The following is a 226288-nucleotide window of genomic DNA, read 5'->3' on the forward strand; positions in this document are numbered from 1 at the left end:
ATGCCGTCACCTCCGCCCGCAGCAGCGCCAGAACGTCTGCGATTGCGGAGTCGGAACCGGCAGCGGCGGCGCGCCAGTCGGCGACCGCCTCGGTGACGTCGATCTGCTCGCCCGCGTCGGCGGATTTGGCTCCGGCGACGTACAGCGGGATGGAAAGGCTGTGGCCCCTGTCGGCAATCTGGTCGAAGGTTGCGACGGCGGCGAACTGGTCGATGTCGGCAAAGCCCTGGTAGGCGTCGAGGATCCTCTGCTGGTGGGTGTCGCGCAGGAACGACTGGGCCTGTTCGCGGGCGACCTCGTTGACCGCGTTGATGAACAACACCTTGCCCTTCTGCTCGGCGGGCTTGGTGGCACGAAGCGTGACGACGACGGCTTCCATCGGGCTGTTGTAGAACAGGCCGGCGCCGAGGCCGAGGACGCACTCGATGAGGTCGGACTTGACCAGTGCTTCGCGAAGGGCGGCTTCTTCGCGGCGGAACAGGACGCCGTGGGGGAAGAGGATCGCGGCGCGGCCGCTCTTGGGGTCGAGGCTCTTGGCGATGTGTTGGAAGAAGGCGTAGTCGGCGCGGCCCTGGGGCGGCACGCCCCACACGTTGCGGCCGTAGGCGTCCTTAGCGAAGGCGTCGCGGTTCCAGGCCTTGATGGAGTAGGGCGGGTTGGCGAGCACGACGTCGAAGGTCTCCAGGCTGCCCTTGGCGTTGAGGAAGGCGGGACGGGCGAGGGTGTCGCCGTGAGCGATGTGGCCGTCGGTGATGCCGTGCAGGAACAGGTTCATCCGCGCGATCGCCGAGGTCCCGTAGTTGAGCTCCTGGCCGTAGAGGCGGACGCTGCGCCACTCCGCGCCCTGACGCTTGAGCTCGGCGACCGTAGAGATGAGCATGCCGCCAGTGCCACACGTCGGGTCGTAGACCGACTCGCCGGGCTTCGGCTCGAGCATCAGCGTCATCAGGTGCACGAGCGTGCGGTTGGTGTAGAACTCCTGGGCGGTATGGCCGGAGTCATCGGCGAACTTCTTGATCAGGTACTCATACCCATTGCCGAGCTCATCCTCAGGCAGGTTCGCGATCGACAGGGTCTTCGTCGAGAAGTGCTCGATCAGGTCTGCCAGCGTGGAGTCTGGCAGAAGGTTCTTGTTGCCCCAGTCGCCGTCGCCGAATACACCGGGCAGCGTGTCAGGGTTGGCGGACTCGATTGCCCGCATGGCCTTGAGGATCGTGACGCCGATGTTCTCGGTGACAGAGCGGATGTCGTTCCAGTGGCACCCGTCGGGGATGGCGAAGCGGTGGTTCTCCGGGAGGTTGGCAAGCTCCTCATCGCCGTACGTTTCCATCGCGGCGGCGTGTTCCTCGTCGTACACGTCGGAGATCCGCTTCAAGAAGACCAACGGGAAGATGTACTGCTTGTAGTCGCCAGCGTCGATGAGGCCGCGCAGCACGATCGCCGCGCCCCACAGGTAGGACTCGAGTTCCCGCTGGGTGATCCGCTTGCTCATGCGCTCAACCCCCACTTCACCAGTTCTGCTTCGAGAGCTGAACGCGTCTCCTGTGCCCGGGCTTGCGCGGCTTCGAGGTTGGTGAGCGCGTCGGCCAGGGTGAGCTTCTCGCCGGTGCCGGCCGGTGCGACATAGAGCGGGATGTTGAGGTTGAAGTCGTGGCCCTCGATCTCCTCCAGCGTGGCGACGTGGGCGCGGCCGTCGATGTCGGCGAACCCGGCGTACGCCTTGAGCAGTTCGCTCGCGTGCTCAGGCTCCAGGGTGTTCTGGTTGCGGCCCTTCTTCATCAGGCCTTCGCCATTGATGAAGAGCACCCGACCCTTGCCGTTGGCCGGCTTGTCGTGGCGCAGGATCAGCACACACGCGGCGAGGCCCGTTCCGTAGAACAGGTTCGGCGCGAGCCCGATAACGGCCTCGATCTTGTCGGCCTTGAGGACGTGGGTGCGGATGCGGGCCTCGGCGCCCTGGCGGAAAAGCGCGCCCTGCGGGAGGACGACGGCGACCCGCCCGGTCTCGGCGTTGGCAGAGGTGAGCATGTGCTGAACCCACGCCCAGTCGGCGTACCCCTTCGGCGGAACCCCGCCGAGCTGGTTGCGCCCCCACTTGTCGCTCGCCCACTCGACCTCGCCCCATGCCTTGAGCGAGAACGGCGGGTTGGCGACCACGCAGTCGAACCGCGCGAGGTGGTTGCCGGTGTAGAAGGCCGGGTTTCGCAGGGTGTCCTCACGGACGATCTTAAAGTCCTCGACACCGTGCAGAAGCAGGTTCATCCGCGCGATCGCGGAGGTGGCGAGCACCTTCTCCTGGCCGTAAAGCTTGCCCCACAGCGTCTTGGGGCTGCCGCCGGCGGCCTTCACATGCTCGATGACCTCGATCAGCATGCCGCCCGTCCCGCACGCCGGGTCGTAGACGGACTCGCCCTCCTGCGGGTCGAGGATGTTGATCAGCAGGCCGACGACCGAGCGGGGTGTGTAGTACTCGCCGGCCTTCTTGTTCGAGGCGTCGGCGAATCGCTTGATGAGGTATTCGTAGGCGTTGCCGAACACGTCCGGCGCGACGTTCGCGTTGGACAACGTCTTGGTGGAGAAGTGCTCGATCAGGTCCGCCAGTTTGCGGTCGGGCAGCTTGTCCTTGTTGGTCCAGTTGGCGTTGCCGAAGATGCCGTACAGCGTGTCGGGGTTGGCCTTCTCGATCTCCCGGAAGGCCGTCTGGAGCGCGGTGCCGATGTTCTCGGTCTTCTCTCGCACGTCAGACCACAGGTTGCCTCCAGGTATCGCGAACCGGTGGTTCTCCGCGAATGTGGCGTACTCGTGGTCTCCGCCAGACTCTTCCAGCGCTTCCTGGAACTCTTCGTCGTAGACGTCGCTGATCCGCTTGAAGAACATCAACGGGAAGATGTACGCCTTGAAATCGGCTTGGTCGATGCTGCCGCGGAGCAGGTCTGCGGCCTTGGCAAGGTACTGCTCAAGCTCGGGCAGCGCGATTGATGTGTTGCGCACCACGGATCCCGTCATCTTTCTGCCCGCCTTACCGCCCGACATCCGCACTCCTCGTGTTCACGCCATGCCTGGCGCATGCAACCGTATCCGTGCTGCGGCCCGGCTGCCCAAGGAATGCCATTGTCGACAGGTGTCCGACGTGTCGCCCAGTGTGGCGCGACAACGACTCGCGGATCATTGGGGCGTCACCGACGCGTATCGCGCCAACTCAGCGAGGTGCTCCAGCGCCTCGCTGGTGGAGTTGAGAAGTTCCTGCGCCAGAGCACGCACCTGCTGCAGGTGTGCAGCGGAGCGAACAAATTCCTCTTGGTCTTCGAGCGACAACAAGGGGATCTCAAGCTCCTTGGCAGAAATTCGCTGGATCGTCGCCCCAGTGAAGAAGCGCCGGTTCCAGTTCCCATCGACAACCGCAGCAAGGTAGTCCGGCCTGAGTTGAGGACTGAGAACTCGAAGTCCGACCAGACCCATCCCCAGGGTGTGTCCACCGGACTCGTCTAGCACGGCGGCAAGGCGACCGGTAGTCGCCACCACGACTTCACCGGGCACAGTGACGTCACTTGAGTCCGACTGGTCGTTCTCGACCGGTCCGATGTCTCGATGCACCACGTCTCGGCCCGACAATCTGCGCGGATCCGGAGTCTCGTTCGGGCCGGCGGGGCGCTCCCGCCCCATCCGGATCGCGATGATGCCGGCTTCCTGTAGTTCACGAACGGACACCACACGTGAGCTTTCGATGCCTTTGACCGGCTGGAGCTCGCTGATGGTGCTGACCGACCGGGCCGCCGCCTGGACTTCCTCAAGGGATGCGGTGTAGTTCTCGACGACCTCGGTGGGGTCTGGGGTGTCGAGCCCGATCCAGCGCTCTGGCACCAGGTTGCAGTCGCCAGCGAGAACGTCATCGATCGACACTTCGGCGTTTGGGTTCGTCGACTCGAAAACTTTCCGCCCCCCGAGCACTGTGTCGGTCGCCGAGTTCACAAACCTGATGGACTCCGCTGAGCCAGGGCGACGCAACACCCACACGACGACCGGGATCGATAAATGCTGCAACAGCTTCCCTGGCAGTTGGTAGATCGCTTCGACGCAGCCATCGGCAATGAGTCGTCGCCGGATTTCGCCATCACGCCCACCACGGAACAGCGGTCCGCCGGCCGTAACCACGTACGCGACTCCTCCCTCGGCCAGATGAGCCACTGCATGCTGGATCCACGCGAATTCACTGCTGCCTGGACTCGGGGTTCCGTAGACCCACCGAGGATCCATCAGGTCGAACCGGTCGTACTTCATGCCTAGCGGGGGCTCGGCCACGATCAGGTCCGCCGGATAGTCCACGAAAGGATCTTTGGACAGCACGTCGACGTTGTTCAGCGCCAGCGGTGCATCGCGCAGGAAGGCTCGTTGGTCCGCAAGCATCACTGCCTCTGTGTTGATGTCGTGGGCCTCCATCCACTCGATGGCATCGTCTGGGGCCAGGTCATGGATCTGCATGAGTACATCTCCGAGGCCGCAAGCTGGGTCGTAGACGACTCCGCGGGCGTCCTGAGCACTGATGCGTGCGAGGAAGGTGGACACTCGACTGCCGATGTAGCCGTGCTCGCTGCCTGCGCGGCCTCGAGTGGAGATGGCTCGGTTGAGGACCGAGTCGGCCGCCTCTGCGGCATCGGTAGTCGCGATGTTGTCAACGATCTCGGCAACGCTTGCAGAGATGCGGGGGGGGATTTGGTCGACCCATCCTGGAAGGGCGACGAGCTCATCCCAGCGATCCAACTCATACTCAATCCCGAGCTGGCGAAGCGCCTCGAAACCGTCTTCGTTGGCGCGCGCGAGGAAGGCCTGCCAGAGGGGGTAGTCATGAGTTGACTCGGTCGACAACTTCCTCGCTGCGAGCAGCGTGACGACTAGTCGAGCGCCGTCCTCGGCCTGGGCCGAACCACCGAACATGTCTCCAACCAGGTTGGCCGCTGCCACTGCGTCGGCCGAGGCGCGTCCCACCATGGGCTTGTTGTTGGCCTTCATCCAGGCGATGACTTGGTCCCGGGCGAACAGCGGTCGAGCATCAGTCCCCCCTGCGGGGGCCGGGAAGTCGTTCGCACGCTTGCGCCAATTGGACACTGCGGCAGCGGAGACGTCGCCGAGTTTGGCGATGTCAGAAGGGGCCAGAAGCGCCTGGCCGGATGGGTTCTTCATGTGGTCCTTCATCGGGCGGCTCCATTGTCGGAGCTGATGTTGTGGCCGGGCTGGAGGTCGACAGTCTCGTGAGCGGCGAGGCGCAAGCGCTTGGAGCAATGCGCCCGATGAGTCAGCACAGTGACCCGAGCACCTCGATCGATCAGCGCGCTGACAGCTTCGGTGAAGATCCCATCACCACTCACGAGCACCACCTCGTCGTACCGCTCGACGCGCACTGATTCCATCTCGGCGAGGAGCGCAAGATCGGCACCGTTCGGCCCGGAGTTCACTACGTACTTCTTGCCAGGCCAAGCCAGCGCAGAGTCGAAGAGACCGACGTGGCTCATACCGATCACGACATGATCGTCAGCCCGGACACTGAGTACTGATTCGATCTGCGTACGGGCCCAACGGGCGGCGGCGGGCGTAAGCACCGCACCACCGACAACGTTCTCGATGTCAACCAGAATGAGCTGGCGACCACGCGGGGAGTGTGCTGCTTTAAGCGGGAGCACGGCCGCCAGATTGCTGGACATCTACGAATCCTTCCTGTGTGAAGTCAAGGTTTTGACTTCACACAGGACTATAGGCACCCCATTTGATGCCTGTCAACTGTGAGTTCAAAGTTTCTTATTCACAGTGTGCGCGTAGGTGACGATTCTGCCTCAACCGGGTCGCTTGGGCAGGCTTCCAGCCCTTGTACCCGCCCGATGTTCTTGAGGCGAAGGTTCGGTCGCCTCGCTTTGGCTGCATCTCAACAGCAAAATCTGCCTCAGTGGGCCATGTCCACGAACCGGCTGTAGTGACCCTGGAACGCCACCGTGATGTCGCGCGTCTGCCCGTTTCGGTGCTTGGCCACGATCAGGTCCGCTTCGCCGGGGCGAGTGGACTCCTTCTCATAGACGTCCTCGCGGTGGAGCAGGATCACCATGTCGGCGTCCTGCTCCAAGCTGCCCGACTCACGCAGGTCCGACATCATCGGGCGCTTGTCGGTGCGCTGCTCGGGACCACGGTTCAATTGGCTCAGCGCGATGATCGGCAGCTCGAGCTCCTTGGCCAGCAGCTTGATCTGACGCGAGAACTCCGAGACCTCGAGCTGGCGCGACTCGACCTTCTTGCCCGACGACATCAGTTGCATGTAGTCGATCACGATCAGGCGCAGGTCGTGGTTCTGCTTGAGGCGACGAGCCTTGGAGCGGATCTCCATCATCGTCATGTTCGGGCTGTCGTCGATGAACATCGGCGCCGACGACACCTCGCCCATCTTCCGCGCCAGACGCGCCCAGTCGTCGTCGGTCATGTTGCCGTTGCGGATGTGGTTCAGCGGGACCTTCGCCTCGGCCGAGAGCAGCCGCATGGTGATCTCGGCGCGCCCCATTTCGAGGCTGAAGAACACGCTGGCCAGGCCGTTGTGGATCGAGGCCGCGCGGCACAGGTCGAGGGCCAGCGTGGACTTTCCCATCGCCGGTCGCGCCGCGATGATGATCATCTGGCCCTTGTGCAGACCGTTGGTCAGGTCGTCGAAGTCGGCGAACCCGGTCGGCACGCCATAGATGCCTTCCTCGCGGTTGCCGATCGCCTCGATCTCGTCGAGGACGCTCTCCATGATGTCCGACAGCGGCGCGTAGTCCTCCTGCGATCGCTTGTCGGCGATCTGGTAGACCTCGGACTGCGCGGCGTCGACCAGCTTGTCGACCTCGCCCTCCCCCGAATAACCGAGCTGGACGATCTTCGTGCCCGCGTTCACCATCCGCCGCAGCACGGCCTTCTCGCGCACGATCTCTGCGTAGTAGCCGGCATTGGCGGCAATCGGCACGTTGGCCGACAGGGTGTGCAGGTATGGCGCACCGCCCACGCGCTCCAGCTGGCCGCGGCGTTGCAACTCGTTGGCGACGGTGATCGGATCGGCAGGTTCGCCGCGACCGAAGAGGTCGATGATGGCGTCGTGGATGATCTCGTGCGCGGGCCGGTAGTAGTCGCCGCCACGCATCACTTCGCTGACTTCGGCGATCGCGTCCTTGGAGAGCAGCATCGAGCCCAGGACGCTCTGCTCGGCAGCGTTGTCCTGCGGCGGGGTGCGATCGTTGGCCGCGCGCGGGGCATTTCCTGGCTCGTAGGCAGCCGGTCCGTCACCCCACTGGTCGTCCGGTGGGAACTCCGGCGGTGGCCCGCTTCGGGAGTTATCAGTCGTCGTCATCGACGGCTCCCTTCCTCGGTGTGTCCGGCCCGCGGAGGCCCCTCGGCGGGCTGCCGCACACGCTAGGTCCGAGCACCGACAACGGGTCCTCTGCTCGACTCAGCACCGGTGACCGTACGTGCCACCGGGACCCCCCGCCAAGTCAAACCACGAGAGTTATCCACAGGGCTTGGGGATAAGTCGGCAATGTCCGTGGACGACACGCACGCGACTGTGCACAGTCTGGGGAGAGCCCTGTGGAGAAGCGAGTCACATGCGTCACAGCACCCGCTTTGACCTGCACAAACGAGTTTCCGCAGCTGTGGACAGCAAACTGTTGAGAACTATTTTTCCACCCGACCCGTTCTCGGCCGCTGACATGTTTCTTTGTCGACATGGCATGTGGCGAACGCCAATACCCACAGTTTGCACAGAGTTACCCACAGGGCCTTTGGGCCCGGTGTCAATAGTCCATTTCGTCGAATCTTCTCTAGGCTGACCCGGTGACGACGGAGCAGCGCGCGACCAACCGCAGCACGGACCGCGAGATCCTCCGGCTCGCCGTGCCTGCCTTCCTGGCACTCGTCGCCGAGCCGATGTTCCTGCTCGCCGACGCCGCCATCGTCGGCCACATCGGCACCCGCGAACTGGCCGGCCTGGGCATCGCCGGCGCGATCATCCAGACCGCCGTCGGACTCTGCGTCTTCCTCGCCTACGGCACCACCGCGTCGGTCTCGCGACGGATCGGATCCGGCGACCTTCGTGGCGCGATCAGCCAGGGCATCGACGGGATCTGGCTGGCAGTCATCATCGGCACCGTCACCACGGTCGTCGGCATCTCCACCACCCCGTGGCTGGTCGGGCTCTTCGGGGCCAGCGGACCGGTGGCCGACCACGCGACGGCATACCTGCGCATCGCCTTCCTCGGCACCACCCCGCTGCTGGTGATGCTGGCCGCCACCGGAGTCCTGCGCGGGATGCTGGACACCCGCACCCCACTCGTGGCCGCGGTCGTCGGGAACCTGATCAACATCGTCTTCAACCTGGTCCTCGTCTATGGCCTGGGCCCGGTCCCCGCGCTCGGCCTCGAGGGGTCGGCGATCGGCTCGGTCCTGGCGCAGGTGCTGATGGCCGCGATGCTGGTGTACGTCGTGGTGCGCGGCGCCCGCGCCCACGAGGCGTCGCTGCGACCCGACGTACCCGGCATCCTTGCCGCCGCCCACTCCGGCGTCGCCCTGGTGGTGCGAACCCTGACGCTGCGCGCCGCCCTGCTGGTCACGACGTACGCCGCTGTCCGCGCCGGAGGCGACGTCGGCATGGCCGCCCACCAGCTGGCGATGACCCTGTGGGGCTTCCTCGCCTTCGTCCTGGATGCGATCGCGATCGCCGCGCAAGCGCTCACCGGCAGACGACTGGGTGCCTCGGACCGCGACGGCACCCGCGCGATCACCGGCCGGATGATCCGCTGGGGGATCATGTCCGGCGTGGTCACCGGCCTCGCGCTGGCCGCCTCCAGCCAAGTGATCGGGCACCTGTTCACCGACGACCCGCACGTGGTCGACGCCTTGGCGCCGCTGCTGCTCGCTGCCGCGGTCGCGCAACCCGTCGCGGGCTACGTGTTCGTCCTCGACGGTGTGCTGATCGGAGCAGGCGACGGCGCCTACCTGGCGTGGGGCGGGCTGGTGGTGTTGGTCGCCTACGCGCCGCTCGCGCTGATGGCCCCCGACCTGACCTGGCTGTGGATCAGCTTCGGGTTCGGGTTCATGGGGGTGCGCGCCGTGGTGCTGGGGCTGCGGGCCCGCGGGGAGAAGTGGATGGTGCTGGGGCGCTGAGCCTCCGGCGCCGCTACAGTTCCGGGCGTGGAGAACGAGGCTGGCGAAGGCGCGCGCGTCCGCCCCGAGCGCAAGTCGATGACCCCGTTGCAGAAGATGGGGATGGGGCTGGTCGTGGTCGCGCTGGACACCCTCGGCGGTGAAGGAATCGGCGCCTGGGACCTGCTCCCCGACTTCATCGGCTGGGCCATGGTCGCCTGGGGAATCGTCTCGCTCGGGAACCCCCAGCGCACTCAGCTGCTGTGCCTGGCTGCTCTCGCCGCAGTGGTCTCGCTGGTCTTCTGGTTCCCCTCGATGCAGACCCAGCTCCGGGACGCCGAGCTGGCCCTGAAGTGGGCGGCCTCGCTGCCCGACCTGGCCTTCGTCATCGCCACCGCGATCGCCTTCAAGGCCGCGGCTCGGGCCGCGGGCGACCGGAAGTTCTATGCCCGCTTCGGGCTGACCCTCTGGTTCGCCGTCATCGTCGCGGCACTGCCGGCAATCGCCTCGGCCGCCGACTCACAGGCGATGCTCGACTATGCCGAGCTCGGCTTCGTGCTGCTCTGGCTGTGGTTGATCTGGAACCTCTTCGCAGCCCACGCCCGTCCCTGGGCAGCAGACCGGGACTGAACGCAGCACACCCCGCCGCCCTGGGGGGCGACGGGGTGTGATGAGTGCCTGGATCAGGCCGAAACCACGTTCAGCGACACGGTGGCCGAAACCTCGTCGTGCAGCTTGACCGACACCTGGTGGGCGCCGAGCGACTTGATCGGGTTGCCGAGCACGATGGTGCGCTTGTCAACCTTCTCGCCGGAGGTCTCGGAGAGCGCGTTGGCGATGTCAGCAACGGTGACGGCGCCGAAGAGTCGGCCACCTTCGCCGGCGCGGACGGGCAGGTTGACTGCCTTCGCCTCGAGCTTGCCCTTGACCTCGACCGCGTGGTCCTGGTCGCGGACCGCACGCGAGGCGCGGGCCGACTTGATGGACTCGATGGTCTTCTCGCCACCACGGGTCCAGCGGATCGCGTCGCCGCGGGGGATGAGGTAGTTGCGGCCGTAGCCGTCCTTGACCTCGACCACGTCGCCGGGAGCGCCGAGACCGACAACTTCCTGAGTGAGGATGAGCTTCATGTTCCCGTTCCTCCTCAGCGTCCGGTGGACGTGTAGGGCAGCAATGCGACCTCGCGGGCGTTCTTGACCGCGATCGCAACGTCGCGCTGGTGCTGCACGCAGTTGCCGGTCACCCGACGGGCGCGGATCTTGCCGCGGTCAGAGATGAACTTGCGGAGGAGCGTGGTGTCCTTGTAGTCGACACCCGTCGCCTTCTCCTTGCAGAACTGGCAAACCTTCTTCTTGGGCTTGCGAATCACTGCCTTTGCCATTGTGGTGCTCCTTTCCAGAGCCCGGCCCTGCTCGTGGCAGCGCCGGAATGGGTAGTGGCTTGGTTGACGGTTGAGCTGTGGATCAGAAGGGAGGCTCTTCGGAGCCGACACCCGGGGCACCCCAGGGGTCGTTCGCCGGGCCGGACTGGCCGCCCTGCGGACCACCAGAACCCTGGGCCGGCGTGGCCCACGGGTCGTTGGCCTGGGAGGACTGACCACCCTGGTAGCCGCCCTGCGACTGACCACCCTGGGACTGGCCGCCGCCGAAGCCGCCGCCACCACCGGAGTAGCCACCGCCGCCGCCGCCGGAGCGCTGGCTGCGGGCGACCTTGGCAGTCGCGAACTTCAACGACGGACCGACCTCTTCGACCTCGATCTCGAAGCTGGTGCGCTTCTCGCCCTCACGGGTCTCCCACGTGCGGGCCTTGAGGCGACCCTGGACGACGACACGCATGCCCTTGGTCAGCGACTCGGCAACGTTCTCCGCAGCCTGACGCCAGACCGAGCAGGCGAGGAACAGCGCTTCGCCGTCCTTCCACTCGTTGGTCTGCCGGTCGAAGGTCCGCGGCGTCGACGCGATCCGGAAGTTGGCCACGGCCGCACCCGACGGGGTGAAGCGCAGCTCCGGGTCGTCGACGAGGTTGCCGACCACGGTGATCTCGGTTTCGCCTGCCATCTCAGGTCTCCCTTTTCTGATCCATTGGTACGTCGGGACTCATCGTGCCTTGAGCCACCGACAGACAAAAGGTGTTGTCCACAGGCTCAGGCCTGTGCGCGCAACACCTTCGTGCGAAGGATCGACTCGTTGAGGGTGAGCTGGCGGTCAAGTTCCTTGACCGTGGCCGGCTCGGCCTGCAGCGAGATGACGGCATAGATGCCTTCGGCGTTCTTCTTGACCTCATATGCGAGGCGGCGACGTCCCCAGACGTCGACGTTCTCGATGGTGCCACCGTCGTTGCGGATGACATTGAGGTACTTGTCGAGGGACGGCTCAATCGTCCGCTCTTCAAGGCTGGGGTCGAGGATGACCATGACTTCATAAGCGCGCATAGCGGTCTCCACCTCCTCTGGACTCGGCGGCCACGGTCTCTCCGTGGCAGGAGGGCTCTGCGATTGTCAGCCGGATGCCACCGTCGGGGCGACAGAGCCGAAAGACAGTGCAGGCTATCAGCGCGCGCCACGGGCGACGAAATCATTGCCCGTCACCGGTGTGCACAGGCTGTACGTCGCCCGGCGGTTCGGACCCGCACATCTGGGTAGGGTTGCCTTCGTCATGAGCATTCACGGAAACTCGCCGCTCGCCGGCCGCTATCAGCTGATCGACCAGATCGGCGCTGGCGGCATGGGCTCCGTCTGGCGCGCCTGGGACCTCAAGAACCAGGTGTTCGTCGCCGCCAAGGTGCTCGGCCAGCACGACTCCGGCATGCTCCTGCGCTTCGTGCGCGAGCAGTCGGTGCGCATCCAGCACCCGCACGTGGTGGCGCCCGGCGGCTGGGCGGCCGAGGACAACCTGGTCGTGTTCACCATGGACCTGGTCCGCGGCGGTTCCATCCAGACGCTGCTCGGCGACCACGGTCGGTTGCCCGAGTCCTACACGGCGGTCGTGCTCGACCAGACCCTGCAGGCACTCGAGGCGATCCACGCCGCCGGTGTCGTGCACCGTGACATCAAGCCGGCCAACCTGCTCCTCGAGCCGACCGGCACCCGCCGTCCCCACGTGCGCGTCGGTGACTTCGGCGTCGCCGCCCTGATCGACGACGTCCGGCTGACCCGGTTCCCCGGAGCGATCGGCACCGACGGCTACATGGCCCCCGAGCAGGCGCTCGGGGCCCCACCGGAGCCGCAGCAGGACCTCTACGCCCTCGGGGTCGTCGGCATCCAGATGCTCACCGGGCTCAGCCCGCGCAACCAGGTCGCCGCTCCCACCGGTCGCTATGGCGAGTTCCTCGCCGCGATCACCCACGAAGACCCCGCGCAGCGTCCCCGCACCGCCTCGATCGCGCTGCAGATGTTGCGCCAGGTCGGCGTACCGCCCGGCACCCCGTGGGCCTCGGACCCCGAGCCGCCCGAGGTCTTCGACCAGCTCGGCGAGGTGCCGCCGCCGCAGTTCCAGCCCGGTCCCAGCTCCGGTGGTCCCGCCTCCGGTGGCCCGGCTTCCGGTGGCGGCCCCGGCTCGTACGACTCCAACCCACGCTCGAACGGCGGCGGAGCGTTCAACCCGGTCTACGCCGGCCCGCAGTCCGGTGGCGCCCTCCAGGGGTCTGCACCGTCCCAGGGCTTCGCCCCCCAACAGTTCGCCCCGCAACAGTTCGCACCCACCCAGCAGGGCTTCGACCAGGGGTACGCCGCCACCCACGGCCCGCCGTCCGGCCACCAGGCGCCCGCCCAGTCGAGCTCGATGCTCTATGTGGCGCTGGCCTGCTTCGCGGCGTCCATCGGGATGGCGCTCGCCGCGGTCCTGCTGATCCTGCTCTGAGCTCCCGGCTCAGCTGCGGCGCATCAGCACGAAACCGAGCACGGCCAGCACCGCCGCAGCCGCGATCAGGGTCCAGATCAGTCCCCAGGGGCGGGTGTCGAGGAGCAGCAGCTCGGACGTGAGGCTCATGGGATCACCTTGTCACAGGTGAACCCGGACGAAACCTGGTCTCCACACCACTAGTGTGTGCGGAGGACCGAGACGATCAGAGGGGGTGTCCTGCGATGAATGCCGAGCTCGCGGATCGGCGTCGCCAGCAGGCCGAGCTGTACGGCGACCCCGTCGACGTACTCGCCCAGAAGGCCCAGCAGCTGATGGGCCTCGGGCTCGCGGACCTGGCCGACGTGATCGGCCTGTCCACACCGATGCTGGTCAAGCTGGTCCACTGCGAGCGGATCCGGATCGGCAACGACGTCGCGATGAGCCGGATGGCGCGCCTGCAGGAGTTCGCCGACCAGCTGATCACCGGCGAGGCCGGGACCGACGAGATCCAGCTGACCCTCGCCCAGATCAAGGCCTCCACCACCCCGGCCCGGCCGAGCAAGATGACCGCGAAGGCCAAGCCGATCTCGCGCGAGCAGCTCGGCGCCGACCCGGCCGCGCACGAGTCCACCGCGCGCCGCAAACCACTGCTGGCGCCGGCCACCGGTGAACGCCCGCACATCACCCCCAACTCGCTGACCTATGCCCGCACCGTGGTGAACCGGCACGTGCCACCGACCCCGGCGTACCGCTGGCCGTTGATGGAGCGGTTCACCGAGACCGAGACCTGGGTCAAGCACGAGAACCACGGACCCACCGGGGCGTTCAAGGTTCGCGGCGGGATCAACTTCATGGAGCGGCTGCGGGTCTCCGGCATTCCCGCGCCGGCCGGGCTGATCGCCGCGACCCGCGGCAACCACGGCCAGAGCCTCGCCTTCGCGGGTGCCCGCGCCGGGCTGCCGGTCACGATCGTCGTGCCCGAGGACAACAACCCCGACCAGGTCGACAGCATGGAGGGCCTCGGCGCCGACGTGATCGTCGCCGGCAAGGACTTCCAGGAGGCGCGGGAGTACGCCGCCCAGCTGGCGCTCGAGCGTGGCCTGCTGAACATTCCCGCCTTCCACTCCTGGCTGGTCGAGGGCGTGGCCACCTACGTCGCCGAGTTCCATGAGTCCGTGCCGGGGCTGGACACCATCTATGTCCCGGTCGGGATGGGCTCGGGGATCGCGGCGAACATCCTGGTCCGGGACCTGTTCGGGTTGCGAACCGAGATCGTCGGCGTCGTGGCGGCCGGGGCCCCGGCCTATGCCCTCTCCTTCGAGCAGGGCCGGCCGGTCAGCACCGACGAGGCGAACACCTTCGTCGACGGCGTCGCCTGCCGCACCCCGGACCCGATCGCGGTCGACATCATCAACCGCGGCGCGTCGCGGATCGTCCGGGTCGAGGAGGACGAGGCGGCCGAAGCGATGGCGCTGGTGCACCGGACCACGCACAACCTGGCCGAGCCCGCCGGAGCCCTCGCGCTGGCCGGGATGCTCGCCGACCGTGCCCAGGTGAGCGGCAAGCGGGCCGGCCTGGTGCTGACCGGCGGCAACGCCGACATCGAGACGATGACCCGGGTCACCGCCGAGCTGAGCTGAGCCGCGGCTCCTACGATGGGGCACATGACGCTCTCCATCGGTGCCCACGTCGACCAGACCGACCCGATCGCCGAGGCACGTGCCCGCGACACGACGCTGGTGCAGTTCTTCCTCGGTGACCCGCAGTCCTACAAGGGACCGGTGATCAACTACGCCGGCGGCGCCGAGGGGCTGAAGGCGGATGCCGAGGAGGCCGGGGTGGACCTCTATGTCCACGCGCCCTACCTGATCAACGTGGCCACCACGAACAACCGGCAGCGGATCCCGAGTCGCAAGCTGCTCCAGCAGCACATGGACGCGGCTGCCTCGATCGGCGCCAAGGGCCTGATCGTGCACGGCGGCCACATCAAGGACGACGAGGACCCCAGCATCGGGTTCGACAACTGGCGCAAGGCGGTCGCGGCCACCGACATCAAGATCCCGCTGCTGATCGAGAACACCGCCGGCGGCACGAACGCGATGACCCGCCACCGGGAGCGGATCAAGGGGGTCTGGGACGCGATCGCGAGCGAGGAGCAGGCCGACCTGGTCGGCTTCTGCCTCGACACCTGCCACGCCCACGCCGGTGGCAACGCCCTCGAGACGATCGTCGAGGACGTCCTGGCGATCACCGGCCGGATCGACCTGGTCCACGCCAACGACAGCCGCGACGACTTCGACACAGGTGCCGACCGGCACACCAACTTCGGTGCCGGGAAGATCGAGCCGGACCTGCTCGCCGCGGTGATCCGGGACGCGAAGGCGCCGGTGATCTGTGAGACGCCCGGCGGTGCCGAGCAGCACTCGGCCGACTTCGCGTGGCTGCGCGAGCGTCTCTGAGCGACTTCGATAGCCTCGGGCCGTGTCCTCCCCATCACAGCCCGTCCTGTCCGTGGCCAGCATCACCACGGACGACCACCTCGACTTCATCCGCTCGCGCCGTTCGGCGAGCTTCCTGCAGACCCCCGCCTGGGGCAAGGTGAAGTCGGAGTGGCGTCGCGAGTCGATCGGCTGGTTCCGCGACGGTGAGCTCGTCGGGGCAGCACTCGTGCTCTATCGCCAGCTGCCCAAGGTGAAGCGCTACCTGGCCTACCTGCCCGAGGGCCCGGTGATCGACTGGGAGGCCGACAACCTGGCCAAGTGGTTGGCGCCGATGGTGACCCACCTCCGCCGGGCCGGGGCGTTCGGTGTCCGGATGGGCCCGCCGGTGATCACCGGCCGCTGGTCCGCTGCCGACATCAAGGCCGGCATCGCCGACGACGCCGTACGCCGTCTCACCGAGGTCGCCCCGCTCGAGCGCAGCGCCGTCGGTGCCCGCGTGGTCAGCCAGCTCAACGAGACCGGGTGGCGTCTCCAGGCCGTCGAGGGCGGATTCGCCGCAGGGCAGCCGCAGTACAACTTCGTGGTCCCGCTGCGCGACGCCGACGGCAATCCGCGCACCGAGGAAGACATCCTCAAGTCGATGAACCAGCAGTGGCGGCGCAACATCAAGAAGTCCGCCAAGGAGGGCGTCGTGGTCACCCGCGGCACCGTCTCTGCCGGTGACGACGCCGACCTGCGGGCCTTCCATGCGCTCTACACGCACACCGCCGAGCGCGATCACTTCACGCCGCGGCCGTTGTCCTACTTCCGGACGATGTTCGAGGTCCTCAGCGGGGGCGGGGCTGATCCCGCGGTCGAGATCCGCCTCTACCTGGCCCACCACGAGGGCGACCTGGTCGCGAGCACGATCTGGATCCGGGTCGGCGCACACACCTGGTACTCCTACGGTGCCTCGTCGAGCGAGAAGCGTGAGGTCCGCGGCTCGAACGCGGCCCAGTGGGCAATGATCCAGGACTCGCTGGCCGAGGGCGCGGACGTCTACGACCTGCGCGGCATCACCGACACCCTCGACTCCGACGACCCCCATGTCGGGCTGATCCAGTTCAAGGTCGGCACCGGCGGGGAGGCCGTGGAGTACGTCGGCGAGTGGGACCTGCCGATCAACCGGGTGATCTACAAGGCCTTCGACCTCTACATGGGACGACGGGGAGGCAACTGATGAGCCTGACCCTCTACGTCGACGCCGCACGGTTCCGCGCCAACCAGCACCGGGTGCTCGCCCTCGCCCCCGAGGTGGTGCCGGTCGCCAAGGGCAACGGCTATGGCCTGGGCAACGCCCGACTGGCCACGGAGGCCGCCTCGCTCGGCGTGGACACCCTGGCCGTCGGCACGTACGCCGAGCTCGGCGAGGTCTCCGAGCACTTCCCGGGCTCGCTGCTCGTGCTCACCCCGTGGCGCTCGTTCGAGGCGCCGCAGGCACCCAACCCGCGGGTGATCCACACCGTCGGACGCCTCGAGGACCTGCAGGGGCTGCTCGGCCGCGACCCCGAGGCGCGATTCGTCCTCGAGCGGATGACCTCGATGCTGCGCCACGGATTCAGTGCCCGCGGGCTCCGTGAGGCCGGCGAGTGGCTGGACGCCAACCCGGCCGGCACCTTCGAGGGGGTCGCCTTCCACCTGCCGATGACCGGCGCCTCGCACCTGTCCGAGGTGCAGCGACTGATGACCGACGCCGTCGCCGCCGGGCTGCCGGCCACCACGATCTGGGTCAGCCACCTGACCGACGCCGAGCTGGCCAGCCTGGGCCGCTCCTGGCCCGACTACACGATCCGACCGCGGATCGGCACCTCGCTGTGGCTGGGTGACCGGGACGCGTTCACGGTCAAGGCCTCGGTCCTGGACTCGCACGAGGTCGACCGGGGTGACATCTTCGGCTACCGCGGACGCTCCGCGCCCAAGTCGGGAACCATCCTGATCGTCAGCGGCGGCACCGCCCACGGGATCGGGCTCGAGGCGCCCACCGGCGCCAACACGATGAAGGCTCGGGCGAGCGCGATCGCCCGCGGCGGCATGGACGCGGCCGGGTTCGTGCGGTCGCCGTACAGCATCGGCGGCAAGCAGCGCCTCTTCGCCGAGCCTCCGCACATGCAGGCCAGCATGCTGTTCGTGCCGGCCGGGTCGCCCGTGCCCGCCGTCGGCGAGGAGATCGACGTACGCGTGCGCTACACCGCGACGTCGTTCGACCGCGTCGAGATCGGCTGAGACCCGCGCCGACCCACCGGATCCTCCCGCTCGACCAGGTCGTGCTGCGGGAGCAGGATGTCGCGGACCACGATCACCACGAGATAGAGCTCGGTGAGCATCCGGAGCACGATCGCGACCCAGTACATCGGTGACTCGCCGTCGCCGCCCGCCTCGAGGAATCCGCCGAGGTACCACCAGACCGCGGCGAAGTAGAACAGCTCACCGGCCTGCCAGATCAGCTGGTCGCGCCAGCGCGGCACGGCCAGCACCGCGAGCGGCAGCAGCCACAGGACGTATTGCGGTGAGTAGACCTTGTTGACCAGCAGGAACCCGGCCACGATCAGGAAGCCGAGCTGAGCCAGCCGCGGGGTCTTCGGGGCGGCCAGGCCGAGCAGCAGCACCCCGATGCACCAGGCGATGAAGAAGATCCAGGAGACCTTGTTGATCGTCTCGTGGCCGAAGTCGTGCCCGTTCTGGGCCAGCACCAGCCACACGCTGCCCAGGTCGGCGCCGCGCTCGGAGTTGAACGTCCAGAAGACCTGCCAGTCCTCACGCCCGGTCAGGAACGCCGGCGCGTTGGCCGCCAGCCAGGCCAGCACCGCGGCGGCGGTGGCGCTCACCATCGGCACCCACTCGCGGCGCCGGATGCACATCACCAGCACCCCGCCGAGCAGGAAGAGCGGATAGAGCTTGGTGGCGGTGCCGAGGCCGATCATCACCCCGGTCAGCACGGGTTTGTCCCGCGACCAGGCCCACAGCGCGCCGGCGACGAGGGTGACTGCGAGCAGGTCCCAGTTGATCAGGGCGTTGAAGACCAGGACCGGGGCCGCGGCGAAGAGCATCGCGTCCCACGGACGCCTGCGGTGTACGCCGAGCAGGAACCAGGCCGCCAGGAGCGTCGCGATCCCGAGCATCACCGCGCTGACGGCGACGTAGTTGTTGGTCTCCTTCAGCACCTGCGGCTCGTTGCTGACCACGTCGATCGGGGTGTTCGAGCGTTCGTCGACCGACCCCGTCCCAGACACCCAGTGCGTCACCACGGACGCACCCCAGGCGAAGTAGGAGATGCCGACCGGATATTCCATCGCCTCGAAGCGCTGCCGGATCTCCTGGTCGTCGGTGTAGGGCCAGATCCGCTCGACGAAGCCGCGCCCCACATAGAGGTAGGGCATGTCCGAGTAGCACATCTTCGAATATCTGGCCTCGCCGTTGCGCCAGGTGTCCTGGTAGCACGGGGCCTTCTGGACCATCCCCAGCACGAAGACCACTGCGGTCACTGCGAGGACCACGCGGGCGGGCGTCCACCAACGGTGCGGCACGGCGTACCTGCCGAAGCGCCCACCGACGGACTCGCTGAGCGCGCCGACGACCGGGTCCTCCCGAGTGGGATGGACCCGGTCGTCGGACCCTGGCTCACTCACGGCCGGCGGGAGTCGACCTGTTCTGGCCCGGTCCCGAGGGCGATGGCTCCTCCGACGGCGTGGGGCTCCCCGACGGGCAGCCCCCGATCGAGCACGGGTCGGTCGGGTCCGGCAGCGGCGGCGGGCTCGACGGGGTGGGCGTGGTGCTGGGCGCCTGCGTCGACTTCGACGGCGAGGGGCTGGTGCTCTCCGACTCGCTCGCCGACTCCGACGGCTCGGCCTCCTGTGTCTGCGGCGCCGGCGGGGGCGCCGGCGCGTGGCCGCGGCTGGGCGCGTCGCCGTCGACGAACTTGGCGCTCGGCAGCTCCTTGACCTCGGCGCCCTTCAACGCCCGCTCCATCGCCTCGGTCCAGATCAGCGTCGGGAAGGTGCCCCCGAAGAACGGCTGTACGGCGTCCTCGATCGACTCGTTGCCGGTGCCCTTGGTGATCATCACCGCGGTGGACAGCTGCGGCGTGTAGCCGACGAACCAGGACGAGGAGACCTTGTCCTTGGAGTTGGTGGCGGTGCCGGTCTTGCCGCCGGCGGGACGACCCAGGGCCAGGGCCTTGGTGCCGCTGCCGGACTTGATCACCTGCTGCAGGGCATAGGAGGTGTCGTCGGCCAGGTCCTGGTCGAGCACCCGCTTGGTGCTGTTCTTGTGGCGGTAGCGGACCTCGCCGGAGCGGTCGACGACCTTGTCGATCAGGTAGACCTCGGCGACCTTGCCCCGGTTGGCGATCGTGGCATAGCCGTTGGCCATGTTGATCGGGCTGACCGTGGCCGAGCCGAGCGCGATCTGGCCGTTCGGCACCAGGCCGGGCGAGGTGCGCAGGTGGTCCATCCCCGTCTGGGACTTGTCCCACTTCGGGATGCCCATCTTGGTGGCCATCTTCAGGACGTCCTTGGGCCCGTCGGGCAGGGACATGGTCAGGTCCGCGAACGCGGTGTTGACCGAGTCCTCGGTCGCCTTGATCAGGTTGACCCGGCCGTAGTTGGTGTCACCCTGGTTGCGCACCCGTCCGCCCCCGGACTTGAACCGGTAGGGCGAGTTCCCCTCGAAGGTGTCCTTGAGGGAGAAGCCGGACTCCAGGCCGGCAGCAAGGGCGAAGAGCTTGAACGTCGAGCCGGGGGCGCCACCCGACACGGCCCAGTTGATCTGCGAGTCGAGGTAGTCCTGGCCGCCGTAGAAGCCGCGCAGGGCGCCGGTGCCGGGCTCCACGCTCGCGGTGGCGACGTGCAGGCCCTTGCCCTCCGGCCCCTGGTTCTCGACCGCCTTCTGGTTGGCCTGCATGACCTTCTTCTTCAAGGTCGTGGTGACTCGCAGGCCGCCGGCGTTGATCTCCTGCTCGGAGAAGCCCAGCTTGACCAGCTCGCGCTTGATCATCTCGAGCGCGTGGCCGCGCTGGCCGGCGTACGTCGACTCCCCCTTGATCTCGGGGAACTCCGGCAGCTTCTTGCCGAGGCGATCGGCCTGCTCGGGGGTGATGCTGCCGGACTCGGCCATCCCGGACAGGACGTAGCGGTAGCGCTGCAGGAGCGCCGCCTCGGAGTCCTCACCGTTGGCGGGGTCGAAGCGGGTGGGGTTGTTGATCACCGAGGCCAGCACCGCGCTCTCCGGGGTGGAGAGCTTCTTGGCCGGCTTGGCGAAGAACGCCTGGGCAGCCGCGTCGATGCCATAGGCCCCGCGGCCGAAGTAGATCGTGTTGAGGTAGCCCTCGAGGATCTCCTCCTTGCTCTGCTGGCGGACCAGCTTGAGCGAGACGAAGGCTTCCTTGATCTTGCGCGTGTAGGAGCGCTCGGAGCTCAGGTAGAGGATCTTGACGTACTGCTGGGTGATCGTCGACGCGCCCTGGCGGCCATTGCCCTGGGTGTTGGAGAGCGCGGCGCGGATGATGCCTTTGAAGTCCAGGCCGTTGTCGGTCCAGAACGAGCGGTTCTCGGCGGCGACGACGCCGTCCTTGACCGCATCAGGCATCTCGGAGAGAGGGATCGAGTTGCGGTTCTGCTGCGCATAGCGCCCGATCTCCTTCTTCCCGTCCGAGTAGTAGACATAGGTCGTCTCGGTCTGGAAGTCGGAGTTGGGGTCCGGGACGTCGATCGTGTTGTAGAGGACGACGAACGCGACGGCGCCGATCAGGACCAGGACCAGGCCGGTGATGCCGGTCCACTTGGCGGTCTTCCTCAGCCGACGCTTCCACGGAGCCATGTCGTCCGCACCCGTGGCCGCAGTACCCTTGGGCGCGTTCTTCTTCCGGGGAGCAGGCGAGGCCGCCTTGCGCTTTCCACTCAACTTCGGTCTCCGTCTGGTCCGGTCCTACATGGGGAAGGGCTTGTGCGATGGGCCGGTGGGCAACGATACGCGGCACATCGCGAAGCGAGGGGATCATCGCCCGATTCCTGAGCCGGACACACGCCGTTCACCACAAGTTTCCGATGCCAGTGATATATCGCTACGATAGGTCGGTGGCAAAACGCGGAGAGACGATCGAGCTGGCAGTCCTGGGACTGCTGCACGAATCTCCCATGCACGGATATGAGCTGCGGAAGCGATTGAACCTGATGCTCGGGTGGGGTCGACTGCTCTCCTACGGCTCCCTCTATCCGGCGCTGAAGAAGATGCTGCGCGCCAACCTGATCGTCGAGGACCGGACCGCCACTCCGGGTGCCATCGCGACCAAGAGGCCGCGGATCGTCTATCGCCTGACCGAGCGCGGCGAGCAGCAGTTCGTCACACACATGTCGGAGGTCGGCCCCACCGCGTGGGACGACGACAACTTCGACGTCCGGTTCGCCTTCTTCGGGCGCACCGACATGGAGATCCGGCTCCGGGTCCTCGAGGGGAGGCGCATGCGCCTCCAGGAACGGCTCGACAAGGTCCAGTCCCAACTGGCCCTGACCCAGAAGGAGATGGACCAGTACGCCTCCGAGCTCCAGCGGCACGGCGTCGAGTCCGTCGAGCGTGAGGTCCGGTGGCTCTCGGACCTCATCAATGCCGAGCGGAGCCAGCAGGCCAATCCGGCGCCGCCGGAGTCGGCCACACCACGCACAGACAGAAGGCCCCAGGGCCACAACCGATGAGCAGGAAGAGGAATCCGATGGGTTCGGTACGCGTAGCAATCGTGGGAGTCGGCAACTGCGCCACCTCCCTCATTCAGGGCGTCGAGTACTACAAGGACGCTGACCCCGAGGGCACCGTCCCCGGGCTGATGCACGTGAAGTTCGGCGAATACCACGTCTCGGACGTCGAGTTCGTCGCGGCGTTCGACGTCGACGCGAAGAAGGTCGGCTTCGACCTCTCCGAGGCCACCCAGGCCTCTGAGAACAACACCATCAAGATCGCCGACGTGCCCCCCACCGGCATCACCGTGCTGCGCGGCCCGACCATGGACGGCCTCGGCAAGTACTACCTCCAGACCATCGACGAGTCCGACGCTGAGCCCGTCGACGTGGTCCAGGTCCTCAAGGACAACAAGGTCGACGTTCTGGTCTCCTACCTGCCCGTCGGCTCGGAGCAGGCCGACAAGTTCTACGCCCAGTGCGCCATCGACGCGAAGGTCGCGTTCGTCAACGCCCTGCCCGTCTTCATCGCCTCCGACCCCGTGTGGGCCAAGAAGTTCGAGGACGCCGGCGTCCCGATCGTCGGTGACGACATCAAGTCGCAGGTCGGCGCCACCATCACCCACCGGGTGATGGCTCGCCTGTTCGAGGACCGCGGCGTGGTGCTGGACCGCACCTACCAGCTCAACGTCGGCGGCAACATGGACTTCAAGAACATGCTCGAGCGCGAGCGTCTGGAGTCCAAGAAGGTCTCCAAGACCCAGGCCGTCACCTCGAACCTGTCCGGCCCGCTGGCCAACATCAAGGACGGCCGCAACGTCCACATCGGTCCCTCGGACTACGTGGCCTGGCTCGACGACCGCAAGTGGGCCTACGTCCGCCTCGAAGGCCGCGCCTTCGGTGACGTCCCGCTCAACCTGGAGTACAAGCTCGAGGTCTGGGACTCCCCGAACTCGGCCGGCATCATCATCGACGCGGTCCGCGCGGCGAAGATCGCCAAGGACCGCGGCCACGGCGGCCCGGTCATCCCGGCCTCGGCCTACCTGATGAAGTCCCCGCCGGTCCAGATCGAGGACACCGAGGGTCGCGAGCTCCTGGAGAAGTTCATCGCCGGAGAGTGACGAACCTGCAGTTGTTGCGCGTCGAACTGGCAGTTGTTGAGGTTCGAACCGGCACTTCTTGCTGAATGACACCGCCGCCCACCCGATCAGGGTGGGCGGCGGTGTTGTTGTTTCACGTGGACCGTACGACGAACGCGGCGCCGCGGGAGTCGGCGTACCCCCGGCTGTTGCACCGCAACAACTGCAGGTTCAACGCACCACAACTGCCAGTTCGAGGCGCAACAACTGCAGGTTCAACGCACAACAAGTGCCAGTTCGACGCGCAACAACTGCAGGTTCGACGCTCAGAGGAAGTCGGCCAGCGCCTCGCCGAACTGGGCGATCGCCCACTCCAGCTCTTCCTCGGTGATCACGATCGGCGGGGCCAGGCGCACGGTCTGGCCGTGGGTGTCCTTGGCCAGGATGCCGCGCTCGAGCAGGTTGGTGCAGACCTCGCGGGCGGTGGCCATCTTGGGGTCGATGTCGATGCCGGCCCAGAGCCCCTGGCAGCGCACCGCGGTCACGCCCTTGCCCTCGAAGGCACGCAGGCCCGCGCCCAGGCGCTCGCCGAGCCGCTTGGCGCGCTCCTGCATCTCGCCGGTCTCGAGCAGCTGTACGACGGCCAGCCCGACCGCCGCCGCCAGCGGGTTCCCGCCGAAGGTCGAGCCGTGCTGCCCGGGCTGGAGCACACCGAGCACATCCTTGTTGCCGACCACGGCCGAGACCGGGACGATGCCCGCGCCGAGCGCCTTGCCGAGCAGGTAGAGGTCGGGCACGACGCCCACGTTGTCGCACTGGAAGGTGGCGCCGGTGCGGCCCAGGCCGGACTGGATCTCGTCGGCGATGAACAAGACGCGGTGATCACTGGTCATCTGTCGGACCCGCGGCAGGTAGTCGGCCGGCGGGATGCCCACGCCGGACTCGCCCTGAATCGGCTCGAGCAGCACCGCGACGGTGTTCTCGTCGATGGCTGCCTCGATCGCGTCGGCGTCGCCATAGGGGACGGCCCGGAAGCCCGGCGTGAACGGGCCGTAGTTGTCGTGCGCCTCGGGGTCGTCGCTGAAGGAGATGATCGTGGTGGTGCGGCCGTGGAAGTTGCCCTCGGCCACGATGATGTTGGCCTGGTTGGCGGCCACGCCCTTGACCTCGTATCCCCACTTGCGGGCGACCTTGATCCCGGACTCGACGGCCTCGGCGCCGGTGTTCATCGGCAGGATCATGTCCTTGCCGGCCAGGCGCGCAAGGGCCTCGGCGAACGGCCCGAGCGCCTCGGAGTGGAAGGCGCGGCTGGTCAGGGTGACCTTGTCCAGCTGTTCCTTGGCGACCCGGGTCAGCTCCGGGTTGCAGTGCCCGAAGTTCACCGCGCTGTAGGCGGCCAGGCAGTCGAGGTAGCGCTTGCCGTCGATGTCGGTGACCATCGCACCGGAGGCTTCGGAGACCACGACCGGGAGCGGGTGGTAGTTGTGCGCCGCATGCGCTTCGACGACCGCGATCGCGGCCTGCTGGGCGTCACTGACTCCGGCGAGTTCGTCGTGGTTCGTCATGCTGCCGACGATAACCACTGCATGGGCGAATCCCTAAAGAAATTGCGCCCGGAGCCCCAGATCAGGGGATCAAGTCGCCAATCGTGCCCAGCAGACCGCCCGACTTCTTGTTCGCCGAGGGTGGCGGCGACCACTCGAAGGCCTGTACGACGACGAAGCCGGGCCCGTGCAGGACCATCTGGACGGCCTCGCCCGAGCCACCGCGCAGCGCCGACGACATGTTCATCGAGTTGTGGAAGCCGGGGGTCAGGGTCGACGACCAGCAGACCGCCGCGTTGCGGTCGACGTACACCGGCTGCTGGGAGCAGTCCAGGACCATCGGCTTGCCGACCACGCTGATCGCCACCGTGCCGGTCCCGGTCAGGGTGGTGTTGAACAGGCCGCCTGCCATCAGGCCGGCGCCCTTGATCCGGTTGATGTCCCAGGTCAGCGCGGCGTCGAAGGCGAGCAGGTTGCGCTGGTTGATGCTGACTCCCTCGCCCTCGAGGTGGATCAGGTTGAGATAGCCGGCCTCGCGGGCGAACCAGACCTCACCCTGTCCCGAGACGCGCATCAGGGAGACGTCCTCGCTGGTGACGACCTTCTTCGCCAGCTTGGCCATCGATCCGGCCTTCTCGTGCTGGAAGGTGAGCTGGCCGCGGTGGCTGACCATCGCGCCCTTGGCCGCGAGCACGTCCGGGCCGAGACCGACCCGCAGCGAGCGCGAGTTCTGCTTGGCCCAGCGCTCGACGGACTGGACCGGAAGGTTCGCGGTGTCGAAGAGGTGACTCTTCATCGCTCAGGCCCCTGCCGCGAGCGGCGTCCACTCGAAGGCCTGTACGACGACGAAGCCGGGGCCGTGGAAGACGTACTGAACGGCCTCGCCCGAGCCGCCGCGGAGCATGGAGCCCATGTTCATCGAGTTGTGCACGCCGGGCGTCAACGAGGCGGACCAGCAGACGGTGGAGTTGGGGTCGACGTACACCGGCTGCTGCGAGCAGTCGAAGACCGTCGGCTTGCCGACGCTGGTCACCGCGACCGTGCCGGTGCCGCCGACGGTGGTGTTGAACAGCCCGCCGGTCATCATCCCCGCGCCCTTGGTGCGGTTGATGTCCCAGGTCAGCGAGGCGTCGAAGGCGAGCAGGTTGCGGAAGTTGGCGCTGATCCCCTCGTTCTCCAGCTCCAGCAGGAAGACATAGCCCGCGTCGCCGGCGAACCAGACCTCGCCCTGCCCGGTGACCCGCATCAGCGAGACGTCCTCGCTGGTGACGATCTTCTTGGCCAGCTTGGCCATCGAGCCCGACTTCTCGTGCTGGAACTGCACCTGGCCCTGGTAGGCGACCATCGCGCCCTTGGTGGCCAGCACGTCCGGGCCGAGGCCGACCCGCAGCATCTGGTCGTTCTGCAGGGCCCAACGCTCCTGGCTGGTGGCGCGGAGGTTGGACTGCTCGAACAGGTCGCTCTTCATGGGGCCAGACTAGGCCTCGACGTCCGCCTTGATCCGCTTGAGGGTCTGCTTCATCCCGTCGCGCAGCTCGGCCTGGAACCCGTCGTGACCGCCGAAGACCCGCTTGGTCAGCACGTCGGAGATCTTGGTGACCCCGTCCGGCGCCTCGCGACGCTGCACGATCCGGGTGCCGCCGGCGGTGGGCTCGAGCGTGAACGACCAGATCGTGGTGTTGTCCTTGATCCGGAACGCGAACTCACGGTCCTGGTCGAAGCGCACCACCTTGGAGCGCGTCGGCCACACCAGCGGCCCACGCCGGTTGATGTTGATCGCGGTGGTGCCCAGCCCGACCGGGCCGCCGCGCACGATGGTCTTGGCGACCTGCGGGCTCCACTTCGCCATCCGCGGGAGGTCGGTGACCAGCGCCCACACCGTGGCCGGCTCGGCATTGACCTCGATGGACTCTTCGATGAGTGCTTCGACGTTGCTCATGGCGGGACGGTAGCGGAGCGCTGGCCTCCACGACAGGACTGGTTCAGCCCGTGGGCGTTGCGGTGATCTCGTTCGGTACGACGTCCAGCTGGTGGCTGGCCCTCACCTTGCCGGTGACCAGGTCGACCAGGTGGATCTGCTTCGTGGCCGGTTCGGTGACATAGGCCGTGCCTCCCTGCACGTGCAGGGCCGGTCGCGGCTGCTGCCAGTCGATCGGCTCGCGCCAGGCCCGGGTGACCTCGATGGCGTCGGTGACCTTGCCGGACTCCACGTCGATGACCCGCAGCCGGCCGTCGGTGCCGAGCACCAGTCCCTCACCGTCGGGGCCGCGACCCAACGAACGGAACGTATAGCTGGCCGGGAGGTCGACCAGCCGGATCTTCGCGGTGCGGGTGTCGATCAGGCTGATCCGGGTGGGCCGTTCGAGCTCGGCGTCCTTCTCCGTCTTGTAGTCACCCAGCAGCACCGGGGACGCCTCGGAGCCGGCCTGGTTGCCGATCCGGCCGTAGGGATCAGGGCTCTGCACCTTGGTGAGGGTGCGCCCCTCGACGATCACCGCGCCGTCCTCGCAGCCGAAGACTGCGACCTGGTCGGCGGTGAACGCCTCGCCGTGTACTCCCGGGCACTCGTTGGTGGCGGCGAGCTCGTTGCCTGCCGGGGTGACCAACCGGACCCCGTTGCCGCCGTCCGGCGTACCGACGGTGTGGATCAGGTTGCCGTCCTCCCGCTCAACGGCAACGCCGTGGTGGGCGACCTCCACCCGGCGCGTGGTGAGCTCGGGATCACCGTCCTCGAGGTCGTGCGGGTCGAAGGCGACATAGGTGCCGGTCGCGTCGTCATATAGGACCGTCCGCTTCCCGTGTGCCACGACGTGGCCGGGCTCGTCGGCGGGCACCACGGTGCCGGTCATCCTCGGCTCGGTGACGAACGAGTGGCCGTGGTCGCTGTGTGCGTCGGTCCAGGCTCCGAGGTCGAGTGCCTCCCACCCCTTGGCCGTGGAGAGGAAGGCGTGGCGCCCGTCCCCGGCCTGGTTGATCCGGGTGAAGCCCTCCAGCTCGTGCTCGAGCAGCACCGTGCCCTTCTCGGCGTCGAGGACGATCACTCCGCCGTCGTGGGTGACGGCCACGCGTGGTTCGGGTGCGGCCACCTCGGTCGAGGTGACCGGCCGCTTCTTCGGCTCCGCCTCGTCGTCGGTGTCCTGGCCGCAGCCGGTCAGGAGCAGGAAGGCGGCCAGGGTGATGGGAATGGTTCTCATTGACTTCATGAGAGTCATTCTCATTCTGAATGAGAATGATTGTCAAACGGATGCAGTTCGTCCTGTTTGCGCCAGCGCACCCCGGGCAATGATGGCGGATGACCCACGTCGTACGCCGTGCGCTTGCCCCGATCCTGCTGGCCCTGATCCTTTTGGCCGGTCTCGCCTCGTGCGGAGAGGAGGGCGGCGCGAATGCCGGTGGGGCCGACTGGTCTGAGAGCACCGACCCTGTCGAGCACCGCGGGCTGAGCTTTGCCGACGGTCGCACGATCCACCTCGGCGACGGCTCGACGATCGACGCGGGCCAATGGGTCGGGGCGTACGTCGTTGCGGGTGACGGGATCTACTTCACGCTGGCACCGGGCGACGACTACGACGAGGACCGCGACCGACGGCTCCGCCTCGCCACCGCCGACGGCATCGAGGTGATCGACGTCCTGCCTGACCCGATGAGCCTGACGGTCTCACCCGACGGGCAGCACCTGGCCTTCATCGACCACAACGGCGAGCGGGACACCTTCGGCACACCCCAGGCCGAAGCCGTCGTCGTGGACCTCGGCACCGGGGAGGAGGTCGTGCGCAGCAACAGCGACATGGGCGACCCCGCAGAGGACGACTTCGCCGACCTCTACGGCGAGCTGGAGCCCGAGATCCATGGATTCGTCGACGACCGCGTCTATGTGCGCACTGTGAAGGACACCACTGCCTTCGACCTCGACACCGGCAAGGCGACCCAGGTGACGACCGGTGACTCCGTCACCGACCAGGACTGGTTCCAGGAGCTCACCATCGACGGCTCCAAGAGCCCCTCCGGCACCTGGTCGATCACCTCTCGGGACAACGCCGTGCCCCAGCTGATCGGACCTGCTGGCAAGGTCGTCGCCACCGATCTCCAGATCCAGGACTTCGAGGTGCGGTGGCACCTGGACTCGTGGGTCGACGACTCGACCCCGGTCGGCACCGCGGAGGTGACCGACCCGGTGACCACGGAGGTGGTCACGGTCCTGATCACCTGTGCCGTGCCGAGCGGGACCTGCACAGCACGCACCGAACCGGACGGTGGTCTGGCGCCCCCCAACGGAGATCCCACGGTGCGCCAGCCGATCGGCTGACGGCGCAACTCGCGCTACCCGCGCGGGGGCAGTGACCTCACTCGATCCCGACCACGACCCAGTCGCCGTCGGTGCGGGCCAGGACCAGGTGGACGTCGCGGTTGTCGTCCTCGCCGGACTCCGACTCACCAGGATCATCATTTGCACTGTTGTCGCTGCCGTCCTTGATGATCACCCCGGCCATGCCGTCCGGCGTGAGGCCCTTGAGACCGATCTCCTTCGACCAGTCGGCCAGCCACTTCTCCTGCTCATCGGCGGGGACCGCCCCGTCCAGCATCTCCGTCAGGCCCACGTGGACCTCGGTGGGTTCCTCCGGCAGGGTGAGCGAGCCGTTCTCGACCGCCGCGTTCAGGTCGTCCAGCTCAGGCTCACCCAGGTCGGACCAGAACTGATCCGACACAGCCGCCTCGAACGCGGACTTGTCGTTGTCACGCACCGCTGTGGCGAAGTCGGCGTACGCACGCTCCGCGGTGTCGGCAGGAGCAGAGCCGGGGTCGCGGGCCACCGTGGTCTCGTCGTCACTGCAGCCGGTCAAACCGAGCACCAGCAGGGCACTGCACGCAACTGCCGACAGACCTCTCACACGCATCATGCGCTGCATCTTCACACGCGCGCACGGGCGGCAAGGCCAAAAGCGGGAAACCGGGGGCTAGCGCGCGGCCCACCACTGGAGGAGCGCGGCCTTCGCCTCGTCCTCGGTCTTCGGGCCCTCCTCCATCCGCAGCTCGAGCAGCCACGCATAGGCCTGGCCCACCTCACGGCCCGGCGGGATCTGGAGGATCTCCATGATCTGGGTGCCGTCCAGGTCGGGTCGGATCGAGGCGAGCTCCTCCTCCTCCGAGAGCCGCTCGATCCGCTCCTCCAGGTCGTCGTAGGCCCGGCGGAGCCGGTCGGCCTTGCTCTGGTTGCGGGTCGTGCAGTCGGCGCGGGTCAGGATGTGCAGGCGGACCAGCTGGTCACCGGCGTCGCGGACATAGCGGCGTACGGCGGAGTCGGTCCACTCACCGTCGCCGTAGCCGTGGAAGCGCAGGTGCAGCTCGACCAGCTTGGTGACCGCGTCGATCTGGTCGTTGGAGAAGCGCAGCGCCTTCATCCGCTTCTTGGTGATCTTGGCGCCGACGACGTCGTGGTGGTGGAAGGTGACCACGCCACCGGACTCGAAGCGACGGGTCCTCGGCTTGCCGACATCGTGCATCAGCGCCGCGAAGCGGACCAGAAAATCGGGAGCAGGAGGGCCATCAGGACTCAGCCGGTCCTCCTGGTCGATCGCCTGCTCGAGCACGGTCAGGCTGTGCTCATAGACGTCCTTGTGCCGGTGGTGCTCGTCGCGCTCCAGCGACAGCGCCGGCAGCTCGGGCAGCACGTGCGCGGCCAGACCGGTCTCGACGAGCAGGGCCAGGCCACGGCGCGGGTAGGGCGCGCAGATCAGCTTGACCAGCTCGTCGCGGACCCGCTCGGCGGAGATGATCTGGATCCGGTCGGCCATCGCGGTCATCGCGGCGACCACGTCGGGCGCCACCTCGAAGCCGAGCTGGGCGGCGAACCTGGCCGCGCGCATCATCCGCAGCGGGTCGTCGGAGAAGGAGTCCTCGGCCTTGCCCGGCGTACGCAGCGTCCGGTTGGCCAGGTCGACCAGGCCGCCGAAGGGATCCTCGAAGCCACGCTCGGGCACGGTCAGCGCCATCGAGTTCACGCTGAAGTCGCGGCGCTGCAGGTCGGCCACCAGCGAGGTGCCGTAGTCCACGTCCGGCTTGCGGGAGGTGGGGTCATAGGTCTCCGAGCGGTACGTCGTGATCTCGACGGTCCACTCGCCCTTGCGGCAGCCGATGGTGCCGAAGTCGCGTCCCATGTCCCAGATCGCGTCCGCCCAGCCCTTGAGCAGCTTCTCGGTCTGCTCGGGCCGTGCCGAGGTGGTGAAGTCGAGGTCCTCCTGCAACCGCCCGAGCATCGCGTCGCGGACCGGGCCGCCGACCAGCGCCAGCTCGTGCCCGGCCGCGGAGAAACGAGCCCCCAGCTCGTCGATGATGGGAGCGATCCGCTCCAGCTCCCTGGCCAGGGTCTGCTGGACGTCGCTGATCAGGATCGGGGGCGGTTCTGCATGGGACACGAGAGACAAGGGTAGTCGCGACCAGAGGCTGAGTGCGGATCGAGGCAGACGCTTGCCGGACGGATAGAGTCGGCGCCGTGATCAGGCCGGCTGGGGAGTTGCGCGCGCCCGGAAGCGGTGTGTCCGCGGCGCTGGCCCTGCTGATGATCAGCGCGCTGCTGGTGCTGCTCGGCGTCCCAGCGCCCGCATCGGCCACAGTGTCGGCGACAGCGTCGACCTCCGCCGAGCCCGAGGACCCGCTCCAGCTCAGCATCACCGGGATGGACCCGTCGGTGGTTCCCGCCTCGGGCCGGGTCACCCTGCGCGGCGAGATCACCAACGTCACCGACGAGGAGTGGCGCGACGTCCGGGTCTATCCGCGGATCTCCTACTCGGCGCTCAGGACCGCCCAGGAGCTGAGGACCGCGGCACAGTCGGACCCGATGCTGGCCTTCGGCGACCGGATCACCACCGAGGGCGCCTTCGACGACTCGATCAAGACCTTGGCGCCCGGCGCGAAGACCACCTGGCAGCTGCGGGTGCCGGCCAAGCTGTTGCGCGACAAGATGAGCCTCGAGGACGGCGTCTACCAGATCGGCGTACAGGCGCTCGGCGCCAACTCCGAGGGCCGCTCCTCAAGCGCCAACGGCCGGGCGCGCACCTTCATCCCACTGATGGGCGTCGGCCACCCCAAGGTCCCGGCCAGCCTGGTCGTCCCGGTCCGGCGCAGCATCCGCGAGGACAAGTCGGGCCGGATCGCCGCCGAGTCCGCCTGGGCAGATGACCTCGCCGACGGAGGCCGGCTGGCCAACCTCGCCTCACTGATGGATTCGGGCGCTCTCCTTCCGACCACCTGGTTGGTCGACCCCGCGGTGCTGGACGCCGTACGCCGTCTCTCCCGGGGCAACCCGCGTCGCACACTGGCCGGCGCCGAGAGCACCGATGCGCAGCCGACGACCTCCCCGGACACCGAGGAGCACCCGGCCGCTGCCAGTGCCGAGGAGTGGCTGGGCACCTTCACCGCGATCGGTGCCGACCGCTCGATGCTGGCCCTGCCCTACGGCGACCTCGACGTGGCCGCGGCCTCCCGCAAGGACGAAGGGCTCTACGCCCGGGCGCGCGAGCTGTCGGACCGAGTGCTGCAGAGCCTCTCGCTCGACGCCGAGCCGGCGATCGCTCCGCCGAGTGGCCGGCTCCCCGAGGAGGCCCTGAGCCTGGCCGACGACGACGAGAGCGTCTTCCTGGCCCCCGAAGGCATCAAGGACCGCGCCCGGAACGGCATCACCCCGCCCGGCGCCGTGGTCGACGGGCGACCGGTCACGATCCACGAGGACTCGATCGCGGTGCGCGCCGAGGGCGACGTGGCCACCGGCCTGACCACCCGGCAGCGGATCCTGGCCGAGACCAGCATCCGCTCGCTGGCCGGCGTCACCGACGGCGTGGTGTTCAACCTGCCGAGCGACTTCGACCCCGGCCCGATGACGGACGACTTCCTCCAGGGCCTGCGTCGTTCCTACATCTCCTGGGGCGACCTGGACACCACCCGCGCGGCCAGCGACCCGGTCGAGACCACTGCGAACTACTCGCCCGCCGAGACCCGCGCCGAGGTCTCCACCGGCACCCTGAACCAGGCCCGGGAGCTGATCTCGCTGGGTTCCCGCCTGGCATCCATCCTGACCCTGAACGAGACCATCGACGCCGACCTGGGCAAGCTGGCGATGAGCTCCTCCTCGGTCCACGCCCGCTCGCGTGAGGCCGACGCCCGCACCTCGCTGCAGACCGCGATCGGGTGGAGCCAGCGACAGCTGGGCCGGATCACCATCGACGCACCGTCGTTCGTGATCCTCTCCTCCGACAGCGGCGCCTTCGCGATCAAGATCCGCAACCGACTGGCGCAGCCAGTGTCGGTCACCCTGGTGGCCACCTCGCGCGACGAGATCAGCATCGAGGCACCCAGCGAGATCAGCCTGGGCCCGGACTCGACGCGGACCGTCACGCTCAACGCCAACGCCGGCTCGATCGGCGTACACCCGGTCACCCTGCGCCTGGCCGACGCCGAGGGCCGCCCCTTCGGTGAGGAGGAGCAGATGAACGTGCGCTCCAACACCGTCGGCAAGGTGATCTGGGTGATCCTCGGGATCGGCGTCGGGATCCTGTTCCTCGCCATCGCGATCAGGTGGGTACGCCGTCTGCGTGGCCGCCGCTCCGCGCCCGACGAATCACCCGACACAACGGCCGGTGAGGACGCGTGAGCCAGAAGTCGATCATCAACGCCAGCGCGATCATGGCGGCCGGCACCATCGTGTCCCGGTTCAGCGGACTGATCCGGTCGATCCTGCTCGCCGCGGCGCTCGGCACCGCGGCCCACGCCGACCTCTTCACGATCGCCAACACGATCCCGAACATGCTCTACATCCTGCTCGCCGGGGGTGTCTTCAACGCGGTGCTGGTCCCCCAGCTGGTGCGGGCGATGAAGAACGACCCGGACGGTGGGGAGGCCTACACCAACCGGATCATCACCCTGGCCGGCCTCTTCCTGGCCGTGGTCACCGTGCTCCTGGTGATCGCCGCCCCCTGGGTGATGGCGCTCTACCTCGACTCCGGCCACCAGGGCGCGGACCGCGAGAGTGTCATCGACTTCGCCCGCTACTGCCTGCCCCAGGTCTTCTTCTACGGCATGTTCGTGCTGGTCGGACAGGTGCTCAACGCGCGCGGACGATTCGGGCCGATGATGTGGGCGCCGATCGCCAACAACGTGATCTCGGTGGCGGTCCTGGTCGTCTACCTGCTGGTCTTCGGGCCGTCCTCGGTGGGCGCCTACTCGACCGGTGAGGAGTTGCTGCTCGGTCTCGGTTCCACGCTCGGCATCGCGATGCAGCTGCTGATCCTGATCCCCTACCTGAAGTCTGCGGGCTTCAGCTATCGCCCGCGCTTCGACTTCCGCGGCTCCGGGCTCGGCCACACCCTGCGCCTGGGTGTGTGGACGGTGCTGTTCGTGATCGTCAACCAGATCGCCTACACCGTGGTCGTGCGGCTGGCCTCGAGCGGAACCGCCGACGGGGGCGACGGCACCGGTTACACGATCTATTCGGGCGCGTTCCTGCTGGTGATGGTCCCGCACGCGATCATCACCGTGTCGCTGGCCACCGCGGTCCTCCCCGAGCTCTCCCGGCGCGCGGCCGATCACGACATGACCGCCCTGGGCTCGAGCCTGGCCGCCACGCTGCGCACCTGCCTGGCCTTCATCATCCCGTTCGTGATCCTGCTGCCGATGCTCTCGCACGACATCGCGCGAGTGGTGTGGGGCTACGGCGCCTCCGCGGCGACCTATTCGGCCTATGCCCCCACGGTCGCGCTCTTCGCGCCCGGCATCTTCTTCTTCACCGTGCACTACCTGATGCTGCGTGGGTTCTACTCCCTCGAGCGGACCCGCACGGTCTTCTGGGTGCAGTGTGTGATCGCGATCGTCAACATCACCCTGGCCCTGGCCCTGGTGCAGACCACCAGCGCGAAGTTCACCGCGCCGGCGTTGGCACTGGCCTATGCCGGGGCGTACGCCGTCGGCGCGGCCGGCTCCTACCTGGTCCTGCGCTCCATCGTCGGCGGGCTCGAGACGGCCAGGTCGATCCGGTTCGTGGTCCGGGTCGCGATCGCCGGCGGACTGGCCGCGGGCGCGGCGTACCTCATCGCCCGGCTCCTGGACCCCCTGCTGGGTGGGCAGACGCCCAATCCGGCGCAGGCCGTTGTCTTCATGGCAGTTCTCGCTACCGTCGACGCAGCGATCTTCTTGGCGCTGGCTCGGGTGATGCACATCGACGAGGTCACCGAACTCGTCTCGAGCATCACCCGGCGCCTCCCGGGACGGGCGCGTGGCAGGGCCTAACATGGCCGAGGACCGGGGAGGTGATGGCGGAGTGCCGCAGACAATGAAGGCCGGCGACGTCGTCGTCGGCCGCTATCGCCTGATCGACCGGCTCAACGAGGCTCGCGGAGCGCACTTCTGGCTCGGCTGGGACAACATCCTGGCGCGGCACATAGCCCTGCACCTGATCCCCGAGGACGACCCGCGGGCCGCCGAGCTGGGTGAGGCGGCACGCCGTTCCGCCGCGATCCACGACCCGCGGATGCTCCGGGTGCTCGACCTCGGCACCGTCGACGGCATGGCCTACGTGGTCAATGAGTGGGGCGAGGGACGCTCGCTGAACCACTTGGTCGTCGACGAGCCGCTCTCCCCGCGCCGGGCCGCCTGGATGATCGGCGAGATCGCCGAGTTCATGGCCAAGGCCCACGCCCAGGACATCGCCCACGGGCGCCTGGTCCCTGAGAACGTGATGATCGACGAGGCCGGCGCGGTCAAGGTGATCGGCTTCTGCGTCGACGCCGTACTGCACGGCCTGCCCGCCGGTCGGGTGCACACCGAGGTGCTCGACCTGGCCGGGCTGCTCTACACCGCACTGACCGGTCGCTGGGCCGGGCCCTCGAAGTCGACGATGGCGCCCGCCCCGATCGAGCACGGCCGCACGCTGCGCCCTCGTCAGGTGCGCGCGGGTGTCCCGCGGGTGCTGGACGCGCTCTGCGACGAGGTGCTCAGTCCGTATGCCGGGCCGCACGACCACGGCTATGACTCGGCGGCCGCGATTGCGGCCGCGTTGATGGACTATGTCGGCGACCCGGCTGCGATGGCCGAGGCCGAGGCGGCGCTCCACCGCGGCAACACCAGCCCGCGGCTGCCGAAGATCGATGCCGTGGTGTGGGCGCCGGATCCGACTCCTGCGCCTTCGCCTGCCCCGGAGCCGGAGCCGGAGCCCTCCCCGGAGCCCGACCCTGTGCCGGACCCCGAGCCCTCCCCTGCACCCGACCCTGCCCCGGACCCCGCGCCCGAGCCCGACCCTGCCCCGGACCCCGCGCCCGAGAAGGTCACCGAGATGACCGTCGCCGGCACCCCGGTCTTCTTCGACGAGATGGAGGACGTCGGCTGGCTGGACAAGGACTCCCATCCGGAGCCTCCCCCGCCCCCGCCGTTCGAGGAGCCACCGGCCAAGCCACTCTTCGCGCCCGATCCCCCCGACGGAACGCCGATCCGCACCCGGCGCCCGGGCCACGACACCCCTGCCGAGGGTGGGTCCTACTGGCCCTGGGAGACCGGCGTCGAGATGCCTCCCCCGACCTTCGATGTCGAGGAGGACGAGGACGACTCCGTGCCGGGACGCAACTGGATGCGTACGGCTTGGATCATCATCGTCGCGCTGCTGGTCCTGTTCGTGATGCTCTATGCGTTCAACCGCGGTCGCGGTGGCGAGGATGAGCCCGGTCCGGCCGCGCGTGACAGTGCCAGCCCGAGCAACAGCGAGAGTGCAGGCGGTGAGCCCTACGAGCTGGCCGCGATCACCGACCTCGACCCCTATGGCGACCCGCCCGAGGAGAACGGCGACCTGGCCGAGCTGGCCATCGACGGCGACAACTCCACCGCGTGGCAGACCCAGAGCTATCGCCAGCAGTTCGGACCCGGCGGCCTCAAGCCCGGGGTCGGCCTCGTGATCGACCTCGGCGAGGAGAAGCCGGTCGGCGGGATCGACGTCCGAGTCGACGGCGACCCCACCGGCATCTCGGCCTACGTGGTCAACGGCGACCAGGCCCCGACTGAGGTCGAGGGGCTCCAACCGGCCGCCAGCGGCACCAGCTCCGGCGGCAGGGTGAGCCTCGAGCCGAACGACGGCGCCTCTGGCCGCTGGGTGATCGTGTGGATCACGGACCTGCCCGACGGCCTGCGCGGCCAGATTGCCGAGATCCAGGTCAGCGAATGACCCGCTCCGATGCGGAGCTGCTCGCGGCTCACGTTGCCGGCGACAGCGACGCCTTCGGCGAGCTCTTCGCCCGCCACCGGGACCGGCTCTGGGCGGTGGCACTGCGCACGATGGGCAATCCCGAAGAGGCCGCCGACGGGCTGCAGGACGGCCTGATCGCGGCATTCCGGCGCGCCGACTCGTTCCGCGGCGAGGCCCAGGTCACCACCTGGTTGCACCGCGTCGTGGTCAACGCCTGCCTGGACCGGTTGCGCGCCAACAAGGTCCGCGCCGCGGGTGCCCTGCCCGACGACCTGGACGAGGCCGGCGACCGCGGCACGCTCACCACGTCCGAGGCCGGGCCGGGTCCCGAGGAGGCGGCGGAGGCTCACGACGTACGCCGCGCAGTGCTCAGGGCCCTGGACACCCTCCCGGTCGAGCAGCGAGCGGCGCTGATCCTGGTCGACATGCAGGGCTATCCGGTGGCCGAGGCGGCCGCGATCCTCGGCTGCGCGGTCGGCACGGTGAAGTCGCGCTGTGCCCGCGGCCGCGCCCGGCTCGCTCCCCTGCTCGGCGTGCTGCGTGAGCCCGACGAGGCCTCGGACACACCCGGGAACCCGCCCGGCACCGGGGACGTCTCATCCGGTGACAGGCCGCGGGGCCCACCGGCGGTCTCGCCCTGACCCGCCCCAGCCAACGATTCTGACCCCACGATTTTTGACCCCGCCGGGAGGTGAATGAGATGACCGATCCGTCCGACGACGCCGTACGCCGTCTCCTGGCGGGCGCGCGTCACGACGAGCCGATCCCAACCGATGTGGCCGACCGGATGGACGCCGTCATCGACCGGCTCAGTGCCGAGCGTGATCGAAGCGATGACAACGAACCGATCCCGCTGCGCCGTCGCCGCGTACCCCAATTCCTCCTGGCCGCCGCGGCCGTGGCCGCGATCGGTTTCGGCCTCAGCCAGACCTCTGGAGCTGGTCCAGACGCTTCCGAGCAGGGCGCCGGGCGGGCCGGTGACTCGGTCACGAGCCAGGAGCAGGACCAAGGCGACCACAAGGCTGGGTCCTCATCCACTCCCAACCCCGCCCAGTCGGGAGCCCTGCCGATTCTTCAGACGCTCGACGCGGAGTCGCTGGACAGCTTGCGCAAGGCCCCGACGAGTCTGAGCGACGAGACCTACTCCCAGAAGAGCTCGGGCGCCGCGGGCGGCTGCCTGAGTGGCGAGGTGGCCGCGAACCTGGACTCGGCCGCCGACGTGCGAGCCGCCTCCTACCGTGGCCAGCGGGTCGCGGTCATCTTCACCGAGCGCGACCAGGGCGGCTATCTGGCCGAGGTTCACGCTTGTTCCGGGGCTCGCACACCTCTTGCGACCCTCGTCGTGCCCGCTGGGGAATGACGCCCGGTCTAGGATCGTTGAGCACGACGTACCCACTCTCGACCCCCCGGCCAGGAGGCCTGCGCACCATGAGCTCCGACGTCCGCAACGTGATCATCATCGGCTCAGGGCCGTCCGGCTACACCGCAGCCGTCTACGCCGCCCGTGCCAACCTGAACCCGCTCGTCTTCGAGGGCTCGGTGACCGCCGGTGGCGCGCTGATGAACACCACCGAGGTCGAGAACTTCCCGGGCTTCCGCGACGGCATCATGGGCCCGGCCCTGATGGACGAGATGCGGGCCCAGGCCGAGCGCTTCGGCGCCGAGCTGATCTCCGACGACGTCATCGAGGTCGACCTCAAGGCCTCCCCCAAGGTAGTCAAGACCGCCGACGGCGAGTTCCTCGCCCGCGCGGTGATCCTCGCGACGGGGTCGGGCTACCGCAAGCTCGGTCTGCCAGGAGAGGAAGAGCTGTCGGGCCGCGGCGTCTCGTGGTGCGCGACCTGCGACGGCTTCTTCTTCCGTGAGCAGAACATCGCCGTCGTCGGCGGTGGCGACTCCGCAGTCGAGGAGGCCACCTTCCTGACCCGCTTCGGCTCGAAGGTCACCCTGATCCACCGTCGAGACGAGCTCCGGGCCTCGGCGATCATGGCCGAGCGCGCGATGGCCGACCCGAAGCTCGAGATCGCCTGGAACTCCGAGGTCGCCTCGATCAACGGCACCGACTCGCTGGAGTCGCTGACCCTGCGCGACACGGTGACCGGCGAGGAGCGTCAGCTGGAGGCCACCGGCCTGTTCATCGCCGTCGGCCACGACCCGCGCTCGGAGCTGCTCGCCGGCCAGGTCGACCTCGACGAGAACGGCTACGTGCTGGTCGAGCACCCGTCGACGCAGACCAACCTCGAGGGCGTCTTCGCCGCCGGCGACCTGGTCGACCACCACTACCGCCAGGCGATCACCGCCGCGGGCACGGGCTGCTCCGCGGCCCTGGACGCCGAGCGCTACATCGCCGATCTGGACCACGCCGCGGCCAAGGGCGCAGGCGCGGTCGAGTCCGCCGCAGTCACCGAGCAGGTCCTGACCGCCGGCGCCTGAGCCGGGTCGGGCACCAACTGTCGGCGCCGGCGGGAATGATCCTCCGCAGCGCCGCGTTCCACCACTGACTCCCCAGGCAACGGCGGGGGTCGGTCCAAGCTTCCAGCCCGGACAGCCCGGGAACCAGAAAGGGATTACCGTGGGCAACATTGCAGCAGTCACCGACGCCGAGTTCGAGACCTCGGTGCTCAAGTCCGACAAGCCCGTCCTCGTGGACTTCTGGGCCGAGTGGTGCGGTCCGTGCCGCCAGGTCGCGCCGATCCTCGACGAGATCGCTGCCGAGCACGGCGACAAGCTCGGCTTCTACAAGCTCAACGTCGACGAGAACCCGCAGACTCCGGCCAGCTACCGCGTGACCGGCATCCCGACCATCAACGTCTACTCCGGTGGCGAGGTCGTGAAGTCGATCGTCGGCGCCAAGCCGAAGGCTGCGTTGCTCAAGGAACTCGCCCCCTACATCGGCTGAGTTCAATCGACACGGTTCGCGCCGGAGGCCCGAGGGGTCTCCGGCGCGACGTGTTTCGGGCGTACGACGCCCAGCAGCCGGTCCAGCGCGTGCTCGACCTCCTCCTTCCAGCTGATGGTGGAGTGCAGGTCCATCCGCATTCTCGGGTTGGTCGGGTGTGCTCGTTGGGTGCGGAAGCCGACGCTGGAGAGGAATCCCGTCGGCGCCACGCACCCCCCGTTGCGCCCTCTCGAGTCGCCGAACGCCTCCACCGCGGTGCACCCTTCGCGTCGCACCAGGTCGCGCGCCATGCCCTGCACCATGAGGCGCCCCAACCCTCCCCCGCGCATCGCGGGGTCGACGTACGCCGTGGTCAGCACGACGGCGTCGGGTGCCACGGGCCCGGCGGCGAACTGCTCGGCGCCGGGGACGAATCCCGGCGGCGCATAGAGCAGATAGCCGCGCGGCTCGTCGTCGACCATCGCGACCTGTCCGCACGAGCCCCACTCGCGCAGCACCTCGCTGAGCCAGTCCCGCTTCTGGGCACCGCACTCGTCCTCGTCGAGTCGTCCGCGCCGCACCGGGTCGAGTTCCCAGAACAGGCAGGCGCGACACGTGGGCGGCAGCGAGTCGAGCAGGTCCGGGGTGATTCGCACGCTCTTGCGTGACATGGGTCCTCCGCGGGGTGAGGAACTGCCTGGCGAACTGGCTGGGCCCGGACCGCCCTGGTGGTGCGTGCCTTGGCCTCTTCCGTCATGCTAGGACCTCCGAGCCAGCTTGAGGAGCCCTCCGTTGCGAGACATCACCTATCCGCCGATCATCCTGACCGCCAAGACCGCCTTCAAGGCGCTCGGGATGAACTTCCAGATGACCGGCACCGAGCACGTTCCTCGGTCCGGCGGGGTGCTGCTGGCCTGCAACCACATCGGGTACGCCGACTTCGTCTTCGGCGGTCTTGCCGCCAACCCGTCGGGCCGAATGGTCCGCTTCATGGCGAAGCGCGAAATCTTCGACACCCCCGTCGCCGGAGCGGTGATGCGGTCGATGCACCACATCCAGGTCGACCGAGGCGACGGGTTGGACTCCTTCAACGAGGCTGTCCGCTACCTCAAGGACGGCGAGGCGGTCGGCATCTTCCCCGAGGCCACGATCTCGCGCGCGTTCGAGCTCAAGGAGTTCAAGTCCGGTGCGGTGCGGATCGCCGCGGCGGCCGGTGTCCCGGTGCTGCCGGTGATCATGTGGGGCACCCAGCGATTGATGACCAAGGACCACCCGCGCGACTTCTCTCGAGGCAAGACGATCGCGCTCTCCGTCGGTGAGCCGCTCCACCCGACGGGCGAGGACGCCGTCGGTGAGACCCGAGAGCTCAAGGCGCGGATGAGTGAGCTGCTCGACCAGACCATTGCGAACTATCCGGCCGAGGAGCAGCCGCCCGGGTCGTGGTGGCTCCCGGCCAAGTTCGGTGGATCCGCTCCGACGCTGGAAGAGGCCGCCCGGCTCGACGCCGAGGAGAAGCGGGAGCGGGCTGCCAAGAAGGCTGCCAAGCGAGCCGCGAAGAAGAAGTAGCACTTCGACCTGGTGCGGGCACCCATTCCGGTGCCCTCATGCTGTTTCACGTGGAACATCGACGATGTCGATGTTCCACGTTGCATTTCGGGACAGAACGGACAGCCGCTGGCGCGAAACTGAGCCGAGTGGCTGCCCGGGAGGATTCGGCTACTTCGCTCAAAATCGCTCTCACAGAACCACAAACCTATATATCGCTTTATCGACATATTGACTTGTCGGGCTGTTTGCGTCTTTGGCAATCCGTTGCGTCGTCAAGCCGGACCTCGCGGACGCGGGGCATGATCGGGGTCTGTCGTTGACTCCGAGTGACCTCAGATCGGTCGGTCGCTCCGGTTGCGCGGATCCATGATGTCGACGATCCGTCGCAGGTCCTCCATCGAGGCGAACTCGACGGTGATCTTCCCCTTCGACTTGCCCAGGTCGACCTTCACCCGGGTCTCGAAGCGGTCAGAGAGTCGCTCGCCGAGATCCTCCAGGCCGGGAGCAGTTGGCTTGCGCCGCGTGGTGCGGGAACGGCCACCGAGGTCACCCACGGCCACGATCTCCTCGAGGCCACGCACCGAGATGCCCTCGGCAACCGCACGCTGGGCGAGGCGGTCCTGGACCTCTGGGTCCTCCACCGACAGCAGCGAGCGGGCGTGGCCGGCAGAGAGCACACCGGCCGCAACCCGGCGTTGGACGGCCGGCGAGAGCTTGAGCAGGCGCAACGTGTTGGAGATCTGCGGGCGAGAGCGGCCGATCCGCTGCGCGAGCTCCTCGTGCGTGCACCCGAAGTCCTCGAGGAGCTGGCCGTAGGCGGACGCTTCCTCCAGCGGGTTCAGCTCGGAGCGGTGCAGGTTCTCCAGGAGGGCGTCCCGGAGCATGTCGTTGTCCTCGGTCTGCCGAACGATCGCCGGGATCTCCGTCAGGCCCGCCTCTTGGGAAGCCCGCCAACGCCGCTCACCCATGATCAGTTCATAGGCGGCCTCGCCGTCCACGTCCTCGTCCAGTCGACGTACGACCACGGGCTGCAGGAGCCCGATCTCGCGAATCGAGTGCACCAGCTCCGCCATTGCCTCTTCTTCGAAGACGTGGCGGGGCTGACGCGCGTTCGGGGTGATGCTGGTGATCGGGAGCTCGGCGAAGTAGGCCCCGGCGACGAGCTCCTCAGGAGCCTCGCCACCCCCGGCGGCGCTGTCCGTCGGGCTCGCGGTCGTCCCAGAGGCGCTGCTGGAGCCCACATTGTGGCTCCGGGAGGCATCCACCGAGAACGAGGTGCCACCGAAGGTGCGTGCGTCGACCTCCGTGCCGCCTGTTTCACGTGAAACCTCGCCATTGGCGGCTTCGTGTGAGCTCGGCGGGGGAGTCTGGGGCTCGGTGGGGATCAGGGCGCCCAGACCCCGGCCAAGACCGCGACGCTGCTTCTTCTGGTTCATGCCTTGATTCCCCTCGTGGCGATCTCGCGTGCAGCCTCCAAATAGCTGAGCGCACCCGGTGAGACGGGATCGTAGGTGATTACCGTCTGCCCGTAGGAGGGGGCCTCGGAAACACGCACAGAACGCGGGATGGACGTCTTCAGGACCGTGTCACCGAAGTGCTCGCGAACCTCGTCCGCGACACCGGCAGCGAGCCGGGTGCGAGCGTCGTACATCGTGATCAGGATGGTGGAGACGGTGAGCCGGCTGTTCAGGTGCTGCTTGACCATGTCGACGGTCTCGAGGAGCTGGCCGAGGCCCTCCAGCGCGTAGTACTCCGCCTGGATCGGGATCAGCATCTCCTCGCCGGCCACCAGAGCGTTCAGGGTGAGCAGTCCGAGGCTCGGGGGGCAGTCGATGAGCACGTAGTCGAATCGATCCTCACCGACGTCAGCGAGGCTTCCGACCAGTGGGTGACCGTGGATAGCCTTGTGCAGGCGGCTTTCGCGGGCAACCACGGAGACGAGCTCGATCTCGGCGCCGGCCAGGTCGATCGTGGCGGGAACCACCCACAGGTTCGCCAGTTCCTCGCTCTCGGTGGCGACCTCGGCCAGCGTCGAGCCATCGACGAGCATGTCGTAGGTCGAGGGCACCCCGCGGTGATGGTCGACGGCGAGAGCGGTGGACGCGTTGCCCTGGGGGTCGAGGTCGATGACCAGGACTCGTTGCCCGAGCTGGCCCAGAGCGGCGGCCAGGTTGACCGTGGTGGTGGTCTTGCCGACCCCGCCCTTCTGGTTGGCCACGACCATCACCCGGGTGCGATCCGGGCGCTGCATCCCGTCCGTGCGCAAGGCCTGGCTCCGGGCACGCACCGAGTGCTCCACCGCGCGAGCGAGCGGGGTGGTGTCGTCCTGGAAACTCTGACTCCGTTCGGCCAGATCAGCCGCCGTTCGTACGACGTACCCCGTGTCGTTCGTCGACGTTTCACGTGAAACCACGGATGCCTCTTCCTGTGGACAAACTGCCCGAACCTGTGGATGACCACGCTCAGCGAGCGCATTTCGTCGGTGGAAAACTCTGTTCAGGAACGGCGTCGGGGCTTGGCCTTGCGACCCGTTCCACGCTTCGAGGATGATGAACGATCCCGAGCGCCCAAAACTACCTGTGCCGGGTCGGCCCATGCCACCCGGACCGCATAAGTGTGTGGATCAACGATGCCGACTCCGAGGTCCAGCATCTCCGGAGCGGCACACTTCAACGTGCGCAGCACCCCGGCGGCCTCGGTGATCTCATCCGCCACCGAGCTGCCCTTCATCGCGACCAAGGCGCCTTCGGGTCGGACCAATGGCATCGACCAACCGAGCAGGCGACCCAGGGGAGCGACCGCTCGCGAGGTCACCGTGTCGAACCAGCGCTCGCCGTGGAGAGCATCGGCCCGTCCGCGGACGACCTCGACATTGTCGAGCTCGAACTCCTCCACTACCTCGGAGAGATAGGTGGTCCGTCGCAATAACGGCTCGACCAGGGTGATCTGGAGGTCGGGGCGCGCGATGGCGAGGACCAGGCCGGGCAGGCCGGCACCGCTTCCGATGTCACAGACGCTGACACCCTCGTCGATCGCCTCACCCAGGACCGCGCAGTTGAGCAGGTGGCGTTCCCACAGTCGAGGCACCTCACGAGGGCCGATCAGTCCGCGGACCACACCGTCGGTGGCCAACGAGGCAGCGTAGGCCTCGATCAGGGGGAGTCGTGCAGACGGAAACACCCCCCGCGCAGACTCCGGCGTCGCCGGCAGCGCAGGGGGTGTTTCACGTGAAACCATGATCAGTCCATCAGCCCGGGAGTACGACGACGAAGCGACGCGGCTCGGCGCCTTCCGACTCCGACTGGCAGCCACCGGCGGCGACTGCGTCGTGGACCACCTTGCGCTCGAAAGGCGACATCGGGTCGAGGCGGACCGGCTCGCCGGTCTCCTTGACCCTGGCCACCGTCTCCTCGGCCAGCTTGACCAAGGAGGTCTTCTGGTCCGCGCGGTAACCACCGATGTCGAGCATCATCCGCGAGCGCTCGCCGGTCTCGCGGTAGACGGCGAGGCGGGTCAGCTCCTGCAGAGCGTCGAGCACCTCACCCTTGGGGCCGACCAGCTGGGAGAGGTCGGCACCGACGATGGAGACCGCGGCGCGGTCACCCTCGACGTCCATGTCCAGGTCGCCATCGAGGTCGGCGATGTCGAGGAGCTCCTCGAGATAGTCGGCAGCGATGTCGCCCTCGTTCTCCAGGCGCTCGACCCGCGACGGACGCGACTCGTTCTCGATGGAAACGGGCGCGGTCTCGTCGATCTCTTCAGTGACCTGGCTGATTTCGTCGCTCACGTGTGCAAACTCCTTGTGCGGTGGTTAGGTCAGGAACGCTTCTTCGGCGGGTTCTTCTTGGTTCCGCCGGAGCGTTGGCTACGGGGCTGCTTCTTCGGCTGGACGCGCGGGATCGGCTTGATCTCCTCGGCCTGCGCCGCTGCTTCTTCCGCAGCCAGGTCAGCCTCGGAGACGCCGCCCTTGCGCAGGGCCTTGGCCTTCTCGCGGTCTTCCTTGGCCTTGGCGGCAGGAGTGCCCGGAACGGGGTTGTTGCGGATGACGTAGAACTGCTGGCCCATGGTCCACAGGTTGGAGACGGTCCAGTAGATGAGGACGCCGATCGGGAAGGCGATACCACCGACGGCGAAGACGACCGGGAGGACATAGAGCAGCATCTTCTGCTGCTGGGCGTACTGCCCGGTGAGGGCCGAGGCCGGCATGTTCTTGGTCATCAGCTGACGCTGGGTGAAGAACGTCGTGACGAGCATGCAGACCACGAAGAACAGCGCCATCATCTGGATGCCACGGTCACCGTCGGCACCCAGGAACGTGCCCGCGAGGTCGACACCGAAGAGCTGGGAGTCACCGAACTGGCGAGCCATGGTCTCGTCGAGGATGCCGTGGGCCTTGCCCTTCTTCGCCGCCTGGTCGAGCAGGCGGAAGAGGGCCAGGAAGATCGGCATCTGCAGCAGGATCGGCAGACAGGAGGCGAACGGGTTGGTGCCCGACTCCTTGTAGAGAGCCATCGTCTCCTGAGCGAGGCGCTCACGGTCGTGGCCGTACTTCTTCTGCAGTTCCTTCACCTTGGGCTGCAGGAGCTGCATGTTGCGCGAGGACTTGATCTGCTTCACGAACAGCGGGATCAGCAGCGCACGGATGACCACCGTGAGTCCTACGATCGACAGCGCCCAGGTGGCACCGGAGGCCGGGTCCATGAACGTGCTGAAGAGCTTGTGGAAGCCGACCAGCACGACGGAGATCGCGTAGTACAGCGGCACCATGATGAAGTGGCCGATATCGCCGAGGAAGGACACTCAGGCTCCTTGGGAAGGGGCTGGAACTGCAGGACTGGGCTTGTTCTCGTGCTGAACCTTGGGTGGGACCTTGTCCACGCCGCCGGCGGCCCATGGGTGACAGCGTGCCAGACGACGAACAGCCAGCCACGAGCCCTTGATGCTGCCGTGGACGGTGACTGCCTCGAGCGCGTAGGCCGAACAGCTGGGGTAGTAGCGGCAGACCTGACCGTAGAGCGGGCTGATCACGGCCCGATAGGCCTTGAGCAGGGCGATCAAGACATATTTCACCGGAGTGCTCCGGCGCCCGCAGGGCTGGACAGGCGGTTGGGGAGGACCTTGGACAGGCACTGGTCCAGATCAGCAGCCAGCTGGGGCCCCGAGGCGCCACCGGAAGCCGGAGTCGCCCGGACCACGAGCACACCACTGGCCGGGAGCAGCTCAAGCCGTTCCCGGACCAGGTGACGAAGACGCCGCTTCACCCTGTTGCGCGTGACCGCGTTGCCGACTGCCTTGCTCACCACGAATCCGACTCGAACGGGATGCTCGACCCCCTCCGGCGCCCACAGGTGAGCGACGAGGGTTCGGGATCCGCCACGGCGGCCCTTGCGGGAGGCCGAGCGGAAGTCAGGGCCGCTGGTGAGGCGGTGCTCCCGTGGCAGCACGTCCGCGCGGAATCAGCAGCGGGGCTCAGACAGCGAGCTTGCTGCGACCCTTGCGGCGACGGCCGTTGAGAATGGCGCGGCCGGCGCGGGTGCGCATGCGCAGGCGGAAACCGTGCACCTTGTGACGGCGGCGGTTGTTCGGCTGGTAGGTACGCTTGCTCACGACTAAAACTCCCCTAAAGGACTGTGCAACGGAAAAAATCGGGTTCATCTCGGTAAACACGGGCACCGGTGCCCTGGTGGGCGGCCCACGGTGCAGCGCAGGTTCGGCTGGCACCGCCCAGCCACGCGCACAACTCCCTGCTGACTGATCAGGGAAGGGCGAGCGTGGACATGCGGCACCGGTCGACACCGGGGTGACCAAGTCACGGTACGCGCTGGGCAAGAACAGGGTCAAACCCACCAAGGCCGAACCTGTGGATGACGGCTTGATCGAGGGCCCTCCGGCGGGTTAGGTTCGCCCGTGTTCGGTCCCTTTTTGGGGGCACTTCATGCACAGGTCGACCCCCTTCGTGACGTGTGTCACAGAACCGGTCTTTGTGCCCCTGACCTGCACGAACACCATGCACCAACTCTGGTCCCGACAGCTTCGGACCGGTTAATCCACAGCGAGTGAGCGTGGTTCACAGCCTGTGGAAAAGAATGTGGACAACTTTTTGGCGTGACCAAGGCGACTGCCTACTTTCGCCAGCAATGTGAAGAAACGGGTGGAACAGGTGCAGGACAACGAGGACGCGTCGAAGAACACGCCGACCCTGGAGCACGTGTGGCGCGCCCTGATCGAGGATCTGCCTCCGAACCAGAACGCCTGGCTGCGCTCGAGTGAGCCGGTGACCCTGCACGAGCAGACCGCGATCATCGCGGTGCCGAACGAGTTCACCCGCCTGCAGCTGGAGGGCCGGCTGCGGACCCGGCTCGAGGACTCGCTCACCGAGGCCCTGGGCCACCGGGTGCGCATCGCGGTCACCGTGGACACCCAGCTCGACGACGGCGTCTCCGACATGCCCGTCCCGGACCGGATCTCACAGGACCGGATCGACCGGGACCAGCTGGGCCGTGACGATGCCCGCGACCCGGCCCGCGACGGTGCTCTCGACCATGCCCGCCCCGACCTCTCCGGCGAGGGCACGGTGCACAGCGCAGACTTCGGACGATCAAGCAATGAATCGTCAAGTGGTCATGTCGACATGTCGACAAATCACCACCGCTCCAACGAACAGCCGTCCGCCCTGGAGACCAGGCTCAATCCGAAGTACACCTTCGAGACCTTCGTCATCGGCTCCTCCAACCGTTTCCCGCACGCGGCCGCCGTCGCCGTGGCCGAGGCGCCGGGCAAGGCCTACAACCCGCTGCTGGTCTATGGAGACTCCGGGCTGGGCAAGACCCACCTGCTGCACGCGATCGGCCACTACGTGCGCTCGCTCTACCGCGGGGCGAAGGTCCGCTACGTCTCCAGCGAAGAGTTCACCAACGAGTTCATCAACGCGATCAAGGACAAGCGGCCCGAGACGTTCCAGCGCCGCTATCGCGAGGTCGACGTACTGCTGATCGACGACATCCAGTTCCTCGAGGGCAAGACGCAGACGCAGGAGGAGTTCTTCCACACCTTCAACGCGCTGCACAACGCCAACAAGCAGATCGTGCTCACCTCCGACCGCGCCCCCAAGCGACTCGAAGCTCTCGAGGACCGGCTGCGCAGCCGATTCGAGTGGGGCCTGATCACCGACGTCCAGCCGCCCGACCTCGAGACCCGGATCGCGATCCTGCGTAAGAAGGCCGCGATGGAGCGGATGACCGCTCCGCCCGAGGTGCTCGAGTTCATCGCCTCGAAGATCCAGACCAACATCCGTGAACTCGAGGGCGCCCTGATCCGCGTCACCGCGTTCGCGAGCCTGAACCGTCAGGAGGTCGACCTGACCCTGGCCGAGATCGTGCTCAAGGACCTGATCCCCGAGGGCGGCGAGCCGGAGATCACCGCGGCCTCGATCATCGCCCAGACCGCCGCCTACTTCGGCGTCAGCATCGAGGACCTGACCGGGCCGAGCCGCGGGCGTCACCTGGTCAACGGTCGACAGATCGCGATGTACCTGTGCCGCGAGCTCACCGACCTCTCGCTTCCGAAGATCGGCGCCCAGTTCGGCAACCGCGACCACACCACCGTGATGTACGCCGACCGCAAGATGAAGCAGCTGCTCGCCGAGCGCCGATCGGTCTTCAACCAGGTCACCGAGCTGACGAACCGGATCAAGATGCAGGCTCGCCAGGGCTGAGTGGAACGCCACGATTTCTTGTCATCCGTCTGTGGACAACTCGGGTTCGGACCTCCGAATTACAAATGAATGACTTGTGGACGGGCACGTGGAACCGCCGTACGGCCGTCTCGGAGTGCACACGGCCTCGTTGTGATTCCACACTGAGTGCACAGGGCCTGTGTGCGACGCCGCGCCTGCTGACCAGCCACAACAGGACTTCTCCACAATTTCCACCGAGCCGATGACAACTATGGAACCTCTACATGGATCGATTGCCCGTGAACTTCCAACTGGCTGCTTGGCTGGGGACAACTCGAGATCAGTGGGTCCGAAGCAGGGTCCGGACCGAGGCCCCTGCCGGCGAACAGCGAATGACAAGTTCAGGGGTCCGCTGCCACATCGACCGTCCGCATGGCAGGATGCACATCCCTAGTCATGTCACGAAGCACGGACATGCCTGACCAGACATGTCGTGAACCGGAGGCACAAGAAACGTGAAGTTCCTCGTCGAGCGCAACGCTCTCGCCGACGCCGTTGCCTGGGCCGCGCGCAGTCTGCCGGTCCGACCCAGCGTCCCGGTTCTTGCCGGCCTGTTGATCGAGGCCAGCCATGAGGGCCTCGTGCTCTCCACCTTCGACTACGAGACCTCGGCCCGCGCGACCCTCAAGGCCGACGTGGCCGAAGAGGGCACCGCACTGGTCAGCGGTCGGTTGCTGGCAGACATCTGCCGGAGCCTGCCGAACAAGCCGGTCGAGATGACCATCGACGGCAACCGGGTGTCGCTGACCTGTGGCTCTGCCCGGTTCAGCCTCCAGGTGATGCCGGTCGAGGACTACCCCTCGCTGCCCGACATGCCCAGCGCCACCGGCACCGTGCCGAGCACCGCCTTCGCCCACGCGGTGTCCCAGGCGGTCACCGCGGCCGGTCGCGACGACATGCTCCCGGTGCTGACCGGTGTCCGTATCGAGATCGATGGCTCGGTGATCAGCCTGCTGGCCACCGACCGCTTCCGGCTCTCGCTCCGCGAGCTCGAGTGGTCCCCCAGGACTCCCGACGAGTCGGTCGCCGCACTCGTTCCGGCCAAGGTCCTCGCAGACACCGCCAAGTCGCTCACCTCGGGTGGCGAGGTCACCATCGCGCTGTCGGCCAGCGGTTCCGGCGACGGCATCATCGGCTTCGAGGGCGTCGGAGAGGGCGGCGTACGCCGAACCACCACCCGACTCCTGGACGGCGAGTTCCCCAAGGTCCGCAGCCTGTTCCCCAGCGAGCACCAGACCACCGCGACGGTGGACCGCGAAGAGCTGGTCGAGGCAGTCAAGCGCGTTGCCCTGGTCGCCGAGCGCAACACCGCCGTACAGCTCGCCTTCAGCGAAGGCGTGCTCACCCTGGACGCCGGTTCGGGTGACGAGGCGCAGGCCAGCGAGTCGATCGAGGCCGCCATCGACGGTGAGGACCTGACCACGGGCTTCAACCCGCAGTTCCTCCTCGACGGCCTCGGGGCACTGGACAGCAAGACGGTCGAGCTCGCCTTCACCCAGGCCTCCAAGCCCGTGGTGATGAGCAGCGTGGCCGAGGACGGCACCAGCGGCGACTTCCGCTACCTGTTGATGCCGCGCCGCCTGCTGTCCTGACCCTGATGGTCTGACCCGGCTGATCTGACTGGTCGCTCGCGCACTGCCCACCCGGATGGTTGAGTAGGAGTCACGCGTCCGGCCGCAGGATCTCCACGGCCGTGAACCTGAGAATGCGAGGAGCAGCCATGGACATCGGACTCATCGGCCTGGGCAAGATGGGCGGCAACATGCGCGAGCGCCTGCGCCGCGCCGGGCACGCCGTGGTCGGCTACGACCGCAACCCCGACGTCAGCGACGTCGCCTCGCTCGAAGAGCTGGTCGAGAAGCTGCCCAGCCCCAAGGTCGTGTGGGTGATGGTGCCGGCCGGTGACCCGACCCGCGAGACCGTCGAGGCACTCAGCGACCTGCTCGGCGCCGGGGACGTGGTCGTCGACGGCGGCAACTCGCGCTGGACCGATGACCTGATCCACGCCGAGCTGCTGGAGAAGAAGCAGATCGGCTATGTCGACTGCGGTGTCTCCGGCGGCGTGTGGGGCCTGGAGAACGGCTATGCGCTGATGTACGGCGGCTCGGCCGAGGACGTCGCGAAGGTCCAGCCGGCTTTCGTCGCGCTCAAGCCCGAGGCCACCGACCTGGGCGACTTCGGTGCGGTGCACGCCGGGAAGGTCGGCGCCGGCCACTTCTCCAAGATGGTCCACAACGGCATCGAGTACGCGATCATGCAGTCCTACGCCGAGGGCTGGGAGCTGCTGGAGAAGGTCGACCTGGTCGACAACGTGACCGAGGTCTTCCGCTCCTGGCGCGAAGGCACCGTGATCCGCTCGTGGCTGCTCGACCTCCTGGTCGCCGCGCTGGACGAGACCCCGAACCTGGAGGGCATCGCCGGTTATGCCGACGACTCCGGTGAGGGTCGTTGGACGGTCGAGGCCGGCATCGAGAACGCGGTCGCGACCCCGGCGATCACCGCCGCGCTCTTCGCCCGCTTCGTCTCCCGCCAGGACGACTCCCCCGCGATGAAGGCCGTTGCCGCGATGCGCAACCAGTTCGGCGGCCACGCGATGAAGACCGAGCCGCCTGCCGGCGGGGACGTCGCGCCGGACTGAGGCAGGACCGTTGCACGTCTCGCACCTCTCCCTGCACGACTTCCGGTCCTATGCGGCAGTCGATGTTGCCCTGCAACCGGGGGTCTGCGCCTTCATCGGGCGCAACGGTCAGGGCAAGACCAACCTGGTCGAGGCCATCGACTACCTCTCCCGGCTGGCCAGCCACCGGGTGGCCAGTGACGCCCCGATGATCCGGGCCGGCCGCGACCAGGCTGTGGTCCGTGCGGCGGTGGTGCGCGACGGCCGGACCGCCATCCTCGAGGTCGAGATGAACGCCGGCAAGGCCAACCGTGCGCGGATCAACCGCTCCCCGCTGCCCCGGGCCCGAGAGATCATCGGCCTGATCCGCACGGTGGTCTTCTCCCCCGAGGACCTGACCCTGGTCAAGGGCGACCCGTCGGACCGGCGCAAGTTCCTCGACGACCTGATGATCCTGCGTACGCCGCGCCTGGCCGGGGTCCGCTCCGACTACGACCGGATCATCAAGCAGCGCAACTCACTGCTCAAGACCGCGCAGAAGGCGAAGTTCCGTCCCGGCGGTGGCGGCGACGCCCTCGACGGTGCGCTGTCCACCCTGGCGGTGTGGGACGAGCACCTGGCCAAGACCGGCGCCGAGCTCCTGGTCGAGCGGATCCGCCTGGTCGAGGCGCTGCGCCCCTATCTCGGCAAGGCCTACGAGACGGTCGCACGCGGAGCCAGCCGCGACGATGCCGACATCGAGTACAAGCCCTCCCTCGACCTGGGTGGCGTGCTCGTCGAGCGCGAGCCGATCGAGGGCACCCTGCTGGCCGAGATCGAACGCCGGCGCAGGGACGAGGTCGACCGCGGGGTCTCCCTGGTCGGGCCGCACCGTGACGAGCTGCTGCTCACGCTGGGGAACGGCGACGTACGCCTGCCGGTGAAGGGTTATGCCTCCCACGGTGAGTCGTGGTCGTTCGCGCTGGCGATGAAGCTGGCCTCCTACGACCTGTTGCGCAGCGACGGCGACGACCCGATCCTGATCCTCGACGACGTCTTCGCCGAGCTCGACACCCAGCGCCGCGAGCAGCTGGCCGAGCTGGTCGCCGGCGCCGAGCAGGTGCTGGTGACGGCCGCGGTTCCCGAGGACGTCCCTGCGGCGCTGGCCGGGCAGCGGTACGACGTGGCCGACGGGGAGGTGACCAGGCATGAGTGAGCCGGAGGATCCAGATCTTGAGGGTCCGGCGCTCGAGGACCAGGAGCCTGAGTCCGAAGCCCCCGACGAGGCTGTGGACTTCTGGGCCGACCCCAACCATGACGACACCGGCCTCGACCTGGCCCGCTCCATCGCCAAGGCCACCGCGAGCTCGTCGCTGAACGCCCCGCGCCGCAAGCCCGGTCGCAAGCGCGCGCCCCAGGGGCACGGCGGACGGCCGAAGAAGTCCGGTGCCCATCCCGACGAGCGCGACCCGCAGACCCTCGACATCACCCTCGGCCGGCTGGTGACCGACCACGGCTGGGCCCTCGACCTCAAGGTGCACGGCGTCTTCGGCCGCTGGCCCGAGATCGTCGGCGAGGAGGTCGCCCAGCACTGCACCCCGATCACGTTCGACGACGGCAAGCTGAGCGTCCAGACCGACTCGACCGCGTGGGCGACGCAGCTGCGCCTGCTCGCGCCGACCGTCGTACGCCGTCTCAACGAGGAGCTCGGGCACGGATCGGTGACGGTGATCGAGGTGATCGGTCCCAACCTGCCGACCTGGAAGAAGGGCCGGTTCCGCACCCGCGGTGGGCAGGGTCCGCGCGACACCTACGGGTGAGCTGTGTGCGAGCGATGTGCCGGTGGAGCTCACCCCTACCAAGCCGCTGAAATGCCGCTCGGAGGGCTCCCGAGACGTACCGGGACACATCCGCACCCCTGCGAGGCGCTCCTCGGAGGCCTGTGAGGGCTCTCAGGGGCAGATTTATCCACAGATCCTCCCCATATCGGGGTCCGGAGCGTGTCTACGTCCCTTCTGACGGGTAACATGTCCCCTTGGGTCGCATGCTCCCGACATGTCGGTGAAAGCGACCCTCTCCATGTCTCCAGTGACAGCCCTTGCAGAACAGAAGAGGTAGGCGTGCCGGACAACGACGAGGTCGAGACCACCCAGGCCCAGGAATCAGCCCCCAAGGCTCCCCAGGCATCGAGTGGGCAGGTCTCCCACGACTCGGTCAACACCGCACCCGACGAGGGTTCGACGTACGACGCCTCCGCGATCACCGTGCTCGAGGGCCTCGAGGCAGTGCGCAAGCGCCCGGGCATGTACATCGGCTCGACAGGTGAGCGCGGACTGCACCACCTGATCTGGGAGATCGTGGACAACGCGGTCGACGAGTCGCTGGCCGGCTACTGCGACCGGATCGTGCTGACCCTGCAGGCCGACGGCGGCATCCGCGTCGACGACAACGGTCGAGGCATCCCCACCGACACCGCGCCCGGCCAGGAGATGCCGGCGGCGACGATGGCGCTGACCATGCTGCACGCCGGTGGAAAGTTCGGCGGCGGCGGCTACAAGGTCTCCGGTGGTCTGCACGGCGTCGGTGTCTCGGTGGTGAACGCGCTCTCGACCCGCCTGGTGCTGCACGTGAAGAACCGCGGCCGGCTGTGGGAGCAGAGCTTCCAGCTCGGCGTCCCCGACTTCGACCTGCGCGAGGTGCGCGAGCTCGCCGACGACGAGGGCACCGGCACCACGGTCACCTACTACGCCTCGGAGGACATCTTCGAGACCACCGACTACTCGCTCGAGACGATCACCAACCGCATCCGCGAGATGGCCTTCCTCAACAAGGGCCTCGAGATGGTGGTGCGCGACGAGCGTCCCTCCGCCGACGACCTGGCCGAGGCCGTTGCCGACGAGACCGTCGCCGGCGACGTGGACCAGGCCGGCGCCGACGCGATCAAGCCGGTCGCCGAGGGCGGCATCGAGCAGGTCTTCAAATATGACAAGGGCCTGGTCGACTATGTCGAGCACCTCAACCGTCGCAAGGACAAGGCCAACCCGTCGGTCATCTCGTTCGAGGCTGACTCGGCCAACAACGGCACCCACATGTCGCTCGAGCTGGCGATGCAGTGGAACACGTCGTACACCGAGTCGGTGCACACCTTCGCCAACAACATCAACACCCACGAGGGCGGCACGCACGAGGAGGGTTTCCGTGCGGCGCTGACCACGTTGGTCAACCACTGGGGCGAGGAGTGGGGCCTGATCAAGAAGAAGGAGGATCGGGTCTCGGGTGACGACATCCGCGAGGGCCTGACCGCCATCATCTCGATCAAGCTCGGCGAGCCCCAGTTCGAGGGCCAGACCAAGACCAAGCTGGGCAACACCGAGGCCAAGGGGTTCGTGCAGCGCACGGTCAACGAGGAGCTCGGCGCCTGGCTCGAGGAGAACCCGCAAGAGGGTCGCGACATCATCCGCAAGGCGCAGGCTGCGGCCTCGGCGCGGATCGCGGCCCGCAAGGCCCGCGACCTGGCCCGCAACCGCAAGGGCCTGCTCGGCGGCGGTGGCCTGCCGGGCAAGCTGGCCGACTGCCAGTCGACCAACCCCGCCGAGTGCGAGGTCTTCATCGTCGAGGGTGACTCCGCAGGCGGTTCGGCCAAGCAGGGCCGCGACCCGAGGATCCAGGCGATCCTGCCGATCCGCGGAAAGATCCTGAACGTGGAGAAGGCCCGCATCGACAAGGTGCTGGGCAACCAGGAGGTCCAGGCGATCATCTCCGCCCTGGGCACCGGGATCCTCCAGGAGGAGTTCAACCTTGAGAAGCTCCGCTATCACAAGATCGTGCTGATGGCCGACGCCGACGTCGATGGCCACCACATCAACACCCTGCTGCTCACGCTGCTCTTCCGGTTCATGAAGCCGCTGATCGAGCAGGGCTACGTCTACATGGCGCAACCGCCGCTCTACCGGCTGCGCTGGAACAAGCCCGCCGAGCACGAGTTCGTCTATTCCGACTCCGAGCGTGACGCGCTGATGAAGGCGGGCCTGGAGGCAGGCAAGAAGCTTCCCAAGGAGAACCCGGTCCAGCGCTACAAGGGTCTCGGTGAGATGAACGCGGACGAGTTGTGGGAGACCACGATGGACCCCGACCAGCGGCTGATGCTGCAGGTCACCCTCGACGATGCGGCCCAGGCCGACGAGATCTTCTCGATCCTGATGGGTGAGGACGTGGAGCAGCGTCGCTCGTTCATCCAGCGCAACGCCAAGGACGTGCGATTCCTCGATATCTAGGTTTCTAAGACCAGACCTAGATATCCATAGACGCACTGAGAGAGACGAAGACACGTGACTGAGACACCCATCCACGGCGGCGGCAACGACAACGGCCGGATCCAGCCGATCGAGCTGCAGACCTCCATGCAGCGCTCCTACATCGACTATGCGATGGCGGTCATCGTCGGCCGGGCGCTGCCCGACGTACGCGATGGCTTGAAGCCGGTGCACCGCCGAGTGCTCTATGCAATGTATGACGGCGGCTACCGGCCCGACCGCGGCTTCAGCAAGTGCTCGCGCGTCGTCGGCGACGTGATGGGTCAATATCACCCGCACGGCGACTCGGCGATCTATGACACCTTGGTCCGCCTCGCCCAGCCCTGGGTGATGCGCGCGCCGCTGATCCTCGGCCAGGGCAACTTCGGCTCGCCGGGCAACGACCCCGCGGCCGCGATGCGTTACACCGAGTGCAAGATGGCGCCGCTGGCCATGGAGATGGTCCGCGACATCGACGAGGAGACCGTCGACTTCCAGCCGAACTACGACGGCCGTTCCTCCGAGCCGACGATCCTGCCGGCCCGGTTCCCGAACCTGCTCGTCAACGGCTCGGCCGGTATCGCGGTCGGTATGGCGACCAGCATCCCGCCGCACAACCTGGTCGAGGTTGCCGACGGCGCCAAGTGGGCGCTCGAGCACCCAGACGCGACCCGCGAGGAGCTGCAGGACGCGCTGATCGAGCGGATCAAGGGCCCCGACTTCCCCAACGGCGCGCTGATCGTCGGCCGCCAGGGCATCGAGCAGGCCTATCGCACCGGTCGCGGCTCGGTCACCCAGCGCGCGGTGATCGAGATCGACGAGGACAACAAGGGTCGGACCTGCTTGGTCATCAAGGAACTTCCCTACATGGTCAACCCGGACAACCTGGCGCTGAAGATCGCCGAGCTGGCCGACTCCGGCAAGGTCCAGGGCATCTCCGACGTACGCGACGACACCTCCTCGCGCACCGGACAGTCCCTGGTCGTCGTGCTGCGTCGCGACGCGGTCGCGCGCGTCGTGCTCAACAACCTGCTCAAGCACACCGAGCTGCAGACCAACTTCAGCGCCAACATGCTGGCCCTGGTCGACGGGGTGCCGCGCACCCTGACCATCGACCAGTTCATCTCCAACTGGGTCACCCACCAGATCGAGGTCATCCAGCGACGGACCCGCTACCGGCTGCGCAAGGCCGAGGAGCAGGCCCACATCTACCGCGGCCTGGTCAAGGCGCTCGACGCGCTGGACGAGGTGATCGCGTTGATCCGTCGTTCGCCGGACGTCGACGAGGCGCGCACCGGGCTGATGAACCTGCTCGAGATCGACGAGCTCCAAGCCCAGGCCATCCTCGACATGCAGCTGCGTCGCCTGGCCGCCCTCGAGCGCCAGAAGATCATGGACCGCTTGGCCGAGCTCGAGCGCGTGATCGCGGACCTCGAGGACATCCTGGCCAACGAGGCACGCCAGCGCTCGATCATCATCGAGGAGCTCGGCGACATCGTCGAGAGCTATGGCACCGCGCGTCGTTCGCAGATCATCGCGGCCGACGGCGACCTCTCGATGGAGGACCTGATCCCCGACGAGGAGCTGGTCGTCTCGATCACCCGCGGTGGCTATGCCAAGCGGACCCGTGCCGACCAGTACCGGACCCAGAAGCGCGGCGGCAAGGGCGTGCGTGGCGCGACCCTGCGCGGCGACGACGTGGTCGAGCACTTCATCGCGACCACCAACCACCACTGGCTGCTCTTCTTCACCACGGCCGGCCGGGTCTACCGGACCAAGGCCTACAACCTGCCCGAGGCGTTGCGCGACGCGAAGGGTGGTCACGTCGCCGGGCTGCTGAGCTTCCAGCCGGACGAGTCGATCGCCCAGGTGCTGGCGATCCGCGACTACGAGCAGGCTCCCTATCTGGTCCTGGCGACGAGAGCGGGTCTGGTCAAGAAGACTCGACTGGCCGACTACAACAGCCCGCGCCAGGCCGGCGTCATCGCGATCAACTTCCGCAACGACGACGACGAGTTGATCGGTGCCGAGCTGGTCAACAGCGAGGACCACATCCTGCTCGTCTCCCGCAAGGGCCAGGCCGTGCGCTTCCAGGCCGACGACGGCCAGTTGCGTCCGATGGGTCGCGCGACGGGTGGTGTGACCGGCATGAAGTTCCGTGACGGTGACTCGCTGCTGTCGATGTCGGTGATCCGGGCGGCACAGGTCGAGGCGGAGGCCGAGGCCGGGATGGACGAGGACTCCGCGGCTGCTGCTGAAGCGGTCGAGGCGGCGGAGGCTGCCGCGGCGACCGAGCCGGCGTCGTACTTCGGTGTGCATCCGCAGTATGTCTTCACGATCACCGACGGTGGTTATGCCAAGCGGACTCGGATCACCGAATACCGCACCCAGTCGCGTGGCGGCATCGGCATCAAGGCGATGAACCTCGGCAATGAGGACCGCGGGGTGCTGGTCGGTGCCTTCATCGTGGAGGAGGGCGATGAGATCCTGTGCATCACCGCCAGTGGTCAGGTCGTGCGCTCCCCGATCAACGAGAACTTCCGCTCCACCGGGCGTTCGACCCAGGGTGTGAAGTTCGTGTCGCCGAAGAAGAACGACTCGGTCGTGGTGGTGGCTCGCTCGGTCGAGGCCCGCGACGAGGAGGAGGCGACGGAATCGGTCGAGGACGCCGCACTGGTCGAGGGTGCAACAATCGACGAGTCCGGGCAGGTGGTCGACCAGGTTGACCAGGTCGATGAGGCACCCGCCGAGACTGTCACTGACGAGGAGGGCGACGCCTGATGACCGAAGGCCCGCGCGCGAACCCCCGACCCCCCGCCCAGGGACCGGCACAGCCCGGCCAGCACGCGCAGGGCAGTCGTGCCGTGCCGTCGGCGGACTCCGAGGACACGAAGACCCGGCTCCGTCCGGCAACTCAGGCAGGTGCGGGTTCAGCATCATCGGAGCCGAGCGTCGGCGCGAAGATCAGCGGCGCCTTCGCCTCGGCGAAGGACCAGATGCGGGCCAACGCCAACCCGGACTCGAAGAAGGCCGCCGATGTGGCCGCCAAGTCCTCGGGTGGACGGCGTCCGCGCCGCGCTCGTCTGCGGCTGACCCGGATTGACCCTTGGTCGGTGATGAAGGCGGCGTTCCTGCTCTCGGTCGCGCTCGGCATCGTCACCATCGTCGCGGTCACCATCGTGTGGGGCGTGCTCGGCATGGCCGGCGTGTGGGAGTCCATCAACACGATGGTCCAGGACGTCGTCGGTGGTGAGGAGACCGCAGACTTCAACGTCGAGGACTATCTCGGCATGTCGCGGGTCCTTGGCTTCACGATGCTGGTCGCGGTGGTCGACGTCGTACTGCTGACGGCGATGGCCACTCTGGGTGCGTTCCTCTACAACATGGCAGCCGCGCTGCTCGGCGGCGTCGAGCTGACGCTGGCCGAGGACGAGAGCTGATCAGCCCCCGTTTTGGAACCGCCCCGTCACGTGGGGTAATCTCCCGTGTCGGTTCACCCCTCGGGTGACCGTGCTTTACGGGCCTATAGCTCAGACGGTTAGAGCGCTTCCCTGATAAGGAAGAGGTCACAGGTTCAAGTCCTGTTAGGCCCACCCCAGTTTCTGCACCGCAACGAAGGGGCAACCCCGTGAAGAAGATCGTCCTCGTTCTGCTCGCCGTCGCCGGCGCTGTCGTCGCGAAGAAGAAGGTCGAAGAGTCCAAGCACGAGCAGGCTCTCTGGGCCTCCGCCACGGACAAGGTCTGATCCACTCCCTGATCGGTTCTCGAACCGGTCGCCAGGGGCCTTAGCTCAGCTGGTAGAGCGCTGCCTTTGCAAGGCAGATGTCAGGAGTTCGAATCTCCTAGGCTCCACAGAATGAAACCGCAGGGGTGACCTGCGGTTTCTTGCATTTCATCAGTCCACGCGATCTCTGCCAATGCAACCCACTGGCGCTGAGTGAGGATCAGCGGTCGAGTGCGAGGCTAAGGCGATCCAAGTGCGCGTCTGCTTCGTCGACGCCCATCGCGGCGGAATCCGCCTGACAGTGACCGATCATTCTCTTCAGACGCAGCTTGTCCTTGAGGCTCAGCGGCGATGTGCGAAAGTCGCGGGCAGCTACCAATGAGGCCAGGACTACGAAGTCGACGCAGTGCCGTGAGGCTGTGCCTGGTGACGAAACGGTCGGGGCGCCGCCGATGCCGTGGCGGGACGCGGCGCGTTCGCCGATCCCCTCGGGAATCAGAACGTCAACCTGGGCGAGGCCGCGACGCCATCGGTGCTGATGCCCCTCACCGCTGGTATCGGCAGTGAATCCGAGGTCGACGAGCGCCGCTGTGAACCGTGTGAGCATCAGGGGATCGGCGCGGATGTTGACGACCGCGTCGGCATCTGTCGTGGGTCGAGTCGGGTAGGCGCCGCGCTCGGCACAGTGCAGGTGGACAAGCTGCCCGCCGACAAGTGCCCAGTTTTCGGGGAGCTTCGCGTACAACGCCATGATCGCGTGCCAGGAGGCAGCCTGTGCCTTGTCCATTGCGGGTAGGACGATCGGATCGTTCACCGGCTGCCCCCCTTGTCGCTGCTCGGTCGCTCGTACGACGGCTCGGAGAGCTCACGCAGCACGTCGACGGCGCGGTGGAGCTCGCGCGGTCCGTCGTGCTGTGCCAAGTCGGCAGCAAGGAGCAGCTTCCGGGCGCGATTGCCGAGCCGCCGTGGTTGCGCGTCGGGAGGGACGATGTGGAGGAAGACGTTGGCGCGGTCCTCGTCGACGTCTCGCAAGAGGTATTCCTGCATGACGTCGTCGAGATCATCGATCGACATGTAGCCCTCGACCACGTCGCCAGCAGTGAGGCCGGAGTCGGGATGTGAAAGCCCCGAGAGCAGGATGCGGTGATCCTCACGCAGGTCGGGAAGATCGGGAGCCGCGGCCCGGTAGCAGCGCCGGTTGGCGCGATTGCGCAGAGCAGTGGACAGCAGCCTGCCCACCTCGCGCGGATCGTCGATGTCGTACGCGGCGCTCAGCAGGCTCCGGAGGCGAGCTCGGGCTCGGGAGCGGTCGGGAGCAGAGAGATCCTGGAGGAGGTCGGAGTCACCGGCGGCCACGGCGATCAGCGCCCATCCAGATCTCTCCGACAGCGGTCGTCCGGGCGCGCGGGAGCCAGCGATGCGGTGCAGGTGCTTCTCGTCGATGACCCACCGACTGCCGATGCGTTCGGCAGGGAGCGACCCGTCCTGAATGCGCTGGTGCACGCGTTGAGGGCCGACGCCCAACTGTGCGGCGGCTTCCGCGACACTGATGCGGGCCATTGTTGGATTCCTCGCGGTTGATCAAAGGTTACGGCAATACTAGGTGAATCTCCAGGGTTTAAGCAATCCATTGTCACCGGGAACTGCCAAGATGCGCGGATGAGCCTTGCGATTGCGACGTGCCAGCCCACCGCCTCCGCCGATCCTCGCGCCAATGGTGCTGAGGTGCGGCGCATGTTGCGAGAGTCCGCAGCGTCGGGAGCGCGACTTGCCCATTTCCCTGAAGGCTTTCTGTCCGGATATGCCCTGGAGAACGTGGCCGCCTGGGAGGACGTCGACTGGGCCGCCGTACGCGACGAACTCGAGCAGGTTGCCGCCCTCGCTGGCGAGCTCGGGATCTGGGTGGTTCTCGGTTCTGCTCACCCGCTGACCCCGCCGCATTGGCCGCACAACAGCCTCTACGTCATCTCCGACGAGGGGAAGCTCATCGACCGCTACGACAAACGCAAGTGCTCGAGCACAGAGGTCACCCGGTTCTATACGCCAGGCTTTGAGTCGGTGGTCTTCGACGTTGACGGCTTCCGCTTCGGGCTGGCGATCTGCATCGAGATCAACTTTCCAGACGTCTTTGCCGACTACGGCCAGCTTGGAGTCGACTGCCTGCTGCTCTCGGCGTACCCGGTCGACTCGATCTTCGAGACCAAGGCCCGCGCCTATGCCGCGATCCACAACTACTGGGTGAGTCTGTCCGTGCCTGCGCAGAGCACGCATCTGTTCCACTCCGGACTCATCGGGCCGCATGGCGAGGTGATGGCCGACGTCGGCGGCCAATCCGGGCTGGTGGTCGGGACGCTGGACCGAGAAGACCCCGCACTCCGCGTCGCGCTCGACCTTGCCAAACCTTGGCGGGCGACGGCGCGCGCCGGCGACATCTATGAGGAGCGCCGCGTCATCGACGAGCGCAGCCGAGTGCGCAACCAGTTCTAAGGCGGATCTACCATCGAAGGGCTGTTGGCGGACATGACGAGGAGACCTGGCGACGTGCTGCTCCACTGCGGACGCGAAGATGGTCGCGGTCAGGAAAGCAGTGTCCAGTGCCCTTCTGACACAACCTCGAGGGCACCGTCGACCACCGCGATGGCCGTCTGGTCGTCGATGGCATAGGCAGGCCCGGAAATGCGGGCGGCCCACTCCTCCGCCTCGGCCATGGAGTTGCCCGGCGCACCGTCGGGTGCCAGGTGGGGGCAGATCGAGAAGTCGACCAATCCAAGCGTGGAATCGTCACCGTTGGGTGGTCGCCACTGGATGAAGTCTTCCCCGACCTCGGGAGTCATCACCATGCTTCCGGCGCTCAGGCCCACCCACACCGTGTCGCTGAGCGTTGGAATCAGGTCGACGAGTCCGGACTCCCGCATCCAGTGGCACAGGAAGAGGACGTCGCCGCCCGCCGCAAGCAGGACGTCGGTCTCCTGGACGAGCGGGACCCAACGGTCCTCGTCGAGGCTGGGCAGTGCGGTGAGCTCGAGGACTCCCATCGACTTCCAGCCCAGGTCGACCATCGGATTCTCCGCCGTGCCGCTGATGAACTGCCAGGCTCGTTGCCCCGGTCCGACCGCTGGGTGCCCATACATCGCGGTGGGGATGCACAGGGCGCTGGCGTCCTCGATCGGCTTGCCCAGCAGCTCGATCAGCGTCTCGCGGATGCTGGAGTTGGTGACGCCGCCGGACGTGAGAAGTAGTTTCATGCTGTCCTCCTGGAGTCAGCTGGCGTTGAGGAACGCCTGGAACCGTTCCTCGAGGAGCAAGGGATCCGGACGTTCTGTACGCCGTTCTGGCAGCACCATCAGTTGCTGGCCGTGGAACTCCTGAATGCCATGTCGAAGCATCGGACCGTCGACTTCCTGGAGCACGTCGGCATTGATTCGAACTTCATAGCTCGGCGTGATTCCGAGGATCTTCCGGTCATAGGCAGCGTGGTGCATCTTGCAGAGCGTGAGGCCGTTGGTGACAACGGGGCGCCCACCCGCGCCGTCCTCATGGATGTGGGCCGCGTCGAGGAGCTCACTGTGGCGGAAGGAGCAGACGGCGCACGCGGTTCTGTAGGCCCGAAGGACGGCTGCGCGGAACGGACGCTGGTGCAATCGGAGCTTGGTCAATTGCTGGCGGTACGCCGGGTCCAGCTCGAGGTCGACGGATGGCCACGTGATGTCAGGTTGGGGGACCGCGTCGATGTCCACGACGAATTGAAGGTCGGATCGTTCCTCGGCCACCAGATAGATCGGATAGAGAGCGCTGTATCCGCCGCCTTGGACGCCCAGCCACCAGATCAGCGGGAGGCGTTCGGCCATTGCCTGGTGCAGGGCCCGATTCTGATAGTGGTTCGGATCGTCGCCCCGCATCTTGTAGCGATAGAACCCATCCAAGCCCACTGCATCGTCATAGGGACGGTTGGATCCTTCTGGACGATAGACGGTTCGAATGGCCAGGGCAGCCCGGAGCTGTCCTGGCTTCCAGATCCCTTGCTGGGTCGGCATAAGCCTGAATGTTTCGCCACCCAGAGTGAGGTTGCTGGTGTCCTCTTGGGTGAACGTCTCCTTGCCTGCGGCGCGTTGCTTGTCCAGCCACGCAAAGGCGGCGTGCCTGATCGCCAGCTCGCGGAGACGCTCGGTGGGAGTCACACAAGGATCATTGCAGGATGCGTGGGCGGCCGTGTTTCTTTCGCGGCGACATCACGTGCCTAATCAGCCCGACTGTCCGGATCGAGGCGAACTCGGGCTAAGGGAGGAAGGTCAAGAAGCGTCGATCCACCGTCGCAACGCGATGACGACCTCGGCGTCCCCGTAGCCGTCGCCGCCAGTCCAGGGATCGGCTGCGGTGCCTTGCAGCCAGGCCACCACCTCGGATGGGTCGGCATGGCCGCCGGCTTCCAACGCAGCACGCACAATCTCCCCCTCCGGCATGTCCACACGTCGGCGTAGCCAGCCGATCCCATCCTCGGTGTCGAATATGATCCAGTCCGGTGAGGCGTCCAGTGTGACGCAGGCACAGATGGTCAGCGCATGGCGGGCACGGCCATGCCAATCTCCCGCAGGGTGACGCCCCGAAGCACGGTCAAGCAATTCCTCGATGAGCCCCACCGATGGGTCCTCGGTTGGCTGCGTTGAGTGTCGCTTCCCGAACATGGTCACACCGTAGCCGTCCGCAGGTGGAGAGCACGCACTTCGAACATCTTCACGTGCCCGATATGCGGCTACTAGACGATTCCCTTAGGACCGGCGTCTGGCCAGACTCGGTCCAGGTGATCGACGGGCGGCTCTCCATGCGGCTGCCCACCGGCTGTTCTGGTGTGGCTCACTATCGGTCTGCGGCCCGCCGGTCACCGTGACGAGGCGTGGCTCAAGAAGGGACTGCCCTGCTCGTAGTAGCAATGCCCACCTCGCCGTCCACATCGGAACGAGCACAGGCGGGAGCAGCACATGGAGCAGGTCATCATCGGGGTAGATCCCCACAAGTTGTCGGCCACCATCGAGGTCGTCGACCAGCATGAACAGCGACTCGGCTCGGGCCGGTTCACCACCGACCGCGCCGGCTACGCCGCGATGCGGAGCTACGCCAAGACCTGGCCGCAGCGGGTTTGGGCGGTTGAAGGCAGCAACGGTGCCGGGCGCCCACTCGCGCAGCGACTCCTTGAAGACGGTGAGCGCGTCGTCGACGTCCCGGCCAAGCTCGCCGCCCGAGTCCGGCTCTTCGACACCGGCCACAATCGCAAGACCGACGCCCACGACGCCCACGCGGTCGCCGCCGTCGCCGTGCGCACCAGCACCCTGCGCGTGCTGCAGTTCGACGGCGAGCTCGAGGCGCTCCGGATGCTCACGGACCGACGCGAAGCACTCACTCGCCGGCGGGTCCAGACCGTCGACCGACTTCAGGCTCTGCTCGCAGAACTCCTGCCAGGACAGGCGAAACGCGACATCACCACCGGTCAGGCCAAGACCATGCTCGCCTCTGTCCGGCCCCGCGACATCGCCGGCAAGACCCGCCGGCGCATCGCAGCCGAAGAGCTCGCCGAGCTGATCTCGGTCGAGGCCAAGATCAAGAAGGCCACCGCCGAGCTGAAGACGATCGTGCTGGCCCGCGGCTCCCGGTTGATGGATCTGCACGGCGTCGGGCCCGTCGTCGCTGCCCGGACCCTGGCCGACGTCGGCGACGTGACCCGCTTCGCCGACCGCAACCGGTTCGCGTCCTGGACCGGCACCGCGCCCTTGGACGCGTCTTCTGGTGAGCAGAACCGGCACCGGCTCTCCCGAGCCGGGAACCGGCGGATGAACCACATGATCCACATCGCCGCGATCAGCCAGATCCGCCTCGACACCGAGGGCCGCGCCTACTACCGGCGCAAGCGAGCCGAGGGCAAGAAGTCCCTCGAGGCGATCAGGTGTCTCAAGCGCAGGATCTCGGATGCGATCTACCGCCAGCTGCTCGAGGACGCACAGCGATCCGCTGTCGAAGACGTTGGCGCGAGTCCGGGAGGGCACTGCAGGGCGTCTCAAGAATCCAGCGCGGTCGACCTTCCCCTGCACATCGACACTTCGGATCAGCCACTTCCCGGACCCGCGGAGAAGACGCTACGCCGAACCGGTTGACAACAGAAGGGAGCCGGTATGACGCGCCGAACTTTGCCCCAAGGCTGAGGGCCGGGTCGAGAGACCCGGCCCTCCTGCGCCTTCAGCCGGCGTTCCTGGCTTGCACGTCTTGAATATGGCCCATGGCGAGTCGCCTGAACTTCCTTTCGGTGGCGTCAGCGCTCTGGCTTCGGCAGGAGATAGGCCGTTACGGTGCTGACGAGTTCGTGAACAGGCGTCTGGTGTGCAAGGACTAGCGCGGTCGCCGACGCGTCAGAGCGGGACGTAGGTTGGGTCACTCGATGACGCTAGTAGAGTGGGCCGGTGGCAAGGATCGGGTGGGCTGCACTTAGCGGCGAAGAGGTTGAGACCGTCGTGTCCAACCTGACGTACTGAATCGCCCCGGGTCTGATGGAGGCTCTCAATCCTGGGAAGGATGATGAGAGTCATGGCAGCACCGAGGAAGTACAGCGTCGAGCTCCAGCAGCGAGCCACGCGGATGGCGATGGACGCGAGGAAGGACCCGGAGTCGGCGCGTGGGGCGATCAAGCGGGTCGCTGACCAGCTCGGGGTTCACCCCGAGGCGTTGAGAAACTGGGTACGTCAGGGCGAGATCGACGGCGGTGTGCGGCCCGGCACGACCACCGACGATGCGACCAGGCTGGCCGAGCTCGAGCGCGAGGTCCGCGAGCTGCGTCGGGCGAACGAGATCCTGAAGACGAGCGCAGCTTTTTTCGCGGCTGCGGAGCTCGACCGCAGGATCAAGTAGAGGTGCCCACCGCGGTGGTGGTCGACTACATCGACCAGCACCGCGAGGAGTTCGGGGTCGAGCCGATCTGCGCCGTCCTGAAGGACGCCGGCGTCCAGATCGCCCCGAGCACCTACTACGCCGCCAAGACCAGGCCACCGTCCGCACGCGCGGTCCGCGATGCCGAGTTGGTCGTCGACATCAAGACCGCTCACAGGGCGAATCTGGGTGTCTACGGCGTCCGGAAGGTCCACGCCGAGCTCAACCGTGAGGGCGTCAAGGTCGCCCGCTGCACCGTGGAGCGGTTGATGCGAGCCGAGGGCCTGCGCGGGATCCCGCGGGAGAAGACCCGCAAGACCACCATCGGCGACGGAGCGGAGACCGAGCGCCCCGAAGACAAGGTCAACCGGAAGTTCGTCGCCACGGCGCCGAACCAACTGTGGGTGGCCGACCTGACCTACGTCCGCACGCACGCGGGCTGGACCTACGTCGCGTTCGTCCTCGACGTCTTCAGCAGGATGATCGTGGGCTGGCAGGTGTCCACCAGCCTGCGGACCGACTTGGCGTTGGACGCCCTCGACATGGGCCTGTGGGCCCGGCAGCGCGCCGGCCAGGACGTCACCGGCCTGATCCACCACAGCGACAGAGGAGTCCAATATCGAGCGATTCGCTACACCGAGCGGCTCGCAGAAGCCGAGGCCGTCGCATCCGTCGGATCCAAGGGCGACAGCTACGACAACGCGATGGCCGAGGCGCTGAACTCGCTGTTCAAGGCCGAATGCATCCGCAACCCGGTAATGAGGCCCAAGGGCGGCTGGAAGAACGTCGGCGACGTCGAGATCGCCGTTGCCGAATACGTCGACTGGTTCAACCACAGGCGCCTTCACGGCGAGATCGGGCTCGTCCCGCCCGCCGAGTTCGAGGCCAACCACTGGGCGTCACAGCCCGCGAAGCACTACCGTCAGAACCCGGTCCTCACCGAGGTCGGATCCAACTAACCGAGCCTCTACGAAACCCGGGGCGATTCAAAGAGCCTCAGACCCGGGATTCGCGCAGGCGTTTAGTGGGATCCCGCCCACGGGTGCGCATCTCCCGCTTCGCGCAAGGAGGTCGCGTCATTCTGGGCGGAATGACGCGATTGGAACCGCGCACGCGCGGGTCACCAGGGGAGGGCCCCGCTTCACATCACCCGCGCAGGACCTCCACGAACGCATCACCCTGAGGATGAATCAGCCCCACGTCATAGATGTCCAGGAGCCGCACCACCGCATCACTCGGAGCACCGGGGATGAGCACCGCGATCCTCGTGTCGATGGGGAGCCGGTCCAAGGTGCGGTAATACATGGCCTGACCCATGCCGTGGGCCACCAGCACATCGTCCCTGTGATAGACCTTCGCCTCGATCAGGAGCCCACGCGAGGGGTCGAACAGGTCCGCCTCCCGCCCGTTCGCGAAGCGCCGCTTCTTGACCGGGCGCCCCAACCATGCGACGTACCGCCGAACCAGGTCCTCCTCGAGCTCCCGCTCGATCTCGTGGCGTTCGTGTTGCGTCAGGCTGGGATCGGCCAGCATCGCCGAGAGGTCGTCCTGCAGCATCCAGTGGGCACGCACCACCCGGAGCTTGAAGTCCTTCAGATGCTTGTGCATCGCCCAATAGACGTCGCAGTGGCGATAGCGGCCGCCGAGTTCGACGAAGCACTCATAGATCGTCCGACTCGGTTTGTGCCCCGAGCCGGGCCACCCCAGTCCAAGCACCGCATCGGCCACCTCGCGCAGATCGGCCTCAGCGACAGCCTCGGGGTCTCCGGCGGCGAGCGGACGCCGGAACGTGCCTTCCACGGTGTAGACGACCTGATTCGTCCACTCCAGGTCCAACTCCGCCGCCAGGAATGCGTCCCGCACCCTGGTGCGCTCTGAGGCCACCTCCAGGCTGAGCCTGAGTCGAGACGCGGTTCGCTCCAGGAGCGCGTCCCACTCGAGGTTCTCGTCGATGGACTCCAGGATCACCTTGCTGGCGATGCCGATTCGGAAGTCCCGCTCCTGGCCATTGCCAGATCGCTGCCGATCGTTCGGATAGGGCACGGCCATCTCAATCTCCCTGCCACTTCTGCTCCGCGGTGCCCGCGAGTTCGTCCGGGCCTTCTTCGAACTGTGGCACACCTCGGAAATGACGAGCCCGGTTCGCTCCGCGTCCCGTAATCTCCACGAGTGACCACCGACCTCACCGAGCACGACCGCGCCCGCGTCCAACGGCGTACCCTCGCGGTCGTCGTCGCCAGCCAGGTCCTCGGTGGCGCGGGTCTCGCCGCAGGCATCACCGTCGGCGCGCTGATCGCCAAGGACATGCTCGGCTCGGACGGCCTGGCCGGTGTGCCCACCGCACTCTTCACCGTCGGCTCCGCACTCTCCGCGTTCCTCGTCGGTCGCTCCACGCACAGCTGGGGTCGGCGGATGGGGCTCGGTCTCGGCTTCATCGTCGGCGGCCTCGGCGCGATCGGGGTGGTCCTCGCGGCCGAGTGGGACTCGGTGCCGCTGCTGTTCATCGCGCTCTTCATCTATGGCGCCGGCAGCGCGACCAACCTGCAGGCGAGGTACGCCGGCACCGACCTCGCCGCCCCGGCCAAGCGCGGCACCGCCGTCAGCATCGCGATGGTCTCCACCACCCTCGGCGCGGTCGCGGGACCCAACCTGGTCGACCCGCTCGGGCACCTCGCCACCGACCTCGGCCTGCCAGCCCTGGCCGGACCGTTCCTCCTCGCCGCGGCGGCCTACCTCAGCGCAGGTCTCGTCCTGCTCGCCTTCCTGCGCCCCGACCCCTACCTGCTGGCCAGGCGCCTCGACGAGGCCGAGGCCTCCCTCCAACCGACCCCGCGCGAGCCGGTGGCGATCCCGCCTGCCGCGGTCGGCGCCTACGTCGGGGCAACGGTCATGGTGCTCTCGCAGATCGCGATGGTCGCGATCATGACGATGACCCCGGTGCACATGCGCGCCCACCACCACGAGCTCGCCGCGGTCGGACTGGTGATCGGGCTGCACATCGGCGCGATGTACCTCCCCTCCCTGGTCACCGGGGTGCTCGTGGACAGGATCGGGCGTACGCCGATGGCGATCGCCTCGGGGATTACCCTGCTTGCCGCCGGCCTGGTCGCCGCGATCGCGCCCGGCGACTCACTCGGACTCCTCATCGTGGCGCTGATGCTGCTCGGTCTCGGCTGGAACTTCGGTGTCATCGCCGGCACCGCGCTGGTCGTCGACGCGACCGTCCCGGGCAACCGGCCGCGCGTGCAGGGCAGCATCGACGTGCTGATCGCGCTCGCCGGAGCCGGCGGCGGGATCGCCTCCGGAGTCGTCATGGAAGCCTCCAGCTTCGCCTTCCTCTCCCTCGCCGGTGGTCTGCTCGCCCTGGCCCTGATCCCGGTGCTGTTCTGGGCCTCGCGCGATGAAAGCAGGGCCTCGCCGCAGTCCTAACTGCACCAACCATGCGAGGAGAGCGTTGATGAGTGATGTCTGGACGACCGTGCACGCCGAACGGGCCGCCCTGATCGAGGACCTGGAGTCCCTTGCTGCGGCGGACTGGGACCACCCGTCGTTGTGCGCCGGCTGGTCCGTGCACGACGTGGCCGCCCACCTCCTCGACACCGCCCTCACCACGCGCCTCGGTTTCATCGCGGGCATGGTCCGGGTCAGGGGCGACTTCGACCGCCTCAACCAGATCGGCGTACGTCGCCACCGCGGCGCCACGCCCGCCGCAACGCTGTCAGGGCTACGCCGCGCGGCACGGCGTACGACGACTCCGCCTGCGCCGTTGGTCACCCGGATCGTGGAGGAGATCGTCCACGGCGAGGACATCCGTCGCCCGCTCGGGATCGTCCGCAACTACCCGACCGACGCGGTGGTGCGGGCACTGACGCAGCAGCTGCGCACCTCACCGTCGTTCGGGGGTGCCAAGGACCTGCTCCCGCTCGTGCGACTGGTCGCAACCGACACGGACTACCAAGCCGGTGACGGTCCCGAGGTGCGCGGCCCTGCGCTCGCGTTGCTCCTCGTCTCGGCGCGTCGGCGGGCCGGACTGGCGGAGCTCGAAGGTCCCGGACTGGCGGCGCTGACTGCTGCATTGTGAGGATCCGGGGCGCTCACGGATAACATCTCGGCGTGCTCCGGACCCGGCTGGCGGCCTCGCTGCTGCTCACTCTCGTGTTCGTGAGCGGCTGCAGCGACGGTCCCAAGGCGCCGGAGCGGCCCCAGGCCGAGCCCTCCTCCACGGCGATCCCCAGCGAGCTGCAACCTCCGACCGACGGTGCGGTGAAAGACCCGCGGATGGTGTTGGCGCTCGTTCCGGCTGATGCCGAGGTCCTCACCATCACCGACTACACCGAGCTCCGCGCCTACTTCGGGGTCCCGGACCTGACCAGCGACTCGCTGATGACCGACCGCAGTGCCTTCTGGGAGCGGGTGGACCGCGAGGCGATGGTGCTCACCGACGGCCTGCTGCGCGAGGAGAGCTCGCGACTGTGGCTCGACCACGGCTTCAGCCAGGACGACGTGGCGTGGGAGGCCAGGTTCACCAGGCCCCAGGGCCCCGGTCACGTCCTTGCCTTCCGCGGAGACCAGGACATGGATGAGGTGGCCGAAGCGGTCGATGCGGATGTCCCACCGCTGCAGCGCTCCGTGGTCCTTCCCGAACAACACCTGGTCGTCTCGGGCGTCGCCGACGAGGGCGAGCCGGTGCTGGCCTCGGACCCTGCACTGACCGAACTGCTCGACGACGGCACCGCGACGGCGTACGTCCGCACCGACTGCATCCCGATCAACGACGCGCTCGGTCCCGACGCCACCGTCGAGGACCAGGACGCCTTGGTGGCGAAGGTCGACCTGGACGGGCTCGACGACTTCGGCGCCTTCGCGGTCAACGTGACCAACGGCGTCGTCACGGCACGCACCGCCCGCGACCGGACCGACATGCACCTGCGCGCCGACCTGATCGACCTCTGGCCTGAGACCGGCCCGGTGACCTGGCACGACGCCTTCGAAGGGCTGCCCGTTGCCGACGCCGCGACCGGGCGGATCGGCTTCAAGGTGCGCAACCCCGTGGCCGCGGCCGGCCTCGTCCTGGGTGACCACCTGCCGTTCGCCGTGTGCAACGAGCTGGTGCCGCTCGACGAGCCCACCGGCCTCGGCTAGGGCACCCGACCGGCCAACAGCCCGCGCCGAGGTGCGACGTAGTCTTTCGTCGTGTCCGCCCGCCGCCTCCTTGCCCCCAAGTTCTGGGGATTTCACCTGGTGGGGATCGTCTGCGTGGTCGTCGCCACCGGTCTCGGCTTCTGGCAGCTCGACGCCTGGCAGCAGCAACGTGAGCACGAGGCCCGCGACCTGACGCTGGTCGAGCCGAAGCCGCTCGACGACGTACTCGGAGCCGACGACGCGTTCCCCGGCGCCGGCCTCGGCGCGCCGGTCCTGCTCGAGGGTGAGTGGGTGCCGGAGGGGACCGTCTACATCAAGGACCGTGAGTCCGACGGCAAGAACGGCTTCTGGGCGGTGACCCCACTGGCCACCGCCGCGCCGGGCCACCCCGCGATCCTCGTGGTCCGCGGCTGGGCCCCCACCGTCGAGGAGGCCCCGGCGCCGCCCACCGGCAGCGCGGAGTTCGTCGGGCTGCTCCAGCCGACCGAGGGCACCCGCGGGGTCACCGACGACGACCCCACGGACGACGTACTCCCGCAGGTGCGGCTCGCCGACGCCATCCAGCACGTCGACCAGGACCTCTACGGCGGCTATGTCGTGGTCGCCGAGGAGACCGCCGAGGGTGACTGGCCGGTGGGCGAGGACGCGGTCAACGACGGTACGTCGGGCCTCGAGGCGGTCGGTCCCGACCAACTGCCCGAGGCGAAGGCCTCCACCGGCCTGCGCAACTTCCTCTATGCCGTGGAGTGGTGGGTCTTCGGCCTCTTCGCCGGCTTCATCTGGTGGCGCTGGATGAAGGACGAATCCGAGCGGGTAGATTCGAAGCCGTGAAGAACCCCGCCCTGACCCGCTATCGCATCATGGCAACCATCGTCGGTGTCCTGTTGATCGTGCTTATCCTGATCGGCGTTCCGCTGGCGAACTTCGACGGCAGCGGCATGTGGGGCTTCATCCCGAGCACGCCTGACCTGTGGGCTGCGGGCTCGGACCCTCAGCAGGTCGGTGAGGCGATCACGACCTATCTCGGCGTGGCACACGGCTGGCTCTACATGATCTTCCTGATCACCGCGTTCCTGCTCGCGCGACAGGAGCGCTGGGAGATCGGCTACACGGTGATCACGCTGATCTGCGGCACGATCCCGGTGCTGAGCTTCTGGGCCGAGCACCGTGCGACGCAGCGAGTGAAGGCGGAAGACGCCGAGCTCGCCGCCGACGCCGCCTGACGGCGTACCGCCTCCTCGACCGCAACAACTGCAGGTTCGACGCACAAGAATCGCCGGTTCGGCGCGCAACAACTGCAGGTTCGCGCCACAACAAGTGCTGGTTCGACGCGCAAGAAACTGCAGGTTCGCGGAAATGACGAAGCGGCCCCGACCCGCAGGTCAGGACCGCCTCGACAGTCGTACGGCGCGTCTCAGGCGCGCTTGTCGTCCAGGTCGACGACCTCGGCCGGGTTGTCCGGCGTGGTGTCGGCAACCGGCTCGTCGGTCGCGTCCGAGATGGCCTCACCCGGGGTGGCTGCCGCAGCGTCATCCGTGGCGCGCTCGGCCTCCGCGGTGGCGGAGTCGGCCGAGCCAGCCGCACCGGACACGGGCGCGGACGGCGTCACCGGGGCCGCGGGCGTCGAAGCCGCCGGCTTGGGTGCCGGGGCCGGCACGTAGGAGGACTGCCAGTTGTCGCCGGCGCCCTGACCCTTCAGCTTCTTGAAGACCAGGCCACCGATGCCGAGCAGCGCACCGAGGAAGAAGAGCTTCTTCAGCTTGCCGCCCTTCTTGGGCTCCGGCTCGATGCCGCGCAGCTCGTTGACCTTGGTCAGGGCGGCGATCTTGCCCTCGGCGGCACGCTCCGCAGCGCGCTCGCGGCCCTCCGCGATGAGCGGGGCCGCCTTCTCGCGGGCCTCGACTGCCTTCTCCGCAGCCAGCGCGCGGCCCTCGGCGATCAGCGGCGCAGCCTTCTCCATCGCCTCGTGGGTCTTCTCGGCGGCGAGGGCACGGCCCTCGGCGACATAGGGGGCGGCCTTGTCGCGGGCGTCCTTGAGCATCGGGACAGCCTTGTCGCGGGCGTTGTCGAGGGCGGGGCGGATGCTGCCGGCGAGCTCGCTCGCCGAATCGGCCAAGGTGTGCTTCTTGCGTATGCCCATGTCGGACTTCCTCCCGAAGTTGATGTCTCGTTGTCTCGATCAAACACCAAAGCACCAAGCGTTCCAACCGTGGAGCACCCCGAATCGGTGGCCGAGGTGCCTGAAGTTGCTCCGGCCTGCGAAGATCGGGGGAACATCTGACCTCGACGAAAGGCAGTCATGGCTGACCTCCAGGCCACCCTGAAGACCAACAAGGGTGACATCACGATCAACCTCTTCCCGAACCACGCCCCGCTCACGGTGGAGAACTTCGTCGGCCTTGCCGAGGGAACCAAGGACTACACCGACGACGCCGGCCGCTCGGGCGAGAAGTACTACGACGGCCTGATCTTCCACCGGGTCATCTCCGGCTTCATGATCCAGGGCGGTTGCCCGCTCGGCCAGGGCATCGGCGGACCCGGCTACGACTTCAAGGACGAGTTCCACCCGGAGCTGCAGTTCAACAAGCCCTACCTGCTGGCGATGGCCAACGCCGGTCCGGGCACCAACGGCTCGCAGTTCTTCATCACCCTGGGCCCGACGCCGCACCTGAACAACAAGCACACGATCTTCGGCGAGGTGGCCGACCAGGCGTCGCGCGACGTCGTCGACGCGATCGGCACCACCCCCACCGGTCGGCAGGACCGACCGGTCGAGGACATGGTCATCATCTCGGTCGAGATCACCCGCTCCTGAGACGGATCGGTTGAACCCAGATGAGTGATCCCTCGCCCCCCGGGCCGCCGGTCCCGCACTGCTACCGACACCCGGGGCGCGAGGCCTACATCCGCTGCCAACGCTGCGATCGCACCATCTGCCCCGACTGCATGGTGCCCGCCTCGGTCGGCTTCCAGTGCCCCTCGTGCGTGCACGAGGGAGCGAAGCAGACCAGGCAGAACAAGACGGCGTACGGCGGCACGCGTTCGGCCAATCCGGCACTCACCTCGTGGGTGCTGATCGGCCTCAACGTGGCGGTCTGGCTGCTGATCACCGTCACCGGTGGCGCCAAGAGCGACTGGGTGCTGCGGCTCTCGCTGATGGGCCGTGGCCTGTGCAGCGGGGACGGCGGGATGTGGACCCAGGGCAACGGCGAGGCGATCGGCAGCAGCCAAGCCTGTGACCTGATCGCCGCCAGCGGTCGCGAGGCCGCTTGGTTGCCCGGCGTGGCCGACGGTGCCTGGTGGCAGCTGGTCACCAGCATGTTCGCCCACGTCGAGCCGATGCACATCGGCTTCAACATGCTCGCCCTGTGGTTCCTCGGCCCGCAGCTGGAGATGGTGCTGGGCCGGCTCCGCTTCCTGGGCGTCTACCTCGGCTCCGGGCTGGTCGGCTCGGGCGTGGTCTACCTGCTCACCGACCCCTCCACCCACACCCTGGGTGCCTCCGGTGCCGTCTTCGGTCTGATCGGCGCCCTGATCGTGATCGGCTGGAAGGTCGGCGGCGACATCCGCACCCTGCTGGCCTGGCTCGGCATCAACCTGGTGATCACCTTCATGAACCCCGGGATCTCCTGGCAGGGGCACCTGGGCGGCTTCATCGGCGGCGTACTTCTCGCCGGTGCCTTCGCCTTCTCCCCGCGCGAGCGACGCGGGACCTGGCAGCTGGCCAGCTTCATCGTGTTGATGGTCGCGGTGGCCGCGCTGATCGCGGCGCGTACGGCGATGCTCGTCTGAGCCCTGCTGGTCTGAGTACTGCCTGTTCAGCGAACGACAACGGCTGCCCCTCGAGGAGGGGCAGCCGTTGTGTCGTTTTCAGACGCGAGAGCGAGTTATGCACACTGTGGATAACTCCTGTGGAGAACTTACACGCGTGTGTTTCCGCAGGTCAGCGGAGAGTCGCGAGGCTCATTCCCAGCGGGTGGCGTAGGTGAATCCCACCGCCATGAAGCCGATGCCAACCATCAGGTTGACCTGGCCCAGGTCACCGAGCAGCCAGATCTCGCCTTCGGGCTTGTCGGCGAAGATGTAGAACAGGATGATCCAGATCAGACCGATCAGGAAGCAGCCGAGCATGCCGACCACGACACCGCGGCCACGGCCCAGCGGGGTCTTCGGGTGGGCGGCGAAGGCGAGGCCGAGGAAGAGCAGGCCGAAGCCGATCAGCCAGTTCCAGCCGTCGAGCTTGTCCATGCCCGGGATCAGTGTGTCCGGGCCACCGCCCTTCGGCTGCGGGAAGGTGTTCTCGAACGTGCGCAGATCGCGGACGTAGAGCGTCCACAGGACGACGTACACGATGCCCGCGACAATCAGCAGCAGCGAGATCAGGAAGCGGACCGAGAAGATCGGACCGCTGACCTCGTCCGGGTCGTCGAAGTCGAGCTTGAGCTTCTCTTTGGACACCAACATCTCCTCGTAGTCACGTGTGCGTTCGTCACCGCACCCGGGTTAGCGTAGTCGCCATGCCCACCTCTCCACGCGACCACCGCCCCTCCGGGGCAAATGGGGAGAGCCCTGACGGGGCAAATGGGCGGAGCCCCCTTGGGGGCAAGAGCCGTGGGCGCTGGCGCATCGGAACGCCGCTGGTCTTCGCAGCGTGCGGTTCGCTGTTCCTGGTCAGCGCGGTCAACAGTGGGGGCAACGACCTGCGTCCGGGCCGGGTCACGGACATGGCCTCGCTGGTTCGCAGCGAGAGTGCCAACGTGGAGGCCAAGCAGGAGCGGGCCCGCCGGCTGAGCGAGGAGGTCGACGAGCTCTCGGCGCAGGTCGACGACGCGCAGGTACGCCGTACCCGTGCCGCGGCACGCAAGCTCGAGGGACCCGCCGGGTTCCGGGAAGTGACCGGGCATGCGCTGACGGTGACCCTCTCGGACGCGCCCACCGAGCTGCGCAGCGACGCCGAGGACATCAACCGGCTCGTGGTGCACCAGCAGGACATCCAGGCCGTCGTTAACGCGATGTGGCTCGCCGGTGCCGAGGCGATCATGATCCAGGGCCAGCGGATCATCAGCACCACCGGGATCAAGTGCGCCGGCAACTCGGTCGAGCTGCAGGGCATCCCCTATCCGCAGCCGTTCGTGGTCACCGCCATCGGCAATCCCGAGGCGATGCAGCAGAACATCGACAACGACTACGACATCAGCCTCTATCGCGCCGACGCGGCGAACCCCGCGATTCAGATCGGCTGGGACATGGAGGTCGAGGAGTCGGCGACGGCACCGGCCTATGAGGGTCTGCGCGACCTGTCCTACGCTACGCCGCTGACCAGCTGACTCGCCCTCGCTGACTCACCCAAAATTGCGCCGACCCGGCAGTTGTTGACGCAATCAGATGTCAACAAGTGCCGGGTCGGCGCGATGAAGCGTCAACAAGTGCCGGGTCGGCTCAGGGGTCGTTGCCGGGGTCCAGCGGGCCGTCGGGCAGCGGCTCCGTCGTCGTCTCGGGCTCGGTCGGCGTGGGTGTCTCCGTCGACGGAGTCTCGCTCGGCTCCTCATACGCCGAGACCACGATCGTGACGGTCCCGCCCTTGTTCAGCGAGTCACCCTCGCCCGGGCTCTGGTCGATGACCTCACCCTTGGGCTGGGTGGTGTCGGTGCTGGTGACCACCTTGACCTCGAACCCGGCGTCCTTGATCGCCTTCTTGGCCTCGTCCTCGCTCATCCCGACGACACCGGGAATTGTCTCCGGACCGTCGGCGACGAAGATGGTGACCTCGCTGCCGCTCGTGGCGGGCTCACCGGCCGCGGGATTCTGGTCGATCACCTCGCCCTCGGGGTCATCGGTGTCGCGTTCCTCCCGGTTGACCTTGAACCCGGCCGCCTCGAGCTGGTCGGTGGCGTCCTGCTCGGACTTGCCGACCACGCTGGGCACCTCCACGTCGGGCTTGCCGGTGGAGACGACGACCTCCACCTCCGAGCCCTCGTCGACCATCGTATCCGGGGCTGGGTTGGTCTTGATCACCCGGCCCTTGGCGACGTCCTCGCTGGCCGCCTCGGTCGTCGTCGCGGTCAGGCCCTCTGCCTCGATCTGCTTCACCGCCTGCGCCTCGGACTCGCCGATCACCCGGGGGATGGCCACCTGCGGCGTCGGATCGTCGCCCATCCGGGGGATGAACCACGCGGCTGCGCCGATCAGCGCGATCAGCAGGATGCCGATCAGCACCCAGAGCCAGGTGCGGTTCGGCTCCTCGTCGTCCTGGCGGTGGGTGGCCACGGCCGGTTGTACGGCGGGCTGGGTCGAGGTCGGCGCGAGCACCTGGGTGTGGTCGCCGGTGGCACCCACGACACCCATCGGGGCGGCGGCCACGGCAGGAGCCTGAACCGGCCGCCCGGCCAGGTAGCGCTCGATGTCCGAACGCATCGCGGCGGCGCTCTGGTAGCGCTCGTCGAGGCGCTTGGCCAGTGACTTCATCACGATCGCGTCCACCTCGGGCGGAAGCTCGGAGTCGTGCACCGACGGCGGCTGGGCGGGCTCGCGCACGTGCTGGTAGGCCACTGCGACGGGGGAGTCGCCGACGAACGGCGGCCGTCCGGTGAGCAGCTCATAGAGCAGGCAGCCGGTGGAGTAGACGTCGGAGCGCGAGTCCACGGTCTCGCCGCGCGCCTGCTCGGGGGAGAGATATTGCGCGGTGCCCACGACTGCGGCCGTCTGGGTCATCGTCGAGGACGCGTCGGAGACCGCGCGGGCGATGCCGAAGTCCATCACCTTCACGTCGCCGCCGGGGGTGAGCATCACGTTGGCCGGCTTGATGTCGCGGTGGATGATGCCGGCGCGGTGCGAGTAGTCCAGCGCGGAGAGCACACCCGAGGTGATCTCCAGGGCGCGCTCGGGCAGGATCTTGCGCCCTTCGCGCAGGATGTCGCGCAACGTGCGGCCGGCGACGTACTCCATCACGATGTAGGGCTGCGCCACCCCGTCGGGAGCCATCTCCTCGCCGGTGTCATAGACCGCGACGATCGACGGGTGGTTCAGCGAGGCCGAGGACTGCGCCTCACGACGGAATCGCGCCTGGAAGGTGGCGTCGCTGGCGAGGTCGGTGCGCAGCCGCTTGACGGCGACCACGCGACCGAGTCGGGTGTCGGTGCCCTTGCGGACCTCCGCCATCCCACCTCGTCCGAGCAACTCGTCGAGCTGGTAGCGACCACCGACCACGGTCGGCTCCTCGTTCGTCATCGGTCCTTCTTCCATTGCGAGGGAGTCATCAGTCGATCACTGCTTCCATGACACTTTTCGCGATCGGCCCGGCGAGCGCACCGCCGGCGATCTGGTCGTTGCTGAGGTTGACCTTCTCGAGCATCACCGCAACCGCGACCTGCTTGCCGTCGACGTCTGCATAGGAGACGAACCAGGCGTAGTCGTTGCAGTCCTGGCAGCCTTCGGCGGTGCCGGTCTTGGCACCCACCTCGACGCCGGGGATCCGGGCGACGCCGGCCGTGCCCCGGTCGACCACGTTGACCATCATCTTGCGGAGCTCACGCGCGGTGTCGGAGGAGACCGCCTCGGAGAGCTCCTTGGGGTCTGCCTTGTCGAGCACGTCGAGGTCGGGCGAGCGGACCTCGTCGACGACGTACGGCTTCATCACCGTGCCGTTGTTGACGATGCCGGCCACGACCATCGCCATCTGGAGCGGGGTGGCGCGCACGTCCTGCTGGCCGATGCCCGACTTGGCCAGGTAGTCGTCCGACATCTCCTTGGACGGGAAGGTGCTCTGCAGCTGGCCCGGGAGGTCCTCGAGCGAGGTGTCGTTGAACCCGAAGGCCTCGGCCTGCTTGAGCAGCTTGTCCTGCCCGAGCTCGTTGGCCAGGGCCAGGAAGGTGGTGTTGCAGGACTGCGCCAGCGCCTGGGTCAGGCTGACCTTGGTCGCGCCGCAGTTGCGGCCACCGTTGCCGATCGAGGTGCTCGTGCCGGGGAGCTTGTACGTCGGCCCGCCGGTCACCATCGAGTCGGCGTCGTAGTCGCCGGTCTCGAGCGCGGCGGCCGCGGTGACCAGCTTGAAGACCGACCCCGGCGGGAGGTCGCGGCGGATCGCCCGGTTCTCCAGAGGACGATCCTTGCGTTCGTTCAGCTTCTTCGCCGCCTTCTCGACCGCGGAGAGGTCGTGCGAGGCGAGCTCATTGGGGTCGAAGGTCGGCGAGGACACCATCGCCAGCACCTTGCCGGAGCCGGGCTCGAGGGCAACCACGGCGCCCTGGACGTCCTTGCCCAGCTGTGGGTTGTCGAGCAGGCCCTTGTAGGCGGCGACCTGCGCCTCGCGGTCGATGGTCAGCTTCACCGAGCCGCCCTTGGCGCCGGAGTTGTTGACCAGGTCCACCAGGCGCGAGACGAAGAGCCGGTCGTCGTCGCCGGAGAGCACGTCGTTCTGGGTGCGTTCCAGTCCGGCCTGGTTGAAGAACGAGAACCACCCGGTCAGGTGCGCATACAGCCGCGGGTTGGTGTAGCGGCGCTGGAACTCGTACTTGTCGTCCGAGGGCACCGACTCCGCGATCGGCGTACGACCGACCAGGATCGCGCCGCGCTCGCGGGAGAAGGCCGCCTCGATCACCCGACGGTTCTCGGGGTGCTCGGAGGCGTTGTTCAGCTCACTCGCCTGGATGTACTGCAGGTAGGTGACGTTGCCGAGCAGGGCCAGGAAGAGCAACAGGCAGAAGATCGACAGCGTACGGATCGGCTTGTTCATCGCAGGTTCACCACCTGGGTGGTCTCGGACTCCGACTCGGCCTCAGTCGCAGAGGAGAGGTTCGGGACCGGGCGCCGGGCCTGGTCGGAGATGCGCAGGAGCAGCCCGATGATGACCCAGTTGGCCACCAGCGACGAGCCGCCGTAGGACAGGAACGGGGTGGTCAGGCCGGTGAGCGGGATCAGCTTGGTGACGCCGCCGATGACCACGAAGACCTGCAGCGCGATGACGCAGGCAAGACCGCAGGCGACCAGCTTGCCGAACGCGTCGCGGCAGACCAGGGCGGTGCGCAGGCCGCGCTCGACGATCAGTGCATAGAGCATGATCACTGCCATCAGGCCGGTCAGGCCCAGCTCCTCGCCGATCGCGCCGATGATGAAGTCGGACTCGGCGAAGGGGATCCGGAACGGGCTGCCCTGGCCCAGGCCGCGCCCGAGCATGCCGCCCCAGGACATCCCGAAGAGCGACTCGCCGATCTGGTTGCCCGAGCCGTAGAAGTCGTCGAACGGATCGAGCCAGGCCTCCACGCGCACCTGGACGTGGGAGAAGAGCCGCCACCCGGCGAACGCTCCGGCCAGGAAGAGCGACCCACCGACGAGCAGCCAGCCGGGACGCTCGGTGGCGACGTAGAGCATGGTCAGGAAGATGCCGAAGAACAGCAGCGACGAGCCGAGGTCGCGCTGGAAGACCAGGATCGCCAGGCTGACCAGCCACATCGCCAGGATCGGCCCGAGGTCGCGGCCGCGGGGCAGGTCGATGAACAGGATCCGGCGCCCGGCCAGGGCCAGTGCGTCGCGGTGCATGACGAGATAGCCGGCGAAGGCGATGACCAGCAGCACCTTGGCGACCTCGCCGGGCTGCATGCCGACCGGGCCCAGGTTGATCCAGATCCGGGCGCCGTTCTTGTTGACACCGATGAACGGCAACATCGGCAGCAGCAGCAGGACGATGGCGCTCAGGCCGCTGGTGTAGGTGAACCGCTGCAGGATCCGGTGGTCGCGCAGGAAGACGAGCGTGGCCACGAAGAGGGCCACGCCGATCGTCATCCAGACCAGCTGCTGGCGCGCGAACGTGGTGCCGTCGGCGAGGTCGAGGCGATAGATCACCGCGAGTCCGAGTCCGTTCAGCGCCGCCACGATCGGCAGCAGCACCGGGTCGGCGTACGGGGCGAAGAACCTGACCACCACATGGCAGGCGACGACCAGCACGGCCAGCCATCCGCCATAACCGATGATGTCGGCCGGGACCTGGCCCTCCGCGCCCAGCCCGACTGCGGCATAGGCGCCGATGCCGACCAGCAGGGACAGGACGAGCAGGAAGAGCTCCGCACCCCGGCGGCGCCGGTGCACGAATCCGAGGAAGCTGTTTGATTGCGTCATCGGCATGCGCCTCAGTCGCAGTCCGGGTCGGGTTCGGCGCTCGGTGAGGCGCTCACCTTGGCGTCCGGCGACGGCGCGTCCTCGGCCGATCCGCCCTGGCTCGGGCTCGCGCTGGGTGAGGCGGTCCCGCTCGGCAGGGCGGCGCCACCACCGGCCGGTCCCTCGGTGCTGCCGGTCGCGCCGGATCCGGCCGATCCGCTGGCGGACGGGCTGGTCGACTCACTGGGTTCGGGTGCCGGCTCGTCCGTGCAATCGGTCATCTGGCCGCGATAGTTGCGGACCGTACGACGCGCGTCCTCCAGGCTGTCCGAGCCGATGCCCTCGCGGATCATGTTGGCGTCATAGTTCGACAGCCGGTCCAGATCGACGTCGGAGACCTCGTGCGCGCGGTTCAGGGTGATGCCGGGCAGGCTGGCGTCGACGCCGCGGAAGATCGCCACGTGTCCGTCGTGCTCGGCGACGAAGTATTGCCGCTGGGTCCAGCTGTAGCCCAACCCCAACAGCCCGACCACCAGGCCGATCAGGATCAGCAGCACGCCGAGGATGCGCAACCAGGACAGTCGCCCGGGTGGGCGCGGGGCGTAGCGAGCGACCTCGGGGTCGATCGGGTCGGTGGGGATCGCGTAGGGCACGTCGGGGCCCAGGTCGGCCGGGACCGGCTCGATCTCACCGGTGTCGCCGGAGCGGTGCCCGCGGAACCGGCCGCTCATCGTGCTCCAGCCGCCACCTGCGCTCTTGCGGGGCAGGTCGGCCGCGGCACCCACGAGCATCGGGGCCGGGGCCTCGTCGAGCTCGGTGTGTACGTCGGCGACGATGCAGGTCACGTTGTCGCTGCTGCCGGCCTCGAGGCTGGCCCGGACGAGCTCGACCACGGCGAAGTCGGGGGTGCCGGTGGAGAGGATGTCGGCGATGTGGGCGTCGTCGAGGACGCCACAGGCGCCGTCACTGCACAGGAAGACGCGGTCGCCCTCGGCCAGGTCGACGTAGAACAGGTCGGGCTCGGTGTCGTGGACCGCGTCGAGCGCCTTGAGGATCAGGTTGCGGTGCGGGTGGGTGCGCGCCTCCTCCTCGGTGATCCGGCCCTCGTCGATCAGCGACTGCACGAAGGTGTGGTCCTTGGTGAGCTGGCTGATCGTGCCGTCGCGGAAGAGGTAGGCACGGCTGTCGCCGACGTGGCCGATGGCCAGCTGGCGGCCGTCGAAGAGCGCGACGGTGGCCGTGGTGCTGGTGCCGTTGAGGCTCGGGTCGTCCTCGACCAGCTCACCGATCCGGTCGTGGGCGCGGTGCAGGGCGCCGGCGACCAAGGAGAGCATGTCGTCCTGGGGCGCCTCGTCGAGCTTGCGCAGCTGCTGGACGGCGGTGCCGCTGGCGATGTCACCGCGCGCGGCGCCACCGACGCCGTCGCAGACCGTCAGCAACCACGGACCGGCGTACCCGCTGTCCTGGTTGTCCTTGCGGACGCGTCCGACGTCGGAGAGGGCGGCGAAGTCGAGGAGCAGGCGCGTGTCCTGCTCCTCGGGAGTGCCGGCCGTCGTCGGTGTGTCGGGGTCGGACATCGTCACTTCCTCAGCTCGAGGACGGTCTTCCCGATCCGGACCTGGGTCCCGAGAGCGAGCGTGGTGGGCTGGCTGATCCGTGCCTGGCCGACATAGGTGCCGTTGGTGGAGCCGAGGTCCTCGACGAACCACTGCTCACCGGAGGCGGCGATGCGGGCATGGCGGGTGGAGACGTAGTCGTCGTCGAGTCGGATCGCGGCGTCCGAGCCCCGACCGATCAGGACCGGTGCCTGGGCCAGGTCGGCACGTTCGCCGACGTTGGGGCCGTCGACGACCAGGACGTGCGTGGGGGAGCCGCGGCGGCGGGTCGGCGGCTTGGCCGGCTTCTGTCCCCTCGAGGCGGGTCGGGACTGCTGGGCGGGGAGGCGGGCGCCGAACATGTCGGTGCGGATCACGCTGATCGCGGAGAGCACGAAGATCCACAGGATCGCCAGATAGGCGAACCGGATCAGGAACAGGGTCAGCTCACTCACTCAGGACTCCTCCACCACGCGCACGGTCAGGGTGGTGTTGCCGATCTTCACGGTGGACCCGTTGTAGAGCCGGGAGTCCGGGACCTTGTGACCGTCGACGAGCATGCCGTTGGTCGAGCCGAGGTCGCGCACCGAGATCTCGGGGTCACTCTGGCCGCCGCGCACCTGGAACTCGACGTGGCTTCGGCTGATGCCGGGATCGTTGATCCGCAGGCCGGCATCCGTGCCTCGTCCGACGATCAGGCCGGGCGGGTTGAGCGGGTGGCGTACGCCGTTGACCTCGAGCACGACGGTGGCGCGGCCGACCTGGGTGTCGGTGGCGTTCGTGGTGACCTTGGCGCGGGCGGCCGAGCGGACCCGGAACCGGCCGGTGGTGAGGTCGTCGGCCTGGGCGAACTCGATCTGCACCGGGCCGGGGAAGACGTAGGACTGCTCGTCGGCGTGGTCGCGCAGCGCGTTGGTCAGTTCGCCCTCGAGCGTGGAGTCATAGCCGGAGAGGCGTTCGAGGTCGCCGGGGCTGAGCTCGACGTGGAACGAGTTGGGCACCAGGCGGCGGTCGCGGCTGAGGATCTGCGCGTTGTTGTCGACCTCGCGCTGCAGGGCCGCGGAGATCTCGACGGGTTGTACGGCGCTGCGGAAGGCGCGCGCGAAGGCACCGGAGATCATCTGCTCCAGCTTGTTCTCGAAACGTTGCAGTCCGCCGGCCACTTCGGTGCCTCCTTCCTTCTCGGTTCTGCGAGTCAATCGTGCCTGTTCCACAGCAGCAAACAGAGCCGTCTGAGTCTGACGGCTTCGGTGATCGTATCGGGCGGGGGGTCGTGACAGTGCGCAAGAGGACCGCGGTTTGGGCGATTCGGTCTTGCTGGGATAACCTTGGCCCGCTTCTCGCGCGAGTGGCGGAATAGGCAGACGCGCACGGTTCAGGTCCGTGTGTCCGAAAGGACGTGGGGGTTCAACTCCCCCCTCGCGCACGTTGAGCAGAAGGCCCCGGCTTCGGCCGGGGCCTTCACGCATTTTCGACCGGATCGGGTGGGCGCAGTTTGTGGCGTCCTGCGCGGTGATATAGATCCAGTGCCGGAAAGTCTGGCTGATGCAAGCTCGTGAGTGTGCTTGCCACTCGACAGGATTCGAAAAATGAACGATCCCCACCCGGGTACGCCACCCTCCGGCCAGGGCGGTTTCCCGCCTGCGGGACAGGGCGGATTCCCGCCTCCGGGGCAGTTCGGCTATCCCCCTGCGGGGCACTACCCGCCGCCGCGCAAGGGCTCGGGCCGCACGCTGATCTGGCTCGCGGCCGGACTGGTGCTGGTCGTCGCCGTGATCGGCATCGTCGCCCTGCTCGTCCGTGGAGGTGGGGACTCCGAGGACAAGGCGGACGACGGCCCGCGCGGGCAGTCGTGCGCGACCTATCAGGACGTGGTGCTGAGCTCCGAGATGTGGTCGGCCACCGAGTTCGATCCCGACCGCCTCCAGGAGATGTACGACACCGTGCTGGAGGACATCACCGACGAGGAGATCGAGTCGTTGGTGAGCGAGGAGGCCACGGTGGTCGTTGACTACTACCGTGCGATCGGCGAGTGGAAGCAGTCCATGGAGGACGCCCTCAGCCGCGGCGAGACACCCGAGACCACGATCCCCGCGGAGCTTCAGGCCCAGCAGGCCGACATTCCCCGAACCCAGGCTGCGGTTCGCGAAGCGTGCCGGGAATTCCTGCCTCAGGCCGAGGACGGACCGGCCCCCTCGATCACCGCTCGACCTCTGGTGACCCCGAGCCCGATGGGTGACAACTGATGTCGGGGCCGCAGTATCCCCTGCCCAACTACCCCCCGCCGCCCTCCTGGTCGCCGCCGCCCGCCCGACGTACGTTCCCCTGGCTGGCGGTGCTCGGGTCCGCCGCGCTGGCACTGATCCTCGTGGTCGGTGTCACGGCCGTTCTGGTGTGGGACCGGGGCGACTCGTCGGGAGATCGAAGCTCGAAGTCGGAGGCCCTGCGCGAACGCCTTCTCGCGGAGACGCGCCGAGAGCTCCCCACCACCGCGAAGGTCGACAACGCGGTGCCCGGCTATGACTACTCCGCCGCTGTGACCGATGTCGGGGTCGATGCAGACCTGGCGATTGCGGCCACCTATGACGCTGACGTGTCGGATCCGTGGCGCGGAGCCGAGGGCAAGATCGAGGTCTACGCAGACGCCCAGCTGACCAAGCCCGTGCCGATCTCGATCCTGCCGGATGCGGCCTCACCCACGTCGGATCCGCACCTGGTCATCGACGCGATGCGGCTACGACGTACGCACATCGTCCGCAAGGACGGCCAAGCCAAGGGCACGATGGCCGACCTCGGGACCTACTGGAACATCAACCCCAACGTCTACGTCGTCCAATACCTCACCCCGGACGGCGCCGAGCGTGACCGCCCGCTGGTCACCGAGGTCAACTTCCAGTCCGAGACACCTTCGCCGGCACAGGTCTCCTCGGGCATGACTCCGGACGGTGATGCGCTCCTGGAGTGGAGCCCGGTCGAGGGCGCCAGCGAATATCTGGTGGTCCTGCAACAGCGACGCAGCAGCGGAAGTGTCACCGTGCAGGTGATCGGGCGAACGTCGGAGCCCACGTGGTCCTCCGTCGAGACGGAACGGTGCCTGCAGTCGACGTGCACCCAGAACACCTCGATGACCCTCACCACGATCAACGCCTCCACGATGACATCGCTTCCCGGCCTGGTCGCCGAGTCGATTGATGCTCGGCTGGGAGTCGTCGCCGTGGTGGACCGAGAGGCATCGGTCATGGCACCGATCGACTTCACGGGTCTCGAGACCCTCCCGGTGCGGTCCGACCGGAAGTGGGACGCGGGGGCCGACGTCGCGGATCGCGGGCTGGCCGCCCTGCCGAGCCGATTCCTGTTCGTCTCCATCGACGGGTCGACCCGCGCGACCGGCGCCTTCATCGACCGCAAGGAAGTGGGCCGCAGCGGCAGCACGTGGGAGGTCCCGCTCCGTGGCCGGGGCACGCGACTGGTGGACACGGTCCGCATTCCGGCAGCAGCGGTCAAGGACATCGACGCGGCCGTCAAGACGTTCAATGCTCGCGCCCAGCGCGACTATCCGCACTCCGGCCTGCTGGACACGCGCATCCTGATCGACGTCAGCAACCCCGAGAAGCCGAGCCCCGAGCTCCCCGCACCCGACTATCCGATCTTCGGCAGCAACGACCTGACGATCTTCATCGCCAGCCAGCTGGTCGCGGGCTCCACCGCGATCGATGTCTCCGACTTCGACGACGAGCCGGGTCTGCCGAGCATCAAGGACGCCCTGGACGAGGCCGTCTATCAGAACCCTTATGCCTTCGCCTACTTCGACCAGTTCGCCATCGCCGGCAGTGTCATCCATGTCGAACCGGCCTATTCGAAGGCGGAGAAGCAGACGCGTCAGAAGCGGCTCGCCGACGCCGCTGAGGCCCTGGTGGCGCGGGTCATCAAGCCGGGGATGAGCGCGTCCGACAAGGTGGGTGCCATCAATCGCCACTTCGTGGACAACGCCGACTATGACGACAAGGCGCTGGCCTCGGCGACGACGGGTTATCGATCCGACATCCCGGATCGATACCGCTATGCCTGGGAGCCGGACGGCATCCTCGTCGACGGCTCGGGCGTGTGCATGAGCTATGCCTACGCCTTCCACGTCGTCGCCGAGGAGGCCGGCGTCGAGTCGGTCGTCGTTACCGGCGATCTCGCCGACGGCGGCGGTCACGCGTGGAACAAGGTGAAGATCGGGAACAGGTGGCGTGCCGTGGACGTGACGTGGAACGACCCGGGCGGGCGGTGGACCGCCCGGTCGGGTGAGACCTACCTGATGATCGACGACGCACAGTTCACCGGCAACGCACTGCGCTCCGAGGACGAGCGCTGGATGGCCGACGCCCTCGTCGGGCACTACGCCACCCGCTGACCGCCGACTGTGAGGAGATGAGCACCGTGAGCACCTTCGACGGCTTCTGGATGACGCCCGACGGGTCCGTGCCGGCCCGGCTGGTCGCCGGGAACGGCCAGGTCGCACTGCTGATCGCCGGTCAGAGCCCCACGGGCTTCGTCGACGTCTTCCGGGTTCCCGTCCAGCACGCCCGGGTGTCGTCGGCGGCGCAGCGGATCACCGTGACGGTGGGCAGCACGGCGTACTCCGTGCTGGCTCGTCCGCACGGGCCCATCATCGGCGCGGCACTCGGGGCTGCCGGAGCCGTGGCAGGCCTCGCCGGCGCCCACGTCGTACGAGGTGGCAGCACCGTGGCGCGCGGCGGCAACCTCGCCGCCGACGCCGCCGCGTTCTCCCGGCAGGGAGGTCATCAGTTCCTCGCCGCGCTGCGGCACGAGGGCGCACCAGCGCGCCGCGTCGGCTATCCAGCCCTCCTGGTCGGCGGGTTCGCGATCGGCCTGCTTGTCGTCGCCCTGATCACGATCGTCACGGTCGCGGCACTCGCCTGACCCGGGCTCTCGGTCAGCAGGACGTGCGGATCGGTGTTCCGGCAGCGCCCCCTAGGTTGCCTCGGGACCGCACCGACGCACCCTCGAGGAGTCCAGGATGACCACTGCACAGCAGCTCGGAATCACTGCGCGGGCAGCTCTCCCGGCGCTCCTGCCCGACAAGGTCGTGATGGTCTGCGGCGTCGGTCCGGACCTCGGGCGCTCACTCGCTCTGCGCTCGGCGCAGGCCGGCGCCGACGTGGTGCTCGCGGCCCGGGACGGCGAGCGCCTGGCCGAGGTGGAGAAGGAGGTGCAGGCGCTGGGGAGGCGGGCGCTCTCCGTGCCCACGGACGTCACCGATGCAGCGGCGCGTCGCGCGCTCGCCGACCAGGCCCTGAGCGCCTTCGGCCGCGTCGACGCCCTGATCAACGCGGCGTTCATCCATCCGCCGAGCGCCAAGCTGCTGGACGCCGACCTCGACGAGATGCGGCGCATGACCGACGTGAACGTCCTGGCCTCCGTGGGGCTCGTCCAGGAACTGGCACCGAGCCTGATCGCCAACAACGGAGCCGTGGTGCTGATCAACTCCATCGTCCTGCGCAACCGCCTCCCCGGATTCGGGCCCTACCGGATGGACAAGGCGGCGCTGCTGGCGGCCGCGCGGAGCCTGTCGGTGGAGCTCGGGCCCCAGGGCGTGCGGGTCAACTCCGTGGCACCCGGCTACATCTGGGGACAGAAGCTGCGGGGCTCCTTCGAGCGGCGTGAAGCGCGAGGTGGCAAGTCCGTGGAGGAGTCGTACGCCGAGATCGCCCGGCAGACCGACTCGAACCGGCTCCCCACCCCCGACGAGATCGCCGACGCTGCCGTCTTCCTCGCCTCGGACTTCGCCAGCGGGATCACCGGCCAGTGCCTCGACGTCACGTGCGGTCAGAGCCACCACTGATCCGCGGACATGCCCTAGGGTCGCGCCATGACGGCGAACGCTCGGAACTACGACAGCTCGCGTCGCCAGCAGCAGGGCCGTGACCGGATCCTCGAGGCGGCGCTGGGGCTCGCCCGCGCCCGCGCCGGGTGGAACTGGGCCGACATCACCTTCAAGGCCGTCGCCGACGCGGCCGAGGTGAGTGAGCGCACCGTCTATCGGCACTTCCCGACCCAGCGCGACCTGCACGACGCGATGCTCCTCCGCATCAACGAACACGCCGCGATCTCCTATGACGACCTCGCACTCGAGGACGTCGTCGAGGTCAGCCGGCGCCTGTTCACCTCGTTGAGCACCTTCACCCCGGAGCTCAGCACGCGCGCGCTGCCCTCCGCGGCGGCCATCGCGATGAACCGGGAGCGCATGCAGGCGCTGCTCCGTGCCACCGAGGGCGACGTCCGGCTCGCCGCGCTGCTGGACGTGCTGTGGAGCAACGAGACCTATGAGCGGCTCGCGGTCGGCTGGCAGCTGTCCACCGAGGATGCGGTCGAGGCAGTCACCTGGGCCCTCGAGGCACTGGTGAGTCGACGACGGCCGGGAGATCCCGACGACCGCTGATTGGGACACTCTGGACCTTCACGTCATATTCATGTCAGTCTTCTGACACGAATATGACGTGAAGGAGCCCCCATGACAGTCGTCTACGAGCAGACGCACCTGGACCGCCTGGAGTCCGAATCGGTGCAGATCTTCCGCGAGGTGGCAGCGACCGAGGAGAAGCCCGGTCTGCTGTTCTCCGGCGGCAAGGACTCCGTGGTCATGCTGCACCTGGCCATGAAGGCGTTCTGGCCCGCCCAGATGCCGTTCCCGGTGATGCACGTCGACACCGGCCAGAACTTCGACGAGGTCCTCGACTTCCGCGACCGCACGGTCGAGCAGCACGGGCTGCGGCTCATCGTCGCCAGCGTCCAGGACGACATCGACGCCGGGCGCTCCCACGAGGACCACGCCGGCGCCCCCCGCAACCGCCTCCAGACGGCCACCCTCCTGCGCGGCATCGTGGAGAACGGCTTCGGTGCCGTCTTCGGCGGCGCCCGCCGGGACGAGGAGAAGGCCCGGGCCAAGGAGCGGGTCTTCTCGTTCCGTGACGAGTTCGGCCAGTGGGATCCGCGCAATCAGCGACCCGAGCTGTGGAGCCTCTACAACGGCCGCCACCGCAAGGGCGAGAACATCCGGGTCTTCCCGCTCTCCAACTGGACCGAGCTGGACATCTGGTCCTACATCGAGCGGGAGGGCATCGAGCTCCCGCAGATGTACTACGCCCGCAAGCGCACCGTCGTCGAGCGCGACGGGATGTTGCTCGAGGTCAACCGGTTCGTCGAGCCGCTGCCCGGCGAGGTCCCGTTCGAGGCGATGACCCGCTTCCGCACCGTCGGCGACGCCACGTGCACCGGGTGCGTCGAGTCCGATGCCGCCACGCCCGCCGACGTGGTCGCCGAGGTCGCCGCCGCCCGGGTGACCGAGCGCGGCGCCACCAGGGCGGACGACCGGGTCTCCGAGGCCGGCATGGAAGACCGCAAGAAGGAAGGCTATTTCTGATGAGCAAGCTCCTGCGCATTGCCACCGCCGGCTCCGTCGACGACGGGAAGTCCACCCTGATCGGGCGGCTCCTCCATGACTCGAAGGCGATCTTCTCCGACCAGCTGGAAGCGGTCACCGTCTCGAGCAGGGCCCGCGGGTCCGACCAACCCGACCTCGCCCTGCTCACCGACGGCCTGCGCGCCGAGCGGGAGCAGGGGATCACAATCGACGTGGCCTACCGCTACTTCGCGACTCCCCGGCGCAAGTTCATCATCGCCGACACCCCGGGGCACCTGCAGTACACCCGCAACATGGTCACCGGTGCCTCGACGGCCGACGTGGCGATCATCCTGATCGACGCCCGGCACGGCGTGATCGAGCAGTCCCGTCGACATGCCTTCCTGGCCACCCTGCTGGCGATCCCGCACCTGGTGGTCTGCATCAACAAGATGGACCTCGTCGACTTCTCCCAGGAGGTCTATGAGGGGATCCGGACCGAGTTCGAGCAGTTCGCGGCCAAGCTGGAGGTCGGCGACCTGTCCTTCATCCCGATCAGCGCACTCACGGGCGACAACGTGGTCACCCGCAGCGAGGCGATGCCCTGGTACGCCGCCGCGCCGCTCCTCGACCAGCTCGAGAACCTGCACATCGCCTCCGACCGCAACCTCATCGACGTACGCCTTCCCGTGCAGTGCGTCATCCGCCCGCACCAGTCGCGCGACACCACGCTGCACGACTTCCGTGGCTATGCCGGCACGCTGGCCGGCGGCGTGATCACGGTGGGCGACGAGGTGACGGTGCTGCCGGTGGGCCGCACCACCACGGTCTCCGCGGTCTGGGGGCCCGGCGGCACGGCGCTGGACCAGGCGTTCGCCGGCCAGGCCGTCACGGTCGAGCTCGCCGACGACATCGACATCTCGCGCGGCGACCTGATCTGCCGCCCGCAGAACCGGCCCTTCGTCGGGCAGGACATCGACGCGATGGTCTGCTGGCTCACCGAGGAGTCGACCCTCGACCCCTCGCGCCGCTACACGCTCCAGCACACGACCCGGTCGACCCGCGCGACGGTCGAGACGGTGGACTATCGCCTCGACGTCAACACGCTGCACCGGGACACCGCCGCCGACTCTCTCGGGCTCAACGAGATCGGCCGCATCACGCTGCGCACCCAGCAGCCGCTGCTCTTCGACTCCTACCGCCGCAGCAGGGAGACCGGCTCCTTCATCCTGATCGACGAGACCACGAACAGCACCGTCGCAGCGGGGATGATCACCGGCCCCACGCTGCAGGACGACAACATCGTCTGGCAGGACGGGGCGGTCGAGCGTGGAGACCGGCCGGCGCCGTCGACCGGGGCGGGGATGACACTGTGGCTCACCGGTCTCTCCGGATCCGGGAAGTCCACGATCGCGGTCGAGACCGAGCGGCTCCTGACCAAGCGCGGTCGGGCGGCCTACCTCCTCGACGGTGACAACCTGAGGCACGGCCTCAACGCCGACCTGGGGTTCTCGGTCGCCGACCGCGCCGAGAACGTACGTCGTACGGGCGAGGTGGCCAGGATCCTGGCCGACTCCGGACAGGTGGCCATCGTCGCGCTCGTCTCGCCCGACGGTGCCGCCCGGGAGCGGGTGCGCCGGGCCCACGAGGCGGCAGGACTCCGCTTCGTGGAGGTCTTCGTCGACACCCCGCTCGAGGTCTGCGAACGCCGCGATCCCAAGGGACTCCATGCCCGCGCCCGCGCCGGCGAGATCACCGACTTCACCGGGGTGGACGCGCCGTACAACGTCCCGGCGAACCCCGAGGTGCGGCTCCCGGCCGGCGACGGATCGGTGGAGGAGCTGGCCCGTCGGCTCGTGGCGGTCGTCCATGAGGTCTGAGACGCAGCCGAGGAAGGGCGCTCCGGTCCCGCCGGCCGGGGCGCTGGCCGACGATCACGCGTTCGCGGCGTGGGCGGCGACCGTGGCCGGCGAGGCGCTCCTCGAGCTCCGTGGCTCGGGCCTCGAGGGCACTGAGCTCAAGGACGCCGGTGACCTGGCCTCGCACGAGCTGCTGATGGAGCTCCTCGCCACTCACGCACCCGATGACTCCGTGCTCTCCGAGGAGGAGCACCGGGGGACGAGGAGCCTCCACTCACGACTCACCTCCAGCAGGGTCTGGATCATCGATCCGGTCGACGGCACGAGGGAGTTCTCCGAGCCGCCGCGCGACGACTGGGCCGTCCACGTCGCCCTGTGGCAGGACGGGGAGCTCGTCGCGGGAGCCGTGGCACAGCCCGGCCTGGGCCAGACCTTCCACACCGGCGAGCCACCCGTCGTCCCGGTGTCCACGGCGCTCCAGCCGCGGATCGCGGTCTCGCGCACCCGGCCCCCGGCGTTCATCGACACGCTGGCCCAAGAACTCGGTGCCCTGCTGGTGCCGATGGGCTCGGCCGGGGCAAAGGTCGTCTCGGTGGCACGGGGCCTCACGGACGCCTACGTGCACGCCGGCGGCCAGTTCGAGTGGGACTCCGCGGCCCCGGTCGCGGTCGCCCGCAGCGCGGGGCTGCACGCCAGCCGGATCGACGGCTCGCCCCTGCTCTACAACCAGGCCGACGTGATGCTGCCCGACCTGGTCGTGTGCCGACCCGAGCTCGCCGACCCGATCCTCGCCTTCCTGGCATCCCACCCGACCGACTGAAGGAGACGACCATGACCGACGACTGGACCCGCAGCCTCCGCGACGCGATCGCCGAGGCCGAGTCACTCATCGCGAACCCGCCGTTCGACATCACCGAGCAGGAGCGCGCCGAGGGCTACGACTATCTGGCCGGCAGCATCCGTGCCTCCCTGCAGGCGGCGTTCGACTATGACCTGGTCCACCCCGTGCTGATGAACGGGACCCACCAATACTCCCGCCAGGGTCTCGACAACCCCGACGCGATCTACTTCAACGCCTATCTCGACGCCGACGGGACCTATGAGGTCTCCGGGGTGCGGGGGACCACGGCAGACCTCTCCTTCCAGCTGATGGACGGCAACTACACCGCCTCCGAGACGCCGACGACGTTGGCGGCCTTCGACGACCGTGAGCTCGACATCGCCGACGACGGCAGCTTCTCCTGGCGCTTCGGCCCGGAGATCGGTCTGAGCAAGGGGACCAACCTGATCATCCGCGAGGTCTACAGCGACTGGGTGGAGGAGCGGCGCGGCACGATCCGGATCCAGCGGCTGGACACCGCCGGCATTCCCCGTGCCGCGCTCTCGCGGACAAGCGTCGCGAAGCGGTACGACGTCGCGGCGAAGGCGCTCACCGGTCGGATCAGGACCTGGTTCGAGTTCCCGAAGTGGTTCACCTACACCCAGCCGGTGAACACCTTCAGCACGCCGAGGTCGACGCCGGGCGGCCTGGCCAGCCAGTACTCATCACTGGGCCACTACGACCTCACCGACGACCAGGCGCTGGTCGTCACGGTCCCGGTCTGCGAGGCGGCCGGTTATCAGGCGATCCAGATCGGCTCGAAGTGGTATGTCTCCACCGACTATGAGCACCGCCAGTCCTCGCTGACCGCGGCTCAGTCGCAGGCCGACCCGGACGGCATGTTCCGCTATGTCATCTCGACGCGGAACCCGGGGATCGTGAACTGGCTGGACACGACCGACCACCGGACCGGCACCGCCATGATGCGCTGGCAGCGCGTCGAGCGCCCACTGACCGACCAGGACGGGCCGAGCGTCGAGCTGGTCACCTTCGACGACCTCGCCGAGCATCTGCCCTTCCACGACCACAACCAGATCACGCCGCGGCAGTATGCCGAGCGGATCGCGGACCGGCAGGTCGGCGTCGCGCAGCGGATGATCTCGTGAACCCTGAGGAGAACAGCACCATGAGCCACAACGTGATGAACCGTGAGCGCACCGAGGTCGGCAGTTATGAGGAGATCGCCGCGGCCGCCGTACGCTCGACCGGGCTGTCCGACTTCGGGGACGGCGCCCACGAGGAGGGGCTCCGGGTGATCGTCGAGGACCTCAACTCGCCCGAGGCGGGCCTCACCCCGCGGGGTCGTGCCTTCCAGCGGGCCGAGATCAAGAGCGCGCTCACCGGCGTCCTGCTCACCCAGGCCGCGTTCGCCGCCCACCCGGAGCACGAGGACGTGGTGGTCGAGCGGCCGATCTTCCTCCTGGGCCTGCCGCGCACCGGCACCACGATCCTGCACCGGTTGCTGCACGCGGACCCGGGTGCACAGGGCTTGGAGATGTGGCTGACCCAGTTTCCGCAGCCACGGCCACCGAGGGAGACGTGGGAGTCCGACCCGCGGTTCGCGGCGATGCAACGTGCCCTGGCTGCCCACCATGCCGAGTCGCCCGACTTCATGGGCATCCACTACATGGATGCGACGACGGTCGAGGAGTGCTGGCGGCTGCTGCGGCAGACCGGCAAGTCCAACTCCTACGAGGCCACCGCCCATCTGCCGCGCTACAGCGAGTGGCTCGCCGGTCAGGACTGGACGGACGCCTATGCCCGGCACCGGAGGAACCTCCAGCTGGTCGGACTCAACGACGCCGACAAGCGCTGGGTGCTGAAGAACCCGTCGCACATGACCGCCTTCGACGCCCTGATGACCGCCTATCCGGACGCGCTGGTGATCTATACCCACCGGGACCCGGTGACCTGCATGACCTCGGCCTGCTCGCTCGCTGCGGAGGCGACCGCCGGCCACTCGGACACCTTCGTCGGTGAGGTGATCGGCCGCACCCAGCTCGACCTGTGGTCGCGGTCCTACCACGCCTTCCAGGACGCCCGTGGGAAGTATGACCAGGCCCAGTTCGTCGACATCGCGTTCGGTGACCTGGTCACGGACCAGCTCGGCACCGTGCGCCGGGTCCATGACGCCTTCGGCCTGGACTGGACGCCGGAGGTCGAGGCTGCGGTCGCCGAGGCCGACCGCGAGGCGAAGCAGGGCAAGGCTGCCCCGCGGCACACCTACTCGATGGCCGACTACGGACTCACCGAGAAGCAGATCCTGGACGCCTTCGACCGCTGAGGCGACCGCGCGTGCAACCCGTTCGCTCTCCGCCGCGTGTGGCAGGGTGACGGAGGTTGACGATGACGACACGGAGCACGGGTCTGCCGATGACAGGACTGTTCACGACGGGGGAGGCATGGCCACCCGCGAGGACGACTTCGCCGCGTGGATCTCCGCACGCCAGAGCCGTTTGTTCCGCACGGCCTACCTCATCTGCGGCGACCGGCACACCGCCGAGGACCTCGTGCAGACCGCCGCGGCCAAGCTCTACCTGGCGTGGGACCGGGTGAGCGCCCGGGGCGAGGTCGACGCCTACATGCGCCGGATCATCGTCAACGAGCACAACTCCCTGTGGCGACGGCCATGGAAGCGGCGCGAGGTGGCAGCCGACCAACTCCCCGAGACGGCGTACGCCGATGTGCCCGGCGATCCGCTCGAGGCCGACCGGCTCTGGGCCGCGGTGCGTGACCTCCCGCCCAGGCAGCGCGCGGTGATCGTGCTGCGCTACTACGAGGACCTCAGCGAGGCCGAGATCGCGGCCGCCCTCGACATCAGTCCCGGCACCGTCAAGAGCCAGGCCAGTCGCGCCATCGCCAGCCTGCGCGGACGTCTCGGGACCGCCTTCGACCTGGAGGAGACCGCATGAACGACATCTCAGGCGAGCGCCGGCTCCGCGACGCGCTCGAGGACCGCAGCGACGTCATGTCGGACTCCGTCCTCGACCTCGGTGCGGTGCACCAGCAGGCCACCGGAATCCGACGCCGGCGGCGGATCGGCACCGGCCTCACGGCTGCCGCCGTCGTCGCCGTGATCGCCGTACCCCTCGCCCTGGTCCTCCCGGGCGGCGACGACCGCGGTGCACCGCCGCCCGCCGTCCAGCCGACCTCCGGATCGACGTCGGGGACGCCGACGCCGCCGAGCCCCGGCTCCGCCGCACTGCTCAAGGACGCCGCTGCCGCCGAGGCGGCCATCGAGGCGGTCGAGCGCGGCGAGGATCCCTACATCGAGCACTCCCACGACGGTGAGCTGATGGGGAGCGACGGGTCCTACACCCAGCTCCCCGCCGTCGAGACCAACCTGGAGGTGGCCGGGAGATTCCGCGACGGGATGCTGGTGCTCGACGACACGACGCTGACCGAATATGACAGCGAGGGCATGGCGACCCGGACGCTCACCGCGGGCGGGACCGTCGCGATCAATGCCGAGGGCTCGCAGATGGCGTGGTTCGAGATCCGCGACGGACGAGGCACCCTCGTTGTCGAGTCGGTCGACCCCGGAGTCACGATCCCGGAGTGGACCAGCGCAGCGGCAGGCGTGACCTACGGCGAGCCGGTCGGCTTCACCTCGGACGGGGGTGTGGTGGCCCAGGTGGCCACGACGGACGGTCCCGGTGTCCAGGTCTTCCGGGAGGGCCGCGAGCCGCAGCCGGTCGAGGGCATCCTCACCGCCGGTGGGGTGGATCCCGTCAACGGCCGGCTCGCCGGACATCCGGCCGGCAACGAGGACGCCGCCGCGGCCATGCTCGACCTCGTCACCGGTGAGGTGCTGTGGGAGAAGGCCGGTTGGCGTCTGGGCAGGTTCAGCCCCGACGGCAACCACGTGATCGGGCTGCGCGGGGCCGGCAACCTCCCGACGGTGGCGATCCTCGACGCGGCAACCGGTGAGGTGGTTCGGGAGATCGAGCCGCGCAAGCAGCTCGGTGCCGACCACACGAGCAACGGCATCGCCTGGGAGGGCAACGACACGGTGCTGATCGTGGTCCATGTCGTCGCCGGGACCGATGCCGAGGACCACGCCGGGACGGTGCTCCGGTTCGACACCTCGGGCAAGCTCGAGCGCGCCGCCGACGTGGAGGACGGTGCCCGCGGGAGCTGGGTCTTCGGACCCCGCCCCTGAGCACGGCCGGCGTTTCCGGGCACCTGAGACGATGGTGGACATGCGTCGCTCCTGCCTTGCCGCCTACGCGGTCTACCTGGCCGCCGCGGCGTACCTCGTCTTCTGGCCACAGCCGGACACCCCTGCCGGGGCGGTCTTCGACGTCCTGACGCTGCTCCAGCGGGTCGGGATCACCTTCGTTCCCGGCCTGGCGGTCGAGTTCGTGCTCAACGTCGCCCTGTTCGTCCCGCTGACGCTGCTCGGGGTGCTGATCTGGCCGCGGATCAACCCGCTGCAGTGGGTGCTCACCGGGGTCGCGGCCACGGTGCTCATCGAGTTCATCCAGTACGCCGCCCTCCCGGACCGCTCCGCGACGCTCATCGACGTCGTGGCCAACGCACTCGGCGCGCTGATCGGTGTCGACCTCGCCCTGCGGTTGCGGTGGCTGATCAGGAAGCGGGCTGCGGGGACGTCCGGGAACCCTGCCGCCACAACCAGACCAGGCCGATGATCGGCAGCAGCAGCGGCACGAAGCCATAGCCGCTGCCGAAGTCGGACCAGACCGTCTGGTCCGGGAAGAGGTCGGGGTCGGCCAGGCTCAGCGCGCCCACGCCCAGGACGCCCACCATCTCGACCGAGATCGCGGTCAGGGCCACGGCGAAGGCGCGGGATCCCTGATAGCGCAGGGCAATCGTGGCCACCACATAGACCAGCGCGGCGAACGCCGAGAGCAGATAGGCGGCCGGAGCCTCGTCGAACTTCGTGGCGATCTGGACCGCCGACCGGGCGCCGGCGGCGACGGCGAACACGGCGTAGACCGCCACCAGGACCTGCCTGCCGGTCGAGCGCGTGCCCGACCTCCGCGCGGTGCTCACCACGTCTGCTGCAGGCGGATCAGCAGCACGGCCATCGTGATCGCCGCGATCGCGACCACCCAGGGGCTGGCCGGCTCGACCGGCTCGCCGTTCTCGTCGGGTTGGCGGGTGAGGAGGAGGAAGGGTACGCCGACCACGGCGACCGCATAGCCGACCGAGATCCACAGTTGGTCGGGCTCGTGCCCCTTGAGCAGGTTGAGCCCGGCCACCACGGCCACCAGGGCGCCACCGATCTGGGCGACCTTCATGCCGTGCCGCACCAGAGGCTCCATCTGGGCCAGGGCAGGGGTGACCGCGACCGATGCTGCGAGCGCGGCGATCACACCTGCATAGGTGGCGATGACGATGGTGAAGAGCCAGGACACGGGGAAGGCTACCGCCCCGCGACCGTAGGGCTCATCGGGTGACGAAGGCGTAGTGGTCGTTGAGGTCGACGGCCACGGCGTCCTTGCTGACCGTGATCGTCCGTGAGCTGGGCTCCGCGCCGAGGTCGATCTCGCTCAGCGGTTCGTCGTGCGAGCCGAGGTCGAAGACCTTCAGGGTCGTCCCTTCGACGAGGTAGACGTTGTCGCCGCACAGCCCCATCGGCGTGGAGGTCGGGATCACCCAGGGATCGCCCTCGCCGTCAGGCGCGGTGAGGTAGTGGTTCTCGAACTCGGTGTCCATGTAGCTCCACACGCCCGAGGATCGGTCCAGGAGCAGCGCGTCGTCGGCGCCGTCCTCGATCGGGAGGAGCTCGAATGACTGATCGACGTGGTCCGGCAAGGCCTTCCCGGTGGCAGCGTCGATGAACTCGGAGGAGTCGAGACGGATCGCCCCGTCCGCAGCGATCAGCCGCGGCTTCCTCGGGGACTCCTTGGTCCACACGACGGTCCCGTCCGTGGTGAGCCGGTGGACCAGGAACGCGTCCTCGCCGTCGTTGTGGCCGAGCAGCAGGTCGCCCTCGACCTGCCCGAGCAACTCACGCTGGCCTCCCGCGCGCCCCGGGCCCTCCGGGTCGGTGACCTCGAAGGTCTCCTCCCCGGACTCGCCGTGCGCCTCGATCACGACCGGTCCGTCCCGACTGTCGTCGGCGAAGTAGGCGACCCCGTCGATCCACACAGGTGCCTGCCCGGTGCCGCCGGAGCGCAGGGACTCGATCGGGGAGATGCTCCCGAGCTCGACCAGGCACTCCGCGTCCCTGCTCGTCTGCTGGCCCTTGTCGTCGCCGTCCGAGCTGCAGGCAGCCAGCGCCAGGAACGGCAGGACGCCGACGGCGATCAGGGAGCGCTTCATGGGCGTCAGACTGCCCTGCGCGTACGTCGTACAAACGCGGGACTCGCTGCCGTGGACACCGACGCTGCTGTTCAATGGGCCCATGTCTGCGACCTCAGGGCCCTCCCGGCTGTGGCCCTTCGTGGTGGCCATCGTCATGCTGTTCTTCATCAACCTGCCGTTGGCGCACCTGAAGTGGACCGAGCACCGGCTCGATCGGGACGGTGTGGCCGGAGTCGGCGAGGTTACCGCGACGAAGGCGTTCGGGGGCAAGCACTTCGTGACCTTCCGGCTCCCGGCCTCCATCGACCCGGACCAGAAGTCCTACACCGTCGAGGTGCCCGGCGACTCCTTCGACGAGGCGAAGGCCGCCGAGCAGCTGCCGGTCGACTATCTCCCCGAGGACCCGTCGACCAACCGCGCCGTCGACGAGGTGCCGCCCGGATCCGTCGCGGTCTGGCTGACGGCGCTGGCCGACCTCACCGTCCTGGCGATGCTGGCCCTGATGTTCTGGTCGCGCCGGCACGGGATGCTCGTGATCGAGGCGACCGAGGACCTGACCCGGTGCAAGCCGGACGACACCGTCGTCGAGCTCGGCGGCGGCATGGTGCTGGTGCGCGGGGACATCACCGAGATCCACGACGACCATGTCGTGGTGCAGGCCAACAGCGACACGGTCAAGGTGATCCTGGGCGACCACCACAATCCCGTCGGTCACCAGCAACCCGTGCAGGTGCGGGGTGTGAAGGTGAAGCGACGCTAGGTCAGGTCAGGTCGCGCTCGGCCGCCGCGGCGAGGACCACCGGGTCCTCGCAGGCCCGCGCCCACGCGGCGATGCGCGCCCGGATCTCGCGGCCCAGCAGCCATTGCCCGATCGGTTCGGCGATGAAGCGCAGCCACGACGGCCGGATCGAGTAGGTGTATTTCCAGGTTGCCTCGGTGCTGCCGTCGGCGGCCTCCTTGAACCGCCAGCCACCCCCGAACGACGCGAAGAACCACGGCCCCTTCACCATCGTCATCCCGACGCTGTTCGGTGGACGCCAGGCGGCGTACTGGCTGATCATCGTCGGGCCCACCCGCGCCTTGGTCAGCGTGCGCACGCCCTTGCCGGGCGCGGTGGCGCCGTCGAGGAAGTGCTGCTTTCGGATGAACGGGTCCCACTTCAGTCGCAGCTCACCGGTGGTCTGCGAGAGGGCGAAGGCGGTCGCAGGATCGACGGGTACGACGACGGTTGCGGTGATCTGCGGCATGTGGGTTCCCGATCCAGAGGTGGTTGTGAGTCAGCGATCGAGCTCGCGTAGCGTCCGCTTCCAGGCCTCCACCACTGCCGAGGTCCCGGCGCGAGGCTGGAGGATCCCGGCGAGGTATGAGCCGGTGAGCAGGTCGATGGTGAACTGCACCAGCATCGGCGCCCGGGCGTGGTCGGCTCCTGAGAGCCGGATGACGCTGTGGTGCACGGTGGCGAAGATGCGCTCCTGGAGCGGCAACAGTGCCTCGAGCAGGTCCGGGTCGGTGCGTGCGGCCACCCAGAGCTCGAGCGCGGCCGTGAACGGAGGCGACTGCAGCTCGCCCCAGACCAGGTCGACGACGTCGTCCCAGCTGGTGATCGGAGGGTCGAGCTCGCCGCGCTCGACGGTGAGCACCTGGAGGCGCCGTTCGATGATGTCCTCGACGACGGCGGCCATCAGCGCGCCGCGGGTGGGGAAGTGGTGCAGCAACGTTCCGCGCGCCACTCCGGCGCGCTGCTGGACGTGGCCCACGGTGGTGGCGCCGTACCCACTCTCGAGGAGGCTCTCATAGGCCGCGGTGAGGAGCGTCGCGCGGGTGGCGGCGGAGCGCTCCTTCTGGGTGCGGCGGGTCGGTGGCATAGCGGGACCATACCGCCGGTCACGGTGGCCGGCGACTTGCCAAGACGCGCGAAGAAAGCGCATGCTGAGCAAAACAGTCCGATCAGACTGAAAGTGAGTTTCCCCGGATGTCCCCGACCCCCTCGCAGCTCCTCGCCAGCGTCCGCACGCTGGCCCCCGTGCTCGCCTCCACCGCCAAGGTGATGGTCACCGACGCTGCGTCGAAGCTGATGCCGGGCGCTCCCGACGCTTCGCCGGAGCTCGCCGTCTCGGTGCCCGAACCTGCCGGCGCCTCGGGCTATGCCCGCCAGGTCCACGCGCAGCGCCTGGTGGCGGCCGCCCCCGAGGTCGTCGCCGACCTGGTCACCGACCTGGACCGCGCGCACGAATGGCTCACCCTGCACCTGTCCTGGCGCGGCGAGCGTCCGGCACGGATGGCTGCCGGCGAGGAGTTCGTGCAGCAGATCAAGCTGATGGACATCCCGGCCCAGGCACGCTGGCGCGTCGAGCGCGCCGACGCCAACGGCTTCGAGCTCCGCGGCACCGGCCCGATGGGCATCACCGTCGGCCTGTGGTGCACCGTGGTCGCCACCGCCGGCGGCTCCGCCGTGCGCCTCGACGGCGCCCTGGACGGCCCGCCGGTCCGTGGCCCGGTCGGTCTCACGGCCGTGCGCAGCGTCGAGACCGCGCTGACCGAGTCCCTCGAGATCCTGGCGGGCGTCCTCGACGGCGACGGCGTACGCCGCATCCCCGACGAGCCCGTGCTCCACGAGCGCACCGGTCGAATGCTCGACCCGACCACCCCGGTCGTGATCGGCGTCGGACAGGTCGTGCAGCGCACGCCTGATCTGGCCAACCCCGACGAGCCGGTGGCGATGGCCGCCGACGCACTGCGGGCCGCCGTGCGCGACGCCGGTGCCCAGGACGACCTCCTGGCGCGCGCCGACCTCGTCTATGCCGTTCCCAGCGCCTCGTGGACCTACGGCAACCAGGCCGGACTCGTCGCCTCGCTCGTCGGCGCGGGCGACGCGGCCACCGTGCAGACCTCGCCGTACGGCGGCGACGGCGCCCAGCTGGCCGTCAACGACGCTGCCCTCCAGATCGCCCAGGGCAACGCCCACGTCGTTCTGGTCAGTGGCGCCGAGGCCGGAAGCACCGTCTCGGCACTGCAGTCGGATGGCCGCGAGCCCGACTGGACCCGTCAGCCCGAGGGTGCCGCCCCCGGTCGCGTGATCGGCGTCGACCGACCGGCCAACAACGAGGCCGAGACGAGCGTCGGCCTCGGTGCGCCGATCTTCGTCTACGCACTCGTCGAGTCCGCCCTGCGCGGTGCCGCCGGCGCCCCGGTCGACGAGCACCGGGCCAGGATCGCGGACCTGTGGGCCCGCAACAGCTCCGTCGCCGCGAAGAACCCCTATGCCTGGGACCCGACCGAGCGCACCGCCGACGAGATCGCGACCGCGACCACGGCCAACCGTGCGGTCAGCGACCCCTACACCAAGCTGATGTGCGCCAACCTCCAGGTGAACCTGGCCGCCGGCGTCATCGTCACCAGCGTCGCCGCCGCCCACGCCCTGGGCATCGACCAGGACCGCTGGGTCTTCCTGCACGCCGGGGCCTCGGCCACCGACGAGTGGTTCGTCTCCGAGCGTGCCGACCTCGCCTCCTCCCCGGCGATCGCCGCAGCCGGAGCCGCCGTCCTCGACCACGCCGGGATCACCGTGGAGGACCTCGGCCCGATCGACCTCTACTCCTGCTTCCCGGCCGCCGTGCAGCTCGGTGCCCAGGCCCTCGGACTGCCCTGGGACGCGCCCGAGCGGCCGCTCAGCGTGACCGGTGGCCTCACCTCGGCCGGCGGGCCCGGAAACAACTACGGACTGCACGCGGTGTCCACGATGATGCCGATGCTGCGCGAGAACCCCGAGCAGTACGGCCTGTCCAGCTCGCTGGGCTGGTATGCCACCAAGCACGCGCTGGGCGTCTATTCCGCGACCCCGCCGAGCAAGGCCTTCGCCCACCTCAAGCCTGCCTTCGAGCGGCCCGCGCCCCGTCCGGTGCGCACCGAGCTCGAGGGGAGCGCCGTGGTCGAGGCGGTCACCGTCTCCTACGACCGCGCCGGTGACGTGGAGGGTGCGGTCGTCTCCGCGATCACTCCCGAGGGTGAGCGCGTCCTGCTGCGCCGCGAGTCCCCCGAGGACATCGCGGTGCTGACCAAGGGCGACCCGCTGCGACGTACGATCCGGCTCACCAAGGACCGGATCAAGCTCACCGGCAGCCAGCAGGAGCTGCCCGAGCCGCCCGCCGCGCCGGTGCGGACCGAGCGCGACGGAGACGACGTCTGGGTGATCACCCTCGACCGTCCGCAGGTGCGCAACGCCATCGACCGGCGTACCGCACTGCTCCTCGAGCGGGCCGTCGACGACGCAGAGGTCGACGACACCGTCCGGGTGCTCGTCCTGACCGGCGCCGGCAACACGTTCTGCGCCGGCATGGACCTCGCCGGGGCCAACCGCGGAGAGGTCCCCGTGACCGACCGCCGCGGCCCGCTCGGCCTGACCGCCGAGCCGCCCACCAAGCCGATGATCGCCGCGGTCGAGGGCGCTGCCCTGGCCGGCGGTTTCGAGCTCGCCCTCTGCGCCGACCTCATCGTCGCCAGCGAGGAGGCAACCTTCGGCCTGCCGGAGGTGAAGCGTGGCCTGCTCGCCGCCGCCGGTGGCCTGTGGCGCACCGCGGTCCGGCTCCCTCGTGCCGTGGCCCTCGAGCTCGCGCTCCTCGGCGACCCGGTGAGTGCCGCACGCCTGGCCGAGCTGGGCATGGTCAACCGGGTCGTGCCTGCGGGCCAGGCCCTGGAGACCGCGCGGGACCTGGCTCGACGGATGGCAGCCAACGCACCGCTCTCGGTGCGGGTCGGCAAGCAGATCATCGACGCCGCCCCGACCTGGAGCGCCGAGGAGGGCTTCGCCCGACAGAGCGAGCTCGCCAGCCCGGTCCTGCTCTCCGACGACGCCACCGAGGGCGTCGCCGCCTTTGCCGAGAAGCGCGAGCCGCGCTGGACCGGCCGCTGAGACCCTCTTCCTGACCCCTGCTCCCCGAATCACCCAAGGACCCCTCATGAACCAGTGGAACACCCCCGAACGCCAGGCGCTGCGCGAGAGCGTGACTCGCTTCACCGAGCGTGAGATCGTCCCGAACATCGCCCAGTGGGAGGACGACGGCGAGCTGCCGCGCAGCCTGAGCAAGGCCGCGGCCGCCGCCGGCATCCTCGGCGTGGGCTTCAGCGAGGAGGTCGGCGGAGAGGGCGGCAACGCCATCGACACCGCCATCGTCACCGAGGCCATCATCGAAGCGGGCGGCAGCTCCGGCGTGATCGCCTCGCTGTTCACCCACGGCATCGCCGCGCCGCACATCATCGACAGCAAGAACGCCGACCTGATCGAGCGCTTCGTGAAGCCGTCGATGTCCGGCGACCTGATCGGCTCGCTCGGCGTCACCGAGCCCGGTGGCGGCAGCGACGTCGCCAACATCACCACCCGCGCCGTGCGCGACGGTGACCACTACGTGGTGAACGGCGCCAAGACCTTCATCACCTCGGGCGTGCGTGGCGACTTCGTCACCACCGCCGTGCGCACCGGCGGCGAGGGCTTCGGCGGCGTCAGCCTGCTGGTGATCGAGAAGGGCACCCCCGGCTTCGAGGTGGCCCGCCCGCTGCGCAAGATGGGCTGGCACTGCTCCGACACCGCCGAGCTCAGCTTCACCGACGTCCGGGTCCCGGTCAGCAACCTGGTCGGCGAGGAGAACGGCGGCTTCCTGTTGCTCATGCAGCAGTTCGTCAACGAGCGCCTCGGCCTCGCGCTGCAGGGCCACGCCACAGCCCAGCGCGCCCTCGACCTGGCCGCGAAGTATGCCCGTGAGCGGGAGACCTTCGGCAAGCCGCTGGCCAGCCGCCAGGTGATCCGGCACAAGCTGGTCGAGATGCACCGGCGCACCGCCGCCGCGCGCACCGTCACCCGCGCCGCGATCGAGAAGTCCCTGACCACTCCGGTCACCGACCCGGACATGATCATCGACGCGCTGATGGCGAAGAACACCGCGGTCGAGGCCGTCGAATGGGTGGTCAGCGAGTCCGTCCAGATCCACGGCGGAATGGGCTACATGCGCGAGTCCGAGATCGACCGGCACTACCGCGACGCCCGCATCATCGGCATCGGTGGCGGCGCCACCGAGGTGCTCACCGACCTGGCGTCGAAGCTGCTCGGCTACTGAGCGAGCGAGCAGCGGCGCCCACCGGTTCACCCGGGGAGGGTGGGTGGATCCCGGTCACTGAGTGACCGGGATCCATCGTTTGCTGGGGAAACGTTGGGCGACACTGGGAGGATGGTCGGCATGCGTCGCCTCCTTGCCGTCGTCTTCGCGGTCTACGTCGCCGCGGCGGCGTACCTGGTCTTCTGGCCCCAGCCGGACACCCCGGCCGGCGCGGTGCTGGACCTGCACACCCTGCTGGGCCGGGTGGGCATCACCTTCATCAGCGGCCTGGTCATCGAGTTCGTGCTCAACGTGGCACTGTTCGTTCCGCTGACCCTGCTCGGCGTACTCCTCTGGCCGCGGATCAGCCCGATGCACTGGCTGCTCACCGGAGTCGCGGCGACCTTCCTGATCGAGTTCCTGCAGTACGCCGCGCTGCCCGACCGGTCGGCGACGCTGATCGACATCGTCGCCAACTCACTCGGTGCACTGATCGGCATCGACCTGGGCCTGCGGTTGAGGTGGCTCCACGAGCGCCAGGTCAGGACGAAGGAGAGCCCTGCGCAGCCGGGGGGACCGAACGGTCTCGGGCCTGGCGCCACAGCCAGACCAGGCCGATGACCGGCAAGACCAGCGGCACGAAGCCATAACCGCTGCCGAAGTCCGACCACACCGTCTGGTCGGGGAAGAGTCCCGGATCGGCCAGGCTGAGCGCGCCGACGGCCAGGACTCCGACCAGCTCGATCGAGATCGAGGACAGCGCCACCGCGAAGGCCCGCGGACCCTGGTAGCGAAGCGCCACCGTCGCCACGACATAGACCACGGCGGCGAAGGCGGAGAGCAGGTAGGCAGCAGGAGCCTCGTCGAACTTCGTCGCGATCTGGACCGCCGAACGCGCACCCGCGGCGACCGCGAACACGGCGTACACCGCGACCAGGACCTGCCGACCCGTCGAACGCCTGCGGGGACCGGTCGATGCGCTCACCACGTCTGCTGCAGCCGGACCAGGAGCACGGCCATCGTGATCGCAGCGATCGCGATCACCCACAGGCTGGCCGGCTCGACCGGCTCTCCGTCCTCGTCGGGCTGGCGGGTGAGCAGGATGAACGGCACGCCGACGACGGCGACCGCATAGCCGGCCGAGATCCACACCTGGTCGGGCTCGTGGCCCTGGAGCAGGTTGAGGCCGGCGACCGCGGCGATCAGTCCGCCGGCGATCTGGGCGACCTTCATCCCGTGCCTGACCAGCGGTTCCATCTGTTGCAACGCCGAGGTGGAGGCGACGGCGGCGGCGAGGACCGCGATCACGCCTGCATAGGAGGCGACGACGATGGTGAAGAGCCAGGACACGGGGGGCAGGTTACCGCTCGCCACGCCACGGCTCCTCATCCCGCGGTGCTCGCACACCCCACCCGGGCCGCTGCTGTTCAATGGGCCCATGTCTGCGACCCCAGGGCCCTCGCGGGTGTGGCCCTTCGTGGTGGCCATCGTCCTGCTCTGCTTCATCAACCTGCCGCTGGGCCACCTGACGTGGACCGATCACCGGCTGGACCGCGACGGTGTGGAGACGACCGCCGAGGTGACCGACTCCAAGGCGTTCGGTGGAAAGTTCTTCCTCACCTTCCGCCTGCCCGCCTCGCTCGACCCCGACCAGGAGTCCTGGACGGTCGAGGTGCCCCGGCAGACGTTCGAGGCGGCCAAGGCCGACGAGCAACTCCGGGTGGAACACCTGCCGCAGGACCCGCAGACCAACCGCGCCGTCGACGAGGTGCCGCCCGGATCGCTGGCCGTGTGGCTGACCGTGATGGCCAACATCACCGTCGTACTGATGCTCGCCCTGATGTTCTGGGTCCGGCGCAACGGGATGCTCGTGATCGAGGCGACCGAGGACCTGACCCGGTGCAAGCCCGACGACACCGTGATGGAGCTCGGTGGCGGGATGGTCCTGGTGCGCGGCGACATCAGCCAGATCCACGACGACCACGTGATCGTGCTCGCCAACAGCGACAAGGTGAAGGTGCTCCTGGGCGAGCACCACAACCCGGTCGGTCACCAACAGCCCGTGCAGGTCCGCGGACGCCGGGTCTCGAGCCGCTGACCGGCTTCGGTTCCTGCGCGTTCAGACGTCCAGGAACGCGTCCGCGGTGACCGGGAAGGAACGGACCCGCACCCCGGTGGCGTGGTGGGTCGCGTTGGCGACAGCCGCCGACGTGCCGACGATGCCGATCTCCCCGATGCCACGTGAGCCCATCGGGGTGAACTCGTCGTCGGACTCGTCGAGCCACTCCGCGTCCACGTCGAGGACGTCGGCGTGCGCGGCCACGTGATAGGTCGCCAGGTCGCGAGTGACGGTGTGCCCGAACCGCGGGTCCCGATAACCCTCCTCGAAGAGTGCTGCCGACAGACCCATCACCAACCCGCCGAGGAACTGGGAACGCGCGGTGGTCGGGTTCACCACCCGGCCGACCGAATAGACACCCAGCAGGCGCGGCACCCTGATCTCGCCGGTCCACCGGTTCACCCGCGCCTCGGCGAAGACGGCGCCGAACGAGTGGTAGGCCTTGTCGTCAGCCACGGCGGCGTCCGCCGCGGAGGCGGTCGTCTCCAGCCCGGGGTCCGGATCGGAGCCATGGTCGGCACGGAACAGCTGCGCCGCCGCGGCGATCGCGGTGCCCCACGAGCTGGTGCCGGAGGATCCGCCCGCCACCGTCGCCGCGGGAAGGCTGCTGTCCCCGAGCTCAAGCTCCACGTCCGCTGTGGACACGTCCAACGCGTCGGCCGCGATCTGGGTCAGCACGGTGCGGGCGCCGGTGCCGATGTCGACGCCGCCGATGGCGACGCCGTAGCGCCCATCGCCCAGTGAGCGCACGCGTGCGGTGTTCCCGGGCATCTTGTTCGCCGGGTACGTCGCGGAGGCGACGCCGATGCCGACCCACCAGTCCCCGTCGAGCGTTGCCCGTGGTGTTGGTGGCCGGTCGGCCCAGCCGAACCGCTCCGCCCCGCGGTGCAGGCAGTCGAGCAGCCTGCGGTCGTTGAACGGCTTGCCGGTCTCGGGGTCGAGCTCGGGTTCGTTGCGCTCACGCAGCACGATCGGGTCGATGCCACACGCCTCGGCGAGCTCGTCCATGGCCACCTCGTGGACGAACATTCCCGGCATCTCGCCGGGCGCGCGCATCCAGGACGGGACGGCCACGTCGAGGCGGGCGAGCCGGTGGCTGGTGCGCCGGTGGGGCGCGGCGTACATCATCCGCGCCGGCACGGCGGTCTGCTCGGCGAACTCCTTGATCGCGGAGGTCTGCTCCTGCACCGCGTGGTGGATCGCGCTCAGGGTGCCGTCGGCGGCGGCGCCGAGCCGGACGTGCTGGATGGTCGCGGTGCGGTAGCCGGTGAGGTCGAACATCTGCTGCCGGGTGACGGCCAGGCGCACCGGTCGGCCCTCGGTGGTGCGGGCAGCCATCGCAGCGGCCATCACGTGTGCGTGCGCGACGCCCTTGCTGCCGAAGCCGCCGCCGACGTACGGCGCGCGGACCCGGATCTGGTCGGTCTCCAGGCCCCACAGAGGGGCCAGTGTCTGGGCGACGCCGTGCACGCCCTGGCTGGAGTCGAACATCGACAGCAGCGGCCGGTCGCCCTCGTGGGTCCACCAGGCGGTGGTGGCGTGCGGCTCCATCGGGTTGTTGTGCTCATACGGCGTGCGGTAGGTCTGCTCGAGGAGCACCTCCGCGTCGGCGAGCGCGGCATCCACGTCGCCCTCGTCGGTGTCGGTGGCCGCCTCCGCATTGACCTTCTCCGGCGCCTCGGTCGCGTTGTGCTCGGTCAGCTCGGCCTCGTGCGGCTCCTGGTCATAGGAGACCTCGACGAGTGCGGCGCCCTGACGCGCGGCCTCCGGCGTCTCGGCCAGCACCAGCGCCACGATCTGCCCGTGGAAGCCGACCCGGTCGTCCTGCAGGATCGCCAGCTCCCGATCGGAGGTGTCGACCAGTCGCGGGGCAGCGGTGTGGTCGATCACCGAAACGACGCCGGGGTGCTCCAGGGCGGCTGCGCTGTCGACGAAGGTGACGCGCCCCTTGGCGATCGTCGACTGCACCAGCCACACGTGCAGCGGGTCGGTGACCTCCGGGGCCTGGTGCTCCACGGCGTACGTCGCCCGGCCGGTCACCTTCTCGACGGCATCGACCCGGGCCAGCCGGTCCCCGATCGCGTTGATCCGCACGGGTCGGGTCTTCTGCTCGCTCATCGTGCCTCCTGCGCCAGCCGGGTCAGGGTCACGGCGGTGGTGTTGCGGAGCATCGGAATCTTGTACGCCGACTCCTCACCGGTCCGGGCGTCCGCCAGCTCGACGTCGACCGCCGCGCGGACGGCCTCCTCGGTGAGTGGGCGCCCGATCAGCTCGGCCTCGGCGCGGTGCGCGCGCCACGGCTTGTGTGCGACCCCTCCCCAGGCGATCCGGACGTCGCCGACCCGGTCGCCGTCCATCTCGATGGCTGCGGCCACGGAGACCAGGGCGAAGGCGAAGGACGCCCGATCACGGACCTTGCGATAGGTGGAACGGGTGGCGATCTGTGAATAGGGCAGCTCGATCGCGACGATCAGGTCTCCGTGCTCGAGGGTGGTGTCCAGGTCGGGACGGTCACCCGGCAACCGGTGCAGCTCCTCGATCGGCACCCTGCGCCGACCACGGCCGTCCTGCACCACCACCGCCGCGTCCAGTGCCGCCAGGGCGACGGCGAGGTCGGAGGGGTGGGTGGCCACGCAGTCCGAGCTGGCCCCGAGGATCGCGTTGTAGCGGCCGTAGCCCTCGAGCGCTGAGCATCCGCTGCCGAGTTCTCGCTTGTTGCACGGCGTGGTGACGTCCTGGAAATAGACGCAGCGGGTCCGTTGCAGCAGGTTGCCGCCGGTGGTGGCCTGGTTGCGGATCTGCCCCGAGGCGCCGGCGAGCAGCGCCCGGGCCACGGCGGGGAAGCGGCTCCTGATCACCGGGTGGGCGGCCAGGTCGCTGTTGGGGACGTTGGTGCCGATCCGCAGGCCGGCGCCGTCGCTGCACTCCTCGATCTCGTCGAATGGCAGGCGGCTGACGTCGACCAGGGTGTCGGGGGAGGTGACGCCGAGCTTGAGGTGGTCGACGAGGTTGGTGCCGCCGCCGAGGAAGCGGGCGTCCGGATTGCCGGCGACCGTCTCCACGGCGTGGGCGGGGGAGGTCGCGAGGACGTAGTCGAACTCCCTCATCGGCCAGCCGCCTCTCGTTCGGGCTCCCCTTGTCCGGCCGCCTCACGGACGGCGTCGAGGATGCCGACGTACGCCCCGCAGCGGCACAGGTTGCCGCTCATCCGCTCGCGGATCTCCTCGTCCGTCAGCTCGACGCCCTCCCCAGCCTCGGTGTCCTGGGGCGTCAGGTCCTCGGTCACGTGGCTGGGCATCCCCTGCTCCGCCTCGCGCAGGACGCCGACCGCCGAGCAGACCTGGCCGGGCGTGCAATACCCGCACTGGAGTCCGTCGTGCTTGATGAACGCCTGCTGGACCGGGTGCAGATCGTTGCCGGCCAAGCCGTCAGCGGTGACGACATCGACTCCGTCGTACGCCACCGCCAGGGCCAGGCAGGTCAGGTGTCGGCGACCGTCGAGCAGCACGGTGCAGGAGCCGCACTGACCGTGGTCGCAGCCCTTCTTCGGCGACGTGATGCCCAGCTGTTCGCGCAGTGCGTCCAGCAGGGTGGTCCGGGTGTCGACGCGCAGTGACCGTGCGGTGCCGTCGACGGTGAGGCTCACGTCTGCATGCATGGGTGGCCGTACCCCCGGGCGGCCGAATTCATACGACCCGTTTCATGCGACCTGTTCGCCCGGGGGACCGCTACGGCATCCGGTGGTGTCTCACTGGGTGTGTCCCATTTGGAGTCGACTGCGCCAGCGGGCCAAGAAGGCACAGTCGGGGCCATGCCCTACTCCACTGACCTGACCGACGAAAAATGGGCGCTGCTGGAGCCGGTGTTCAACGCGCCCGGCAAGCGGGGACCCAAGCATGCAGCGGACCTACGCCGGGTCGTGGACGCGATGCTTTACGTCTCCCACACCGGCTGCCAGTGGCGATACGTTCCCGAGTCCTTCGGACCGTGGACGCGGGTGTGGTCGCAGTTTCGCCGCTGGTCACGGAACGGCACCTGGGCGCGAGCGCTCAGGGTGCTGCACGCTGCCGCCCGCGACGCGGACGGCCGCGCCGACGCCACGCCCTCGATGGTCGTCATCGACACTCACCTTGCCCGCGGGTCATCCAACGGTGGGGCCACCTTTCACGACCGCGGCGGGCCCTACGGCCGGACCAAAGGCGCCAAGCGCATCGTCGCGGTCGACGTGACCGGGCTCCCGGTGGGCGCGCTGGTCGTGCCGGCCTCAAGCCACGAGAACCGCGCCAGTGAGCTCATGCTGGGGCACTTGACCCAGCAAGGCGTGACTGGACGACTCGAGCTGGTTCTGGTGGACCGCGGCGTCACTGCGGCCGCCGCCCGCGACCTCGGCCGCAGCCATGACCTCGAGCTGCGCCGGGTGGGGTGGGGCGACAAGCAGCCGGTGTTTCGCACCATTCGACACGCCTGGCGCGTGGAGGTTGCCCACGGCCGTCTCGGGCGTTCACGCCGACTGGCGAAGTCGTTCGAGAACACCACCGCGTCCGCGACCGGCTGGCTCCAGGTCGCCTGCATCGCGACGACGCTGCGCCACCTGTCGCGCAGACCGGCCGGTCCGCCCCGCCCGGCTGTCGCGTGAACTGCTACCCGGGCGTTCACGTCCTCGCTGCGGCAGGCACGCGTGTCCTCGCCGGCGAGGTCATCACTGATCCGCGAAGAAACCGGTTTGACCACGGCCGGTTCAACCGAAAGTGTTGCCCGCGATGACCCTCGAATCGGAACTGCCTGCCCTGGATTCGCTCGTCCTGGCTGCGGACGCCAGCCTGCACCCGTGGGTGCGCGAGCATGTCCCGGAGACCGTCCGACGGGCGGCGCTGGAAGAAGAGCTGGGCTTCTGGCTCAACACCGCCGCCCAGGACCTGGAGTACGCAACTTCGTACGCCCAGGCCGCGCCCCAGTCGGGGGAGCCGCCCGAGGCGTACTTGGACCGTTGGTTGCCGCTGCCCAACGGTGCCCACATCCTCGCGGGTCCGCGGTACCTGGGAAGAGACCCGGACCTGCCCTTCGTCGGCGTATCAGCCAGCGACCGACCACTGAGGCCGAGCGACCGAGCAGCCCTGACCGCGGCGGCGAGGACGTCGTTCGAGGCGTTTCGTCCAGGGTTCATGCTGTTGACGACCGCCGACCCCATCGGCGCCTGGCCGGACGCCGGCTCGGAGCTGCGGCAGGTCGTCGGCCTCCTGGGGGACCTTCGAGCCCACCCCACTCCGCCCTCTCTGACCACCCGTCCTCGCGCCGACACCGACTTCTACGGGCGCTACCGGGAGATCCACGAAGCACAGGTCAAAGCGGATCCCCGCCACGCCCGGCACACGCGATGTGAGGACGAGGAAGACCTGAAGGAACTCGCCGCTTCGGGGCTCCTGTACGACGTTCTGCTGAACGGCACCTGGGCCGGCATCTTGGCTGCCGAGCCCGACAGCCGCCGCGGCGTCAAGGGCGCGACGGTGGTTGAACTGCTCCTTGCCCCGGAGCACCGCGGACGTGGCTTCGGCAAGCATCTGAGCCCCCTCTTGGCGAAGTCACTGCCCTTCGCCGACGACGAGTGCCTCATGGGCACCATTCACGCCGACAACGCGCCGGCGTACCACGCGGCCCTCGCGGCCGGTCGCCACGATGTCGGCGGCGAGGTACGTCTACCTCTGTAGCCACCAGGCGGCGGTGCGGCCGGCGTCGAAGACGATGGCCGCCGCGCACCGGGATCTGACATCGGCAGCCCTCGTATTCGCCCTCAAATGGGACACACCCAGTCAGAGGTCGCGGTGGATCTCGGCCACTCCGGGGCTTCCGGAACGGGACAGGCTGACGATCGCGGCGAGCAGGCCGCCCCAGATCACCAGCATCGCGACGATCATCATGATGACTGCCTCGGTGCTCATCGGTTCTCCTCCTTGATCGGTGCGGTGCCCTCGTCGATCGGGCCGGGGATGTCCAGGCTGGTCTCCGGGCGCCACTTCACCAGCGACGCGGCCACGCCGCCGAAGATCACGGCCGCGACGACGCCCCAGCCGAAGGTGGCGATCATCCAGGTGGGATAGCCGCCGTACGGTTCCTTGATCGTGTCGACGAAGTCGCTGATCAGCACGAAGGTGAGTGCCAGCGGGGTGACCACGGCGATCAGTGCCGGCCACCAGCCACGGATCGGCACCGAGCCGTGGGTGGTGAGGTGCTCCACGAAGTCGGGCAGTGCGCGGACGATCCAGACCAGGACCACCATGCTGACCACGGCGACGAAGAGGATCCCGAACTTGTTGATGAAGTTGTCGGCGATGTCGAGCACGTGCAGCGCGCTCTTGGTGGAGAAGAAGAAGACGCTGATCGCGGCCGCCGGGATGCAGACCGCCATCGTGGCGCCGATCCGGCTCATCTCGAACTTGTCGCGGATCGCGGAGATCACCACCTCAAGGATGCTGACCAGAGAGGTGATGCCGGCCAGGATCAGTGAGGCGAAGAAGAGCAGACCGATCACGACGCCGGCCGGCGCCTCGTTGATGATCGTCGGGAAGGCCACGAAGGCCAGGCCGGGTCCGCCAGAGGCGACCTCGTTGATGGCGACGCCCTGGGCCTGGGCCATGAAGCCCAGCGCAGAGAAGACCCCGATGCCGCAGAGCAGTTCGAAGCTCGAGTTGGCGAAGCCGACCACCAGGCCGGAGCCGGTCATGTCGACCTTGCGTCCGACGTACGACGCATAGGTGATCATGATGCCGAAGCCGATGGAGAGCGAGAAGAAGATCTGGGAGTAGGCCGCGGCCCAGACGCCGGTGTCGGTCAGGGCGCTCCAGTCCGGCGTGAACAGTGCGTTCAGGCCGTCGGCGGCGCCGGGCAGGAAGAGCGAGCGGATCACCAGCGCCAGGAAGGCCAGGATCAGCACCGGGATGAAGATCATTGCGGTGTTGCCGACGCCCTTCTGGACCCCGAGCATCATGATCACGATGACTGCGAGCCAGACGATGACCAGCGGGACCAGCAGGCCGATCACGAACTCGGTGCTGATGCCCTTGGTCGGGTCGGAGGCCTGGAGGAACTCGCCGCCGAAGAAGGCGTTCGGGTCGTCACCCCAGCCCTTGTCCGCCGAGAAGAGCGTGTAGCGCAACGCCCAGGCCAGGATCGCGGCGTAGTAGAGCGCGATCACGAAGCAGATGCCCACCTGCCACCAACCGAGCCACTCGGTCTTGCGGTGGGTGCGCGCGAAGGCCAGCGGCGCCGAGCCGCGGGTGCGGTGGCCCATCACGTAGTCGAGCAGCAGGAACGGGATCCCTGCGGTCAGCAACGCGATCAGGTAGGGCAGCAGGAATGCCCCGCCGCCGTTCTCGTAGGCCTCCATCGGGAAGCGCCAGATGTTGCCCAGCCCGACGGCGGATCCGATGGCGGCGAAGATGAAGACGTTGCGCGAGGAGAATGCCCCGCGCCTCTTCTCGATGGCTGCCTGGTCTGTGCTGCTCACACTCGTTCCTCTCTGGGTGGCTGTGCGTGTGCCCCCGATGATCATGCTGTGATCCGGTGAAGGTGGCCGGAGCCACGCCAGCATGGCAGGAATGGTGTGACGGAGGCCACTCGGGACCCCAAGCCCTCGCCGACCCGGCAGTTGTTGACCCCGGAAATGCGCCGACCCGGCAGTTGTTGGTCAACAACTGCCGGGTCGGCGGGGTGGGGATGTCAGGCTCCGGCGGTCTGCAGTTCCTTGTCGCCGTCGCGGTCACTGGTGTCGCGCGAGCCGAAGTGGTCCGCCATGTGCGGACGCTCCAGGCTCTCGCCCTCGACGTCGACGTTCGGCAGGATCCGGTCCAGCCACTTCGGCAGCCACCACGCCTTGTCGCCCATCAGGTACATCAGGGCCGGGATCAGCGTCATCCGCACGATGAAGGCGTCGAAGACGATCGCGACGGCGAGCGCGAAGCCCATCATCTGGATCATCGGGTCGTCCATCAGGATGAAGGCCGCGAAGACTGCCGTCATGATCACCGCAGCCGCGGCGACGACCCGGGCGCTGCCCCGGAACCCGTCGATCACGGACTCACGGGTGTCGGCCCCGTGCACGTGTGCCTCACGGATCCGGGTGACCAGGAAGACCTGGTAGTCCATCGCCAGCCCGAAGACCACTCCGATCAGGAAGATCGGCATGAAGCTGACGATCGGCTGGCCCTCCATCAGGCCCAGGGCGCCTTCCTGGAAGACCGCGACCGTGGCGCCCAGCGTGGCGAGCACCGAGAGCAGGAAGCCCAGGGTGGCGGTCAGCGGGACCAGGATGGAGCGGAAGACCAGCATCAGCAGGATGAACGCGAGCCCGATGACGACCAGCAGATAGATCGGCAGGGCGTCCGAGAGGCGCTCGGAGATGTCGACCGTGATCGCGGTCAGGCCGGTGACGCCGGTGTCGGTGCCGGTGGCGGCCTCGATGTCGTCCTGCCCGTTGCGCAGCTCGGCCAGGGTCTCCTCGGTCGCGGTGGCGTCCGGGCCCGTCTCGGGGGTGATCATCACCAGGGCGCCCGTGGGCGTCGCGTCCGGGTCGGACGGGTCGGCGTTGGTGCCGCCGACCTGTGCGTTGAGCACGCCGGCCTGCTCGCCGGCCCAGGCAGCGACCTCGTCGATCTTCGCCTGGCGCTCGCCCTCGGGGACGCCGGTGGCGTCGACGACCATCAGCATCGGGGCCTCGCGACCCTCACCGAACGCGCCGGAGATCAGCTCGGAGGCCTGACGCTGCGTGGTCTCCACCGACGCGGTGCTGTCAGTGGGGAAGGCCAGGTGCAGGTCCTTGAGCGGGATCGCGATCGAGCCGAGCGCCACGACGACCAGCAGGATCGCGGCGATCGGGGACTTGCCCACGAACCGCGCCCAGCGCACGCCGTTGTTGACGATCTTGCCCTTCTCGTCGCGAGCGGGGACATATTTGCGGACCTGGCCACCGAACGACTTGGTCTTCAGCATGCCCAGGATCGCGGGCAGCAGGGTGAGTGCCACCAGGACGGCGATCAGCACGGTGCCGGCCGCGGCGAGACCCATCGAGGTCAGGAACGGGATGCGTACGACGGCCAGCGCGGAGAGCGCGATCAGCACGGTCAGGCCGGCGAAGACCACGGCGGAGCCGGCGGTGCCCACGGCCACGCCGATCGCCTCGTCACGCTCGTCGGTGTGCTCGAGCTCGTTGCGATAGCGGGCCAGGATGAACAGGGTGTAGTCGATGCCGACCGCGAGGCCGAGCATCGTGGCCAGGATCGGCGTGGTCGTGCCGATGTCCATGAACGCGGTCATCCCGGTGATGCCGATCATCCCGAGGCCGACCCCGAAGACGGCGGTGATCAGCGGCAGGCCGGCCGCGACCAGCGAGCCGAAGGTCAGCACGAGGACCAGCAGGGCGATGGCGAGGCCGATCAGCTCGGCGGAGCCGCCGGGCATCTCCATCGACTGCATGCCGGGGCCGTTGGCTTCGACGCTCAGCCCGGAGTCACGTGCGGTCTCCATCGCCTCCTTGACCTCGTCCTGGGAGGCAGGCTTGATGTCCATCGGGGTCTCGACGTCGAACTCGCCCTGGATCAGCCCGGTGCGCCCGTCCTCGGAAAGGATCGAGAGCGCGGCCGCGTTTGCCTCGGCCTGTGCCTTCGTCGCACCGGCGGACTCGGCGCCCGAGACGATCTGGTCGTCCTGGACCGGCCCGAGGATCAGCGGGTTGCCGATCATCGGGGGCTGCTCCTCGGTGACCTCGGCGTTCTTCAGCTTCTCGACGGTGCCGTCGAGGGTGGCGGCGTACTCCGCATCGGTGAGCTTGGCGCCGTCCTTGACGACGAGCGGCACGGTCTCCTTGGAGATCTGGGGCGTGTCGACGAGGTCGGCGACCAGGGTGTCGACGGCGCGGGAGTACTCCGGCTCGGCCAGGGTGTGGCCCTCGGGTGCCTGGACGACGACGTCGAAGCTGGCGTCGTCGAAGGCGTCCTGGGAGCCCGGGAAGAGCTCGGCCTGCATGTCGGCGGCCTTCTCGGACGGGATGCCCGGGATCGAGAAGGAGTCCGACATCGGCTTGGACATGGTGGCGGCGAAGCCTCCCAGGCCGACCGCGGCGATCAGCCAGGCGGCGAGGAAGATCGGCCAGCGCCGATAGGCGGTCTTGCCGAGTCGGTAGAGAAGCGTTGCCATGGGAATGGCCCTTTCGGATCTTGGATCTGAGGCGGTGTTGGGGGAGGGAGGGAGCTCGGGGCTCAGCAGGACAGGACGCCGCGAAGGGTGTCGAACGCCTCGAAGTAGGCGGCGTCCAGCTCGCGGCGGCCCGTGGTGTCGGACAAGACGTCCTCGAGGGCGACGTCGAAGAGGCACGCCAGGACGTTGATCAGGATCCGCGCCCGATGCCTGCCGAAGTCCTGTCCCTCGCGGTCGAGGATCAGGTCGGTGAACAGCTCGGTCACTGCGTGGAATCGTTCGTGCACCGCCAGCAGGAGGCGGGGGTTGGTCTTGAAGATGCGTCGGGCGACCAGGGCCTCGTCGCGGTCGAAGCCCTTGATGTCGACCATTGCGGCGATCAGGACCTTGATGTCGGCGATGAAGTCGCCGTTCGGCCCACCCGCCCGGAACGTCTCGATGACCTGGTCCGGAAGCTCGGGGCCGGGGCCGAGTACGGCGTCCAACTTGCCGGGGAAGTAGTTGAACAGGGTCCGGCGCGAGACCTGGGCAGCCTCGGCGAGCTCGTCCATCGTGAAGCCGTCGAAGCCGCGCTGATCGGTGAGTTTCTGGGCGCAGATGGTGATGCGGTGGGTCGTGGAGACCTTCCGCTTCTCGAGCGTGTTTGCACTTTCACTCACGAAGTGCAGTTTTGCACTTGCTCCAAGAGAGTGCAATTGCACGGCTGTGTGACCCTGCTCTCGCGTGGCACCCGCCCGATGTCCTCTCTTGCGGGTCTCTTGTGCCGACCACACCCCCTGCGAGAGATTGGTGACGGTCCGTGACCTTGGGCCGACTCTCGGGACGACGAAAGACGCGCGACATGACGATGCATCAGGAATCCACCCGCAAGCTCGACCCGAAGTCGACCGCGATCTGGGTCGCGGTGGCGGTCGTCGGCGCGGTCTGCTGGTCGGTCCTCGCCCTGTCACGCGGCGAGGAGGTCTCGGCGCTGTGGATCCTGTTCGCGGCGCTCTCGTCCTATGCGATCGGCTACCGGTTCTACGGCCGCTTCATCGCCCGACGAGTCCTCGAGCTGGATGACACCCGAGCCACTCCCGCCGAGCGCCTCGAGGACGGCGTCGACTTCGAACCGACCGACAAGCGGGTGCTCTTCGGCCACCACTTCGCCGCCATCGCCGGTGCCGGCCCACTGGTCGGACCGGTGCTCGCCGCCCAGATGGGCTATCTGCCAGGGACGATCTGGATCATCGTTGGGGTGCTCCTGGCGGGCGCCGTACAGGACATGGTCATCCTCTTCTTCTCGATGCGTCGCGACGGCAAGTCGCTGGGCCAGATGGTCCGCGAGGAGATCGGCGTGGTCGGCGGCATCGCCGCACTGATCGCCGTCTTCGCGATCATGATCATCATCCTGGCCGTGCTCGCACTGGTCGTCGTCAACGCCCTGGCCGAGTCCCCGTGGGGCGTCTACTCCATCGGCCTGACCATCCCGATCGCGCTGTTCATGGGCTTCTACCTGCGCCACTTCCGCCCGGGCCGGGTGCTCGAGGTGACGATGATCGGCGTCGTACTGCTCCTGCTCGCGATCTTCACCGGGCAGTACGTCGAGGAGATGGGCCTGGGCGGTGCGCTCACCCTCGACAAGGAGACGTTGACGCTCTGCCTGATCGGTTATGGCTTCGTCGCCTCGATCCTGCCGGTGTGGATGCTGCTCACCCCGCGTGACTATCTCTCCACGTTCATGAAGATCGGCGTGATCGTGCTGCTCGCGATCGGGCTGATCCTCGCCGCGCCGACCCTCTCGGCACCGGCCGTCTCCGACTTCGCGACCAGCGGCGAGGGGCCGGTCTTCGCCGGGAAGCTGTTCCCGTTCGTCTTCATCACCATCGCCTGTGGGGCGCTGTCCGGCTTCCACGCCCTGATCTCGTCTGGCACGACTCCCAAGATGGTGAAGAAGGAGTCGCACGTCCTGCCGATCGGCTACGGCGGGATGTTGATGGAGTCGTTCGTCGCCATCTCGGCGCTGATCGCGGCCTGCGTGATCGACCAAGGTCTCTACTTCGCGATGAACGCCCCGGCCGGCGCCACCGGGGGCAACCCGGAGGCAGCGGCCGAGTTTGTCCGCACCCTGGGCTTCACGATCAGTCCCGGAGACCTGTCTGCCGCGGCGGCCGCGGTGGAGGAGTCATCACTGATCTCCCGCACCGGTGGCGCGCCCACCCTGGCGGTGGGGATCTCGCAGATCCTGCACGAGGCGTTCGGCGGCAACCTGGCCGCTTTCTGGTACCACTTCGCGATCATGTTCGAGGCGCTGTTCATCCTTACCGCGGTCGACGCCGGCACCCGTGTCGGCCGGTTCATGCTGCAGGACACCGTCGGCAACTTCTGGCCGAAGTTCGGAGACGTCTCCTGGAAGCCGGCGGCCTGGTCGGCCAGTGCCGTGGTGGTCGGCCTGTGGGGCTACATGCTCTATGTCGGGGTGACCGATCCGCTCGGTGGCATCAACCAGCTCTTCCCGCTCTTCGGCATCGCCAACCAGCTGCTCGCGGCCATCGCGCTGACCCTGGCCGTGACCCTGCTGATCAAGCACGGCAAGGCGAAGTGGGCCTGGGTGCCGGGGATCGGTCTGGCTTGGGACCTGATCGTCACGATGACGGCCAGCTGGCAGAAGGTGTTCAGTGACGATCCGCGGATCGGCTACTTCCAGCAGGCCTCGGACTATCGCGCCGCCCGCGACGCCGGGGAGGTGCTCGCGCCGGCCACGAACGCCGACCAGATGGACCAGGTGATCAACAACTCGATCCTCAACGGCTCACTGCAGGCGGCCTTCGCGCTGCTGGTGATCGTGGTCGTGCTCAACGCCGCGGTGGTGGTGGTCCGGACCCTGCGAACCGGTGGCGCCGTGCCCACGACCGAGACGCCGAAGGTCACCTCGGAGCTGGTTGACGCATGAGGCTCTTCGACGAGGTGAGACGTCTGTGGCGCGAGGCGTCGGGCCAGGAGCGCTGGGAGCGGTACGTCGTACGCTCGCGCGCCGCAGGCCTGGAGCCGATGTCGCGGCGGGACTGGGAGCGACGCCGCAGCGATCATCGCGACGCGCACCCCGAGGGGCGCTGCTGCTGAGCTGCCCGGTTGAGTGGTTGAGGTCGCTGGTTGAGGTGGTTGGCCGAGTGACTTGCTGGTAACCCGCTGCCGGGAGGAAGGTTGGGACATGGCCGCCACACCGTCGTCGTACTCGATCACCATGCGCCTCTACACCGCGCCCGACCACGGAGTCGTCGGCACCGTCGCCACCGGACTGGCCGAGGCCGGCGGGATCGTGACCGCCATCGACGTCGCCGAGTCCAGCCACGACCGCCTGGTCGTCGACGTCACCTGCTCGGCCTCCGACGAGGACCACTCCAAGGCCCTGGTCAGGGTGGTCCGCGGGATCCCCGGCGTCGAGGTGCACAAGGTCTCCGACCGCACCTTCCTGATCCACCTCGGCGGCAAGATCGAGGTCAGCTCCAAGGTCCCGCTGAAGACGCGCGACGACCTGTCGATGGCCTACACCCCAGGTGTGGGGCGGGTGTCGATGGCGATCCACGAGAACCCCGAGGACGTGTCTCGGCTGACGATCAAGGGCAACTCGGTCGCCGTGGTCACCGACGGCTCCGCGGTCCTGGGCCTGGGCAACATCGGTCCGGGCGCCGCGCTGCCGGTGATGGAGGGCAAGGCGGCGCTGTTCAAGAAGTTCGCCAACATCGACGCCTGGCCGATCTGCCTGGCCAGCCAGGACACCGACGAGATCGTCAGGGCCGTCGAGATGATCGCCCCCGGCTTCGGTGGGATCAACCTCGAGGACATCGCCGCGCCGCGTTGCTTCGAGATCGAGGCCCGGCTGCGCGAGTCCCTCGACATCCCGGTCTTCCACGACGACCAGCACGGCACCGCGATCGTCGTACTCGCAGCCCTGACCAACGCGCTCCGGGTGGTCGGCAAGGAGATCGCCGACATCCGCATCGTCGTGGCGGGTGGTGGTGCCGCGGGATCCGCGATCACCGCGCTGCTGCTCGCCGGCGGCGCCAAGGACGTCGTGGTCTGGGACCGCGAGGGCCTGCTTTGTTCGGACAACACCGAGCTGGCCGCGGCCAAGCTCGACCTGGCCCGCCGTACCAACCCGAACCTGCGTCGTGGTGGCCTGCAGGAGGGTCTGGAAGGCGCGGACGTCTTCATCGGCGTCTCCGGGCCGGGCGTGCTCAAGCCCGAGTGGATCTCCACGATGGCCGAGGGCTCGATCGTCTTCGCACTGGCCAACCCGGATCCCGAGGTCGACCCTGCCGAGGCGTCGAAGTACGCCGCCGTGGTGGCATCGGGCCGCTCGGACTACCCGAACCAGATCAACAACGTACTCGCCTTCCCCGGTGTCTTCCGGGGCCTGCTCGACGCCCGCGCCAGCGAGGTCACGATGGATATGCTGCTCCGTGCGGCCGAGGCGATCGCGCACGTGGTCACTGACGACGAGTTGCACCCGAGCTTCATCATCCCGAGCGTCTTCCACCCTGACGTACCGAAGGCTGTTGCCGCCGCGATCAGCGGCAAGCCGCGCGACTGACGCGTCGCGGGTAACTGATGCGTTGGGGCTGGGCGCTGGGGTAACTGATGGTTTGGGGGCGAGCGCGCCGGTAACTGATGGTTTGGGGGCGGGATCGACGGGTTTTGGACCCGCAACACATCAGTTAGTCACCCCCGAGCTCCCAACCCATCAGTTGCCGACTGGCTCCTGAGCAATCTTCGCGGTCACCTTTCGCGGCCACCAGAACCGGTCGCCGAGCTGCAGGGCCAGCGCCGGGACCAGCACCGTACGCACGAGCAGCGTGTCGAGCAGGACACCGATGCAGATCACCACGCCCAGCTGGGCCAGCACCACCAGCGGCAGCACCCCGAGCACGGCGAAGACGGCAGCGAGCAGGATGCCGGCACTGGTGATCACACCGCCGGTGGCGGCGAGCGCGCGCAGCATCCCTTCGCGGGTGCCGTGCGTCAGCGCTTCCTCGCGCGCCCTGGTGACCAGGAAGATGTTGTAGTCGACGCCCAGCGCGACCAGGAACAGGAACCCGAACAGCGGCACGTCCACGTCCAGCGCGTCGAAGCCGAGCACGCCGGTGAACAGCCACCACGAGCTGCCCATCGCGGCGGCGAACGTGCCGACCACGGTCGCGACCAGGAGCAGCGGCGCGACCACCGAGCGGAGCAGGACCAGAAGCACACCGAGCACGAGCAGCAGGATCAGCGGGAGGATCAGCGCCTGGTCCCGCTCGGCACCTTCCTGGGCATCGATCTCGGTGGCGGCGTTCCCGGTGACGTGGGTGTCCTTGAAGTCGCCGAGCCGCTCGCGCAAATCGGAGATCGCCGTGGCGGCCTTGTCGGTCGAGGGTGCCGCGTCGAGGACCACGTCGATCTGGGTGATGCCACCCGCGGAGGTTCCCGGGCGGGCCGAGGAGACGCCGCTGGTCTCCTTGATGGCGGCCACGACGTCGTCCGCGTTGTCGCGGGTGAGCACCTGGGTCGGGTTCGACGTACCGGCCGGGAACGACTCGGCCAGCCTCTCGCCGGCAGCGATCGACTCCGGGCGGTCGAGGAACTGGTCGGACTGGCGCAGGCCGGTGTCGACCTGCAGCAGTCCGGCGGCCATCACGCCGAGCACGACCAGCGCGCCGACGATGAAGGCTGCCGGTCGTCCAGCGACGGTGTTGCCGACCTTGCGCCACCAGGAGTCGGTCTCGGTGAGCACGGCGTCGCCCTCGCGGGGCACGATCGGCCAGAAGATCCAGCGGCCGAAGAGCACCAGGGTTGCCGGCAGCACCACGAGCACGAACGTCGCCGCGACCACGATGCCCACGGCGCAGGCCAGGCCCAGGCCGCGGGTGGTCGGGGTCAGCGAAAGCAGCAGGGTGAGTAGCCCGGCGACCACGGTGCCGGCGCTGGTCAGCACCGCTTCGGCCGTACGTCGTAGCGCGAGGCGCATGGCCTCGGCCCGGTCGGCGTGGGTCTTGAGCTCGTCGCGATATCGGCTGATCAGCAACAGGGCATAGTTCGTCCCTGCGCCGAAGACGAGCACCGACAGGATCCCGACCGTCGACTCGTTCCAGGCGACGCCGAGGGTGGCCATCACCTGGGTCGCGAGCAGCGCGGCGAGCCGGTCGGCCAGGCCGACCACCAGCAGCGGCACCAGCCACAGGAACGGGCTGCGATAGGTGATCACCAACAGGATCGCGACGACCGATGCGGTGACGGCCAGGAGTCGGGTGTTCGCGCCCTGGAAGACCTGGGCCAGGTCGGCCTCGATCGCGGCGGGGCCGGTCACCTGGGCGGTGACGCCTTCGGGCACCTGCTTGTCGAGACGTTCGCGCAGGTCGGTGACGAAGGCCTCCACGTCGGTGGCCGAGGCGCCGGTGACCGGGACGATGGCGAACGCGGCCGTGCCGTCCTTGGAGAACTGCGGCGGCGGGCCCTGGGCCAGATCCTTGATCGCCGCCTGGTCCAGCTTGCCCTCGTCTGCGGTGAACAGGGCGATGGCGACCGACGAATCCTCCTCGGGCAGCTTGTCGCGCAACTCGGTGGCCAGGGTGCTGTCCGCACCACTCGGCATGTCGTCGGTCGGTTTCTGGGTCCGCTCGCCCTCGCCGAGGACACCGAAGACGAGTCCAGCAAAGATCAGAGCCAGGAGTACGACGGCCCAGCTGCGGCGAGGGTTGGTGAGCATGTGCAGAAGCGTACGCAGTGCCTCGACATGTCTCGTGACGCAGCGCGACGTCAACAACTGCCGACTCGGCGGGGGCAGCGGCGTCAACAACTGCCGGGTCGGCGAGGAAATGTCGCGCGCGCAATGAGCAACGACCTGCCACGCTTGGCCCATGGCCCCCACTGACCTCTCACTGGCCGATCACCTCGACGGGCTGCGCACGGCACACCTCGCCTTCGTCCGCGGCGCGGAACGGGCCGGGCTGCGCGCCGGCGTACCCACCACCCCCGACTGGACCGTGCGCAAGCTGATCGCGCACCAGGGGATGGTGCACCGGTGGGCGACCGCGATCATCCGCGGCGAGCAGGCCGACCCGGACCGGTTGCGCGAGCAGGGACAGGTCTCGCCGGAGCCGCTCGAGTGGCTCACTGACGGGGTCATCGACCTCGCCGCCGCGATCACCGCGGCGCCCGAGGACCTGGACGTGAGCGTCTTCCTCGCTGACGCCCCACCGGCCAAGCGCTTCTGGGTCCGGCGGCAGTGCCACGAGACGACTATCCACGCGGTCGACGCGCTCTCCGCCGCGCTGGGCCGGCACCCGCGCGCGGCTGACACCTGGATCACCGATGACATCGCACTGGACGGGATCGATGAGCTGTTGACCGGGTTTCTGCCGCGGCCCAGGTCACGGCTGCGCAGCCAGGATCCGCTGACCATCGCGGTCTCACCCACGGGCACCGAGGCCGGTTGGGAGCTGCGGGTGGGTGTGGATGTGCCGGTGGCGGTGCGTACGTCGTCCCCTGACGGTGACATCGTGCTCGCGGGGTCCCCGGTGGCGCTCTATCTGACGTTGTGGAACCGCTCCGACGAGGTGGAGGTGCCCGAGACCTGGCAGGATGCGGCGATCACCTGGTCCTGACCGGCGGAATCGTCGTCAGCGCCACATGCTCAGTCGATCCAGGGCTTGGGGGCCTTCTGTCTGAGTGGGCACCCCTGGCGCAGGAGCCTCAATCCGGGAACTCCACTCGACGAAGACCAACACAAGCACCACGAACGAAGCCAGGATGCCTGCGGCAACGAGGCCGCGGCGCCGGGCTGGGAGCAGCAAGATCCCTGCGGCCAGGAGCACCCCACCAGCGAGGACGCTGGCTCCGACGTACAGCTGTGCCTTGTCGACACACTTCCGGTCAATGGCGTCCTGGTTGATAGGGACTTCGCCACCCATGAAGCCATCGCCTTTGATGAACGCGACGTCATAGGCGGAGCCACAACTGGCAGCAGGGAAGCCATCGACATTGGGCTCGTCCACCTCGAGGTCAGCAGTGAAGAGGACGGTGAAGACCACCACGGCGGCGAGGATGAGCCCCAGGCCGAGGCGTCTGGAGCGGTAGCGCGGACGAGAGCGCAACGGCCGGATCGAGGTCTCATCGCCCCGGTTCAAATCCAATGTCTTTCCCATGGTCCCCGAACTCTGACAGGCGAGACTGAGCCGCGTGGTCGTTTCTGGCGGAACGGCCACGCCTCAGAGGGGGTTGACAGGCCTCTGTTTACAATTCATGCTTGTTTGTAAAGGGACGCCTGTCACACCCATCCGCTTCAACGGCGTCCGCTTCCGAGGAGGATCGCCATGGCGACCAGGACAGCAGGAACCGTTCCCGACGGATCGACCGAGCAGTGGAAGGACAAGAAGCGCTACCTGTGGCTGATCGGCCTCGTGGTGCCCTCGCTCGCCCTGGTGGCGGTCGGGATCTTCTCGCTCACCGAGTTCACGCCGGTGCTGTGGCTCGGTCCGATCGTGATCCTGGTGATCGTGCCGGCGATCGATCTGGTCACCGGCCTGGATCGGTCCAACCCGCCGGACGACGTGATCGAGGAGCTCGAGAACGACAAGTACTACCGGTGGATCACCTACCTCTTCCTGCCGATCCAGTACGTCGGCTTCGTCGGCGCGATGATGCTGATCTCCGGCAGCACGCTGTGGGGCCTCATCGATGACCCGATGACCGTGTGGCAGAAGGTCGGCATCGCCATCTCGATCGGCTGCATCGGCGGGATCGGCATCAACACCGCCCACGAGCTCGGCCACAAGAAGGAGGCCAACGAGCGCTGGCTGTCCAAGATCGCGCTGGCCCAGGTCGCCTACGGCCACTTCTACATCGAGCACAACCGCGGCCACCACGTCCGCGTCGCCACCCCCGAGGACCCGGCCAGCAGCAGGATGGGCGAGAACTTCTACCAGTTCTGGCCGCGCACCGTCCTGGGCTCGCTGAAGAGCGCATGGAGCCTGGAGAAGAAGCGCTATGCCCGCAAGGACAAGCACCCCTTCCGCCTCGGCAACGACGTCCTCAACGCCTGGATCATGACCGCGGTCCTGTGGGGCGCACTGATCGCCGTGCTCGGCATCGAGATCGCGCCCTACCTGCTGCTCCAGGCCGTGGTCGGCTTCAGCCTGCTCGAGGTCGTCAACTACATGGAGCACTACGGCATGCTGCGCAAGAAGGTCGGCAAGCCCGGCAAGGAGCGCTACGAGCGCGTGCTGCCCAGCCACAGCTGGAACTCCAACAACATCGCCACCAACGTGCTGCTCTACCACCTGCAGCGCCACAGCGACCACCACGCCAACCCGACCCGCCGCTACCAGACGCTGCGCGACTTCGAGGAGTCGCCGGTGCTGCCGACCGGGTATGCCGGGATGATCGTGCTGGCCCTCTTCCCGCCGCTGTGGCGCAGGGTGATGGATCCCCGGGTGATCAACCACTTCGACGGCGACCTCAGCCAGGCGAACCTCCAGCCGCGCAAGCGGGAGAAGATCCTCGCCAAGTATGGCGTCGCGATGAGCCAGGCCCAGGACCGCAAGGCCGCCGACGACGCAGTTGCTGCCGCGGCCGCCGCTGCCGTCGCGCAGGTCGACGAGGTGGTGGCTGCCCAGTGCCCCGGCTGTGACTACGTGTACGACGTCAACGTCGGCGACGAGCACGAAGGGTTCGCGGCCGGAACCGCCTGGAGCGACATCCCCGAGGACTGGTGCTGCCCCGACTGCGGTGTGCGCGAGAAGATCGACTTCGTCCCCGTCAACCCGGCGGCGGTGGCCTGATGCGGATCGTGGTGGATCGCGACAAGTGCGAGGGCCTGGGCATGTGCGAGTCGATGGCACACGAGTTCTTCGAGGTCGACGACGACGACATCATGCACATCCTCGACGAGAACCCGGGCGAGGAGCACCGCAAGGAGCTGACCGCGGCGGTCAACTCCTGCCCGGTGCTCGCACTGACCCTCGAGGGGTGAGGTTTCCGCTCGGGTTCACCCGCAGTCCTAGGATTGCTGCCATGACCTCGGGTGCCGAAGCTGACGGTCCGGTGACGACGCGTGACCGGATCATCGACGGCGCCTCGACACTGACCACCGAACACGGTTGGGCCTGGGTCACCATGTCCAAGGTCGCCGAACACGTCGGGGTCAGCAGGCAGACGGTCTACAACGAGATCGGCAACAAGTCCGCGCTGGCCGAGGCGATGATCCTCGAGGAGCTCGCCCGCTTCCTCGACCTGGTCAACCACGCCTTCGACGAGCACCCCACCGAGATGGTGAACGCGATCCGTGAGGCATCGCGCGCGGTGCTGGTCTTTGCCCAGGACAACCCTCTGCTCCATGCCGTCGTCTCGGCGACGCATGGAGCAGACACCGAGCTGCTGCCACTGCTCACCACCCATTCGGAGTCGTTGCTGGGCGTGGCAAAGCTCGTAGTTGCCGAACGGGTGGCTCCTTACGAGCTGCAGCTCGCGGAGAAGCTCGAGCCCGCGATCGACATGGTCGTGCGCCTGGTCCTGAGCCACGTCATGCAGCCGTCCGGCACCCCGGACGAGACCGCCGACGACATTGCGTGGATCGCCGACCGCGTCCTTCGTTCCTGAACTAGGCTTCAGGTCTGATGGGAGCCTGGGGAGGACCGCGTCGGGGTCGCGTTGCCGCGACCCTGCTCTGTGCTGCCCTGGTGCTGGCCGCCTGTGGCGGGGACGGCAAGGATGGCAAGGACGTGGCCGACCCGAAGCCGTCCGAATCCATCGGCGCCGAGACCAGCCCGGGAGCCACCCCGACGATCCCGGTCGCCGAGCCGGAGCGGTCCGTGAAGCCTCCGGGTCCGTTGAAGGGCAGGCTGTGGCCGGCCGACATCCTGATCTACAGCCAGGACCCGCTGACCGACTACCAGGTCAAGCGGATCAAGGGCCTCAAGGGCGTTGGTGCGGCGGACGTCTTGTCGATGTCGCAGGTCTCGGTGGAGAACAAGGTCTTGTCGATCGCCGCCGTCGACCCCTCGACGTACCGCCGCTTCAACCCGGTCGCCACCGCGCAGGCTCAGGAGATCTGGGACCGAGTCGCCGGCGGCGAGGTCGCCCTGCCGCCGGACCTGGCCAAGTCGATCAAGGACAAGGACGACTACGTCAAGCTCGGCAACGACAAGTCCGCTCCACGCGTGCACATCGGCGTCTATGCCGAGCAGATCCCCAAGGTCGACCTGGTCATCAACAAGGCCTGGGCCGAGGAGCTGAAGATGGCCGAGGGCAACGCGATGCTGGTCTCCACCGGCATCAACTCCCCGCAGTCGATGCGCTCGGCCCTGCGCAAGATCCTCGGCGGCGGCGTCTCGATCCAGGACCTCGACGCGGTTGCCCGCTATGGGCTCGACCCGGACGCACAGCAGACCGCGATCCTGACCGGTGGCTCGGTGGCCAAGGCCGTCGGCTCGTTCAGCTATACCGTCCTCGAGGGCGGTCGGATCGCCCCCGACTCGGCCTGGGTCAGCGCCAACATCCGCACCGAGGAGGTCCCGATCCTCGGCCGCGTCACCTGCCACAAGGTGATGCTCCCGCAGCTGCGCGCCGCGCTCACCGAGGTGGTCACCCGCGGCCTGGCCGACAAGATCAACCCGGGCGAGTACGCCGGCTGCTACTACCCGCGGTTCATCGCCAACACCCAACAGCTCTCGCTGCACTCGTTCGGGATCGCCCTCGACATGAACACCCCGGGCAACCAGCGCGGCACGGTCGGCGAGATGGACCGCACGGTCGTGGACATCTTCAAGAAGTGGGGCTTCGGCTGGGGTGGCGACTGGTCGTTCACCGACCCGATGCACTTCGAGATGAACGCTCTGGTCAAGGCCGGCTGACCGGGTCGCTAACCTCGGGGCATGAGCATCCGCGCAGTCCAGGTGGTCACCACCGACGGTCCCGAGTCCCTTGTCATCAACGAGATCCCCGAGCCGACCCCAGGCCCGGACGAGGTTCTGGTCGACGTGCACGCCGTCGGCATCTCGTTCCCCGACCTGCTGCTCAGCCGCGGGCAGTACCAGCTCCGGCCCGAGCCGCCGTTCACCCTGGGCGTCGACTTCGCCGGCACCGTGGTCGCCGACGGCCACGGGTTCACCGCCGGGCAGCGTGTGTGCGGGGTGCTCTCCCACGGTGGAGCCGCTGAGCGGGCCACCGCACACCACAGCGTCGTCTTCCCGCTGCCCGAAGGACTCTCCTTCGAGGAAGGTGCTGCGCTGCCGATGAACTACCTCACCGCGCACTTCGCGCTGGCCGTCCGTGGCCAGCTCAAGGCCGGGGAGAGCGTCCTGATCCACGGCGCTGCCGGCGGCGTCGGCACGGCGACCATCCAGATGGCCAAGGCGTACGGCGCCCGCGCCATCGCCGTGGTCTCCACCGACGAGAAGGCCGAGATCGCCCGCCTGGCCGGGGCCGATGACGTGGTCCGCGTCGAGACCTTCAAGGACGAGGTCAAGGCCCTCACCGAGGGCAAGGGCGTCGACGTGATCCTCGACGTCGTCGGTGGCGACATCTTCACCGACTCCCTGCGCAGCCTCGCGCCCCAGGGCCGCCTGCTCGTGGTCGGCTTCGCCGCCGGCCAGGGCATCCCGGAGGTCAAGGTGAACCGACTGCTGCTCAACAACATCGACGTGCGCGGCGTCGGCTGGGGCGACTATGCGATGAAGCGCCCCGGCTACATGACCGAGCAGTGGGCCGAGATCACGCCGTTCCTGGAGAACGGTGCGATCAAGCCGCCGATCGGCAAGGTCTATGCGATGGAGGACTTCGGCCAGGCGCTGATCGACATGGACCAGCGCAAGACGCTGGGCAAGTCGGTCGTCACCCTGCGCTGAGCTCCGCTCGGGCACCCGGCGCGACAACCCGGACGCTGGTGCCACCTGCCTAGGCTGGGGCCATGAGCACTCACCTGCGCACGGCCGTCCGGATCGCACTCGGCGTGGCGATGGTCGGGGCAGGGACGCTGCACCTGACCACCCAGCGCGCGGAGTTCCAGGCCCAGGTGCCGCAGTGGTTCCCGCTCGACGAGGACTTCACCGTGCTCGCGTCCGGTGTCGTGGAGATCGGGCTGGGCGCGGCATTCGTCGCCCTGCCCGGGCGCAAGCGCCTGGTTGGCGGGTTGCTGGCCGCGTTCTTCGTGGCGATCTTCCCCGGCAACATCGCCCAATATGTCGAGGGAACCGACGCGTTCGGCCTGGACACCGATCGGGCGCGGCTGGTCCGGCTGTTCTTCCAGCCGGTGCTGGTGCTCGGTGCGCTCTTCGGTGGCGGCTGGTTGCGACGCAGGCCCCGCGGCTGAGCCTGATCGTTCAGGGCCTCGGTTAGTGTCGGGGCGTGAGCATTCTCGATGACGCCCGCCCGGGCATGAACCCCTACATCCGCCCCCAGGACGACCTGTTCGGTCACGTCAACGGCCGCTGGCTCGACGAGACCGAGATCCCCAGCGACCGCTCCAGCTGGGGCCCGTTCGTGCAGCTCGCCGACGTGGCCGAGGAGCAGGTGCGGGTGATCATCGAGGACCTCGCGGCCGCTGAGCCGTCGAAGCTCTCCGAGAGCGGCGCCAAGATCAACGCGCTGTACACCTCGTTCATGGACGTCGAGCGCGCCAACCAGCTCGCCCTGGCACCGATCCAGCCCCTCCTAGACGCGATCACCGCGGCGAAGGACACCACCGAGCTCGCCTCGCTGATCGGTGAGCTCGAGCGGGTCGGCGTGAGCGGCCTGTTCGGGTCCTACATCGACACCGACGACCGCAAGTCCGACCGCTACCTGTTCAACATCGGCCAGGGCGGGCTCGGGCTCCCCGACGAGTCCTACTACCGCGAGGAGAAGTTCGCCGAGGTGCGCACGGCGTACGTCGGCTATCTCGAGCGGCTCTTCACGATCGCCGGTCACGAGGACCCCGCGACGGCCGCCGCCGGCGTCCTTGAGCTGGACACCAAGCTGGCCAAGGGCCACTGGGAGCGCGCCGAGACCCGCGACGTGCAGAAGACCTACAACCTCACGACGTACGACGAGCTGGTCGCGCTCGCCCCGAACTTCGACTGGGCCGGCTATGTCCGCTTCCTCGGGGGCACCGAGGAGACCCTGGCCGAGGTCAACGTCCGCCAGCCCTCCTTCCTGGCCCACCTCTCCGCTGTCCTGGGCGAGGTGCCGATCGAGCAGTGGCGGCCCTGGTTGGTCACCCGCGTGCTCCGCTCGACCGCGCCCTACCTGCACGACGAGCTGGTCCAGGCCAACTTCGACTTCTATGGCCGCACCCTCAACGGCACCCCCGAGCTGCGCGCACGCTGGAAGCGCGGCGTGGCGTTCGTCGAGGGCGCGATGGGTGAGGCGGTCGGCGAGGAATATGTCTCCCGCCACTTCCCGCCGCGCTCCAAGGAGCTGATGGACGGGCTGGTCGCCAACCTGCTCACCGCCTACCGGGTCTCGATCGAGGCACTGGACTGGATGACCGAGGAGACCAAGCAGCGGGCCTACGAGAAGCTCGCGACCTTCCGGCCCAAGATCGGCTATCCGGAGAAGTTCCGCGACTACTCCGGGCTCAAGGTCTCGCCCGACGACCTGCTCGGCAACGTCGTCGCCGCGACCGCGTTCGAGACCGCACGCCAGCTCGCCAAGATCGGCTCCCCGGTCGATCGCGACGAGTGGTTCATGCTGCCGCAGACCGTGAACGCCTACTACAACCCGGGCACCAACGAGATCTGCTTCCCGGCCGGGATCCTGCAGAAGCCGTTCTTCTCCCCGGACGCGGACCCGGCCGAGAACTACGGCGGCATCGGCGCGGTGATCGGTCACGAGATCGGCCACGGCTTCGACGACCAGGGCGCGCAATATGACGGTGAGGGCAACCTCAACGACTGGTGGACCCCGGACGACAAGGCCGCCTTCGAGGTCAAGAGCAAGATGCTGATCGCGCAGTACGACGACTACTCGCCGCGCAACCTGCCCGACGAGAAGGTCAACGGCTCGTTGACCGTCGGCGAGAACATCGGTGACCTCGGCGGTCTCACCATCGGGCAGAAGGCCTATGCCATCTCCCGCAACGGCGAGGCCACCCAGGCCGACAACCAGCGCCTCTTCATGAACTGGGCCTACGTGTGGCGCACCAAGCGTCGCCTCGAGCAGGAGCGCCAGTTCCTCACCATCGACCCGCACAGCCCGCCGGAGTTCCGCGCCAACATCGTGCGCAACCTCGACGAGTTCCACCAGGCGTTCGAGACCGCCGAGGGTGACGGCCTGTGGCTCGACCCCGACCAGCGCGTGCGGATCTGGTGATGACCGGCGCCCAGCCGGTGGTCCTCGAGCCGCGCGAGCACTGAGCCGATGGACCCCGACACGTTCGACCCGGCGCACGGCCAGGGCGACTATCGGGTCCGGATGGACTGGGGACCGACCGGCGCGGCGGCGACGAGTGCGTCGTACGCCGTGGTGGTCGACGTGCTCTCCTTCACCACCACCGTCTCGGTGGCCCTGGACCAGGGCATCGAGGTGTTTCCCTACCGGTGGCGGGACAAGGGTGCGGCGGCCCATGCGATGCGGCACGGGGCGACCCTGGCCGTGGGCCGGTTCGAGGCGCTCGGCCTCGAGGGTCGCCACGTCTCCCTCTCACCGGCGTCGCTGCGCGAGTCCCACGACTTGGAGCGGCTGGTGCTGCCGAGCCCGAACGGGTCCTCGATCTGCTTCGAGCTGGCCAGCCCCGGCGCCGATCCGCAGCCGGGGCGCCGCGCAGGCAGTGCCGCCCGGATCGACGGCGGGCCGGAGCCGGCCACGGTGCTGGCCGCCTCCCTGCGCAACCGGCACGCGGTCGCGCAGTGGCTGGCCAGGCAGTTCTTCCGCGCCGGCCAGCTGGAGCACCGCCCGAGCGTGAGCGTGATCGCGGCCGGGGAGCGTTGGGCCGACGGTTCGCTGCGCCCGTGCGTGGAGGACCTGTGGGGCGCCGGATCGGTGATCGCCGCACTGGTCGACCTCGGGGTGGAGGGCCTCTCTCCCGAAGCGGGTGCGGCCGAGCAGGCGTTCCGGGCCGCCGAGCCGGAACTTGCGACCCTGCTCGCCGGCTGTGCGGGCGGTCGCGAGCTCGCCGACAAGGGGTTCGCCGCCGACGTCGCGGTCGCCGCCGAGCTGGACGCGAGCAGCGTCGTACCGCTGCTGGCCGGTGAGTCCTTCACCGACGCCGAGGCCTGAGCGAGCCGGAAGAGGCAGACCACAGCGTGACCCGGGCTGACGAGGGTTGCCCGCTCCGTGTAGGAATGGGGCATGGCTACCACTGCACTCAAGGGCAACACCGTGAACACGGTCGGCGAACTTCCGGCCGTCGGCGCCGAGGCGCCGTCCTATGACCTGGTCGGCGAGGGTCTCTCCTCGCTCACCGCGGCCGACGCAACCGGCCGCACGGTCCTCAACATTTTCCCGTCCGTCGACACCGGCATCTGTGCCGCCAGCGTGCGCAAGTTCAACGAGCTCGCCGCCGGCCTCGAGAACACCACGGTGATCAACGTGTCCAAGGACCTGCCGTTCGCCCAGGCCCGCTTCTGCGGCGCCGAGGGCATCGAGAACGTGAAGGTCGGCTCGGCCTTCCGCTCCTCGTTCGGTGAGGACTACGGCATCACCCTGGCCGACGGCCCGATGGCCGGCCTCCTCGGCCGCGCCGTGGTCGTCGTGGACGCCGACGGCAAGGTGCTGCACAGCCAGCTGGTTCCCGAGATCACCACGGAGCCCGACTACGACGCCGCGATCGCTGCGCTCGGCTGACCCACGCTTTCTCGAAGGACCCCGGCTCCGGCCGGGGTCCTTCGTGCATTCGGGGTTCTTCGTGCGCCGGGGCCCTGTGGAGGGGGCAGGGCTGTTGTCGCCCCACGCTGATAGACATGCGCCATGGGCTCTCCCGCAACCACAGACGACGTACGCCGCTCCGCCCGCGACGCCGCCGAGCAGCACCTCAAGGCGCTGGTCGGCCGTGACGACGCGCAGCTGCGCGAGGACCAGTGGACCGCGATCGAGGCACTGGCCGTGGACAAGCGCCGCGCGCTGGTGGTGCAGAAGACCGGCTGGGGGAAGTCGGCGGTCTACTTCGTCGCGACAGCCCTGCTGAGGGCCGAGGGCTCCGGACCGACGGTGATCGTGTCGCCGCTGCTGGCCCTGATGCGCAACCAGATCCAGGCCGCCGAGCGGGCCGGCATCCACGCGGTGACCATCAACTCCACCAACATCGAGGACTGGAGCCGGATCGAGGAGCAGATCGCTGCAGGGCAGGTCGACGTGCTGCTGGTCAGCCCTGAGCGACTGAACAACCCCGGCTTCCGTGACGACGTGCTACCCCGACTGGCGGCGACCACCGGACTGCTCGTGGTGGACGAGGCGCACTGCATCTCCGACTGGGGCCACGACTTCCGTCCCGACTACCGCCGGATCCGCACCATGCTCGACGACCTGCGCCCGGGCATCCCGGTGCTGGCCACCACCGCGACCGCCAACGAGCGGGTCACCCTCGACGTCGCCGAGCAGCTCGGCCAGGACGTCCTGGTCCAACGGGGCTCGCTGGACCGCGAGTCCCTGCACCTGGCCGTGGTCCGGCTCAAGACTGCCGAGCAGCGGATCGGCTGGCTGGCCGACCACCTCGGTGAGCTCGACGGCTCCGGGATCATCTATTGCCTCACCGTCGCGCAGACCCAGGAGATCGCTGCGTTCCTGCGGGCGCGTGGTCACACGGTGGCGGCCTACTCCGGCCAGACCGAGACCACCGAGCGCGAGGCCCTTGAGGCTGACCTCAGCACCGGCCGGGTCAAGGCGCTGGTGGCGACCTCGGCGCTCGGGATGGGCTTCGACGCGACCCTCGGCTTCGTGATCAACGTGGGCGCCCCGTCCTCGCCGGTGGCCTACTACCAACAGGTCGGCCGTGCCGGTCGTGGCACGTCGCGGGCCGACGTGGTGCTGCTGCCCGCGATCGAGGACCGCGACATCTGGAAATACTTCGCCTCGCTCGCGTTCCCGCCCGAGCAGCAGGTGCGCCAGGTGCTGGAAGCGCTCTCGGCCGCGGACCGGCCGATGGGCACGCCCGCTCTGGAGACGTTCGTCGATCTGGGCCGTTCCCGGCTCGAGATGATGCTGAAGGTGCTCGACGTCGACGGCGCCGTGCAGCGGGTCAAGGGTGGCTGGGTCGCCACCGGCGAGCCGTGGTCCTATGACGAGGACCGCTATCGCCGCGTCGCCGAGGCGCGCGAGAGCGAGCAGCAGGCGATGCTGGACTACCTGGCCACCGACACCTGCCGGATGCGCTTCCTGCGCCACCAGCTCGACGACGAGGTCGAGGTCGACTGCGGGCGCTGCGACAACTGCGGTGGCGTGAGCTTCTCCGACCAGGTCTCGGAGGCCTCGCTGGGTGAGGCGCACGAGCAGCTCACCCGACCCGGTGTCGAGCTCGCCGCGCGCAAGATGTGGCCGACCGCGCTCACCAACCTGGGCATCGACCTGAAGGGCAAGATCGCCGAGGCCCCCGCGACCGGCCGGGCGGTCGCCCGGATGACCGATCTGGGCCACGGCCAGGCACTGCGAGACCTCTTCCGCGACACCACCCCGGACGGGCCGGTGCCGGTTCCGTTGGTCCGTGCGGTGATCACCGTCCTCGAGCAGTGGCGACCGAACGCGGTCGGCATCGTCCACGTGGAGTCCCAGCGCCGCGGCCAACTCACCGCAGACTTCGCCGACGGGCTCTCGCGCTATCTCAAGATCCCGGTGGTGGGCCGGTTCGCGATCGTGGACCCGAGCATCGAACCGGGTCAGGGTGCGGCCAACTCCGCGCAGCGGGTGGCCGCGGTGCTGCGCCGCTACGAGTTGCAGGGCGACATCCCGGCCGGTCCGGTGCTCCTGCTCGACGACCTGGTCGACACCGGCTGGACGATGACGGTTGCCGCACGGGCGCTCAGGGCCGCCGGTGCCAGCGAGGTCCTGCCGCTGGCGTTGGGCACCCGGTGAGGTGAGCCCGCGGAGGTGGGCCCGTGAGGTGAATCCGGCGTGAGCAGCGCCGGGGTCCAAATGCACAGCGGGTGGGATCACAGTCATCGGACTGTGATCCCACCCGCTGCGTGTGCCGGGTCAGGCGTTGATCAGTGCGCCATCAGGACGGCCGGGTCGACCGGCTCCTCCGGGGGCTTGCGCGGCAGGAAGAACGCCGGGATCAGCACGCAACCGACGAGGACCGTGGCGACCACGAAGACCGTCGCGAACGACGACGCCATGTCGGCCGGGACCTGCGCCATCAGCGCCTGGAACTTCTCCGGGACGATGTCCCGCTCGGCCAGGAACGCCAGGAAGCGATCCGTGCCGCCGGCGATGTCCTTCTCGCCCACGCCGGCCTCGTCGAGGTCACGGGCGAGCTTCACCGAGGCATGGCTCTGCATCTCGTTGGTGAGGATCACCGAGAACAGGGCGGTGCCGATCGAGGCGGCGACCTGCTGGGTGATGTTCAGCAGGGTCGAGCCACGTGCGGTGTTGTGCGCGGTGAGCGTGGCCAGCGCCGAGCTCATGATCGGCATCATCGTCGATCCCATGCCCAGGCCCATCACGAAGAGCGAGCCGAGGATGTAGGCGTACGACGTGTTCTCGTCGACCATGGTGAACATCCCCATGCCGAGGGTGACCAGCAGGATGCCGACCAGCACCACCTTGCCGGGGCCCCTCTTGTCGGCCAGGAGGCCGGCGATCGGCATGGTGATCATCGCGCCCACGCCCTGCGGGGCGAGCAGCAGACCGGCCTTGAGCGCGGTCTCACCGCGCACCTGCTGGAAGTAGAGCGGGAACAGCAGGCTGGCACCGAAGAACGCGATCGCGAAGAGCATCATCGCGATCACTGCCACGGTCAGGTTGCGGTTGACGAACAGGCGCAGCTCGATCAGCGGGTGCTTGTTCTTGACGCTCAGCGCCCAGGGCACGAAGGCGACGATCAGCAACAGGCCGATGATCGCGGGTGCGAGCACCTCCGCGTGCCACAGTGAGCCGTGCTCGGGGATCGAGGAGACACCGTAGAGGAACGCTGCCAGACCGGGGGAGAGCAGGATCATGCCCAGCCAGTCGAAGGTCTCCGAGGGCTCGACGTTGTCCTTGGGCAGGACCAGGAATGCGTAGACGAAACCGATCAGGCCGATCGGCAGGTTGATCAGGAAGATCCAGTGCCACGAGGCGACGTCGATCAGCCAGCCGCCGAGGATCGGGCCGAAGATCGGGCCGAGGAGCATCGGGATGCCCATGATCGCCATCACTCGGCCGACCCGGTGCGGGCCCGCGGCGTGGGTCAGGATGGTCATGCCAAGCGGCATCAGCATGCCGCCGCCGAGGCCCTGCAGCACGCGATAGATCACCAGCTGGTCCAGCCCGGTGGCGGTCGCACAGAGCACTGATCCCGCGGTGAACAGGCCGACCGCGATCAGGTAGAGCCGCTTGGTGCCGAACCGGTCGGCAGCCCAACCGGTCAACGGGATCACCGAGGCCAGGGCCAGGGTGTAGCCGGTCATCGTCCAGGCGACCTCGGCCGAGGTCGCGTTGAAGTCGTTCTGGAAGGTCTCGAGCGCGACGGAGACGACGGTGATGTCGAGGATCGACATGATGCCGCCGAGGACGACGACCCCGGCGACCATCAGGACTGATCTGTCCAGCTTTTCGTCATCGGGCGCACTGCCGGTGGGCCGGCCCGGTTCTGCGGTAGTTGTATTTGGCACCCGCAGAGCCTAGAGAATCAACCCACCCCGGCGCACCCTACTTTCGACTAGCGCGAGTGTGTCCTGCCCCACCGTCAGCCCACAATCAGCCCACAGCCAGCCCACCGGGACCGGTCAGCCGACCAGGGTCTTCACCGCATCGACGATCTGGGGGTCGTCGGGGGTCACCGCCGGACGGAAGCGGGAGATCACGGTGCCGTCTCCGGCGATCAGGAACTTCTCGAAGTTCCACTGCACGTCACCCGCCTCACCGTCCTGATCGGGCGTGGCGACCAGCTCGGCATAGATCTCGTGGGCGTCGTCTCCGTTGACCTCGATCTTCTCGGTCATCGGGAAGCTCACCCCATAGCTGGCGGAGCAGAACTCGGCGATCTCCTCCGCGGTGCCGGGCTCCTGGCCCATGAACTGGTTGCAGGGCAGGCCGACGACGGTGAAGCCGCGGTCGGCGTACTCCTCGTGCAACTGCTCCAGGGCGGTGTATTGCGGGGTGAGGCCACACTTGGAGGCGACGTTGACCAGCAGGGCGGGCTTGCCACCGGTGATCTCGCCGAGCGTTGCCGGGGTGCCGTCGAGGCGGGCGATGGACATGTCGAGGATGCTCATGCAGCGAGCATAGGGAAGTGCCCGAAGCGCCATGCTTGGATCCGGGCCCGGTGGGTCGCCTGGTGACGTAGGGTGCGGTGCGACTCACTTGGGGGGTTCACACATGCGCACGAAGCGATCCGGAATCGTCCTGACCCTGGCCACCGTGCTGGCCGTGACGTTGCTCGATGTCGGCGGCACCGCGAACGCGGACCCGCAGGGCGACGAACCCCCGACGATGGCGGAGAAGAAACTCGCCGAGGAGCTCTCCTCCGAGTCGTTGCAGACCGAGGAACAGCCGGTCCAGGAGATCGAGCAGCTCTCCGCCGCACGCAAGGCTGCGGCCGCCAAGGAAGTGCGACTGACCAGCAACGGCGCCTGGTCCTGGTACATGGACCCTCGCGTCTTGGAGAGCAGCCGGGCCACCTATCTCGGCTATGTGGCCCGCAGCGGCTCGGTGATGCTGACCTCGGTGCGCCACTCCGACGCCCTGATGACCACGACCACGCTGCGCGCACGCCAGGAGCGCGATGACCACAACGCGCCGGCCCTGGTCCAGACACCGGGCCGCAAGATCGTCGCGTTCTGGGCGGGCCACGCGTTGGCTCCGGTGCGCTACCGGATCTCCCGGGGCGCCGACGACATCTCGGCAATGAGCGCGACCAGGAGCCTGAAGGGCTCGGGCCTGGAGAACGCCCCGGCGACCTATGTCCAGGCCTTCTACCTGCGCGGCTCCGGGCGGCCCTACCACCTGCTCACCCGGCGTGACTCGGACCGGATGTGGATGCTCACCACGAGCAAGGACCTGCGCACCTGGAGCAAGGCCGTCGAGGTGATCAAGCGGCCCAGCTGGAACGTCGACACCTGGCCCTACGTCGAGGCGACCTCTGATGGGTGGCGCCGGATCCACCTGACGATGACCGACGGACACCCCTCCAACGACGTGGACACCTCGCTGTTCCACATGTACTACCGCACCGACGACCACACCCTGCGTCGCAGCAGCGGCTCGGTGATCACCACGCTGAGTGCCACCCGGCAACGCCCGGCCAACCCGCGCCTGGGCACCACGATCTACAACGGACGCAGCATCGACGGACGGGTCCGGGTCTATGACGTGGCGCTGGCCGACGGCCGGCCCGCCGTCGTGTTCACCACGATCGACCGCAGCGTCTCGGCGCGGACCTACACCCACAAGTGGTCCCGGCTGGGCTACGACGGACGGTGGAAGACCTACACCCTGGCTCGGCGCCGGGGATCGCCGCGTGGGTTGGCGATCGACAGCGGGGACGGCTACAAGGTCCACCTGGTCAACGGTGTCGGCGGCGACGACCAGGTGCACGAGCTGAACACGCCCGACCACGGACGCACCTGGACCGCGACGCCGATCTCGGGCGCGGCCTCCGACCTGCGCAACCCGACCAGTCCGTGGGGTGCAGCGCAGAAGTTCAGCGTGTTGTGGATGAAGGGGCGCTACGACGGGTTCCGCGACTTCCGCACCGGGATCCGGGGCAGCACCACCGGCCACATCCCGATCACGCTCGGGTTGAGCGTGCCCAGTGATTGGCGCCGTACCGGCCGGGTCACCGGCATCGCCCGGCAAGGCATCGGTGGCCCCCGGGAGGCGTGGCTGAAGGTCTGGCTGCTGGTCAAGGAGCCGGGCGGGAAGCAGCGCTGGGTGCGCTCGGCGACGACCTCGAGCACCGGCCGGGTCAGCGTCCCGGTCAACCGGTTCTACAAGCGGGGCACCACGCTCCGGCTCTACACGAGCGGCGACGCGGAGCGCGGAGCGGCGTACTCCTCGGTCTTCACCGTGCGCTGAATGGGGTTGTCGCAGGGCCGGGCTAGGTTCACAGGGTGAGTTTCATCCCCGTCACCGGCCCGGCCACCTTCCATCCCGCCAGCCCGGCCGGGGAGAGCGTGGTCGAGTTCAGCGACGAACGGCGCACGGTGAGCCTGCCGATCCGCGCAGCCCTGCCCACGCTGACCAAGTCCCGCGGCCGCGACGACGTCCACCCGACGGTGTCGTTGCTCAGTGGCGCCGCACTGATGGGCATGCAGTTCGTCGCCGACGGCAAGCTCGAGCCGTCGCCCGAGGCGGGCTGGCGGATCACGCCGCTCTCCCGGGAGGACACCGAACGGGTGGTCCTGCTCGCCCGCTCGCCCGCACACGCCGAGGTCGACGACGCCGAGACCATGGTGCGCGGGATGCTCGACGCCGTCGCGGACGCTCTGCCCCGCTCGGCGCCGTCGGCCGTACGTCGTCCCGCCGCGGCCCCGCTGCGGCGCGGTGGCCGGTCCGAGAGGTTGGCGTCGAAACCGTTCTCGGCCAGCCTGCAGTCGCGGCTCGCCAAGCACCTCGAGCCGGACGACCGGCCGCACCTGGTCACCCTGAGCCTGCGGATGGAGGCCGACGAGGGCGAGCTGCTCGGCGGCTGCGTGCGGCTGGTGCTCCAGGTGCACGACGAGCTGAACCGACTGCACTTCGCCGAGGCCGCCCTGCTGTGGACCGAGTCCGGCCCCGATGCGGCGCACGGCTTCGGTGACCGGGCGCGGATGCATGCCACGATCGCGCTCCGCGCCGCCGCGCAGGCGTGGCCGGTGCTGGAGCGGCTGCTCGAGCTGGAGGTGCCCGACGAGATCACCCTCGACGCCGTCGAGCTGGCCTCCCTGCTCGATGACGGGGTCGAGGCACTGCGCGGGTGCGGCGTGGACGTGCTGTGGCCCAGGAGCCTGCAGGGAGCGCTGACCAGCGACGCCGTGCTCGACGCGTCCTCGGCCAAGGAGCGTGCGCGCGGCTCGAAGCAGGAGGAGCCCCTGGTCGACGGCCTCTTCGGCACCGAGGGCCTGTTCTCGTTCAAGTGGCAGCTCGCCATCAACGGCGATCCCCTCACCGAGGACGAGATGGAGCAGCTGGCCAGCGCGACGCGGCCGATCATCCGGCTGCGGGACAACTGGATCCTGATCGACACCGACACGGCCCGGCGCGCCAAGAAGCGCCTGATCCGCACCGTCAAGCCGGCCCAAGCGCTGGCCGCGACCCTGACCGGCGTGGTCGAGGTCGCCGAGCAGGACACCAAGGTCATCGTCGGCGCCAGCCTGCTCAAGGTCCGCGAACAGCTGAGGACCGCGGCGACGCGGGAGCCGATGGCCGTTCCGGCCGCCTTGCAGGCCCAGCTGCGCGACTACCAGAAGCACGGACTGACCTGGCTGGCCGAGATGACGTCACTGGGACTGGGGTGCTGCCTGGCCGACGACATGGGCCTGGGCAAGACCATCACCGTGATCGCCCTGCACCTGCACCGGCTCGAGGCCGGGCTGACCTCCGGACGGCCGACGCTGGTGGTCTGTCCCGCCTCCCTTCTGGGCAACTGGGAGGCCGAGATCCGGCGGTTCGCCCCCGGCACCCCGGTCCGTCGCTTCCACGGCAACCAGCGCTCGCTCGAGGACCTGGGCCCCGGCTTCGTGCTGACCACCTACGGCACGATGCGCTCGGATGCGGCCTCCGCAGGCGCCCATGCGCTGAAGTCGATCACCTGGGACCTGGTCGTGGCCGACGAGGCGCAGCACATCAAGAACCCGGCATCCTCCACGGCCAAGGCGCTGCGGACCATCGAGGCGCACGCCAGGATCGCGCTCTCGGGCACCCCGGTGGAGAACAACCTGACCGAGCTGTGGGCGATCCTGGACTGGGCGGTGCCAGGTCTGCTGGGCTCGCGCAACGCGTTCCGCAAGGTGTGGGCGGCGCCGATCGAGTCCGGTCACTGGCCGGCGAAGGCGAGCCAGTTCGCCGACCTGATCGAGCCGTTCCTGCTGCGCCGACGCAAGTCGGACCCGGGGATCGCACCGGAGCTGCCGGCCAAGACCGAGACCGACCACCCGCTGGCACTGACCCGCGAGCAGACCGTGCTCTACGAGACCCTGGTGCGTGAGTCGATGGAGCGCATCGAGCGGGCCGACGAGCACGCCCGCCGCGGCCTGGTGCTCGCACTGCTGACGGGGCTGAAGCAGATCTGCAACCACCCTGCGCACTACCTCAAGCAGGGCGGCGGCCGGCTGGCCGGCCGCTCGGAGAAGCTGGACCTGCTCGACGAGCTGCTCGGCACGGTCTTGGCGGAGGACGGCGCGGTCCTGGTCTTCACCCAATACGTCGCGATGGCCCGGCTGCTCTCCGAGCACCTGGTCACCGCCGGGGTGGACCACCAGCTCCTGCACGGCGGCACCCCGGTCCGTGAGCGCGAGGCGATGGTGGCCTCCTTCCAGGCCGGCGAGGTGCCGGTCTTCCTGCTCTCGCTCAAGGCCGGCGGCACCGGGCTCAACCTGACCGCCGCCGACCACGTCGTCCACTTCGACCGGTGGTGGAACCCGGCGGTCGAGGAACAGGCCACCGACCGTGCCTACCGGATCGGCCAGACCCGACCGGTGCAGGTGCACCGGCTGATCACCCAGGGCACCATCGAGGAACGCATCGCCGAGCTGCTCACCCGCAAGCGCGCGATCGCCGACTCGGTGCTGGCTCGCGGCGAGGCCGGCCTGACCGAGCTCGACGACTCCGAGCTCCGTGACCTGGTGACGCTGCGACGGAGAGACTGATGGGTGCGGTGACCCATCCCCGGTTCGCGCCCCGGCGCGGATCGAGACCGATGCCGTGGTGGAGCAAGGCGTGGTCGCGCGCCGTCGAGGAGGCGGCGTACCACCAGGACGAGCTGCGCACCGGGCGGGCGTTGGCCCGCCGCGGTGCGGTCGGCTCGATCACCGTGGGATCGGGCTCGCTGGTCGCCGCGGTCACCGAGGGTGACGACGCCTGGACGGTGCAGGTCACCGTCCCGGTGCTGGGCGAGGAGGCGATCGCGATCCTGGTCGAGTTGGTGGCCGCCGAGTCGGGACGCATCGCCGAGCTGGCGGCGGGCCAGCTGCCGCACCAGCTGATCGAGGACGCGGAGGACTCCGGCGTCGAGCTGTTGCCCTACGGCTCCGAGCTGGCTGCCGAGTGCTCGTGCCAAGCCTGGGCGCAACCGTGCGTGCACGGCCTCGCGGTGCTGACCCAGTTCACCTGGCTGATCAATGACGACCCGTTCCAGCTGCTGCTCCTGCGTGGTCTCGCCAAGGAGACGCTACTGGCGCGACTGCATCGGCGCTCCGTGGCGGCGGCAGGCCCATCCGCAGACGCAGGCGCAGCTGGGGAGGGGGCCGAGGACGAGGCCGACGTGGACGCGGCGTACGACGCTGCGGTGCGCGCGGCCCGGATCCTCCAGGTGATCGAGTCCGGCGGGGACCCGGACCACCTGTTCTGAGCCGGGCCGGTCAGGACAGGCCGCGCCAGGGGTCCTCGCGGCGCCACAGCGTCGGGAAGTGCAGCTGGACGCCGTCACGCCGGGCGTGGTCGTCGAGCAGACGCATCGTCCGGTCGAGGTCGTCGCCCGCGAAGGGCAGCGCCCGCAACGGCCGGTCGAGCGGACGGAAGAAGTCGTCCCAGTGGATCAGCACGACGCGCTTCGCGCCCACGGCGCGCACCGTCTCGTTCCAGAACGTCGCGATGTAGTCCTCGCTCTGCACCCCGAGCTGGCCGACGCCGAGATAGACGACGTCGGCGTGGTGTCCCGCCAGCGCGCCGGGCACGAATCCGGCGCTGCCCTGCACCAGGACCGAGGGGCCGGACTGGTGCGCGACGATGATCGACCAGGCCTCGCCGCACTTGTAGGCAGCCGCGCGGGCCGGCGTACGCACCGGCTCGGTGATCGTCCCCGGATAGCGGTCCGGCGGGCAGTGGCTGCTCTCGACGTGGGTGATCGTGAAGTCGCCGTACGTCGTGGGCACGCCCGGGGTGACCACCGTGAGGCGATTCTCGGCGAGCCCGTGCCCGCGGCCGATGTTGGCCGTCGAGGTGCCGCCGACCAGCTGCGCGCCGGTCCGCTCGGCCACGACCGCCGAGTCCATCGCGTGGTCAAAGTGGCTGTGCACGGGCAGCACCGCGTCCGCCCGGTCCACGTCCATGTGGTTGAGCGCGGCATCGATCCTGGCGTCGTCGACCTGGAGCCTGCCCAGGGCGACCTTGGCCAGGGAGGGCCGGGAGAAGAACCCGTCGGTGAGCAGCGAGGTGGTGGTGTCGGTGATCAGCAGGGTGGAGACGCCGAGGAAGGTGATCGACAGGTTCCCGTGCGCGACCGGGACGTCGAAGCGGTCGCCATAGGCGTTGATGTCGGGACGTCCCAGGCGAAGGCGCATGGTTGTGAGGCTAGCCGCGCGCCTCGACGCGTACGGCGACGGTGGTCAGCTCGTTGCGCCCGCGCAGCAGCACCGGCTCACTGGGCTGCCAGTGCTCAGCCTCCTGTTCGGTGGCCGCGGCCACGGTGGCGGCGGTGACCAGGACCTCGCCGGGCACGTCCTTGGACAGGTCGGTGAGCCGCGCTGCGCTGTTCACCGCGTCACCGATCACGGTGTACTCGAACCGGGTCTCGTCGCCGATGTTCCCGGCCACCACATCACCGGTCGAGACCCCGATCCCGAAGCCGATCTCGGGCACCTCGACGCGGAGCCGGTCGGCCATCGCGCGCGCCGAGGCGAGCGCCGCGGTCGCATGGTCGTCGTGCTCGACGGGCGCACCGAAGATCGCCAGCGCCGCGTCGCCCATGAACTTGTTGACCAGCCCGCCACGGGCGTCGACCTCGCTGATCACCACCGAGAAGAACCGGTTCAGCATCGCCACCACCTCCTGGGCGGAGTGCTGGGTGGCGAAGGTGGTGGATCCCTTGAGGTCGATCATCAGCGTCGAGACCGTCGAGGTGGTCCCGCCCATCTCGACCTGGTCCAGCGACGAGGCGGCCTCGGCGACCTGCTCACCCACGTGCCGGTTGAACAGGTCCCGGATCCGTTCGCGCTCGGCCAACCCGCTCGACATCGCGTTGAACCCGTGCTGGAGCTCGCCCAGCTCGGTGCCGTCATAGACCACGATCTGTTCGCCGAACTCACCGACGCGGATCCGACCCAGCGCACGGCGTACGGCCAGCAGCGGACCGACCACTGCGCGGGCGGTGAGGTCGGTGACCAGCAGCCCGAAGAGCAGGATCACCCCCGACAGGCCGAGCACGACGACGGCGAACTGCCGCGAGGAGGCGTTCGGGACGGCGAGCACGACGATCGCTCCGACCACCAGGCCGAGCACCGGCGCCGCGGTGCCCAGGCCCCAGAAGATCAGCAGCCGGCCGCGCACGCCCATCCCGCGCGAGCGGGTCAGCTCGGTGTCGGTCAGCGCGCGTGCGGCGATCGGGCGGAGCACGAACTCGGTGATCAGGTAGGCCACCGAGCTCACCACCACGCCGGCGATCACGACGGCAAACGCGATGCTGAGGATCGCGGCCGGCTGCAGCACGATCGCCAACCCGGTGAAGAGCAGCGCGCCCGCACCCCACAACGCGGCCTGCATCAGGCTCAACCGCCACGGCAATCTGAGTGCGGCATACCTCTGCGCGGGGGTCGGCACCTCGTCGTTGGTCGCCCACCGCAGGGCGCGCACGGTGCTGATCGTGCCGTACGTCGTGCCGACCAGGACGGCGACCAGGACGTAGGCCGGGGTGGTGATCGCGAGGGCGAGGCTGAACGGTCGGTTGATCGGCTCGCCGGGGATGATCACGAACGCGAGCGCCACCACCACGGCCGCGCCGATCACGTTGGTGCCGACCAGCAGCACGGTGAGCAGCACCTGGATCCGGACGCGCAGCTGGCGCGGCCCCTGGTCAGCCGGGCCGAGCAGGAGGGAGCCGAAGGCTCGGGAGTCCGATCGCGTCACGAGGTGATTGTTGCCGTACGGCGTGCCCGCGGCCAGCAATCGCCCAAGTTCGGGCCGGGTCAGCCTCGGAAGACCGAGACCGCCCAGTCGCTCTCGTCGGTGAACGGGTCGAGGTTCCAGGTGCCGAAGCGGTGCTCGAGCTGCCACCCGGCGGCGACCCCGTGCTGGTCGAGGTCGGCCAGCGGATAGGCGCGGTCGATGTGGAAGCCGAAGACGGCCCGGCCGTTCGGGGCCAGGATGCGCGACATCGCCTCGAGGATCCCCGCCTCGGATCCGGGTTCGACGAAGGCCATCACGTTGCCGGTGCAGACGATCAGGTCGAACGTGCCGAGGTCCTCGGAGAGGTCGACGAGGTCCAGGACGCGCAGGTCGGCCTCCGGGTGCTGTTCGCGGCCGGCCTCGATGAGCAGCGGATCGGCGTCCACGCCGATCACTTCGTGGCCGCGCAGGGTGAGGGCGTTGGTGATCCGGCCGGCGCCGCAGCCGGCGTCGAGGATGCGGCTGCCGGGGGTGGCCATCGCGTCGATCAGGCGGGCCTCGCCGTCGATGTCGTTGCCTTCGGCGGCAATCCGGACGAACCGCTGGGCGTATTCCTTGCGTTGCTCCAGGGACCGCTCGGTGAACCAGCGGGTGCTCTTCTCGGACGTCATAGTCCCAATCCTCTCTCGGCCATCTCCTGGAGCAGGTCCCGCATCGCGGGCTCCGGAAGGAAGGCGCTGTGCGGGGTGGAGTTGAGCAGGCCGAACGTGGCGTGCGCACGGGCCTGCGCCTCGACCTGGTCGAGGGCGGGGTCGAGCGTGCGCAGCTGCGTGGCCCACAGGTCGACGTACTGCCTCTGCAGCGTCCGGACCCGTTCGCGCGCCTCGTCCGGCAGCGAGGACCAGTCGCGGTCCTGGACGATGATCAGCGCCTTGTTGGCCAGGGCGAAGGAGATGTGCCAGTCGATCAGGGACGCGAGAGCGGCGCGGGGTTCTGCTGCTCCGGCGACCCGCTGCTTGCCCTCGCGGAGCAGCTCCTCAGAGATCGAGACCAGCATCTCGGCAAGGATCGCGTCCTTGGCGGGGAAGTGCTTGTAGAGCGCGGGTCCGCTGATGCCGACCGCCCCACCGATCTCGCCGACGGAGACGCCGTGGAAGCCGCGCTCGGCGAACAGCGTCGCGGCGGTGGCGACGATCTGTTCGCGACGGCTCATGACCCAAGGTTAGCGATCCTTCACCTGCGGTGCCGGATCGCGATCGGAGGGGTTGCATTCCGACAGCAGGTTAGTGATCATTAACCACATGAGTGAGACCCAGAGCGACGTCACCATGCGCGGACTGGCCGACGACCTGCGCGCCCGGCTGGCCGCCGTACGCAACGACGGCGCCGGTGGCAGCCCGGCCGCGCGCACCAAGCACACCGACCGCGGCAAGCTGCTGGTCCGCGACCGGGTGGACCGGCTGCTCGACCCCGGCAGCCCCTTCCTCGAGCTCAGCGCTCTGGCGGCCACCGGAATGTACGAGGCCGCCGAGGGCGAGAACACCGTCCCCAGCGCCGGCATGGTCACCGGACTCGGCATGGTCAGCGGCCGGTTGTGCGTGATCATCGCCAACGACGCCACCGTCAAGGGCGGCACCTACTACCCGATCACGGTCAAGAAGCACCTGCGTGCCCAGGAGATCGCCCGCGCCAACAAGCTCCCGGTCATCTCGCTCGTCGACTCCGGCGGCGCCTTCCTGCCGATGCAGGACGACGTCTTCCCCGACCGCGAGCACTTCGGCCGGATCTTCTTCAACCAGGCCAACATGAGCGGCGAGGGGATCCCCCAGATCGCCTCGGTGATGGGCTCCTGCACCGCCGGTGGCGCCTATGTCCCCGCGATGTCGGACGAGACCGTGATCGTCAAGGACCAGGCCACGATCTTCCTCGGCGGTCCGCCGCTGGTGAAGGCCGCGACCGGTGAGGTCGTCACGGCCGAGGACCTCGGCGGCGGTGACGTGCACGCCCGCAAGTCCGGCGTCGTCGACCACCTGGCCAATGACGACGCCCATGCGCTGGCGATCGTGCGCGGGATCATGGAGACCGTGCCCAACGCCCCCGCGAGCCCGTGGGAGGTGCACGAGGTCGAGGAGCCGCTCGAGGACCCCGCGGGCCTGTACGACGTGGTGCCCGCCGACACGCGCACGCCGTACGACGTACGCGACGTGATCCGCAAGATCGTCGACGGCAGCCGCTTCCAGGAGTTCAAGCAGCTCTACGGCGAGACCCTGGTGACCGGGTTCGCCCGGATCTGGGGCCACCCGGTCGGCATCGTGGCCAACAACGGGATCCTGTTCAGCGAGTCCAGCCTCAAGGGCGCGCACTTCATCGAGCTGTGCAACCAGCGCAAGATCCCGCTGGTCTTCCTGCAGAACATCTCCGGCTTCATGGTCGGGCGCGAATACGAGAATGGCGGCATCGCCAAGGACGGCGCCAAGCTGGTCACCGCGGTCGCCTGCAGCGTGGTGCCCAAGTTCACCGTCGTCATCGGTGGCTCGTTCGGCGCCGGCAACTACGGCATGTGCGGACGCGCCTATGACCCGCGCTTCCTGTGGATGTGGCCCAACGCCCGGATCTCGGTGATGGGCGGCGAGCAGGCCGCCTCGGTGCTCTCGACCATCAAGCGCGACGGCATCGAGGCCAAGGGTGGCGAGTGGAGCGCCGAGGACGAGGAGTCCTTCAAGGCCCCGATCCGCGACCAGTACGAGGCCCAGGGCTCGCCGTACTTCTCCACCGCCCGGATCTGGGACGACGGTGTGATCGACCCCGTCGACACCCGTCGCGTGCTCGGGATCGGCCTCGAGGCCGCCGCCCACGCGCCGGTTCCGCAGCCCAACTACGGCGTCTTCAGGATGTGATCGCAGTGGCCTCGACCGATCGCTCACCTGCTCGCTGCTCGACCACCGGGAGAATCCCATGCTGAGTTCCGTCCTCATCGCCAACCGCGGCGAGATCGCGCTTCGGGTGATCCGTGCCGCCCGTGCGCTCGGCATCCGCAGCATCGCGGTCTACACCGACCCCGATGCCGGCGCGCCGCACGCGCGCGAGGCCGACCAGGCCGTGCACATCTCCTCCTACCTCGACATCGATGCCGTCGTCTCGGCCGCGCAGGAGACCGGCGCCAGCGCCATCCACCCCGGCTATGGCTTCCTCTCCGAACGCGCCGAGTTCGCTCGGGCCGTCGAGGAGGCCGGCCTCAAGCTGGTCGGCCCGAGCTCGACCGTGATGGAGCAGATGGGCCGCAAGGACGCCGCCCGCGAGATCGCCGTCGCCGCCGGAGTGCCGGTGGTCCCCACCAACGCCGACGAGTTCCCGGTCCTGGTCAAGGCCGCCGCCGGCGGTGGCGGCAAGGGCATGCGCATCGTGCGCAGTGCCGAGGAGTTCGACGACGCCGTGGCCGCCGCCAAGCGCGAGGCCGCCAGTGCCTTCGGCGACGACACGATCCTGGTCGAGAAGTACGTCGAACGCGGCCGCCACATCGAGGTGCAGGTCATCGCCGACCACCACGGCAACGTGGTCCACCTCTTCGAGCGCGACTGCTCCACCCAGCGCCGCCACCAGAAGGTGCTGGAGGAGGCTCCCGCCCCGACGATCAGCAGCGAGACGCGCCAACTCGTCCTCGACTCCGCGGTCGCGCTGTCGAAGCAGGTCGGCTACACCAACGCCGGCACCGTCGAGTTCCTGCTCGACGAGGCCACCGGTCAGGCCTACTTCCTGGAGATGAACACCCGCCTCCAGGTCGAGCACCCGGTCACCGAGGCCGTGGTCGCCCACAACCCGGCCGGCGACAAGGTCGACCTCGTCCAGCTGCAGCTGCGGATCGCGGCCGGTGCCGAGCTCCCGTTCGGCCAGGACGACCTCTGGGTCGACGGGCACGCGATCGAGGCCCGGGTCTATGCCGAGGACCCGTTCAACGACTTCCTTCCGCAGGCCGGCACCGCCAGCCTGGTGCACTGGCCCGAGCTGGCCCGGATCGATGCCGCCCTGGAGACCGGGCAGGTGGTCAGCACCAGCTTCGACCCGATGCTCGGCAAGATCATCGTCCACGGCGCCGATCGGGAGGCGGCCCGCACCGCCCTGGTCCGCGCGCTCGACCAGGCCACGATCTTCGGGCTGACCACGAACACCGGCTTCCTGCGCGCGCTCGCGGCCTCCGACGAGTTCCGCGACGCCACCATCGACACCGCCTGGCTCGACCGCAACCAGGTGCCGACACCGGAGAACGACATCGCCCGGATCTTCGCTGCCTGGGCGGCCGCGCCCGAGGTCGGCCGCGGTCCGGGCCAGCTCGACGGTTGGCGTGACGGTGCCCGTCCGGCCCCGATCACGATCGAGCTCGACCGCGACGTGGTCGTCGACCGGGCCGCCGGCACCGTGGACGGCAACCCCGTCGTCGAGTCGCACTCGCACGGCAGCCGCGTCGACTGCAGGCGGACCGTGCTCGCCATCGACGGCACCCGGCACGGGGCCACCACCGCGGTCACCGCCCACCGGGTCGAGGTCGTGCACCGCGGCCAGCGTCACGTCTTCGCCCGCCCCGACCTCTTCGCCGACCAGGGCCCAGCGGTCGGCGATGGCACCATCCTGGCCCCGATGCCGGGCACGGTGCTGACGGTCAACGTGGCAGTCGGCGACCGGGTCAGCGCAGGCGACCCGCTCGGCGCGATGGAGGCGATGAAGATGGAGCTCGCCCTCAAGGCTCCCTTCGACGGCACAGTGGTCGAGGTGAACCACGCGGCCGGGGAGCAGGTCGCGCTGGGCGTCGTACTGTTCACGGTGGATCCCGACTCCGAGGAGGCCGCCGAATGACCGCCCTGCCCGCCAAGGTCACGATCTGGGAGGTCGGCGCCCGCGACGGCCTGCAGAACGAGAAGTCCGTGGTCGACGTGCAGACCAAGGCCGAGTTCGTACGCCGCCTGCTCGCCGCTGGCCTGCCGATCGTCGAGGCAACCAGCTTCGTGCACCCCAAGTGGGTGCCGCAGCTCGCCGACGCGGCCGAGCTGATGACGATGCTGGACAACCCCGATCTCCCGGTGCTGGTCCCCAACGAGCGTGGCCTGGACCGGGCGCTGGAGCTCGGCCTCAAGCACATCGCGATCTTCGGCAGCGCCACCGAGACCTTCGCCAACAAGAACCTGAACCGCAGCCTGGACGAGCAGTTCGCCATGTTCGAACCGACGGTGGTGCGTGCGCGCGAGGCCGGGATGGACGTCCGCGCCTATGTCTCGATGTGCTTCGGCGACCCGTGGGAGGGTGCGGTCCCGATCGACCAGGTGGTCTCGGTGGGCAAGCGACTCTTCGACCTCGGTGCCAGCCAGCTCAGTCTCGGCGACACGATCGGGGTCGGCACCGCCGGCCACGTCAAGCAGCTGATCACCGCCTTCGGCGAGGCCGGACTCGGCACCGACGCGCTCGCGGTGCACTTCCACGACACCTACGGCCAGGCGCTGGCCAACGCCTATGCGGCACTCGAGGTCGGGATCACCACCTTCGACGCCAGCGCCGGCGGCCTGGGCGGCTGCCCCTATGCCGAGAGCGCGACCGGCAACCTGGCCACCGAGGACCTGGTCTGGATGCTCAACGGCCTGGGCATCGAGCACGGCGTGGACCTGGACTCGCTGGTCGCGACCAGCGTGTGGATGGCGGAGAAGCTCGGTCGGGAGAGCCCGAGCCGAGTGGTCACCGCCCTCGCCTGAGGCCGCACCCCACGACGTACCCCCAAATCAACGCTGACCCGTCGTGAATTCACATCCTGCGTAGCCGCAGAACGCGAATTCACGACGGGTCAGCGTCGCAGGTGGTCCGGGTCAGCGCTTCTTGTTGAGTTGGGGGCGTGCCAGCAGCTCCTTGGCCGCATAACGACCGATTCGCCAGGTCGACCACGCATCGGCGCTCATCCCGACCGCACCGCCGAGCACCGGGACGCGCCGACCGACGGTGGTGGCCATCCGCTTGCCGGCCACGGCCGAAAGGAGCTCGGCGGCGACGACACCGGAGATCGTGGTGTCCAACTGAGGGTCATGGGCCGGCGCGGTCGCGATCGCCATCGGGGGAGCAGGGATCCGGCCCTCCTTGATCACCCGCTTCACGTCGGACTCACCGAGCAGGCAGAGCAGTACGGCGGTCTGCACCTTCGGGTCGGCGAGGTCATGACCCCGCAGCGAGGCGATGACGGCGACCATCCGAACCTGGATCAGCGCCAGGCCGGTGATGTTGACGGGGATGGTGGCAGCCGCGGTGACGAGACCGCCGATGTTGGTCGCGAAGCCCTGCGCGCCGGCGTACTCCACGTGGCGCAGGATGGTCTTGTCGACCGCCTCGTCGACGTTACCGCCGGCCTTGGCGAGCTTGTTGCTCGCGGCCTCGGCCGCGGAGTCCAGCGGTCCGATGCCCTCGATGGCGCGCTTGAGTGCCTCGCGGATGAAGCCGTGGGTGTATTGCGGCGCCAGGTCCGTGATCTTCGGAGCGAACTTCTTGCCGACCGTGCTTCCAATGCCCATGCGGACATCCTAGGCAGGCGTTCGCGATCACTAGGCTGTCCGCGTGCCGACCGAACCAGACGCGACTCCTTGGGATTTTCCCGATCCCAGCGGTGTGCCCGACGACCTGGTCGCCCTCGGGGCCGACCTGCGCCCCGGCACCCTGCTGCGCGCCTATCGGTCGGGCTTCTTCCCGATGCCGGTCGACGGCGAGCTCGGCTGGTGGTCGCCGCAGCGCCGCGGGGTCCTGCCGCTGGACGGCGTACGCATCACCCGCTCGTTGCGCAAGTCCTGCAAGCAGTTCGAGATCCGCGTGGACACCGCATTCGAGGAGGTCATCGACGCCTGCGCCGACCCGTCGCGGGACGGCAGCTGGATCGAACCCGAGATCCGCACCGCCTACGTCGAGCTGCACCGGCTCGGCTGGGCGCACTCGGTCGAGGCCTGGCGCGACGGCGAGCTGGCCGGGGGACTGTACGGCGTTGCCGCGGGCGGACTCTTTGCCGGCGAGTCGATGTTCCACCGGGTCCGTGACGCCTCCAAGGTGGCCCTGGTCGGGCTGGTGGAGCTGCTCGACGACGGCCGCGAAGAACGGCTGGTCGACGTGCAGTGGCAGACCGATCACCTCGAGACGCTGGGCGTGGTGGAGATCGCGCGGGTCGACTACCTGGCTCGTCTGCGCGCGGCGCTCGCGCTGCCGCTGCCCGAGCGCTTCGACTGATGAGGCACCCTTGTCCACAGCGACCCACCCGTGAGGAATGAGCACGATGAGCCGATTCACTCTTGCCTGCGCCGCCACACTGATGGCGCTCGGCCTGCTCACCGCCTGTGGTGACGATTCGTCCGGGGGAGGAGCCACCCCGACCCCCGAGGGGACCAGCAGCGCCTCCCCGCAGCTTCCGGGCAGCGGCACGGACGCACCGGGCGCTCCGGAGGGTGAGTCGACCTCGGCCGACGACGGCCCCACGGTGCCGCTGCCGACGACGACTGTGAAGGGCACGGACGCGCCGTACTGCCAGGCCGCCCTCGAGGCCGGGCTGGCCGCAGACATCCAGTCCCTGCGCAGCTCCATCACGGTGCTCGCCACCAGCCTGCCGAGCCGGGCCGACAAGGAGGTCGTCGAGGGGCTGGAGCTCCTGCGCGACCTCTATGCCGACGCCGACGACCTGGCCTCCGCGGGTGAGGTCTATGCCGACGCGTCGAAGTCCGAGCAGGCAAAGATGGACACCTACTTCGCCTTCCAGTCGAAGACGTGCGACTGAACAAACGGTGTCGGCCGGAGTTTCTGAGAAGATCTTGAGAATGGCATGTGTAGAAACAGGCCTGGGTGGGCAGGGTGCCCTCGATATCCCTGAGTAGTTCACTGGAAGGTGAAAAAATGCGTACCAAGCGACTTGCACTCGTCGGAGCCAGCCTTGTCCTGATGGGCGGCATGACCGCGGCGTGTGGTGGTGGCGCTTCGGGTGCGCCCGACGACGCCTCCAAGAAGGAGTTCTGCGCCGCCGTAAAGAAGACCGGTGAGCAGGGCAGCGACGCTGACAAGATCAAGGACGCCTACGAGGACCTGGTCGAGGTCGGCACCCCCAAGGGCATGCCGGACGACGCCCGCAAGGGCTTCGAGGTCTTCGCTGACGCCATCGACGAGGCGGACGAGGACGACAAGGAAGCCCCCTACGAGGGCGACAAGGACAAGGAGAAGCAGGTCGAGGCCTACTTCACCTACGTGGGCGAGACCTGCAGCTGATCTGATCACGCCGTACGGGCGTCACCGGCCTCAACGCCGGTGGCGCCCGTACGTCGTTCCGGCACCGCGGTTCGCGGCGGGCTTGGCACCGTTGCGTAGCGTCGGGTCGCGAGTCACATCAACTGGTCCATCCGTGCGCGTTCAGCCCACAAGGTTGTGGGCACGCTGAACGTGCGAACCCCGGAACCCGATTCCGATGGACCCGAACCCCAGAAGGTTGAGATTCACAATGCGCACCACGCGACTTTCCCTCGTTGCCGCGAGCCTCGTTCTGCTCGGCGGGATGACCGCTGCCTGCGGCGAGGACGACAAGGACAGCGACAAGAAGAGCGACTCGAACAACTCCGCCTCGCCGACCCCCGGTCCTGAGTCCGAAGGCACCGAGGAGGAGTCTCCCGCGACTCCTGAGGAGAGCCAGCCGGCGGCCGACGGCGAACTGGCCGCGTTCTGCCAGGCCGTCGTGGCGGCCGGCCAGGCCGAGTCCAGCGGCGACTACAAGAAGGCTCAGGAAGCCTGGGATGCGTTGCACGACATCGAGCCCCCGGCCGACATCCCGGCCGATGCCAAGGAAGGGTTCGACTTCTATCACGAGGTCCTGACCGGCTCGAAGGACGCGGAGACCGCGAAGAAGGCCTTCGACGCCAACCCGGACGCCAAGAAGAACCTCCAGGCGTTCTCGGGCTGGATCGGCCCCAAGTGCGCCGATGCCCTCGGCGGACAGCAGTGACGTCCTGCCACTGAGCAGCCCGGGTGCGGGTGTCGCGGTCTGATGACCGGGGCACCCGCTCCTGCATTTCAGGGGTCGTCGTGGCGGGCCGACCGATCGTCCGTCATGATGAACGAGGTCCAGAGTCCACGATCGCCAGGAGAACCCACATGCGGCTGGTTGCCATCGCCTCCGTGTTCGCCATCGCTCTGACTGCGGCGGGGTGCACCAACGAGGACAAGTCCGACAACCGTCCGGACGAGGGCACGACCCAGCTGAGCGCGAAGGAGTTCTGCGAGGAGCTCGACGCCGCCCAGGAGCGGGAACGACTCAAGGATCTGCAGAAGGACGTCGCCGCGATCCAGGAGGCCGGCATCGTCCGCAAGGACGTGCCCTCAGAGGTCCGCGAGGGCTTCGAGCTGTGGGCCGGGATCGTGGAGATCGTCTTCGAGAAGCGTGCCATCGCCCAGGTCGAGGAGGACGTCAGCGAGCTCGAGAGCCTGCAGCTGAAGGCCTATCACGACTGGGTCGACAAGAACTGCTGATCAGCTGGTCCCGCACTGCGTCAGAGGACCTGCGGGTCCTGACCGGTCTCGCTGAGCATCGGTCGTCCGGCCGCCGCCCAGTCGAGCATGCCGCCGTCGAGGTTCACCACGTCGCGCCCCTGGCTCACCAGCCACGCGGATGCCTGTGCGGAGCGGCCGCCGACCTTGCACACCACCAGGGTCTGCTCGAGGGGTACGTCGTCGAGTCGCTCGCCGAGCTCCATCATCGGGATGTGCAGGGCGCCCTCGATGTGGCCGGCCCTCCACTCGGCGTCCTCGCGGACGTCGAGGACGTGGAGGCCTGCGGGAAGCGGGTTGGGGACGGCGTCGATGCTCACGGTGGGAACTCGCATGGGACCCAGCCTACGGACTGCAGCTACTTGAGGAACTTGCTGGTCCGTCGATCTGCGAGCGGCTTTCCGCCGGTCTGGCAGGTCGCGCAATATTGCAGGCTCGAGTCCGCGAACGACACCTCCCGCACGATGTCGCCACACACCGGGCACGCCTTGCCGGTCTTGCCGTGCACGGCCAGGTTCGACTTCTTCTCACCCTTGAGCTCGCTCATCGCCACGCCGTCCGCGCGCTGCACGGCGGCGGAGAGCACGTCGCGGATCGCCGCGTGCAGCAGCGCGACCTGGTCGGCGTCGAGTGAGCTGGCCGGCGTGAACGGGGACATCTTCGCGGCATGCAGGAGCTCGTCCGAATAGGCGTTCCCGATGCCGGCGATGGTGCCCTGGTGGCGCAACACGCCCTTGAGTTGCGAGCGACCGGCGTCGGTGAGGATCTGCTGCAGGACATCGACAGTGAACGCGTCGTCCAGGGGATCGGGGCCGAGGCGGGCGATGCCCTCGACGTCCTGCGGTGAGCGTACGACGTACAGCGCGAGACTCTTCTTGGTCCCGGCCTCGGTGATGTCGAGCCCGCTGCGCTCGTCGGTTTCGGGGTCGTCGAGCACGATCCGGACCGCGAGCGGTGACTTTCCACCAGGGCGTGGTGGGGTCTCGGGGACCTCGTCGCGCCAACGGATCCAACCGGCGCGTGCCAGGTGGACGATCAGGTGGATGCCGCCTGTGGAGATGTCGATGAACTTGCCGTGTCGCGTGACGCCCTCGACGAAGGTGCCCTCCACGGCGGAGAGCGGCGGGTCGAAGGTCTTCAGCGCGCTGAACGCGGCAAGGTGGACGGCGCTGATCACGCGACCGTCGAGGCGGGCGGCCAGGTCGTGGGTCAGTGCCTCGACCTCGGGCAACTCGGGCATGTCGGCCAGCCTAGTCGGGTGTTCAGCCTGGTCGGGTGATCTGCCTGGTCGGGTGATCTGCGGCGAAGCGATGACAAGCGGGCAGGACCGGCCGCATCATGGAGGGGTGAGTGCACTGCCGATCCCCACGCCACTGCCCCAGACGGGCTCGATCTTCGTCGACTCCCGCGGCGGCGGACGTGCCATGCGCCTTTCCTGGCACCACGACGCCGGCCTGGTCGTGCTATCGCTGTGGCGCGAGAACGTCTGTGCCGGGTCCTTCCGGCTCGGCGTCGACGAGGTGCCGGAACTGATCGAGGCGCTGCGGAGCGGTCTGGACACGGCGTACTCCCTGGCGGCGGGACACCGGGCCCATGAGCGTGCGGCCGCTGGCGACCTGTCCGGTGATTTGTCCGGAGCCTCCTGATACGACTCGCTAGGAATGTCTACGGACTTTGCTAGACAGCCCGATAGCCTCCAATCGTGGACCCGATCAGGAACCCCTACGCGCCCGGCGCCGGCCAGCGGCCGCCCGAGCTCGCCGGTCGCGACGAGCAGCTCGCCGCCTTCGACGTCGTGCTCGAGCGCGTGGCTCGGGGGCGTCCGGAGCGTTCCCTGGTCCTGACCGGACTGCGCGGTGTCGGCAAGACCGTCCTGCTCAACGCGCTCCGCTCGTCCGCGGTGCGTCGGCACTGGGGGACCGGCAAGCTCGAGGCGCGTCCCGACCAGGGCCTGCGGCGCCCACTGTCTTCTGCCCTGCACCAGGCGATCCGCGAGCTCGGCCACCCCCAGGAGGACGACGTCGACCACGTGCTCGGCGTGATCCGGTCCTTCGCCCAGCGCGACGCCGGCCCCAACGCCAGGCTGCGTGAGCAGTGGAACCCGGGGATCGATGCGCCCCTGGTGAAGGGTCGCGCGGACTCCGGTGACATCGAGATCGACCTGGTCGAGCTGTTCACCGACATCGGCGGGCTCGCTGCCGACGTCGGCAAGGGCGTCGCGGTCTTCATCGACGAGATGCAGGACCTCGGGCCCGACGACGTCTCCGCGCTGTGCGCCGCCTGCCACGAGATCAGCCAGTCCGGCCTACCGGTGATCGTGGTCGGTGCGGGACTGCCGCACCTTCCGGCGGTGCTGTCGGCGTCGAAGTCCTATTCCGAGCGGCTCTTCCGCTATCAACGCATCGACCGACTCTCCCGCGAGGCCGCGGACCGCGCGCTCTCCGCGCCCGCCGAGGACGAGGACGCCTGCTTCACCGAGGACGCGCTGGGGCAGATGTATGCCGTCACCGGCGGCTATCCCTATTTCATCCAGGCCTATGGCAAGGCGGTGTGGGACCAGGCGCCCCGCTCGCCGATCACTGCGGAGGACGTCGCGGTTGCGGCGCCCGAGGCGGAGGAGGAGCTCGCGGTCGGCTTCTTCGGCAGTCGCTTCGAGCGGGCCACGCCCGGCGAGCGCGACTACCTGCGGGCGATGGCCGATGCCGCGATCGCGATTGCCGCCTCAGGTGACGAGGAGCTGGACGACATCGGGTCGGTGCCGACCTCGGATGTGGCCACGGCGCTCGGCAAGAAGCCTCAGTCCCTCTCCCCGGCCCGCGATGCGTTGTTGAAGAAGGGGCTGATCTATTCGGGGGAGCGCGGCCGGATCGCTTTCACCGTGCCGCACTTCGGGCGTTATCTGCGCGACCACGCCTGAGTTGGCCGCGCCTGCACCTCAATGCAGGAACTTCAGCCCCGCCACACAACCCACGATCCCGGCCAGCAGCAGGATCCGCAGGGCGGTGACCGGCTCCTCGCCGGTGACCATCGCCCAGACCACGGTGAGGGTCGCGCCGATGCCCACCCACACGGCGTACGACGTCCCGGTCGGCAACTCACGCATCGCCCAGGCCAGCCCACCCATGCTGACCAGCAAGGCAGCGAAGAATACGACGGACGGGCCGAGCCTGCTCAGTCCCTCGGACTTGCCCAGAGCGGTGGCCCAGACGGCTTCGAAGGCTCCGGAGACGATGAGGACGAACCACGACATGACTGCTCCTTCGAGCCAGTCTTGTCGCGTGCCGGGTACTGGGTGCCCTCGTCCGGGGGCCGGTGGTGGCCCTCCTCGCACTATGCCACCTCGCGTGGCACCGGTCTGCATACTGGAGGGCAATGCCTGAAGAAAAGCCCAAACTAGAGATCGACTGGGTCAAGACCCTCGCTGGTGCGCTGGCGGCGGTCTCCTCGGCCGTGCTGCTGTCCACTCTCGGGGCGGCCGGCACGTTGATCGGCGCCGCACTCGGATCGATCACCCTGACCGTCACCAGCGCCTTCTACTCCCAGGGTCTGGCGAAGAGCCGACAGAAGCTCGCCACCGCGCAGGAGCTCGCCCAACGCTCGGTCGGGATCGCCCAGTCGGAGGTACGCCGCGCCGGGAACGTCGCCAACCCAGCGCGCGCCGAAACACATTTGGAGCGTGCCGACCAGAAGTTGGAGAGCGCGCGCTCAGAGCTGGACAACGCGATCGAGGAGACCACCCCGACCGCCTGGCGCGACCGGCTCAAGCTGCTGCCCTGGAAGCAGATCGCACTGTGGACCGCTGGCGTCTTCCTGGTCGCGTTGCTCGTGATCACCGCCTTTGAAGTGATCACCGGCCGCAGCGTCGGCTCTTTCACCGGGGGCACCGACGGCAAGGGCGGGACGTCGATCGGCAGGGTCACCGGCGGCGGCGACTCCTCGCCACGTCGCGAGGACGAGCGACCGACCGAGCAACCCACCGATGAGGTGGAGCCGAGTCTCGAGCCGAGCGAGACCACCGGTGATCTCCCGTCACAGGAACCTGGCGAACAGTCGAGCGGGACCACGTCTGAGACACCGAGCGCGGAGCCGAGCCCGGAGGCCACGAGCCGGACACCCGTGCCCACGCCGACGCTCGCACCTGAACCGGCGCCGCCGCCCGTGGAGACCCTGCCCCCGGACTGACCGCCAACCGGCGTTTCTTGCGCGCCGAACCGGCAGTTCTTGCGCGTCGAACCGGCAGTTCTTGCGCGTCGAACCGGCAGTTCTTGCGTGCGCCGAGCCGGTCAGCGCCGTGCGTCACCGCAACAAGTGCCCGTTGGACGCGCAACAAGTGCAGGTTCAACGTTTGGCGAGCCGCATCACCATCAGGTATGCCGCACCCGCGACCAGGCTCCAGAACGCCGCTCCGACACCGACGATCGTCATCCCAGACGCCGCCACGACGATGGTCAGCGCCGCCGCCTCGCGGTGGTCGCCGTCGCCCAGTGCTGCCGAGGCCGCACCGGCCAACGTCCCGAGCAGTGCCAGACCGGCGATGGTCTCGACCAGCCCCGGCGGGGCCGCGCCCGCGACTGCGGTGATCAGCGAGGAGAGCGGGCCGAAGGCCAGATAGGTCACCCCGCACGAGACACCCGCGATCCAGCGCCGGTCCGGGTCGGGATGCGCCTCGGGGCCGGCTGCGAGCGCGGCCGAGATGGCGGCCAGGTTGATCGCGTGCCCGCCACCGACCGCGCCGATCACCGACGACGTACCGGCATAGGTGAGAGGTCCGCGCATGTCGGGTCGATAGCCGAAACCGGCCAGCACGGCGATGCCGGGGATGTTCTGCGAGGTCATCGTGACGATGAACAGCGGCACCGCGACGGCGATGAGTGCGCCGGCGTTCCAGGTGGGTGCGACGAGTTCGACGACGGGTACGCCGTCCGCAGGTGCCAGGTCGCCGAAGGTGCCGGTGGCCGCCATCACCACGACCGCCGCGACCAGGGCGCCCGGGACCGCCCAACGGCGCGCGAACGCCATCAGCGCCAGCCACGTCGCCATCACCGGGAGGATCGCCACCGGCTCCTCGACCACCGCCAGGAACGGTGCCGCGCACAGGGTGAGGAGCACGCCGGCGAGCATGCCGTTGGCCAGGGGCGCCGGGATCCGCGCGACCAGGGCGCCGAGGGGCCGGACCAGTCCGCACACCGCCAGCAGTACGCCGCAGACCATGAACGCGCCGACAGCTGCACCGAACCCACCGTGGGGTACGGCGGCGGTCGCGAGCAGTGCCGCACCGGGCGTCGACCACGCCATCGTGATCGGCACCTTGAGTCGCCACGAGAAGAACACCGTGCCGAGGCCCATCGTCAGGCAGAGGGCGAGCAGGCCGGAGGCGGCCTGGTCCGGCGAGGCCCCGACCGCGGCCAGACCGGTGAGCACCACCGCGAATGAGCTGGTGAACCCGACGACACCGGTGACCACGCCGGCCAACACCGCGTGGGTGGTGTCCGCGCCCGCGGCCCGCTGCGTCATGGCGGCAGGCTATCGGGGTTGATCGCCGCCGGCATGCGCCCTGCTCCACCCCCACCCGGTGGGAAACAAGTAGCGTGCAGGTCATGCAGGTCGTTGCCCACCGCGGTGCCAGCCACGATATTGCCGAGCACACGCTCGGTGCCTACCTCGAGGCGATCCGGATCGGAGCCGACGGGCTCGAGTGCGACGTACGGCTCACTGCCGACGGGCACCTGGTCTGCGTGCACGACCGCGACCTACGGCGTACGGCGTCCAACAGCGGCGTGGTCTCCACGATGGAGCTGGCCGAGCTCGACGCCTTCGACTTCGGCAGCTGGAAGAACCCTTGGCACGACCTCGACGACGAGGCGCCCGACCTGGACCCGGCGCTGAACAAGGTGCTCACCCTGCGCAAGCTCCTCGAGACCGTGGCCAGTGCCGGACGTCGCGTGGAGCTGGCCATCGAGACCAAGCACCCCACCCGGTTCGGCGGTCTGGTTGAGCGCAGGCTCGTCGAGCTGCTCGACGAGTTCGGCTGGGCGGGTGCCGACTCGCCGGTGCGGGTGATGAGTTTCTCGTTCACCGCGTTGCAGCGCGTCGAGAACCTGGCGGCCGGGCTGGACAAGGTGATGCTCATCGACAAGGCCCACCACTGGCCGATGCTGCGCCGGATGATCGGCAAGAAGTGGATCGTCGGACCCGGCATCGGCGAGCTCACCGACCACCCCGGACTGGCCCGTCGGCTCCGCGACTCGGATCGCCGGATCCACGTGTGGACGGTCAACACCGACGCGCAGCTGGCGCTGTGCGAGAGCCTCGGGGTGGAGACCATCATCAGCGACCGGCCGGCGTACATGCTCGAGCGGGTTCGCCGGTAGCCTGCCCTGCATGGGAAAGAGCTCTCGCAAGAAGAACCGCGCCGCTGAAGCGCCCGCCGTCGACGGTGCGGTCGGCCCGCGCCAGCCCTGCCCGTGTGGCTCGGGCCGTCGCTACAAGGCCTGCCACGGTGCCGCGGACGGACCGCCGCCCGCGTTCGTGGCCCGCCCGTTCGAGGGCTATGCCAGCGAGACCGACCTGGTCGCCCTGCGCGAGCTCGTGCCCGCCGCGACCGCGCCGCTGAAGCTGAAGGACAGCGACCGCGAGGTCCGCCTGTGCACCCTGCTGCCCGGCGCCGCGCCGGCGATGGTCCGCGAGGGCGGAGCGATCTGGCTCGGCCTGCAGGTGCAGCACGCGTATGGCGACCCCGCGCGCGACCTGGGTGCCGTGCTGACCAAGGCCGTCGAGCACGCCGAGGCGGGTGAGACCGGCATCGTCGGGCTGACCGAGGCGCCCGGTGAGGGCCCGCGGTTCACCGACCTGGTCGAGGACGAGGCACTTGAGGTCACCGTGCACGAGGGTTTCGGTTATTGGCTGGACGACGTCGAGGACCGCACCCCCGAGATGGACGCCGCACTCGACCAGGCCAACGGCTCGGTGCACCCGACGGTGAAGCTGAAGGGTGTCGAGGCGGCGTATTGGACCAATGTCGGCTCCAAGGAGCACCTGCGTTGGGCGATGCCCGAGGACGAGGACGCGCTGCTCAATGCGCTGACCCGGTTGCACACCAAGGGTGCCGACACGCTCGTCGAGGGCGGCCGCCTGGTCGGCATGTTCCGTGCGCACGGCGTGCTCGTCCCGGTGTGGGACCTGCCCGTCGGCACCGGCGCAGAGGTTCTCGAGGAGCCCGCGAAGAAGTTCGCCGCAGAGCTCGCCGACGCACTGGCGGACGACTCGGAGCTGACCTCCGCGGAGCGTTCCGCGAAGTCGTCACTGGCTGGCCGGCAGGTCACCATCCGCTGAGTTCTTCGTCGTCGTGGGGTGCTGACGAAGTGTCGGAACACCTTGTGGTTGTCGTGTTGTAAACCCCGCGCTCATGACGTAAGTTGCTCCTCGCCCGGTCGTTGTTGTATCCCCCGTCAACAGCGACCGGGCTTCTGCATTTCCCGCGAACCTGCAGTTGTTGCGCGCCCAACCTGCAGTTGTTGCGCCGCGAACTGGCAGTTGTTGCGCGTCGAACCTGCACTTGTGGTGCGTCGAACCCGCAGTTGTTGCGCGACGAACTGGCAATTGTTGTCGTGACCCACGACGCTGCGCTGCTCGACGACCGCAAGAACTGCAGGTTGAACGCGCAAGAGTTGCAGGTTCGTCGAGCAACAACTGCAGGTTGAACGCGCAAGAGTTGCAGGTTCGACGAGCAACAACTGCAGGTTCGTCAGAGGGGGTCTCGGGTGATCGGGCACGACATGCACCGCGGACCGCCGCGACCCGACCCCAGCTCGGAGCCCTCGATCCGGACCACCTCGATGCCGGCCTCCTCGAGGCGCGCATTCGTCTCGTCGTTGCGGACGTAGGCCACCGCCACCCGCGGCGCGATGGCGAGCGTGTTGTTGCCGTCGTCCCACTGCTCGCGCTCGGCGGTGACGGGGTCCAGGCCGGTGTCGATCTGGTGCAGGGTGTCGATCTGCATCGCCTTGGCGGCGGCGATCAGGAACGGCTCGGGCCCGGAGACCTCGAGGTGGATGTCGCGGTCCGAGATCCCGGTGCCGACACCGCTGGCGGTGACAGTGAACGCCTGCAGGGAGTCGGCGACGTTCGGGTACATCACGATCTTGTCGACATCGACCATCGTGCAGATGGTGTCGAGGTGCATCGTGGCCCGCTCCTGGGCGATCGGCACGGCCAGCATCGTGTGCGCGAGTCGGCTGTGGAAGACCTGGCGGGCCAACCGCTCGACGCCGGCAGGCGTCGTACGCTCACCGACCCCGACCGCCACCACGCCGGGTGCCAGCAGCAGTACGTCGCCGCCCTCGACGTGCTCGTGGTGCCAGCCGTGGATCTTGCGGGTGCCGCCCTCGACGTCACGGAAGCGGGGGTGCTCGGTGTAGATCAGCTCGGTCAGCTGGGTCTCGCGGGCACGCGCAGGCATGGCCAGCGACGTGATCGCCACGCGGTCGCGGATCCAGACGCTGGAGTCGCGGGTGAAGAGCAGGTTGGGCAGCGGGTCGATCAGGAACTCGTCGGTGGGCAGCAGTGAGGTGACCAGACCATGACCGCCGCGGACCTCGTCGTTGCGGATCCCCTCGGTGAGGTGACCGGTCAGCTCCTCGGGGGAGCAGTCGCGCAACGCCTCGGCCAGATAGCTGCGCAGCGTGTCGCCCAGGTGCAGCCCCGACAGGGCCGTGGTGATCGCGTGGTTGCGTGCGTCGTGACTGGCGAAGGTCTCGGTGAGCAGCGTGGTCAGGTAGAGCACCTCGACCCCGCGGTTGCGCAGCGTCTCGGCGAACGCGTCGTGCTCCTCCTGGGCGCGGGAGACCCACGGCACCCCGTCGAAGAGCAGCCGGTCGTTGTTGCGCGGGGTGAGCCGCTTGAGCTCACCACCGGGGCGGTGGAGCATGACTGTGCGGAGGGTCCCGACCTCGCTGTCCGCACCATGGATGGCGGTGCGCACGCTCTCGGGGGCATCTGGGTTGACCATGTCGTCACTCTATCCACCGAGGTGACCTGGGTCACCGTGCAACGAGCGCGCGGGTCGAGCGCCCCGGGCGCCTATCCTGATGCCCATGCCCGCCCCTGACGACCACACCGCTGCCGCCGGTCCCAGCCCCCGCCTGGCCTTCCTCGGCCCCGCCGGGACCTTCACCGAGCAGGCCGCGCGATCGCTGGCCCCCAAGCTGGCCCCGAAACTGGCCACGGGCCAGCAGGCCTCGGGCGATCAGAAGCCCTCGGTCGCACTCGAACCCTGCTCAACGGTGACCGTGGCCCTCGACCTGGTCCGCAGCGGCGAGGTGGCCGGCGCCGTGGTCCCGATCGAGAACTCCGTGGAGGGATCGGTCCCGGTCACCCTCGACGAGCTGGCCACCGGCGACCCGCTGGTGATCGCGGCGGAGGCCACCGTCCCGATCCAGTTCTCCCTGATCGCCCGTCCGGGTACGACGCTCGAGGCGATCACGCTCGTTGGCACGCACCCGCACGCGGCGGCCCAGACCCGCAAGTGGGTGGCGTCGAACCTCCCACAGGCCCGCGTGGTCCACACCAACTCGACTGCGGCCGCCGGCGCCGGGATCGCCGACGGGACCGCAACCTGGGACGCCGCGATCACCTCGCCGCTGGCAGCCGACCACTACCAGCTGCAGACACTGGCGCAGGGCATCGAGGACAACGCCTCGGCGGAGACCCGCTTCGTGCTGGTCACCCGACCGGGCGCCCCTGCCAGCCCGACCGGGGCCGACAAGACCTCCCTGGTCGCCTTCATCCGCACCGACCACCCCGGGCTGCTCCTCGAACTGCTCGAGGAGTTCGCCCTGCGCGGCGTCAACCTGTCCCGGATCGAGTCGCGACCGACCGGTGCCGGTCTGGGCCGCTACTGCTTCTCGATCGACTGCGAGGGCCACATCGCCGAGGCCCGGGTGGGCGAGGCCCTGATGGGACTGCACCGGACGTGCGACGACGTACGCTTCCTCGGCTCCTACCCGCGAGCCGACGGTGTCCGCACCGAGGTCGAGAAGGGCACCGGCGACGGCGACTTCCGAGAGGCCGAGAGCTGGCTCGCGAGCCTGCGCAACGGTGACTGAGCCGGAGCCGTAACCTCTGCGGCATGGACATTGCCCTTGCCTGCTTGGCGATCCTGCTCGCCGTGATCGCCATCGTCGTCTCCGTGACCAACGCCCGCAAGGGACCGCGCCGCGACGAGTCCAGCGAGGACGCGCTCCCCGAGGACGTGGTGGGCCTGCGCCAGGAGGTCGCGGCGCTGCGTGCCGAGGCCGGCGATGCGTTCAAGCACCTGGCTGTGGTGCGCTACGACGCCTTCGGTGACATGGGCGGGCACCTTTCCTGGTCGATCGCGCTGCTCGACGGCGCGGGCCACGGCATCGTGCTCACCTCGATCCACGGCCGCAGCGAAGCCCGCACCTATGCGAAGAGCATCTCCGGTTGGACCTGCGAGCAGCAGCTCTCCCCGGAGGAGGAGGAAGCGATCACGCACGCTCGCCCCTGAGCCTGCCGCTTTCCACCCCACAGACGGGGGCGTGAACACCCACAACGACGGGCCAGTTCCACCGCTAGGCTCCGTGCCATGTACGACGTCTATGCGCGGCTGGTGCGGCCGATCGCCATCTTCCTCGGCGGCCAGCCGTGGCTCCCGAAGTTCAACAAGCAGATCGTGGCAATGGACCGTTTCGTCCAGCGGCTCACCCGTGGCCGGGTCGGCTTCGTGCGGATCGCTGGCCTCCCCGGCCTGACCCTCACGGTCGTCGGCCGCAAGAGCGGAATCCCGCGCAGCACGCCCCTGCTCTGCGTCCCGCACCAGGGCGGCTGGCTGATCGCCGGCTCCAACTGGGGTGCTCCGAAGCCGCCCGCCTGGGTGGTCAACGTGGCCGCCGCCGACCAGGCGAGCGTCAACTTCGAGGGGACGACGTACGCCGTGACTCCGCGTGAGGCGCTCGGCGCGGAGCGGGACGAGCTGTGGGCCGTGATGAACCGGACCTGGCCCAACTATGCGAAGTATGAGCAGCGCACCGACCGCACCATCCGGGTCTTCCGGCTCGAGCGCGCTGCCTGATCGGTCGTACGACGACCCGCGGGAAGCGAAGACTCAGCGAGGCGCGCGGACCAGCAACCGCCCGTGAATGCACTCCATGGACAGCTCGCGCCCCGAACCGATCGAGTCGCCGTCCAGCTGACGCGGAGTGTCGATCGCGGCCCGGATGACGACCTTGCGGCCGGTGAACCGCTCGATCAGCTCGTCGGTCTTCGAGCCCTTGGTCAGCACCCGGAACGCCAGCGGGAGCCAGGACAGGAACCGCTTCGGGTGCAGCAGCACCACGTCCAGCACGCCGTCATCGATGGCGGCGTCCGGGAGCAGCGGCATCCCGGCCTGGAGGTAGCCGACATTGCCGACCAGGACGGTCCGCGCCCGGTGCTTGGTGAACGGCGCGTCGTCGATCGACACCTCGACCTTCACCGCCGGGAACATCAGTGACTTCAGGCCGGACAGCACGTAGGCCAGCCAGCCCACCTTCTTCTTGATGTCCTCGTTGACGCCCTCCATGATCGCGGCGTCGAAGCCCATCCCGGCCATCACCAGGAAGTGGGTGTCCTCCAGCCCGCCGTCGCCGGAGACCCGGACCATGTCGATCGCCCGGTCCTGGCCGTTCAGCGCGACGTCGATCGCCGAGCGGATGTAGAGCGGGATGTCGAGGTTGCGGGCCAGCAGGTTGCCGGTGCCGGCAGGCACGATGCCCACCGGGATCCCGGTGCCGGCGAGCTCGGCGCAGACCTCGCGGACCGTGCCGTCACCACCGCACACGATCACCAGGTCGGCGCCGGCGACGGAGGCCTTGGCGGCCATCCCGGTGCCCGGGTCCTCGATCGTCGTGTAGTGCCAGACCGGTTCACGCCACCCGGACTCGACCGCCATCGCCGAGAGGATCGAGCGGAACTGGCCGACGTCCTCGACCTTGATCGGGTTGAGCACGACGTGCAGGTCGCGGGTCGCTGCGGGCACCGAGGCGACCAGGGGCTCGGAGGTCAGCGCCGTGCTCCTCGGTTGGGGATCGAAGAACGCCCGGGTGAGCAGTGCAGCGCCGAAGCCGAGCAGCAGCCCACCGATCACGTCGGAGGGGAAGTGGCGACCCAGCAGCAGCCGGTCGAAGCACATCGCCACGGCCAGCAGCACCAGCAGCACGTGCAGGAGCCGCCGGATGCCGGAGCGGCGTACCAGCATCCCGACGACGACGTAGAGCACGCCGGTCAGGGACGCGATGAACGAGGCGTGCCCCGAGGGGAACGATCCGTTGTCGAGATGGGCGAAGACCGCCTGTACGTCGGGGCGGTTGCGGTCGGTGAGAAACTTCAGCGCGTGCGTCACCACGAAGGTGGTGATGATGACGATCAGGGCGTACTGCGCCGCACGGCGCTGGGACTGCCACCAGAGCCAGGCTGCCAGCAGGATCGTGTAGATGATGCCGGCGATGGTTCCGCCGGCATGCTCGAGGATCCGCAGCGCGTGCTCGAGCCAACTGCCCTCGGCGACCCACGTCGTGGTCTCGTCGGTGGCCGACCGATCGAGGTCGGTGAGCGGGGCCCAGTCGATGACCACGAGCACGGTCAGCACCGCGAAGAGCCCGAGGGTGATCGCGGACCAGACCAGTGGGGTGGAGCGGGAACGGTCAGTCACAGACCGAAGTATGCCGCGCCCCGATCCGGGACCGGGTAATCCGGACGACCGGGCCAGCGGCCGCCGGATAGCCTGTGCGCATGATCGATCCCCGCATCCTCCGTGACGAACCCGACCGTGTCCGCGCAGCCCAGGCCAAGCGCGGGCTCTCCGACGAGGTGGTCGACCGGGCCCTGGCCGCCGACGAGGCGCGACGCAGGGCGATCGTGGAGTTCGAGGAGAAGCGCGCCGAGCAGAAAAAACTAGGAAAACTCATCTCTGCTGCCAACAAGGGGGGCGCACCCGAGGAGAAGGCGGACCTGCTGGCCCGCACCAAGGTCCTCGCAGCGGACGTGAAGACGGCCGAGGCCGCCCAGGGTGAGGCAGAGGCCGAGTGGAAGGCCGCCCTGGGCAGCATCCCGAACCTCGCCTCGGACCACACCCCCGAGGGTGGCGAGGACGACTTCGTGGTCCTGGAGACCATCGGCACCCCGCGTGACTTCGCCGCGGAGGGCTTCGAGCCCCGCGACCACATCGAGCTCGGCAAGCTGCTCGGCGCGATCGACCTCGAGCGCGGTGCCAAGGTCAGCGGCAGCCGGTTCTACTTCCTCACCGGCGTCGGCGCCCAGCTCGAGCGCGCGCTGGTCAACATGGCGATGGACCAGGCGCGCGAGGCCGGCTTCACCGAGGTGATCCCTCCCGCGATGGTCAAGCCGCGCGCGATGGAGGGCACCGGGTTCCTGGGCCAGGCCGCGGACGACGTCTATCGCATCGAGGGCGAGGACATGTATCTCGTCGGCACCAGCGAGGTCCCGATGGCGGCGTACCACTCGGACGAGATCCTCGACGGCAACTCGTTGCCGATGCGCTACGCCGCGTTCAGCCCGTGCTTCCGCAAGGAGGCAGGCTCGCACGGCAAGGACACCAAGGGAATCATCCGGGTGCACTGGTTCGACAAGGTGGAGATGTTCGTCTACACGACCCTCGAGGACGCCGAGGCCGAGCACCAGCGACTCCTGGACTGGGAGAAGCAGTTCCTGGACAAGCTCGAGCTGGCCTACCAGGTGATCGACGTCGCCGCGGGCGACCTCGGGCTCAGCGCCAAGGCGAAATATGACTGCGAGGCGTGGATCCCCACCCAGGGCAAGTACCGCGAGCTCACCTCGACCTCGAACTGCACCGACTTCCAGACCCGCCGCCTCGACACCCGCGGCCGCTTCGAGGAGGGGATCAAGCCGGTGGCCACCCTCAACGGCACCCTCTGCGCGATCACCCGCACCATCGTCGCGATCCTGGAGACCCACCAGCAGGCCGACGGCTCGGTCCGCGTCCCGAAGGCACTCCAGCCCTACCTGGGCGGGCGCGAAGTGCTCGAGGTGGTCAATGGCTGAGCCGGTATGGCGCCCGAAGCTGGTCGCCCTGGACATCGACGGGACCCTGCTGCGCTGGGTCACCGACTCGGGCATCGTGCACGGCGAGGTCCCGCCCGCGGTGCGCGACGCCGTACGACGTGCCTATGACGCCGGCGCCCACATCGTGCTGGCCAGCGGCCGCTCCCTGCACGGGATGACCCCGATCGCCGACCAGCTCGGGATCCCCGACGAGGGAGCCGAGCGGCTCTGGATCGTCGCCTCCAACGGCGCGGTCTGCCTGCGCTATCCGCCGATCGAGGTGCTCCACGAGGAGACCTTCGACGCCTCGGCCGCGGTCGCGGAGATCCTCAAGTTCCACCCCAACGCGCTCGTCGGCGTGGAGGAGCGGGGCCGTGGCTATCGGGTGAACCGGCCCTTCCCCGAGGGCGAACTGTCCGGGGAGATGATCATCACCGACGTGGACGAGATCGTCGGCGAGCCGATCAGTCGAGTCATCATCCGCGACCCGGAGGCCACCGTCGAGGACTTCCACGTGCTCGCCGAGAAGCTCGGCCTGCACGGCACCGACTACGTGATCGGCTGGACGGCCTGGATGGACCTGGCCCCGGTCGGCGTCTCGAAGGCGTCTGGCCTGGCGCACGTGGCCCGGGAGCTGGGAGTCGAGGCCGCGGACGCGCTCGCGATCGGCGACGGTCTCAACGACCTGGAGATGTTCGCCTGGGCGGGCCGCTCGGTGGCGATGGGCCAGGCCGTGGACAAGGTCCGGGCCGCCGCGGACCACGTCACCCTGGCCGTGGACGAGGACGGTGCCGCGGTCGAGCTCGACAGCTGGTTCGGGTGAGCACACCGAAGCTGGTCGCCACCGACCTCGACGGCACCCTGCTCGACGCCGAGGGACAGGTCTCCGCGCGCACCCGTGAGGTGCTCAGGGAGCTCGACCACCGCGGCATCCCGGTCGTCTTCGTCACCGGGCGCCCGATTCGCTGGATGGAGTCGTTGTGGAACGACGTCGGCGGGCACGGCCTGGCCGTCTGCTCCAACGGCGGCATCGTCTATGACGTGGGCTCGCACTCGGTGCGCAACGCCCTGACCGTGCCCCGCGACACCGCGCTGCAGGTGGCCAGCACGCTGCGCAAGGCGGTCCCCGGCACCTGGTTCGCGCTGGAGAAGACCACCGGTTTCGCCCGCGAGGAAGGTTTCATGGGACGCCACCGGGAGCCACTCGGCATCGAGACCGGGCCCCTGGAGGCGATCTTCGACGACAGCGTGGTCAAGCTGCTGGCGATCCACCACGAGATCACCCCGGAGACCTATTGGCGCCACGCCGAGGAGATGGTCGGCACCATGCTCGAGGTGACCTGGTCCTCGTCCTTCTCGCTCCTGGAGATGTCGGCACGCGGAGTCACCAAGGCGACCACCCTGGAACGCCTCAGCACCGAGCTCGGGATCGGGCCGGCCGACGTGGTCGCATTCGGTGACATGCCCAACGACATCCCGATGCTGCGCTGGGCCGGACATTCCTATGCGATGGCCAACGCCCACCCCTCCGCCCGGGCCGTCGCGCAGCACACCGCGCCCGCGAACACCGACGACGGCGTGGCGACCGTTCTGGCCCGGGTGTTCGGCCTGTGACAGGCTGGCCCGTGCGACAAGCACGCCTGACCCCAACCCAAGAGAGCCCCGGAGGTGTCGAATGCGATGTGTGATGGTGCTCGTGCTCCTCGCCCTCGGCCTGGTTGCCTTCGGCCCAGCCCCCACGGCATTTGCCTGCGACGAGCCGACCCTGCCCTTCGATCGCCAGGTCAGCCGCGCAGAGCACATCTTCACCGGCACGGTGACCACCTCGCGGATCGACCCCGCCCAGGGCGGAGCGCGTCGGATCTACCTGGTCAAGATCGACAAGGTGCACAAGGGTGACGGACTGGAGCAGAGCATCAGGGTCGCGTCCTCCACCCGGACCGCCGACTGCGGACTGGGCAAGGTCGCCAGCGGTGACAAGGTGACCTTCTTCGTCGGGGCGGTGAAGGGCAACAACTATGTCGAGGCGCTCAGCAACGAGGGCACCCGCGCCGCGTCATCCGAGCTGGACGCCCGGATCGTCGCGGAGCTGTCGCCGAAGCCTGCCGAGACCGATGTCGAGGTGAAGCTGACCCGGGTCGATGACGGTCAGGCACCCAGCGTCACTCGCTCCATCGCCCCGGGCTTGATCATCGCAATGCTCGGCGTCGTGGCGCTGGTTGTGGGACGCTTGTTCGGTCGGCCGAAACCCCACTGAGACCGACCCGAGAAGCCCTGGAGGCTCGATGCGTCGCGTGTTTCGGTTGCTGTTCGCCCCGGTGGCTGGTCCGCTTCTCGGCCTGATCCTCGGTGGGGCCTCGCTGGTCGTGCTCAGTGCCCCGGCACACGCCTGCTCGTGCGCGAGCGTCGACACCGCGGAGCAGGTCGAGGGCGCCGACCAGGTCCTCCTGGGCACTGCCGATGCCCGGGCCGAGGCCGGGAATCGGGTGGAGCTGGTCGTGACCGTCGATGAGGTGCTCAAGGGCGATCCGGGCGACGTGGGCGACAAGGTCTCCGTGATCACCCACCGTGACTCGGCGTCGTGCGGCCTGGAGCCGTTGCCGGAGCCGGGCGTGCCGTGGGTCTTCTTCGCCTACGGCGAGGAGTCGGTCAAGGGCTTGGCGACGAACCTGTGCTCCGGGAGCGCGCCGGCGGACGAGGCCGACCTGGAGCTGATCAGGTCGACCGCGGGGTCCCCCGCCGATACCCAGTCGGACGACTCCCCGAAGGCCTCGCCGAACGGCGAAGCCGCTGAGGAGGGCGACACAGGCTCCGCCGACGGCGAGATCGTCCCGTTGTGGCTGCTGCTCACCGGCCTGCTGGTGGTCGCAGCGGCCGCCGGCGCCGTGGCGGTACGACGTACCCGCTGACCGCGCCCCGGCACGGTCAGAGGTGGGGCGACCTCAGAGGTACATGCCTCCGCTGCCGTGTCCCGGACCACCCTTCTCCTGCTGAGGAGAGGGGGAAGCGCCCTCAGGCTGCTCACCCGACTGCGGGATGAGCCCTGGCGGCAGCGCCTTGCGGATCTGCTCGAACTGCGCGCGCGACGCCATCTGCTGGGCATAGATCGCGGTCTGGATGCCGTGGAACAGCCCCTCCAGCCAACCGACCAGCTGTGCCTGCGAGATCCGCAGCTCGCTCTCGCTGGGCGTGCCCTCGGTGAACGGCAACGAGATCCGCTCCAGCTCCTCGACCAGCTCGGGGGCAAGGCCCGCCTCGAGCTCCTTGATCGACGCCTGATGGATCTCCTTGAGCCGGTTGCGGCTCGCCTCGTCCAGCGGAGCTGACTTCACTTCCTCGAGGAGCTGGCGGATCATCGTGCCGATCCGCATCACCTTCGCCGGCTGCTCGACCAGCTCGGTCACGTGTCGCTCGTCGTCGTCGCCGTCGGTGTCGTCGTCCTGACCCTGGGGGCCGAGGATGAGGATCTCCTGCTCGTCGGGCTGGTCCTGGGGGTGCTCGCTCATGCGGCCCAGATTAGCCACCCGCGCCAGCACGCCTCAGAGGGTGCGGCTCAGACGGTGAGCAGGATCTTCCCCACGTGCCCGCTCTCCTCCATCAACCGGTGCCCCGCGCTGGCCTGGGCCAACGGCATCGAGGTGTGGATGACGGGGCGCACCCGTCCCGCAGCGACCAACGGCCACACGTGCTCCACCACTCCGGCGCAGATCGCGGCCTTCTCCTCGAGCGGACGACCGCGCAGCGAGGTGGCGTGCACGGCGCCGCGCTTGTTCAGCAGCATCCCGAGGTTGAGCTCGCCCTTCACGCCGCCCTGCATCCCGATCACGACCAGCCGGCCAGCGGTGGCGAGCGCCTTCACGTTGCCGGACAGATAGCTCGCGCCCATGTTGTCCAGGATGACGTCGGCACCGCCGGCGTCCTTGAGCACCTCGACGAAGGACTCCTCGCGATAGTTGATGCCCCGCGTCGCACCCAGGTCGGCACAGACGGCGAGCTTCTCCGGGGATCCGGCGGTGGTGAACACCTCGGCGCCGAGCGCGGAGGCGAGCTGGATCGCGAACGTGCCGATCCCGCCGGCGCCACCGTGCACCAGGAACCGCTCGCCCGCCTTGAGGCCGGCGAGCATGAAGACGTTGGACCACACCGTGGCGGCCACCTCGGGCAGACCGGCGGCCTCGGTCAGGGAGACCCCCTCGGGCACCGGCATCAGCTGGCCGGAGGGGACGGCGACCAGTTCGGCATACCCGCCGCCGGCGAGCAGAGCGCAGACCTCGTCACCGACCTGCCAGTCCTGCACGCCCTCACCGAGGGCGACGACGGTGCCGCTGCACTCGAGGCCGATCACGTCCGAGGCGCCGGGCGGCGGGGGATAGAGGCCCTGTCGCTGCAGGGTGTCGGCGCGGTTGACCGCGGTGGCCGCGACCTTGACCAGCACCTCGCCCGCTGCGGGCTCGGGGTCGGGCAGTTCGGCAAGGGACAGGACGTCGGGAGCACCGGTCCCGTCGGCGACGATCGCACGCATACGACCACACTAGGCCGTGCCTGACTGAGCGGTGCCTGCGCAGTCAGGGGCGCGCGGACTCCAGGTCCTCGAGGTCCTCGACGTCGCCGGTGTGGTCGACCCCGGTGTCGTCCGGCACGGGGTCATTGACGTCGTCCGGGTCGGGCGCGCCTGCGGGCTGCTCCCAGTGGTCGGCCAGGGTCTGCGCGCGGGCAGCGAGCTGCTCGATCTCCTCGACGGAAGCACCCTTGACGCCCGCGGCATAGCCGAGCAGATAGGTGGTCAGCGGCGCCGCCGGCCGGACCACGTTGTGCGCCGCCGCCCGGGCGAGGTCCAGCACCAGCGCCTCGTCGAGTTCCGTCTCGATGTCGAGGACGTCGCACAGCTCGTCGATCCAGTCGTGAAGGTTCACACCTCCACAGTCCAATGGCGAGGCAGGACGCGCAACCCCTGCGGGCGATTTGATGGTGCTCACTCGACGTCTCGCAGGTCGGCCCAGCCGTCGATGTCACGCGCTTCACGGTCCTCGGCAGGCACGTCGACGAGGTCGAGTCCGGCGAGGATCCGGTGGATCGGCAGGCCGAACTCCTCGCCGTACGCCGGTCGCACGGCCTCCAGTGCCTCCGTCCGTACGACGAACGCGAGCTGGCGCCGCCCGTCCGCGTCGCACAGGATCGCGCCCGGGTGCCCCTCGGCGGCGCGGCGCAGGCGGCTGATCGTCCCCATCGAGACGAACGGCATGTCGACGGCGAGCACGATCACCTCCTCCGGGCGACGCGCAAAGGCGCTCAGCCCGTGCAGCAGCCCCGCGGCAGGTCCGCCGAGCGGCGGATCCTCGCGCGTGAAGGTCACCGGACGTTCGGTGCGGACCCAGTCGCCGAGCACCACCACCTCGCCGGCGTCGATCACCGCGTCCAGCGTCCACGCCAGCAGCGTGCGTCCGTGCAGCTCGATCGATGCCTTGTCGACGCCACCCATCCGGGCGGCGGTGCCGCCGGCGAGGATGACCGCTCCGAGTGCCTGGCTGCTCATGGCCGTCATTGTGGCCGATCGGCCGCACATTGGAACGAGGACGGCACAATGGCGGGATGGCCGAGCTGCGAGATGACTCCGAGGACCGACTCACGGTTGCTCTGGTGCAACAGGCGTCGGGCCTCGAACCCACGCCGAACCGGGAGGCGCTCAAGGCTGCGATCGAGGGCGTCGAGGCCGACCTGGTGGTCTTCCCCGAGGCCTTCGCCCGCGACTTCGGCAGCCCCGGAGACGACATCTCGGCATTTGCCGAGCCGCTGGACGGACCGTTCGTGCAGGCGGTCGAGGAGATCTCCGGGCCCGAGCGCACGGTCGTGGCCGGCATGTTCGAGGTGTCCGCGGACCCCCAGCGCCCGTTCAACACCTTGGTCGTGCGGGGCGCCGCGGAGGCGAACTATCGCAAGATCCACCTCTACGACTCGTTCGGCTACAAGGAGTCCGACCGGCTCACCGCGGGGGAGTGGGACCCGGTCGTCGTGGAGCTCAACGGCTTCACCGTCGGGCTGATGACCTGCTACGACCTGCGCTTCCCCGAGCTGTCCCGGGCCCTGGTCGACCGGGGAGCCGACGTGATCGTGGTGCCGGCCGCCTGGGTTCCCGGGCGCACCGAGGAGGAGCACCGCAGCAAGATCAACCACTGGACGACGCTGGCGCGGGCCAGGGCGATCGAGAACACGGCGTACGTCGTGGCCGTCGGGCAGGCTGCGCCCCGCTACACCGGGCACTCACTCGTGGTGGACCCGTTCGGGGACGTCGTGGTGGAGACCCAGGGCGATCCGACGGTGCTCACGGCGACTCTCGAGCGTGACGTGATCGACAAGGCACGGAGCACGAATCCCTCTCTGGCCAACCGTCGGCGTGCGGACCGATAACCTGTCCGCCGTGTCAAGCACCCAACGTCCCGCCGGCCGCCGTATGGCGGAGCGACCCCCGTCGCGCCTGTCGGGCCTGAGGAGCAAGGTCAGGCAGGGCTGGCGCAAGGTCCTCAGTGTCGCCTGGCCGGGCTGCATGCTGGCGCTGTTCCTGGCCATGGTGATGGCCGGTTGTGCCGCCCTCGGGTTCGGCCCGGCGTGGTTCGACCAGGCCGCCGCCGTGACCATCTCCACGGCCTATGCGACCTCGCTCGCGGTCAGGACCGGCGGCAGGCCGATCATCTTCGGCTGCTTGGCCTTGGCCCTGGGCCTGCTCGCGGTGATCTCCGACGTGGACCTGCTGCGCACCGGAGCGGCCGTGATGACCGCTGTCTCGGCGAGCGTCCTGGGCGTGATGGGCACCCGCCCCGCGGTCCGGTTCCGTGGAGCGGTCCGCGAGCTCGGCGTGGTGCTCCTGATCTCCGGCATCGGCGCCTTCGGCGTGGTCGGCTATCGGCCGGTGGTCGCGCTCGACCGCTTCGACTACGTGGCCCTGGCGCTCTCCTTCGCCCTGGCCGCGGTGCTGGTCTACAACCTCGGCGCCGGTCTGCACGGCCTGGGCAAGCGCGGCGCGATCGTGGTCGTCGTCGGCTCGGTCGGGGTGGCGATCATCCTGGCGTACGCCGAGCTGCTGCGCCGCTATGGTGCGCCGGGCTTCGTCAACGACGTCCTCGACGTGGTCCGGTGGATGCGCGAGAACCTCGGCGCCGCGCCCAAGCCTGTCCAGGCCCTGGTCGGGATCCCGGCCATCCTGTGGGGCTGCCACGTCCGCGCCCGTCGGCGCCAGGGCTGGTGGGTGTGCGCCTTCGGTGTCGCCCTGACCACCTCGGTGGCCAGCCTGCTGATCAACCCGGTGACGGGCTGGTTCGAGGCGGTCCTGATCGTCGTCTACTCCGCCATCCCCGGCATCGCCGTGGGCTATGCGTTGATCCGGATCGACCTTGCCCTGACCGGCCCGCGCGGACGTCGCGCGCGCCGTGAGGAGGAGGAGTCGGCGCTGCGCCCCGAGCCCAGCCGGTTCCTGCCCCTGCTGTGAGGGAATTGGTCCGGGGCCGCCGTGCGCCCGGATCGGCGTACCCCTCGGTAACGGCTAGGTTCGAAGCATGAGTCGGGAACGAGCCACGGACATCGTCGCGGAGATGGTCGCCAATGTGATCGCAGTGTCGGTCGAGGTGGGCGACACCGTGGCCGCGGGCGACCAGGTCCTGCTGCTCGAGTCGATGAAGATGGAGATCCCCGTCCTCACCGACCAGGGTGGCCGCATCGACAAGATCCGCGTCGGCGTCGGAGACGTCATCCAGGAGGGCGACATCCTCCTGACGATCATTCACTGATCGCAGATCCGGCTGCCGGTCAGGCGTCGTTCAGTTGGGCTTTCTTGGCAGAGGGGGCGGGATTCGAACCCGCGGTAGGTCTCCCTACGACCGCTTTCAAGGCGGTTCCGATAGGCCACTCCGGCACCCCTCCGAGCACCCCGACGAGCGGTGTGCGGTGAGCAGTCTACGGGTGAGGGCCGCCGGATGTGCCAGCAGTGCCGCGAACTATTCCGAGCCGCCGAGCTCGAGCTCGACCTCGTCGTAGGCCAGGTCGCGAAGCCGCTGCAGGTGGTGGTTGACGTCATTGATGGTGCGCTTGAGCTCGGTGCGCAGACCGGCCAGGTCGGCGGATTCGAGGACGGCCGGGCCCAGGGCGGCCAGTCGAGTCATCAGCGCGCTGCGCTCACGCAGCACGGATCCCTCACGTGCGACCAGCCATCCGTCCCGGGCGTTGCTGGTCTCGGTGGCGAGGCCGTCGCGGATCACCGCGAGGCGTTGCCGTACGGTCCAGCGCCAGTTGCCCAGTGCGGTCCCGGTCGGCAACCGCGCATCGATGAGCTGGGCGAGGCCGGCAAGACTCTGCTGCAGCGGTTCGGGCATGACAACCTCCTGCTGAGTGGGCGCTGGCGTTCTTTGAGTGTGACGTGGATCACGCACCCACACAAGGGCGAGTTGGGCGCCACGGCCGACTGCGGGAGAATCAAGGCGTGTCGCACGACTATCGCCTCGCCCCGCACCTCGCCGCCCGCATCTTCGGGTTCACCCTGCTGCTCCTGGGAGGGATCGTCTTCGTCGCGACGGCGATCGTGGTCCTGTTCAGCGCCCCGGTCCTGATCCTCACCGTGGCGGTCGTGCTCGCCGTTGCAGGCGTGTTCGTGCTCGGGTTCCTGCTCCGCTCGCGGGCGTACGTCGTGCGCACCACCGCCGACGGCTATCGCGTGCGATTCGTCCGTGGTGCCGGCGTCAAGCAGGCGCGGTGGGGCGACGTCGAGGAGTTGGTCACCAACACGATCGCGGGCTCACCCTGCCTGGTGCTGAGGCTTCGCAACGGCACCGCGACCACGATCCCGGTCGAGGTCCTCGCGGTCGACCGCGAGCAGTTCGTGCGCGACATCTCGACCCACCTCAAGGAGCGCGGCTTCAAGCCCGACAAGCGCCGCCCCAAGCGAAAGTAGACCCGATTCTGCGGCCGGCATGATCTGCAGGTAGCCTAGGCGCGCATTCTGGAGGCGTCGCCTAGTCCGGTCTATGGCGCCCGCCTGCTAAGCGGGTTTGGGGCTAAAACCCCATCGAGGGTTCAAATCCCTCCGCCTCCGCCGTGTGATGTCGCAGGACATCGGAGACACCCGAACCCACGGAAACGTGGGTTCGGGTGTTTGTCATTTCGGGGTTCGTGGCTGGTAGTCGCGGGTGATGTCGATGGTGAGCTCGCGGAGTAGTTCGCCGGTGATGGCGTGGACGACTCTGACATCGAGGTCTTGGATGAGCAGGATGACGTGGGTTCGGCTGTGGGTTCGTCCGATGCCGATGTGGCGGAGTTTGCCTGCGACGCGGAGTGTGACGGTGCCGGATTTGTCGCCTCGGCAGGTGTCTGTTTCTCGGTGAACAGGGCAGTGATGACCAGGCGTGCCTTCGACATGGTCGAGCATCGGCCTCAAGGTGCTGTCTACGATGACGTGAGACAGCGTGTCTCCTATGTCTTGAGACATCTGTCTCCGATGTCCTGATCCAGCACACCACCGCCACCGCCGTGTGATCCCGCAAGGGGTCGACGCTCCCGGATCCACGTTGCTGGGTCCGGGAGTCGTCATTTCCAGGGGCTGGTTCCGGCCTACTGGAGCGGGATCTCGACGCCGTGCTCGGCCTCTGGGCGCGGGCCGAAGATCCGCCGCTCCGATTCCTCGATCGTCACGTCGTTGATGCTCGCCTCACGGCGTTCCATCAGCCCCTGCGCGTCGAACTGCCACAGCTCGTTGCCATAGCTGCCCCACCACTGTCCGGCCGCGTCGTGCCACTCGTACTGGAACCGGACAGCGATCCGGTTCTGGCGGAACCCCCACAGGCTCTTGCGCAGGGCGTAGTCGAGCTCGCGTTCCCACTTGGCGGTCAGGAACCAGATGATCTCCTCGCGTCCGCTGACGAACACGTCGCGGTTGCGCCACACGGAGTCGGGTGTGTAGGCCCCGGCGACGCGCTCGGGGTCACGGCTGTTCCAGGCGTCCTCGGCCGCCTGCACCTTCTGCAGTGCGGTCTCCTCGGTGAACGGCGGGAACGGGGGGCGGGACTCGCTCATGCTTCCTTCTCTCGTAGGCCGTGTTCTCAGATCTCGAAGACCGACCAGCAGATGTCGTTGCGCAGGCGCTGGCTGTCCCAGACTAGGTCGCGGATGCCCGCGGGAAGCTGGTCGCGTTGCCATCGGACCTCGGCTCGCGCGGCTGCTTCGGCCTCCACTGCTGGGGCTGCCGCTCCGGCAGCCTTGATGGCGTATGCGGCTGCACCGAGATCGTGAGCGGCCACGTGCGCAACAGCAGCTGCCTGCCCCGCGGCGTAGGCGGCGTACCGGGCGGCTCCCTGCAGGTCTCTGGCTGCGCCCATCGCGTGGCCGCCGGCTGCGCGACTTTCCATCATCGTGACCTCGCCGCGAACCCAAGCGCGCGCGTGTTCGATCGCTCGACGCGGGCGGGGGTCCTCCGCACGCTCGGACTCGAAGATGGTGAGGACGTGCTCAGCGCAGGTGGCTGCCCACAGGGCGAGCAGGCGGTGATCCGGGTCGGTGAGCATGCCCCCGCGTCGGAGCGTGATGTAGCGAGGATCGCGAGGCCACGGGAGGATCACGGGGCTGCGCTCCTTTCGGCCTGCGGGCTGCGTCCGGCGCCTGTGATCGTCGATACGCAACCGGCGCGCATGGGAGGTGTGACGAGTGGGTACTTTTGCAGATCGTTGCAATGCAGATTTGTGCAGACCCATTTCATGGGCAAGCCGCTCGATTCTGGCGCACACTTGTCACCAAGGGAATCGATTCCCGTCGATTGTGGGGAGAACCAAGATCATGAACACATTCACCCGGAGGCTGGCGACCCTGGTAGTCGCTGTGGGCCTGGGTGCAGGTGCTTTTGCTGCCACCGGTGCGCCGGCGCAGGCAGCCATCGACACCAGCTGGGGCCGAGGCGCCATTGCCCCGACCGACACCACCACCACGTCGACCCAGTCGACTGAGGACCCCCGGCAGCTCGACACCAGCTGGGGACGTGGCTTCACCAAGGACCAGCCCATCGTCGTGATGCGGGTGGACACCAGCTGGGGCCGCGGCTGATTCACGATCCGTCCCCGACGGACCCACAGACCTGAGACGAAGGACCAGACCACACCCCCCCCACATGTTCGGGTCCCTGTGCCATCCCCCCGGCCCGTCTCAGTCAAAACGAAGGCAGCGACCGTCGGTCGCTGCCTTCGTTTGCGTTCTGCGCCCCTGCGGACGCATCGATGGGCTGCTCAGTCCTTGCGGCCGCGGGCACGCGGCTCCTGCAGCCCCATCCGATAGCCGAGCTGGAACCGGGTCTCGGCGTCATACTCGCGCTTGAGGTCGGCCACATAACCTGCATAGGTGCGCGGGCTGACCCCGAGGCGCTTGGCGCAGGTGGCGTCGGAGTGCCCCTCGATCAGCATCCGGATCGCCATCGCACGCTGCTCCTCGGCGATGCTGTTGAGCGTGCTGGACTCCTGGCTCTCGAACGGCCGGCCACGCTCCCAGAACCGCTCGAAGATGTCGACCAGGTAGGCGACCAGGTCGAGGTCGCGGATGGCCAGGGCCACGTTCAGGTCATCACCGGAGGGGATGATGGCGACCTCGCGGTCCACCACGATCAACCGGTTGAAGAACTCGTCGAGGGTGCGCACCTCGGCGCCCTCCTTGGCCACGCGGGCGACATACGCGCGGGTGGGCCGTGAGCGCCGCGCAGCGTGCTGGTAGATCGTCCGCAGCGACACTCCGCGCTGCAGGGCGGCCGCGTCACGCTGGGCGGCCTCCTTGATGTCCGAGCCGGCGCGATCGGCCTCGGGCTGGGCGGTGAGCAGCTCCCGCTTGGCGCTCGGCACGACGTCCGCGAGGAAGCGGTCGATCTGGTCGCCGCGCAGCCGCGTCACCGGCCCGTCCTCGGTCGAGGGCGAGCGTCGGAAGATCTGGCCCAGGTCGCTGAACGAGTTGGCCCAGTGGCTCGACTCCGAGATCAGCTGCGCACCTTGCTGCCCCAGTGGCGCCACCACCGACGACTGCACCGAGTGCGGGTCCACCGCGATGTAGCGCTCACCGTCACGGTGCAGCAGGCCCAGGTCGACCAGCAGGCCCGTGGCCAGCGGGTCGTCGGTGACGACCGGGTCGTCGACCAGTACGCCGTTGGCCGAGGCGACCTGTTCATAGACCTTGATGCCGGCAGAGTCGAGGAGTGCGCGACGCTGCGGACTTGTTGCTCCATCCACGGCAGAGACCCCCTTCAGGCTCTCACTGACCCCGACGCCCTTGGCGCGTCAGCGGCGATTATGCCCCGAAATGCCCGAAGAGGCCCGACCGGTTCCGGTCGGACCCCTTCACGCAGTGCTCGAATGCTCAGGCCTGCTCGTCCAGGGCGGCGGCCACGCGGCGGTGGGCCTCCCAGATCGCCTCGGGCAGGTTCTCGAACTGCTTGAGGTGCTCCTCGCGGTAGTCCATCTCCTGCTTCCAACGATCGATGTCGATGGACAGGATGGTCTCGAGGTCCTCCGGGGTGATGTCGACACCCTCGAGGTTGAGCTCCTCCTTGGTCGGGATGATGCCGACCGGAGTCTCCTGGCCCTTGACCTCGCCGTTCTTGAGCTGCAGCAGCCACAGGAGCGGGCGGAGGTTCTCGCGATATCCGGGCCACAGGTAGTGACCGTCCTGCGGGTCGCGCTGGAACCAGTTGACGTGGGCGAAGATCGGCTGCTCCGAGGCGGCACCGACGATGTCGAGGTAGTGCTGCGCGTAGTCGCCCTCGCCGTAGGCCATGAACGGCCGGTTGGACATCGGGTCGTAGCGCAGGACGCCTTCCTTGCCCTCGGCGGCCGAGGTGGCCTCGGCGCCCAGGGTGAGGCCGTCGTAGACGCCCTCGGCCAGGTCGTGGATGGCGCGGATCAGCGGCTCGCGGTCACGGGTGCGGCCACCGAAGATGATCGCGTCGATCGGCACACCTGCCGCGGCGTTGTAGTCCTTGGCGATGTTGGGCACGTTGTCCAGCGTCGTGGTGAACCGGCTGTTCGGGTGCGCCCAGGGCAGGTCCTTCTCGTCCTCGGAGCGTTCCGAGATCGGGTTGCCCTTCCAGTCCAGCCAGCCGGCGATGTCGGCGGGCGGCTGCGGGGTGCGGCCCTCCCACCAGACCTGCTTGGTGTCCGGGTTGTAGGCGATGTTGGTGAAGATCGCCTGCGTGCCCGGGTCCACCGAGTGCAGCGCGGTGGGGTTGGTGAGCTCGTTGGTGTCCTTGGCGACGCCGAAGACGCCGTACTCCGGGTTCATCCCGTAGAGCTTGCCGTTCTCCTCGTTCACCCACAGCCACGCGATGTCGTCGCCGTAGAACGACACGTGGTAGCGGTCGCCGAGGGCGTCGGGGGCCAGCATCATCGCGAGGTTGGTCTTGCCGGAGGCGCTCGGGAAGCCACCACAGATGTGATAGTCCTTCCCGGTCTCCTTGTCGTGGATGCCGATCAGCATGTACTGCTCGCCGAGGAACTTCTTCGACGCCCAGCCGTCGTACGCCGCCTGGCGCAGGCCGTGGGCGATCTTGCCGAGCAGGGCGTTGCCGCCGTAGGAGGAGCCGTAGTGCAGGATCGTCCGCTCGTCGGCGACGGTGACGAACCAGCGCTGGTCGTCGGGGGTGCCCTGGCCGAGGTTCTCCAGGTCGCCGGTGACGTGGACGGCGCGGACGAACTGGTTCGGGTCCTCGAGGTTCTCGACGAACTCGACACCGACGCGCGACATCCGGATCATGTGCAGCACGACGGTGCGGGCGTCGGTCAGCTCGACACCGGCTGCCCACGGGGCGAGCGCGTTGCCGGGAGGCGCCATCAGGTAGGGGATGACATACATCGTCTTGCCGGCCGAGGCGCCGCGCATCTTGTCCTCGAGCAGCGGCTTCATCTCCGAGGAGGGCTTCCAGTTGTTGTACTGGCCCTTGTCCTTCGGGTCGCTGGTCGCGACGACGGTGCGCTCCTCGGAGCGGGCGGTGTCCTTGTGGTAGCTGCGGGAGTAGTAGAGACCCTCGCCAGCGTCGGATAGCTCGCCTGCAGCGAGTGCTTCCTGGATCAGTCGGGAATCGTCAGCAGCGCTGACCACCTCGATGCGGTCTGCGCCGGTGAGCTCTGCGTAGTAGCGCACGTACTCGCGTACGTGCGGGTTCTTGAGCCCAGCCGCATCCAGTGTTGCCTCAACGTCTGCCATCGTCTGCCTTGACCCTCTCGTGGAAGTGTCGATCTGCCCTGCGTCAACATGTCGTGCAAGTTCTGCTGTGCGGTGGGACCTACGCTGCTCGCCACCTGTGTGGAATGCAGGCTTACATTAGTTGAAGAGTTTTGCAACTAATGTAGTCTTCACCTTCAGCGAGACGAACCCGAGGAGGTGAGATGACGACCAGTATCCCCATCTATCAGGCTAAGGCCGACCTCTTCCGCACATTGGGACACCCCGTCAGGATCCGCGTCCTCGAGCTCCTCCAGGAAAAGTCGATGCCGGTGCGAGACCTGCTCGCCGATCTGCAGGTGGAGTCTTCCAGCCTCTCCCAGCAATTGGCAGTCCTTCGCCGTGCCGGGTTGGTCACGTCGACACGGGAGGGGACCACGGTCGTCTATTCGGTCAGCACCGACGACGTCGCCGACCTGCTCGCAGCTGGCCGACGGATCCTCGCGTCGGTCTGGAGCGACGCCGAGGGACTGCTCGCGGAGCTGCGCGAGTCCTCCTGATTTCGCCGAACCGAATGGCTTCGGCTATTCTCTTCCAGTCCTCGCTTGCGGGGCTCGCGCCTGTAGCTCAACGGATAGAGCATCTGACTACGGATCAGAAGGTTTGGGGTTCGAATCCCTACAGGCGCACAGATCCCAACAGGCCTGCCACTCACGCTGAGCTGGCGGGCGTGTCTGCATCTACTCCTGGGGCGTGCGGCTGTAGGCCGCGCTTCCGGCGAGTGACGTCCGGACGATGGTCGAGCGGTCCGAGGAGTGGCTGGCTGCCACGGCAAGTGCGCCGAGCAAGCCGGTCAACGGGTCAGCGACGGCGTCGCCGAGGAAGTCGGGAGTGCCGTCGTCCCTGACCATCACGATCCCTCCCGCCACTGCGGCGTCGTCGCCGAACCCGACGCGGTGGGGTTGGTCCGGGCCGTGGCCGGTGATCTGCAGCCAGGTCCGTGCCTTGGCGTCGGCCATGACGTTCGCGTGGGAGATCCCAAGCCCCTCGAGCGCACGGGGGCGACTGGCCTCGATCACGACGTCGGCTGACCCGACAACGCGGGCCAGTTCGTCCCGTCCATGGGTCGCGGCCAGGTCGATCGTGCGGACCTCGGCTCCTGCACGCAGCTCGGCGTAGAAGTCGGGATCACCCCAGCGGGAGGCATCGCGACGCTGGACGGACTCGACGTGGATCACCTCGAATCCGAGGCGGCCGAGGACATGCGCCGCCAGGGGCGCTGCCCACAAAGAACCCAGATTGACGACGCGTCGCGTCGTGCTGGCGTGGCGAGCGGCCGTGGACGTGATTTGCCACGGGACGTTGGGCGGCGGGGTCTCGCCCAAACGTGCGGCGGGCAGATCGAGCAGGGTGGCCCGGTCGACTGCGGCCTGTGCTGTGATCCGGGCGGACCACCGTTCGACGGCGAGCCAGGGATCCTCGACCTCGTCCTCCACGAGTGCGGGCACCATGTCGAGGTCGCTCGGTCGAGCCAGGTTGAGCACCCACCAGCCGTCCGTGGCACGCAGGAGCCGAGCGCTACCGCCGCGTGAGACCTGGTCGGGGCTCGTGCGGTACGACGTACCGGCCAGTGCGGCGCGTCGCCCGAGCACCTGCGCTCCGTCGAGGCGCAGAGTCGCACCAAAGCGTTGATGGGCAACCGAGCCGAGCACGACGCCGGCGGCTCGGGCGACCGTGGCGGACCGCCCGTGCGCGATCGCGTTGAGGGGGACCGCACGTCCGGATGCGTCGAGCAGGCCGGTCCCGGCCCAGTCATCGGCGGCGGACTCCTGGTCGAGCCCGGCCAGGAGCTCCGGCTCGAGGGGGTGGCCGAGGTCGCGCGCGAGCAGCTCGGCCACGCCGCCGACGGTTGAAGGACCCATGTCCACAGCATCCTAGGTCGAGATCGACGGTGACATACTGGGCGCCATGCCGACTGCTCCGAGTGCTCCGGCCGAGCACGACGACGTAGTGCCGCCGCTGGAGTTGATCGTGGTGCGCCCTGGTGAATCGATCTCCCGTGACCACCTCCGGATCACGGCGCTGGTGCTGGACTCGGCCACCTCACGCTCCGACCTGGATGATGCTGCCCTGGCTGAAGCTGACCTGGTGATCGCTCCGGCCGACTCCCCCTCGGCCCAGTGCCGCGAGGTCGTCGGCGTGGATGACATCGACGAGTCGATTGAGCTGCTCGCGCGATCCGTGGCAGAGCACCCCTGCGCCGTCTGGTCGCTGGCCCGACTCCTGCCGATCACCGAGTCCCTCGATGTCAGGGAGGGGCTTCTGGTGGAGTCGGCGACCTTCTCGACACTGCTGGCGGGATCCGAGTTCCGGGCCTGGCTCGACGCGAGGGGAGCGCCCCGGGCAGCCGGTGACACCGCGCGGCTCGGGCTGCAGCGCTCGCAGGACGAGCTCATCGTCACCCTTGACCGGCCCGACCGACGCAACGCCTACGACGCAAGGATGCGCGATGCCCTCCTCGAGGCGCTCGAGGTCGCCCAGCTTGATCCGAGCCTCCGTGTGACGTTGCGTGGGGCGGGCCCGAGCTTCTGCGCGGGGGGCGATCTCGACGAGTTCGGCAGCGCTCAGGACCTCGCCGCTGCCCATCATCTGCGTGTCACCTGCAGTCCGGGGGCGCGCATCCACTCCCTGCGCGACCGCGTCACGGCGTACATCCACGGTCACGCGGTCGGATCCGGCATCGAGATCGCCGCCTTCGCCGGGACCGTGCGTGCGACACGGGACGCGCGCTTCGGACTGCCCGAGATCGCCATGGGCCTGATTCCCGGCGCGGGCGGGACTGTCAGCCTGTCGCGGCGAATCGGACGGCACCGGATGCTGTGGTGGGCGCTCTCGGGTCGCACACTCGACGCCACAACGGCTCACCGGTGGGGACTCGTCGATGAGCTCCTTGACTGACCCGATCGTCCTCCGCGACGTCACGGTCGATGGTGAGCGGCTTGACTGCCGGGTCGTTGGAGGATTCGTGACCGAGCTCGCGCCGACTCTTCACGTTCCCCCGGGCGGCGCTGAGTTTCGAGCCGCTGGCGGCGCACTGCTGCCTGGTCTCCACGATCACCACATCCATGCACTGGCTGCGGCCGCGGCCGTGGACTCGCTCGACCTGCGGGGTGGGCCACTGCCAGGTCCTGGGCACGGTCACGTCCCGCAAGCGGTCGATGAGGCTGAGTGGGTGCGAGCGGTGGGCCTGGGCGACGACGACGTCACGGCAGCCGACCTCGACCTGGTCTGGCCGGATCGCCCCGTGCGCGTCCAGCACCGCTCCGGTGCGCTCTGGGTGCTCAACACGAGGGCGATCGAGCTCGTGGGTGAGGTGCTTGACCCTGCGGAGCGTGTCGACGGGCGCGTATGGCGTGGGGGTGCGCGTCTGAGCCACGCGCTGCAGAGTCACGACCCGCGGGACATCGACGACGAGCTCCGGGCATGGGGACTGCGTTTGGCCGCGTGGGGCGTGACGGGGCTGACCGACGCCAGCGTCGGCCTGTCCTCCGAGGCCCTGCAACGGATCCGGTCTGCCGTCCCCCAGCGGGTCCTGTCCCTGGGAGCCGAGGACGACGGCCTGCCTGTCAAGATCATCGCCACCGACCACAGCGACGACATGTGGGACGGGCTGCTCGCCGCGATGCGGGAAGCGCGCGGGCGGGGGCGTGCTGTCGCGATCCATGCCGTGTCGGCGCCGGCCCTCGCGCTCGTGCTGGCCGCGCTGGAGGAGATCGGGGTGGTCACCGGTGACCGGATCGAGCACGCAGCCGTGTGTGACGACGCGAGCGCCGATCGCGTCGCTGAGCTCGGGCTCACGGTTGTCACCCAGCCGTCAATAGCGGCGCGGCGCGGTAGGACCATGGTGGAGGCGTCCGAGCCCGCCGACCGCCCGTGGCTGTGGCGCATCAGGGGATTGGTCGATCGCGGCGTCAAGGTGGTGCTTTCGAGCGACGCCCCCTACGGCGATGCCAATCCGTGGGTCACCGTGCGGCTCGCGTCCGCCGGGCTGCCTGCTGACCGCTCACCGTGGGTCGTCGACCAGACGATCGGGCCCAGCGCCGCACTCGCTTCGTTCCTGACCGATCCCGAGGACCCCGCGGGCCCGGCCCGATCGGTGAGAGTGGGTGGTGTCGCCGACCTGTGCGTCCTGGACGGACCGCTGCCCGAGGCGGTCGACCGGGTCGTCCGGGGGGCCACTGTCTCGCCAGTCGTTCTGACGATGATCGCTGGCCAGGTGGTCAGTAGACGTCCTGGCTGTAGCGGCGCTGGCGCTTGAGGTCGGCGAGGTAGTCCCAGGCAGCGGACTCGGTCAGGCCTCCATGCGTTGCGATGACGTCGACCACGGCCTTCTCGACCGCGTGCGACATGCTGACGCCGTCGCCACAGATGTAGAAGTGGGCGCCTTCCTCCAGCCAAGCGAAGACGTCAGCGCCCTGCTCGCGGAGCCGGTCCTGGACATAGATCTTGTGGTCCTGATCGCGTGAGAAAGCGGTGGAGAGCTCGGTCAGCAGTCCGTCCTGCTGCCAGCCCGCGATCTCGTCGCGATAGAGGAAGTCGCAGCTCTCGTGCTGGTCGCCGAAGAAGAGCCAGTTCCTGCCGCTCGCGCTGCGCGAGCGGCGCTCGAGCAGGAATGACCGGAACGGCGCCACGCCAACTCCGGGTCCGACCATGATGACGGGAATGTCGTCGGCGGGCAGGCGGAAGCTGGGGTTGGCGGCGAGGAAGACCGCGACCTGTGCCCCCTCCGGGACCGAGGCGGTGATCGTGGCCGAGCCGGCGCCCACGCGGTCGCGTCCGTCGCGGTGGTAGCTGACGCAGGAGACCAGCAGGTCCGCCCGCTTCGGGGAGTCGGTCGGACTCGAACTGATCGAGTAGGACCGGTGCTGAAGGGAGCCCAGCAGGTCGACGACACGTTCGGCATCCCGACGGTCGGGCGGAAGCATCTGGATGAGGTCGAGCGCGTCGCGACCCCAGAGCCAGGCGTCGAGCGCCTCGCGGTCGCGGGTCTCGAGCAGGTGGTGCAACTCAACATCGCCGCTCAGCTCGGCCACCCAGCTGACGAGGTTGCGAGAGGGTAGGCGCAGCTCAAGTCCGTGCGTGAACAGTTCGCCCCACGTGGTGTCCAGACCGGGGACTCGATCGTCGGAGCCCACCTCGAGAGCATCGAGGACCCCGGTGACCAGGTCAGCGGGATTCACGGGAACCAGACCCAGCGAGTCGCCGGGCTGGTATTCGATGCCGCTGTCGGCCAGGTCGACCTCGATGTGGTGGACCGACTTGTCGGACGTGGTGCCGGACATCTTCGTCGCAGCGCTGATGGTGGCGATGAAGGGGTCCTGGCGGGTCCAGCGGATCGATGTGGTCTCGGAGGCGACGATGTCCATGGCCGCGGTCTCGATGGGTCCCTCGGTCTGCCCGAGAGCCGCGAAGGTGGAGGTGACCGTGGCGATCCACTGTCGCGAGGGCCCCTCGTAGTCGAGGTCGCAGTCGAGTCGGTCGAGCACCCGCTGGGCGCCGAGCTCGGCGAGCTTCTCATCGAACTGCTTGCCGGCGGCGCAGAAGAATTCGTAGGAGGAGTCGCCGAGTGAGAGCACCGCGTAGCGCATGCCGGCGAGGTCGGGGGCCGCGCTCTCGAGCTCATCCCACAGGTCCTGAGCATTGTCCGGCAGGTTGCCGTCGTCGTAGGTGGACGAGATGAGCACCACGTGCTGCATCGTCGCGAGGTCCTCTGCGCCGAACTCGTCCATGGCCATCAGCTTCGTTGCGTATCCGTCGGCCACGAGGGCGTCGGACGCATCCATGGCGATGACCTCGGCGTTGCCCGTCTGGGTGCCGAAGAGCACATGGACGAAGGGACGATCAGTGGTGGATGACATGGAGCACTCCCTGCCTGGTCAGGCGGTTCAACGGACGGACCTGTGACGAGTGTCACGCATGAACATCATGATGAATATGAGCGAATTTTGTCAAGGGTCCATCCACCTAAACCTCATGAGGAAAATTCATCAGGAGGATTGACATTCCTCCGCGGCGCGGGTTTGATCAGTGTCACGTCCTTGTGACTGACGTCTCGTGATCGCTCGCGGCGGTCGCCACGTCATCCCCGGCCCAGCGGCATGAAAGGCACCAGCATGAACGACGCGACACCCGACCAGGCAGTGACCCGGGCGGTCCGAGCCCAGCTCGCCCGCGAGGTCCTCGGTAGGTACGCCATCGCCTGCGACACTGGCGACGAAGCTGCCCTCGCAGCGCTCTTTCACCCCGAGGCAACCGCGGTCTACGACAAGGACGCAGATCTGGTGGGCAACACGCAGATCGCGGCCTGGGTCATCGGCGCCACGGCCCACCTCGTGTGGCAGCAGCACTCACTCGGCGTCATGGCCGTGGACGTCGACGGTGACCGTGCCACGGTCATCGCCTACCTCACCTCACATCAGGTTGCGGCCACGGCTCCGGACACGGCCATGATGATGAACAGCCGCTACGACGCAGACCTCGAGCTCGTCGACGGAGCGTGGCTCATCCGCAAGCTTCACCTCCTGGTTGGCACGATCGAGCACCGCCCGATCGAGCTCGGCTCCCTGGTGAACACCGCGTCCAAGTCGGTGCAGCATGTCTGAGACACCCTTGATCGAGGTCCTTGAGGGACAGCAGCGGGGCGGCTGCCCGGTCGTCAACTTCGACTTCAACCAGCCCCTGCCGATCCACTCCTACCACGAGGAGCTGGACCGCATCCGCGCGCTCTCGCCGATCGTGTGGAACACCTACGGCGGGGGGTTCTGGATGCTGCTCAACGACGAGACCGTGCGGGACGCGTTCCACGACCACCAGGTCTTCAGCAGCGAGGCCACGATCCCAACGGTCCCGGAGCCCGACTGGCACTGGATCCCCACGATGGAGAACCCGCCAAAGCACAAGCTCTACCGTCGCGTGCTCAACGCGCCGTTCTCGCCGCGTGCGATCCGCGACCGCGAGGATCGCATCCGCGAGCACGCCATCGACTTCATCGAGCCGCTCGTGGCGCGGGGCCGCGTCAACTTCGTCGACGCTTTCGCCAAGGAGTACCCGACCAAGGTGTTCCTGGAGATCCTCGGGCTGCCGCACGAGGACTCCGCCAAGTTCGTGCCCTGGGTCGAGACGGTCTTCGGTGGACTCGGCGCGGAGGACGGCGACGCGACGACGGCGATGGCCGACGCACAAGCCGGCATCCGCAACTACTTCGTGGAGCTGCTGGACGACCTCAAGACGAACCCGCGCGAGGACGACTTCTTCACCGATCTGTCCCGCGCGAAGATCGGCGACGAGCCGATCACCGACGAGGAGTTCCTGAACATCTGCGGCGTGCTGGTGCTCGCTGGCCTCGACACGGTCAAGAGCCAGCTCGGATACATGATGCTGCATCTGGCCGAGAACCCCGACGACCGCCAGCGCATCATCGACGAGCCGGAGCTGATCCCGGTCGCAGTCGAGGAGATGGTGCGCGTCTATTCGATCGTGATGGACGGGCGCAAGATCGTTCAGGACACCGAGTTCCACGGCTGCCCGATGAAGGCCGGGGACATGGCCATGCTGACTGTGCCGTCGGCGACTCGCGACGAGACGAAGTACGCCAACCCCGGAAAGGTCGACTTCAACCGGACCGACGCGACGGGTCACCTGGCCTTCGCCGCCGGCCCGCACAAGTGCCTGGGCACCCACCTCGCGCGCCGAGAGATGAACATCGCGCTGGAGGAGTGGCACAAGCGCATTCCGCACTACCGGGCTGTCGAGGTCGATGCGCTCCGCGAGACGGGCCCGCAACTGGGCCTTGAGGAACTGTGGCTCGAGTGGGACGTCGCCGAATGACGTCGGTGCGCAGTCGCGAGGTCCACCTGGTCAGGCGACCGCAGGGTGGCGCCCCCCATCCGGACGACGTGACGATCGAGACCGTCGAAGTCGAGGCCGGTGCCGGGCAGGTGCTCGTTCGCAACACCGTGATGTCGGTGGAGCCCTACATGCGGGGGCGCATGTCCGAGGGCGCGTCGTACGTCGAACCGTATCAACTCGGAGCGCCGATGGAGGGGCACGCCACCGGAGTAGTCGAGTGGTCCGACGTCCCGGATGTGCCCGTCGGCTCGGTCGTCGTCCACCAGTTCGGTTGGCGCGAGTATGCCGCCCTCACCCCGGACGAGCTGGAGGTCGTCGATGTCGACGGGCTCAAGCCCACTGACCACCTCGGTGCGCTCGGTCAGACCGGGCTGACCGCCTGGGTCGGCATGAACGTCATCGCTCGGGTGCAGCCGGGAGACACCGTGTTCGTGTCGTCGGCTGCGGGTGGCGTCGGCGCGATCGCCGGCCAGCTCGCAAAGGTCAAGGGATGTACGACGATCGGCAGCTGCGGATCTCCTGACAAGGTCGAGGCCGTCGTGAAGAGCTTCGGCTTCGACACGGCATTCGACTATCACGACGGGCGGGTGCGGGACCTCCTGCGGGACGCGGTCGAGCGGGTCGGTCGACCCGGCCTCGACGTCTACTTCGACAACGTCGGCGCCGAACATCTCGAGGCTGCGATCCGCGAGATGAACGAGCAGGGACGCATCGCGCTCTGCGGGGCGATTGCGGTCTACAACGCCACCGAACCGGTCCCCGGGCCGCGCAACTTGCTGCTGATGATCTGGCGTCGGCTGCGGATGGAGGGGTTCATCGTCGGCGACCACGACGACGTGCGACCACAGTTCCTCGCCGAGATGACTGAGCTGGTCCGGCGTGGAGAGGTCACGAGCCCTGAGACATACGTGGGCCATGGGATCGACGAGGCCTTCTCGGGCTTCCTCACTCTGCTGGAGGGCCGTGCCGTCGTCGGCAAGGCGCTCGTGAGCCTGCAGGACTGAGCCGATGAGCGCCACCACCACGGCAGAGACCGTTGAGGAGTTCGCAGACCGGGTCGCGGCCTGGTTCGCCACACAGGGGCTGGCCCGCAAAGGGACGCGCCCGACCGGCGGCAAGCACAGCAAGGCGGTCTTCCATGACCTGTCCTTCGCCGACGAGCAGGCGCTGCTCAGCGAGCTCACGGACTGGGTGCGCACGCGTTACGACTCGGGCTTCGGCGCCATCGCGTGGCCGGAGTCGTTCGGCGGCGCGGGCCTGACCCAGGCGCACGAGACCGCGCTGGCGCGGATCGAGAGCGACTACGAGGTCCCGAGTCCGCACGAGCTGGTGTCGGTCACCCGGCACTTGATCGCTCCGACACTGCGGGCCTATGACCGGACGCAGGAGATGAGGGAGCTCATCACGCCGATGCTTCGCGGTGACCTCCTGGCATGCCAGCTCTTCTCCGAACCTGGTGCCGGAAGCGACCTTGCCAGCCTCGCCACCCGGGCGCGCCGCGAGGGTGATGACTGGGTCATCACCGGCCAGAAGGTGTGGACCTCCGGTGCCCAGTTCGCCCAATGGGGCGAACTCCTGGCCCGGACGAACCCTGACGTTCCCAAGCACCGCGGGATCACCGCCTTCATGGTGCCGCTCGACGCGGACGGCCTCGAGGTGCGTCCGTTGCGTCAGATGTCCGGCGGGTCCAGCTTCAACGAGGTCTTCCTGACCGAAGTGCGGATCCCGGACGCCTACCGCATCGGCGAGGTCGACGAGGGCTGGAAGGTGGCGCTGACGACCCTCGGGTTCGAGCGCAACTCCAGCGGAGAGAACACGGACGTCGGCGGAACGCTCGACCAGGTGATCGAGCTCGCGCGCACCACCGGGGCCATCGACGACCCGGTGCTGCGTCAACGACTGGCAGACGTCGTGATGTCACACCGCCTGGCCGAGGTCGCCTCGGCGCGCGACGCGGCGACACCTGACACGACCGGCGTGGGCGGCTCGATGCGCAAGCTGCAGTGGACCGAGCGGCTCACGCAGATCTCGGACTTCGTCGCCGACGTGGCGGGAGCCGACCTCGTGGTCGATGACGGCTCGGGGATCTTCGCCTGGACCGAGCACGTGCTCGGCGCGCCCGGCTACCGCATCGCTGGAGGGAGCGACGAAGTGCAACGCACGCTCATTGCCGAGCGCTACCTGGGCCTCCCTGTCGAGCCTCGCGGCGACAAGACGACACCGTGGCGGGACATCCCCCGCTGACCATCGACACGAAGGGCACACTCATGGGAACTCTGGACGGCAAGGTCGCGCTGGTCACGGCCGGTACGCGAGGTATCGGTCGTGGGATTGCGGAGGCGCTGCTGGCGCAGGGGGCGTCGGTCGTGATGACCGGGCGTTCGCCGGAGAAGGGCGCGAAGGCGCTGGCGGAGATCGGGTTGACGGATCGCACGGCCTTCCTGGCTGGCGATGCCCGGGACAAGGACGAGGTCGCTGGGTGGGTTGCTGGGGCGGTCGAGAGGTTCGGTCGGCTCGACATCCTGGTCAACAACGCCGGTGGTAGCGACGGGTTCGCCTTGGTGCACGAGCTGTCCGATGAGGCGTGGGACAACGCGTTCACGTTCATCGTGGACTCGGCGTTCTGGGCGACCCGGGCGGCGTTGCCGGTCATGCTGGAGCAGGGCAGTGGGCGGGTCGTCAACATCTCCTCGGTCGAGGGAAAGATGGGCAACAAGGCGGCCGTGTCGCACTACATCTCGGCCAAGCATGCGATGAACGGTTTCACCAAGGCTGTTGCGTTCGAGTATGGGCAGCAGGGCATCACGTCCAACGCGATCTGCCCCGGCGCGATCGAGACCGATCTCATGGTCGAGGTCGGCCCGTCGTTCGCGGCCGAGACCGGAGTGACCTACGAGGAGTACAAGGCTGACTATGCCAAGGACGCCGCCATCGGCCGGTTGAACACGGTCGAAGAGGTCGGTGCGATGGCTGTGCTGCTGGCGGGACCCGCCGGTGGCGGGATCACGGGAGCGCTGCTCAACGTCGACGGCGGCACCTCGCCGTTCTGAGAGATGGACCAGGGTCTCGAGGCACACGCCTCGCAGACGTACTGAACCTGCAAGAACACTGAATCCCTCGTGCACCGCATGCCGACCGGCGTGCGGTGCACGACTCGTTGAGATCGAATCGGAAGGACAACCATGGCAACTCTTCAAGGCAAGGTCGCGCTGGTCACGGCTGCAACGGGCGGTATCGGTCGTGGGATTGCGGAGGCGCTGCTGGCGCAGGGGGCGTCGGTCGTGATGACCGGGCGTTCGCCGGAGAAGGGCGCGAAGGCGCTGGCGGAGATCGGGTTGCCGGATCGCACGGCCTTCCTGGCTGGCGATGCCCGGGACAAGGACGAGGTCGCTGGGTGGGTTGCTGGGGCGGTCGAGAGGTTCGGTCGGCTCGACATCCTGGTCAACAACGCCGGTGGTAGCGACGGGTTCGCCTTGGTGCACGAGCTGTCCGATGAGGCGTGGGACAACGCGTTCACGTTCATCGTGGACTCGGCGTTCTGGGCGACCCGGGCGGCGTTGCCGGTCATGCTGGAGCAGGGCAGTGGGCGGGTCGTCAACATCTCCTCGGTCGAGGGAAAGATGGGCAACAAGGCGGCCGTGTCGCACTACATCTCGGCCAAGCATGCGATGAACGGTTTCACCAAGGCTGTTGCGTTCGAGTATGGGCAGCAGGGCATCACGTCCAACGCGATCTGCCCCGGCGCGGTCGAGACCGAGCGGACCAAGGAGATCGGGCCCGCCTTTGCAGCCGAGAATGGCCTGACCTATGAGGAATACCTGGCTGACTATGCCAAGGACGCCGCGACCGGCCGGTTGAACACGGTCGAAGAGGTCGGTGCGATGGCTGTGCTGCTGGCGGGACCCGCCGGTGGCGGGATCACGGGAGCGCTGCTCAACGTCGATGGCGGCACGGCGCCCTACTGATCATTCGAGGACACAGCGAAGGGGCAGAGCCGACGGCTCTGCCCCTTCGCTGTGTGGCCCTGTCAGTCACCGCGGTGGCGGCGTGGCTTCCCCGACGGCCTGGGCCTGGGCGGCCGCCTCGCGCTGCAGCTTGCGACTGCGCTTGGTCTGTCCCACCACGCGACTCGCCAGAGCGACCGCAATCAGCAGGGCGGCGCCCTGGAAGAGCGGCTGGATCCAGAAGGTGCCGGGCCCGAAGGTGAGTTGCAGGCCCTTCACGCCGAAGGCCAGCGCGAAGTAGGCGATCAGGGTGCCCCACACGTTGGGGCGGCGGGCGAACTGCGAGGCGCCGAAGAAGACCGCCGCCAGCGCCGGGAAGAGCAGGCCGGGGCCGACGCTGGAGTTGTAGGTGCCGACCTTCATGGAGAAGACGATGCCGGCGAGGCCACCGATCATGGCGGAGGTCATGAGGGATCCGTAGGTCAACCGCTCGACGTTGAGACCGGCGAGCCGGGCGGCCTCGGGGTTGCTGCCCACGGCGAACAGGCGGCGACCGACCGGGGTGTGTTCGAAGACGAACCACATGACGACCGCGAGCACCAGCAGGTAGATGCCGACGATCGGAATCCCGAGGACCTGGCCGTTCCCGAGGTTGAGCCAGGTGGAGTCGAAGGCACCGGTGAGCTGCCGGTTGTCGGCCATGAACAGCTGGAATGCCAGCAGCACCTGACTCACACCGAGGGTGGCGATGAGGGACTCCACGCGGAATCTCACGATGATCACCGCCGAGCAGAACCCGATCAGCGCGCAGAAGGCGAGGACGCCCAGGGCCACCTGCCAGAGCGGTATGCCCGGGTGGTTGATGCCGAACCAGTTCATCAGCACGAGCCCGGTGCCCATGGTGGCCCCGACCGACAGGTCGTAGACGCCCGCAGCCAGGGGAACCAGGAAGGCCAGGGCGACGATCGCGGTGACCACGCCCTCGCTGAAGGTGAGACGCCACGTGACCGACGAGAGGAACGTGTCAGGGCGGAGGATGCCGAACAGGATGGTGAATCCGGCCCACAGGATGATGGCGCTGTAACGGCCGAGCGTGACGCTCAACGGAGTCGTGACGGCGCCGGACGCCGCCTTCAGGCTGGTCGGCTGCTCGGTCGGAGTGTCAGTGGACGGTGTCGTGGTCTTCATGCGGTTGCTCCTGCGACTTGCGCGTGATCGATGGAGGGTGCGTCCAGGTCGACGCCGCGGCGAAGCTCCACGACGACCCGTCCGCGGGACATGACGAGGACGCGGTCGCACAGGCGTGCGAGCTCGTCACTGTCGGTCGAGGTGATGAGGACCGACATGGATGCGCTGGCGTGGTCGGCGATGATCCCGTGCACCTGTTCGCGGGCGCCGACATCGATCCCGGCCGTCGGATCGTCCAGCACGAGGAACGCGGGGGCCAGTCGCAGCGCCCTCGCGACGAGCACCTTCTGCTGGTTGCCGCCGGACAGGGTCGTCATGGCTGCGTCCGGCCCGGATGCAACGATCCCGAGGTCGTCGATCCAGCGAGCCGTCTCGACCCGCTCTGACTTGTGGTCCAGACGTCCGACCGCGGTGTGCGGGGCGAGGTCGCTGATGGTCAGATTGGTGCCGACGCTCATGGTGCTGAACACGCCGTACCGTGCGCGTTCGCCACAGATCCACGCCATGCCGGCGCACATGGCACCGATCGGGTCACCAGAGCGGACCGAGGTCCCGTTGACCGTCACCGTTCCGGCGTTGCGACGTTCGCGACCGATCGTCAGGCCTGCCACCTCCTCGCGACCGGACCCGGTGAGGCCTGCCACGCCGACGATCTCGCCGGCGCGCAGGTCCGCACTGAAGTCCAGGAGTGCCGTGCCCTCGAGGCCGGAGATCCGGACGTTGGCCGGATTGTCGGTCGCGGTGACGCGGGGACGGTCGACGTTCTTGACCAGGGACGCCCCGATGATCAGTCGGGTGAGCTGGTCGTGGTCGACCTCGCTGGTCGAGACGCACGCCACCTTCACTCCGTCGCGGAGCACGGTGATCGAGTCCGAGACTCCGAGGATCTCGTCAAGGTGGTGCGAGACGAGGATGACGGAGTTGCCGGCGGCGGTGAGGCCGCGGATCGTGTCGAACAGGGCCTCGACGTCGCGCGCCGGGAGCGCGGCAGTCGGCTCGTCGAGCACGATGAGGGCCGGGTCGTCGTTGTCAGGCAGCGCCCGTGCGATGGCGATCCTGGTGCGTTCGGCGATGCCGAACTCCCCGACGGACCGGTCGACGTCGATGGGTGGACCCGTGCGGGCGAGACAGTCACGTGCGATCTTCTTGGCCTTGACCCAGTTGATCTTGATGCCGGCGACCTTGGGGTAGGTGCGCCCGAGCATGATGTTCTCGGTGATGCTCAGGTCGTTCATGAGGCCAAGGTCCTGGTGGACGAACCGCACGTTGAGCCGGTCGGCCGCGGCGGCCGACCCGAGCTCGAGGTCTCGACCCAGGACCGTGGCGGTCGCTCCACGGTCGGGGGAGTGGTAGCCGGCGAGGATCTTGATGAGCGTCGACTTGCCTGATCCGTTCTGGCCCACCACGGCGTGGACCTCACCCGCCTTCACGGTGAGATCCACGCCGTTGAGAACCACGTGACCGGAGAACGTCTTGGAGAGTCCTCGGATGTCAAGTGCGTTCATGGTCAGCTGAGACCCCAGAGGGCCTTGTACTGGTCCTTGAAGCCGTCAGGACCGGGCCAGCCGTCCTTCAGGTCGGCGATCGCCTCGGCCTCTTCCTTGGTGTCGACGATGTAGATCGGGGGGACAGCAGCGGTGCGCTCCTGTGCCTTGTCCCAGTCGCCGGTGGCGTGGCGGGCCATTTGGTCGGCCAGCGTCCACATCGCGTTCTCCTGCGGAGTCGCGATCCAGGCATCCGTCTCACCCTTGATGAGCGACTCGATCTGCGCCTGCTGGGGCTGGACGCCGACGACCTTGACGTCCTCGAGGCCGGCGCTCTTCAGGGCCTGCCCCAGACCCGGCTCGAAGTTGCCGAAGGCGAGATAGAGGTAGTTGACGTCGGGGTTCGACTGGAGGAACGAGATGATCGCGTTGGTCGTCCCACCGCTGCCCAGGACGTCGAGCGAGATGTCGACGGGCTGGCTTGCGCAGGTGTCGCAGAACTCGTCGAGAGTGTTCTCGACATCCTCGACCGCGTTGGACAGGGTCGGGAACTCCGGGATGTTGACGACCCCGATCGAGGCGTCGGCACCGCTGTCCTCGATGATCCACGAGGTCAGGACGCGAGAGTATTCATCGACGGCCGTGAGGTCGTAGCAGTTGGCGAAAAGGTTGTTCTCCTCGCCTTCCGGTACGTCGCTGGAGTAGCAGCTGTAGTAGGGGAGCCCCGCGTCGGCTGCGGCGTCGAACGCGTTCTGGAACGTCGCGACGTCGCTGCCGGTGCCGGCGATGTAGTCGACGTCGGCATCGATTGCCTGCTGCACCGCGGAGCCGAAGTCGGTGGCGGGCGCGTTGATGGCGGTGAAGTCCCAGCCGAAGCTGGTGACTGCCTCTTCGAGTGCATCGGCAAGCACCGTGCAGGTCGGGTCGGCGCAGACGATGAAGGCGACCGACTTCTTCTCCGGGGCGGCGGTGAGCGGCTCGGTCTGCGTGATCTCGGTCGGGGCCTCCTGATATTCGGCGACGAGATCCTTGACGTCCTGGGTCACTTCGCCGCCGCCGGAGCGTCCGCCGTTGGTTGACGAGCTGCAAGCAGCCATCGAGAGCGAGCAGACGACCGCTCCGGTGAGAAGCAACCCGAGCTTGCGATGCCTCTTCAGATTCATGGTTCCTCCATGGGCGTGTGTCCAGTTGCAGCGACCGGGAAGCGAGGCGCCTCGCAGGCGATGTGACCTGTAACACGTATGAGTGTGTGGGACCACTTCAGCGCACAGTGGCCGCTGACGTCAATAGAACATCATGAGAAATATCAAAAAACATGATGATCAACTGGAATCGCTTGGGCACCGATTCAGCCGTCGTCGAGCGGCGCCGTGAGCGGCACCAGCCGTGGCCAGCCGTGGCCACCCGTGGCCCACCCGTCGGCCTGCCGTGGCAGAGAGGTGGAATCAGGATCAGCGGCTCGTGCGCCCGAGCCGGACGAACGGCGTCAGAGCCGCCAGTCGATGCGTCGCTCTCCGGCGGAGGGATCGCGCTCGAGGTAGGTGCGTGTGACCTCGAGGATGTGCTCGGTCATGAGTTTGCGCGCCTTTGACGGACGCCCGTCGAGGATCGCCTGGGCGACATCGGCGTGCGAGTGCGACAGCATCTCGCGCTCTGCCACGGGGTCGACCGACTGAAGGACCTGCTCGGCCACGATGTGCGTCACGGCCTGGGTGACGAGCGTGAGCACTCGGTTGCCGGACAGCGCCGCGATCAAGGAGTGGAAGTTGTTGAAGTCGTCGAAGAGCTCAAGCTCGACGTGCGACTCGGTGTCGTAGGCGAGGAAGGGGGTGAACATCTCGCGCTTGGTCCGGCTTGCGGGCAACTTGGCGGCGCGTTCCGCGAGGGTCGGCTCGAGCGCGGCCCACGTGTCGAGCAGTTCTGAGTAGGTTGCCCCACTCAGATGGAAGTAGAGCGACGACGTGCGCGCGAGGTAACCGGAGTTCAGTGGGGCTACGAAGGGGCCGCCGCCAGGGCCACGCTTGATGTCGACGATCCCCTGGATCTCGAGGAGGCGGAGCGCCTCCCGCAGGGACTCACGGCTGACCTCGTAGCGCTCGAGCATCTCCGGCTCGGTGGGGAGCTTGTCACCGACGCGCACGCTGCCCTTCAAGATGTCGTCGACAATGCGCGACGCGGTGACCTCGGCCGCCTTGGGGGCGCGTTGTCGGGGGTGCTGGGTGTCCGCAGCAGCGAATCCACGGGGGGCGTAGACGATCGGCAGCCCGTCAGCCTCACTGTCGAGCGGTTCGCTCATGGGATTCCTCGCTGATCAGTGGGGCGGGGACTGGTCGCGTCCGCGCGGTTCGGGCGTGCCCACTCTGGCACCTTCCTCCTGATGAATCAACGCACCTTTGGTGCGGGCGAGTCGGCAAACGCGCCACGGTGGGGACGAGCCGCGAGAGATGCCTTGACTTAGTTCCTCATGATGAATAACCTGAACGGGTGACGCACACCACGTGGACAACCAAGGCTCCTGATCAGGAGATCGGGTCCGGCGACGCCTCCCGGCGGCCACGGGCGCGCTCCGGGCCACTGGCCGGGATCAAGGTCGCCGACTTCTGCTGGATGGGAGTCGGGGCCGTCGCGACGCGCCTGCTCGCCGACTTCGGGGCCGAGGTCATCAAGATCGAGAACCGCAAGCGCCTCGACATGCCGCGCCGTCTGCCGATCTACAAGGGCGAGGTGCGCTCCTACGGCGCCGAGGACCCGAACCCGGATCCGAACAAGGGTGGGTTGTTCAACAACTACTCGCGCAACAAGCTGGGCATCACGGTCGACATGGCAGACCCACGTGGTCGCGAGCTCGTCCTCGAACTCATCGATCACTGCGGCGTCGTCACCGAGAACTTCGCGCCGGGGGTCATGGAGCGGTGGAACCTGACCTATCCCGAGCTCCGCGAGATCCGTGACGACGTGATCTTTGCCCGCATGAGCGGCTACGGACACTCCGGACCGCAGGCGCACTACCGCAGCTATGGGCCTGTGGTGCAGGCCGTGAGCGGACTCTCGTTCAACAGCGGCCTCCCCGGCCGCGAGCCGTCCGGCTGGGGCCAGTCCTACATGGACAACCAGGCGGCCTACTACAACTCGGCTGGCCTGCTGCTCGCGATCTATCAGCGGATGCTGACCGGACAGGGCACCGAGGTCGACGTATCGGCCGTCGAGGCCGGGATCGGACTGCTCGGCTCTGACCTGCTCGACACGGTCGTGAACGACCGTCCGAGTCGCCGCGAGGACTATCCGCGGGGCAACCGGCTCGAACATCCCACCGCGGCCCCCCACGGCGTCTATCCCGCAGCGGGCGACGACCAGTGGATAGCCATTGCGGTGTTCAAGGACCAGGAGTGGAAGACGCTGCGCACGGTCATGTCTGACCCTGCGTGGGCCGGCGAGGCGCGCTTTGCGACTGCTGCCGACCGAGTGGCCAACGCCGACGAGCTCGATGCAGCGCTGTCGGCCTGGACCAGGGACCGTGACAAGCACGACCTCATGCACCTGCTGCAGGGCGCGGGCATCACCGCCGGCGCCGTACAGAACTCGCGTGATCTCGCCGAGCACGACCCGCAGATCGCGGCACGTGGCACGTTCTTCGAGCTCGACCACCCGGTCATCGGCCCCGCGCTGTTCGAGGGCTTTCCCGGCCAGTTCGGGACCTCGAAGCCCGACCACTGGCGTTCGGCCCCCCTGCTCGGTGAGGACAACGACTATGTCTTCGGTGAGCTGCTGGGACGTGACCGGGCGACGCTGGACCGGCTGTCGGCGGAAGGGGTCATCTGATGACGGGCGCACGGGTGATGAACGGCGCGAGCCCGCTCGCGAGCCTCACCGTCGTCGAACTGGCGCAGAGCCCGGCCGGTGAGCAGACCGGGAAGTGCATTGCCGATCTGGGCGCTCACGTCCAGAAGGTCGAACCCCCTGGCGGCGTCGCGAGCCGACACACGGGCCCTTGGGCGCACGGACAGGAGGACCCTGACCAGAGCCTCGAGTTCTGGGCCTACAACTCCAGCAAGAACAGCCGAGTCATCGATGGATCCTCCGAGGAGGATCGTCTCCGGTTCGCCGAGCTCCTTGCGGACGCCCAGGTCCTGATCGTCGAGGACCGCGGGTGGCTGCTGGAGCTGGGTGTGGACCTCGACGAGCTCCTGGTCCAGCGTCCCGACCTCATCGTCGTGTCGGTGACGCCCTTCGGTCTCACTGGGCCGTGGAAGGACTACCGGACCAGCGACCTCGTCGCCCTGGCCGCGGGCGGGACGCTCAACAGCTGCGGGTATGACGACCACTCGATCCCGCCCATCCGGCCCGGGGGCAACCAGGGCTTCCAGCTCGGGGCGAGCTTCAGCTGGTGCGGCCTCCTGCTGGCGCTCATCGAGCGTGAGCGCACGGGACGCGGCCAGCTGGTCGATGTCTCGGTGCACGAGTCGAACGCCGTGAGCGGTGAACTCGCGAACCCCTACTGGTTCTATCCCAAGGCCATCGTGCAGCGGCAGACCTGCCGCCACGCGCAACCGGAGCCGACGCAGCCGGCGCTCTTCGAGTGCGGCGACGGGAACTACGTCTACTTCGCGCTCATCCTGGCCGAGCACAAAGCCTGGAAAAGTCTGCTCGGGTGGATGACCGATCTCGACATGGCCGCCGACCTGACTGACCCGGCGTACGACGAGATCGCCCACCGGCAGCAACAGTTCAGCCACATCCAGGAGCTGATCGAGGTCTTCTTCCTCATCCAGGACGCCGACACGATCTATCACGAGGGACAGCGTCGCGGACTGCCGATCGGCCGGCTCAACGCCTTCGAGGACCTGCCGCACGACGTGCACCTGCAGGAGCGAGGCTTCTTCGTCGACCTGCCGACTCCCGACGGTGACACCGTGACCTACCCGGGCCTTCCCTACCGCTTCACCTCGTTCCAGACCGCTCCCGGACGACCTCCACGACTGGGTGAGCACGACGAGCCTGCACGTTCGGCTCACTCGGGCGGAGCCGACCATGGCTGACGCGTCGTGGGTGCCGGGTGCGTGCTCGATCGTGGGGATCGGCACGACTGACTTCTCGAAGGCCTCCGGCCGCTCGCCCCTGACCCTCGCAGCCCAGGCCAGTCTGGCCGCGCTGGCCGACGCCGGCATCGATCGGCGAGACGTCGACGGCATCGTGCGTTGTGACATGGATCTGGTCGCGCCGCCGGCTCTGGCGGACTCGCTCGGCGTCCGCGACCTCACCTACTGGGGCGAGGCCGGGCCTGGCGGATCCGGTCCGGCGGCCATGGTGGGGCAGGCGGTCGCTGCGATCCGGGCCGGTCTGGCCTCGACGGTCGTGGTCTTCCGGTCGCTCAACGGACGCTCGGGCAACAGGTACGGCCTGGTCGGGGAGCGTGGCGCGGTTGGCGGTGACGGAAGCTATGACGAGTTCTTCCTGCCGTTCGGCATGCAGACGCCCGGGCAGTTCTTCGCGGTCGTTGCCCGCCGCTACGCCCACGAGCACGGACTGTCCATCGATGAGCTGTCCCACGGTCTCGGCTCGATCGCGCTGGCGGCCCGGGCCCACGCCAACAGCAACCCGGATGCCCAGTTCTTCGACCGCGCGATGACGCGGGACGACTACCTGGCCTCGCGCATGCTCTCCGACCCGTTGCGGCTCTTCGACTTCTGCCTGGAGACCGATGGCGCAGCGGCCGTTGTGGTGACGACCACCGAGCGCGCTCGCGACCTCGCCGGTTCCGCGGTGCCGATCCTGTCGGTCGCGCAGGGCACCGGGCACGGGGTCCAGCCGGGTCAGATGTTCCCGGCTCTGCTGCGCCCCTCCACGACCTCATGGCCCTCGGCCGCCGCGGCACCGACCCTGTTCGGACGAGCTGGCGTCTCCGCGAGCGACATCGACGTCGCACAGATCTATGACTGCTTCACCATCACGGCCCTGATCCAGCTCGAGGACTACGGCTTCGCCCCGCGCGGGACGGCGGCTGGCCTCACTGATGCCGATCTGTCGGTCGGTGGAGTCCTGCCTCTGAACACCAGCGGCGGCCACCTCTCGGAGGGCTACATCCACGGCATGAACCACGTCGTCGAGGGTGTTCGGCAGATCCGTGGCACCTCGACGAACCAGGTCGCAGGAGCCGAGCTGAGCCTGGTCACCTCCGCACCGCCGCCGGGCGCCAGCGCCCTCATCCTGGGAGCCGACCGATGACCGACCCCACCGCCCCGCTCCTGCCGGTCACCGACGACGTCGACACCGGTGGCTTCTTCCTCGCTGCGGCCCGCGGCGAGCTGGCGATCAGGATCTGCAGCGAGTGCCGTGCCGACCTGCACCTGCCCCGGGAGTGCTGCCCCCACTGTGGGGCGTTCTCCCGCGAATGGCGTCCGGTGAGCGGGACCGGGACGCTCTACAGCTGGACCGTGGTCCACCACCAGGTCCACCCCGCGTTCCCCGTGCCCTACACGGTGGTGCTGGTCGAGGTCGACGACACCGACGGGGTCCGGCTGGTCAGTCGGATCGCCGGGTGCCCCGACCTCGAGGTGGGCCAACCCATGGAGGTCTGGTTCGAGCAGGTCGGCGACGTCACCCTCCCGCAGTGGCGCCCGACCGCGACGCAGGAGGAGAGCGCATGACGACGACCACCACCCCCCGATGGGTCGATGAGAGTCTCGTCGTCGACCCCGCAGCCGGCGACGCCGTGGAGCTGGCCGGAGCCCGGTGTCCAGCGTGTGCCACGACGACCTTCCCCTACCAGGTCGGATGCCCGCGCTGCGGCGGTGACTCCATGGAGCACATCGGGCTGCCCACGCGGGGAACGTTGTGGTCCTACACCGTGCAGTACTTCGAGCCGAAGCCTCCCTACCGCGGGCTCACGCCGTTCGAGCCGTACGGCGTCGGGTACGTCGACCTCGGCGGCGTGTGCGTCGAGTCCCGGCTGACGGTCAACGATCCCGGCGCGATGTCGCTCGGCATGCCCGTCGAACTCGTGGTCATCACGGCGTTCCTGGACGAGGGCCAGCCGGTCCTGACCTTCGCGTTCGCACCTCGAGAGGACTCGACACCATGAGCACAGACGTCGCGATCGTGGGGATCGGCATTCATCCGTTCGGCCGTACCGAAGGTGTGAGCGGACGCGCACAGGGTGCCTTCGCTGCCCGGCAGGCTCTCGCCGATGCCGGCGTGCAGTGGTCCGACATCCAGTTCGCCTACGGCGGCAGCCATGCGGCTGGCGACGCGGACTCGCTCGTGTCAGATCTGGGCCTCACGGGTGCCCCGTTCATCAACGTCCACAACGGCTGCGGGACCGGCGGCTCGGCACTCATCTCGGCGCGGAGCGCCCTCCTGTCCGGCCAGTACGACCTCGGCATGGTGGTCGGCTTCGACAAGCACCCACGCGGTGCGTTCGCCACCAAGCCGTCGAGCCTCGGCATCGGTGACTGGTACGGCGAGACCGGGATGATGATCACCACGCAGTTCTTCGCCCAGAAGATCGTCCGCTACATGGAGCAGCACGACATCGGCCAGGAGACCCTGGCGGCGGTGGCGGAGAAGTCGTTCTCGCTGGGGGCGGCCAACCCCAACGCCTGGCGGCGTACGCCCATGTCGCGCCAGCAGATCCTCGATGCCCCGATGGTCAACTGGCCGCTGACGCAATACATGTTCTGCTCCCCCGGCGAAGGGGGCGTCGCCCTCGTGCTCGCCCGCGGAGAGGTGGCACACAAGTACACCGCGAACCCGATCTACCTGCGGTCGGCGGAGTTCCGCTCGCGCAGGTTCGGCTCCTTCGAGGTGTTCAGCCCCTGGACAACGCCGGAGACCCTGTCGGGGCCGACCGGCGACGCCTCGGCTGCAGCCTTCGCGGCGGCCGGCATCGGGCCCGAGGACGTCGACGTCGCACAGATCCAGGACACCGAGTCCGGGGCCGAGCTCATGCACATGGCGGAGACAGGGCTCTGTGCACACGGGGAGCAGGAGAAGCTGATCCTGACCGGGCAGACACGCCCGGACGGCTCCTTGCCCATCAACACGGACGGCGGCGTGATCGCCAACGGGGAGCCCATCGGTGCGACGGGTCTGCGACAGGTCTTCGAGTCCGTCCTTCAGTTGCGCGGTGACGCGGGTGACCGTCAGGTCCCCGGCCGCCCCAAGACCGGTTTCACGCACGTGTACGGCGCACCGGGCATCAGCGCCTGCACCGTGCTCAGCCGTTGAGACCGCCAACCACCACACAGAACCAGGAGAACGCCATGACGTGGGGATTCGAGACCGACCCGGAATACCAGAAGGATCTGGACTGGGCCGAGGAGCTGGTCCGGACCGAGATCGAGCCCGTCGACCAGCTGGTCGAGCACGCCTGGGACGTCAACGACCCGGTGCGCAACGCGCTCATCCGGCCGCTGCAGGAGAAGGTGCGCGAGCGTGAGCTGTGGGCCTGCCACCTCGGGCCCGAGCTGGGCGGACCGGGCTACGGTCAGCTCAAGCTGGCCCTGCTCAACGAGGTGCTCGGCCACACGCACTCAGGCCCGGTCGTGTTCGGCAACCAGGCGCCGGACTCCGGCAACGGCGAGATCCTGGCTCACTACGGATCGCCCGAGCTGAAGGAGCGCTACCTGAAGCCGCTCATCGAGAACGAGATCGTCTCCTGCTACTCGATGACCGAGCCCCAGGGCGGATCGGACCCGACGGCGTTCGTCACCCGGGCGGTCGAGGACGGCGACAGCTGGGTCATCTCCGGCCAGAAGTGGTTCTCGTCCCACGCGCGCTTCTCGAGCTTCTTCATCGTCATGGCGGTCACCGACCCCGATGCGGACCGGCACCACCGTGCATCGATGTTCGTGGTCCCCGCCGACACCCCGGGCATCGAGATCATCCGCAACGTGGGCGTCTACGGACACGATGAGATCGAGGGGACGCACGCCTACATCAACTACCACGATGTGCGGATTCCGAAGGACCACCTCCTCGGCAATCGCGGTGAAGGCTTCGCCGTCGCCCAGACGCGCCTCGGCGGTGGACGCATCCACCACGCGATGCGGACAGTCGGCCTGATGCGCGAGTCGATCGACATGATGCTTGAGCGCGCCGTCTCCCGGAAGAGCGGCACCGGGACCCTCGCCGACCGTCAGCTGGTCAAGACGATGATCGCCGACTCGTGGATCCAGTACCAGCAGTTCCGCCTCCTCGTGCTGCAGACGGCGTGGAAGATCGACCGCTATCAGGACTACCGCAAGGTCGTCACCGACATCTCGGCCGTCAAGGCCGCGATGCCCAAGGTGCTCGGTGACGTCGTGGGTCGTGCGATCCAGCTGCACGGATCGCTCGGCATCTCGACCGAGCTGCCACTCGGAACCTGGTCGGCCGAGGTCCATCACATGGCTCTCGCGGACGGGGCGACCGAACTGCACCAGCTCCAGGTCGCCAAGCAGCTGCTGCGTGGGGCCACCCCGGCGCCGGGTCTGTTCCCGACGCGTCACAAGATCGCTCGACGCGAGGCCGCCGAGCTCAAACTCGCCGATCGTCTTGCCACGGTCGACGACCTGGTCGGTGCCGAATGAGCGGGACTGCCGCCGACCAGGGTGTCGAGGCCACGACCGAGACCGCGCCGGTCCGGGCGGGTGAAGAGCTCGACTGGCCCCGGTTGGAGTCGTTCCTCCGTGAGCACGTGGACGGACTCGAGGGTGAATTCTCGGTGCTGCAGTTCCCGCGTGGTTCGGCCAACCTGACCTATCAGGTGACGATCGGCGACACGCGCCTCGTCGTACGCCGTCCGCCGCTCGGACAGGTCGCTCCCGGGGCGCATGACATGGTGCGTGAGCACCGCGTGCTGTCCAGGCTGCACGCAGAGTATGACCGTGCGCCGAGAGCCCTCGCCCTGTGCGAGGACGTGGATGTCATCGGCGCTCCCTTCCTGGTCTCGGAATATCGCAGTGGAGTGGTGATCTGGGGCGAGATCCCCGAGAGCATGACGCACCGCCCTGATGCCGGACGAGCCGTCGGGTTCGCCGTCGTCGAGGCCCTGGCCGACCTGCACGAGGTTGACGCTGAGTCGGTCGGACTCGGAGATCTCGGGCGCCCCGGTGGCTATCTGGGACGACAGGTGGACGGCTGGCTGAAGCGTTGGTCTGCGGTCGCCGAGGAGGGCAAGGACGTCCTAACCGTCGTGGGAGCCAGGCTCCGCGAACTGCTGCCCGACCGCGCTTCGGGCGCGATCATCCACAATGACTTCAAGATCGACAACTGCCAGTTCACGCCGGGCGACCCGGACCGGGTGACGTCGGTGTTCGACTGGGACATGACCACGTTGGGTGACCCGCTGGCCGACGTCGGCACCCTTCTCAACTACTGGCCCGAGGACGGTGTCGAAGCGGCGATCGCGGTCCCGGGTCTCGACCGTCTCGGTCTGCCGAGCAAGGCAGAGCTCGTCGAGCGCTATGCCCAGCGCCGCGGTCTCGACCTGAGCCGTGAAGACCTGCTCTGGTATGAGGCCCTCGGCTGCTGGAAGACCGCGGTCATCATGCAACAGCTCTACATGCGCTGGGTGCGGGGCGAGTCGACCGATCCGCGCATGGCCGAGCGCGGCGGCCCCGTCGTCTCTTTGGCCGAGCGTGCCCTGAACCTGCTGGACGGTGTCCAGCCCCACGGAAGGAATCTGTCATGAAGGTCGGTCAGCGACTCAAGAGCGCGGTCTGTACGACGAACGTCGTGGTGGTTCGAGCAGCTGAGGTCACTCTCTCCTGCGGTGGAGCGGCGATGGTCGAGAAGCTCGAGGGTGAGCCGAGCGGAGAGGTCGCAGCAGGTCTCGACGGCGGGACTGCCCTCGGCAAGCGCTATCTCCACACCGAATCGGGTCTCGAGGTCATGTGCGTGGCGGCCGGCACCGGTTCGTTGGCGGTCGACGGCGTCGTCCTCGAGCTGAAGGCGGCCAAGTCGCTGCCCGCGTCGGACTGACCCGTCGTGAGCATCCTGATGCTGTTGACCATGGCGGTCGAGCTCGACCCGGATCGTGTCGCGGTCACCTCGGGCGACGAGCAACTCACCTACGGAGCACTGCTCGAGCGCTCCCTCGCCACCGGGGAGCTGCTGCGTCGTGACGGCGCCGACCACATGGCACTGCTCGACCTGAACACGACAGCGTTTCCGGTTGCGCTCTTCGGTGCCGCTGCTGCCGGAGTGCCCCTGGCGCCACTCAACTACCGTCTGGCCGAGGATCGCCTCACCGAGGCAGTCTCCAGGCTCAGCCCGGTCGCGCTGTTCCGGGGCGCCGGGATCGCCAACACGGTCGGACTGGGACCGGCCGATGTGCTGCACTCGACCGTTGACCTCCTCGCGGCCGGGCTCGATTCGGGTCCCGCTGCCGAATCGGATCTGGCCGACAGCGAGTCGCCCGCCGTGCTCCTGTTCACCAGTGGCACGACCGGCACGCCGAAGATCGCGATCCTGCGTCATCGCCACCTGTTCTCCTACGTCACCTCGACCGTCGAGTTCGGTCACGCCGGACCCGAGGAGGCCATCATGGTCTCGGTCCCGAACTACCACATCGCGGGGATCAGCTCGGTCCTCGGCTCGGTCTTCGCAGGCCGCCGCATCGTGCAACTGCCGAGCTTCACCCCCGAGGCCTGGGTAGCCGCTGCCGCTCGTGAGGCCGTGACGCACGCGATGGTCGTGCCGACCATGCTCGGGCGCATCCTCGACGTCCTGGAGAAGACCGGTGACCGGCTGCCCGCACTCAGGCACCTGTCCTACGGAGGAGGCCGGATGCCGGTGGAGGTGGTCGAGAGAGCGGTGCGCATGTTGCCGCACGTCGACTTCGTCAACGCCTACGGACTCACCGAGACCAGTTCGACCGTGACGATCCTCGGACCCGACGACCACCGCGAGGCGCTGGCCAGCGACGACCCGGCTGTTCGCGGACGGCTCGGCTCCGTGGGACGGCCTGTGCCGAGCATCGAGCTCGAGATCCGCGGCGACGACGGCCGCGTGGTCGGGCCCGACGAGATCGGCGAGGTCTATGTCCGCGGCGACCAGGTCTCCGGTGAGTACACCTCACACAGCATTCTCGACGCCGACGGCTGGTATGCCACGCGGGACCAGGGACGTCTCGACAGCGACGGGTTCCTCTACCTGCGCGGTCGGGCGGACGACATCATCGTGCGTGGTGGCGAGAACATCTCGCCCGAGGAGGTCGAGGACGTGCTGACCAGCCACCCCCGTGTGCGGGCAGCGGCGGTTGTCGGCGTACCGGACGTGGAGTGGGGCGAGCGCGTCGAGGCTGTGGTCGTGGTCGCTGACGACCTGCCGACCGATGGGGGACCCGCCGGCCAGGAGCTCACCGACGAGCTCGCGGGCTGGGTGCGTGAACGGCTCCGGTCCACCAGGGTGCCCGCGGCCTTCCACCTGTGGGGCGAGCTCCCCTTCAACGAGACCGGCAAACTCCTGCGTCGCTCCGTGCGTGCGGACCTGTCAGCGCGGGCGGACATCGCATGATCAGCATCGAGCCCGCGGAGATCGACGCGGTCCGCTCCGTCGCGGCCGACTTCTTCGACCGCTACCGGGTCGTTCTCGACGACGACGACGTGCCCCGCTACGACCGGTCCGTCTGGTCGAGGGCCTGCTCCGACCTCGGCGTCGGTGCAATCGTCGAGCCCGAGGAGGACGGCGGCGTGGGAGGAGGCGCGGCGATGCTGTCGGCCGTGCTGGTCGAGGCCGGCCGGACCCTCAGCCCGTTACCCCTGCTCAGTTCGGCCGTACGTGCCCAGACCGCGATCCGGGTCCTGGCGACGCCGGCGGCGCGCGCCGAGCTGCTCCCGTCTCTCCTGACCGGAGAGGTCATCGCGACGCTCGCACCCCGGGACGGCACCGTCGCGTCGATCGAAGCCGTGCACGTCGGAACGCAGGACCCCGGTGACGGATGGACGCTGTCGGGCTCGGTCGGTCGGGTGCTCGACGGACTTGGTGCCGACCTCATCCTGGTCACCGCCTCGGTGGGTCACGAGGTCGGACTCTTCGTGGTCGAGGGTCACGTGGATCGCGTGGCGCAGGAGACGGTCGACGTGACGCGGCAGTTCGCTCGCCTCAGCTTCTCCTCCACCCCGGCCAGGCTGATCGGCACCGCCGATCAGTCCGCGCTGGCCGCGATCGATCACTGGACGACGCTCGCCCTGGCCGCAGACCAGGTGGGCGGCGCGCAAGCCTGCCTCGACCTGACCGTCGACTACCTTCGGACCCGCGTCCAGTTCGGCCGTGTGCTGGGCTCGTTCCAGTCGCTCAAGCATCAGTGCGCCGACCTCGCTCTGCGGGTCGATGAGGCGCGATCGGCGCTTGCGCACCTCGTCTGGGCGCTCGACGAGTCCCCGGCCCACGCGCCCGAGGCGGCGGCCATCGCGGCGGTGACCGCGTCGAACGCCTACGTGACCTGCGCCGACGAGACCGTGCACCTGCACGGTGGAATCGGGTTCACGTGGGAGCACGACGCACACCGATACGTACGTCGCGCCCTCACCGACAGGTCGGCCTTCCACTCCGTGCGTGCGGCGCGCGAAGCGGTGCTGACTGCCTGCGGAATCTGACTCGAACCCCACCTGACCCACGCCACCCGAGAGGAACCAGATGACCACCGAAGTCTCACCCACTCTGTCCCACGTCTCAGCCCAGACGGAGTCCTACCTGAAGGACAAGTTCTTCGGCCACGTGATCGACGGCGCAGTCGTTGAGTCGATTGGTGGCGGCACCATGCCGGTCATCGATCCCTCCACGGGGATCCAGATCGCCACCGCTGCCAGCGGTGAGACCGCCGACGTCGACCGTGTGGTGACCAGCTCGCGTCGGGCCTTCGACGAGGGCACCTGGCGCAACCTCGCACCACTGGAGAAGGAGCACCGTCTGCATCGTCTCGCGCGGCTCATCGACGAGAACCGCACGGTCTTTGGCGACCTGGACGCCATCGATGCCGGCCTGCTTCGCACCTATACGGCGTTCCTCGAGGACTTCGGCGTCAACGCGACGTCTTACTTCGCGGGGTGGCCGAGCAAGCTGCACGGCTCCATCCCGCCGGTGCCGACAGGGATGAACGTGCAGCACCGTCGGGTGCCGCGTGGTGTGGTCGGTCTCATCGTTCCGTGGAACGGCCCCACTGCGGTGGTGGCGATGGCAGCCGCCGCCCTCGCCGCCGGCAACTCCGTGATCCTCAAGGCCGCGGAGAACACGCCAATGAGCGCCGTACTCATGGCAGAACTGGCCTTCGAGGCCGGAATCCCGGCGGGTGCCTTCAACGTCCTCCAGGGCACCGGTCAGGCGGTGGGCTCGGCGCTCGTCGAACATCCCGGCACCGACTTCATCAGCTTCACGGGGTCTGCAGCCACCGGGCGCGCGATCCAGAGCACCGCGGCCAGGAGCCTGACGCCCGTCGCTCTCGAGCTCGGCGGCAAGAGCCCGTTCATCGTGTTCGACGACGCGGAGATCGCGTCGACCGCAGCGGCCGCCACGGCGGCGGTCTGGAGCGGTCAGGGCCAGATCTGCACCGCCGGGTCGCGCGTGCTGGTCCAGCGGTCGATCCACGACGAGTTCGTGGCAGCAATGGTCGACGCGAGCCGCTCGGTCACGGTGGGACACGTCTTCGACGCATCGGCCACGCTGGGACCGCTCGTCTCCCAGACACAGTTGGACCGCGTTGCGGCCTATGTCGACCTCGGCCGCTCCGAGGGCGTGCAGGTCGCACTCGACGGCGGCGTCACCGGCGACGGTGGCTTCTTCCACGAACCCGTCATCTTCACCGACGTCCGCAACGAGATGCGCATCGCCCAGGAGGAGATCTTCGGGCCGGTCATGTCAGTCATCCCGTTCGACGACGAGGCCGACGCGCTCCGGATCGCCAACGACGTCGACTATGGCCTCGCTGCCGGCATCTTCACCAACGACCTGCGCCGCAGCCAACGGATGACCGATGGACTCGATGTGGGCACGGTCTGGGTCAACACCTACCAGGCGGGCTACCCGACGGTCTCCTACGGCGGGGTCAAGCAGTCTGGCTATGGCCGCACCCTTGGCGAGGAGATGGTGCACGAGCTCACGCACATCAAGAGCGTCTGGATCGCCCAGTGACACCCGGCACACCCCAGGAGCACAACAACATGACTTCGACCCTCAGCGGCAAGGTGGCACTGGTCACCGGAGCGACCCGCGGGCTGGGTCGGGCGATCGCAGAAGGCCTGGCGCGGGAAGGGGTCAAGGTCGTCGTCTCGAGCCGAAAGCCGGAGGCGTGTGCTGCCGTGGCAGCGGAGATCACGGAGCTCACCGGCGCCCGGACGATGGCGCTGCCGCTGCACGTCGGACGCTGGGATGACATCGCACCCGCCGTCGCGCGCATCGAGTCCGAGCTCGGGCCACTCGACATCCTGGTGAACAACGCGGGCATCGCCCCGTTGGCACCGGACCCCCTCGAGCTCACCGAGGCTCTCTATGACAAGACCATGGAGGTCAACCTCAAGGGCCCCTTCCGGTTAATGGCCGTCGTCGGGGCCCAGATGGCCCGGACGGGGGGTGGGTCGATCATCAACATCTCGAGCATCGGTTCGCAACGCCCCAGCGCCGGCGAGGCGACGTACTCCGCGGCGAAGGCTGGCCTGAACGCTCTGACCCAGGCCTTCGCCCAGGCCTACGCCCCTGAAGTCAGGGTCAACTGCGTCATGCCGGGTGCCTTCGCCACCGACATGTCGAGCGGGTGGGACGACCACTTCATCGGTCTGGTCACCGACGGACTGCCGGCCGGACGTCTCGGCGTGCCGAAGGAGCTCGTCGGAATGGTCGCCCACCTTGCTGGCGACGCCAGCTCCTACACGACAGGCGCCGTGATCCCCGTCGATGGCGGCCGGCTGGCGGTCTACTGACCGCGTGGGGCAGGCGCTGACGGCGTACGGCTCAGTCGAGCTGCACCTTGGACAGCGCCAGCCAGGTGTCGACGACGGTGTCCGGGTTGAGCGACATCGACTCGATGCCCTGCTTGAGAAGCCACTCGGCGAGATCGGGATGGTCGCTGGGGCCCTGGCCACAGATGCCGACGTACTTCCCGGCGTCCCGGCACGCCTTGATCGCGCGCTCGAGCATGAACAACACCGCCGGGTCGCGCTCGTCGAAGGAGCCGGCGACCAGCGAGGAGTCGCGGTCGAGGCCGAGGGTCAGCTGGGTCATGTCGTTGGAGCCGATCGAGAAGCCGTCGAAGTGCTGGAGGAACTGCTCGGCGAGGATCGCGTTGGACGGGACCTCGCACATCATCACGACCTGCAGGCCGTTCTCCCCGCGGACCAGGCCGTGCTCGCCGAGCAGGGCGATGACGCCCTCGGCCTCGGCCACGGTCCGGACGAACGGGATCATGATCTTGACGTTGGTCAGGCCCATCTCGTCGCGGACGAACTTCAGCGCCTCGGCCTCCATCGCGAAGCACTCCGCGAAGTCATCGGACAGATAGCGCGAGGCCCCGCGATAGCCGAGCATCGGGTTCTCCTCGTGGGGCTCATAGAGCTCACCGCCGACGAGGTTGGCATATTCGTTGGACTTGAAGTCGCTCATCCGCACGATCACCGGCTCCGGCGCGAAGGCCGCGGCCAGGATCGAGACCCCCTCGGCGACGCGCTGGACGAAGAAGTCGCGGGGGCTGGGATAGGCCTGGACCGCCTCGGCGATCTGGGAGCGCAAGGGCTCCTCCAAGGACTCATGGGCGAGCAGGGCCTTGGGGTGGATGCCGATCTGGCGGTTGATGATGAACTCGAGGCGAGCCAGGCCGACGCCGGCGTTCGGCAGCTGGGCGAAGGCGAAGGCCTGCTCGGGGGTTCCGATGTTCATCATGATCTTGGTGGGGATCTCCGGCATCGAGGACAGCTCGGTCTCCTCGATGCTGAAGTCGAGCAGGCCGTCATAGACCAGGCCGGTGTCGCCCTCGGCGCAGGAGACGGTGACCTCGCGTCCATCGGTCAGCTCCCGGGTGCCCTGTCCGGTGCCGACCACGGCAGGGATGCCGAGCTCACGGGCGATGATCGCCGCGTGGCAGGTGCGTCCACCACGGTTGGTGACGATCGCCGAGGCCCGCTTCATGATCGGCTCCCAGTCGGGGTCGGTCATGTCGGCGACGAGCACCTCACCCTGGACGAACTCGTGCATCTGGTCGATGGAGGTCATCACCCGCACCGCGCCCGCGCCGATCTTCTGGCCGATCGCGCGGCCGTCGATCACGACCGTGCCACCGCGGGCGTCCATCCGGAAGCGCTGCTGTACGCCGGCTCGCGACATCACCGTCTCCGGCCGGGCCTGCAGGATGTAGAGCTTGGAGTCGAGCCCGTCCTTGCCCCACTCGATGTCCATCGGCCGGCCGTAGTGCTCCTCGATGGTCAGCGCGTGCCGCGCCAGCTCCTCCACCTCGGCGTCGCTCAGGCTGAGCAGGCCCTGCTCGGCAGGGTCGGTGTCGACGAACTCGGTGGTGCGCCCGACCGTGGGGTCGTCGGTGTAGACCATCTTCGTGGCCTTCGAGCCGACGCCACGCTTGAGCACCGCGGGACGGCCGGCACGCAGGGCCGGCTTGTAGACGTAGAACTCGTCGGGGTTGACCGCGCCCTGCACGACCGCCTCGCCCAAGCCGTAGGACGACGTCACGAAGACCGCGTCGTTGAAGCCGGACTCGGTGTCCATCGTGAACATCACGCCCGAGGCGCCGATGTCCGAGCGCACCATCTGCTGGACGCCGGCCGAGAGCGCCACACTGTCGTGGTCGAAGTCGTGGTGCACGCGATAGGCGATCGCCCGGTCGTTGTAGAGCGAGGCGAAGACCTCACGGATCGCCTGCAGCACGCCCTCGATGCCCACGATGTTGAGGAAGGTCTCCTGCTGGCCGGCGAAGGAGGCGTCGGGGAGGTCCTCGGCGGTCGCACTCGAGCGGACCGCGAACGAGACGTCGTCACGCCCGTCGACCAGGACGTCGTACGCCGAGCGGATGTCTGCCTCGAGGTCTGCCGGGAACGGCCGGCTGGCGACCGCCTCACGCAGTGATCGACCGACCTCGGCGAGGCGCTGGGTGTCGTCGGTGTCGAGGTCACGCAGGGCCGAGGAGATCTCCTCGGCCAGGCCGGTGTCGCCGATGAAGCGACGGAACGCGTCGGCGGTGGTGGCGAAGCCGTCGGGAACGTTGACGCCCAGCGAGGCCAGGTTGCTCACCATCTCGCCGAGGGACGAGTTCTTGCCGCCGACCTGCTCGAGGTCGCCCAGGCCGAGTTCGGCGAAGGGACGGACGTTGGGGGACTCGCTCATCGAGGGCTCCTTGGGAGGGACGTGCTGGGGTCGGGAAGCGCCGGGGGTGGCTTCATCTTCTTGAGTCGCTGCAGGATGATCGTCGAGATCTCCTCCACGGAGATCGTCGAGGAGTCGACGACCGGCAGTGCGTGGCGCTTGAACATCTCCGCGGTGCGGCGCAGCTCGAAGGTGCACTGCTCGAGCGAGGCATAGCGCGAGTCCGGCCGGCGTTCCTGGCGGATCGCAGCCAGTCGCTGGGGCGAGGTGATCAGCCCGAAGCAGCGCTCGCGCAGGTCCCGGACCGGTCGCGGCAGCTCGGCCACGGCCAGGTCCTCCTCCACGATCGGATAGTTGGCCACGAAGAGTCCGTGCTGGAGGGCGAGGTACATCGAGGTGGGCGTCTTGCCGCAGCGTGACGGGGCCAGCAGGATGACGTCGGCCTTGTCCAGACCGCGCACGCTCTGCCCGTCGTCGTGCTCGATCGTGTACTCGATGGCCTGCATCCGGCTGTTGTAGCGCTTGATGTCACCGACGCCGTGCAGTCGGGCGGGCGAGCGGACCGCCGGCGTCTCCAGGATCGACTCGACCGAGCGCATGTGCAGGTCGAAGAAGTCGATCACCGGGCAGCGGGTACGCCGCAGCTCCAGGCGCACCTCGTCGCTCGCGGCGGTGACGAACACCAGGGGCGTGCGCGGGCTCTCGGCCAGGGCGCGGTCGAGGCGGACGACCACCTCACGGGCTTCCTCGACCGAAGCGATGAACGGGATCACGGTGCGGTTGAAGCGCAGGTCCGGGAACTGGATCAGCAGCGCGTTGCCCATCGTCTCGGCGCTGATGCCGGTGCTGTCGGACAGGAAGAAGACCGGCACCACGCCGTCGCCGACAGTGCTCGCCCCTGCCCCAGTGCCAGTCCCAGTTTCCACGGGCTCAGCCTACGGAAGGTGCCGGTGGAGTGGAGGTGGCCCTCCATCATTGACCGGTCGCCGTCGCGGGGTGCGGCCGAACTGGTCTGGACCGGTGCGGTCGAATTCGTGCAAACCACTGACAGGACGTCGGGAGTTGTTGCACGATTCATTCGCCCCGCTGGCGACCCGAGACGCCGGCGGGGCTCCTACCTACTTGCGCGCCGCAATGTGATCCACATCGCAAGAACCTGTTCTAGTGTCGGTTTTGTCCTCTACGCTGCGCGAATGAAGACGACCCGTGCAGCCGTCGCCCTGTGTGTCGCGCTGGTGCTCTCGCTGCTGGCCCTGATCACCTCCACGGCCTCCGCGGCCCCGGTCGGGATCACCCTCGACGGGCCGTCCGCGGTGATGCCGCTCGATGAGGCCACGCTCAGCGTCAACGCCTCCGGTCAGGTCCGGGCCGGTGACAAGGTCACCCTCGAGCACAAGGCATACGGCATCTATTGGTATGCGTCGCGCACGGTGCGCCTCGACTCCTCGCTGCAGGCCAGCTTCACGGTGAGCCAGAAGGTCGTCGGGGAGTACGACTACCGGGTCCGGCTGCACGCCACGTCGAAGCACCCCAGCGCGCTGACCTCGACGTACACGCTTCGCGTCGTCTCGACCACGCTGCCCGCGCCCAGCCCCGACCCGGTCCCCGATGGCGACAGCGGTGTGGGCGGCGGCGACGCGGGCGGGGACCCGGTCACCTCCGACGACTGCGGCGGCGCCCGGCCGGTCAAGGCCGACGGCGAGCCCTGGGTGTGCACCTACAACGACGAGTTCAACGGCACCCAGCTCGATCGCAGCATGTGGGTCCCGCAGCGGACCAGCACCTCGCGGGTCGTCAACGGAACCTCCTCGCTCTACACCTGCTACGACGACCGGTCCGACGTGATCGACGTACGCGAGGGCAACCTCGAGCTGTCGATGGTGCGCCTGCCCGAGGTCGTCGACTGTGGCCAGGGCAAGGCCTCGCGCTACGTCGCCGGTCAGGTCACCCACTACGGCACGTTCTCGCAGACCTACGGGAAGTATGAGATCCGGGCACAGTTCCCCGCGGTCCGCGAGCGGGGGCTCCAGTCGGCGCTGTGGCTGTGGCCCGTCAACCCCACGAAGTACGGCCTGTGGCCGCTGTCCGGCGAGATCGACATCGCCGAGTCCTACTCGCGCTACCCCGATCACGCCATCCCCTACATGCACTATCTCCAGGGGCCGATGATCCGGTCGACGAACACCAACATCGTCACCGGCATGTGCGAGATCAAGCACGGCGAGTTCAACACCTACGGACTCGAGTGGAAGGCCAAGCAGCTCAAGATCTTCGTCAACGGTGAGCTCTGCATCGAGAACAACTACTCGGCGCTCAACGCGCCGGGCAGCGCGGCTCCCTTCGACCACCCGTTCTTCCTGGCCCTGACCCAGCTGATGGGCGCCAGGGGCAACGAGTACAACCCGGCCGTGATGCCGGAGAAGGTCACCACGAAGATCGACTACGCCCGCATCTGGAAGTGACCCCAGCAGCAGAGTCCAGATCCCGCTGAGGTTGTCGGTGGATCGTGCAAAGGTGTCCCCGTGACCCTCTGGATCCATCGCGCGGAGCGCACCGACCTGCTCGCCGACGGGCTTGCGGCGCTGCTGGCACAGCCGGCCGACGACCCGTTCGCCGAGGAGCTCGTCGTGGTGCCGGCACGTGGTGTGGAGCGCTGGCTGAGCCAGCGGCTCTCCCACCGGCTCGGCACCGGAGCGTCGGGTCGCGACGGTCTCTGCGCCGGGATCGACTTCCCCTCGCCACGGTCCCTGGTGGCCGAGGTCCTCGGCGCCACCCACGAGGATCCCTGGGCCGCGGACGCGCTGGTCTGGCCACTGCTGGCCTGCATGGACGAGTGTCTCGACGAGACCTGGTTCCGCACGGTCGCCGAGCACCTGGGGCACTTCCACACCGGCGACGAGGCCGAGCTGCGGCGCGGCCGACGCCATGCGGTCGCCTCACGAGTGGCCCGCCTGTTCAGTGCGTACGCCGTCCAGCGGCCGCTGCTGCTGGCCGACTGGTCCGCAGGGAGTGACCGCCCGGAGTCGGACGGCCGTGGAGGCGAGCTCGACGCGGACCTGTGCTGGCAACCCGAGCTGTGGCGACGGGTCACTGAGCGGATCGACGCGCCTGCGCCGCACGAGCGACTCGCCGACGTGATCACCAGGCTCGCCGAGGACCCGGCGTCGTTCGACCTCCCGGCACGGATCAACCTGTTCGGTCACACCCGCATCCCCGAGTCGGAGGTCTCGCTGCTCGAGGCCCTGGCCGGGCACCACGACGTACACCTCTGGCTGCCGCACCCGAGCCCGGCGCTGTGGGACCGGCTCGCCGGCGAACAGAGGGGCTCGATCGAGCGCAGCCGCGACGAGACCCACTTCCTGGTCGAGCATCCGCTGCTGACCACCCTCGGTCGCGACGTACGCGAGCTCCAGGGCCTGTTGTCGCTCACCGAGGCCCGCCACGAGCACCTGCCCCGCGCCGCCGAAGCGCCCGACGACCTGCTGCACTGGCTCCAGGGCGACCTGCGCGACGACCACCTGGGACCGCGTCCCGGTGCCGGCCGCACGCTGCGCGAGGGCGACCGCAGCGTCAGCGTCCACTCCTGCCACGGCCCCGCCCGCCAGGTCCAGGTGCTGCGCGAGACGTTGCTGGCGATGCTCGAGGAGGACCCGACGCTCGAGCCGCGCGACGTGCTGGTGATGTGCCCCGACATCGAGACCTATGCGCCATTGATCACCGCGGCGTTCGGGCTGGGCGACGTGGTCGAGGGCGGACACCCCGCCCACACGCTGCGGGTCCGTCTCGCCGACCGTGCGCTGACCCAGACCAACGCCCTGCTCGGCGTGGCGGCGACCCTGCTCGACCTCGCCGGCGGTCGTACGACGGCCAGCGAGGTGCTCGACCTGGCCCAGGTGGAGCCGGTGCGGCAACGCTTCGGGTTCAGCGACGACGACCTGGCCGCGCTCACCGGCTGGGTGCGCGAGGCCGGCATCCGGTGGTCCTTCGACAAGGAGCACCGCAGCGCCTTCGGACTCGGCGACGTCGTGCAGAACACCTGGCAGTTCGGTCTCGACCGGGTGCTCACCGGTGTCGCCGTCTCGGCCGACGCCGAGGCCTGGTTCGATGCGACGCTTCCGCTCGACGACGTGAGCAGCAACCGGGTGGAGCTGGCCGGTCGGCTCGCCGAGTTCGTCGACAGGCTCCGCAGGGCCACCGACCTGTTGGTGGGCACGCGACCCCTGTCCGAGTGGATGACGGCCCTGACCGACGGCACCCAGGCGCTCACCCGCGTCGACCGTGACGACGCCTGGCAGAGCGGGCAGCTGCAGCGCGAGTTCGCCGACGTCCTGCGCGACGCGGGATCACTCGCGGAGACGCCGCTGCGGCTCGCCGACGTCCGCTCCCTGCTGGACCGGCACCTGGCCGGCCGCCCGACCCGGGCCAACTTCCGCACCGGCACGCTGACGGTCTGCACGATGGTTCCGATGCGTTCGGTCCCGCACCGCGTGGTCTGCCTGCTGGGACTCGACGACGGGGTGTTCCCGCGCACGGGACTGGCCGACGGCGACGACGTGCTGGCCCGGCGCCCGTTCACCGGCGAGCGCGACGTGCGCAGCGAGGACCGCCAGCTGCTCCTCGACGCCGTGATGGCGGCAGGAGAGCGCCTCGTGATCACCTACACGGGCGCCAACGAGCACACCGGCCAGCCCCGGCCCCCGGCCGTCCCGCTCGGCGAGCTTCTGGACGCACTCGACCGCACCACCGATCAGCCCGTGCGCACCTCGATCGTGATCCAGCACCCGCTGCAGCCGTTCGACCCGAAGAACCTCGAGCCCGGCCGGCTCGGCGTACCGGACCAGCCGTTCACGTTCGACCGCACCGCCCTGGTCGCCGCCCGGGCTGCTGGTGCCCAGCGCCCCGGGCGCCCCGGCTTCCTCGACCATCCGCTCTCGGTCCCGCTGGTCGACGACGTCGGCCTCGACGACCTGACCCGGTTCTTCCGGCACCCGGTGAAGGGATTCTTCTCCGCGCTCGACGTCTCGCTTCCGTGGGAGTCCGACCCGGTGCCCGACGCGATGCCGGTGGCGATCGACGCCCTCGAGAGCTGGGCGGTCGGCGACCGGATGCTGGCGGACATGCTCGACGGCATCCATCCCGACCGGGCCCAACAGCTCGAGTGGCGGCGCGGGACGCTCCCACCGGGGCAGCTCGGCTGGCGCACCGCGGGGGAGATCCGTGAGCAGGCGATGGCCCTGGCGATGCTGGCGCTGACGCACCGCCAGGTCCCCGGTCGAAGCATCGACGTCGACGCGGCGCTGCCGGGAGGCCGCCGGCTGAGCGGCACCATCCCGCGGGTGTACGGCGACCGGCTGGTCTCGGTCGGCTATTCCCGGCTGGGCCCGAAGCAGACCCTGCTCGCCTGGATCCAGCTGCTCGCCCTGAGCACCGCCGACCCGGACCGCAACTGGACCGCGCTGGTGATCGGTCGACGTGCCCGAGGCACCCAGCCGCAGACCTTGCTGCTCGGCCCGCTCGACGAACGCGCACCCGCGCTGCTGGCGGACCTGGTCGCGCTCTACGACGAGGGGCGGCGCCGACCCTTGCCACTGCCGCTGAAGACTTCCCACGCCTGGGCCAATGCCGCCCGCACCGGCGGGATGCCGATCCGGGAAGCGGACGGCAAGTGGAAGACGAAGCGGTACGAGGGCGAGGACGCTGACCCGGCGCACGTGCGCGTGTGGGGCCCCTATGCGGCCATCGACGCCCTCCTCCCGGAGCTCGGCGAGATGGCGGAGCGCCTGTGGTCGCCGCTGTTCCAGTTCGAGAAGGGGAGCCTGTGATGCAGCCTTTCGACCTGCTCGACCCGCTTCCCGCTGCCGGATCGACGGTGGTGCTCGAGGCGAGCGCCGGGACCGGCAAGACCTACACCCTGGCCGGACTGGTCACCCGCTACGTCGCGGAGGGCGTGGCAAAGCTCGACGAGATGCTGCTGATCACCTTCGGTCGTGCGGCCAGCCAGGAGCTGCGTGAACGGGTCCGCGAGCAGCTGGTGCTGGCCGAGCGCGAACTCGGCGCCCGGCTGGCCGACCCGGCACACGTGTTGGCCACCGACCTCCTGTCCCGCCTCGGCGAGGGTGACACCACCGAGGTCGAGACGCGGCGACGCAGGCTGCGGACTGCCTTGGCCGGCTTCGACTCGGCCACCATCGCCACCACCCACCAGTTCTGCCAGCTGGTGCTGCGCTCCCTCGGTGTCGCCGGTGACAGCGACGCCGGGGTGAGTCTGGTCGACGACCTGGACGACCTGATCACCGAAGTCGTCGACGACCTCTACCTCGCCCGGTTCGGGAAAGCAGCCGACAAGCCGAAGCTGACCCGCGCCGACGCACTGGCCATCGCCCGCGCGGTCGCCGGGAACCCGCACACCGAGCTGGTCCCGACCGATGCCCCGGAGGGCTCACCCGCCGCGGTCCGGGTCCAGTTCGCCCGCGACGTCCTCGACGAGCTCGAACGGCGCAAGCGACGACTCGGGATCCTCGGCTACGACGACCTGCTCACCAGGCTCGCCGCCGCGCTCGAGGACGAGCAGGCGCCGGCCCGGGAGCGGATGCGGAACAGGTGGAGCATCGTAATGGTCGACGAGTTCCAGGACACCGACCCGGTGCAGTGGGACGTGCTGGACCGGGCCTTCAACGGACACTCGACGCTGGTCCTCATCGGTGACCCCAAGCAGGCGATCTATGCGTTCCGTGGCGGCGACATCGACACCTACCTCAGGGCCGCGGGGACCACCGAGGACAAGCGCACGCTGGGCACCAACTGGCGCAGCGACAAGGCCCTGGTCGACACGCTCCAAGTGGTCCTGGGTTCGGCGGCACTGGGGCACGAGGAGATCGTGGTCCGGCCCGTCGAGGCGCACCACGAAGAACGACGGCTGGTGCGTGAGGGCCACGATGCGCCGTTCCGGCTCCGGGTCGCCGGCCGTGCCCTGTTCGGGATCAGTCCCGCCAAGACGATTCCGATCGACATACTCCGCGAGCACATCGCCCGCGACCTGGCAGGCGACATCGCCGCCCTGCTTGCCGACCCGAGCGCCCGCTGGGACGGGCGTCCGGTGCGGGCCGGTGACATCGCGGTGATCGTCGAGAAGCACGCAGATGCCCGGGTCTGCCGCGAGGCGTTGGCGACGGCCGGGATCCCGGCCGTCTACACCGGTGATGCCGACATCTTCTCCTCCGAAGCGGCCGAGGACTGGCTCAGCCTGCTCCGGGCGATGGACCAGCCGCACCGCTCGGGGCTGGTGCGCGCCGCGGCCACCACGATGTTCTTCGGTGAGACCGCCGAGAGCCTGCACCGCGGTGGTGACGAGCTGACCGACCGGATCGGCAACACGCTGCGGGCATGGGCCGACCACCTGCGCGAGCGCGGGGCAGCGGCCGTCTTCGAGGCCGCCCAGGTCGCCGGGATGTCGGAGCGGGTGCTGGCCTGGCGCGGTGGCGAGCGGCAGATGACCGACCTCGCCCACCTTGCCGAGGTCCTCCACGAGACCGCGCACCGTGAGCGGATGGGCCTGCCTGCCCTGCTCGAGTGGGTCACCCAGGAGTGCAACGGCGCCCGCCGCTCGACCGAGCGCAGCCGCCGCCTCGACAGTGACGCCGCTGCGGTCCAGATCATGACCGTCTGGGTGAGCAAGGGACTGCAGTACCCGATCGTCTATCTGCCGTTCTCGTTCAACCGCAACGTCCAGGACCGTGAGCTCGTCCTGTTCCATCGCGACCGCAGGCGCTGCCTCGACATCGGTGGCAAGGGGGGTCCGGGGTTCGCGGCCAACGCCGCGTCCGGGCGCGCCGAGATGGCCGGCGATGACATCCGACTGACGTACGTCGCTCTCACCCGGGCGCAGTCCCAGGTGGTGGCGTGGTGGTCACCGTCGTGGGACGAGCCCAACGGTGGCATCTCGCGGTTGCTGCGTGGCCGTCGTCCGGACCAGCAGCTGGTGCCGGACAGGGTTGAGCCCAAGCACAGCGAGGACGAGGTGAAGGCGATCTTCGATGCCTGGGCTGCCCGGGGCGGCCCGGTTGTCGAGCCCGCCGTCGTGGTCGAGGCCCCGGCCCCGTCGCCTCCCGAGCTGCCCGACGTCCTCGCCGTACGCTCCTTCACCCGGCGCGTGGACACCGATTGGCGTCGTACCTCCTACTCCGCCCTGGTGCGTTCGGCGGAGCAGCAGGTCGGTGGTGTCGGCAGCGAGCCGGCCGAGGGTGGCAAGGACGACGAGGCGATCAACCCGATTCCTGAATCAGCCGCCGGCCCTGAGGGCGACGGCGCGCCAGGGACCGACTCCGCCGCCTCATCCGTCGATCGG

At 68.5% G+C, this 226288-nt stretch carries 215 protein-coding genes, 6 tRNA genes, 1 riboswitch and 1 other annotated feature (2 of these 223 only partly in view); of the genes, 132 read left to right on the plus strand and 89 right to left on the minus strand.

Features of this window, described 5'->3' with window-relative positions; genetic code table 11:
• The 5 genes from BJ980_RS11500 to dnaB all read right to left on the minus strand — a co-directional run.
• On the minus strand, positions 1 to 1492 hold the 5' portion of the coding sequence (locus BJ980_RS11500) for a type I restriction-modification system subunit M (RefSeq protein ID WP_179502417.1). It extends 2 nt beyond the left edge of the window; the window shows 1492 of its 1494 coding nt (coding positions 1–1492); the start codon lies at positions 1490 to 1492; its stop codon straddles the left edge of the window (only 1 of its three bases is visible, at position 1).
• Entirely contained in the window at positions 1489 to 2991 is a 1503-nt protein-coding gene (locus BJ980_RS11505) for a type I restriction-modification system subunit M (RefSeq protein ID WP_343047789.1), read from the minus strand. Before BJ980_RS11505 ends, BJ980_RS11500 begins: the two co-directional genes overlap by 4 nt.
• 174 nt (positions 2992 to 3165) lie before the next feature.
• Complete coding sequence (locus BJ980_RS11510) at positions 3166 to 5190, minus strand: N-6 DNA methylase (RefSeq protein WP_179502419.1); 2025 nt, start codon at positions 5188 to 5190, stop codon at positions 3166 to 3168.
• A complete protein-coding gene (locus tag BJ980_RS11515; RefSeq protein ID WP_179502420.1) occupies positions 5187 to 5696 on the minus strand; it encodes an NYN domain-containing protein in 510 nt (169 codons plus the stop codon). Before BJ980_RS11515 ends, BJ980_RS11510 begins: the two co-directional genes overlap by 4 nt.
• A gap of 236 nt (positions 5697 to 5932) precedes the next feature.
• Positions 5933 to 7357: a replicative DNA helicase gene (gene dnaB / locus BJ980_RS11520; RefSeq protein ID WP_179502421.1), complete on the minus strand. Its 1425-nt coding sequence runs from the start codon at positions 7355 to 7357 to the stop codon at positions 5933 to 5935.
• Positions 7358 to 7839: 482 nt separating this feature from the next.
• Between dnaB and BJ980_RS11525 the strand changes: the two genes are divergently transcribed.
• Positions 7840 to 9168, plus strand: coding sequence for an MATE family efflux transporter (locus tag BJ980_RS11525; RefSeq protein ID WP_343047790.1), 1329 nt, complete (start codon positions 7840 to 7842; stop codon positions 9166 to 9168).
• A 27-nt stretch (positions 9169 to 9195) separates the two neighbouring features.
• Positions 9196 to 9777 (plus strand): hypothetical protein, encoded by a 582-nt coding sequence (locus BJ980_RS11530; RefSeq protein WP_179502422.1) that lies wholly within the window; start codon positions 9196 to 9198, stop codon positions 9775 to 9777.
• Positions 9778 to 9830: 53 nt separating this feature from the next.
• Here the strand turns inward: BJ980_RS11530 and rplI are convergent, their stop codons facing one another.
• The 4 genes from rplI to rpsF form a co-directional block, all read right to left on the minus strand.
• Positions 9831 to 10277: a 50S ribosomal protein L9 gene (rplI, locus tag BJ980_RS11535; RefSeq protein WP_179502423.1), complete on the minus strand. Its 447-nt coding sequence runs from the start codon at positions 10275 to 10277 to the stop codon at positions 9831 to 9833.
• Between the two features lie 14 nt (positions 10278 to 10291).
• Positions 10292 to 10528: a 30S ribosomal protein S18 gene (gene rpsR / locus BJ980_RS11540; protein WP_017933521.1), complete on the minus strand. Its 237-nt coding sequence runs from the start codon at positions 10526 to 10528 to the stop codon at positions 10292 to 10294.
• Positions 10529 to 10610: 82 nt separating this feature from the next.
• Positions 10611 to 11204, minus strand: coding sequence for a single-stranded DNA-binding protein (locus BJ980_RS11545; protein WP_179502424.1), 594 nt, complete (start codon positions 11202 to 11204; stop codon positions 10611 to 10613).
• A gap of 86 nt (positions 11205 to 11290) precedes the next feature.
• Entirely contained in the window at positions 11291 to 11578 is a 288-nt protein-coding gene (rpsF, locus tag BJ980_RS11550; RefSeq protein WP_179502425.1) for a 30S ribosomal protein S6, read from the minus strand.
• A 223-nt stretch (positions 11579 to 11801) separates the two neighbouring features.
• Here rpsF and BJ980_RS11555 point away from each other — a divergent pair, with 223 nt between their 5' ends.
• The 5 genes from BJ980_RS11555 to BJ980_RS11575 all read left to right on the plus strand — a co-directional run bounded on the left by BJ980_RS11555 (position 11802) and on the right by BJ980_RS11575 (position 17689).
• Positions 11802 to 13004 (plus strand): serine/threonine-protein kinase, encoded by a 1203-nt coding sequence (locus BJ980_RS11555; protein WP_179502426.1) that lies wholly within the window; start codon positions 11802 to 11804, stop codon positions 13002 to 13004.
• Positions 13005 to 13228: 224 nt separating this feature from the next.
• Complete coding sequence (locus tag BJ980_RS11560) at positions 13229 to 14626, plus strand: threonine dehydratase (protein ID WP_218855487.1); 1398 nt, start codon at positions 13229 to 13231, stop codon at positions 14624 to 14626.
• A 24-nt stretch (positions 14627 to 14650) separates the two neighbouring features.
• Positions 14651 to 15445 carry a deoxyribonuclease IV gene (locus BJ980_RS11565; protein ID WP_179502427.1) on the plus strand — a complete coding sequence of 265 codons (795 nt, stop codon included), beginning with the start codon at positions 14651 to 14653 and terminating at the stop codon, positions 15443 to 15445.
• 22 nt (positions 15446 to 15467) lie between these two features.
• Positions 15468 to 16646 (plus strand): lipid II:glycine glycyltransferase FemX, encoded by a 1179-nt coding sequence (locus BJ980_RS11570; RefSeq protein ID WP_343047791.1) that lies wholly within the window; start codon positions 15468 to 15470, stop codon positions 16644 to 16646.
• A complete protein-coding gene (locus BJ980_RS11575; RefSeq protein ID WP_179502428.1) occupies positions 16646 to 17689 on the plus strand; it encodes an alanine racemase in 1044 nt (347 codons plus the stop codon). Before BJ980_RS11570 ends, BJ980_RS11575 begins: the two co-directional genes overlap by 1 nt.
• Here BJ980_RS11575 and BJ980_RS19460 read toward each other — a convergent pair.
• A complete protein-coding gene (locus tag BJ980_RS19460) occupies positions 17650 to 19092 on the minus strand; it encodes a glycosyltransferase 87 family protein (protein WP_179502429.1) in 1443 nt (480 codons plus the stop codon). The genes BJ980_RS11575 and BJ980_RS19460 overlap by 40 nt on opposite strands.
• Entirely contained in the window at positions 19085 to 21364 is a 2280-nt protein-coding gene (locus BJ980_RS11585) for a transglycosylase domain-containing protein (RefSeq protein ID WP_179502430.1), read from the minus strand. The genes BJ980_RS19460 and BJ980_RS11585 overlap by 8 nt, the downstream gene beginning before the upstream one ends.
• Before the next feature lie 173 nt (positions 21365 to 21537).
• On the opposite strand from BJ980_RS11585, the gene BJ980_RS11590 reads away from it, so the two are divergent.
• Both BJ980_RS11590 and BJ980_RS11595 read left to right on the plus strand, forming a co-directional pair.
• On the plus strand, positions 21538 to 22152 hold the full coding sequence (locus BJ980_RS11590; RefSeq protein WP_179502431.1) for a helix-turn-helix transcriptional regulator: 615 nt from the start codon (positions 21538 to 21540) through the stop codon (positions 22150 to 22152).
• Between the two features lie 17 nt (positions 22153 to 22169).
• The gene (locus BJ980_RS11595; RefSeq protein ID WP_179502432.1) at positions 22170 to 23252 is read left to right on the plus strand and encodes an inositol-3-phosphate synthase; all 1083 of its coding nucleotides are present in this window, start codon (positions 22170 to 22172) and stop codon (positions 23250 to 23252) included.
• A gap of 284 nt (positions 23253 to 23536) precedes the next feature.
• On the opposite strand, the gene rocD is transcribed toward BJ980_RS11595, so the two are convergent.
• The 5 genes from rocD to aztD all read right to left on the minus strand — a co-directional run bounded on the left by rocD (position 23537) and on the right by aztD (position 27948).
• Positions 23537 to 24775 carry an ornithine--oxo-acid transaminase gene (rocD, locus tag BJ980_RS11600; protein ID WP_179502433.1) on the minus strand — a complete coding sequence of 413 codons (1239 nt, stop codon included), beginning with the start codon at positions 24773 to 24775 and terminating at the stop codon, positions 23537 to 23539.
• A gap of 61 nt (positions 24776 to 24836) precedes the next feature.
• Positions 24837 to 25550: an AIM24 family protein gene (locus tag BJ980_RS11605; protein WP_179502434.1), complete on the minus strand. Its 714-nt coding sequence runs from the start codon at positions 25548 to 25550 to the stop codon at positions 24837 to 24839.
• 3 nt (positions 25551 to 25553) lie between these two features.
• Positions 25554 to 26222, minus strand: coding sequence for an AIM24 family protein (locus BJ980_RS11610; protein ID WP_179502435.1), 669 nt, complete (start codon positions 26220 to 26222; stop codon positions 25554 to 25556).
• 9 nt (positions 26223 to 26231) lie between these two features.
• Positions 26232 to 26693: an SRPBCC family protein gene (locus BJ980_RS11615; RefSeq protein ID WP_179502436.1), complete on the minus strand. Its 462-nt coding sequence runs from the start codon at positions 26691 to 26693 to the stop codon at positions 26232 to 26234.
• Between the two features lie 43 nt (positions 26694 to 26736).
• On the minus strand, positions 26737 to 27948 hold the full coding sequence (gene aztD, locus BJ980_RS11620; protein WP_218855489.1) for a zinc metallochaperone AztD: 1212 nt from the start codon (positions 27946 to 27948) through the stop codon (positions 26737 to 26739).
• Between the two features lie 98 nt (positions 27949 to 28046).
• Here aztD and BJ980_RS11625 point away from each other — a divergent pair, with 98 nt between their 5' ends.
• Positions 28047 to 29060: a hypothetical protein gene (locus BJ980_RS11625; RefSeq protein WP_179502438.1), complete on the plus strand. Its 1014-nt coding sequence runs from the start codon at positions 28047 to 28049 to the stop codon at positions 29058 to 29060.
• A gap of 37 nt (positions 29061 to 29097) precedes the next feature.
• Here the strand turns inward: BJ980_RS11625 and BJ980_RS11630 are convergent, their stop codons facing one another.
• Both BJ980_RS11630 and BJ980_RS11635 read right to left on the minus strand, forming a co-directional pair.
• On the minus strand, positions 29098 to 29652 hold the full coding sequence (locus BJ980_RS11630; protein WP_179502439.1) for a hypothetical protein: 555 nt from the start codon (positions 29650 to 29652) through the stop codon (positions 29098 to 29100).
• Between the two features lie 57 nt (positions 29653 to 29709).
• Complete coding sequence (locus BJ980_RS11635) at positions 29710 to 31167, minus strand: CCA tRNA nucleotidyltransferase (protein WP_179502440.1); 1458 nt, start codon at positions 31165 to 31167, stop codon at positions 29710 to 29712.
• Between the two features lie 77 nt (positions 31168 to 31244).
• Between BJ980_RS11635 and BJ980_RS11640 the strand changes: the two genes are divergently transcribed.
• The 7 genes from BJ980_RS11640 to trxA all read left to right on the plus strand — a co-directional run bounded on the left by BJ980_RS11640 (position 31245) and on the right by trxA (position 39870).
• Positions 31245 to 33398 (plus strand): DUF6049 family protein, encoded by a 2154-nt coding sequence (locus BJ980_RS11640; protein WP_179502441.1) that lies wholly within the window; start codon positions 31245 to 31247, stop codon positions 33396 to 33398.
• On the plus strand, positions 33395 to 35029 hold the full coding sequence (murJ, locus tag BJ980_RS11645) for a murein biosynthesis integral membrane protein MurJ (protein WP_343047792.1): 1635 nt from the start codon (positions 33395 to 33397) through the stop codon (positions 35027 to 35029). Before BJ980_RS11640 ends, murJ begins: the two co-directional genes overlap by 4 nt.
• Before the next feature lie 31 nt (positions 35030 to 35060).
• Positions 35061 to 36950 carry a protein kinase family protein gene (locus tag BJ980_RS11650; RefSeq protein WP_179502442.1) on the plus strand — a complete coding sequence of 630 codons (1890 nt, stop codon included), beginning with the start codon at positions 35061 to 35063 and terminating at the stop codon, positions 36948 to 36950.
• The gene (gene sigM, locus BJ980_RS11655) at positions 36947 to 37612 is read left to right on the plus strand and encodes an RNA polymerase sigma factor SigM (protein ID WP_179502443.1); all 666 of its coding nucleotides are present in this window, start codon (positions 36947 to 36949) and stop codon (positions 37610 to 37612) included. Before BJ980_RS11650 ends, sigM begins: the two co-directional genes overlap by 4 nt.
• 59 nt (positions 37613 to 37671) lie before the next feature.
• The gene (locus BJ980_RS11660) at positions 37672 to 38331 is read left to right on the plus strand and encodes a hypothetical protein (RefSeq protein ID WP_179502444.1); all 660 of its coding nucleotides are present in this window, start codon (positions 37672 to 37674) and stop codon (positions 38329 to 38331) included.
• A complete protein-coding gene (gene trxB / locus BJ980_RS11665) occupies positions 38328 to 39404 on the plus strand; it encodes a thioredoxin-disulfide reductase (RefSeq protein ID WP_218855490.1) in 1077 nt (358 codons plus the stop codon). Before BJ980_RS11660 ends, trxB begins: the two co-directional genes overlap by 4 nt.
• 139 nt (positions 39405 to 39543) lie before the next feature.
• A complete protein-coding gene (gene trxA / locus BJ980_RS11670; RefSeq protein WP_343047793.1) occupies positions 39544 to 39870 on the plus strand; it encodes a thioredoxin in 327 nt (108 codons plus the stop codon).
• A gap of 2 nt (positions 39871 to 39872) precedes the next feature.
• Here trxA and BJ980_RS11675 read toward each other — a convergent pair whose 3' ends face one another.
• Positions 39873 to 40520, minus strand: a complete 648-nt coding sequence (locus BJ980_RS11675; protein WP_179502446.1) for a GNAT family N-acetyltransferase — start codon at positions 40518 to 40520, stop codon at positions 39873 to 39875.
• Between the two features lie 121 nt (positions 40521 to 40641).
• Between BJ980_RS11675 and BJ980_RS11680 the strand changes: the two genes are divergently transcribed.
• Positions 40642 to 41415, plus strand: a complete 774-nt coding sequence (locus BJ980_RS11680) for a lysophospholipid acyltransferase family protein (protein WP_179502447.1) — start codon at positions 40642 to 40644, stop codon at positions 41413 to 41415.
• Between the two features lie 314 nt (positions 41416 to 41729).
• Here BJ980_RS11680 and BJ980_RS11685 read toward each other — a convergent pair whose 3' ends face one another.
• The 8 genes from BJ980_RS11685 to rpmH all read right to left on the minus strand — a co-directional run bounded on the left by BJ980_RS11685 (position 41730) and on the right by rpmH (position 47004).
• Complete coding sequence (locus BJ980_RS11685; RefSeq protein WP_179502448.1) at positions 41730 to 42833, minus strand: ParB/RepB/Spo0J family partition protein; 1104 nt, start codon at positions 42831 to 42833, stop codon at positions 41730 to 41732.
• Positions 42830 to 43810, minus strand: a complete 981-nt coding sequence (locus tag BJ980_RS11690) for a ParA family protein (RefSeq protein WP_343047794.1) — start codon at positions 43808 to 43810, stop codon at positions 42830 to 42832. Before BJ980_RS11690 ends, BJ980_RS11685 begins: the two co-directional genes overlap by 4 nt.
• Positions 43811 to 43893: 83 nt before the next feature.
• A complete protein-coding gene (rsmG, locus tag BJ980_RS11695; protein WP_179502450.1) occupies positions 43894 to 44634 on the minus strand; it encodes a 16S rRNA (guanine(527)-N(7))-methyltransferase RsmG in 741 nt (246 codons plus the stop codon).
• A 10-nt stretch (positions 44635 to 44644) separates the two neighbouring features.
• Complete coding sequence (locus BJ980_RS11700) at positions 44645 to 45151, minus strand: Jag family protein (protein ID WP_425490360.1); 507 nt, start codon at positions 45149 to 45151, stop codon at positions 44645 to 44647.
• Positions 45152 to 45213: 62 nt separating this feature from the next.
• Positions 45214 to 46164 (minus strand): membrane protein insertase YidC, encoded by a 951-nt coding sequence (yidC, locus tag BJ980_RS11705; protein WP_218855835.1) that lies wholly within the window; start codon positions 46162 to 46164, stop codon positions 45214 to 45216.
• Positions 46165 to 46197: 33 nt separating this feature from the next.
• Positions 46198 to 46467: a membrane protein insertion efficiency factor YidD gene (gene yidD, locus BJ980_RS11710; protein WP_179502453.1), complete on the minus strand. Its 270-nt coding sequence runs from the start codon at positions 46465 to 46467 to the stop codon at positions 46198 to 46200.
• Positions 46464 to 46841, minus strand: coding sequence for a ribonuclease P protein component (gene rnpA, locus BJ980_RS11715; RefSeq protein WP_179502454.1), 378 nt, complete (start codon positions 46839 to 46841; stop codon positions 46464 to 46466). The genes yidD and rnpA overlap by 4 nt, the downstream gene beginning before the upstream one ends.
• A gap of 25 nt (positions 46842 to 46866) precedes the next feature.
• The gene (gene rpmH, locus BJ980_RS11720) at positions 46867 to 47004 is read right to left on the minus strand and encodes a 50S ribosomal protein L34 (RefSeq protein WP_179502455.1); all 138 of its coding nucleotides are present in this window, start codon (positions 47002 to 47004) and stop codon (positions 46867 to 46869) included.
• Between the two features lie 544 nt (positions 47005 to 47548).
• On the opposite strand from rpmH, the gene dnaA reads away from it, so the two are divergent.
• The 11 genes from dnaA to BJ980_RS11770 all read left to right on the plus strand — a co-directional run bounded on the left by dnaA (position 47549) and on the right by BJ980_RS11770 (position 59872).
• Positions 47549 to 49111 carry a chromosomal replication initiator protein DnaA gene (dnaA, locus tag BJ980_RS11725; RefSeq protein ID WP_179502456.1) on the plus strand — a complete coding sequence of 521 codons (1563 nt, stop codon included), beginning with the start codon at positions 47549 to 47551 and terminating at the stop codon, positions 49109 to 49111.
• Positions 49112 to 49587: 476 nt separating this feature from the next.
• On the plus strand, positions 49588 to 50724 hold the full coding sequence (gene dnaN, locus BJ980_RS11730; protein ID WP_179502457.1) for a DNA polymerase III subunit beta: 1137 nt from the start codon (positions 49588 to 49590) through the stop codon (positions 50722 to 50724).
• A 128-nt stretch (positions 50725 to 50852) separates the two neighbouring features.
• A complete protein-coding gene (gnd, locus tag BJ980_RS11735) occupies positions 50853 to 51770 on the plus strand; it encodes a phosphogluconate dehydrogenase (NAD(+)-dependent, decarboxylating) (protein WP_179502458.1) in 918 nt (305 codons plus the stop codon).
• Positions 51771 to 51780: 10 nt separating this feature from the next.
• A complete protein-coding gene (recF, locus tag BJ980_RS11740; RefSeq protein WP_179502459.1) occupies positions 51781 to 52944 on the plus strand; it encodes a DNA replication/repair protein RecF in 1164 nt (387 codons plus the stop codon).
• Positions 52937 to 53548: a DciA family protein gene (locus BJ980_RS11745; RefSeq protein ID WP_179502460.1), complete on the plus strand. Its 612-nt coding sequence runs from the start codon at positions 52937 to 52939 to the stop codon at positions 53546 to 53548. The genes recF and BJ980_RS11745 overlap by 8 nt, the downstream gene beginning before the upstream one ends.
• A 300-nt stretch (positions 53549 to 53848) precedes the next feature.
• Entirely contained in the window at positions 53849 to 56002 is a 2154-nt protein-coding gene (gene gyrB, locus BJ980_RS11750) for a DNA topoisomerase (ATP-hydrolyzing) subunit B (protein ID WP_179502461.1), read from the plus strand.
• 54 nt (positions 56003 to 56056) lie between these two features.
• Positions 56057 to 58801: a DNA gyrase subunit A gene (gene gyrA / locus BJ980_RS11755; RefSeq protein ID WP_179502462.1), complete on the plus strand. Its 2745-nt coding sequence runs from the start codon at positions 56057 to 56059 to the stop codon at positions 58799 to 58801.
• A complete protein-coding gene (locus BJ980_RS11760; protein WP_179502463.1) occupies positions 58801 to 59460 on the plus strand; it encodes a DUF3566 domain-containing protein in 660 nt (219 codons plus the stop codon). The genes gyrA and BJ980_RS11760 overlap by 1 nt, the downstream gene beginning before the upstream one ends.
• 79 nt (positions 59461 to 59539) lie before the next feature.
• Positions 59540 to 59613, plus strand: a tRNA-Ile gene (locus BJ980_RS11765).
• Positions 59614 to 59648: 35 nt separating this feature from the next.
• The gene (locus BJ980_RS18715) at positions 59649 to 59765 is read left to right on the plus strand and encodes a DLW-39 family protein (RefSeq protein WP_218855492.1); all 117 of its coding nucleotides are present in this window, start codon (positions 59649 to 59651) and stop codon (positions 59763 to 59765) included.
• Positions 59766 to 59799: 34 nt separating this feature from the next.
• A tRNA-Ala gene (locus BJ980_RS11770) sits at positions 59800 to 59872 on the plus strand.
• A gap of 92 nt (positions 59873 to 59964) precedes the next feature.
• Here the strand turns inward: BJ980_RS11770 and BJ980_RS11775 are convergent.
• Together BJ980_RS11775 and BJ980_RS11780 are read right to left on the minus strand one after the other, a co-directional pair.
• Positions 59965 to 60558 (minus strand): hypothetical protein, encoded by a 594-nt coding sequence (locus BJ980_RS11775; protein WP_179502464.1) that lies wholly within the window; start codon positions 60556 to 60558, stop codon positions 59965 to 59967.
• Positions 60555 to 61304: a helix-turn-helix domain-containing protein gene (locus BJ980_RS11780; RefSeq protein ID WP_179502465.1), complete on the minus strand. Its 750-nt coding sequence runs from the start codon at positions 61302 to 61304 to the stop codon at positions 60555 to 60557. Before BJ980_RS11780 ends, BJ980_RS11775 begins: the two co-directional genes overlap by 4 nt.
• Positions 61305 to 61403: 99 nt before the next feature.
• On the opposite strand from BJ980_RS11780, the gene BJ980_RS11785 reads away from it, so the two are divergent.
• Positions 61404 to 62231, plus strand: a complete 828-nt coding sequence (locus BJ980_RS11785) for a carbon-nitrogen hydrolase family protein (RefSeq protein WP_179502466.1) — start codon at positions 61404 to 61406, stop codon at positions 62229 to 62231.
• An 89-nt stretch (positions 62232 to 62320) separates the two neighbouring features.
• On the opposite strand, the gene BJ980_RS11790 is transcribed toward BJ980_RS11785, so the two are convergent.
• The 3 genes from BJ980_RS11790 to BJ980_RS11800 all read right to left on the minus strand — a co-directional run bounded on the left by BJ980_RS11790 (position 62321) and on the right by BJ980_RS11800 (position 64381).
• Complete coding sequence (locus BJ980_RS11790; RefSeq protein ID WP_179502467.1) at positions 62321 to 62989, minus strand: Type 1 glutamine amidotransferase-like domain-containing protein; 669 nt, start codon at positions 62987 to 62989, stop codon at positions 62321 to 62323.
• A gap of 15 nt (positions 62990 to 63004) precedes the next feature.
• Positions 63005 to 63922, minus strand: a complete 918-nt coding sequence (locus BJ980_RS11795) for an HNH endonuclease (protein WP_218855493.1) — start codon at positions 63920 to 63922, stop codon at positions 63005 to 63007.
• Positions 63923 to 64033: 111 nt separating this feature from the next.
• Positions 64034 to 64381 carry a hypothetical protein gene (locus BJ980_RS11800; protein ID WP_179502468.1) on the minus strand — a complete coding sequence of 116 codons (348 nt, stop codon included), beginning with the start codon at positions 64379 to 64381 and terminating at the stop codon, positions 64034 to 64036.
• Between the two features lie 339 nt (positions 64382 to 64720).
• Here BJ980_RS11800 and BJ980_RS11805 point away from each other — a divergent pair, with 339 nt between their 5' ends.
• Positions 64721 to 65887 (plus strand): IS110 family RNA-guided transposase, encoded by a 1167-nt coding sequence (locus BJ980_RS11805; protein WP_179502469.1) that lies wholly within the window; start codon positions 64721 to 64723, stop codon positions 65885 to 65887.
• 427 nt (positions 65888 to 66314) lie between these two features.
• Positions 66315 to 67612, plus strand: a protein-coding gene (locus tag BJ980_RS11810; protein ID WP_246279909.1) for an IS3 family transposase whose coding sequence is annotated in 2 segments (ribosomal slippage) — positions 66315 to 66609 and positions 66609 to 67612 — 1299 coding nt in all. Because the reading frame shifts where the segments join, the coding sequence is not laid out codon by codon here.
• Positions 66593 to 66742, plus strand: a sequence feature (AL1L pseudoknot). It overlaps the preceding gene by 150 nt.
• A 187-nt stretch (positions 67613 to 67799) precedes the next feature.
• On the opposite strand, the gene BJ980_RS11815 is transcribed toward BJ980_RS11810, so the two are convergent.
• Positions 67800 to 68702, minus strand: a complete 903-nt coding sequence (locus BJ980_RS11815; protein ID WP_179502470.1) for a hypothetical protein — start codon at positions 68700 to 68702, stop codon at positions 67800 to 67802.
• 120 nt (positions 68703 to 68822) lie between these two features.
• Here BJ980_RS11815 and BJ980_RS11820 point away from each other — a divergent pair, with 120 nt between their 5' ends.
• Genes BJ980_RS11820 through BJ980_RS11840 form a run of 5 tightly spaced genes read left to right on the plus strand, consistent with a single transcriptional unit; the run spans position 68823 to position 73018 of the window.
• Entirely contained in the window at positions 68823 to 70082 is a 1260-nt protein-coding gene (locus BJ980_RS11820; RefSeq protein ID WP_179502471.1) for an MFS transporter, read from the plus strand.
• Between the two features lie 28 nt (positions 70083 to 70110).
• The gene (locus tag BJ980_RS11825) at positions 70111 to 70734 is read left to right on the plus strand and encodes a maleylpyruvate isomerase family mycothiol-dependent enzyme (protein WP_179502472.1); all 624 of its coding nucleotides are present in this window, start codon (positions 70111 to 70113) and stop codon (positions 70732 to 70734) included.
• A gap of 32 nt (positions 70735 to 70766) precedes the next feature.
• Positions 70767 to 71795, plus strand: coding sequence for a hypothetical protein (locus BJ980_RS11830; RefSeq protein WP_179502473.1), 1029 nt, complete (start codon positions 70767 to 70769; stop codon positions 71793 to 71795).
• A gap of 51 nt (positions 71796 to 71846) precedes the next feature.
• Positions 71847 to 72626, plus strand: a complete 780-nt coding sequence (locus BJ980_RS11835; protein ID WP_179502474.1) for an SURF1 family cytochrome oxidase biogenesis protein — start codon at positions 71847 to 71849, stop codon at positions 72624 to 72626.
• Positions 72623 to 73018 (plus strand): DUF3817 domain-containing protein, encoded by a 396-nt coding sequence (locus tag BJ980_RS11840; RefSeq protein WP_218855494.1) that lies wholly within the window; start codon positions 72623 to 72625, stop codon positions 73016 to 73018. Before BJ980_RS11835 ends, BJ980_RS11840 begins: the two co-directional genes overlap by 4 nt.
• A gap of 191 nt (positions 73019 to 73209) precedes the next feature.
• On the opposite strand, the gene BJ980_RS11845 is transcribed toward BJ980_RS11840, so the two are convergent.
• The gene (locus BJ980_RS11845; protein ID WP_179502475.1) at positions 73210 to 73935 is read right to left on the minus strand and encodes a hypothetical protein; all 726 of its coding nucleotides are present in this window, start codon (positions 73933 to 73935) and stop codon (positions 73210 to 73212) included.
• A gap of 159 nt (positions 73936 to 74094) precedes the next feature.
• Here BJ980_RS11845 and BJ980_RS11850 point away from each other — a divergent pair, with 159 nt between their 5' ends.
• The gene (locus BJ980_RS11850; RefSeq protein WP_179502476.1) at positions 74095 to 74610 is read left to right on the plus strand and encodes a peptidylprolyl isomerase; all 516 of its coding nucleotides are present in this window, start codon (positions 74095 to 74097) and stop codon (positions 74608 to 74610) included.
• Between the two features lie 20 nt (positions 74611 to 74630).
• Positions 74631 to 75587 carry a rhomboid family intramembrane serine protease gene (locus tag BJ980_RS11855; protein WP_179502477.1) on the plus strand — a complete coding sequence of 319 codons (957 nt, stop codon included), beginning with the start codon at positions 74631 to 74633 and terminating at the stop codon, positions 75585 to 75587.
• Between the two features lie 171 nt (positions 75588 to 75758).
• Here the strand turns inward: BJ980_RS11855 and BJ980_RS19465 are convergent, their stop codons facing one another.
• A complete protein-coding gene (locus tag BJ980_RS19465) occupies positions 75759 to 76253 on the minus strand; it encodes a cell division protein CrgA (protein ID WP_343047795.1) in 495 nt (164 codons plus the stop codon).
• Between the two features lie 59 nt (positions 76254 to 76312).
• Here BJ980_RS19465 and BJ980_RS11865 point away from each other — a divergent pair, with 59 nt between their 5' ends.
• Entirely contained in the window at positions 76313 to 77122 is an 810-nt protein-coding gene (locus BJ980_RS11865; RefSeq protein WP_179502479.1) for a DUF881 domain-containing protein, read from the plus strand.
• Positions 77123 to 77234: 112 nt separating this feature from the next.
• Here the strand turns inward: BJ980_RS11865 and pknB are convergent, their stop codons facing one another.
• From pknB to BJ980_RS11895, 6 genes are read right to left on the minus strand one after another with little or no spacing between them, the layout of a single operon-like run.
• A complete protein-coding gene (pknB, locus tag BJ980_RS11870; protein ID WP_179502480.1) occupies positions 77235 to 79022 on the minus strand; it encodes a Stk1 family PASTA domain-containing Ser/Thr kinase in 1788 nt (595 codons plus the stop codon).
• A gap of 28 nt (positions 79023 to 79050) precedes the next feature.
• Positions 79051 to 80526: a peptidoglycan D,D-transpeptidase FtsI family protein gene (locus BJ980_RS11875; RefSeq protein ID WP_179502481.1), complete on the minus strand. Its 1476-nt coding sequence runs from the start codon at positions 80524 to 80526 to the stop codon at positions 79051 to 79053.
• Entirely contained in the window at positions 80523 to 81905 is a 1383-nt protein-coding gene (locus BJ980_RS11880) for an FtsW/RodA/SpoVE family cell cycle protein (RefSeq protein WP_179502482.1), read from the minus strand. The genes BJ980_RS11875 and BJ980_RS11880 overlap by 4 nt, the downstream gene beginning before the upstream one ends.
• An 11-nt stretch (positions 81906 to 81916) precedes the next feature.
• Positions 81917 to 83461 (minus strand): PP2C family protein-serine/threonine phosphatase, encoded by a 1545-nt coding sequence (locus BJ980_RS11885; RefSeq protein WP_179502483.1) that lies wholly within the window; start codon positions 83459 to 83461, stop codon positions 81917 to 81919.
• A gap of 2 nt (positions 83462 to 83463) precedes the next feature.
• A complete protein-coding gene (locus BJ980_RS11890) occupies positions 83464 to 83934 on the minus strand; it encodes an FHA domain-containing protein FhaB/FipA (RefSeq protein WP_179502484.1) in 471 nt (156 codons plus the stop codon).
• On the minus strand, positions 83935 to 84642 hold the full coding sequence (locus tag BJ980_RS11895; protein ID WP_179502485.1) for an FhaA domain-containing protein: 708 nt from the start codon (positions 84640 to 84642) through the stop codon (positions 83935 to 83937). It abuts the gene before it with no gap.
• A gap of 179 nt (positions 84643 to 84821) precedes the next feature.
• Here BJ980_RS11895 and BJ980_RS11900 point away from each other — a divergent pair.
• The 14 genes from BJ980_RS11900 to BJ980_RS11965 all read left to right on the plus strand — a co-directional run bounded on the left by BJ980_RS11900 (position 84822) and on the right by BJ980_RS11965 (position 98278).
• Positions 84822 to 84905: transfer RNA gene (locus tag BJ980_RS11900), tRNA-Leu, on the plus strand.
• 163 nt (positions 84906 to 85068) lie between these two features.
• On the plus strand, positions 85069 to 85725 hold the full coding sequence (locus BJ980_RS11905) for a hypothetical protein (RefSeq protein WP_179502486.1): 657 nt from the start codon (positions 85069 to 85071) through the stop codon (positions 85723 to 85725).
• A complete protein-coding gene (locus BJ980_RS11910; RefSeq protein WP_179502487.1) occupies positions 85725 to 87878 on the plus strand; it encodes a transglutaminase domain-containing protein in 2154 nt (717 codons plus the stop codon). The genes BJ980_RS11905 and BJ980_RS11910 overlap by 1 nt, the downstream gene beginning before the upstream one ends.
• A gap of 17 nt (positions 87879 to 87895) precedes the next feature.
• A complete protein-coding gene (locus tag BJ980_RS11915) occupies positions 87896 to 88408 on the plus strand; it encodes a hypothetical protein (protein ID WP_179502488.1) in 513 nt (170 codons plus the stop codon).
• A 97-nt stretch (positions 88409 to 88505) separates the two neighbouring features.
• Entirely contained in the window at positions 88506 to 89330 is an 825-nt protein-coding gene (locus BJ980_RS11920; RefSeq protein WP_179502489.1) for an SDR family oxidoreductase, read from the plus strand.
• 27 nt (positions 89331 to 89357) lie between these two features.
• Complete coding sequence (locus tag BJ980_RS11925; protein WP_179502490.1) at positions 89358 to 89927, plus strand: TetR/AcrR family transcriptional regulator; 570 nt, start codon at positions 89358 to 89360, stop codon at positions 89925 to 89927.
• A 72-nt stretch (positions 89928 to 89999) separates the two neighbouring features.
• Positions 90000 to 90908, plus strand: a complete 909-nt coding sequence (gene cysD, locus BJ980_RS11930; protein WP_179502491.1) for a sulfate adenylyltransferase subunit CysD — start codon at positions 90000 to 90002, stop codon at positions 90906 to 90908.
• Complete coding sequence (gene cysC / locus BJ980_RS11935; RefSeq protein ID WP_179502492.1) at positions 90908 to 92767, plus strand: adenylyl-sulfate kinase; 1860 nt, start codon at positions 90908 to 90910, stop codon at positions 92765 to 92767. Before cysD ends, cysC begins: the two co-directional genes overlap by 1 nt.
• Entirely contained in the window at positions 92757 to 93566 is an 810-nt protein-coding gene (locus BJ980_RS11940; RefSeq protein WP_179502493.1) for a 3'(2'),5'-bisphosphate nucleotidase CysQ, read from the plus strand. The genes cysC and BJ980_RS11940 overlap by 11 nt, the downstream gene beginning before the upstream one ends.
• 11 nt (positions 93567 to 93577) lie before the next feature.
• The gene (locus tag BJ980_RS11945; RefSeq protein ID WP_179502494.1) at positions 93578 to 94732 is read left to right on the plus strand and encodes a hypothetical protein; all 1155 of its coding nucleotides are present in this window, start codon (positions 93578 to 93580) and stop codon (positions 94730 to 94732) included.
• Between the two features lie 20 nt (positions 94733 to 94752).
• On the plus strand, positions 94753 to 95910 hold the full coding sequence (locus BJ980_RS11950; protein WP_246279963.1) for a sulfotransferase family protein: 1158 nt from the start codon (positions 94753 to 94755) through the stop codon (positions 95908 to 95910).
• A gap of 118 nt (positions 95911 to 96028) precedes the next feature.
• The gene (locus BJ980_RS11955) at positions 96029 to 96538 is read left to right on the plus strand and encodes a SigE family RNA polymerase sigma factor (protein WP_179502495.1); all 510 of its coding nucleotides are present in this window, start codon (positions 96029 to 96031) and stop codon (positions 96536 to 96538) included.
• A complete protein-coding gene (locus BJ980_RS11960; protein WP_179502496.1) occupies positions 96535 to 97788 on the plus strand; it encodes a YncE family protein in 1254 nt (417 codons plus the stop codon). The genes BJ980_RS11955 and BJ980_RS11960 overlap by 4 nt, the downstream gene beginning before the upstream one ends.
• Positions 97789 to 97828: 40 nt before the next feature.
• Positions 97829 to 98278: a VanZ family protein gene (locus tag BJ980_RS11965; RefSeq protein WP_179502497.1), complete on the plus strand. Its 450-nt coding sequence runs from the start codon at positions 97829 to 97831 to the stop codon at positions 98276 to 98278.
• Here BJ980_RS11965 and BJ980_RS11970 read toward each other — a convergent pair.
• From BJ980_RS11970 to BJ980_RS11980, 3 genes are read right to left on the minus strand one after another with little or no spacing between them, the layout of a single operon-like run.
• Positions 98217 to 98642 carry a hypothetical protein gene (locus BJ980_RS11970; RefSeq protein WP_343047796.1) on the minus strand — a complete coding sequence of 142 codons (426 nt, stop codon included), beginning with the start codon at positions 98640 to 98642 and terminating at the stop codon, positions 98217 to 98219. The two genes, BJ980_RS11965 and BJ980_RS11970, sit on opposite strands and share 62 nt — an antisense overlap.
• Positions 98639 to 99007 carry a hypothetical protein gene (locus BJ980_RS11975; protein ID WP_179502499.1) on the minus strand — a complete coding sequence of 123 codons (369 nt, stop codon included), beginning with the start codon at positions 99005 to 99007 and terminating at the stop codon, positions 98639 to 98641. The genes BJ980_RS11970 and BJ980_RS11975 overlap by 4 nt, the downstream gene beginning before the upstream one ends.
• A 31-nt stretch (positions 99008 to 99038) precedes the next feature.
• Complete coding sequence (locus BJ980_RS11980) at positions 99039 to 99917, minus strand: hypothetical protein (RefSeq protein ID WP_179502500.1); 879 nt, start codon at positions 99915 to 99917, stop codon at positions 99039 to 99041.
• Positions 99918 to 99999: 82 nt separating this feature from the next.
• On the opposite strand from BJ980_RS11980, the gene BJ980_RS11985 reads away from it, so the two are divergent.
• On the plus strand, positions 100000 to 100659 hold the full coding sequence (locus tag BJ980_RS11985; RefSeq protein WP_179502501.1) for a hypothetical protein: 660 nt from the start codon (positions 100000 to 100002) through the stop codon (positions 100657 to 100659).
• Position 100660: 1 nt separating this feature from the next.
• Here BJ980_RS11985 and BJ980_RS11990 read toward each other — a convergent pair whose 3' ends face one another.
• Both BJ980_RS11990 and BJ980_RS11995 read right to left on the minus strand, forming a co-directional pair.
• Positions 100661 to 101146, minus strand: a complete 486-nt coding sequence (locus BJ980_RS11990; RefSeq protein WP_179502502.1) for an SRPBCC family protein — start codon at positions 101144 to 101146, stop codon at positions 100661 to 100663.
• 30 nt (positions 101147 to 101176) lie between these two features.
• Positions 101177 to 101764 carry a TetR/AcrR family transcriptional regulator gene (locus BJ980_RS11995; RefSeq protein WP_179502503.1) on the minus strand — a complete coding sequence of 196 codons (588 nt, stop codon included), beginning with the start codon at positions 101762 to 101764 and terminating at the stop codon, positions 101177 to 101179.
• A 107-nt stretch (positions 101765 to 101871) separates the two neighbouring features.
• On the opposite strand from BJ980_RS11995, the gene BJ980_RS12000 reads away from it, so the two are divergent.
• The 3 genes from BJ980_RS12000 (at position 101872) to BJ980_RS12010 (ending at position 106606) form a co-directional block, all read left to right on the plus strand.
• The gene (locus BJ980_RS12000) at positions 101872 to 104808 is read left to right on the plus strand and encodes a type II toxin-antitoxin system Rv0910 family toxin (protein ID WP_179502504.1); all 2937 of its coding nucleotides are present in this window, start codon (positions 101872 to 101874) and stop codon (positions 104806 to 104808) included.
• Between the two features lie 46 nt (positions 104809 to 104854).
• A complete protein-coding gene (locus BJ980_RS12005; RefSeq protein ID WP_179502505.1) occupies positions 104855 to 106006 on the plus strand; it encodes an acyl-CoA dehydrogenase family protein in 1152 nt (383 codons plus the stop codon).
• A gap of 120 nt (positions 106007 to 106126) precedes the next feature.
• A complete protein-coding gene (locus BJ980_RS12010) occupies positions 106127 to 106606 on the plus strand; it encodes a VanZ family protein (RefSeq protein WP_179502506.1) in 480 nt (159 codons plus the stop codon).
• Here the strand turns inward: BJ980_RS12010 and BJ980_RS12015 are convergent.
• Complete coding sequence (locus BJ980_RS12015) at positions 106527 to 106970, minus strand: hypothetical protein (RefSeq protein ID WP_343047797.1); 444 nt, start codon at positions 106968 to 106970, stop codon at positions 106527 to 106529. The genes BJ980_RS12010 and BJ980_RS12015 overlap by 80 nt on opposite strands.
• On the minus strand, positions 106967 to 107335 hold the full coding sequence (locus tag BJ980_RS12020) for a hypothetical protein (protein ID WP_179502508.1): 369 nt from the start codon (positions 107333 to 107335) through the stop codon (positions 106967 to 106969). The genes BJ980_RS12015 and BJ980_RS12020 overlap by 4 nt, the downstream gene beginning before the upstream one ends.
• A gap of 88 nt (positions 107336 to 107423) precedes the next feature.
• Here BJ980_RS12020 and BJ980_RS12025 point away from each other — a divergent pair, with 88 nt between their 5' ends.
• Complete coding sequence (locus BJ980_RS12025) at positions 107424 to 108083, plus strand: hypothetical protein (RefSeq protein WP_179502509.1); 660 nt, start codon at positions 107424 to 107426, stop codon at positions 108081 to 108083.
• Between the two features lie 21 nt (positions 108084 to 108104).
• On the opposite strand, the gene BJ980_RS12030 is transcribed toward BJ980_RS12025, so the two are convergent.
• Genes BJ980_RS12030 through BJ980_RS12040 form a run of 3 tightly spaced genes read right to left on the minus strand, consistent with a single transcriptional unit; the run spans position 108105 to position 111750 of the window.
• A complete protein-coding gene (locus BJ980_RS12030) occupies positions 108105 to 110222 on the minus strand; it encodes a xanthine dehydrogenase family protein molybdopterin-binding subunit (RefSeq protein WP_179502510.1) in 2118 nt (705 codons plus the stop codon).
• Positions 110219 to 111211 carry an FAD binding domain-containing protein gene (locus tag BJ980_RS12035; protein ID WP_179502511.1) on the minus strand — a complete coding sequence of 331 codons (993 nt, stop codon included), beginning with the start codon at positions 111209 to 111211 and terminating at the stop codon, positions 110219 to 110221. The genes BJ980_RS12030 and BJ980_RS12035 overlap by 4 nt, the downstream gene beginning before the upstream one ends.
• Complete coding sequence (locus BJ980_RS12040) at positions 111208 to 111750, minus strand: 2Fe-2S iron-sulfur cluster-binding protein (RefSeq protein ID WP_343047798.1); 543 nt, start codon at positions 111748 to 111750, stop codon at positions 111208 to 111210. Before BJ980_RS12040 ends, BJ980_RS12035 begins: the two co-directional genes overlap by 4 nt.
• Positions 111751 to 111915: 165 nt before the next feature.
• Here BJ980_RS12040 and BJ980_RS12045 point away from each other — a divergent pair, with 165 nt between their 5' ends.
• Both BJ980_RS12045 and BJ980_RS12050 read left to right on the plus strand, forming a co-directional pair.
• On the plus strand, positions 111916 to 112740 hold the full coding sequence (locus BJ980_RS12045) for an IS5 family transposase (protein WP_179502513.1): 825 nt from the start codon (positions 111916 to 111918) through the stop codon (positions 112738 to 112740).
• A 124-nt stretch (positions 112741 to 112864) separates the two neighbouring features.
• A complete protein-coding gene (locus tag BJ980_RS12050) occupies positions 112865 to 113809 on the plus strand; it encodes a GNAT family N-acetyltransferase (RefSeq protein ID WP_179502514.1) in 945 nt (314 codons plus the stop codon).
• Positions 113810 to 113911: 102 nt separating this feature from the next.
• Here the strand turns inward: BJ980_RS12050 and BJ980_RS12055 are convergent, their stop codons facing one another.
• The 4 genes from BJ980_RS12055 to BJ980_RS12070 form a co-directional block, all read right to left on the minus strand.
• Complete coding sequence (locus tag BJ980_RS12055) at positions 113912 to 114040, minus strand: methionine/alanine import family NSS transporter small subunit (protein WP_179502515.1); 129 nt, start codon at positions 114038 to 114040, stop codon at positions 113912 to 113914.
• The gene (locus BJ980_RS12060; protein ID WP_218855495.1) at positions 114037 to 115605 is read right to left on the minus strand and encodes a sodium-dependent transporter; all 1569 of its coding nucleotides are present in this window, start codon (positions 115603 to 115605) and stop codon (positions 114037 to 114039) included. Before BJ980_RS12060 ends, BJ980_RS12055 begins: the two co-directional genes overlap by 4 nt.
• A 212-nt stretch (positions 115606 to 115817) precedes the next feature.
• Positions 115818 to 118289, minus strand: a complete 2472-nt coding sequence (locus BJ980_RS12065; RefSeq protein WP_179502517.1) for an MMPL family transporter — start codon at positions 118287 to 118289, stop codon at positions 115818 to 115820.
• A gap of 62 nt (positions 118290 to 118351) precedes the next feature.
• Positions 118352 to 118948: a TetR/AcrR family transcriptional regulator gene (locus tag BJ980_RS12070; RefSeq protein WP_179502518.1), complete on the minus strand. Its 597-nt coding sequence runs from the start codon at positions 118946 to 118948 to the stop codon at positions 118352 to 118354.
• Between the two features lie 182 nt (positions 118949 to 119130).
• Between BJ980_RS12070 and BJ980_RS12075 the strand changes: the two genes are divergently transcribed.
• The 3 genes from BJ980_RS12075 to BJ980_RS12085 all read left to right on the plus strand — a co-directional run bounded on the left by BJ980_RS12075 (position 119131) and on the right by BJ980_RS12085 (position 122862).
• Positions 119131 to 121221, plus strand: coding sequence for a carbon starvation CstA family protein (locus tag BJ980_RS12075; protein ID WP_179502519.1), 2091 nt, complete (start codon positions 119131 to 119133; stop codon positions 121219 to 121221).
• Complete coding sequence (locus tag BJ980_RS12080; protein WP_179502520.1) at positions 121218 to 121391, plus strand: CstA-like transporter-associated (seleno)protein; 174 nt, start codon at positions 121218 to 121220, stop codon at positions 121389 to 121391. Before BJ980_RS12075 ends, BJ980_RS12080 begins: the two co-directional genes overlap by 4 nt.
• An 88-nt stretch (positions 121392 to 121479) precedes the next feature.
• A complete protein-coding gene (locus BJ980_RS12085) occupies positions 121480 to 122862 on the plus strand; it encodes an NAD-dependent malic enzyme (protein ID WP_179502521.1) in 1383 nt (460 codons plus the stop codon).
• A gap of 150 nt (positions 122863 to 123012) precedes the next feature.
• On the opposite strand, the gene BJ980_RS12090 is transcribed toward BJ980_RS12085, so the two are convergent.
• Entirely contained in the window at positions 123013 to 125013 is a 2001-nt protein-coding gene (locus tag BJ980_RS12090; RefSeq protein ID WP_179502522.1) for an MMPL family transporter, read from the minus strand.
• A gap of 151 nt (positions 125014 to 125164) precedes the next feature.
• Here BJ980_RS12090 and BJ980_RS12095 point away from each other — a divergent pair, with 151 nt between their 5' ends.
• Entirely contained in the window at positions 125165 to 125911 is a 747-nt protein-coding gene (locus tag BJ980_RS12095; RefSeq protein WP_179502523.1) for a maleylpyruvate isomerase N-terminal domain-containing protein, read from the plus strand.
• A 15-nt stretch (positions 125912 to 125926) separates the two neighbouring features.
• Here BJ980_RS12095 and BJ980_RS12100 read toward each other — a convergent pair whose 3' ends face one another.
• The gene (locus BJ980_RS12100; RefSeq protein ID WP_179502524.1) at positions 125927 to 126511 is read right to left on the minus strand and encodes a hypothetical protein; all 585 of its coding nucleotides are present in this window, start codon (positions 126509 to 126511) and stop codon (positions 125927 to 125929) included.
• 108 nt (positions 126512 to 126619) lie between these two features.
• Between BJ980_RS12100 and BJ980_RS19470 the strand changes: the two genes are divergently transcribed.
• The 10 genes from BJ980_RS19470 to BJ980_RS12150 all read left to right on the plus strand — a co-directional run bounded on the left by BJ980_RS19470 (position 126620) and on the right by BJ980_RS12150 (position 137285).
• A complete protein-coding gene (locus BJ980_RS19470; RefSeq protein ID WP_179502525.1) occupies positions 126620 to 128086 on the plus strand; it encodes a fatty acid desaturase in 1467 nt (488 codons plus the stop codon).
• Positions 128086 to 128277, plus strand: coding sequence for a ferredoxin (locus BJ980_RS12110; protein WP_179502526.1), 192 nt, complete (start codon positions 128086 to 128088; stop codon positions 128275 to 128277). Before BJ980_RS19470 ends, BJ980_RS12110 begins: the two co-directional genes overlap by 1 nt.
• A 41-nt stretch (positions 128278 to 128318) precedes the next feature.
• Complete coding sequence (locus BJ980_RS12115) at positions 128319 to 128903, plus strand: TetR/AcrR family transcriptional regulator (RefSeq protein WP_179502527.1); 585 nt, start codon at positions 128319 to 128321, stop codon at positions 128901 to 128903.
• 17 nt (positions 128904 to 128920) lie between these two features.
• The gene (locus BJ980_RS12120; RefSeq protein WP_179502528.1) at positions 128921 to 130156 is read left to right on the plus strand and encodes a M15 family metallopeptidase; all 1236 of its coding nucleotides are present in this window, start codon (positions 128921 to 128923) and stop codon (positions 130154 to 130156) included.
• A gap of 21 nt (positions 130157 to 130177) precedes the next feature.
• Positions 130178 to 131149, plus strand: a complete 972-nt coding sequence (locus tag BJ980_RS12125) for an NADPH:quinone oxidoreductase family protein (RefSeq protein WP_218855496.1) — start codon at positions 130178 to 130180, stop codon at positions 131147 to 131149.
• A gap of 62 nt (positions 131150 to 131211) precedes the next feature.
• Positions 131212 to 131613, plus strand: a complete 402-nt coding sequence (locus BJ980_RS12130; RefSeq protein ID WP_179502529.1) for a DoxX family protein — start codon at positions 131212 to 131214, stop codon at positions 131611 to 131613.
• 35 nt (positions 131614 to 131648) lie between these two features.
• Positions 131649 to 133592 (plus strand): M13 family metallopeptidase, encoded by a 1944-nt coding sequence (locus BJ980_RS12135; RefSeq protein WP_343047799.1) that lies wholly within the window; start codon positions 131649 to 131651, stop codon positions 133590 to 133592.
• Between the two features lie 48 nt (positions 133593 to 133640).
• A complete protein-coding gene (locus BJ980_RS12140) occupies positions 133641 to 134498 on the plus strand; it encodes a 2-phosphosulfolactate phosphatase (protein ID WP_179502530.1) in 858 nt (285 codons plus the stop codon).
• 72 nt (positions 134499 to 134570) lie between these two features.
• On the plus strand, positions 134571 to 135065 hold the full coding sequence (gene tpx / locus BJ980_RS12145; RefSeq protein WP_179502531.1) for a thiol peroxidase: 495 nt from the start codon (positions 134571 to 134573) through the stop codon (positions 135063 to 135065).
• Positions 135066 to 135188: 123 nt separating this feature from the next.
• Positions 135189 to 137285, plus strand: a complete 2097-nt coding sequence (locus BJ980_RS12150; protein ID WP_179502532.1) for a RecQ family ATP-dependent DNA helicase — start codon at positions 135189 to 135191, stop codon at positions 137283 to 137285.
• 131 nt (positions 137286 to 137416) lie between these two features.
• Here BJ980_RS12150 and BJ980_RS12155 read toward each other — a convergent pair whose 3' ends face one another.
• Both BJ980_RS12155 and BJ980_RS12160 read right to left on the minus strand, forming a co-directional pair.
• A complete protein-coding gene (locus BJ980_RS12155) occupies positions 137417 to 139024 on the minus strand; it encodes a DHA2 family efflux MFS transporter permease subunit (RefSeq protein ID WP_343047800.1) in 1608 nt (535 codons plus the stop codon).
• A 114-nt stretch (positions 139025 to 139138) separates the two neighbouring features.
• Positions 139139 to 139627 (minus strand): glutathione peroxidase, encoded by a 489-nt coding sequence (locus BJ980_RS12160; protein WP_179502533.1) that lies wholly within the window; start codon positions 139625 to 139627, stop codon positions 139139 to 139141.
• Between the two features lie 103 nt (positions 139628 to 139730).
• Here BJ980_RS12160 and BJ980_RS12165 point away from each other — a divergent pair, with 103 nt between their 5' ends.
• Genes BJ980_RS12165 through BJ980_RS12175 form a run of 3 tightly spaced genes read left to right on the plus strand, consistent with a single transcriptional unit; the run spans position 139731 to position 144900 of the window.
• Positions 139731 to 141428 carry a BNR-4 repeat-containing protein gene (locus BJ980_RS12165; protein WP_179502534.1) on the plus strand — a complete coding sequence of 566 codons (1698 nt, stop codon included), beginning with the start codon at positions 139731 to 139733 and terminating at the stop codon, positions 141426 to 141428.
• 35 nt (positions 141429 to 141463) lie between these two features.
• Positions 141464 to 144199 carry an SNF2-related protein gene (locus BJ980_RS12170; protein ID WP_179502535.1) on the plus strand — a complete coding sequence of 912 codons (2736 nt, stop codon included), beginning with the start codon at positions 141464 to 141466 and terminating at the stop codon, positions 144197 to 144199.
• 50 nt (positions 144200 to 144249) lie between these two features.
• Positions 144250 to 144900: an SWIM zinc finger family protein gene (locus BJ980_RS12175; protein ID WP_246279964.1), complete on the plus strand. Its 651-nt coding sequence runs from the start codon at positions 144250 to 144252 to the stop codon at positions 144898 to 144900.
• A gap of 10 nt (positions 144901 to 144910) precedes the next feature.
• Here BJ980_RS12175 and BJ980_RS12180 read toward each other — a convergent pair whose 3' ends face one another.
• Genes BJ980_RS12180 through BJ980_RS12195 form a run of 4 tightly spaced genes read right to left on the minus strand, consistent with a single transcriptional unit; the run spans position 144911 to position 148584 of the window.
• Positions 144911 to 145831, minus strand: coding sequence for an MBL fold metallo-hydrolase (locus BJ980_RS12180; RefSeq protein ID WP_179502536.1), 921 nt, complete (start codon positions 145829 to 145831; stop codon positions 144911 to 144913).
• Positions 145832 to 145841: 10 nt separating this feature from the next.
• Positions 145842 to 147392: an adenylate/guanylate cyclase domain-containing protein gene (locus BJ980_RS12185; protein WP_179502537.1), complete on the minus strand. Its 1551-nt coding sequence runs from the start codon at positions 147390 to 147392 to the stop codon at positions 145842 to 145844.
• A gap of 59 nt (positions 147393 to 147451) precedes the next feature.
• A complete protein-coding gene (locus BJ980_RS19030; RefSeq protein ID WP_179502538.1) occupies positions 147452 to 148042 on the minus strand; it encodes a class I SAM-dependent methyltransferase in 591 nt (196 codons plus the stop codon).
• Positions 148039 to 148584: an SACE_7040 family transcriptional regulator gene (locus tag BJ980_RS12195; protein ID WP_179502539.1), complete on the minus strand. Its 546-nt coding sequence runs from the start codon at positions 148582 to 148584 to the stop codon at positions 148039 to 148041. The genes BJ980_RS19030 and BJ980_RS12195 overlap by 4 nt, the downstream gene beginning before the upstream one ends.
• 88 nt (positions 148585 to 148672) lie before the next feature.
• Here BJ980_RS12195 and BJ980_RS12200 point away from each other — a divergent pair, with 88 nt between their 5' ends.
• From BJ980_RS12200 to BJ980_RS12210, 3 genes are read left to right on the plus strand one after another with little or no spacing between them, the layout of a single operon-like run.
• Complete coding sequence (locus BJ980_RS12200; RefSeq protein WP_281363724.1) at positions 148673 to 150268, plus strand: carboxyl transferase domain-containing protein; 1596 nt, start codon at positions 148673 to 148675, stop codon at positions 150266 to 150268.
• Positions 150269 to 150326: 58 nt separating this feature from the next.
• Positions 150327 to 152219: an acetyl/propionyl/methylcrotonyl-CoA carboxylase subunit alpha gene (locus BJ980_RS12205; RefSeq protein ID WP_179502540.1), complete on the plus strand. Its 1893-nt coding sequence runs from the start codon at positions 150327 to 150329 to the stop codon at positions 152217 to 152219.
• A complete protein-coding gene (locus BJ980_RS12210; RefSeq protein ID WP_179502541.1) occupies positions 152216 to 153106 on the plus strand; it encodes a hydroxymethylglutaryl-CoA lyase in 891 nt (296 codons plus the stop codon). Before BJ980_RS12205 ends, BJ980_RS12210 begins: the two co-directional genes overlap by 4 nt.
• Positions 153107 to 153217: 111 nt before the next feature.
• On the opposite strand, the gene BJ980_RS12215 is transcribed toward BJ980_RS12210, so the two are convergent.
• Positions 153218 to 153910 (minus strand): EcsC family protein, encoded by a 693-nt coding sequence (locus tag BJ980_RS12215; RefSeq protein ID WP_179502542.1) that lies wholly within the window; start codon positions 153908 to 153910, stop codon positions 153218 to 153220.
• A 43-nt stretch (positions 153911 to 153953) separates the two neighbouring features.
• On the opposite strand from BJ980_RS12215, the gene aat reads away from it, so the two are divergent.
• From aat to BJ980_RS12240, 5 genes are all read left to right on the plus strand, one after another.
• Positions 153954 to 154610: a leucyl/phenylalanyl-tRNA--protein transferase gene (gene aat, locus BJ980_RS12220; protein ID WP_179502543.1), complete on the plus strand. Its 657-nt coding sequence runs from the start codon at positions 153954 to 153956 to the stop codon at positions 154608 to 154610.
• Positions 154611 to 154656: 46 nt separating this feature from the next.
• Positions 154657 to 155151 carry a hypothetical protein gene (locus BJ980_RS12225; RefSeq protein WP_179502544.1) on the plus strand — a complete coding sequence of 165 codons (495 nt, stop codon included), beginning with the start codon at positions 154657 to 154659 and terminating at the stop codon, positions 155149 to 155151.
• A 116-nt stretch (positions 155152 to 155267) separates the two neighbouring features.
• A complete protein-coding gene (locus BJ980_RS12230; protein WP_179502545.1) occupies positions 155268 to 155633 on the plus strand; it encodes a hypothetical protein in 366 nt (121 codons plus the stop codon).
• A 229-nt stretch (positions 155634 to 155862) separates the two neighbouring features.
• Entirely contained in the window at positions 155863 to 156360 is a 498-nt protein-coding gene (locus BJ980_RS12235; RefSeq protein ID WP_179502546.1) for a hypothetical protein, read from the plus strand.
• A gap of 149 nt (positions 156361 to 156509) precedes the next feature.
• The gene (locus tag BJ980_RS12240; protein WP_179502547.1) at positions 156510 to 156884 is read left to right on the plus strand and encodes a hypothetical protein; all 375 of its coding nucleotides are present in this window, start codon (positions 156510 to 156512) and stop codon (positions 156882 to 156884) included.
• A gap of 20 nt (positions 156885 to 156904) precedes the next feature.
• Here BJ980_RS12240 and BJ980_RS12245 read toward each other — a convergent pair whose 3' ends face one another.
• Together BJ980_RS12245 and BJ980_RS12250 are read right to left on the minus strand one after the other, a co-directional pair.
• Entirely contained in the window at positions 156905 to 157237 is a 333-nt protein-coding gene (locus BJ980_RS12245) for a rhodanese-like domain-containing protein (protein ID WP_179502548.1), read from the minus strand.
• A 23-nt stretch (positions 157238 to 157260) separates the two neighbouring features.
• On the minus strand, positions 157261 to 158142 hold the full coding sequence (locus BJ980_RS12250) for an Fpg/Nei family DNA glycosylase (RefSeq protein ID WP_179502549.1): 882 nt from the start codon (positions 158140 to 158142) through the stop codon (positions 157261 to 157263).
• Positions 158143 to 158248: 106 nt separating this feature from the next.
• On the opposite strand from BJ980_RS12250, the gene BJ980_RS12255 reads away from it, so the two are divergent.
• Both BJ980_RS12255 and BJ980_RS12260 read left to right on the plus strand, forming a co-directional pair.
• Positions 158249 to 158548, plus strand: a complete 300-nt coding sequence (locus BJ980_RS12255) for a hypothetical protein (RefSeq protein ID WP_179502550.1) — start codon at positions 158249 to 158251, stop codon at positions 158546 to 158548.
• A gap of 56 nt (positions 158549 to 158604) precedes the next feature.
• Positions 158605 to 159819 (plus strand): AAA family ATPase, encoded by a 1215-nt coding sequence (locus BJ980_RS12260; protein ID WP_179502551.1) that lies wholly within the window; start codon positions 158605 to 158607, stop codon positions 159817 to 159819.
• A gap of 18 nt (positions 159820 to 159837) precedes the next feature.
• Here the strand turns inward: BJ980_RS12260 and BJ980_RS12265 are convergent, their stop codons facing one another.
• On the minus strand, positions 159838 to 160152 hold the full coding sequence (locus BJ980_RS12265) for a DMT family transporter (protein WP_179502552.1): 315 nt from the start codon (positions 160150 to 160152) through the stop codon (positions 159838 to 159840).
• Positions 160153 to 160163: 11 nt separating this feature from the next.
• Positions 160164 to 160229: riboswitch (guanidine-III (ykkC-III) riboswitch) on the minus strand.
• Between the two features lie 45 nt (positions 160230 to 160274).
• Between BJ980_RS12265 and BJ980_RS12270 the strand changes: the two genes are divergently transcribed.
• Positions 160275 to 161084, plus strand: a complete 810-nt coding sequence (locus tag BJ980_RS12270) for a hypothetical protein (protein ID WP_179502553.1) — start codon at positions 160275 to 160277, stop codon at positions 161082 to 161084.
• 156 nt (positions 161085 to 161240) lie between these two features.
• Here the strand turns inward: BJ980_RS12270 and BJ980_RS12275 are convergent, their stop codons facing one another.
• Complete coding sequence (locus tag BJ980_RS12275; RefSeq protein WP_179502554.1) at positions 161241 to 162416, minus strand: benzoate/H(+) symporter BenE family transporter; 1176 nt, start codon at positions 162414 to 162416, stop codon at positions 161241 to 161243.
• 83 nt (positions 162417 to 162499) lie between these two features.
• On the opposite strand from BJ980_RS12275, the gene BJ980_RS12280 reads away from it, so the two are divergent.
• The 3 genes from BJ980_RS12280 to BJ980_RS12290 all read left to right on the plus strand — a co-directional run bounded on the left by BJ980_RS12280 (position 162500) and on the right by BJ980_RS12290 (position 164602).
• A complete protein-coding gene (locus tag BJ980_RS12280; RefSeq protein WP_179502555.1) occupies positions 162500 to 163273 on the plus strand; it encodes a glycerophosphodiester phosphodiesterase family protein in 774 nt (257 codons plus the stop codon).
• A gap of 10 nt (positions 163274 to 163283) precedes the next feature.
• Complete coding sequence (locus BJ980_RS12285) at positions 163284 to 164234, plus strand: DUF5926 family protein (protein WP_179502556.1); 951 nt, start codon at positions 163284 to 163286, stop codon at positions 164232 to 164234.
• Positions 164235 to 164416: 182 nt separating this feature from the next.
• Entirely contained in the window at positions 164417 to 164602 is a 186-nt protein-coding gene (locus BJ980_RS12290) for a hypothetical protein (RefSeq protein WP_179502557.1), read from the plus strand.
• Between the two features lie 44 nt (positions 164603 to 164646).
• Here the strand turns inward: BJ980_RS12290 and BJ980_RS12295 are convergent, their stop codons facing one another.
• Positions 164647 to 165909: an arginine deiminase gene (locus BJ980_RS12295; RefSeq protein ID WP_179502558.1), complete on the minus strand. Its 1263-nt coding sequence runs from the start codon at positions 165907 to 165909 to the stop codon at positions 164647 to 164649.
• Between the two features lie 85 nt (positions 165910 to 165994).
• Between BJ980_RS12295 and pheA the strand changes: the two genes are divergently transcribed.
• The 3 genes from pheA (at position 165995) to BJ980_RS12310 (ending at position 167991) form a co-directional block, all read left to right on the plus strand.
• On the plus strand, positions 165995 to 167005 hold the full coding sequence (gene pheA / locus BJ980_RS12300) for a prephenate dehydratase (protein WP_179502559.1): 1011 nt from the start codon (positions 165995 to 165997) through the stop codon (positions 167003 to 167005).
• 23 nt (positions 167006 to 167028) lie between these two features.
• On the plus strand, positions 167029 to 167427 hold the full coding sequence (locus BJ980_RS12305) for a DUF4446 family protein (RefSeq protein ID WP_179502560.1): 399 nt from the start codon (positions 167029 to 167031) through the stop codon (positions 167425 to 167427).
• A gap of 78 nt (positions 167428 to 167505) precedes the next feature.
• Entirely contained in the window at positions 167506 to 167991 is a 486-nt protein-coding gene (locus BJ980_RS12310; protein WP_179502561.1) for a nitroreductase family deazaflavin-dependent oxidoreductase, read from the plus strand.
• Between the two features lie 33 nt (positions 167992 to 168024).
• Here the strand turns inward: BJ980_RS12310 and BJ980_RS12315 are convergent, their stop codons facing one another.
• Positions 168025 to 169608, minus strand: a complete 1584-nt coding sequence (locus BJ980_RS12315) for a diacylglycerol kinase family protein (protein ID WP_179502562.1) — start codon at positions 169606 to 169608, stop codon at positions 168025 to 168027.
• A gap of 80 nt (positions 169609 to 169688) precedes the next feature.
• On the opposite strand from BJ980_RS12315, the gene serS reads away from it, so the two are divergent.
• From serS to BJ980_RS12340, 5 genes are all read left to right on the plus strand, one after another.
• Positions 169689 to 170978, plus strand: coding sequence for a serine--tRNA ligase (gene serS / locus BJ980_RS12320; protein WP_179502563.1), 1290 nt, complete (start codon positions 169689 to 169691; stop codon positions 170976 to 170978).
• Positions 170971 to 171801: an HAD family hydrolase gene (locus tag BJ980_RS12325; protein ID WP_179502564.1), complete on the plus strand. Its 831-nt coding sequence runs from the start codon at positions 170971 to 170973 to the stop codon at positions 171799 to 171801. The genes serS and BJ980_RS12325 overlap by 8 nt, the downstream gene beginning before the upstream one ends.
• The gene (locus BJ980_RS12330) at positions 171798 to 172592 is read left to right on the plus strand and encodes a Cof-type HAD-IIB family hydrolase (protein WP_179502565.1); all 795 of its coding nucleotides are present in this window, start codon (positions 171798 to 171800) and stop codon (positions 172590 to 172592) included. Before BJ980_RS12325 ends, BJ980_RS12330 begins: the two co-directional genes overlap by 4 nt.
• A 73-nt stretch (positions 172593 to 172665) precedes the next feature.
• Positions 172666 to 173235: a hypothetical protein gene (locus BJ980_RS12335; protein ID WP_179502566.1), complete on the plus strand. Its 570-nt coding sequence runs from the start codon at positions 172666 to 172668 to the stop codon at positions 173233 to 173235.
• A 28-nt stretch (positions 173236 to 173263) separates the two neighbouring features.
• Positions 173264 to 173887 carry a hypothetical protein gene (locus BJ980_RS12340; protein WP_179502567.1) on the plus strand — a complete coding sequence of 208 codons (624 nt, stop codon included), beginning with the start codon at positions 173264 to 173266 and terminating at the stop codon, positions 173885 to 173887.
• Between the two features lie 33 nt (positions 173888 to 173920).
• Here BJ980_RS12340 and BJ980_RS12345 read toward each other — a convergent pair whose 3' ends face one another.
• From BJ980_RS12345 to mobA, 4 genes are read right to left on the minus strand one after another with little or no spacing between them, the layout of a single operon-like run.
• Positions 173921 to 174484, minus strand: coding sequence for a bacterial proteasome activator family protein (locus BJ980_RS12345; RefSeq protein WP_179502568.1), 564 nt, complete (start codon positions 174482 to 174484; stop codon positions 173921 to 173923).
• A gap of 47 nt (positions 174485 to 174531) precedes the next feature.
• Positions 174532 to 175500 (minus strand): NAD(P)H-quinone oxidoreductase, encoded by a 969-nt coding sequence (locus BJ980_RS12350; RefSeq protein ID WP_179502569.1) that lies wholly within the window; start codon positions 175498 to 175500, stop codon positions 174532 to 174534.
• Between the two features lie 43 nt (positions 175501 to 175543).
• Complete coding sequence (locus tag BJ980_RS12355; RefSeq protein ID WP_179502570.1) at positions 175544 to 175891, minus strand: DUF6457 domain-containing protein; 348 nt, start codon at positions 175889 to 175891, stop codon at positions 175544 to 175546.
• A gap of 59 nt (positions 175892 to 175950) precedes the next feature.
• Positions 175951 to 176511, minus strand: a complete 561-nt coding sequence (mobA, locus tag BJ980_RS12360; RefSeq protein ID WP_179502571.1) for a molybdenum cofactor guanylyltransferase — start codon at positions 176509 to 176511, stop codon at positions 175951 to 175953.
• Between the two features lie 56 nt (positions 176512 to 176567).
• Here mobA and BJ980_RS12365 point away from each other — a divergent pair, with 56 nt between their 5' ends.
• The 3 genes from BJ980_RS12365 to BJ980_RS12375 all read left to right on the plus strand — a co-directional run bounded on the left by BJ980_RS12365 (position 176568) and on the right by BJ980_RS12375 (position 178756).
• Entirely contained in the window at positions 176568 to 177383 is an 816-nt protein-coding gene (locus BJ980_RS12365) for a carbon-nitrogen hydrolase family protein (RefSeq protein WP_179502572.1), read from the plus strand.
• 10 nt (positions 177384 to 177393) lie between these two features.
• Positions 177394 to 178458: a hypothetical protein gene (locus BJ980_RS12370; RefSeq protein WP_343047801.1), complete on the plus strand. Its 1065-nt coding sequence runs from the start codon at positions 177394 to 177396 to the stop codon at positions 178456 to 178458.
• Positions 178459 to 178525: 67 nt separating this feature from the next.
• Positions 178526 to 178756 carry a biotin/lipoyl-binding carrier protein gene (locus tag BJ980_RS12375; RefSeq protein WP_179502573.1) on the plus strand — a complete coding sequence of 77 codons (231 nt, stop codon included), beginning with the start codon at positions 178526 to 178528 and terminating at the stop codon, positions 178754 to 178756.
• A gap of 45 nt (positions 178757 to 178801) precedes the next feature.
• Here BJ980_RS12375 and BJ980_RS12380 read toward each other — a convergent pair.
• Together BJ980_RS12380 and BJ980_RS12385 are read right to left on the minus strand one after the other, a co-directional pair.
• A tRNA-Ser gene (locus BJ980_RS12380) sits at positions 178802 to 178889 on the minus strand.
• Positions 178890 to 178963: 74 nt separating this feature from the next.
• Positions 178964 to 179338, minus strand: coding sequence for a hypothetical protein (locus tag BJ980_RS12385; RefSeq protein WP_179502574.1), 375 nt, complete (start codon positions 179336 to 179338; stop codon positions 178964 to 178966).
• Between the two features lie 107 nt (positions 179339 to 179445).
• Here BJ980_RS12385 and BJ980_RS12390 point away from each other — a divergent pair, with 107 nt between their 5' ends.
• On the plus strand, positions 179446 to 179913 hold the full coding sequence (locus BJ980_RS12390; RefSeq protein WP_179502575.1) for a hypothetical protein: 468 nt from the start codon (positions 179446 to 179448) through the stop codon (positions 179911 to 179913).
• Between the two features lie 50 nt (positions 179914 to 179963).
• A tRNA-Ser gene (locus BJ980_RS12395) sits at positions 179964 to 180054 on the plus strand.
• A gap of 63 nt (positions 180055 to 180117) precedes the next feature.
• Here the strand turns inward: BJ980_RS12395 and BJ980_RS12400 are convergent.
• The 3 genes from BJ980_RS12400 to BJ980_RS12410 form a co-directional block, all read right to left on the minus strand.
• Positions 180118 to 180387 carry a hypothetical protein gene (locus BJ980_RS12400; protein WP_218855497.1) on the minus strand — a complete coding sequence of 90 codons (270 nt, stop codon included), beginning with the start codon at positions 180385 to 180387 and terminating at the stop codon, positions 180118 to 180120.
• A gap of 182 nt (positions 180388 to 180569) precedes the next feature.
• Entirely contained in the window at positions 180570 to 181031 is a 462-nt protein-coding gene (locus BJ980_RS12405; protein ID WP_179502576.1) for a nuclear transport factor 2 family protein, read from the minus strand.
• Positions 181032 to 181057: 26 nt separating this feature from the next.
• Positions 181058 to 181573 carry a putative immunity protein gene (locus BJ980_RS12410; protein ID WP_179502577.1) on the minus strand — a complete coding sequence of 172 codons (516 nt, stop codon included), beginning with the start codon at positions 181571 to 181573 and terminating at the stop codon, positions 181058 to 181060.
• Positions 181574 to 181787: 214 nt separating this feature from the next.
• Between BJ980_RS12410 and BJ980_RS12415 the strand changes: the two genes are divergently transcribed.
• A complete protein-coding gene (locus BJ980_RS12415; protein WP_179502578.1) occupies positions 181788 to 182051 on the plus strand; it encodes a hypothetical protein in 264 nt (87 codons plus the stop codon).
• 179 nt (positions 182052 to 182230) lie between these two features.
• Here the strand turns inward: BJ980_RS12415 and BJ980_RS12420 are convergent, their stop codons facing one another.
• The gene (locus tag BJ980_RS12420; RefSeq protein ID WP_179502579.1) at positions 182231 to 183214 is read right to left on the minus strand and encodes a phospholipase D-like domain-containing protein; all 984 of its coding nucleotides are present in this window, start codon (positions 183212 to 183214) and stop codon (positions 182231 to 182233) included.
• Positions 183215 to 183341: 127 nt separating this feature from the next.
• Positions 183342 to 185183, minus strand: coding sequence for a phosphoenolpyruvate carboxykinase (GTP) (locus tag BJ980_RS12425; RefSeq protein WP_179502580.1), 1842 nt, complete (start codon positions 185181 to 185183; stop codon positions 183342 to 183344).
• Between the two features lie 182 nt (positions 185184 to 185365).
• On the opposite strand from BJ980_RS12425, the gene BJ980_RS12430 reads away from it, so the two are divergent.
• Positions 185366 to 185701 (plus strand): ArsR/SmtB family transcription factor, encoded by a 336-nt coding sequence (locus tag BJ980_RS12430; RefSeq protein WP_179502581.1) that lies wholly within the window; start codon positions 185366 to 185368, stop codon positions 185699 to 185701.
• A gap of 56 nt (positions 185702 to 185757) precedes the next feature.
• Positions 185758 to 185830 (plus strand) — tRNA-Arg (locus tag BJ980_RS12435).
• A gap of 51 nt (positions 185831 to 185881) precedes the next feature.
• On the opposite strand, the gene BJ980_RS12440 is transcribed toward BJ980_RS12435, so the two are convergent.
• Complete coding sequence (locus BJ980_RS12440) at positions 185882 to 187063, minus strand: CoA transferase (RefSeq protein ID WP_179502582.1); 1182 nt, start codon at positions 187061 to 187063, stop codon at positions 185882 to 185884.
• A gap of 46 nt (positions 187064 to 187109) precedes the next feature.
• On the opposite strand from BJ980_RS12440, the gene BJ980_RS12445 reads away from it, so the two are divergent.
• A complete protein-coding gene (locus tag BJ980_RS12445) occupies positions 187110 to 188099 on the plus strand; it encodes an enoyl-CoA hydratase/isomerase family protein (protein ID WP_179502583.1) in 990 nt (329 codons plus the stop codon).
• Positions 188083 to 189459, plus strand: coding sequence for an amidohydrolase family protein (locus BJ980_RS12450; RefSeq protein ID WP_246279965.1), 1377 nt, complete (start codon positions 188083 to 188085; stop codon positions 189457 to 189459). The genes BJ980_RS12445 and BJ980_RS12450 overlap by 17 nt, the downstream gene beginning before the upstream one ends.
• On the opposite strand, the gene BJ980_RS12455 is transcribed toward BJ980_RS12450, so the two are convergent.
• The gene (locus BJ980_RS12455; RefSeq protein ID WP_179502585.1) at positions 189422 to 191059 is read right to left on the minus strand and encodes a diflavin oxidoreductase; all 1638 of its coding nucleotides are present in this window, start codon (positions 191057 to 191059) and stop codon (positions 189422 to 189424) included. The genes BJ980_RS12450 and BJ980_RS12455 overlap by 38 nt on opposite strands.
• 255 nt (positions 191060 to 191314) lie before the next feature.
• Between BJ980_RS12455 and BJ980_RS12460 the strand changes: the two genes are divergently transcribed.
• The 6 genes from BJ980_RS12460 (at position 191315) to BJ980_RS12485 (ending at position 197014) form a co-directional block, all read left to right on the plus strand.
• Entirely contained in the window at positions 191315 to 191803 is a 489-nt protein-coding gene (locus BJ980_RS12460; protein WP_179502586.1) for a nuclear transport factor 2 family protein, read from the plus strand.
• Positions 191796 to 193028, plus strand: coding sequence for a cytochrome P450 (locus tag BJ980_RS12465; protein WP_179502587.1), 1233 nt, complete (start codon positions 191796 to 191798; stop codon positions 193026 to 193028). The genes BJ980_RS12460 and BJ980_RS12465 overlap by 8 nt, the downstream gene beginning before the upstream one ends.
• Positions 193029 to 193033: 5 nt before the next feature.
• The gene (locus tag BJ980_RS12470; protein ID WP_218855498.1) at positions 193034 to 194053 is read left to right on the plus strand and encodes an NADP-dependent oxidoreductase; all 1020 of its coding nucleotides are present in this window, start codon (positions 193034 to 193036) and stop codon (positions 194051 to 194053) included.
• Positions 194054 to 194057: 4 nt separating this feature from the next.
• Positions 194058 to 195293: an acyl-CoA dehydrogenase family protein gene (locus BJ980_RS12475; protein ID WP_179502588.1), complete on the plus strand. Its 1236-nt coding sequence runs from the start codon at positions 194058 to 194060 to the stop codon at positions 195291 to 195293.
• A 23-nt stretch (positions 195294 to 195316) separates the two neighbouring features.
• Positions 195317 to 196099, plus strand: a complete 783-nt coding sequence (locus BJ980_RS12480; protein WP_179502589.1) for an SDR family NAD(P)-dependent oxidoreductase — start codon at positions 195317 to 195319, stop codon at positions 196097 to 196099.
• 132 nt (positions 196100 to 196231) lie between these two features.
• Positions 196232 to 197014 carry an SDR family NAD(P)-dependent oxidoreductase gene (locus tag BJ980_RS12485; RefSeq protein WP_179502590.1) on the plus strand — a complete coding sequence of 261 codons (783 nt, stop codon included), beginning with the start codon at positions 196232 to 196234 and terminating at the stop codon, positions 197012 to 197014.
• A 66-nt stretch (positions 197015 to 197080) separates the two neighbouring features.
• On the opposite strand, the gene BJ980_RS12490 is transcribed toward BJ980_RS12485, so the two are convergent.
• From BJ980_RS12490 to BJ980_RS12505, 4 genes are all read right to left on the minus strand, one after another.
• Positions 197081 to 198181 (minus strand): ABC transporter permease, encoded by a 1101-nt coding sequence (locus tag BJ980_RS12490; protein WP_179502591.1) that lies wholly within the window; start codon positions 198179 to 198181, stop codon positions 197081 to 197083.
• Positions 198178 to 199686, minus strand: coding sequence for a sugar ABC transporter ATP-binding protein (locus tag BJ980_RS12495; protein WP_179502592.1), 1509 nt, complete (start codon positions 199684 to 199686; stop codon positions 198178 to 198180). Before BJ980_RS12495 ends, BJ980_RS12490 begins: the two co-directional genes overlap by 4 nt.
• A 2-nt stretch (positions 199687 to 199688) precedes the next feature.
• Entirely contained in the window at positions 199689 to 200828 is a 1140-nt protein-coding gene (locus BJ980_RS12500; RefSeq protein ID WP_179502593.1) for a sugar ABC transporter substrate-binding protein, read from the minus strand.
• Between the two features lie 323 nt (positions 200829 to 201151).
• Positions 201152 to 201961 carry a FadR/GntR family transcriptional regulator gene (locus BJ980_RS12505; RefSeq protein WP_179502594.1) on the minus strand — a complete coding sequence of 270 codons (810 nt, stop codon included), beginning with the start codon at positions 201959 to 201961 and terminating at the stop codon, positions 201152 to 201154.
• 188 nt (positions 201962 to 202149) lie between these two features.
• Here BJ980_RS12505 and BJ980_RS12510 point away from each other — a divergent pair, with 188 nt between their 5' ends.
• From BJ980_RS12510 to BJ980_RS12570, 13 genes are read left to right on the plus strand one after another with little or no spacing between them, the layout of a single operon-like run.
• The gene (locus BJ980_RS12510) at positions 202150 to 203484 is read left to right on the plus strand and encodes a CoA transferase (RefSeq protein WP_218855499.1); all 1335 of its coding nucleotides are present in this window, start codon (positions 202150 to 202152) and stop codon (positions 203482 to 203484) included.
• Positions 203484 to 204701 (plus strand): CaiB/BaiF CoA transferase family protein, encoded by a 1218-nt coding sequence (locus BJ980_RS12515; RefSeq protein ID WP_218855500.1) that lies wholly within the window; start codon positions 203484 to 203486, stop codon positions 204699 to 204701. The genes BJ980_RS12510 and BJ980_RS12515 overlap by 1 nt, the downstream gene beginning before the upstream one ends.
• Entirely contained in the window at positions 204694 to 205887 is a 1194-nt protein-coding gene (locus BJ980_RS12520) for a thiolase C-terminal domain-containing protein (protein ID WP_179502595.1), read from the plus strand. The genes BJ980_RS12515 and BJ980_RS12520 overlap by 8 nt, the downstream gene beginning before the upstream one ends.
• Entirely contained in the window at positions 205884 to 206309 is a 426-nt protein-coding gene (locus BJ980_RS12525; protein ID WP_179502596.1) for a Zn-ribbon domain-containing OB-fold protein, read from the plus strand. The genes BJ980_RS12520 and BJ980_RS12525 overlap by 4 nt, the downstream gene beginning before the upstream one ends.
• Positions 206306 to 206743, plus strand: a complete 438-nt coding sequence (locus tag BJ980_RS12530; RefSeq protein WP_179502597.1) for a Zn-ribbon domain-containing OB-fold protein — start codon at positions 206306 to 206308, stop codon at positions 206741 to 206743. The genes BJ980_RS12525 and BJ980_RS12530 overlap by 4 nt, the downstream gene beginning before the upstream one ends.
• On the plus strand, positions 206740 to 207888 hold the full coding sequence (locus BJ980_RS12535; protein WP_179502598.1) for a thiolase family protein: 1149 nt from the start codon (positions 206740 to 206742) through the stop codon (positions 207886 to 207888). The genes BJ980_RS12530 and BJ980_RS12535 overlap by 4 nt, the downstream gene beginning before the upstream one ends.
• Positions 207889 to 207923: 35 nt before the next feature.
• Positions 207924 to 209231: an acyl-CoA dehydrogenase family protein gene (locus BJ980_RS12540; RefSeq protein ID WP_179502599.1), complete on the plus strand. Its 1308-nt coding sequence runs from the start codon at positions 207924 to 207926 to the stop codon at positions 209229 to 209231.
• Entirely contained in the window at positions 209228 to 210334 is a 1107-nt protein-coding gene (locus BJ980_RS12545; protein ID WP_179502600.1) for a phosphotransferase family protein, read from the plus strand. Before BJ980_RS12540 ends, BJ980_RS12545 begins: the two co-directional genes overlap by 4 nt.
• A complete protein-coding gene (locus tag BJ980_RS12550) occupies positions 210331 to 210624 on the plus strand; it encodes a hypothetical protein (RefSeq protein WP_179502601.1) in 294 nt (97 codons plus the stop codon). Before BJ980_RS12545 ends, BJ980_RS12550 begins: the two co-directional genes overlap by 4 nt.
• 6 nt (positions 210625 to 210630) lie before the next feature.
• Complete coding sequence (locus BJ980_RS12555) at positions 210631 to 212160, plus strand: AMP-binding protein (RefSeq protein WP_179502602.1); 1530 nt, start codon at positions 210631 to 210633, stop codon at positions 212158 to 212160.
• The gene (locus BJ980_RS12560) at positions 212157 to 213242 is read left to right on the plus strand and encodes an acyl-CoA dehydrogenase family protein (RefSeq protein ID WP_179502603.1); all 1086 of its coding nucleotides are present in this window, start codon (positions 212157 to 212159) and stop codon (positions 213240 to 213242) included. The genes BJ980_RS12555 and BJ980_RS12560 overlap by 4 nt, the downstream gene beginning before the upstream one ends.
• Before the next feature lie 40 nt (positions 213243 to 213282).
• Positions 213283 to 214773: an aldehyde dehydrogenase family protein gene (locus tag BJ980_RS12565; RefSeq protein ID WP_179502604.1), complete on the plus strand. Its 1491-nt coding sequence runs from the start codon at positions 213283 to 213285 to the stop codon at positions 214771 to 214773.
• Positions 214774 to 214802: 29 nt separating this feature from the next.
• Complete coding sequence (locus BJ980_RS12570; protein WP_179502605.1) at positions 214803 to 215558, plus strand: SDR family NAD(P)-dependent oxidoreductase; 756 nt, start codon at positions 214803 to 214805, stop codon at positions 215556 to 215558.
• Between the two features lie 31 nt (positions 215559 to 215589).
• On the opposite strand, the gene ppsA is transcribed toward BJ980_RS12570, so the two are convergent.
• Positions 215590 to 217965 (minus strand): phosphoenolpyruvate synthase, encoded by a 2376-nt coding sequence (gene ppsA / locus BJ980_RS12575; RefSeq protein WP_179502606.1) that lies wholly within the window; start codon positions 217963 to 217965, stop codon positions 215590 to 215592.
• Positions 217962 to 218870 (minus strand): pyruvate, water dikinase regulatory protein, encoded by a 909-nt coding sequence (locus BJ980_RS12580; protein ID WP_343047802.1) that lies wholly within the window; start codon positions 218868 to 218870, stop codon positions 217962 to 217964. The genes ppsA and BJ980_RS12580 overlap by 4 nt, the downstream gene beginning before the upstream one ends.
• 267 nt (positions 218871 to 219137) lie before the next feature.
• On the opposite strand from BJ980_RS12580, the gene BJ980_RS12585 reads away from it, so the two are divergent.
• The 3 genes in view from BJ980_RS12585 to BJ980_RS12595 are tightly spaced (at most 60 nt apart) and all read left to right on the plus strand, a layout consistent with a single transcriptional unit that may run on beyond the window.
• Positions 219138 to 220406 (plus strand): glycoside hydrolase family 16 protein, encoded by a 1269-nt coding sequence (locus tag BJ980_RS12585; protein ID WP_179502607.1) that lies wholly within the window; start codon positions 219138 to 219140, stop codon positions 220404 to 220406.
• 60 nt (positions 220407 to 220466) lie between these two features.
• The gene (recC, locus tag BJ980_RS12590) at positions 220467 to 223766 is read left to right on the plus strand and encodes an exodeoxyribonuclease V subunit gamma (RefSeq protein WP_179502608.1); all 3300 of its coding nucleotides are present in this window, start codon (positions 220467 to 220469) and stop codon (positions 223764 to 223766) included.
• Positions 223766 to 226288: the 5' portion of a UvrD-helicase domain-containing protein gene (locus BJ980_RS12595; protein WP_179502609.1), read on the plus strand. It continues 852 nt past the right edge of the window; 2523 of the gene's 3375 nt are visible here — the first part of the coding sequence; the start codon lies at positions 223766 to 223768; its stop codon lies beyond the right edge, outside the window. The genes recC and BJ980_RS12595 overlap by 1 nt, the downstream gene beginning before the upstream one ends.

The sequence above is a fragment of the Nocardioides daedukensis genome, assembly GCF_013408415.1.
Taxonomy (GTDB): domain Bacteria; phylum Actinomycetota; class Actinomycetes; order Propionibacteriales; family Nocardioidaceae; genus Nocardioides; species Nocardioides daedukensis.

What these genes read in the sequence shown, in the direction of transcription:
- BJ980_RS12350 (WP_179502569.1), bottom strand. Translation starts at nt 175,500, where the DNA reads ATGCGTGCGATCGTCGCCGACGGGACCGGTGCTCCCGACGTCCTGTCC.
- BJ980_RS11920 (WP_179502489.1), top strand. Translation starts at nt 88,506, where the DNA reads ATGACCACTGCACAGCAGCTCGGAATCACTGCGCGGGCAGCTCTCCCG.
- BJ980_RS11615 (WP_179502436.1), bottom strand. Translation starts at nt 26,693, where the DNA reads ATGAGCAACGTCGAAGCACTCATCGAAGAGTCCATCGAGGTCAATGCC.
- BJ980_RS11805 (WP_179502469.1), top strand. Translation starts at nt 64,721, where the DNA reads ATGGAGCAGGTCATCATCGGGGTAGATCCCCACAAGTTGTCGGCCACC.
- BJ980_RS11940 (WP_179502493.1), top strand. Translation starts at nt 92,757, where the DNA reads ATGAGGTCTGAGACGCAGCCGAGGAAGGGCGCTCCGGTCCCGCCGGCC.
- BJ980_RS11560 (WP_218855487.1), top strand. Translation starts at nt 13,229, where the DNA reads ATGAATGCCGAGCTCGCGGATCGGCGTCGCCAGCAGGCCGAGCTGTAC.
- BJ980_RS12495 (WP_179502592.1), bottom strand. Translation starts at nt 199,686, where the DNA reads ATGAACGCACTTGACATCCGAGGACTCTCCAAGACGTTCTCCGGTCAC.
- BJ980_RS11745 (WP_179502460.1), top strand. Translation starts at nt 52,937, where the DNA reads ATGAGTGAGCCGGAGGATCCAGATCTTGAGGGTCCGGCGCTCGAGGAC.
- BJ980_RS11850 (WP_179502476.1), top strand. Translation starts at nt 74,095, where the DNA reads ATGGCTGACCTCCAGGCCACCCTGAAGACCAACAAGGGTGACATCACG.
- BJ980_RS11625 (WP_179502438.1), top strand. Translation starts at nt 28,047, where the DNA reads ATGACCCACGTCGTACGCCGTGCGCTTGCCCCGATCCTGCTGGCCCTG.
- BJ980_RS12565 (WP_179502604.1), top strand. Translation starts at nt 213,283, where the DNA reads ATGACCACCGAAGTCTCACCCACTCTGTCCCACGTCTCAGCCCAGACG.
- BJ980_RS11955 (WP_179502495.1), top strand. Translation starts at nt 96,029, where the DNA reads ATGGCCACCCGCGAGGACGACTTCGCCGCGTGGATCTCCGCACGCCAG.
- BJ980_RS19470 (WP_179502525.1), top strand. Translation starts at nt 126,620, where the DNA reads ATGGCGACCAGGACAGCAGGAACCGTTCCCGACGGATCGACCGAGCAG.
- BJ980_RS11905 (WP_179502486.1), top strand. Translation starts at nt 85,069, where the DNA reads ATGAACGATCCCCACCCGGGTACGCCACCCTCCGGCCAGGGCGGTTTC.
- BJ980_RS11785 (WP_179502466.1), top strand. Translation starts at nt 61,404, where the DNA reads ATGAGCCTTGCGATTGCGACGTGCCAGCCCACCGCCTCCGCCGATCCT.
- BJ980_RS11875 (WP_179502481.1), bottom strand. Translation starts at nt 80,526, where the DNA reads ATGAACAAGCCGATCCGTACGCTGTCGATCTTCTGCCTGTTGCTCTTC.
- aztD (WP_218855489.1), bottom strand. Translation starts at nt 27,948, where the DNA reads ATGAGAACCATTCCCATCACCCTGGCCGCCTTCCTGCTCCTGACCGGC.
- BJ980_RS12505 (WP_179502594.1), bottom strand. Translation starts at nt 201,961, where the DNA reads ATGAGCGAACCGCTCGACAGTGAGGCTGACGGGCTGCCGATCGTCTAC.
- BJ980_RS11790 (WP_179502467.1), bottom strand. Translation starts at nt 62,989, where the DNA reads ATGAAACTACTTCTCACGTCCGGCGGCGTCACCAACTCCAGCATCCGC.
- BJ980_RS11565 (WP_179502427.1), top strand. Translation starts at nt 14,651, where the DNA reads ATGACGCTCTCCATCGGTGCCCACGTCGACCAGACCGACCCGATCGCC.
- BJ980_RS11855 (WP_179502477.1), top strand. Translation starts at nt 74,631, where the DNA reads ATGAGTGATCCCTCGCCCCCCGGGCCGCCGGTCCCGCACTGCTACCGA.
- BJ980_RS12075 (WP_179502519.1), top strand. Translation starts at nt 119,131, where the DNA reads ATGACGATGCATCAGGAATCCACCCGCAAGCTCGACCCGAAGTCGACC.
- BJ980_RS11605 (WP_179502434.1), bottom strand. Translation starts at nt 25,550, where the DNA reads ATGAAGAGTCACCTCTTCGACACCGCGAACCTTCCGGTCCAGTCCGTC.
- BJ980_RS12425 (WP_179502580.1), bottom strand. Translation starts at nt 185,183, where the DNA reads ATGGCAGACGTTGAGGCAACACTGGATGCGGCTGGGCTCAAGAACCCG.
- rpsR (WP_017933521.1), bottom strand. Translation starts at nt 10,528, where the DNA reads ATGGCAAAGGCAGTGATTCGCAAGCCCAAGAAGAAGGTTTGCCAGTTC.
- BJ980_RS12120 (WP_179502528.1), top strand. Translation starts at nt 128,921, where the DNA reads ATGGGAGCCTGGGGAGGACCGCGTCGGGGTCGCGTTGCCGCGACCCTG.
- BJ980_RS12500 (WP_179502593.1), bottom strand. Translation starts at nt 200,828, where the DNA reads ATGAATCTGAAGAGGCATCGCAAGCTCGGGTTGCTTCTCACCGGAGCG.
- BJ980_RS12520 (WP_179502595.1), top strand. Translation starts at nt 204,694, where the DNA reads ATGGCTGACGCGTCGTGGGTGCCGGGTGCGTGCTCGATCGTGGGGATC.
- BJ980_RS12480 (WP_179502589.1), top strand. Translation starts at nt 195,317, where the DNA reads ATGGGAACTCTGGACGGCAAGGTCGCGCTGGTCACGGCCGGTACGCGA.
- ppsA (WP_179502606.1), bottom strand. Translation starts at nt 217,965, where the DNA reads ATGAGCGAGTCCCCCAACGTCCGTCCCTTCGCCGAACTCGGCCTGGGC.
- BJ980_RS12450 (WP_246279965.1), top strand. Translation starts at nt 188,083, where the DNA reads ATGAGCTCCTTGACTGACCCGATCGTCCTCCGCGACGTCACGGTCGAT.
- rpsF (WP_179502425.1), bottom strand. Translation starts at nt 11,578, where the DNA reads ATGCGCGCTTATGAAGTCATGGTCATCCTCGACCCCAGCCTTGAAGAG.
- BJ980_RS11925 (WP_179502490.1), top strand. Translation starts at nt 89,358, where the DNA reads ATGACGGCGAACGCTCGGAACTACGACAGCTCGCGTCGCCAGCAGCAG.
- BJ980_RS12035 (WP_179502511.1), bottom strand. Translation starts at nt 111,211, where the DNA reads ATGAGGGAGTTCGACTACGTCCTCGCGACCTCCCCCGCCCACGCCGTG.
- BJ980_RS12365 (WP_179502572.1), top strand. Translation starts at nt 176,568, where the DNA reads ATGGCCGAGCTGCGAGATGACTCCGAGGACCGACTCACGGTTGCTCTG.
- BJ980_RS12385 (WP_179502574.1), bottom strand. Translation starts at nt 179,338, where the DNA reads ATGCCCGAACCGCTGCAGCAGAGTCTTGCCGGCCTCGCCCAGCTCATC.
- rplI (WP_179502423.1), bottom strand. Translation starts at nt 10,277, where the DNA reads ATGAAGCTCATCCTCACTCAGGAAGTTGTCGGTCTCGGCGCTCCCGGC.
- BJ980_RS12055 (WP_179502515.1), bottom strand. Translation starts at nt 114,040, where the DNA reads ATGAGCACCGAGGCAGTCATCATGATGATCGTCGCGATGCTGGTGATC.
- BJ980_RS11660 (WP_179502444.1), top strand. Translation starts at nt 37,672, where the DNA reads ATGACCGATCCGTCCGACGACGCCGTACGCCGTCTCCTGGCGGGCGCG.
- BJ980_RS11780 (WP_179502465.1), bottom strand. Translation starts at nt 61,304, where the DNA reads ATGGCCCGCATCAGTGTCGCGGAAGCCGCCGCACAGTTGGGCGTCGGC.
- BJ980_RS12485 (WP_179502590.1), top strand. Translation starts at nt 196,232, where the DNA reads ATGGCAACTCTTCAAGGCAAGGTCGCGCTGGTCACGGCTGCAACGGGC.
- BJ980_RS12165 (WP_179502534.1), top strand. Translation starts at nt 139,731, where the DNA reads ATGCGCACGAAGCGATCCGGAATCGTCCTGACCCTGGCCACCGTGCTG.
- BJ980_RS12525 (WP_179502596.1), top strand. Translation starts at nt 205,884, where the DNA reads ATGACCGACCCCACCGCCCCGCTCCTGCCGGTCACCGACGACGTCGAC.
- BJ980_RS11685 (WP_179502448.1), bottom strand. Translation starts at nt 42,833, where the DNA reads ATGAACCAGAAGAAGCAGCGTCGCGGTCTTGGCCGGGGTCTGGGCGCC.
- BJ980_RS12030 (WP_179502510.1), bottom strand. Translation starts at nt 110,222, where the DNA reads ATGAGCGAGCAGAAGACCCGACCCGTGCGGATCAACGCGATCGGGGAC.
- trxB (WP_218855490.1), top strand. Translation starts at nt 38,328, where the DNA reads ATGACGCCCGGTCTAGGATCGTTGAGCACGACGTACCCACTCTCGACC.
- BJ980_RS12430 (WP_179502581.1), top strand. Translation starts at nt 185,366, where the DNA reads ATGACGACCAGTATCCCCATCTATCAGGCTAAGGCCGACCTCTTCCGC.
- BJ980_RS12065 (WP_179502517.1), bottom strand. Translation starts at nt 118,289, where the DNA reads ATGGCAACGCTTCTCTACCGACTCGGCAAGACCGCCTATCGGCGCTGG.
- BJ980_RS12405 (WP_179502576.1), bottom strand. Translation starts at nt 181,031, where the DNA reads ATGAGCGAGTCCCGCCCCCCGTTCCCGCCGTTCACCGAGGAGACCGCA.
- BJ980_RS12180 (WP_179502536.1), bottom strand. Translation starts at nt 145,831, where the DNA reads ATGCGCCTTCGCCTGGGACGTCCCGACATCAACGCCTATGGCGACCGC.
- BJ980_RS11885 (WP_179502483.1), bottom strand. Translation starts at nt 83,461, where the DNA reads ATGTCCGACCCCGACACACCGACGACGGCCGGCACTCCCGAGGAGCAG.
- BJ980_RS11950 (WP_246279963.1), top strand. Translation starts at nt 94,753, where the DNA reads ATGAGCCACAACGTGATGAACCGTGAGCGCACCGAGGTCGGCAGTTAT.
- BJ980_RS12335 (WP_179502566.1), top strand. Translation starts at nt 172,666, where the DNA reads ATGGTGCTCGTGCTCCTCGCCCTCGGCCTGGTTGCCTTCGGCCCAGCC.
- BJ980_RS11555 (WP_179502426.1), top strand. Translation starts at nt 11,802, where the DNA reads ATGAGCATTCACGGAAACTCGCCGCTCGCCGGCCGCTATCAGCTGATC.
- BJ980_RS11575 (WP_179502428.1), top strand. Translation starts at nt 16,646, where the DNA reads ATGAGCCTGACCCTCTACGTCGACGCCGCACGGTTCCGCGCCAACCAG.
- BJ980_RS11510 (WP_179502419.1), bottom strand. Translation starts at nt 5,190, where the DNA reads ATGAAGGACCACATGAAGAACCCATCCGGCCAGGCGCTTCTGGCCCCT.
- BJ980_RS12225 (WP_179502544.1), top strand. Translation starts at nt 154,657, where the DNA reads ATGAGCCGATTCACTCTTGCCTGCGCCGCCACACTGATGGCGCTCGGC.
- BJ980_RS11515 (WP_179502420.1), bottom strand. Translation starts at nt 5,696, where the DNA reads ATGTCCAGCAATCTGGCGGCCGTGCTCCCGCTTAAAGCAGCACACTCC.
- gnd (WP_179502458.1), top strand. Translation starts at nt 50,853, where the DNA reads ATGGACATCGGACTCATCGGCCTGGGCAAGATGGGCGGCAACATGCGC.
- BJ980_RS12240 (WP_179502547.1), top strand. Translation starts at nt 156,510, where the DNA reads ATGCGGCTGGTTGCCATCGCCTCCGTGTTCGCCATCGCTCTGACTGCG.
- BJ980_RS12585 (WP_179502607.1), top strand. Translation starts at nt 219,138, where the DNA reads ATGAAGACGACCCGTGCAGCCGTCGCCCTGTGTGTCGCGCTGGTGCTC.
- BJ980_RS12280 (WP_179502555.1), top strand. Translation starts at nt 162,500, where the DNA reads ATGCAGGTCGTTGCCCACCGCGGTGCCAGCCACGATATTGCCGAGCAC.
- BJ980_RS12080 (WP_179502520.1), top strand. Translation starts at nt 121,218, where the DNA reads ATGAGGCTCTTCGACGAGGTGAGACGTCTGTGGCGCGAGGCGTCGGGC.
- BJ980_RS12215 (WP_179502542.1), bottom strand. Translation starts at nt 153,910, where the DNA reads ATGGGCATTGGAAGCACGGTCGGCAAGAAGTTCGCTCCGAAGATCACG.
- BJ980_RS12025 (WP_179502509.1), top strand. Translation starts at nt 107,424, where the DNA reads ATGTCTGCGACCCCAGGGCCCTCGCGGGTGTGGCCCTTCGTGGTGGCC.
- BJ980_RS12285 (WP_179502556.1), top strand. Translation starts at nt 163,284, where the DNA reads ATGGGAAAGAGCTCTCGCAAGAAGAACCGCGCCGCTGAAGCGCCCGCC.
- BJ980_RS11610 (WP_179502435.1), bottom strand. Translation starts at nt 26,222, where the DNA reads ATGAAGAGCGACCTGTTCGAGCAGTCCAACCTCCGCGCCACCAGCCAG.
- BJ980_RS12150 (WP_179502532.1), top strand. Translation starts at nt 135,189, where the DNA reads ATGGGCTCTCCCGCAACCACAGACGACGTACGCCGCTCCGCCCGCGAC.
- BJ980_RS11760 (WP_179502463.1), top strand. Translation starts at nt 58,801, where the DNA reads ATGACCGAAGGCCCGCGCGCGAACCCCCGACCCCCCGCCCAGGGACCG.
- BJ980_RS12160 (WP_179502533.1), bottom strand. Translation starts at nt 139,627, where the DNA reads ATGAGCATCCTCGACATGTCCATCGCCCGCCTCGACGGCACCCCGGCA.
- BJ980_RS12130 (WP_179502529.1), top strand. Translation starts at nt 131,212, where the DNA reads ATGAGCACTCACCTGCGCACGGCCGTCCGGATCGCACTCGGCGTGGCG.
- BJ980_RS12550 (WP_179502601.1), top strand. Translation starts at nt 210,331, where the DNA reads ATGAAGGTCGGTCAGCGACTCAAGAGCGCGGTCTGTACGACGAACGTC.
- BJ980_RS12570 (WP_179502605.1), top strand. Translation starts at nt 214,803, where the DNA reads ATGACTTCGACCCTCAGCGGCAAGGTGGCACTGGTCACCGGAGCGACC.
- rsmG (WP_179502450.1), bottom strand. Translation starts at nt 44,634, where the DNA reads ATGGTTTCACGTGAAACACCCCCTGCGCTGCCGGCGACGCCGGAGTCT.
- BJ980_RS19030 (WP_179502538.1), bottom strand. Translation starts at nt 148,042, where the DNA reads ATGACGTCCGAGAAGAGCACCCGCTGGTTCACCGAGCGGTCCCTGGAG.
- BJ980_RS12090 (WP_179502522.1), bottom strand. Translation starts at nt 125,013, where the DNA reads ATGCTCACCAACCCTCGCCGCAGCTGGGCCGTCGTACTCCTGGCTCTG.
- BJ980_RS12265 (WP_179502552.1), bottom strand. Translation starts at nt 160,152, where the DNA reads ATGTCGTGGTTCGTCCTCATCGTCTCCGGAGCCTTCGAAGCCGTCTGG.
- BJ980_RS12295 (WP_179502558.1), bottom strand. Translation starts at nt 165,909, where the DNA reads ATGGTCAACCCAGATGCCCCCGAGAGCGTGCGCACCGCCATCCATGGT.
- BJ980_RS12045 (WP_179502513.1), top strand. Translation starts at nt 111,916, where the DNA reads ATGCCCTACTCCACTGACCTGACCGACGAAAAATGGGCGCTGCTGGAG.
- tpx (WP_179502531.1), top strand. Translation starts at nt 134,571, where the DNA reads ATGGCTACCACTGCACTCAAGGGCAACACCGTGAACACGGTCGGCGAA.
- BJ980_RS11985 (WP_179502501.1), top strand. Translation starts at nt 100,000, where the DNA reads ATGTCTGCGACCTCAGGGCCCTCCCGGCTGTGGCCCTTCGTGGTGGCC.
- BJ980_RS12270 (WP_179502553.1), top strand. Translation starts at nt 160,275, where the DNA reads ATGCCTGAAGAAAAGCCCAAACTAGAGATCGACTGGGTCAAGACCCTC.
- BJ980_RS11980 (WP_179502500.1), bottom strand. Translation starts at nt 99,917, where the DNA reads ATGAAGCGCTCCCTGATCGCCGTCGGCGTCCTGCCGTTCCTGGCGCTG.
- mobA (WP_179502571.1), bottom strand. Translation starts at nt 176,511, where the DNA reads ATGAGCAGCCAGGCACTCGGAGCGGTCATCCTCGCCGGCGGCACCGCC.
- BJ980_RS12305 (WP_179502560.1), top strand. Translation starts at nt 167,029, where the DNA reads ATGGACATTGCCCTTGCCTGCTTGGCGATCCTGCTCGCCGTGATCGCC.
- pheA (WP_179502559.1), top strand. Translation starts at nt 165,995, where the DNA reads ATGCCCGCCCCTGACGACCACACCGCTGCCGCCGGTCCCAGCCCCCGC.
- BJ980_RS12250 (WP_179502549.1), bottom strand. Translation starts at nt 158,142, where the DNA reads ATGCCCGAGTTGCCCGAGGTCGAGGCACTGACCCACGACCTGGCCGCC.
- BJ980_RS11880 (WP_179502482.1), bottom strand. Translation starts at nt 81,905, where the DNA reads ATGACGCAATCAAACAGCTTCCTCGGATTCGTGCACCGGCGCCGCCGG.
- BJ980_RS12085 (WP_179502521.1), top strand. Translation starts at nt 121,480, where the DNA reads ATGGCCGCCACACCGTCGTCGTACTCGATCACCATGCGCCTCTACACC.
- BJ980_RS12515 (WP_218855500.1), top strand. Translation starts at nt 203,484, where the DNA reads ATGACGGGCGCACGGGTGATGAACGGCGCGAGCCCGCTCGCGAGCCTC.
- BJ980_RS12200 (WP_281363724.1), top strand. Translation starts at nt 148,673, where the DNA reads ATGAGTGAGACCCAGAGCGACGTCACCATGCGCGGACTGGCCGACGAC.
- BJ980_RS12340 (WP_179502567.1), top strand. Translation starts at nt 173,264, where the DNA reads ATGCGTCGCGTGTTTCGGTTGCTGTTCGCCCCGGTGGCTGGTCCGCTT.
- BJ980_RS12000 (WP_179502504.1), top strand. Translation starts at nt 101,872, where the DNA reads ATGTCCCCGACCCCCTCGCAGCTCCTCGCCAGCGTCCGCACGCTGGCC.
- BJ980_RS11960 (WP_179502496.1), top strand. Translation starts at nt 96,535, where the DNA reads ATGAACGACATCTCAGGCGAGCGCCGGCTCCGCGACGCGCTCGAGGAC.
- rocD (WP_179502433.1), bottom strand. Translation starts at nt 24,775, where the DNA reads ATGACGAACCACGACGAACTCGCCGGAGTCAGTGACGCCCAGCAGGCC.
- BJ980_RS12140 (WP_179502530.1), top strand. Translation starts at nt 133,641, where the DNA reads ATGGACCCCGACACGTTCGACCCGGCGCACGGCCAGGGCGACTATCGG.
- BJ980_RS12530 (WP_179502597.1), top strand. Translation starts at nt 206,306, where the DNA reads ATGACGACGACCACCACCCCCCGATGGGTCGATGAGAGTCTCGTCGTC.
- BJ980_RS12465 (WP_179502587.1), top strand. Translation starts at nt 191,796, where the DNA reads ATGTCTGAGACACCCTTGATCGAGGTCCTTGAGGGACAGCAGCGGGGC.
- BJ980_RS11675 (WP_179502446.1), bottom strand. Translation starts at nt 40,520, where the DNA reads ATGTCACGCAAGAGCGTGCGAATCACCCCGGACCTGCTCGACTCGCTG.
- BJ980_RS11965 (WP_179502497.1), top strand. Translation starts at nt 97,829, where the DNA reads ATGCGTCGCTCCTGCCTTGCCGCCTACGCGGTCTACCTGGCCGCCGCG.
- BJ980_RS11845 (WP_179502475.1), bottom strand. Translation starts at nt 73,935, where the DNA reads ATGGGCATACGCAAGAAGCACACCTTGGCCGATTCGGCGAGCGAGCTC.
- BJ980_RS11915 (WP_179502488.1), top strand. Translation starts at nt 87,896, where the DNA reads ATGAGCACCGTGAGCACCTTCGACGGCTTCTGGATGACGCCCGACGGG.
- BJ980_RS11990 (WP_179502502.1), bottom strand. Translation starts at nt 101,146, where the DNA reads ATGCCGCAGATCACCGCAACCGTCGTCGTACCCGTCGATCCTGCGACC.
- pknB (WP_179502480.1), bottom strand. Translation starts at nt 79,022, where the DNA reads ATGACGAACGAGGAGCCGACCGTGGTCGGTGGTCGCTACCAGCTCGAC.
- BJ980_RS12545 (WP_179502600.1), top strand. Translation starts at nt 209,228, where the DNA reads ATGAGCGGGACTGCCGCCGACCAGGGTGTCGAGGCCACGACCGAGACC.
- BJ980_RS11595 (WP_179502432.1), top strand. Translation starts at nt 22,170, where the DNA reads ATGGGTTCGGTACGCGTAGCAATCGTGGGAGTCGGCAACTGCGCCACC.
- BJ980_RS12175 (WP_246279964.1), top strand. Translation starts at nt 144,250, where the DNA reads ATGCCGTGGTGGAGCAAGGCGTGGTCGCGCGCCGTCGAGGAGGCGGCG.
- BJ980_RS12235 (WP_179502546.1), top strand. Translation starts at nt 155,863, where the DNA reads ATGCGCACCACGCGACTTTCCCTCGTTGCCGCGAGCCTCGTTCTGCTC.
- yidC (WP_218855835.1), bottom strand. Translation starts at nt 46,164, where the DNA reads ATGGTGCCGCTGTACTACGCGATCTCCGTCGTGCTGGTCGGCTTCCAC.
- BJ980_RS11995 (WP_179502503.1), bottom strand. Translation starts at nt 101,764, where the DNA reads ATGCCACCGACCCGCCGCACCCAGAAGGAGCGCTCCGCCGCCACCCGC.
- BJ980_RS12095 (WP_179502523.1), top strand. Translation starts at nt 125,165, where the DNA reads ATGGCCCCCACTGACCTCTCACTGGCCGATCACCTCGACGGGCTGCGC.
- BJ980_RS12275 (WP_179502554.1), bottom strand. Translation starts at nt 162,416, where the DNA reads ATGACGCAGCGGGCCGCGGGCGCGGACACCACCCACGCGGTGTTGGCC.
- BJ980_RS12110 (WP_179502526.1), top strand. Translation starts at nt 128,086, where the DNA reads ATGCGGATCGTGGTGGATCGCGACAAGTGCGAGGGCCTGGGCATGTGC.
- BJ980_RS11825 (WP_179502472.1), top strand. Translation starts at nt 70,111, where the DNA reads ATGAGTGATGTCTGGACGACCGTGCACGCCGAACGGGCCGCCCTGATC.
- BJ980_RS11910 (WP_179502487.1), top strand. Translation starts at nt 85,725, where the DNA reads ATGTCGGGGCCGCAGTATCCCCTGCCCAACTACCCCCCGCCGCCCTCC.
- BJ980_RS12540 (WP_179502599.1), top strand. Translation starts at nt 207,924, where the DNA reads ATGACGTGGGGATTCGAGACCGACCCGGAATACCAGAAGGATCTGGAC.
- BJ980_RS12050 (WP_179502514.1), top strand. Translation starts at nt 112,865, where the DNA reads ATGACCCTCGAATCGGAACTGCCTGCCCTGGATTCGCTCGTCCTGGCT.
- BJ980_RS12195 (WP_179502539.1), bottom strand. Translation starts at nt 148,584, where the DNA reads ATGAGCCGTCGCGAACAGATCGTCGCCACCGCCGCGACGCTGTTCGCC.
- cysC (WP_179502492.1), top strand. Translation starts at nt 90,908, where the DNA reads ATGAGCAAGCTCCTGCGCATTGCCACCGCCGGCTCCGTCGACGACGGG.
- BJ980_RS11945 (WP_179502494.1), top strand. Translation starts at nt 93,578, where the DNA reads ATGACCGACGACTGGACCCGCAGCCTCCGCGACGCGATCGCCGAGGCC.
- BJ980_RS12245 (WP_179502548.1), bottom strand. Translation starts at nt 157,237, where the DNA reads ATGCGAGTTCCCACCGTGAGCATCGACGCCGTCCCCAACCCGCTTCCC.
- BJ980_RS12415 (WP_179502578.1), top strand. Translation starts at nt 181,788, where the DNA reads ATGAACACATTCACCCGGAGGCTGGCGACCCTGGTAGTCGCTGTGGGC.
- BJ980_RS12125 (WP_218855496.1), top strand. Translation starts at nt 130,178, where the DNA reads ATGAGCATCCGCGCAGTCCAGGTGGTCACCACCGACGGTCCCGAGTCC.
- BJ980_RS12115 (WP_179502527.1), top strand. Translation starts at nt 128,319, where the DNA reads ATGACCTCGGGTGCCGAAGCTGACGGTCCGGTGACGACGCGTGACCGG.
- BJ980_RS12375 (WP_179502573.1), top strand. Translation starts at nt 178,526, where the DNA reads ATGAGTCGGGAACGAGCCACGGACATCGTCGCGGAGATGGTCGCCAAT.
- BJ980_RS12210 (WP_179502541.1), top strand. Translation starts at nt 152,216, where the DNA reads ATGACCGCCCTGCCCGCCAAGGTCACGATCTGGGAGGTCGGCGCCCGC.
- BJ980_RS12345 (WP_179502568.1), bottom strand. Translation starts at nt 174,484, where the DNA reads ATGAGCGAGCACCCCCAGGACCAGCCCGACGAGCAGGAGATCCTCATC.
- BJ980_RS12560 (WP_179502603.1), top strand. Translation starts at nt 212,157, where the DNA reads ATGATCAGCATCGAGCCCGCGGAGATCGACGCGGTCCGCTCCGTCGCG.
- BJ980_RS11630 (WP_179502439.1), bottom strand. Translation starts at nt 29,652, where the DNA reads ATGATGCGTGTGAGAGGTCTGTCGGCAGTTGCGTGCAGTGCCCTGCTG.
- BJ980_RS12445 (WP_179502583.1), top strand. Translation starts at nt 187,110, where the DNA reads ATGCCGACTGCTCCGAGTGCTCCGGCCGAGCACGACGACGTAGTGCCG.
- cysD (WP_179502491.1), top strand. Translation starts at nt 90,000, where the DNA reads ATGACAGTCGTCTACGAGCAGACGCACCTGGACCGCCTGGAGTCCGAA.
- BJ980_RS12440 (WP_179502582.1), bottom strand. Translation starts at nt 187,063, where the DNA reads ATGGGTCCTTCAACCGTCGGCGGCGTGGCCGAGCTGCTCGCGCGCGAC.
- serS (WP_179502563.1), top strand. Translation starts at nt 169,689, where the DNA reads ATGATCGATCCCCGCATCCTCCGTGACGAACCCGACCGTGTCCGCGCA.
- BJ980_RS12205 (WP_179502540.1), top strand. Translation starts at nt 150,327, where the DNA reads ATGCTGAGTTCCGTCCTCATCGCCAACCGCGGCGAGATCGCGCTTCGG.
- BJ980_RS12310 (WP_179502561.1), top strand. Translation starts at nt 167,506, where the DNA reads ATGTACGACGTCTATGCGCGGCTGGTGCGGCCGATCGCCATCTTCCTC.
- BJ980_RS12325 (WP_179502564.1), top strand. Translation starts at nt 170,971, where the DNA reads ATGGCTGAGCCGGTATGGCGCCCGAAGCTGGTCGCCCTGGACATCGAC.
- BJ980_RS12490 (WP_179502591.1), bottom strand. Translation starts at nt 198,181, where the DNA reads ATGAAGACCACGACACCGTCCACTGACACTCCGACCGAGCAGCCGACC.
- BJ980_RS12535 (WP_179502598.1), top strand. Translation starts at nt 206,740, where the DNA reads ATGAGCACAGACGTCGCGATCGTGGGGATCGGCATTCATCCGTTCGGC.
- BJ980_RS12455 (WP_179502585.1), bottom strand. Translation starts at nt 191,059, where the DNA reads ATGTCATCCACCACTGATCGTCCCTTCGTCCATGTGCTCTTCGGCACC.
- BJ980_RS12005 (WP_179502505.1), top strand. Translation starts at nt 104,855, where the DNA reads ATGAACCAGTGGAACACCCCCGAACGCCAGGCGCTGCGCGAGAGCGTG.
- BJ980_RS11815 (WP_179502470.1), bottom strand. Translation starts at nt 68,702, where the DNA reads ATGGCCGTGCCCTATCCGAACGATCGGCAGCGATCTGGCAATGGCCAG.
- BJ980_RS11545 (WP_179502424.1), bottom strand. Translation starts at nt 11,204, where the DNA reads ATGGCAGGCGAAACCGAGATCACCGTGGTCGGCAACCTCGTCGACGAC.
- dnaB (WP_179502421.1), bottom strand. Translation starts at nt 7,357, where the DNA reads ATGACGACGACTGATAACTCCCGAAGCGGGCCACCGCCGGAGTTCCCA.
- BJ980_RS12010 (WP_179502506.1), top strand. Translation starts at nt 106,127, where the DNA reads ATGCGTCGCCTCCTTGCCGTCGTCTTCGCGGTCTACGTCGCCGCGGCG.
- sigM (WP_179502443.1), top strand. Translation starts at nt 36,947, where the DNA reads ATGACCCGCTCCGATGCGGAGCTGCTCGCGGCTCACGTTGCCGGCGAC.
- BJ980_RS12400 (WP_218855497.1), bottom strand. Translation starts at nt 180,387, where the DNA reads ATGCTCGACCATGTCGAAGGCACGCCTGGTCATCACTGCCCTGTTCAC.
- BJ980_RS12460 (WP_179502586.1), top strand. Translation starts at nt 191,315, where the DNA reads ATGAACGACGCGACACCCGACCAGGCAGTGACCCGGGCGGTCCGAGCC.
- BJ980_RS12230 (WP_179502545.1), top strand. Translation starts at nt 155,268, where the DNA reads ATGCGTACCAAGCGACTTGCACTCGTCGGAGCCAGCCTTGTCCTGATG.
- BJ980_RS12475 (WP_179502588.1), top strand. Translation starts at nt 194,058, where the DNA reads ATGAGCGCCACCACCACGGCAGAGACCGTTGAGGAGTTCGCAGACCGG.
- BJ980_RS11865 (WP_179502479.1), top strand. Translation starts at nt 76,313, where the DNA reads ATGCCCACCTCTCCACGCGACCACCGCCCCTCCGGGGCAAATGGGGAG.